167 protein-coding genes, 1 tRNA gene and 3 pseudogenes (2 of these 171 only partly in view) are annotated in these 230,686 nt (G+C 70.7%); 87 read left to right on the forward strand and 84 right to left on the reverse strand.

Going from position 1 to position 230,686, the window contains the following annotated elements; genetic code table 11:
• Window positions 1-1,624 carry the 3' portion of an aminopeptidase N gene (pepN, locus tag OHN74_RS14135; RefSeq protein ID WP_327694922.1) on the forward strand. The gene continues 959 nt to the left of window position 1, outside the view, so the window shows 1,624 of its 2,583 coding nt (coding positions 960-2,583); its start codon lies beyond the left edge, outside the window; it ends in the stop codon at window positions 1,622-1,624.
• A gap of 168 nt (window positions 1,625-1,792) precedes the next feature.
• Here the strand turns inward: pepN and OHN74_RS14140 are convergent, their stop codons facing one another.
• The gene (locus OHN74_RS14140; RefSeq protein ID WP_327694923.1) at window positions 1,793-2,800 is read right to left on the reverse strand and encodes an ArsR/SmtB family transcription factor; all 1,008 of its coding nucleotides are present in this window, start codon (window positions 2,798-2,800) and stop codon (window positions 1,793-1,795) included.
• 145 nt (window positions 2,801-2,945) lie between these two features.
• Here OHN74_RS14140 and OHN74_RS14145 point away from each other — a divergent pair, with 145 nt between their 5' ends.
• On the forward strand, window positions 2,946-3,395 hold the full coding sequence (locus OHN74_RS14145) for a peptidoglycan-binding domain-containing protein (RefSeq protein ID WP_327694924.1): 450 nt from the start codon (window positions 2,946-2,948) through the stop codon (window positions 3,393-3,395).
• Window positions 3,396-3,470: 75 nt separating this feature from the next.
• On the forward strand, window positions 3,471-3,854 hold the full coding sequence (locus OHN74_RS14150) for a peptidoglycan-binding domain-containing protein (protein WP_327694925.1): 384 nt from the start codon (window positions 3,471-3,473) through the stop codon (window positions 3,852-3,854).
• A gap of 19 nt (window positions 3,855-3,873) precedes the next feature.
• Here OHN74_RS14150 and OHN74_RS14155 read toward each other — a convergent pair whose 3' ends face one another.
• Complete coding sequence (locus tag OHN74_RS14155; protein WP_327694926.1) at window positions 3,874-4,767, reverse strand: IS982 family transposase; 894 nt, start codon at window positions 4,765-4,767, stop codon at window positions 3,874-3,876.
• A 104-nt stretch (window positions 4,768-4,871) separates the two neighbouring features.
• Here OHN74_RS14155 and OHN74_RS14160 point away from each other — a divergent pair, with 104 nt between their 5' ends.
• The gene (locus tag OHN74_RS14160) at window positions 4,872-5,648 is read left to right on the forward strand and encodes a peptidoglycan recognition protein family protein (protein WP_327694927.1); all 777 of its coding nucleotides are present in this window, start codon (window positions 4,872-4,874) and stop codon (window positions 5,646-5,648) included.
• Between the two features lie 19 nt (window positions 5,649-5,667).
• On the opposite strand, the gene OHN74_RS14165 is transcribed toward OHN74_RS14160, so the two are convergent.
• Window positions 5,668-6,606 carry an EamA family transporter gene (locus tag OHN74_RS14165; RefSeq protein ID WP_327694928.1) on the reverse strand — a complete coding sequence of 313 codons (939 nt, stop codon included), beginning with the start codon at window positions 6,604-6,606 and terminating at the stop codon, window positions 5,668-5,670.
• 104 nt (window positions 6,607-6,710) lie between these two features.
• On the opposite strand from OHN74_RS14165, the gene OHN74_RS14170 reads away from it, so the two are divergent.
• The gene (locus tag OHN74_RS14170) at window positions 6,711-7,235 is read left to right on the forward strand and encodes a MarR family winged helix-turn-helix transcriptional regulator (RefSeq protein ID WP_327694929.1); all 525 of its coding nucleotides are present in this window, start codon (window positions 6,711-6,713) and stop codon (window positions 7,233-7,235) included.
• A gap of 89 nt (window positions 7,236-7,324) precedes the next feature.
• Here the strand turns inward: OHN74_RS14170 and OHN74_RS14175 are convergent, their stop codons facing one another.
• The 3 genes from OHN74_RS14175 to OHN74_RS14185 form a co-directional block, all read right to left on the reverse strand.
• On the reverse strand, window positions 7,325-7,588 hold the full coding sequence (locus OHN74_RS14175; RefSeq protein ID WP_327694930.1) for a hypothetical protein: 264 nt from the start codon (window positions 7,586-7,588) through the stop codon (window positions 7,325-7,327).
• 109 nt (window positions 7,589-7,697) lie between these two features.
• The gene (malQ, locus tag OHN74_RS14180; protein ID WP_327694931.1) at window positions 7,698-9,827 is read right to left on the reverse strand and encodes a 4-alpha-glucanotransferase; all 2,130 of its coding nucleotides are present in this window, start codon (window positions 9,825-9,827) and stop codon (window positions 7,698-7,700) included.
• Window positions 9,828-10,043 carry a hypothetical protein gene (locus tag OHN74_RS14185; protein WP_327700469.1) on the reverse strand — a complete coding sequence of 72 codons (216 nt, stop codon included), beginning with the start codon at window positions 10,041-10,043 and terminating at the stop codon, window positions 9,828-9,830.
• 358 nt (window positions 10,044-10,401) lie between these two features.
• Between OHN74_RS14185 and OHN74_RS14190 the strand changes: the two genes are divergently transcribed.
• The 4 genes from OHN74_RS14190 (at window position 10,402) to OHN74_RS14205 (ending at window position 16,078) form a co-directional block, all read left to right on the forward strand.
• Window positions 10,402-13,341 (forward strand): beta-N-acetylglucosaminidase domain-containing protein, encoded by a 2,940-nt coding sequence (locus tag OHN74_RS14190; protein WP_327694932.1) that lies wholly within the window; start codon window positions 10,402-10,404, stop codon window positions 13,339-13,341.
• A gap of 90 nt (window positions 13,342-13,431) precedes the next feature.
• Complete coding sequence (locus OHN74_RS14195; protein WP_327694933.1) at window positions 13,432-13,965, forward strand: PadR family transcriptional regulator; 534 nt, start codon at window positions 13,432-13,434, stop codon at window positions 13,963-13,965.
• On the forward strand, window positions 13,962-14,696 hold the full coding sequence (locus tag OHN74_RS14200) for an ABC transporter ATP-binding protein (protein WP_327694934.1): 735 nt from the start codon (window positions 13,962-13,964) through the stop codon (window positions 14,694-14,696). Before OHN74_RS14195 ends, OHN74_RS14200 begins: the two co-directional genes overlap by 4 nt.
• Window positions 14,693-16,078 (forward strand): FtsX-like permease family protein, encoded by a 1,386-nt coding sequence (locus tag OHN74_RS14205; RefSeq protein ID WP_327694935.1) that lies wholly within the window; start codon window positions 14,693-14,695, stop codon window positions 16,076-16,078. The genes OHN74_RS14200 and OHN74_RS14205 overlap by 4 nt, the downstream gene beginning before the upstream one ends.
• Before the next feature lie 167 nt (window positions 16,079-16,245).
• Here OHN74_RS14205 and OHN74_RS14210 read toward each other — a convergent pair whose 3' ends face one another.
• Window positions 16,246-16,782 (reverse strand): HNH endonuclease, encoded by a 537-nt coding sequence (locus tag OHN74_RS14210; protein ID WP_164320750.1) that lies wholly within the window; start codon window positions 16,780-16,782, stop codon window positions 16,246-16,248.
• A 336-nt stretch (window positions 16,783-17,118) separates the two neighbouring features.
• Between OHN74_RS14210 and OHN74_RS14215 the strand changes: the two genes are divergently transcribed.
• The 14 genes from OHN74_RS14215 (at window position 17,119) to OHN74_RS14280 (ending at window position 36,261) form a co-directional block, all read left to right on the forward strand.
• Window positions 17,119-18,225 (forward strand): mechanosensitive ion channel family protein, encoded by a 1,107-nt coding sequence (locus OHN74_RS14215; protein WP_327694936.1) that lies wholly within the window; start codon window positions 17,119-17,121, stop codon window positions 18,223-18,225.
• A 197-nt stretch (window positions 18,226-18,422) separates the two neighbouring features.
• Window positions 18,423-19,634: an ROK family transcriptional regulator gene (locus tag OHN74_RS14220; protein ID WP_327694937.1), complete on the forward strand. Its 1,212-nt coding sequence runs from the start codon at window positions 18,423-18,425 to the stop codon at window positions 19,632-19,634.
• Window positions 19,635-19,707: 73 nt separating this feature from the next.
• Window positions 19,708-21,045, forward strand: coding sequence for an ABC transporter substrate-binding protein (locus tag OHN74_RS14225; RefSeq protein ID WP_327694938.1), 1,338 nt, complete (start codon window positions 19,708-19,710; stop codon window positions 21,043-21,045).
• Between the two features lie 2 nt (window positions 21,046-21,047).
• Window positions 21,048-21,992: a carbohydrate ABC transporter permease gene (locus OHN74_RS14230; RefSeq protein WP_327694939.1), complete on the forward strand. Its 945-nt coding sequence runs from the start codon at window positions 21,048-21,050 to the stop codon at window positions 21,990-21,992.
• Window positions 21,993-22,005: 13 nt separating this feature from the next.
• Window positions 22,006-22,905 (forward strand): carbohydrate ABC transporter permease, encoded by a 900-nt coding sequence (locus tag OHN74_RS14235; protein ID WP_327700115.1) that lies wholly within the window; start codon window positions 22,006-22,008, stop codon window positions 22,903-22,905.
• 93 nt (window positions 22,906-22,998) lie between these two features.
• Entirely contained in the window at window positions 22,999-24,264 is a 1,266-nt protein-coding gene (locus OHN74_RS14240) for a 6-phospho-beta-glucosidase (RefSeq protein WP_327694940.1), read from the forward strand.
• Entirely contained in the window at window positions 24,255-25,226 is a 972-nt protein-coding gene (locus tag OHN74_RS14245) for an N-acetylglucosamine kinase (protein WP_327694941.1), read from the forward strand. The genes OHN74_RS14240 and OHN74_RS14245 overlap by 10 nt, the downstream gene beginning before the upstream one ends.
• A 216-nt stretch (window positions 25,227-25,442) precedes the next feature.
• Window positions 25,443-26,906 carry a hypothetical protein gene (locus OHN74_RS14250; RefSeq protein WP_327694942.1) on the forward strand — a complete coding sequence of 488 codons (1,464 nt, stop codon included), beginning with the start codon at window positions 25,443-25,445 and terminating at the stop codon, window positions 26,904-26,906.
• A 97-nt stretch (window positions 26,907-27,003) separates the two neighbouring features.
• Window positions 27,004-28,062 carry a glutamate ABC transporter substrate-binding protein gene (locus tag OHN74_RS14255; RefSeq protein WP_327694943.1) on the forward strand — a complete coding sequence of 353 codons (1,059 nt, stop codon included), beginning with the start codon at window positions 27,004-27,006 and terminating at the stop codon, window positions 28,060-28,062.
• 74 nt (window positions 28,063-28,136) lie between these two features.
• Window positions 28,137-29,462, forward strand: coding sequence for a hypothetical protein (locus tag OHN74_RS14260; protein ID WP_327694944.1), 1,326 nt, complete (start codon window positions 28,137-28,139; stop codon window positions 29,460-29,462).
• The gene (locus tag OHN74_RS14265; protein WP_327694945.1) at window positions 29,462-31,999 is read left to right on the forward strand and encodes a serine/threonine-protein kinase; all 2,538 of its coding nucleotides are present in this window, start codon (window positions 29,462-29,464) and stop codon (window positions 31,997-31,999) included. The genes OHN74_RS14260 and OHN74_RS14265 overlap by 1 nt, the downstream gene beginning before the upstream one ends.
• Complete coding sequence (locus OHN74_RS14270; protein ID WP_443060392.1) at window positions 32,000-33,382, forward strand: PP2C family serine/threonine-protein phosphatase; 1,383 nt, start codon at window positions 32,000-32,002, stop codon at window positions 33,380-33,382.
• A 102-nt stretch (window positions 33,383-33,484) separates the two neighbouring features.
• A complete protein-coding gene (locus tag OHN74_RS14275; RefSeq protein WP_327694947.1) occupies window positions 33,485-34,831 on the forward strand; it encodes a vWA domain-containing protein in 1,347 nt (448 codons plus the stop codon).
• 41 nt (window positions 34,832-34,872) lie between these two features.
• Window positions 34,873-36,261: an FHA domain-containing protein gene (locus tag OHN74_RS14280; RefSeq protein ID WP_327694948.1), complete on the forward strand. Its 1,389-nt coding sequence runs from the start codon at window positions 34,873-34,875 to the stop codon at window positions 36,259-36,261.
• Window positions 36,262-36,297: 36 nt separating this feature from the next.
• On the opposite strand, the gene OHN74_RS14285 is transcribed toward OHN74_RS14280, so the two are convergent.
• A complete protein-coding gene (locus OHN74_RS14285; RefSeq protein WP_327694949.1) occupies window positions 36,298-37,293 on the reverse strand; it encodes a methyltransferase domain-containing protein in 996 nt (331 codons plus the stop codon).
• A 225-nt stretch (window positions 37,294-37,518) separates the two neighbouring features.
• Here OHN74_RS14285 and OHN74_RS14290 point away from each other — a divergent pair, with 225 nt between their 5' ends.
• The gene (locus tag OHN74_RS14290; RefSeq protein ID WP_327694950.1) at window positions 37,519-37,923 is read left to right on the forward strand and encodes a globin; all 405 of its coding nucleotides are present in this window, start codon (window positions 37,519-37,521) and stop codon (window positions 37,921-37,923) included.
• Between the two features lie 7 nt (window positions 37,924-37,930).
• On the opposite strand, the gene OHN74_RS14295 is transcribed toward OHN74_RS14290, so the two are convergent.
• The 7 genes from OHN74_RS14295 to OHN74_RS14325 all read right to left on the reverse strand — a co-directional run bounded on the left by OHN74_RS14295 (window position 37,931) and on the right by OHN74_RS14325 (window position 47,167).
• Complete coding sequence (locus OHN74_RS14295; protein ID WP_327694951.1) at window positions 37,931-38,623, reverse strand: hypothetical protein; 693 nt, start codon at window positions 38,621-38,623, stop codon at window positions 37,931-37,933.
• On the reverse strand, window positions 38,620-39,060 hold the full coding sequence (locus OHN74_RS14300; RefSeq protein WP_327694952.1) for an acyl-CoA thioesterase: 441 nt from the start codon (window positions 39,058-39,060) through the stop codon (window positions 38,620-38,622). Before OHN74_RS14300 ends, OHN74_RS14295 begins: the two co-directional genes overlap by 4 nt.
• Window positions 39,061-39,066: 6 nt before the next feature.
• Window positions 39,067-40,731, reverse strand: a complete 1,665-nt coding sequence (ettA, locus tag OHN74_RS14305) for an energy-dependent translational throttle protein EttA (protein ID WP_327694953.1) — start codon at window positions 40,729-40,731, stop codon at window positions 39,067-39,069.
• 191 nt (window positions 40,732-40,922) lie between these two features.
• A complete protein-coding gene (locus OHN74_RS14310; RefSeq protein ID WP_327694954.1) occupies window positions 40,923-42,344 on the reverse strand; it encodes a Cys-Gln thioester bond-forming surface protein in 1,422 nt (473 codons plus the stop codon).
• Window positions 42,345-42,580: 236 nt separating this feature from the next.
• Window positions 42,581-43,054: a single-stranded DNA-binding protein gene (locus OHN74_RS14315; protein ID WP_327694955.1), complete on the reverse strand. Its 474-nt coding sequence runs from the start codon at window positions 43,052-43,054 to the stop codon at window positions 42,581-42,583.
• A 388-nt stretch (window positions 43,055-43,442) separates the two neighbouring features.
• A complete protein-coding gene (locus tag OHN74_RS14320) occupies window positions 43,443-45,542 on the reverse strand; it encodes a YfjP family GTPase (protein ID WP_327694956.1) in 2,100 nt (699 codons plus the stop codon).
• 5 nt (window positions 45,543-45,547) lie between these two features.
• Window positions 45,548-47,167 (reverse strand): dynamin family protein, encoded by a 1,620-nt coding sequence (locus OHN74_RS14325; protein ID WP_327694957.1) that lies wholly within the window; start codon window positions 47,165-47,167, stop codon window positions 45,548-45,550.
• 323 nt (window positions 47,168-47,490) lie between these two features.
• Between OHN74_RS14325 and OHN74_RS14330 the strand changes: the two genes are divergently transcribed.
• A tRNA-Arg gene (locus OHN74_RS14330) sits at window positions 47,491-47,563 on the forward strand.
• Window positions 47,564-48,489: 926 nt separating this feature from the next.
• Here the strand turns inward: OHN74_RS14330 and OHN74_RS14335 are convergent.
• The 4 genes from OHN74_RS14335 to OHN74_RS14350 all read right to left on the reverse strand — a co-directional run bounded on the left by OHN74_RS14335 (window position 48,490) and on the right by OHN74_RS14350 (window position 52,281).
• Complete coding sequence (locus OHN74_RS14335; RefSeq protein ID WP_327694958.1) at window positions 48,490-48,975, reverse strand: hypothetical protein; 486 nt, start codon at window positions 48,973-48,975, stop codon at window positions 48,490-48,492.
• A 1,030-nt stretch (window positions 48,976-50,005) separates the two neighbouring features.
• The gene (locus tag OHN74_RS14340; protein ID WP_327694959.1) at window positions 50,006-50,503 is read right to left on the reverse strand and encodes a GNAT family N-acetyltransferase; all 498 of its coding nucleotides are present in this window, start codon (window positions 50,501-50,503) and stop codon (window positions 50,006-50,008) included.
• 891 nt (window positions 50,504-51,394) lie between these two features.
• Window positions 51,395-52,114 carry a hypothetical protein gene (locus OHN74_RS14345; RefSeq protein WP_327694960.1) on the reverse strand — a complete coding sequence of 240 codons (720 nt, stop codon included), beginning with the start codon at window positions 52,112-52,114 and terminating at the stop codon, window positions 51,395-51,397.
• Complete coding sequence (locus OHN74_RS14350) at window positions 52,111-52,281, reverse strand: hypothetical protein (RefSeq protein WP_327694961.1); 171 nt, start codon at window positions 52,279-52,281, stop codon at window positions 52,111-52,113. The genes OHN74_RS14345 and OHN74_RS14350 overlap by 4 nt, the downstream gene beginning before the upstream one ends.
• A 578-nt stretch (window positions 52,282-52,859) precedes the next feature.
• Between OHN74_RS14350 and OHN74_RS14355 the strand changes: the two genes are divergently transcribed.
• The 4 genes from OHN74_RS14355 to OHN74_RS14370 all read left to right on the forward strand — a co-directional run bounded on the left by OHN74_RS14355 (window position 52,860) and on the right by OHN74_RS14370 (window position 60,764).
• Complete coding sequence (locus tag OHN74_RS14355; protein ID WP_327694962.1) at window positions 52,860-55,241, forward strand: phosphoketolase family protein; 2,382 nt, start codon at window positions 52,860-52,862, stop codon at window positions 55,239-55,241.
• Between the two features lie 149 nt (window positions 55,242-55,390).
• Window positions 55,391-58,132: a bifunctional acetate--CoA ligase family protein/GNAT family N-acetyltransferase gene (locus OHN74_RS14360; protein ID WP_327694963.1), complete on the forward strand. Its 2,742-nt coding sequence runs from the start codon at window positions 55,391-55,393 to the stop codon at window positions 58,130-58,132.
• A 120-nt stretch (window positions 58,133-58,252) separates the two neighbouring features.
• The gene (locus tag OHN74_RS14365) at window positions 58,253-58,762 is read left to right on the forward strand and encodes a flavodoxin domain-containing protein (RefSeq protein ID WP_327694964.1); all 510 of its coding nucleotides are present in this window, start codon (window positions 58,253-58,255) and stop codon (window positions 58,760-58,762) included.
• A 256-nt stretch (window positions 58,763-59,018) separates the two neighbouring features.
• Window positions 59,019-60,764, forward strand: coding sequence for a sensor histidine kinase (locus OHN74_RS14370; RefSeq protein ID WP_327694965.1), 1,746 nt, complete (start codon window positions 59,019-59,021; stop codon window positions 60,762-60,764).
• A gap of 101 nt (window positions 60,765-60,865) precedes the next feature.
• Here the strand turns inward: OHN74_RS14370 and OHN74_RS14375 are convergent, their stop codons facing one another.
• Window positions 60,866-61,567, reverse strand: coding sequence for a response regulator transcription factor (locus OHN74_RS14375; protein ID WP_327694966.1), 702 nt, complete (start codon window positions 61,565-61,567; stop codon window positions 60,866-60,868).
• Between the two features lie 343 nt (window positions 61,568-61,910).
• Here OHN74_RS14375 and OHN74_RS14380 point away from each other — a divergent pair, with 343 nt between their 5' ends.
• Window positions 61,911-62,819, forward strand: coding sequence for a universal stress protein (locus tag OHN74_RS14380; RefSeq protein ID WP_327694967.1), 909 nt, complete (start codon window positions 61,911-61,913; stop codon window positions 62,817-62,819).
• 263 nt (window positions 62,820-63,082) lie between these two features.
• Complete coding sequence (locus OHN74_RS14385) at window positions 63,083-63,979, forward strand: universal stress protein (RefSeq protein ID WP_327694968.1); 897 nt, start codon at window positions 63,083-63,085, stop codon at window positions 63,977-63,979.
• Between the two features lie 259 nt (window positions 63,980-64,238).
• Here OHN74_RS14385 and OHN74_RS14390 read toward each other — a convergent pair whose 3' ends face one another.
• Together OHN74_RS14390 and OHN74_RS14395 are read right to left on the reverse strand one after the other, a co-directional pair.
• Window positions 64,239-64,895, reverse strand: coding sequence for a helix-turn-helix domain-containing protein (locus tag OHN74_RS14390; RefSeq protein ID WP_327694969.1), 657 nt, complete (start codon window positions 64,893-64,895; stop codon window positions 64,239-64,241).
• A 23-nt stretch (window positions 64,896-64,918) separates the two neighbouring features.
• Window positions 64,919-65,680 (reverse strand): cation-translocating P-type ATPase C-terminal domain-containing protein, encoded by a 762-nt coding sequence (locus OHN74_RS14395; protein ID WP_327694970.1) that lies wholly within the window; start codon window positions 65,678-65,680, stop codon window positions 64,919-64,921.
• 12 nt (window positions 65,681-65,692) lie between these two features.
• On the opposite strand from OHN74_RS14395, the gene OHN74_RS14400 reads away from it, so the two are divergent.
• The 8 genes from OHN74_RS14400 to OHN74_RS14435 all read left to right on the forward strand — a co-directional run bounded on the left by OHN74_RS14400 (window position 65,693) and on the right by OHN74_RS14435 (window position 75,574).
• On the forward strand, window positions 65,693-65,914 hold the full coding sequence (locus OHN74_RS14400; RefSeq protein ID WP_327694971.1) for a hypothetical protein: 222 nt from the start codon (window positions 65,693-65,695) through the stop codon (window positions 65,912-65,914).
• A gap of 736 nt (window positions 65,915-66,650) precedes the next feature.
• Window positions 66,651-67,823, forward strand: a complete 1,173-nt coding sequence (locus tag OHN74_RS14405; protein WP_327700116.1) for an MFS transporter — start codon at window positions 66,651-66,653, stop codon at window positions 67,821-67,823.
• Entirely contained in the window at window positions 67,798-68,352 is a 555-nt protein-coding gene (locus tag OHN74_RS14410) for a hemerythrin domain-containing protein (protein WP_327694972.1), read from the forward strand. Before OHN74_RS14405 ends, OHN74_RS14410 begins: the two co-directional genes overlap by 26 nt.
• The gene (locus OHN74_RS14415; protein ID WP_327694973.1) at window positions 68,349-72,077 is read left to right on the forward strand and encodes a nitrate reductase subunit alpha; all 3,729 of its coding nucleotides are present in this window, start codon (window positions 68,349-68,351) and stop codon (window positions 72,075-72,077) included. The genes OHN74_RS14410 and OHN74_RS14415 overlap by 4 nt, the downstream gene beginning before the upstream one ends.
• Entirely contained in the window at window positions 72,077-73,807 is a 1,731-nt protein-coding gene (narH, locus tag OHN74_RS14420) for a nitrate reductase subunit beta (RefSeq protein ID WP_327694974.1), read from the forward strand. Before OHN74_RS14415 ends, narH begins: the two co-directional genes overlap by 1 nt.
• A complete protein-coding gene (gene narJ / locus OHN74_RS14425; protein WP_327694975.1) occupies window positions 73,804-74,445 on the forward strand; it encodes a nitrate reductase molybdenum cofactor assembly chaperone in 642 nt (213 codons plus the stop codon). Before narH ends, narJ begins: the two co-directional genes overlap by 4 nt.
• Window positions 74,442-75,179, forward strand: a complete 738-nt coding sequence (gene narI, locus OHN74_RS14430; protein ID WP_327694976.1) for a respiratory nitrate reductase subunit gamma — start codon at window positions 74,442-74,444, stop codon at window positions 75,177-75,179. Before narJ ends, narI begins: the two co-directional genes overlap by 4 nt.
• Window positions 75,179-75,574 (forward strand): cupin domain-containing protein, encoded by a 396-nt coding sequence (locus OHN74_RS14435; protein WP_327694977.1) that lies wholly within the window; start codon window positions 75,179-75,181, stop codon window positions 75,572-75,574. The genes narI and OHN74_RS14435 overlap by 1 nt, the downstream gene beginning before the upstream one ends.
• Before the next feature lie 107 nt (window positions 75,575-75,681).
• On the opposite strand, the gene OHN74_RS14440 is transcribed toward OHN74_RS14435, so the two are convergent.
• Window positions 75,682-78,999: a right-handed parallel beta-helix repeat-containing protein gene (locus OHN74_RS14440; RefSeq protein WP_327694978.1), complete on the reverse strand. Its 3,318-nt coding sequence runs from the start codon at window positions 78,997-78,999 to the stop codon at window positions 75,682-75,684.
• Between the two features lie 196 nt (window positions 79,000-79,195).
• Here OHN74_RS14440 and OHN74_RS14445 point away from each other — a divergent pair, with 196 nt between their 5' ends.
• Window positions 79,196-80,371: a S8 family serine peptidase gene (locus OHN74_RS14445; RefSeq protein ID WP_327694979.1), complete on the forward strand. Its 1,176-nt coding sequence runs from the start codon at window positions 79,196-79,198 to the stop codon at window positions 80,369-80,371.
• A gap of 89 nt (window positions 80,372-80,460) precedes the next feature.
• Here OHN74_RS14445 and eccCa read toward each other — a convergent pair whose 3' ends face one another.
• Window positions 80,461-84,456: a type VII secretion protein EccCa gene (eccCa, locus tag OHN74_RS14450; RefSeq protein ID WP_327700117.1), complete on the reverse strand. Its 3,996-nt coding sequence runs from the start codon at window positions 84,454-84,456 to the stop codon at window positions 80,461-80,463.
• Window positions 84,457-84,744: 288 nt separating this feature from the next.
• On the opposite strand from eccCa, the gene eccD reads away from it, so the two are divergent.
• From eccD to OHN74_RS14505, 11 genes are all read left to right on the forward strand, one after another.
• A complete protein-coding gene (gene eccD, locus OHN74_RS14455; RefSeq protein WP_327694980.1) occupies window positions 84,745-86,145 on the forward strand; it encodes a type VII secretion integral membrane protein EccD in 1,401 nt (466 codons plus the stop codon).
• A gap of 62 nt (window positions 86,146-86,207) precedes the next feature.
• The gene (gene eccB / locus OHN74_RS14460; RefSeq protein WP_327694981.1) at window positions 86,208-87,662 is read left to right on the forward strand and encodes a type VII secretion protein EccB; all 1,455 of its coding nucleotides are present in this window, start codon (window positions 86,208-86,210) and stop codon (window positions 87,660-87,662) included.
• Window positions 87,663-87,773: 111 nt separating this feature from the next.
• On the forward strand, window positions 87,774-88,115 hold the full coding sequence (locus OHN74_RS14465) for a WXG100 family type VII secretion target (RefSeq protein ID WP_327694982.1): 342 nt from the start codon (window positions 87,774-87,776) through the stop codon (window positions 88,113-88,115).
• 59 nt (window positions 88,116-88,174) lie between these two features.
• Window positions 88,175-88,498 carry a WXG100 family type VII secretion target gene (locus OHN74_RS14470; protein ID WP_327694983.1) on the forward strand — a complete coding sequence of 108 codons (324 nt, stop codon included), beginning with the start codon at window positions 88,175-88,177 and terminating at the stop codon, window positions 88,496-88,498.
• 126 nt (window positions 88,499-88,624) lie between these two features.
• Window positions 88,625-89,122 (forward strand): type VII secretion system-associated protein, encoded by a 498-nt coding sequence (locus OHN74_RS14475; protein WP_327694984.1) that lies wholly within the window; start codon window positions 88,625-88,627, stop codon window positions 89,120-89,122.
• Between the two features lie 80 nt (window positions 89,123-89,202).
• Entirely contained in the window at window positions 89,203-92,484 is a 3,282-nt protein-coding gene (locus tag OHN74_RS14480; RefSeq protein WP_327694985.1) for an AAWKG family protein, read from the forward strand.
• A 64-nt stretch (window positions 92,485-92,548) separates the two neighbouring features.
• Entirely contained in the window at window positions 92,549-93,016 is a 468-nt protein-coding gene (locus OHN74_RS14485) for a YbaB/EbfC family nucleoid-associated protein (protein ID WP_327694986.1), read from the forward strand.
• A gap of 2 nt (window positions 93,017-93,018) precedes the next feature.
• On the forward strand, window positions 93,019-93,372 hold the full coding sequence (locus OHN74_RS14490) for a hypothetical protein (RefSeq protein WP_327694987.1): 354 nt from the start codon (window positions 93,019-93,021) through the stop codon (window positions 93,370-93,372).
• Window positions 93,373-109,866 carry a hypothetical protein gene (locus OHN74_RS14495; protein ID WP_327694988.1) on the forward strand — a complete coding sequence of 5,498 codons (16,494 nt, stop codon included), beginning with the start codon at window positions 93,373-93,375 and terminating at the stop codon, window positions 109,864-109,866.
• A gap of 213 nt (window positions 109,867-110,079) precedes the next feature.
• Window positions 110,080-113,115 carry a hypothetical protein gene (locus OHN74_RS14500; protein WP_327694989.1) on the forward strand — a complete coding sequence of 1,012 codons (3,036 nt, stop codon included), beginning with the start codon at window positions 110,080-110,082 and terminating at the stop codon, window positions 113,113-113,115.
• A gap of 213 nt (window positions 113,116-113,328) precedes the next feature.
• On the forward strand, window positions 113,329-114,405 hold the full coding sequence (locus OHN74_RS14505; protein WP_327694990.1) for a mannose-binding protein: 1,077 nt from the start codon (window positions 113,329-113,331) through the stop codon (window positions 114,403-114,405).
• Between the two features lie 127 nt (window positions 114,406-114,532).
• Here OHN74_RS14505 and OHN74_RS14510 read toward each other — a convergent pair whose 3' ends face one another.
• The 9 genes from OHN74_RS14510 to OHN74_RS14550 form a co-directional block, all read right to left on the reverse strand.
• Window positions 114,533-117,439 carry a glycosyl hydrolase 115 family protein gene (locus OHN74_RS14510; protein ID WP_327700118.1) on the reverse strand — a complete coding sequence of 969 codons (2,907 nt, stop codon included), beginning with the start codon at window positions 117,437-117,439 and terminating at the stop codon, window positions 114,533-114,535.
• An 869-nt stretch (window positions 117,440-118,308) separates the two neighbouring features.
• A complete protein-coding gene (locus OHN74_RS14515) occupies window positions 118,309-118,962 on the reverse strand; it encodes a sarcosine oxidase subunit gamma (protein ID WP_327694991.1) in 654 nt (217 codons plus the stop codon).
• Window positions 118,955-122,242, reverse strand: a complete 3,288-nt coding sequence (locus OHN74_RS14520) for a sarcosine oxidase subunit delta family protein (RefSeq protein ID WP_327694992.1) — start codon at window positions 122,240-122,242, stop codon at window positions 118,955-118,957. The genes OHN74_RS14515 and OHN74_RS14520 overlap by 8 nt, the downstream gene beginning before the upstream one ends.
• A gap of 24 nt (window positions 122,243-122,266) precedes the next feature.
• Complete coding sequence (locus tag OHN74_RS14525; RefSeq protein WP_327694993.1) at window positions 122,267-123,499, reverse strand: sarcosine oxidase subunit beta family protein; 1,233 nt, start codon at window positions 123,497-123,499, stop codon at window positions 122,267-122,269.
• Between the two features lie 150 nt (window positions 123,500-123,649).
• On the reverse strand, window positions 123,650-126,097 hold the full coding sequence (locus OHN74_RS14530) for a GcvT family protein (protein WP_327694994.1): 2,448 nt from the start codon (window positions 126,095-126,097) through the stop codon (window positions 123,650-123,652).
• Between the two features lie 318 nt (window positions 126,098-126,415).
• Window positions 126,416-127,405, reverse strand: a complete 990-nt coding sequence (locus OHN74_RS14535) for an ABC transporter substrate-binding protein (RefSeq protein WP_327694995.1) — start codon at window positions 127,403-127,405, stop codon at window positions 126,416-126,418.
• 14 nt (window positions 127,406-127,419) lie between these two features.
• Window positions 127,420-128,946, reverse strand: a complete 1,527-nt coding sequence (locus OHN74_RS14540) for an ABC transporter permease (RefSeq protein WP_443060553.1) — start codon at window positions 128,944-128,946, stop codon at window positions 127,420-127,422.
• Window positions 128,947-129,437: 491 nt separating this feature from the next.
• Window positions 129,438-130,538, reverse strand: a complete 1,101-nt coding sequence (locus OHN74_RS14545; protein ID WP_327694997.1) for a quaternary amine ABC transporter ATP-binding protein — start codon at window positions 130,536-130,538, stop codon at window positions 129,438-129,440.
• A 20-nt stretch (window positions 130,539-130,558) separates the two neighbouring features.
• On the reverse strand, window positions 130,559-132,031 hold the full coding sequence (locus OHN74_RS14550; RefSeq protein ID WP_327694998.1) for an aldehyde dehydrogenase family protein: 1,473 nt from the start codon (window positions 132,029-132,031) through the stop codon (window positions 130,559-130,561).
• 287 nt (window positions 132,032-132,318) lie between these two features.
• On the opposite strand from OHN74_RS14550, the gene purU reads away from it, so the two are divergent.
• Window positions 132,319-133,200 (forward strand): formyltetrahydrofolate deformylase, encoded by an 882-nt coding sequence (gene purU, locus OHN74_RS14555; RefSeq protein WP_327694999.1) that lies wholly within the window; start codon window positions 132,319-132,321, stop codon window positions 133,198-133,200.
• A 201-nt stretch (window positions 133,201-133,401) separates the two neighbouring features.
• Here the strand turns inward: purU and OHN74_RS14560 are convergent, their stop codons facing one another.
• A complete protein-coding gene (locus OHN74_RS14560) occupies window positions 133,402-133,986 on the reverse strand; it encodes a TerD family protein (RefSeq protein WP_327695000.1) in 585 nt (194 codons plus the stop codon).
• 173 nt (window positions 133,987-134,159) lie between these two features.
• On the opposite strand from OHN74_RS14560, the gene OHN74_RS14565 reads away from it, so the two are divergent.
• A complete protein-coding gene (locus OHN74_RS14565; protein ID WP_327695001.1) occupies window positions 134,160-135,605 on the forward strand; it encodes an ATP-binding protein in 1,446 nt (481 codons plus the stop codon).
• A gap of 201 nt (window positions 135,606-135,806) precedes the next feature.
• Here OHN74_RS14565 and OHN74_RS14570 read toward each other — a convergent pair whose 3' ends face one another.
• Complete coding sequence (locus tag OHN74_RS14570) at window positions 135,807-136,295, reverse strand: ATP-binding protein (RefSeq protein ID WP_327695002.1); 489 nt, start codon at window positions 136,293-136,295, stop codon at window positions 135,807-135,809.
• Between the two features lie 147 nt (window positions 136,296-136,442).
• Here OHN74_RS14570 and OHN74_RS14575 point away from each other — a divergent pair, with 147 nt between their 5' ends.
• Both OHN74_RS14575 and OHN74_RS14580 read left to right on the forward strand, forming a co-directional pair.
• Window positions 136,443-137,390, forward strand: a complete 948-nt coding sequence (locus OHN74_RS14575; RefSeq protein ID WP_327700119.1) for a helix-turn-helix domain-containing protein — start codon at window positions 136,443-136,445, stop codon at window positions 137,388-137,390.
• Window positions 137,387-137,587 carry a DUF397 domain-containing protein gene (locus tag OHN74_RS14580; protein WP_327695003.1) on the forward strand — a complete coding sequence of 67 codons (201 nt, stop codon included), beginning with the start codon at window positions 137,387-137,389 and terminating at the stop codon, window positions 137,585-137,587. The genes OHN74_RS14575 and OHN74_RS14580 overlap by 4 nt, the downstream gene beginning before the upstream one ends.
• A 29-nt stretch (window positions 137,588-137,616) precedes the next feature.
• Here OHN74_RS14580 and OHN74_RS14585 read toward each other — a convergent pair whose 3' ends face one another.
• From OHN74_RS14585 to OHN74_RS14600, 4 genes are all read right to left on the reverse strand, one after another.
• Entirely contained in the window at window positions 137,617-138,369 is a 753-nt protein-coding gene (locus OHN74_RS14585; RefSeq protein ID WP_327695004.1) for a hypothetical protein, read from the reverse strand.
• A gap of 220 nt (window positions 138,370-138,589) precedes the next feature.
• Entirely contained in the window at window positions 138,590-139,369 is a 780-nt protein-coding gene (locus tag OHN74_RS14590; RefSeq protein ID WP_327695005.1) for a hypothetical protein, read from the reverse strand.
• Window positions 139,370-139,554: 185 nt separating this feature from the next.
• Window positions 139,555-139,992, reverse strand: coding sequence for an Imm1 family immunity protein (locus tag OHN74_RS14595; RefSeq protein ID WP_327700120.1), 438 nt, complete (start codon window positions 139,990-139,992; stop codon window positions 139,555-139,557).
• Window positions 139,993-139,994: 2 nt separating this feature from the next.
• Window positions 139,995-141,758 (reverse strand): RHS repeat-associated core domain-containing protein, encoded by a 1,764-nt coding sequence (locus OHN74_RS14600; RefSeq protein ID WP_327695006.1) that lies wholly within the window; start codon window positions 141,756-141,758, stop codon window positions 139,995-139,997.
• On the opposite strand from OHN74_RS14600, the gene OHN74_RS14605 reads away from it, so the two are divergent.
• Window positions 141,739-143,295 (forward strand): FG-GAP repeat domain-containing protein, encoded by a 1,557-nt coding sequence (locus OHN74_RS14605; RefSeq protein WP_327695007.1) that lies wholly within the window; start codon window positions 141,739-141,741, stop codon window positions 143,293-143,295. The two genes, OHN74_RS14600 and OHN74_RS14605, sit on opposite strands and share 20 nt — an antisense overlap.
• Before the next feature lie 120 nt (window positions 143,296-143,415).
• Here the strand turns inward: OHN74_RS14605 and OHN74_RS14610 are convergent, their stop codons facing one another.
• Entirely contained in the window at window positions 143,416-144,255 is an 840-nt protein-coding gene (locus OHN74_RS14610; protein WP_327695008.1) for a 5,10-methylenetetrahydrofolate reductase, read from the reverse strand.
• A 9-nt stretch (window positions 144,256-144,264) separates the two neighbouring features.
• Window positions 144,265-145,944, reverse strand: coding sequence for a choline dehydrogenase (gene betA / locus OHN74_RS14615; protein ID WP_327695009.1), 1,680 nt, complete (start codon window positions 145,942-145,944; stop codon window positions 144,265-144,267).
• A 201-nt stretch (window positions 145,945-146,145) separates the two neighbouring features.
• Here betA and OHN74_RS14620 point away from each other — a divergent pair, with 201 nt between their 5' ends.
• Entirely contained in the window at window positions 146,146-146,892 is a 747-nt protein-coding gene (locus tag OHN74_RS14620; protein WP_327700121.1) for an IclR family transcriptional regulator, read from the forward strand.
• Between the two features lie 51 nt (window positions 146,893-146,943).
• On the opposite strand, the gene OHN74_RS14625 is transcribed toward OHN74_RS14620, so the two are convergent.
• The 6 genes from OHN74_RS14625 to icmF form a co-directional block, all read right to left on the reverse strand.
• On the reverse strand, window positions 146,944-148,071 hold the full coding sequence (locus OHN74_RS14625; protein WP_327695010.1) for an aromatic ring-hydroxylating oxygenase subunit alpha: 1,128 nt from the start codon (window positions 148,069-148,071) through the stop codon (window positions 146,944-146,946).
• A gap of 130 nt (window positions 148,072-148,201) precedes the next feature.
• Complete coding sequence (locus tag OHN74_RS14630; protein WP_327695011.1) at window positions 148,202-149,368, reverse strand: NAD(P)/FAD-dependent oxidoreductase; 1,167 nt, start codon at window positions 149,366-149,368, stop codon at window positions 148,202-148,204.
• Window positions 149,365-149,727 carry a bifunctional 3-phenylpropionate/cinnamic acid dioxygenase ferredoxin subunit gene (locus tag OHN74_RS14635; protein WP_327695012.1) on the reverse strand — a complete coding sequence of 121 codons (363 nt, stop codon included), beginning with the start codon at window positions 149,725-149,727 and terminating at the stop codon, window positions 149,365-149,367. The genes OHN74_RS14630 and OHN74_RS14635 overlap by 4 nt, the downstream gene beginning before the upstream one ends.
• 280 nt (window positions 149,728-150,007) lie before the next feature.
• Entirely contained in the window at window positions 150,008-150,640 is a 633-nt protein-coding gene (locus OHN74_RS14640; protein ID WP_327695013.1) for an MBL fold metallo-hydrolase, read from the reverse strand.
• Entirely contained in the window at window positions 150,640-151,725 is a 1,086-nt protein-coding gene (locus OHN74_RS14645; protein ID WP_327695014.1) for an S-(hydroxymethyl)mycothiol dehydrogenase, read from the reverse strand. The genes OHN74_RS14640 and OHN74_RS14645 overlap by 1 nt, the downstream gene beginning before the upstream one ends.
• A 93-nt stretch (window positions 151,726-151,818) precedes the next feature.
• Complete coding sequence (gene icmF, locus OHN74_RS14650) at window positions 151,819-155,046, reverse strand: fused isobutyryl-CoA mutase/GTPase IcmF (RefSeq protein WP_327700122.1); 3,228 nt, start codon at window positions 155,044-155,046, stop codon at window positions 151,819-151,821.
• Window positions 155,047-155,279: 233 nt separating this feature from the next.
• On the opposite strand from icmF, the gene OHN74_RS14655 reads away from it, so the two are divergent.
• The gene (locus OHN74_RS14655) at window positions 155,280-157,313 is read left to right on the forward strand and encodes an NADPH-dependent 2,4-dienoyl-CoA reductase (protein ID WP_327695015.1); all 2,034 of its coding nucleotides are present in this window, start codon (window positions 155,280-155,282) and stop codon (window positions 157,311-157,313) included.
• A gap of 54 nt (window positions 157,314-157,367) precedes the next feature.
• Window positions 157,368-157,916, forward strand: a complete 549-nt coding sequence (locus OHN74_RS14660; RefSeq protein ID WP_327695016.1) for a PadR family transcriptional regulator — start codon at window positions 157,368-157,370, stop codon at window positions 157,914-157,916.
• Window positions 157,917-158,010: 94 nt separating this feature from the next.
• On the opposite strand, the gene OHN74_RS14665 is transcribed toward OHN74_RS14660, so the two are convergent.
• The 6 genes and pseudogenes from OHN74_RS14665 to OHN74_RS14690 form a co-directional block, all read right to left on the reverse strand.
• Window positions 158,011-159,321, reverse strand: a complete 1,311-nt coding sequence (locus tag OHN74_RS14665; RefSeq protein WP_327700123.1) for a cytochrome P450 — start codon at window positions 159,319-159,321, stop codon at window positions 158,011-158,013.
• 202 nt (window positions 159,322-159,523) lie between these two features.
• Complete coding sequence (locus OHN74_RS14670) at window positions 159,524-160,117, reverse strand: GTP-binding protein (RefSeq protein WP_327695017.1); 594 nt, start codon at window positions 160,115-160,117, stop codon at window positions 159,524-159,526.
• Window positions 160,092-160,472 carry a DUF742 domain-containing protein gene (locus OHN74_RS14675; protein WP_327695018.1) on the reverse strand — a complete coding sequence of 127 codons (381 nt, stop codon included), beginning with the start codon at window positions 160,470-160,472 and terminating at the stop codon, window positions 160,092-160,094. The genes OHN74_RS14670 and OHN74_RS14675 overlap by 26 nt, the downstream gene beginning before the upstream one ends.
• A complete protein-coding gene (locus OHN74_RS14680; RefSeq protein WP_164313030.1) occupies window positions 160,469-160,870 on the reverse strand; it encodes a roadblock/LC7 domain-containing protein in 402 nt (133 codons plus the stop codon). The genes OHN74_RS14675 and OHN74_RS14680 overlap by 4 nt, the downstream gene beginning before the upstream one ends.
• Window positions 160,867-162,066 carry an ATP-binding protein gene (locus OHN74_RS14685; protein WP_327695019.1) on the reverse strand — a complete coding sequence of 400 codons (1,200 nt, stop codon included), beginning with the start codon at window positions 162,064-162,066 and terminating at the stop codon, window positions 160,867-160,869. The genes OHN74_RS14680 and OHN74_RS14685 overlap by 4 nt, the downstream gene beginning before the upstream one ends.
• A gap of 348 nt (window positions 162,067-162,414) precedes the next feature.
• Window positions 162,415-162,696, reverse strand: a pseudogene (locus tag OHN74_RS14690) (DUF2087 domain-containing protein); the annotation flags it as partial.
• 258 nt (window positions 162,697-162,954) lie between these two features.
• Here OHN74_RS14690 and OHN74_RS14695 point away from each other — a divergent pair.
• Window positions 162,955-163,242 carry a chaplin gene (locus tag OHN74_RS14695; protein ID WP_327695020.1) on the forward strand — a complete coding sequence of 96 codons (288 nt, stop codon included), beginning with the start codon at window positions 162,955-162,957 and terminating at the stop codon, window positions 163,240-163,242.
• A gap of 98 nt (window positions 163,243-163,340) precedes the next feature.
• Here OHN74_RS14695 and OHN74_RS14700 read toward each other — a convergent pair whose 3' ends face one another.
• The 7 genes from OHN74_RS14700 to OHN74_RS14730 all read right to left on the reverse strand — a co-directional run bounded on the left by OHN74_RS14700 (window position 163,341) and on the right by OHN74_RS14730 (window position 168,121).
• Window positions 163,341-164,204, reverse strand: a complete 864-nt coding sequence (locus OHN74_RS14700) for a tyrosinase family protein (RefSeq protein WP_327695021.1) — start codon at window positions 164,202-164,204, stop codon at window positions 163,341-163,343.
• Window positions 164,188-164,664, reverse strand: a complete 477-nt coding sequence (locus tag OHN74_RS14705) for a tyrosinase family oxidase copper chaperone (RefSeq protein WP_327695022.1) — start codon at window positions 164,662-164,664, stop codon at window positions 164,188-164,190. The genes OHN74_RS14700 and OHN74_RS14705 overlap by 17 nt, the downstream gene beginning before the upstream one ends.
• Window positions 164,665-164,772: 108 nt before the next feature.
• Entirely contained in the window at window positions 164,773-165,279 is a 507-nt protein-coding gene (locus tag OHN74_RS14710; RefSeq protein WP_327695023.1) for a hypothetical protein, read from the reverse strand.
• Window positions 165,280-165,481: 202 nt separating this feature from the next.
• Window positions 165,482-165,976 (reverse strand): DUF5949 family protein, encoded by a 495-nt coding sequence (locus OHN74_RS14715; protein WP_327695024.1) that lies wholly within the window; start codon window positions 165,974-165,976, stop codon window positions 165,482-165,484.
• Between the two features lie 152 nt (window positions 165,977-166,128).
• The gene (locus OHN74_RS14720) at window positions 166,129-166,419 is read right to left on the reverse strand and encodes a hypothetical protein (protein WP_327695025.1); all 291 of its coding nucleotides are present in this window, start codon (window positions 166,417-166,419) and stop codon (window positions 166,129-166,131) included.
• Between the two features lie 229 nt (window positions 166,420-166,648).
• Window positions 166,649-167,602, reverse strand: a complete 954-nt coding sequence (locus OHN74_RS14725; RefSeq protein ID WP_327695026.1) for a hypothetical protein — start codon at window positions 167,600-167,602, stop codon at window positions 166,649-166,651.
• 279 nt (window positions 167,603-167,881) lie between these two features.
• Entirely contained in the window at window positions 167,882-168,121 is a 240-nt protein-coding gene (locus OHN74_RS14730) for a chaplin (RefSeq protein WP_006382607.1), read from the reverse strand.
• 338 nt (window positions 168,122-168,459) lie between these two features.
• Between OHN74_RS14730 and OHN74_RS14735 the strand changes: the two genes are divergently transcribed.
• Genes OHN74_RS14735 through OHN74_RS14775 form a run of 9 tightly spaced genes read left to right on the forward strand, consistent with a single transcriptional unit; the run spans window position 168,460 to window position 179,053 of the window.
• On the forward strand, window positions 168,460-169,575 hold the full coding sequence (locus OHN74_RS14735; RefSeq protein ID WP_327695027.1) for a DUF3344 domain-containing protein: 1,116 nt from the start codon (window positions 168,460-168,462) through the stop codon (window positions 169,573-169,575).
• A 45-nt stretch (window positions 169,576-169,620) separates the two neighbouring features.
• Entirely contained in the window at window positions 169,621-170,802 is a 1,182-nt protein-coding gene (locus OHN74_RS14740) for a glycosyltransferase (RefSeq protein ID WP_327695028.1), read from the forward strand.
• Window positions 170,799-172,247 (forward strand): exopolysaccharide biosynthesis polyprenyl glycosylphosphotransferase, encoded by a 1,449-nt coding sequence (locus OHN74_RS14745; protein WP_327695029.1) that lies wholly within the window; start codon window positions 170,799-170,801, stop codon window positions 172,245-172,247. The genes OHN74_RS14740 and OHN74_RS14745 overlap by 4 nt, the downstream gene beginning before the upstream one ends.
• A gap of 5 nt (window positions 172,248-172,252) precedes the next feature.
• Window positions 172,253-173,590, forward strand: coding sequence for an O-antigen ligase family protein (locus OHN74_RS14750; RefSeq protein WP_327695030.1), 1,338 nt, complete (start codon window positions 172,253-172,255; stop codon window positions 173,588-173,590).
• The gene (gene murJ, locus OHN74_RS14755) at window positions 173,587-175,341 is read left to right on the forward strand and encodes a murein biosynthesis integral membrane protein MurJ (RefSeq protein ID WP_327695031.1); all 1,755 of its coding nucleotides are present in this window, start codon (window positions 173,587-173,589) and stop codon (window positions 175,339-175,341) included. The genes OHN74_RS14750 and murJ overlap by 4 nt, the downstream gene beginning before the upstream one ends.
• Window positions 175,342-175,387: 46 nt before the next feature.
• Window positions 175,388-176,077 (forward strand): polysaccharide deacetylase family protein, encoded by a 690-nt coding sequence (locus OHN74_RS14760; RefSeq protein ID WP_327700124.1) that lies wholly within the window; start codon window positions 175,388-175,390, stop codon window positions 176,075-176,077.
• A gap of 5 nt (window positions 176,078-176,082) precedes the next feature.
• Window positions 176,083-177,243 carry a glycosyltransferase gene (locus tag OHN74_RS14765; RefSeq protein WP_327700125.1) on the forward strand — a complete coding sequence of 387 codons (1,161 nt, stop codon included), beginning with the start codon at window positions 176,083-176,085 and terminating at the stop codon, window positions 177,241-177,243.
• A complete protein-coding gene (locus tag OHN74_RS14770; RefSeq protein WP_327695032.1) occupies window positions 177,240-177,884 on the forward strand; it encodes a lipopolysaccharide biosynthesis protein in 645 nt (214 codons plus the stop codon). The genes OHN74_RS14765 and OHN74_RS14770 overlap by 4 nt, the downstream gene beginning before the upstream one ends.
• Window positions 177,881-179,053: a GNAT family N-acetyltransferase gene (locus OHN74_RS14775; protein ID WP_327695033.1), complete on the forward strand. Its 1,173-nt coding sequence runs from the start codon at window positions 177,881-177,883 to the stop codon at window positions 179,051-179,053. The genes OHN74_RS14770 and OHN74_RS14775 overlap by 4 nt, the downstream gene beginning before the upstream one ends.
• A gap of 22 nt (window positions 179,054-179,075) precedes the next feature.
• Here the strand turns inward: OHN74_RS14775 and OHN74_RS14780 are convergent, their stop codons facing one another.
• Window positions 179,076-180,416 carry a glycoside hydrolase family 26 protein gene (locus OHN74_RS14780; protein WP_327695034.1) on the reverse strand — a complete coding sequence of 447 codons (1,341 nt, stop codon included), beginning with the start codon at window positions 180,414-180,416 and terminating at the stop codon, window positions 179,076-179,078.
• A 207-nt stretch (window positions 180,417-180,623) separates the two neighbouring features.
• On the opposite strand from OHN74_RS14780, the gene OHN74_RS14785 reads away from it, so the two are divergent.
• Both OHN74_RS14785 and OHN74_RS14790 read left to right on the forward strand, forming a co-directional pair.
• Entirely contained in the window at window positions 180,624-181,952 is a 1,329-nt protein-coding gene (locus OHN74_RS14785; RefSeq protein ID WP_327695035.1) for a carboxylate--amine ligase, read from the forward strand.
• Entirely contained in the window at window positions 181,952-183,220 is a 1,269-nt protein-coding gene (locus tag OHN74_RS14790) for an NAD(P)-binding domain-containing protein (protein ID WP_327700126.1), read from the forward strand. The genes OHN74_RS14785 and OHN74_RS14790 overlap by 1 nt, the downstream gene beginning before the upstream one ends.
• Window positions 183,221-183,387: 167 nt before the next feature.
• Here OHN74_RS14790 and OHN74_RS14795 read toward each other — a convergent pair whose 3' ends face one another.
• The 3 genes from OHN74_RS14795 to OHN74_RS14805 form a co-directional block, all read right to left on the reverse strand.
• The gene (locus OHN74_RS14795) at window positions 183,388-184,341 is read right to left on the reverse strand and encodes a hypothetical protein (protein WP_327695036.1); all 954 of its coding nucleotides are present in this window, start codon (window positions 184,339-184,341) and stop codon (window positions 183,388-183,390) included.
• A 103-nt stretch (window positions 184,342-184,444) separates the two neighbouring features.
• The gene (locus OHN74_RS14800; RefSeq protein WP_164313046.1) at window positions 184,445-184,672 is read right to left on the reverse strand and encodes a chaplin; all 228 of its coding nucleotides are present in this window, start codon (window positions 184,670-184,672) and stop codon (window positions 184,445-184,447) included.
• A gap of 312 nt (window positions 184,673-184,984) precedes the next feature.
• On the reverse strand, window positions 184,985-185,392 hold the full coding sequence (locus OHN74_RS14805; protein ID WP_327700127.1) for a rodlin: 408 nt from the start codon (window positions 185,390-185,392) through the stop codon (window positions 184,985-184,987).
• Between the two features lie 253 nt (window positions 185,393-185,645).
• On the opposite strand from OHN74_RS14805, the gene OHN74_RS14810 reads away from it, so the two are divergent.
• Window positions 185,646-186,056, forward strand: a complete 411-nt coding sequence (locus OHN74_RS14810; protein WP_327695037.1) for a rodlin — start codon at window positions 185,646-185,648, stop codon at window positions 186,054-186,056.
• A 384-nt stretch (window positions 186,057-186,440) separates the two neighbouring features.
• Entirely contained in the window at window positions 186,441-186,848 is a 408-nt protein-coding gene (locus tag OHN74_RS14815) for a rodlin (protein WP_327695038.1), read from the forward strand.
• 87 nt (window positions 186,849-186,935) lie between these two features.
• On the opposite strand, the gene OHN74_RS14820 is transcribed toward OHN74_RS14815, so the two are convergent.
• On the reverse strand, window positions 186,936-188,879 hold the full coding sequence (locus OHN74_RS14820) for an AMP-dependent synthetase/ligase (protein ID WP_327695039.1): 1,944 nt from the start codon (window positions 188,877-188,879) through the stop codon (window positions 186,936-186,938).
• A 173-nt stretch (window positions 188,880-189,052) separates the two neighbouring features.
• Between OHN74_RS14820 and OHN74_RS14825 the strand changes: the two genes are divergently transcribed.
• Complete coding sequence (locus OHN74_RS14825; RefSeq protein WP_327695040.1) at window positions 189,053-189,661, forward strand: chorismate mutase; 609 nt, start codon at window positions 189,053-189,055, stop codon at window positions 189,659-189,661.
• A gap of 103 nt (window positions 189,662-189,764) precedes the next feature.
• On the opposite strand, the gene OHN74_RS14830 is transcribed toward OHN74_RS14825, so the two are convergent.
• From OHN74_RS14830 to OHN74_RS14840, 3 genes are all read right to left on the reverse strand, one after another.
• The gene (locus tag OHN74_RS14830; protein ID WP_327695041.1) at window positions 189,765-191,345 is read right to left on the reverse strand and encodes a vWA domain-containing protein; all 1,581 of its coding nucleotides are present in this window, start codon (window positions 191,343-191,345) and stop codon (window positions 189,765-189,767) included.
• A gap of 157 nt (window positions 191,346-191,502) precedes the next feature.
• Window positions 191,503-192,375 carry an ABC transporter permease gene (locus tag OHN74_RS14835; protein WP_327695042.1) on the reverse strand — a complete coding sequence of 291 codons (873 nt, stop codon included), beginning with the start codon at window positions 192,373-192,375 and terminating at the stop codon, window positions 191,503-191,505.
• Window positions 192,372-195,038, reverse strand: coding sequence for an alpha/beta fold hydrolase (locus tag OHN74_RS14840; RefSeq protein WP_327695043.1), 2,667 nt, complete (start codon window positions 195,036-195,038; stop codon window positions 192,372-192,374). Before OHN74_RS14840 ends, OHN74_RS14835 begins: the two co-directional genes overlap by 4 nt.
• 177 nt (window positions 195,039-195,215) lie before the next feature.
• Between OHN74_RS14840 and OHN74_RS14845 the strand changes: the two are divergent.
• Both OHN74_RS14845 and OHN74_RS14850 read left to right on the forward strand, forming a co-directional pair.
• A pseudogene (locus OHN74_RS14845) lies at window positions 195,216-195,671 on the forward strand (GNAT family N-acetyltransferase).
• A gap of 74 nt (window positions 195,672-195,745) precedes the next feature.
• The gene (locus OHN74_RS14850) at window positions 195,746-196,591 is read left to right on the forward strand and encodes a hypothetical protein (protein ID WP_327695044.1); all 846 of its coding nucleotides are present in this window, start codon (window positions 195,746-195,748) and stop codon (window positions 196,589-196,591) included.
• A 74-nt stretch (window positions 196,592-196,665) separates the two neighbouring features.
• Here OHN74_RS14850 and OHN74_RS14855 read toward each other — a convergent pair whose 3' ends face one another.
• The 7 genes and pseudogenes from OHN74_RS14855 to iolC all read right to left on the reverse strand — a co-directional run bounded on the left by OHN74_RS14855 (window position 196,666) and on the right by iolC (window position 204,850).
• Window positions 196,666-198,219 carry an alpha/beta hydrolase gene (locus OHN74_RS14855; RefSeq protein WP_327695045.1) on the reverse strand — a complete coding sequence of 518 codons (1,554 nt, stop codon included), beginning with the start codon at window positions 198,217-198,219 and terminating at the stop codon, window positions 196,666-196,668.
• A gap of 220 nt (window positions 198,220-198,439) precedes the next feature.
• Window positions 198,440-199,141: a 2-phosphosulfolactate phosphatase gene (locus OHN74_RS14860; RefSeq protein WP_327695046.1), complete on the reverse strand. Its 702-nt coding sequence runs from the start codon at window positions 199,139-199,141 to the stop codon at window positions 198,440-198,442.
• A 124-nt stretch (window positions 199,142-199,265) separates the two neighbouring features.
• Complete coding sequence (mmsA, locus tag OHN74_RS14865; protein WP_327695047.1) at window positions 199,266-200,768, reverse strand: CoA-acylating methylmalonate-semialdehyde dehydrogenase; 1,503 nt, start codon at window positions 200,766-200,768, stop codon at window positions 199,266-199,268.
• A 14-nt stretch (window positions 200,769-200,782) separates the two neighbouring features.
• Entirely contained in the window at window positions 200,783-202,684 is a 1,902-nt protein-coding gene (gene iolD / locus OHN74_RS14870) for a 3D-(3,5/4)-trihydroxycyclohexane-1,2-dione acylhydrolase (decyclizing) (RefSeq protein ID WP_327695048.1), read from the reverse strand.
• 35 nt (window positions 202,685-202,719) lie between these two features.
• Window positions 202,720-202,932 (reverse strand): annotated as a pseudogene (locus OHN74_RS14875) (5-deoxy-glucuronate isomerase); the annotation flags it as partial.
• A gap of 23 nt (window positions 202,933-202,955) precedes the next feature.
• On the reverse strand, window positions 202,956-203,903 hold the full coding sequence (locus tag OHN74_RS14880) for a Cgl0159 family (beta/alpha)8-fold protein (RefSeq protein WP_327695049.1): 948 nt from the start codon (window positions 203,901-203,903) through the stop codon (window positions 202,956-202,958).
• Window positions 203,900-204,850 (reverse strand): 5-dehydro-2-deoxygluconokinase, encoded by a 951-nt coding sequence (iolC, locus tag OHN74_RS14885; RefSeq protein WP_327695050.1) that lies wholly within the window; start codon window positions 204,848-204,850, stop codon window positions 203,900-203,902. Before iolC ends, OHN74_RS14880 begins: the two co-directional genes overlap by 4 nt.
• Window positions 204,851-205,041: 191 nt before the next feature.
• Between iolC and OHN74_RS14890 the strand changes: the two genes are divergently transcribed.
• The 3 genes from OHN74_RS14890 (at window position 205,042) to OHN74_RS14900 (ending at window position 207,195) form a co-directional block, all read left to right on the forward strand.
• Entirely contained in the window at window positions 205,042-205,980 is a 939-nt protein-coding gene (locus OHN74_RS14890; protein ID WP_327695051.1) for a sugar phosphate isomerase/epimerase family protein, read from the forward strand.
• A gap of 372 nt (window positions 205,981-206,352) precedes the next feature.
• Window positions 206,353-206,553: a helix-turn-helix transcriptional regulator gene (locus OHN74_RS14895; RefSeq protein ID WP_055525705.1), complete on the forward strand. Its 201-nt coding sequence runs from the start codon at window positions 206,353-206,355 to the stop codon at window positions 206,551-206,553.
• Between the two features lie 51 nt (window positions 206,554-206,604).
• On the forward strand, window positions 206,605-207,195 hold the full coding sequence (locus OHN74_RS14900) for a GNAT family N-acetyltransferase (protein WP_327695052.1): 591 nt from the start codon (window positions 206,605-206,607) through the stop codon (window positions 207,193-207,195).
• Here the strand turns inward: OHN74_RS14900 and OHN74_RS14905 are convergent.
• Window positions 207,176-208,219, reverse strand: a complete 1,044-nt coding sequence (locus OHN74_RS14905) for a zinc-dependent alcohol dehydrogenase family protein (protein ID WP_327695053.1) — start codon at window positions 208,217-208,219, stop codon at window positions 207,176-207,178. The two genes, OHN74_RS14900 and OHN74_RS14905, sit on opposite strands and share 20 nt — an antisense overlap.
• A 150-nt stretch (window positions 208,220-208,369) precedes the next feature.
• Between OHN74_RS14905 and OHN74_RS14910 the strand changes: the two genes are divergently transcribed.
• Window positions 208,370-208,609 carry a heavy-metal-associated domain-containing protein gene (locus OHN74_RS14910; RefSeq protein ID WP_327695054.1) on the forward strand — a complete coding sequence of 80 codons (240 nt, stop codon included), beginning with the start codon at window positions 208,370-208,372 and terminating at the stop codon, window positions 208,607-208,609.
• Window positions 208,610-208,629: 20 nt separating this feature from the next.
• A complete protein-coding gene (locus tag OHN74_RS14915; RefSeq protein ID WP_327695055.1) occupies window positions 208,630-210,924 on the forward strand; it encodes a heavy metal translocating P-type ATPase in 2,295 nt (764 codons plus the stop codon).
• A gap of 792 nt (window positions 210,925-211,716) precedes the next feature.
• On the opposite strand, the gene OHN74_RS14920 is transcribed toward OHN74_RS14915, so the two are convergent.
• The 5 genes from OHN74_RS14920 to OHN74_RS14940 form a co-directional block, all read right to left on the reverse strand.
• The gene (locus OHN74_RS14920) at window positions 211,717-213,015 is read right to left on the reverse strand and encodes a citrate synthase (RefSeq protein WP_164313061.1); all 1,299 of its coding nucleotides are present in this window, start codon (window positions 213,013-213,015) and stop codon (window positions 211,717-211,719) included.
• A 241-nt stretch (window positions 213,016-213,256) separates the two neighbouring features.
• Window positions 213,257-215,509, reverse strand: a complete 2,253-nt coding sequence (recD2, locus tag OHN74_RS14925) for an SF1B family DNA helicase RecD2 (protein ID WP_327695056.1) — start codon at window positions 215,507-215,509, stop codon at window positions 213,257-213,259.
• A 54-nt stretch (window positions 215,510-215,563) separates the two neighbouring features.
• Window positions 215,564-215,698, reverse strand: coding sequence for a hypothetical protein (locus OHN74_RS14930; RefSeq protein ID WP_327695057.1), 135 nt, complete (start codon window positions 215,696-215,698; stop codon window positions 215,564-215,566).
• A gap of 15 nt (window positions 215,699-215,713) precedes the next feature.
• The gene (locus OHN74_RS14935) at window positions 215,714-216,646 is read right to left on the reverse strand and encodes a pyridoxamine 5'-phosphate oxidase family protein (RefSeq protein WP_327695058.1); all 933 of its coding nucleotides are present in this window, start codon (window positions 216,644-216,646) and stop codon (window positions 215,714-215,716) included.
• Complete coding sequence (locus OHN74_RS14940; RefSeq protein ID WP_327695059.1) at window positions 216,643-217,344, reverse strand: hemerythrin domain-containing protein; 702 nt, start codon at window positions 217,342-217,344, stop codon at window positions 216,643-216,645. The genes OHN74_RS14935 and OHN74_RS14940 overlap by 4 nt, the downstream gene beginning before the upstream one ends.
• 174 nt (window positions 217,345-217,518) lie before the next feature.
• On the opposite strand from OHN74_RS14940, the gene OHN74_RS14945 reads away from it, so the two are divergent.
• The 6 genes from OHN74_RS14945 to rbsD all read left to right on the forward strand — a co-directional run bounded on the left by OHN74_RS14945 (window position 217,519) and on the right by rbsD (window position 228,098).
• Window positions 217,519-221,832 carry a BTAD domain-containing putative transcriptional regulator gene (locus tag OHN74_RS14945; protein WP_327695060.1) on the forward strand — a complete coding sequence of 1,438 codons (4,314 nt, stop codon included), beginning with the start codon at window positions 217,519-217,521 and terminating at the stop codon, window positions 221,830-221,832.
• A 90-nt stretch (window positions 221,833-221,922) separates the two neighbouring features.
• Window positions 221,923-222,993, forward strand: a complete 1,071-nt coding sequence (locus OHN74_RS14950; RefSeq protein WP_327695061.1) for a LacI family DNA-binding transcriptional regulator — start codon at window positions 221,923-221,925, stop codon at window positions 222,991-222,993.
• Window positions 222,990-224,552 carry a sugar ABC transporter ATP-binding protein gene (locus tag OHN74_RS14955; RefSeq protein ID WP_327695062.1) on the forward strand — a complete coding sequence of 521 codons (1,563 nt, stop codon included), beginning with the start codon at window positions 222,990-222,992 and terminating at the stop codon, window positions 224,550-224,552. The genes OHN74_RS14950 and OHN74_RS14955 overlap by 4 nt, the downstream gene beginning before the upstream one ends.
• Window positions 224,542-226,497 (forward strand): ABC transporter permease/substrate-binding protein, encoded by a 1,956-nt coding sequence (locus tag OHN74_RS14960; RefSeq protein ID WP_327695063.1) that lies wholly within the window; start codon window positions 224,542-224,544, stop codon window positions 226,495-226,497. Before OHN74_RS14955 ends, OHN74_RS14960 begins: the two co-directional genes overlap by 11 nt.
• A gap of 183 nt (window positions 226,498-226,680) precedes the next feature.
• Window positions 226,681-227,706, forward strand: a complete 1,026-nt coding sequence (locus OHN74_RS14965; protein ID WP_327700128.1) for a ribokinase — start codon at window positions 226,681-226,683, stop codon at window positions 227,704-227,706.
• Window positions 227,703-228,098 carry a D-ribose pyranase gene (gene rbsD, locus OHN74_RS14970; protein ID WP_327695064.1) on the forward strand — a complete coding sequence of 132 codons (396 nt, stop codon included), beginning with the start codon at window positions 227,703-227,705 and terminating at the stop codon, window positions 228,096-228,098. The genes OHN74_RS14965 and rbsD overlap by 4 nt, the downstream gene beginning before the upstream one ends.
• Before the next feature lie 22 nt (window positions 228,099-228,120).
• Here rbsD and OHN74_RS14975 read toward each other — a convergent pair whose 3' ends face one another.
• From OHN74_RS14975 to OHN74_RS14985, 3 genes are all read right to left on the reverse strand, one after another.
• Entirely contained in the window at window positions 228,121-228,768 is a 648-nt protein-coding gene (locus OHN74_RS14975; RefSeq protein WP_327695065.1) for a dihydrofolate reductase family protein, read from the reverse strand.
• A gap of 335 nt (window positions 228,769-229,103) precedes the next feature.
• Window positions 229,104-229,901 (reverse strand): sugar phosphate isomerase/epimerase family protein, encoded by a 798-nt coding sequence (locus OHN74_RS14980; protein ID WP_327700129.1) that lies wholly within the window; start codon window positions 229,899-229,901, stop codon window positions 229,104-229,106.
• Window positions 229,902-229,945: 44 nt separating this feature from the next.
• Window positions 229,946-230,686 carry the 3' portion of a dihydrodipicolinate synthase family protein gene (locus tag OHN74_RS14985; RefSeq protein ID WP_327695066.1) on the reverse strand. The gene runs 417 nt beyond the window's last position, so the window shows 741 of its 1,158 coding nt (coding positions 418-1,158); the start codon falls outside the window, past its right edge; the stop codon is at window positions 229,946-229,948.

The following is a 230,686-nucleotide window of genomic DNA, read 5'->3' on the forward strand; positions in this document are numbered from 1 at the left end:
CGAGTCGTTCGCCACCTACACCTCCATCGCCTGCCAGGCGTACGCCCCCGGCTCGCGCTGGCCGCACTCCTGGACCACCTTCGCCAACTCCATGAAGACGTGGGCGTACCGCCAGGACCAGCTGCCGTCCACGCACCCGATCATGGCCGAGATCCGCGACCTCGACGACGTCCTCGTCAACTTCGACGGCATCACGTACGCCAAGGGCGCCTCCGTACTGAAGCAGCTCGTCGCGTACGTCGGCATGGACGCGTTCTTCGCGGGCGTGCAGGCCTACTTCAAGCAGCACGCGTACGGCAACACGCGGCTCAGCGACCTGCTGGGCGCCCTGGAGGAGACCTCCGGGCGTGACCTGAAGGCGTGGTCGAAGTCGTGGCTGGAGACGGCCGGTATCAACATCCTGCGTCCCGAGATCGAGACGGACGCGGACGGGGTCATCACCTCCTTCGCCATCCGGCAGGAGGCTCCCGCGCTGCCCGCCGGTGCCAAGGGTGAGCCCACGCTCCGGCCGCACCGCATCGCCGTCGGCCTGTACGACCTCGACGACGAGAGCGGCAAGCTGCTGCGTGACGACGAGACCGGGCGTATCGAGCTGGACGTCGACGGCGAGCTGACGGCCGTACCTCAGCTGGTCGGCAGGCGCCGTCCGGCCGTGATCCTGCTCAACGACGACGACCTGTCGTACTCGAAGGTCCGCCTCGACGACGCGTCCCTCGCCTTCGTCACCGAGCACCTGGGCGACTTCGAGGCCTCCCTCCCGCGCGCGCTGTGCTGGGCCTCCGCCTGGGACATGACCCGTGACGCCGAACTGGCGACCCGCGACTACCTCTCCCTCGTCCTGTCGGGCATCGGCAAGGAGTCGGACATCGGCGTCGTGCAGTCGCTCCAGCGGCAGGTGAAGCTGGCGATCGACCTGTACGGCGACCCGGCCACCCGCGAGGCCCTGCTGACCCGCTGGACGGACGCCACGCTGGCCCATCTCCGGACGGCCGAGGCGGGCTCCGACCATCAGCTGGCCTGGGCCCGCGCGTTCGCGGCCACCGCCCGTACGCCGGAGCAGCTGGACCTGCTGGGCGCCCTGCTGGAAGGCACGCAGACCGTCGAGGGGCTGGCCGTCGACACCGAGCTGCGCTGGTCGTTCGTCCAGCGGCTGGCGGCCGTCGGGCGCTTCGACGAGGACGAGATCGCGGGCGAGTACGAGCGGGACAAGACCGCTGCCGGTGAGCGGCACGCCGCGACCGCCCGGGCCGCCCGTCCGACCCCGGAGGCCAAGGCGGAGGCCTGGGCGTCGGTCATCGAGTCCGACAAGCTGCCGAACGCCGTCCAGGAGGCCGTGATCGGGGGCTTCGTCCAGACCGACCAGCGCGAGCTGCTGGAGCCCTACACCGACAAGTACTTCGCGGTGGTCAAGGAGGCCTGGGACTCGCGCTCGCACGAGATCGCCCAGCAGATCGCCATCGGCCTCTACCCGGCCCTCCAGGTGTCCCAGGAGACCCTGGCGAAGACGGACGCCTGGCTGACCGCCGCCGAGCCGAACGCCGCCCTGCGGCGACTCGTCTCGGAGTCCCGTTCCGGTGTCGAGCGTGCGCTGAAGGCGCAGGCTGCGGACGCGGCTGCCGAGTAGGAGCAGCAGGCGGTTGCAGGGAGCAGGAGGTCGGGGGCGCCCGGCCGTCCACGGACCCGGTGGTCCAGGACGGCGGGGCGCCCCCGACTCTTCGTGCCCGTACCCGGACCCGCGCTCGCACCTGTACCTGTACCTGGGCCCGTACTCGCGCTCGTATCCCGCCCGGCGTCAGACCGGGGCCGTTCGGGGATTCTGCCCGGAGGCGCGCAGCAGGGCGGCGCCCATGGGCGTCAGGGTGTGCAGGACGACCGGGCCGTGGCGGTGGCTGACGAGGAGGCCGGCGTCGCGCAGCACGGTGGTGTGGCGGGTCGCCGACGCCGCGGAGACACCTGCGGCACGGGCGAGTTCGCCGGTCGTGGCGCCGGCCGCCGTCGCCCGGAGCATGACGGCGCGGGTGGCGCCCAGGAGCGCGGGCAGCGGAGCCCGGGGCTTGTGGGCATCGGTCTCGTCGGTGCGGGAGGCCGGCAGGCGCAGCGGGTAGGCGAGGACGGGCGGGAGACCGGAGTCGGCCAGCGACACCGGGCCGCCCCAGCAGAAGTACGAGGGGACGAGCCTCAGACCGCGCCCCTGCAGGTGCAGATCACGGTCCTCGCAGTAGTCGACCTCGAGCGTGGGACGCCGCCAGCGCATGTACGGCCCGAGGCTGGCCAGAAGCCTGTCCGTACCGCCGTCCAGCAGGTCCCGGGCCCGGGCGGAGCGGTCGGCGTCGATGTGCGCCTGAATGTGATCTCCGTGCGGACGGATGGCGACGTCGTAATAGTTCCGGACCGTTCGGACGAATTCCTTGCGGGGTCCCGCGTCGGGTAATTGCCGGGTCCAGGCGGGAGCGCCGTTCACCCGGTCCAGGATGTTCAGTTCTCGTAGTACGCGCTGTCGGGGAATGTCGAGGATCGCCTCCAGCCCCGCGTCCAGACCTTCGGACGCTTCACCGGGCGTGAGGAAATCCGGAAAATAGGTGCCCCCCGGATAAAGGGGGCGCAACACGTTGCGGACGACGGGCGCGAGGCCCTTTGCGTGCAGCGCCTCGCGTGCGCTCCGATGCCAATCGGCATACGCCCACAGGCCCTTGCGGCTCTGGAAACGGCGCAGGCTGAAGGAGATCTCCCAGAGCGGATCCGGTCTGTTCGCCACCTGAACGCGCGCTAGATCGGCATCCGTGAAGTGGATTCGGAGCATTGAAGTCCCCTCACTGACCACGGCTTTTACGCTCAGGCGAAAAAGTATGTCGATGCCGTGAGGAGGCTGACAAGGTCATATCGGAAGCCGTTCACGGATCGTCCGAAAACAGATCCGTGCGACCAACGACCCCGAGGAGGAACGAATGCGACCGAACATTTTGACCAGGTCTTTCATCAGTGCCGCCACCGTCGCCGCGATTGCCGGCGGAAGCCTGCTCGGTACGGGTGTCGGATTCGCGACGGCCGCGCCGGCCACCGCGCCCGCTGCGAGTGCCGAGTCCGTCGGCATCCTCGCGACACAGAACTTCGGCCTCAGCAGCGCGCGGGCCAAGAGGGTCCAGGGCTGGCTGGCGACGTACTGGGGCTACACCGACTCGATCGACGGGCAGCTCGGCACGAACAGCTGGAAGGCCTTCCAGCGCTGCCTCAAGGAGTACTGGGGCTACACCGACTCGATCGACGGGGACCCCGGCCCCAACACGGTCAAGGCTCTGCAGCGCCTGCTGCGGAACTACGGCTACACGGGGGCCATCGACGGGGACCCCGGCTCGGGCACCCGTACCGCGTTCGCGGCGTTCGCCGACTCACGCTGAGCATTCCGGCCGAGCGGCGTGTCCCGGCCGGACGGGGCACGCCGCCCGGCCGGCCGGGCTTTCTGGGGAGACAGCATGCGCACACGCGTCCACCGCTCGGTCCTCGTCCACGGCACCGCCGTACTGGCCGTGGGAGGAGCACTTCTCGTCGGCGCCCCGACGGCGAACGCCGCCGTAGCCGAGACCAACTGCGACCACATCGACGACGCCGCCCGGCCCACGGTCGACCCGGGCAACACGGGGAACGCGGTTCGTCAGGTGCAGTGCCTGATCAACTACTACAGCGGGTACCCCAACTGGCTTGAGGAAGACGGGGGTTACGGCCCGAGGACGCTGGACGGCGTCCACTGGGTGCAGACCTGCAACGAGACCACGGGCGGTGCGGACGGCGTCGTGGGCCCCAGCACCTGGTCCCGCCTGTACGCCCCGAAGGACGCCTGCGCCATCTCGGCCCTCTAGACGAGTCATTCCGATGTGATCAGTGGTCGTAGGCGATGAGGGATCGTAGGACCGGCTGGCCGGTCTTGTGGTTGTGCCAGATCGCAGCAGCCATCGCGAGGACGCGCTGGGCGACGCGGACGGCGACGCCTTCGAAGGTCCGGCCGCCGTGCTGTTCCAGGTCGAGCTGGCCCTTGAGGGTGTCGTTGACCGACTCGATCAACTGCCGCACCGACTTCAGCAGGGACTCGCCCTTGCGTTTCTTCTCGCGCTTGAACGACGGCCGCAGCAACTCAGCGCCCCTCAGGGCCAGATCGGCCTCGAACTCCCTGGAAGCGAAACCCTTGTCGGAGATCACCAGCAGCCCCGGCCGGTTCGTGACCGTCTCGGGTTCGCGGTCGAGCATCGCGGTCAGTACCTCGCGCTCATCCAACTTCGGGGTCGCCAGAGCCCACAGGATCGGCATCCCGGTCGGGGTGCACACCAGGAACAGGCGCAGGCCCCAGAAGAACCGGCTGTGACTGGCGCAGTACCCGTATCCGGCCCAGCCGGCCATGTCCGACCGCTTCACCGTCGGACGCGAGCGACCGCACTCCACCGGCGTCGAGTCGACGATCCAGTGGTTGTCGAACCAGAAGTCCGTATCGACGGCCAGCAGCCGTATCGCCTTCTTGACCAACGGCAACGCAGCCCGCAGCCGCTTGTTCCAGCCCGGCTGCCTGGGCACGTACGGGAACATCCCGCCCAGGCGGGAGTCCACGAACCGCAGCCACCGCGACTCCGAGGTGAAGCCCAGCAACGCCTGCGCGACAGCGAGGCAGACAAGCTCGGAATCCGTCAGCCGCGGCGGCCGGCCCAGCCACCGGGTACCCCCGATCTCGTCGTCGATCTTCACGTACAGTGCGGTCAGCAGGGCGTCCAGGTTGTTCGTCACACAACGATCTTGGACGCCCTGTCTGCGTTCCCGGACACACCGTCAGCATTCGGAATGACTCGTCTAGGGCCGGGGTCGCCGACCAGCCCGAGAGGAAGAGCCCCATGACGAGACTCCCGGAACTCCCCGGCTCCCGCGGCACGGCGCGGTCGGTTCCGCCGTTGCCCCGACGGGCGTTCCTGACCGCCCTCGGCGTCGGTGCCGCGTTGAGCGCGGTGCCCCGCCCCGCCTCGGCCGCACCTGCCGACACCGCTGCCACCGCTGCCACCGCCACCGCCGCGTACACGCTGCTGTCCCGTGCGGACTGGGGTGCCGACGAGACACTGCGCTTCACCGGCGGCACGGAGCGCTGGCCGTCCGAGTACCACCCGGTCCAGACGCTCACCGTCCACCACACCGCCGACGGCAGCACAGACCCGGATCCGGCTGCCGTGGTCCGCGCCATCTACCGCACCGACGCCGCCGAATACGGCGACATGGGCTACAACTACCTGATCGACAAGGCCGGTCTGGTGTACGAGGGCCGCTGGTCCGGCACCGACGGCACACCCGCGCACGACGCCTCCGGGCGGATGGTCACCGGGGCGCACGTCAAGGGCTACAACTCGGGCAACATCGGCATAGCCCTGCTGGGGACGCTGACCACCACTCCCGCGTCGACCGCCGCGCGCACCGCCCTGGTCCGGCTCCTGGCCGACCTCGCCGAACGGCACGCGCTCGCTCCCTTGGGCAAGGTGGTCTACGTCAATCCCGTCAGCGGGGTCAGCCGGCCCGCGCCGGTCATCGGCGGCCACCGCCACTGGGCGGCCACCGACTGCCCAGGCACCCTGTACACCGCCATGCCGTCGATCCGTGACGAGGTCGCCGCCCTGCTCGCCTGATGGCCGCCCGATCGCCCGTTCAGCGGCGCGAGGCCAGGGCAGGAACCCGGGCCTTCCCCGCCCCGGAACCGGACCCCTTCACCGGAGCGGCCCTGCGCGCGCCCAGCTGCCCCGCCACGGTCGCCCCGAACGCCAGCCCCATGCCCGCCAGTTGGAGCGGCGTCAGGGCCTGCCCGAGGGCCGCCCAGCCGACGAACGCGGCGGTCAGCGGGGACAGCGGGCCGAGGAAGGTGACCTGGGTCGCGGTGAGACGGCCGATGCCGCGGAACCAGAGCCAGTACGCCACCGCCGTGTTCGCCAGCGCGAGGTAGAGATACCCGGCGGCGGCCCGGCCGTCCAGCGCGGGCGGGGCACCCTCGACCAGCACGGCGAGCGGCATGATGAGCAGGCCGCCGGCGGTCAGCTGCCAGCCGGTCAGGGCGAGCGGGCCCACACCGTCCGGGCGGCCCCAGCGCTTCGTCAGGACGGTGCCCGTCGACATCGACGCGGTGGAGGCGAGCGCGGCCAGCACACCCACGGCGTCCAGCGCCCCCGCCGCCTTCAGTACGACCAGACTCACGCCGAGCGCCGCCGCGACTCCGGTGAGCAGGGTGCGTACGGTCGGACGCTCGCCCAGGAGCACCGTCGCGAGCCCGGCGACGAACAGGGGCCCGACCGACCCGACCACGGCCGCCATCCCGCCCGGCAGCCGGTAGGCGGACAGGAACAGCAGCGGAAAGAAGGCGCCGATGTTGAGCGCGCCCAGCACCGTCGCCTTCCACCACCAGGCGCCGCGCGGCAGCACCCGGGTCAGCGCGAGGAGGACGAGACCGGCGGGCAGGGCGCGCAGCAGGCCGGTGAAGAGGGGCCGGTCGGGCGGGAGGAACTCCGTGGTGACCGCGTAGGTGGTGCCCCAGGAGATGGGGGCGAGGGCGGTGAGAAGTATGACGGGGAGGTGGGCGGAGCGGTTCGCGGGCATGGGCGCACCCTTCAAGTAGGTCAGCGCTAATTAGCTTAGCGCTAAGCAACTTGCCGTCAAGCTACTTTCTTGCGAGTGACCGTCAGGAGACCGATACTCGGCGCATGAGTGCACAGCCGCCGCAGCGACGCAGGGACCCCGTCGACGCGATCATCGACCAGTGGGCGGTGGTGCGCCCCGATCTGGACACCAACGCGATGGAGGTCTTCGGCCGTATCTACCGGCTCGCGCGCGCCATGGGCGACCGGACGGAGAAGGCGTACGCGCGGTTCGGGATCGCGCGCGGCGAGTTCGACGTGCTGGCGACCCTGCGCCGGGCCGGTGAGCCGTACACGCTCTCGCCGCGTCAGCTGTCGTCGACGCTGATGCTCACCACCGGTGGGATGACCGGCCGCCTGGACAAGCTGGAGCGGGCCGGGCTGCTGCGCCGCTCCCCCGACCCGCACGACCGGCGCGGCCTCCAGGTCACCCTCACCGAGGAGGGGCTGAGCCGCGTCGACGAGGCGGTCGGCGCCGGCGTCGCCGCACAGGCGGAGGCCCTGGCCGCCCTCGACACCGAGAGGGCGGGCCAACTGGCCGACCTGCTGCGGGAGCTGCTGGCGGCTACGGAGGGCCCGGGACAGTCGTAGGAACCGGCCGGGAACACGCCGAGGGCGCCGTTCTCGGCCCATGGGTCATGGAGCGAGAACGGCGCCCTCGAACGGATCAGAAGGAGGGATCAGGCCTTCGCCTTGGCGGGCTTGGCGGCCTTCGGGGCGCGGTCGGAGGACTTGTCCAGGACCATCACCAGGCCCGCGATGACCGCGAACAGGCCGATCGGGGCGACAACGTAGAGGCCCAGCGTCTCGATGACGCTCAGGCCATGGCCGGGGTCGTCACCGTCGTCGCGGGTGAGCGCGAGCGCGGGAGACGTCATGAGCAGCATCATCAGCGTCGTACCGGCGACCAGGGCACCGGCGCGCAGGGCGTTCGTCTTGTCCACGGTGCAAAAGTAGCGAACGCCCGGCGGGGCCGCGCGCCCGGGGTGCCGTATGAGGGGTGCGGGCGCCCCGCGAAGGGCCGGGAGCGCCCGCCGGCACCGGGAGGACGACTCAGGTGGCGCCCTCCCGCAGCACCTCCATCAGCGCCCACAGCCGCGACGATCCCGCCAGTTCCTCCAGCGTCATCGGCCTGCCCTCCGCGTCGGCGACGGGCAGGCGCCAGTTCGGGTACTGGTTCCACGTACCCGGCAGGTTCTGCGGGCGGCGGTCGCCGACGCCGTCCGGGAGCCAGACGCCGATCATGCGGGCCGGGGTGCGGAGGAGATAGCGGTGGACGGCCTGGATCTCGGCCTCCTCCTCGACCCCCGAGAGACCACCGCTGCCGCCCCTCAGCAGGCCCAGGCGGGCGAGCAGCGTCAGCCACTCGTTCGTGTCGGCGGCGGCATCGGCCCGTTCCTGTGCCAGGGGGTTGGTCAACAGACCCAGCCGGTCGCGGAGTTCGACGTGGTCACCGGCGAGACGGGCGGCGGTGGGCGGCAGGTCGTGGGTGGTGACGGTGGCGAGGCAGTCGGCGCGCCAGTGGTCGGGGGGCAGGGGACGCCCGTCGCCGTTCCAGTCCCGTTCGAACCACAGGACGGACGTGCCGAGCACCCCGCGTTCGTGCAGCGTCTCCCGCACCCCGGGTTCCACGGTCCCCAGATCCTCGCCGATCACGACAGCCCCGGCCCGCGAGGCCTCCAGCGCGAGGACGGCGAGCATCGCCTCGGCGTCGTACCGGACGTACGCCCCCTCCGTCGGCGCCAGCCCCTGGGGCACCCACCAGAGCCGGAAGAGGCCCATGACGTGGTCGATGCGCAGGGCGCCCGCGTAGCCGAAGAGGGATCTCAGCAGCTGTCGGTAGGGGGCGTAGCCGGACTCGGCCAGGCGGTCCGGTCTCCAGGGCGGCAGTCCCCAGTCCTGGCCGCGCGCGTTGAACGCGTCCGGGGGCGCGCCGACCGACATGCCGGCCGCGAAGTACTCCTGCTGCGCCCAGGCGTCGGCGCCGCCGGGATGCACCCCGACGGCGAGGTCGTGCACGATCCCGACCGACATGCCCGCGTCGCGTGCCGTCCGCTGGGCGTCGGTGAGCTGGGTGTCGGTGAGCCAGGCGAGACGGGAGTGGAAGTCGACGCGGTCCATCAACTCGCCCCGGGCGCGGGCGGTCTCGGCCGACCGGGGGTCCTGGAGGCCGTCCGGCCAGCGCGACCAGTCCGAGCCGTGCGTCTCGGCCAGCGCGCACCAGGTGGCGTGGTCCTCCAGCGGTTCGCCGGCCCGCGCGAGGAAGTCGCAGTACGCGGCCTGCCGCCCGGGCCCGAGCGGTACGGCGCACACCAGCTCCAGCGCCTCGCGCTTGAGTTCCCACACGGCGTCCCGGTCGATCAGCTCGCCCTTGTCCAGCACCGACTCCCGCAGCCGCCCGGCCCGCTCCAGCAGCCCGCGCACCCGCTCACGGTCCTCGGCCTCCTCGATGTACGCGAACTCGGGGATGTCCTCGATCCGCAGATGGACGGGATCGGGGAAGCGCCGGGAGGACGGCCGGTAGGGGGACGGATCGGTCGGCGCTCCGGGTACGGCCGCGTGCAACGGGTTGACCTGCACGAATCCTGCTCCGAGCGCCCGCCCGGCCCAGGCGCTCAGCTCACCGAGGTCGCCCAGGTCGCCCATGCCCCAGGAGCGCCGGGAGAGGAGGGAGTAGAGCTGGACGAGGAGGCCGTAGGAGCGTCCGGCGGGCGTGGGCAGCCGGGCCGGGGCGACGACGAGGTGGGCGCGGGCGGTGCGGCCGTCGGGCGCGACGGCGTCCAACTCGTGGATGCCGGGCGGGAGCCGGTCGACCGAGTCGCAGATCTCGCCCTGTTCGGTACTGATGCGCAGGCGGGTGCCCTCGGGCAGTCCGGCCAGCGCGTCGGCCGTGCCGTCGGCGCCGCACACCACCGTGGGTGGCAGCAGCCGCGCCGCCAGTTCCCGTTCCCGGGCGGCGAGGGCGGCCCGGACGGCCTCCGGAGTGACCGCGTCGACGCCGAGCGCGGCCAGTACGGCGACGAGCGCGGAGTCGGAGGCGGCGACCACGTGGTCCGGGGACGGGCTGAAGGAGGAGGCGACGCCGTGCAGCTCGGCGAGGCGGGTGAGCGCGAGCCGTTCCTCGGCCCGGTTCTCCCCGTTCTCGTGGCCCCCGGCGGGTTCGGCCGGGCCGTGTACGGACATCTACAGCCCCGCGAGGTCCGGCAGCGCGGGGACCGGGCCCTCGTACAGCCCTGTGGGATCCGCTTCGGCGTCGGCGTGCTCGCTCGTCATGGCCTCGGCGTCGGCGAGCGGGGGCTCGCTGGTGAGGGGCTCGGCGGCGGGCAGCGGCGGCTCGCTGGTGAGCGGCGCCTCGGCGGCGGCACTCTCGGCGCTGAAGATGTGGGCCGGTACGGCCACGGAGGCCTCCTTGTCGCGTACGACGGCTGACGGCGGTTGGCGGGTTTCTTCCGCAGCCCTACCCAGTGGACGCGACCGCAGACGTGTAGGAAAGGACGAACCACGGCGTCGCCGGTCACATTCCGCGATTCTTCCGTCGCTCTCCTGTCGGCGTCCGCCGCCTTTCCGCCACTTCCCGTGCCCCTTCCGCCCCTCTCCGCTCACTCTTCCCTCCACACACACGACATCTCCAGGCTGGGGCAAATCCGGCACATCGGCCACTCTCGTTGACACCCTCACCGCTCGGATGGTGGGGTCGATGGTCGTCTGACACATCGTCGGGTGACGCGGGGCGGGTCGAGTGACGGGGAGTGGTGGCGTGCTGCACGGGCGCGGGAAAGGGGCGGTCGCCCTGGTGTTCGCCGTCGTGGCCGGGGCGACCCTGGGACCGGCTCCCGAGGCGGTCGCGGCTCCGCCCTCCCCCGGCAGCTCGTCCGCCGACAGGTTCACCGAGGATGCCGCCTCCGCCCTTCCGTCGGTGTGGCCCCGCCCCCAGTCCCTGCGCGCGAGCGGCGGCGGGCCGGTCGCGGTCACGGACGAGGTCGCGCTGATCGCCGACGCGGAGGCCGACCCGTACACGGTCGAGGGCCTGCGCGCGCTGGTACGGGAGGCGGGCGGGCGCCCGGTCACCGCGGCCGTCGCCGCCCCGGGCGCGCTGGCGATCCTGGTCGGCGGCGACGCGGCCGACCGGGCCCTCACCGCCCTCGGCGCCGGCCCTCGCGCCGACCTCCCGTCCGGCGGCTACCGGCTCGCCGTCGGCAGGGTCGCGGGCCGGGACACCGTCGCCCTGGCGGGAGCCGGGGCGGACGGACTGTTCCACGGTCTCCAGACCCTGCGCCAACTCCTCGGCACGAAGGGCGAGTTCGCCGCTGTCGTCGTACGCGACCGGCCCGGCACCGCCGTGCGCGGCACGACCGAGGGTTTCTACGGCACCCCCTGGACGAGTGAACAGCGGCTCGCCCAGCTGGACTTCATGGGCCGGACGAAGCAGAACCGCTACCTCTACGCCCCCGGCGACGACCTCTACCGCCAGGCCCGCTGGCGCGAGCCCTACCCCGCCGCACGCCGGGCGGAGTTCCGGGAGCTGGCCCAGCGGGCGCGCCGCAACCACGTCACGCTCGGCTGGGCGGTGGCCCCCGGACAGTCGATGTGCCTGTCGTCGGACTCCGACGTGCGCGCGCTGACCGACAAACTGGACGCCATGTGGGCGCTGGGTTTCCGGGCGTTCCAGGTGCAGTTCCAGGACGTCAGCTACAGCGAGTGGCACTGCGAGGCGGACGAGGAGCGGTACGGCTCCGGCCCCGAGGCCGCGGCCGAGGCCCAGGCGAGGGTCGCCGGCGCCGTGGCCCGGCATCTGAGGGCACGTCACCCGTCCGCAGCCGCGCTGTCGTTGATGCCGACCGAGTACTTCCAGGACGGCACGACCCCCTATCGCAAGGCGCTGGCGAACGCGCTGGACGCGGAGATCGAGGTCGCGTGGACGGGTGTGGGTGTCGTCCCCCGGACCATCACGGGAGGCCAACTCGCGGACGCGAAAGCCGTGTTCGGGCATCCGCTGGTCACCATGGACAACTACCCGGTCAACGACTACGCGCAGGGACGGATCCTCCTCGGCCCCTACACCGGCCGTGAACCGGCCGTCGCCACCCGGTCGGCCGCCCTGCTCGCCAACGCCATGGTCCAGCCCGAGGCCTCGCGGATCCCCCTGTTCACCGCCGCCGACTACGCCTGGAACCCGCGCGGCTACCGCCCCGAGGCGTCCTGGCGGGCCGCGGTCACCGACCTCGCCGCCGGTGACCCGCGCCGCGAGGAGGCCCTGAGCGCCCTCGCCGGAAACGCCGCGTCCTCGGTCCTGGGCGCCCCCGAGTCGGCCTACCTCCGCCCGCTGATCGAGGCGCTCCGGCAGGCCCGCACGGCGACGGACGGCCCCGCGAACCGGGCGGCGAACGAGGCGGCGGAGCGCCGACTGCGGTCGGCGTTCACGGTGATGCGCGAGACACCGGACCGGCTGACGTACTCGCCCGGCACTCTGGCCGAGGAAGTCGCCCCCTGGACACAACAGTTGGCGGGTTACGGCGCGGCCGGTGAGACAGCGGTCGACATGCTGCGGGCGCAGCGCGCAGGCGACACGGCGACGGCCTGGCAGGCGTACCTCTCCCTCGTCGGCCAACGGCACGCACTGGCCTCCGCCGCGTCCCGGGTGACCGTGGGCAAGGGCGTGCTGGACCCGTTTCTCCTCCGTGCGCAGCAGGCGTTCGCCCAATGGGCCGGCCTCGACCACGAACCCTCCGCTTCGGACGGCCGCACCGTCCGTTTCCCGCGTGCCCGCGCCCTGGCCTCCGTCACCGTCCTGAGCGTCCCGGAAACCGTGGGCACCGTCGAGGCGCGTGTCCCCGGGGAGGGCTGGCGCGTACTCGGGGCGCTGTCCGGCACCGGCGCGACCCAACTCCCCGTCCGGGCCCACGCGGACGCCGTTCGGGTGATCGGTCCGGCGCCCTCCGGGGTACGGCATCTCGTCCCCTGGTTCGACGACTCCCCGTCGGTGGAGCTGGAGTTGGGGCGCGACAGGAAGGCCGGCGCGGAGGTGGACGCGGAGATCGGCGGTCCCGCGGTGGAGGTGCCGGTACGGCTGACCTCGTCCCGTCCCGCCGACGCGCGGGACACGAAGCTCGCGGCGAAGGCGCCCCGGGGCGTTGAAGTCCGGCTCCCCGGGAGCCCGTTGACATTGCCGCGCGGAGTCCCGGTCGATGCGGAGGCCGAGGTCTCCGTGGAGCGGGGGACACCGGCGGGGACGTATCCCGTCGCGCTCACCGCCGGGGACGCGACGCGCACGCTCACCGTGCGGGCGTTCCCGCGGACGGGCGGCCCCGATCTCGCGCTGGGCGGTGCCGCGAGTTCGTCCGGTGACGAGACGGCGGACTTCCCGGCACCGGCCGCCAACGACGGGAAGCCCGGGACGCGTTGGTCGTCCCCGGCCGAGGACGACGCCTGGTGGCAGGTACGGCTGGACCGGACGGCGCGGCTGGGCCGGGTCGACCTGCGCTGGCAGGACGCGCACGCCGCCGCGTACCGCGTACAGGTGTCGTCGGACGGGCGCGACTGGCGTACGGCGGCCACGGTCCCGGACGGGCGGGGCGGGCACGAGTCGGTGCGGATGGACGAGCGGGACGTCCGGTTCGTCCGTGTGCAGGGGGACAAGAGGGCGACCCGGTACGGGTATTCGCTGTGGTCGGTGGAGGCGTACGCGGTGGCGGACTGACCGCTCACCCGTACCTCGGGCGAGTCCTCGGCGGGTCTCGCCGCCCATCACTATTCACTCAGTACATGTAGCGAGTGCATAATGACCGGCATGAGCACCCGCCACATCCTGTTGGGGCTGCTCGCCGGAGGGCCCAGCCATGGCTATGACCTCAAGCGACGGCACGACGAACGCTTCCCGCAGGCCCGGCCGCTGGCCTACGGGCAGGTCTACACGACCTTGCAGCGCCTGGTCCGCGACGGCCTGGCGGAGGTCGACGGCACCGACGCGGACGGCGGTCCGGAGCGGACGAAGTACCGGACGACCGGCGACGGAAAGCGTGAACTCGCGGACTGGGTACGGCAGATCAGCGCGCCCGCGCCGCACGTCGTCAACGAGATCTTCGCCAAGGTCGTCGTCGCGATCCTGGCCGGCGGGGACCCGGCCGCGTATCTGCTGGACCAGCGCGCCGCGCACATGGCGCGGATGCGGGAGCTGACGGCGGTCAAGACCGCGCCGGGCTCGGACCTCTCGACCGTGCTCTCGGCGGACTACGCCCTCAACCACCTTGACGCCGACCTCCGTTGGATGACCACGACGGTGGCCCGGCTCACCACACTGACCGCGGAGGTCGACACGGCATGACCACCACCAACGGGGCAATATCCGGCGGGGACACCGCACCACCACTGCTCGCGGCCCGCCGTCTGTCCAAGACGCACGGCAGGACGCCCGCGCTGCGCGGCGCCTCGGTCGCGCTGCGGGCCGGCGAGATCCTGGCCGTCACGGGGGCCAGCGGCAGCGGGAAGTCGACGCTGCTGCACTGTCTGGCGGGGATCGTCCGGCCGGACGCGGGGACCGTCGAGTACGCCGGGGAGCGGCTCGACACGCTGCCCGAGCGGCGGCTGAGCGAACTGCGGCGCACCGAGTTCGGGGTCGTCTTCCAGTTCGGGCAGCTGATTCCCGAGCTGACCGTCCTCGACAACGTGGCGCTGCCGCTGCTGCTCGCCGGGACCGCGCGCGGAGCGGCGCACGAGCGGGCCGGCGAGTGGCTGGAGCGGTTCGGGGTGCTCGGCCAGGAGATGCTGCGGCCGGGCGAGCTGAGCGGCGGCCAGGCGCAGCGCGTCTCGCTGGCCCGCGCCCTGATCACCGGCCCGAAGGTGGTCTTCGCCGACGAGCCGACCGGCGCGCTGGACTCCCTCGCGGGCGAGCAGGTGATGGCGGCGCTGACGCACACGGCCCGCGAGTCCGGCACGGCGGTGCTGCTGATCACCCACGACGCCCAGGTGGCGGCGTACGCGGACCGCGAGCTCAGGCTGAGCGACGGCGCGGTGGCCGCCGACGGGGCCGAGACCTCGGCGGAGGTGACCGCGTGATCGCCGACAAGGTCAACGGCTCCGGGAGCGGCTCCCTGCGCGCCGATGCGCGGCTCGCCTGGCTGCTCACCCGGGGTTCCGACCGGCGGGAGTGGTGGCGGGTCGCGCTCACGGGGATCGGGGCGGCGCTCGCGACCGGGTTCGCGCTGGCCGCCGTGGCCGTCGCCTCGATCCGCGGGCAGTACTCCGTGTCGTTCGGCTCCGGGCTCCTGAACCAGCAGGGGGAACGCTCCGGTGTGGTCCTCACCCTCGTGCTGCTGCTCGTGCCCGTGCTCGGGTTCCTCGGGCAGTGTGCGCGGGTCGGGGCGGTGCACCGGGACCGGCGGCTGGCCGCGCTGCGGCTGGCGGGGGCCGGCGCGGCCCAGGTGCGGCGGATCGCGGCGCTGGAATCGGGGCTTGCCTGTCTGCTCGGCTCGGCGCTCGCCACCGTGTTCTGCGTGCTGTTCCTGCTGGGCGAGTGGCGGCAGCCGCCGGTACTCGTCTGGTTCGGGATCGCGCTGGTCGCGGCGGCCGTACCGGTGCTGGGCGCGCTGGTGAGCGTACTGGCGCTGCGTCGCGTGGTGGCCTCGCCGCTGGGCCGGGTACGGCGGGTGCCCCCGCGCGAGGGGCGTGGTCCGGGGATGCCGGTCCCGATCGCGGCCCTGGGGCTGCTGTTCGTGGGGCTGCTGCTGGCACCGGACACGTTCGGCGGCTACGAGACCGCCCCGACGCTGGTGTTCGCCGTGGTGATCGGCACCGGTGTGGGCGCCCTGTGGCTGACCGGTGCCACCGCCCGGTGCACGGGGCGGATCCTGGCGACCCGTACCGCCGATCCGGCGACGCTGATCGCGGCGGAACGGCTGCGCGACGACCCGTGGGCCGCTGCCCGCACCCATGCGGCGGTACTGCTGGTGGCCGTCGTGGGCACCGGGTTCGTCGGCGTCCGGGAGGTGCTGCTGACCTCGCTCCGCGACCGCGGCGAGACCATGCTGGCCTCGCCCATGTCCTTCTACACCACCGGCGTCGATCTGACCGGCGCCGCCGTCCTGGTCGCCCTGGTGATCACGCTCTGCGGGCTCGGCGTCGGCACCGCCGAGTCGGTGGCGACCCGGCGCCGGGGCCTGGCCGCGCAGGCCGCCGCCGGAGTGCCGCGCGCGGTGCTGGGCCGGGCGCTGCTCCTGGAGACGGCCCTGCCGCTGGCGCCGGCGATGCTGCTGGCGGGTGCCGGGGGCCTGCTGATCGGCGACTGGTTCGCGGGGATCGCCCAGGACGGCAGCCGCTCGGTGCCGTACACGGCGCTGCTGGTTCCCCCGGCGGTGTACGTGTGCTGTCTGCTCGCGGCGGCAACCTCGCTGCCGCTGCTGCGCCGTTCGGTGCATCCGGCGGAGCTCAGGTACGTGTGAGCGGCCGGGCATGAGTGATCCGGCCCCGGGGAACGGGTGTTCCCAGGGCCGGATCGCATCCGTGCCGTACGGACGACACAGCAAGGTCCGTACAGAACCGCACAGGCGTGCGGGTACTCGGTGTTCAGTTGTCCCCACGCGGTTTCAGGTATACGAAAGCCCGGACGTCAGGCTGAGATGCCGTCGATCCGGGCCATCGCGTCGTCGGCGCCGTACGGCTGCAGGTATGGCAGCCAGCGCGGGTCCCGGTGTCCGGTGCCGATGATGCGCCAGGCGAGACCGGTGGGCGGGGCGGGTTTGTGGCGCAGCCGCCAGCCGATCTCGAAGAGATGTCGGTCGGCCTTGGTGTGGTTGCAGCGACGGCACGACGCCACCACGTTGTCCCAGCGGTGCTGGCCGCCGCGGGATTTCGGGATGACGTGGTCGACGCTGGTGGCGGCGGCGCCGCAGTACATGCACCGGCCGCCGTCGCGGGCGAACAGTGCCCTACGGGTCAGTGGAACGGGCCCCCGGTAAGGGACCCGTACGAACCTCTTCAGCCGGACCACGCTGGGTGCGGGGACAGTAACGGTCGCGCTGTGCATGAAGGCGCCCGACTCCTCCAGGGAGACGGCCTTGTTCTCCAGGACGAGGACGAGCGCGCGGCGGAGCGGTACGACGCCGAGTGGCTCGTACGACGCGTTGAGTACCAGGACATGCGGCACGGATGCCTCCTTGGGCGTCGGCGGCGCGTGGCTCGCGCCGGGACGTTCTGTAGTCAGTCTCCCCTCTCGCCCGGCGGCTGCGCCACCACGTCCCGGTAACGGGCTGGGAGTGTTTTCGACCACACCTTGCGTGCATGACCCGGGACCTCACCCTCTTCATCCCCAGGTGAGCACGGTCTCTCCCTCGAACATGGCGCCGATCCGCACACGTTGCCCCGTTAGTGTGGTGGATCTGCCCTTCCGGTGACCTTTCCGTGACCTGAATGACGAGCTCACCGTCGAGCCGACCGCCGTAACCATCCGTACCGGGGGCAGGCCGCTTTGGAGGTACCCCCCGTGTCCTTGCCCGCCGTCCTACTCGCCGCCGGTCCGTCGCCGTCACCGACTCCCTCGGAGTCACCGACCGCGTTGGTCCCGTCGCTCCAGGACGCCCAGGAGAGCGCGACGAACGCCGCCAGCTGGGTCGAGCAGAACTGGTCCACCTGGCTGGCGATCGGCCTCAAGGTCCTGCTGATCGTGGTGATCGCGGCCGTGCTGAGAGCGGTGGTCCGGCGGGCGATCACCAAGCTGATAGACCGCATGAACCGGGCGGTCCAGGCTTCCGACGGCACGACCGGCAGTACGGCTCTCGGCAGCCTGCTGGTCAATGTCGAGCGCCGCCGTCAGCGTTCCCAGGCGATCGGCTCCGTGCTGCGCTCGGTGGCGAGCTTCATCATCCTGGGCACCGCGGCCCTGATGGTCCTCTCCGCCTTCCAGATCAATCTGGCCCCGCTGCTCGCCTCCGCGGGTGTCGCGGGCGTGGCGATCGGTTTCGGCGCCCGCAACCTGGTGACGGACTTCCTCTCCGGCGTGTTCATGATCCTTGAGGACCAGTACGGCGTCGGTGACACGATCGACGCGGGGGTGGCGTCGGGCGAGGTGATCGAGGTCGGCCTGCGCGTGACGAAGCTGCGCGGCGACCAGGGCGAGATCTGGTACGTCCGGAACGGCGAGGTCAAGCGCATCGGCAACCTCTCCCAGGGCTGGGCGACGGCCGGCGTCGACGTGACCGTCCGCGCGGACGAGGACCTGGAGCAGCTGAAGGCGACGCTCGACGAGGTCAGCGAGAAGATGAGCCGGGAAGAGCCCTGGAACGAGCTGCTGTGGGGCCCGATCGAGAGCCTGGGCCTGGACAGCGTCCTCCTGGACTCGATGGTGATCCGCCTCACGGCGAAGACCATGCCGGGCAAGTCCCTGACGGTGGAGCGCGAGCTGCGCTGGCGCGTCAAGCGGGCCCTGGACGCGGTGGGCATCCGCATCGTCGGCGGCACCACGGTCATCCCGGAGGAGGAAACGGCCGCCGACCCGACGGCAGCGGTCGCGGCCCCCTCGGCGTACTCCAACACCGCCTCCCCCCAGGCGGAAGCGGCGTCCCCGATCGCCCCGGCCCGGCCTGTCCGGTAGGCATCACCCGCCACGAAGCAGCCTTACGAGAGAGGCGGCGTCCCCGATTCGGGGGCGCCGCCTCCTGCATTGCCCTCTCATTGCCCCTTGACGTCCCCCTTGGTCCGGTTCTATCTTCTCGCCATCCGATAGGAAACCTTCCTAACAGTCATCGTGGCTGTGAAAAGCTGGGCACGGAAAGGCAGGTGCAGACACCCATGGCAGGAACAGCGGGCACGCCCGGCACCCCCAGCGTCCTGCGCGCCATGAACGACCGGGCCGCCCTGGACCTCCTCCTGGAGCACGGCCCCCTGTCCCGCACCCGGATCGGCAAGCTCACCGGCCTCTCCAAACCGACCGCCTCACAGCTCCTCGCCCGTCTGGAAGCGGCGGGACTGGTCCTGGCGACCGGCACCACCGAGGGCCGCCCCGGCCCCAACGCCCAGCTGTACGAGGTCAACGCGACCGCCGCGTACGCCGCCGGGCTCGACGTCACCCCCGAACGCGTCCTCGCCGCGGTCGCCGACATCACCGGCCGGACCGTGGGCGAGTACGCCCTGCCCACCCCCGGCAAACGCCCCGCCCGGCCCGTCGTCCAGCAGGTCACCGACGCCCTTGACGGCGCCGTCAAGGCGGCCGGGCTGGCCCGGGCCGACCTCCGGCGGCTCGTCATCGGAACACCGGGCGCCTTCGACCCGGGCACCGGCCGGCTGCGCTACGCCTCCCACCTCCCGGGCTGGCACTCCCCCGCCCTCCTCGACGAACTCGCCGCCGCACTGCCGATGCCGGTGGAGTACGAGAACGACGTGAACCTCGTCGCCATCGCCGAACAACGGCTCGGTGCGGCCAGAGGGCACGACGACTTCGTACTGCTCTGGAACGAGGGCGGACTCGGCGCCGCGCTCGTCCTCGGCGGCAGACTGCACCGCGGCTGGACCGGCGGCGCCGGCGAGGTCGGCTTCCTGCCCGTGCCGGGCACACCCCTCGTCCGGCAGGTCAGCAGGGCCGGCAGTGGCGGCTACCAGGAGCTGGCCGGTTCGCAGGTCATCCCCCGGCTCGCCCGCGAGCTGGGCATCACCCCGGTCCCGAACGGCCCGTACGCCGAGGTCGCCGCAGCCCTCGTCGGCCAGGCCGCCGACATCAACGCGGGCCCGCACAGACGGCTCCTCGAAACGTACGCGACCGGCCTGGCCACCGGTCTGGCCTCGCTCGTCTCCGTCCTCGACCCCGAACTCGTCGTCCTCAGCGGCGCCTCCCTCACCGCGGGCGGCGAACCCCTGCGCGGTCTGGTCCAGGCCGAGCTGGAGGAACTGGCCGCGGCCCGGCCCCGGCTGGTCGTGGGCGACGTACGCGAACACCCCGTGCTGCGGGGCGCACTGGAGAGCGCCCTCGCGACCACCCGCGACGAGGTCTTCGACACCTCCCGCTGAGCGGTCCCCCGCTCCCTGATTCACCCCTCACCAGTCCCGTGCCCCGCTTCGCCCTTCCCTGGGAGACCTCGCCATGCCCGGAATATCAAGAAAAGTCGCCGCCGCACTCGCCGTTTCCGCCTCGACGGCCCTCCTCGCCACGGCCTGTACGGGCCAGTCGTCATCGGGCGGGACCGACGACGCCTCCAAGGACACGACCATCACCTTCTGGCACGCCTGGAGCGCGCCGAACGAGGTGGCGGGCGTGAAGGCGCTGATCGCCGGCTTCGAGAAGGCCCACCCGAACATCCATGTGAACGTCGTCGGCAACATGACGGACGACAAGATGAACCAGGCCCTGCGCGCGGGCGGCAGCAAGGCACCCGACGTGATCTCGTCGTTCACCACCAACGGCGTCGGCAAGTTCTGCTCCTCGGGTGCGCTGGTCGACCTGGGCCCGCTCTTCGAGAAGTCGGGCATCGACCCGGCGACGACCTTCCCGAAGGCGATGAGCGAGTACACCCAGTACGACGGCAACCGCTGCGCCGTACCGCTGCTGGGCGACGCCTACGGCCTCTACTACAACAAGACCGCCTTCAAGAAGGCCGGGATCACCAGCCCGCCGAAGACCTGGTCCGAGTTCGAGGCCGACGCCAGGAAGCTGACCATCAGCAAGGGCGACACCTACTCCCAGCTCGGCTTCATGCCGAACTACCACGGCTGGGAGACGACCACCGAGCACTACATGGGCCAGTTCGGGCCGACGTACTTCGACTCGTCCGGCAAGTCGACGATCGCCACCGACCCGGCCGTCTCCGCCGCCTTCACCCTCCAGAAGAAGCTCGTCGACGACCTCGGCGGCTTCAAGAAGCTGGAGAAGTTCCGCTCCGGCCTCGGTGACGAGTGGGGCCCCAAGCACCCCTTCCAGACCGGCCAGGTGGCCATGCAGCTGGACGGCGAGTGGCGCCTCGGCATGGCGCTGGACGCGAAGCCCGACTTCGAGATCGGCGTCGCCCCGCTGCCCGTACCCGACGACCAGGCCGACCAGTACGGCAAGGGCTACATCACCGGCACCATCGCCGGCATCGCCGCCACCAGCAAGAAACAGAACGCGGCCTGGGAACTGGTCAAGTACATCACCACCGACACGGACGCGGTGGTCGGCTTCTCCAACGCGATCCACAACGTGCCCTCCACGCTCGCGGCCCTGAAGTCCCCGAAGCTGAAGTACGACCCGCGCTTCAAGACCTTCCTCGACATAGCCGCGAACCCCAACTCGTCCACCTCACCGGCCTCGATCAACGGCGGCGTCTACCTCACCACCATCCAGGAGCTCGGCTACGACTACGAGAGCGGCAAGGTCACCGACCTGAAGGCGGGCCTGAAGAAGGCCGCCGCACAGATCGACACGGACATCGCGCAGGCGAAGTGACCATGGCCACCACCCACACCCTGCGGGCGAAGCACCGGCGTTCGAGGCTGCGCACCCTCGCCTTCCTCTCGCCCTGGCTGATCGGTTTCACGGTCTTCTTCGCGTACCCGATGATCTCGACGGTCTACTTCTCGTTCATGCACTACGACGGCTTCAAGCCGCCGACCTGGGTCGGGACGAAGAACTGGAAGTACGTCTTCGAGTCCTACCCCTTCTTCTGGCCCGCCCTGCGCAACACCCTCTGGCTGGTCGTGATCATGGTGACCCTCCGTGTCCTGTTCGGACTCGGGATCGGCATGCTCATCACGAAGATCAAGACGGGCACGGGCGTCTTCCGCACCCTCTTCTACCTGCCCTACCTCGCCCCGCCGGTCGCCGCGACGATGGCGTTCACGTTCCTCCTCAACCCCGGTACGGGACCGGTCAACTCCATCCTGGAGAAGGCCGGAATCCCAGCTCCTGGCTGGTTCAACGACCCCAGCTGGTCCAAGCCGGCGCTCACCCTGATGTTCCTGTGGGGCGTCGGCGACCTGATGGTCATCTTCATGGCCGCGCTGCTCGACGTACCGAAGGACCAGTACGAGGCGGCGGAACTGGACGGGGCGTCGGCCTGGCAGCGGTTCCGGTTCGTCACGCTGCCCAACATCTCACCGATCATCATGTTCGCCGTCGTCACCGGCGTGATCGCGGCGATGCAGTGCTACACCCAGCCCCTGGTGGCCGGAAAGGTCGCCTCGGGAGTGATCCAGGGCGCGGGCACCATGTTCCAGCCCGGCTACCCCGAGCACTCCACGCTCACCCTCCCCCAACTCGTCTACAACCTCGGTTTCCAGCGCTTCGACTACGGCTCGGCCTGTGTCGTCGCCCTGGTGCTGTTCGCCCTGTCGATGGCGTTCACCGCGCTGTTGATGCGGCGCCGGGGCGGTCTCATCCAGGCAGGTGACTGACATGGCCCAGGACATGGCCCAAGTACTGGAACGGCCAGTGGAGTCGAAAACCCCGGCCGCACCCACGCCCGCCGAGCGCACGGCCCGCCGCAAGGCGCTCCTGCGATGGATCGCGGTCCACTCCCTCGGCATCGCGGCGGCGCTCTTCTTCACCCTGCCCTTCGTGTTCGTGTTCCTGACCTCGCTGATGAGCGACTCGCAGGCGCTCAGCCGGGACCTGATCCCGCACACCTGGGAATGGTCCAACTACCGCAAGGTCTTCGACACCCCCGGCTTCCTCACCTGGTGGAAGAACACCCTGATCTACGCCGGACTGGGCACCGTCCTGGTGGTCGTCTCGTCCGTCCCCGTGGCGTACGCGCTGGCCAAGTTCCGCTTCCGGGGCCGGAATCTGACGCTCATGCTGGTCATCTCGATGATGATGCTGCCGCCCCAGGTGGTCGTCATCCCGATGTACCTGTTCTGGGCGAAGCAGCTGGACCTGTCCGGCACCCTGTGGCCGATGATCATCCCGCTGGCGTTCGGCGACGCGTTCTCCATCTTCCTGCTGCGCCAGTTCCTGATGACCATCCCCAACGAGTACGTGGACGCGGCGAAGGTGGACGGCTGCGGCGATCTGCGCACCCTGCTGAAAATCATCCTGCCGATGGCCAAGCCCGGCATCGCCGCCATCGCCCTGTTCCAGTTCTTCAACGCCTGGAACGACTACTTCGGCCCCCAGATCTACGCCTCCGAGAACCCGGGCGCGTGGACCCTGTCCTACGGCCTGGAGTCCTTCAAGGGCGCCCACCACACCGACTGGAACCTCACCATGGCCGCGACCGTGCTGGTCCTGGCCCCCGTGATCCTCGTGTTCTTCTTCGCGCAGAAGGCGTTCGTCGAGGGCGTCACTCTCACCGGCGTAAAGGGTTGATCGCTACATGCTGTATCTCCCCGGGGGACGACCCCCGGACCCCCGGCCGATGAACAACGACGCCACCGGCGCCCGACAGCAAGGGAACTCTCAGTGAAACTCACCGTGGTCGGCGGCGGATCGACCTACACCCCCGAACTCATCGACGGTTTCGCGCGGTTGCGGGACACCCTGCCCATAGAGGAACTGGTACTCGTCGACCCGGCCGCCGAACGGCTGGAGCTGGTCGGCGGGCTCGCCCGGCGGATCTTCGCCAGGCAGGGGCACCCCGGGCGGATCGTCACGACGGACGACCTGGACAAGGGTGTCGAGGGCGCCGACGCCGTGCTGCTCCAACTGCGCGTCGGCGGCCAGGCCGCACGGCAGCAGGACGAGACATGGCCGCTGGAGTGCGGCTGCGTCGGCCAGGAGACGACCGGCGCGGGCGGCCTCGCCAAGGCGCTGCGCACGGTGCCGGTCGTCCTGGACATCGCCGAGCGCGTCCGCCGCACCAACCCGGACGCCTGGATCATCGACTTCACCAACCCGGTGGGCATCGTCACCCGCGCCCTGCTGGAAGCCGGCCACAGGACGGTGGGCCTGTGCAACGTGGCGATCGGCTTCCAGCGGAAGTTCGCCGCCCTGCTGGGGGTGACGCCGGCCGAGATCCACCTGGAGCACGTGGGCCTCAACCACCTCACCTGGGAGACGGGCGTCCGCCTGGGCGGCCCCGAGGGCGAGGACGTCCTCCCCCGACTGCTCACCGAACACGGCGACCGGATCGCCGACGACCTCCGTCTTCCGCGTTCGGTCCTCGACCGTCTGGAGACGGTCCCGTCCTACTACCTGCGCTACTACTACGCCCACGACAACGTCGTACGGGAACTGCGCACCAAGCCCTCCCGGGCGGCCGAGGTGGCGGCGATGGAGGAGGAACTGCTGCGGATGTACGGCGATCCGGCCCTGGACGAGAAACCGGAGCTGCTGGCGAAGCGCGGGGGCGCCTTCTACTCGGAGGCGGCGGTGGATCTGGCCGCGTCGCTGCTGGGCGGGGGCGGCAGTCCCTACCAGGTGGTGAACACGTACAACAAGGGCACGCTGCCGTTCCTGCCGGACGACGCCGTGATCGAGACACAGGCCGCGGTGGGCCGGCAGGGGGCGACTCCCCTGGCCGTCACGGCTGTCGACCCCCTGTACGCGGGGCTGATCGCCAACGTCACCGCCTACGAGGAACTGGCCCTGGAGGCCGCTCTGCACGGCGGGCGCAACCGGGTCTTCCGGGCTCTGCTCGCGCATCCGCTCGTCGGCCAGTACGACTACGCGGACACCCTCACCGACACCCTGATCGCGCACAACCGGGAGCATCTCGCGTGGGCATGACCGCACACGTCCTCGCCATCGACGCGGGCAACAGCAAGACCGACGTGGCGGTGGTCGCGGCCGACGGGGAGGTGCTGGCCACCGCGCGGGGCGGGGGGTTCCGGCCGCCGGCCGACGGTCTCGACACGGCGGTCGCCGGGCTGGCCGACGCCGTCGGGGAGGCCTTCAGCGCCGCCGCGGTCTCCTCCGTCGACCGGGTCTCGGCGTGTCTGGCGAACGCCGACTTCCCCGTGGAGGAGCGGCAGTTCGCCGCCGCGCTGCACGCGCGCGCGTGGGGCGCGAGTGTCGACGTGCGCAACGACACCTTCGCGATCCTGCGGGCCGGGATCACCGAGCCGCGCGGGGTCGCCGTCGTCTGTGGCGCCGGCATCAACTGCGTGGGGATGACCCCGGACGGCCGCACGGCCCGGTTCCCCGCGCTGGGGCGGGTCTCCGGCGACTGGGGCGGTGGCTGGGGCCTGGCGGAGGAGGCCATGTGGCACGCCGCGCGGGCGGAGGACGGGCGGGGCGGTCCGACCGCCCTGATGTCCACCCTGCCCGCCCACTTCGGGCTCACCTCCATGTACGCGCTGATCGAAGGCCTGCATCTGGGAGGCGTCGACAACGCCCGGCGCCATGAGCTGACGCCGGTGCTGTTCGCCACGGCGGCGGACGGTGATCCGGTGGCGTGTGCACTGGTGGACCGGCTGGCCGACGAGGTGGTGGCCATGGCCTCGGTCGCGCTGGGCCGCCTCGGTCTCCTCGAAGAGGAGACCCCGGTTCTGCTGGGCGGGGGTGTACTGGCGGCCCGGCACCCCCGGTTGACCGACCGCATCACCGAGCTGCTGGCCGCACGGGCGCCCAAGGCCTTCGCCCGGGTGGTGACGGCACGTCCGGTGCTGGGGGCGGCACTGCTCGGCCTGGATCACACGAACGCCCCGGCGGAGGTGCACGAGCGCGTACGACACTTCTACGAGGTCTGACCGCCTTCGTACGGGAACCGAACAGATTCCTCCTGCGTATTCATGGGCAGAGGGGTGGTGCGGGGAGCGCGCATGTGTCCGAATGCATGGCAGCGCGCCCCGGCACAACACCACTCACTGCGACACAACGCGGCCGCACTGCGATCCGATCAAGATCCAGTCAAGGCCGGTGCGGATTGTCAGTGCCGGGGGCGATACTGGCGCTGACGGATGACCATGGGGGAGGTCACAGTGACAGCTACGAGCAGCGCGGCACCACCGGCGCCCGACTCGCCGGACTCGCCCGGCGTGGCGGGCCTGCCCGCCATCCCCTCGCAGCCGGGCAGGGGTCCCGCTCCCGGGGTCCCCCAGCCCCCGCGCCGCACCGCCTTCGCGGAGGGCCTCGACCAGTTGCGGGCCGCCGCGACCACCGAGCCCGGGCGGCTGCGGATCATCGGCGCCCTGCTCGCCGTGCTCGTCGTCGCGTTCGGTGCCGTCACCGCCTGGCAGATGGCCGACCGTTCGTCCGCGGCGGACGACGTGCTGCACAACAGCCAGCCCCTCAGTTCGGCCGCCGCGGACATCTACAGCTCCCTCGCGGACGCCAACACCGCCGCCTCCAGCGGCTTCCTGGCCGGCGGTGCCGAGACCGCGACCTCCCGCCAGCGTTATCAGGAGGACATCCGCAACGCCGCCGCGAAGCTCTCCGCCGCCGCGACCAACTCCGAGCCGGACTCGGAGTCCGCGAGGACCATCGCCGATCTCAACAAGCTGCTGTCGGAGTACACGGGCTACATCGAGCGGGCCCGCGCCAACAACCGGCTCGGCTTCCCGGTCGGCGGCTCGTACCTGCGCCTGGCGAACGAGACGATGCAGGACAGGATGCTCCCGCAGGCGGAGAAGCTCTACGCCAAGGAGAACCAGCGGCTGCGCTCCGACTACGCGGACGCGACCTCGTACCCATGGGCGGCGATCGGCCTCGGCGTCGCCGTGCTCGGCGCCCTCGTCTGGGCCCAGCGGCGCAACTACCGGCGTACGAACCGGGTGCTGAACCACGGTCTGGTGGCGGCGACGGCCACGGCGACGATCGTCCTGCTGTGGCTGGTCGCCGGGCAGAGTTTCGCCCGCTCGGGGCTCAACGACTCCTACGACCACGGCATCCGCTCACTGAACGTGCTGCACGACGCCCGGATCGCCTCCCTCAAGGCACGCGGCAACGAGAACCTGACGCTGGTGGCGCGCGGCGCGGAGACGGTCAAACTGAGCGACGGCGAGGTCGTCGACGCGTACGACCACGACTTCGAGGGCGACATGAGCACGCTCGGCAAGGGCCTGGCCCAGGCCGAGAAGCTCGCCGACGACCAGGCGGGCAAGAAGCCGGTCACGTCGGCCGTGGGCGGTATGGAGGAGTGGAAGTCCCGCCACGACGAGGCGCAGAAGGCGTACGAGTCGGGAGACTTCCAGCAGGCGCTCGCCCGGGTCATAGGGGACAAGAGCGACAAGCCGACCGGCGAGTGCTTCGACAGCGTCGACCGGGCCCTGAAGACGGCGATCGGGCATGAGCAGTCGGAGTTCACGCAGGCGGCCGAGGACGGCCGGGGCGCGATGACGGGCCTCCCGGTGGGCGCCGCGGCCCTCGCCGTACTGGGCGCGGCCGGAGCGGTGCTCGGCATCGGACGCAGACTGTCGGAGTACCGCTGATGCGGTACGAGGAGCCACAAGCAGTACAGACGCGGTACGAAGCGGTACAAGGGAGTGCGGCGGCAAGGGAGTTCGGGCGATGAGAGGGGGCGTGACGATGAACGCACAAGGGCTTCGGCGGAGTCTGCGCACCGGTCTCCGGGTTCTGCGGGCCGGGCTGCGGGGCTGGGGCGGCGTGGGGGCCATGGCGGCCGTCTGCGCCCTCGCGGTGGCCTTCGCGCTGCTGCTCCCGCTGACCCAGTCGCAGGGTGACGGCGGTCCGGCGACAGGTGGCCAGGGGGTCGCCGAGGGCATTCAGGCGAAGGCCGCGGCGGAGTGCAAGAACCCTCAGGACCAGAGCCCGGCGCCGTCTCCGCTGGACGGGAAGACGATCGAGGCGATCAAGGCCCGCAAGGACCCGCGGCTGATCGTCGGAGTCGACCAGAACAGCTACCGCTGGGGCTACCGCGATCCGAACGGCGGCAGGTCGGCGGAGCTGGAGGGCTTCGACATCGACCTGGTCCACCGGATCGCGAAGGACATCCTCGGCGACGAGGACGCGGTCAAGTTCAAGGCCATCCCGACCAACCAGCGCATCCCGGCGATCAAGGACGGCCGCGTCGACATGATCGTCCGCACGATGACGATCACCTGTACCCGCCTGGACGACGTGTCCTTCTCCGCCCCGTACTTCCTCACCGGCCAACAGGTCCTCGCACTCAAGAACTCCACCATCACGGGGTACGACAAGACGCTGGCCGGCAAGCGGATCTGCTCGGCGGAGGGCTCCACGGCGCTCGAACAGCTGACGGCGGACAAGGCCGCGAAGAAGGCCGGGGTCGCCTCCGCCGACATCACGACGGTCGTCCCCAGCCAGCTCGACTGTCTCGTCCGCCTCCAACTCGGCCAGGTGGACGCCGTGGTGACCGACGGCGCGCTCGCCGCGAGCCAGGCGGCCCAGGATCCGACAGTGGAACTGAAGGGCGACACGTTCACCACCGACTACTACGGCGTGGCGGTGAAGAAGGGCGCGAACGACCTGGCGGCACGGGTCAATCGCATACTGGAGCAGTACCGCCAGGACGGCGGTTGGCAGTCGTCGTACGACAAGTGGCTGTCGCCGACACTGGGCAGCAGGTCGGAGTCGGCGAAGCCGCCGGTGCCCAACTACAAGTGACGTCCACCGACAGAACGACAGACCGACCGACGAGCCGACCGAACGAGCAACCACACGAATAGTCGAGGTGATCGATGGGCGTCACGGGAGCCACCGGGCCGGTGATGGACCGGGACGAGGTGGACCGTGCGCTGGCGCGGCTCGGCGCGGAGCACGAGGCGATCGAGACCTCGCTCCTCGCCCTCCAGGACCACGCGGGCCGCAGACTCCTCGAAGGCGCCGACCTCACCGGCACGACCAAGGAGCGCTGGACGTCCGTCGACGCGTCGATCACGCTGCTGTGGGCGTACTTCGACGCGTACTCGGACACGTACCGCTCCGCCCGTGACATCCGTTCGCGCCGCCGCTGGTCCAGCCGCGAGGACCTGGTGGAGCTGACCGAGCTGCTGCGCGGCGAGTGCGTCACGGTCGCGGGCAGCGCGACGGCGACGGCCAACGCGCCCACCCTGCACGGCACCGGGAAGCTCAGCCACCAGTTCTCGCTGGCCGCCCTGGTGGAGCGGATGAACGAGCTGTACGCGACCTCGCTGGACATGGTCGTCACCTCCGACGCGGTCTGGTCGGCCCTGCCCGCGCGGATAGATTTACTGGCCGCCGAGCTGCAGCGCACCCGCCAGCTGGCGCACTCCGTGGGCGTACGCCCCGGCGAGCACCCGGCGGGCGACGACCTGGAGCGCATCACACGCACCCTGACCGCCCTGCGCGAGCAGGTGATCTCCGACCCGCTGGCGTTCTGGCTGCCCGCGCAGGGCAGTTCGGCGCCCGGTGGCGGCCGTCCGGACACCACGGTGTACGACCGTGAGGCGCGCGCCCTGGAGGACGTACGCCGGGAGATCGACGCCGTGCTGACGGTCCGCCAGGACGCGGAGGCGCGGCTCGTGAAGCTGCGCGATGTGCTGTCCCGCGCGGACCGCACCCTCGCCGAGGCACGCAGCGCGCGCGGTGAGGTGCTGGCGAAGATCGCCGCGTCGGAGGTGCCCGCCGTCAGCGGCCCGCCCACAGCGCTGCAGGAGCAGTTGGCGATGGCCTCCGACTACCGCAGACACGCCCAGTGGCACCGTCTGTCGCCGCTCCTGGAGTCGCTGGAGGCGAAGGCGGAGGACGAACTGATGCGCGCCCGCGAGTCGTTGACGGCGGTCACACAGCCGCTGGCGGTCCGCGCGGAGCTGCGCGGCCGGCTCGACGCGTACAAGGCGAAGGTGGCCCGGCACGGCTTCGCGGAGGACCCGCTGCTGATCGAGCGGTACGACGCGGCGCGCCGCATGCTGTGGAGCGCGCCCTGCGACCTGCGGGTCGCGGAGCAGGCCGTGCTGCGCTATCAGCAGGCCGCCGCCGAGTACTTCGGCGGCCCGCGGGTGCCGGACCAGGCCGGACCCAGTGACCGGAGGGGGGACCACTGATGACCGGGACCGAACAGCAGAAGTGCCAGCGGCCCGACTGCGAGGGCAGTTACGAGGACATGGGCGGCGGTGAGCTGTACTGCGACATGTGCGGCCTCGCACCGGTCGTGTCGGCCGGGGGCATGGTGGGCTCACCGTCCACCGGGGTCGCCGGGAACGGCAGGCGGGGCTCGGGGAGCGGCAGTTCGTCCTCCAGCAGCTCCCGTGCCTCCGCCCGTACCTCCCGCACGTCCCGCTCCTCGCAGTCCCGCCGCTCGGTCTCCGGCCGCCTGTCGCGGTCCATGTCGGGGAAGGCGACGGGCCGTTCGGTGTCGGTGCGCAGCTCGGGCTCGACCGCCGGGTCCACCGGGCGCGGCCGGCTCGGCGCGGGCCTGGTCGAGGTGCCGGGCGTGCCGCGGCCCGACCCGCGCGCGATGGTGCTGGACAACCCGGAGGTGCCCGAGCGCAAGCGGTTCTGCTCGCGCTCCGACTGCGGGGCGCCGGTGGGGCGGGCGCGCGGCGAGGGCAGGCCGGGGCGTACGGAGGGGTTCTGCACGAAGTGCGGGCACCCGTACTCGTTCGTGCCGAAGCTGGCCGCCGACGACATCGTGCACGGCCAGTACGAGGTGGTGGGCTGTCTGGCGCACGGCGGCCTCGGCTGGGTCTACCTCGCCGTGGACCGGGCCGTGTCCGACCGGTGGGTGGTCCTCAAGGGCCTGCTGGACACCGGGGACCAGGACGCGATGGCCGCCGCGATCTCCGAGCGGCGCTTCCTCGCGGAGATCGAGCACGCCAACATCGTGCGGATCTACAACTTCGTGGAGCACCTGGACCAGCGCACGGGCTCCCTCGACGGCTACATCGTCATGGAGTACGTCGGCGGCAAGTCGCTGAAGGAGATCGCCAACGACCGCCGCACCCCGGCCGGCAAGCGGGACCCGCTGCCGGTGGAGCAGGCGTGCGCGTACGGCATCGAGGCGCTCGAAGCCCTCGGCCATCTGCACAGCCGCAACCTGCTCTACTGCGACTTCAAGGTCGACAACGCGATCCAGACCGAGGACCAGCTGAAGCTGATCGACATGGGCGCGGTCCGCAGGATGGACGACGACGAGTCGGCCATCTACGGCACGATCGGCTACCAGGCTCCGGAGGTCGCGGAGGTCGGCCCGTCGGTGGCGTCCGACCTGTACACGGTCGCGCGCACGCTCGCCGTCATGACGTTCGACTTCCAGGGCTACACGAACGTGTTCGTGGACTCCCTGCCGGACCCCGACCACATCGAGGTCTTCCGCCAGTACGAGTCGTTCTACCGGCTACTGGTCCGCGCCACCGATCCCGACCCGGCCCGCCGGTTCGCGTCCGCGCAGGAGATGTCCGAGCAGCTGACGGGCGTACTGCGCGAGGTCGTGTCGCTCCAGACGGGGCGGGCCAGACCCGCGCTGTCGACGCTGTTCGGGCCTGAGGTGAAGGTCACGGACTCCGAGCTGTTCGGCGCGCTGGACGGCGAGGTGTCGCGACTGGGCACGCGCGTGGAGACGCCCCGGAAGAAGTCCGCGTCACCGGCCGCTCCCGCCATCGGTGCCGCCACCAGGGCGCTCACCGGTACCCCGCGTCTCGTCAAGGCCATCGACGCCGGTGCCGCCGCGCTCGCGCTGCCCGTGCCGCGCGTCGACCCGACCGACCCCAACGCGGGCTTCCTCGCGGGGCTGTTGGCCTCGGCGGCCGGGGAGCTGATCGCGGCCCTCGCGGTGGTGCCGGCGCCGTCGACGGAGACCCGGCTGCGCGAGGTGCGGGCCCGGCTGGAGCACGGGGACGCCGCGACCGCCACGGAGTCGCTGGTCAGACTGGAGGAGGAGCGGCCCGACGACTGGCGGGTGGTCTGGTACCGGGGCGTGGCCGCGCTGGTGACGGGCGATCACGAGGGCGCCGCGCTGTCGTTCGACGCGATCTACGACGCCTTCCCGGGCGAGAGTCCGCCCAAGCTGGCCCTCGGGCTGTGCGCGGAGGTACTCGGGCAGCTCGACAACGCGGCCGAGTACTACCGGCTGGTGTGGACGACCGACCCCAGCTATGTGAGCGCCGCGTTCGGTCTGGCCCGCGTCCAGTTGGCGGCGGGCGACCGCCGGAGCGCCGTGACGACGCTGGAGTCGGTTCCGGAGGCGTCCATCCACTACACGGCGGCCCGCGTGGCCGCCGTACGGGCGCGGCTGCGGCAACGGACCGCCGTCGCCGCCGACGCACCGTTCCTGGACGATCTGATCGCGTCCGCCGGGCAGGTGGAGGCTCTGGGCGGATACGGTCTGGACGCGGTCCGGCGGGAGCAGCTGTCGGCGGAAGTCCTCGGCTGCGCGCTGGACTGGATACTCTCCCATGGCCAGGGTTCCGCCCCTCCTGCCGTCGGGGGGCGGGTGCTGCTCGGCAGTGACCTGGACGAGCGTGGTCTGCGCTTCGGGCTGGAACGCTCGTACCGGACGCTGGCCCGGCTCGCGCAGGGCGGCGAGGAGAGGATCGACCTGGTGGAACGCGCCAACCGTTACCGCCCCCGGACGTGGGTGTAGTTGATGTCCCAGATGCCCCAGCCACCCCAGCCGCCTCAGCCGACGGCTCTGTCCCGGTGCCCGAGCTGCGAGGAGCCGCTCGACTCGGGCGACCGGTTCTGCGGCGCGTGCGGGTACGACCTGTCGGCCGTGCCCCCGCGTCCCGGTGACTCCCCGACGCTCACCCTGAGCGGCGCCCTCGTGTCCGCGCCGCACCCGCCTCCGGAGGCCGCTTCCGTGGACTGGCCGCATGCTCCCGAGACCAGCAGCTCCGGCATCCCGGCGCCCGTTCACCTGGCCACCGACCTGCCGGGCACCGACTCGGGCGGGACCGTGCTCCCGCCGGTGCCCGGGCTGCCGCCCACGGGATCACCGGTCTCCCCGGCCACGGGCGTACGGTTCGACCGGCCCGCCGGCGGCGAGCCCGACGAGTACCCGCTCCAGGCGCCCGCCCCGCGCCCGGCCGAGGCCTCGACGCCCCCGGCCGGCACCAAGGTGTGCGTGGCCTGCCGGGCGGGCCGGGTCGACACCGACGGCTACTGCGAGAACTGCGGACATGCGCAGCCGCGCGAGCGCGACCACATGGAGGACGAGGTCGGCCCGCTCGCCGCGGTCACCGACCGGGGCCTGCGCCACCATCGCAACGAGGACGCGTACGCGATCTCCCACACCACGCTGCCCGACCGCGCGCCCGCGCTGGTCGCGATCGTCTGCGACGGCGTCTCCTCGGCGACCCGCCCCGACGAGGCCTCGCTGGCCGCGTCCCGGGCGGCCGGCGACTCCCTGATGGCGGCCCTGCCCCTGGGCACCCACCCGCAGCAGGCGATGCACGACGCGATCATCGCCGCCTCGCACGCCGTGAACGCGCTGGCGGACGAGTCCGGCGGTGCCCGCGAGCACGCCCCGCACCAGAACTCCCCGGCCTGCACGCTGGTGGGCTCCGTCGTCACCCCGACCCTGCTGGTCGTCGGCTGGGTCGGCGACAGCCGCGCCTACTGGGTCCCGCTGGACCGCTCCACCGCCCCGGCCCGGCTCACCGAGGACGACTCGTGGGCCGCGCAGATGGTCGCCGCGGGCCTGATGAACGAGGCGGAGGCGTACGCCGACGAGCGCGCCCACGCCATCACGGGCTGGCTCGGCGCGGACGCGTACGAGCTGGAGCCGCACACCGCGTCCTTCAAGCCGGACCGGCCGGGTGTGGTCGTGGTGTGCACGGACGGGCTGTGGAACTACGCGGAGGCCGCGGACGAGCTGGCCGAGGTTCTCCCGCCGGACGCCGCCTCACGCCCGCTGCACGCCGCCCGGGTCCTGGTCGGCCACGCCCTGGACGGCGGGGGCCACGACAACGTAACAGTGGCCGTCGTGCCGTTCCCCGCCCCGCCGCCGGGGGCAGGATCCGCCTGAGGGCACTGACACGGGGGTGTCCGCAGCAGGACCGGAGGGGACTGGTCCGCATACAGTCACTGCTCCACGGATGTGGGGTTCTCGAGGGGGAGCGAAGCACGCATGGCCAATTTCTCGAAGTCGAACGTGCCGCAGTTCTCGGTCGACGTCTACCAGAACGAGTATCTGCCCGACGGCGGCCGTGAGGTCAGCGCGATCGTGACGGTCACCGCGACCGGCGGTGGCACGGTCGGCACCGGTGTCTCGGCGCCGCACCTCTACTCACCGGGCCAGGGCCCGGACGCGGCCGTGGCGATCATGGTCGACTGTTCCGGCTCGATGGACTACCCGCCGACCAAGATGCGGGGCGCCCGGGAGGCGACGGCCGCCGCGATCGACGCCGTGCGCGACGGGGTGCACTTCACGGTGATCGACGGCACACACGTCGCCAGGGAGGTCTATCCGGGCGGTGGGCGGCTCGCGGTCGCCGACGCGACCACCCGCGAGCAGGCCAAGCAGGCGCTGCGCCGGCTGAGCGCGGGCGGCGGCACGGCCATCGGCACCTGGCTGCGCCTCGCCGACCGTCTGCTGTCCTCGTCCGAGGTCGCCATCCGGCACGGCATCCTGCTCACCGACGGCCGCAACGAGCACGAGTCGCCGGAGGACCTGAAGGCGGCCCTGGACTCCTGCGCCGGCCGCTTCACCTGCGACGCGCGGGGCGTGGGCACCGACTGGGAGGTCAAGGAGGTCACCGCCATCGCCTCCGCGCTGCTGGGCACCGCCGACATCGTCGCCGATCCGGCCGGCCTCTCCGCCGACTTCACGCAGATGATGGAGACGGCCATGGGGAAGGAGGTCGCGGATGTCGCCCTGCGGCTGTGGACCCCGGTCGGTACGGAGATCAAGTTCGTCAAGCAGGTCGCGCCCACCGTCGCCGAGCTGACCGACCGCCGCATCGAGGCTGGACCGCGCGCCGGTGACTACCCCACCGGTTCCTGGGGGGACGAGTCGCGCGACTACCACGTGTGCGTCGAGGTGCCCTCCGCCGGCCTGGGCCAGGAGATGCTGGCCGCCCGTGTCTCCCTGGTGATCCCGCAGCCCGACGGCAGCGCCCAGAACCTCGGCGCGCAGGGCCTCGTACGGGCCGTGTGGACCGACGACATGGCGGCCTCGACGTCGATCAACCCACAGGTCGCGCACTACACAGGTCAGGCGGAACTGGCACAAGTCATCCAGCAGGGTCTGGACGCCCGCAAAGCGGGTGATGTCGACGGCGCAACGGCCAAGCTGGGACGGGCCGTTCAGCTCGCCAGCGCCTCCGGAAACGCGGATACTGCGAAACTGCTTGCGAAGGTGGTGGACGTGGTCGACGCCGCGGCAGGTACTGTGCGACTGAAGGCGAAGGTCGAAGAGGCCGACGAGATGACGCTCGAGACACGGTCCACAAAGACTGTTCGTGTAAAGAAGTAGATACACAAAACGTAGCGAAGAGGAGAGGGGGAAGCGCCGACATGCCGACCTGCCCGAACGGACACCAGTCGGGTTCCGACGACTGGTGCGAGGTCTGCGGTCACCGCATGGCCGGTGCCGTGCCCCCGCCCCCGCCGCCACCCCCGGCGCCCGGTTACGGCTATCCGCCGCCGGGTTCCGCCACCGGCGCGCCCGGCAGCCGCTCGCACCTGTCGGCGGTTCCGGACGCCGAGCAGGAGCTGTGCCCGCAGTGCCGCACCCCGCGTGAGGGGGGCGCTCCGTTCTGCGAGGAGTGCCGGTGGAACTTCCTGACGAACACGGCGACCTCGTACACCCCGGCCGCCCCGCGCCCGCCCGCGCCCGGACCCGGTCAGGGTCAGGGGTACGGCGCGGGTCCCGGTGGCGCGGGCCCCGGCCAGCGGTTCCCGTCCCCGCCGCCGCCCGGCCCGTCCTACGGTGGTGGTGGTGACGGTTACGACTACCAGAGCTCGCGCCCGTCACAGATCAACCGTCCCGCCGAACCGATCCCGCCCTTCGGCAGCGACCCGTCGCGCCCGGTCCCCCCGCCGCCGGGACCCACCCCGGGTGCACCCGGTGGCCCCAGCGGACCTGGTGGACCTGCTGGACCTGGTGGTACGTCCGCCGGCGGGCCGCAGGGTTACCCGCCCAGCGGGCCCGGTGGATCGCAGGGATACCCGCAGTCGGGTCCGCCCCCCACGTCCGGCGGGCCCCAGGGCTACCAGCCGCCCGGCGGCCACCGCGCGTCCGGTGGCGCTCCGCAGGCGTTCCAGCCGTCCGGCCCGCCCTTCCCGTCCGCGTTCCCCCAGGAGACGGGCCGCCCCGGTGGTCCGCAGACCGGTCCCGGCGGCTACGGCGGCGGTGACGACGACTGGGTGATCTCCCCGCCCTCCGGCGGCCCCGGCGGACCGTCCGCCCCGCAGCAGGGCGGCGGCTACGGCTATCCGCAGCCCGGCTCGACCCAGGCCCCACCCGCGCCCGGCGGTGGCTACGGTCAGCAGCAGCCGCTGTCCTGGTCCGCGACGATCGGCCCGGACCGCGAGTACTTCATGGCGATGATGCAGCGCTCCGGCCCCGAGGCCGCGGGCCTGAACCTGCCCGCGTACTCGCCGGAGCAGCGGCGTCCGCTCACCGGCAACCAGATCACGATCGGTCGCCGCCGTCACTCCACGGGCGAGTCTCCCGACATCGACCTGGCGGTACCGCCGGAGGACCCGGGCGTCTCGCACCAGCACGCGGTGCTGGTCCAGCAGCCCGACGGCAGCTGGGCGATCGTCGACCAGAACTCGACGAACGGTACGACGGTCAACAACTCCGAGGAGCCGATCCAGCCCTTCGTCCCCGTACCGCTGCAGGACGGCGACCGGGTGCACGTGGGCGCGTGGACGACGATCACGATCCGCCGGGGATAGGCGGGACAGGACGCGGCCAGGCCGCGGACAGGGCCGTCAGACGGGGAGGGGCCAGGCGTACGGACCTGTGGGTTCGTCGAGCCAGGCCCACTCCCGGTCACCGCTGACGGTGATCCCGTAGCGCTCCCGTACGGGTCGGTCCTCGCGCTCCCACAGCGCGTACGCCTCATGCGGGTCCAGGCTGCCCCGGGTGAGCGTCAGCAGGAACCGGAACAGCTCGTGCTCGCGCGCCCGGGCCGGGAGTGCGCCCAGGTGCGGGACGGCGGGCTCCGGCCGGCCCTCCCCCCGCAGCGGCACGAAATAGGCGGACGTGTGCAGGAAACGGCCCTCGGCGTGCTCGGCGTCGAGAACCGTGAGGGCGGCCAGGCCGGTGGCGAACGGCGTCAGGATGCGGGCGCCGGGGCGGCACTGGGCGAGCCACGCGCGTGGGACCGAGGTGAGCGTGCAGGTCGCGATGATCCGGTCGAAGGGGCCGCGCTCGGGCACTCCGCGGGCACCGTCGCCGGTGACGACGACCGGACGGTGTCCGGCGGCGGCCAGATGCCGGCGGGCCGACTCGGTGATCTCCGGGTCGAGATCCACCGTCGTGACGAGCGCGTCCCCGAGGCGGTGGGCGAGCAGCGCCGCGTTGTACCCCGTACCGGCGCCGATCTCCAGCACGTTGTGCCCGTCCTCGACCCGCAGTTCGGCGAGCATCATGGCCATGAGCGAGGGCTGACTGCTGGAGGAGACCAGTTCGCCGTCGCGCACCCGGGTCGCGAGCGGCGCATCCGTGTAGGCGCCACGCATCCAGCGCTCCCGCGTGCGCGGGTCGGGACTCCCGCCCCACAGCCGCTGTCGGCCGGACACGGCACCGGCGTAGTAGTACGGCACGAACAGATGCCGCGGCACCGCCTCGAACGCCTCCCGCCAGACCGGGTCACGGTCCCAGGCCCCGCTCGCCTCGATCACCCGCAGGAGCTCCGCCCGCGCCGAGGCGGCGAGATCGTCGAGGTCGTCGTCCCTGCCCTCGTGGACAGCGTGCGCGCTCATACGTCCACTGTCCTGCGCCCGACGCCGTGACGCGAGCGCCGAAACCGGCCCACCCGGAACCGGACGTTCGGTGCGCGGCCCGGACGGGTTGGTCCTAGGCCTTGAGTCCTCGGTCCCCTCGTCTGAGACCATGGAGAGGTGCTGCATCTTCCGGGGGACAACCCCGGACCCCCGGCAGAAAGTGCCTGGGGCCGACCAGAGCGACATTTGCGAGGCCTAACCGACGTGAACGAGATTCCGCGCGGCACGCTTCAGGAGCAGACCTTCTACGAGCAGGTCGGCGGCGAGGAGACCTTCCGGCGCCTCGTGCACCGGTTCTACGAGGGTGTCGCCGAGGACCCGCTGCTGCGGCCCATGTATCCGGAGGAGGACCTGGGTCCGGCCGAGGACCGGTTCACGCTGTTCCTGATCCAGTACTGGGGCGGCCCCACGACGTACAGCGAGAACCGCGGCCACCCCAGGCTGCGGATGCGCCACGCCCCCTTCGCCGTCGACCGGGCCGCACACGACGCGTGGCTGAAGCACATGCGGGTCGCCGTCGAGGAGCTCGGCCTCTCCGAGGAGCACGAGCGGACGCTGTGGAACTACCTGACGTACGCGGCCGCCTCGATGGTGAACACCGAGGGCTGAGCGGCTCTCAGCGGACGCTGACGTCCAGCGCCCCGAGTCCAGTCCTGCGTACGGCGATCGAGCCGAACTCCGTGCGCAGCCGCAGCCAGGGCCCCGACGAGACCAGCGCGAGCGGCGCCTCACCGGACGCCCCGGGGCCCTGTGCCGGCCGCAGGAAGCCCAGGGACTGTGCCGCGTGCACGGCCCGTACCGGCAGGTGGGTGTCCCCCACCGTCCGGCTCCAGATCTCCCGTCCGATCCGGTCGAGTTCGGCGCGGGTACGCAGCTCGGGCGTCAACTCCTGCGTACGGGACCGGAATTCGGCTACCGCTGCGGCGACCATGGCGCGCAGCGCGTCCGGTGCCGGCAGGCCGGCCTCAGGCCGCCAGCCGCCGCGCGGAGGCAGCACCCCGGCCCAGGGCGGACCGGTCACCGCGCCGGGGACGGTGAGGGTGGCGGCCGACTCGTCCACCGTCTCCAGCAGCTCGCCGGCCGACACCGTGGCGTCGAGGGCGACGTCCAGGCCGTTCTCGTAGGGCTTGGCGAGCCGGGCCGCGCGGATCGCGAGGACCTCGAAGGACGGCGGCCGCCCGAACACGGCGAGCGCTGTACCGGCCGCCTGGAGGCGGACCGCTGCCCCACGGTCGTAGTGGAGCAGCCTGGCGAGGAAGGCGGCGAGGTCGGCCGCCTCCCCCTCCTCGGCGAGATGCAGGACCGTCATGCGGCGACGGCCCCGCCCTCTTCGTCCACTTTCTCGTCCTCGTCCGCGCCCGCGTCCATGTACTCCGTCAGGAACTCCCGTTCCTCGGAGGTGATGCGGCGCGGGCGCTGTGTCGCGAAGTCGAACGGCACGACGACTGTCGACGCCTGGACATACACCTGGTCCGGGTCCTTGACCTCGTAGGTGAGCGTGAAGGACGCCGCTCTTATCTCCGTGACCCACAACTCGATGTCCACGGGCGTGTGCCGGTGGACCAACTGCCGTTTGTAGTCGATCTCATGGCGTGCCACCACTGACCCCTGCTGGAAATCCTTGTCCGGGCGGAACAGGAAGTCGATACGGGCTTCCTCCAGATACCGGAGGAAGACCACGTTGTTGACGTGGCCGTACGCGTCCATGTCCGCCCAGCGCAGCGGGCAGCGGTAGATATGCCGCAAGATCGATCAGCCCCGGGTCAGCTTCTTGTAGGTGGCGCGGTGCGGACGAGCAGCATCCGCACCCAGCCGCTCGATCTTGTTCTTCTCGTACGACTCGAAGTTGCCCTCGAACCAGTACCACTTCGACTCGCCCTCGTACGCGAGGATGTGCGTCGCGACCCGGTCCAGGAACCAGCGGTCGTGGGAGATGACCACGGCCGCACCGGGGAACTCGAGCAGCGCGTTCTCGAGCGAGGACAGGGTCTCCACGTCGAGGTCGTTGGTGGGCTCGTCGAGGAGCAGCAGGTTGCCGCCCTCCTTGAGGGTCAGCGCCAGGTTCAGGCGGTTGCGCTCACCACCGGAGAGGACGCCTGCCGGCTTCTGCTGGTCCGGCCCCTTGAAGCCGAAGGCGGACACATAGGCACGCGACGGCATCTCGACCTGACCGACGTTGATGTAGTCGAGCTCGTCGGAGACGACGGCCCACAGCGTCTTCTTGGGGTCGATGTTGGCGCGGCTCTGGTCGACGTAGCTGATCTTGACGGTGTCGCCGACCTTGATCGCACCGGAGTCGGGGGTCTCAAGGCCCTGGATCATCTTGAACAGCGTGGTCTTGCCCGCGCCGTTCGGGCCGATGACGCCCACGATGCCGTTGCGCGGCAGGGTGAAGGACAGGTCGTCGATGAGGACCTTGTCACCGAAGGCCTTGGAGAGGTTGTTGACCTCGACGACGATGGAGCCCAGACGCGGGCCCGGCGGGATCTGGATCTCCTCGAAGTCCAGCTTCCGCATCTTGTCGGCCTCGGCTGCCATCTCCTCGTAACGGGCGAGGCGCGCCTTGGACTTGGTCTGCCGGCCCTTGGCGTTGGACCGGACCCACTCCAGCTCTTCCTTGAGCCGCTTCTGCCGCTTCTCGTCCTTGCGGCCCTCGACCTTGAGGCGGGTGGACTTCTTCTCGAGGTACGTGGAGTAGTTGCCCTCGTAGGGAATCGCGCGGCCGCGGTCCAGTTCGAGGATCCACTCGGCGACGTTGTTCAGGAAGTACCTGTCGTGAGTGACGGCGACGACGGCGCCCGCGTACTTCGAGAGGTGCTGCTCCAGCCAGTTCACCGACTCGGCGTCGAGATGGTTGGTGGGCTCGTCGAGGAGAAGCAGGTCCGGAGCCTCGATCAGCAGCTTGCAGAGTGCGACGCGGCGCTTCTCACCACCGGAGAGGTTGACGACCGGCCAGTCGCCGGGCGGGCAGCCCAGCGCGTCCATGGCCTGCTCCAGCTGCCCGTCGAGATCCCAGGCGTTGGCGTGGTCCAGGTCTTCCTGGAGCTTGCCCATCTCGTCGAGGAGCGCGTCCGAGTAGTCGGTCGCCATCAGCTCGGCGACCTCGTTGAAGCGGTTGAGCTTGCCCATGATCTCGGCTGCGCCGTCCTGGACGTTCTCCAGGACCGTCTTGGACTCGTCGAGCTTCGGCTCCTGCATGAGGATGCCGACGCTGTAGCCGGGCGACAGGAAGGCGTCGCCGTTGGACGGCTGCTCAAGGCCCGCCATGATCTTGAGAACGGTGGACTTACCGGCACCGTTCGGGCCGACCACACCGATCTTCGCGCCCGGCAGGAAGCTCAGCGTCACGTCGTCAAGGATGACCTTGTCGCCGTGCGCCTTGCGCGTCTTGCGCATGGTGTAAATGTACTCAGCCAAGAGAAACCGTCCGGCAGCTTGAAATCTGGCAGTGGTGGGATACAGCCCATCTTGCCTGACTGCAACCCTTGGGGGGAAACGAGTACGTCAGCGGCCCCTGGCGCCTGGGAGGCGGGGCGGGGCCGCGTGGTTCAGTGGGTCACCGTGCGGTCACACACTGTTGAGTTGTCAAGATGCGATGTCGTCCGTGCTCACTTACGAGCATCTGCCCTGCGCGGCTCCTTCTTGCCGACGAGGAGCACTACGCCTCCGCCGATCACCAGCAGGAGGATCGCTACGCCCGCGATCATCGGCGTCGCGCTGGAACTGCCGGTCTCGGCCAGATTGACGCCGGCGGCGGGGGTGCCGCCCGCCAGGGCCGGGCTGGGCTCGCTGAGGGTCTGGACCTCGTCGCCGCCCGCACTGCCCTGGGTCTCGCAGTCGAGGACACCCGCGAACCGCTGCTCGAAGCCGTTCGGCCCCAGAATCGTGAAGTCGTACGGCTGGTCCTCCTGCAAGGGAATCGTGACCGTCCTCGACTCCCCGGCCTTGATGGTGTGTTCGAAGCCCATCAACTGGAAGGTGAACGCCTCGTCGCCCTTGTTGGTGGCCGTGATGTCCACGCCGTTCTCGGCGCAGTTCTTCCGCGCCGACAGTGCGGGGACGGCGCCCGTGACCGCCCAGTTCGCGGTCGCCGTCGCGGAGACCGTGGACTCGCTGGAGCCGGCGAGGATCTGGGTCTGGCTTCTGCTGTCGGAGGTGAAGGCGCGGCCGACCGGCACGCTGGTCGAGGCCTGGACGCTCAGCGCGGCCGAACCGTCCAGCGCGTCCTCGGGCACCTCGAAGAACACCTGGCCGCCGTCGACCGCGGACGTGACGGCCTCGCCGTCCTGGTCGACGACCCGCACCCCGCTCGTCGCCGCGTCGGCGGGCGGTATCACCGTGACGCTGTCCGCGTCCGTGTGCACCGTGACCGGCCCGAGCCGCTCACCGGGGTGGCCGGAGACCGCGGGCGGGTCGAGGGTGAGTGAAGCGTCGGGCTCTGCGAGGTTCTGCGCGCTCTTCTCCAGGTAGTCCGCGAGCTTCTCTGCCCGCGGGTCCACGGCGTCCACGTCCGCGCCGTCCGAGTAGCGCCAGATGGCCACCTGGGTGCCGGCCGCCGCGTCCTGCTCGGTGAGGCCGGCCGCCCCCGCCCGGGCCGCCAGCGCCGCGAGGTCGTTCACCTGCGGATAGGAGTTCTGCAGGATCCAGCGGATCCGGCCGGCGTCCTTGTTGCCGCCCAGGGAGGTGCCGCTCCAGGAGGTCTCCTGGTACTTGGCGTCCTTCTGCGTCGGGTTGTGGAGGTCGACGCAGTACGTCTGCAGCATGCCGCCGTTGTCGACGGACATCTCGAACAGACCCGCGGACACCTGCTCGTCCCCGTCGTCCCCATGGACGACGGCCGCGCCGTACGTCTTCAGCCCGCCTATGGTGGCGGTCGCCCCGCCCTGCTGCTGCGGAGTCGCGTCCGCGACGGCCGTACCGGCGGTGACCAGCGCGCCGGTGACGGCGAGACCGGACACCATCGTCGCGGCGGCGAGCCGGGCCGCCGCCGCTCGCCCGCGCCAGGACAGCGCGGAGAACGAAGAAAACACAGAATTCCCCTTCGAGCAGGACTCGTTGACGTGGGGGGTGCGGTCCCACCAGCAGCATCAGAAGCCCCGTGAGCTATGCCCGGCATCCTAGGGACGTGGCGTACCGCACTTCCCAGTCCTGTCATCGGATAACCGATCCGACTCGGAATTGTTATCGCCAAGATCATCCGTATGCAGGTCAGTCCACCGATAAGCCTCAGTTCGGTCGGCGCCCGCGCCCACCGCGCCGCGTGACGTCACGTCACCGCCGCGGGCTCCCGCCGCTGTTGCGCCCCGACGCCGCCCTCGTCGGCGATCGGCGTCTCCCAACTGGGCTCGGGACGGGGCGGTGCCGCGGCCTCGCCCTTGACCGGGCCGGCGGAGCGCCGGAAGGCCGACGTACCCCGCGCGAGGTCGTGGCCGATCGCCACGGCGTCGATCTCCGCCGACGTCCAACTCTGCCCGTCCCGCATCTCCGTGCGCACCTTCAACCGGCCCTGCACGATGACCGGTTCACCCAACGACAGCGATGCCCCGACATTCGTCGCGAGCGCTCGATTCGCCCACACCGTGAAGAAATTGGTGTGCCCGTCCGTCCATGCGTTCTTCTCGCGGTCCCAGTAGCGCGAGGTCACCGCGAGCCGGAACCTCGCCGACGCCCCCGACGCCAGGTCGCGGTACACCGGCTGCGTCGCCACGTTGCCCACCGTGCACACCATCGTCTCGTTCACGCCAACCACCCCTCCCGGTCCCGGCGCACTCGCGCCGGGCGGATACCCGTACGGGCCCGTCCCGTACGGCTGCCTCCGACACGGTGATCGCGAGAACCTCCCCAACCACGAGAACTTCTCCGGTCACCGCCGCGCGCCGATCGCGTCCGTCGTGATCGCCGCGAAGCCAGAATGCATCCGCCGGTCCGAGCCCGCTGAGCCCTGTGGACTACCGGCCGGTTGTGGAAAACTCCGTCACCCGTCCGAGGTACCCACGTCTCCTCCTCATGTCACTCCTCCGGGAATCGTCCCGATGACCTGCCGGTTTCCCGCCTTCCTCGGCCGAACGCGCGTACACGCAGCCACGCAGCCACGAACCCGACGATGCCCGACCCCGGTTCCCCCGCGCTCAGCCCACCACCGCCCGAGCCCCCGTGACCCGCCCGTACTGCTCCCGTACCTCGCGGTACCGCAGGAGCTCCGCCGCCACCGGATCCAGTACCCGGGCCCGGCCGCAGCCGGCCGCCGCTTCCCGCAGCCGCCGTTCCGCCTCCAGGCCGTACCGGCGGGCCGGTCCGCGCGCCGCCAGTCGGCAGCTCCACTCCACGCCCGGACCGCCGACGATGCCCACCGACATCAGCAGCACCGGGACGCCCAGGTTCGGTGCCATGACCCCGACGATCTGGGCCACCAGCCACAGCCCGCCGACGATCTGAAGGATCGTCATGGATGCCTGAGCCAGCACCGCGACCGGCCACCAGCCCGGCCGGGGCGGCCGTCCCGAGGGCGTCCCGGCGCGTGTCGCCAGCTCGTCCAGCGCCTCGGGCAGGCCCTGGGCGCCCCGTACGGCCGCCTCACGCACCGCCAGCGCCCACGGCGCGGGCAGTCCGGCCGACGCCCGCTCCGCGACCGTACGCACCGCCTGCTCGACCCGCTGGCGGGCCGTGGCCTCCTCGTCCGGTTGCTCGCCCACGGCGAAGCGGCCGGTGGAGGATTCGCGCCGGTCCTGGCACCAACGCCACAACCGCAGCCACGGGGTGCCACAGGCCCGGTTGGCGTTGCGCAGCCAGACGCGCTCGGCGGCCTGGCCCGCGGCGGTGGCGCCAACCGCGTCTGCGAGCCGGTCGGAGAACTCGTCCCGGGCCCGTTCGCTCAGTCCGGCGCGCCTTCCGGTGGCGTAGACGGGCCGCAACTGCCACGCGGCGGCGTCCAGGTCGGCCGAGATCCGGCGTGCCGCGGCACCGCGCTCGCCCACGAACTGCCCGAGCGCCTCGCGCAGTTCGCCGACGCCGTCCCCGGTGAGCGCGGACAGCGCCAGTACGGTGGCGCCCGGTTCGCCGTACTCCCCCAGGGCGATGCCGTCCTCGTCGAGCAGTCGCCGCAGGTCGTCGAGGACCTGGTCGGCGGCCTCCCCGGGGAGGCGGTCCACCTGGTTGAGGACGACGAACATGACCTCCGCGTGCCCGGCCATGGGCCGCAGATAGCGCTCGTGGAGGACGGCGTCCGCGTACTTCTCCGGATCGACGACCCAGATGACCGCGTCGACCAGTGCCAGTACGCGGTCCACCTGTTCGCGGTGCTGAACGGCCGCCGAGTCGTGGTCGGGCAGGTCGACCAGGACCAGGCCGCGCAGCTGCGCCTCGGCCTCCGCGCTCTGCAAGGGGCGCCGGCGCAGCCGTCCCGGAATACCGAGCCGGTCGATGAGGGTCGCCGCGCCGTCGCTCCAACTGCACGCGATGGGCATGGCGGTGGTCGGCCGGCGTACCCCGGTCTCCGAAATGGCCACCCCGGCGAGGGCGTTGAACAGCTGCGACTTGCCGCTGCCGGTGGCGCCCGCGATCGCGACGACGGTGTGCTGCCCGGAGAGCCTGCGCCGGGCCGCCGCCTCGTCGAGGACCCGGCCGGCCTCAGCGAGCGTTCTGCTGTCCAGCCGGGTACGGGACAACCCCACGAGCTCACGGAGCGCGTCGAGCCGCGAGCGCAGCGGCCCGTCGTACGCCAGGGGCATCACGGGCTGCGGGACGCTGCTGGAGACCCGGGTCTCGACGACCGTCTCGCGCGCGGGAGGGTCGGTCTCGGACACACGGCGCGCGATCAGACCGTCGTCCCAGGCGCCGGAGGACTCGGATTCCGTACGGGGGTCTGTACGGAGGTCGGTACGGGTGTCCTTGGTGGTGTCTTTAGTGGTGCCCTTACGGGTGGAAGGGACGCCGGAGTCAGCGTCGCCCACCACGCGCGCGGGGCCGTCTGCACCTGCACCCGCATCGATGTCGACGTCGGCGGAAGAGGCCTTCCCGGGAGCGTCGGTTTCGGGCGCCTCGCCTGCGGTGCCCTTCTCCTCGCCCTCTGTCCGCTCGTCCCTCTCCTCCTCCTTCTCCTTCTCCTTCTCGTCCTTCTCGTTCTCGTTCTCGTTCTTCTCCTCGGCTCTGTCGCCGTCGGAAAGACCCTCCCCTGGGGGCACGTTTTCGGCCGAGGCGTCGTGGTGGTCGTGGTCAGTGACGGCGGTCACCGCGGTCACCTCTCCTTCTGCAGTACGGACAGCGCGGCGATGAGTTCGGCCTGGGGCTCCGGATGGACGTCAAGGGCGTCGAGCGGGGCAAGACGGCGCTCGCGTTCGGTGTGCATGACCCGGTCCAGGTGTTCGACAAGCAGCCGTCCGCCCCGGTCGCGCAGTCGCAGGGCGCCGTGGGCGCCGATACGTTCGGCGAGCCCCTCGCCCGCGGACCGGGCGCGTCGGCCGCCCAGCAGAGCGGTGGCGACGAGCGCGGCGACCACCTCGACGTCCGTGGCGGTGCTCCGGTCGAGGTCGCGCAGCTCCTCCTCTGCGTACTCCTCCAGCTCGCGCCGCCACCGGCGTACGGCCATGCCGATGCGGTGTTCGACGCTCTCCTGGGACGGGTCGCGGCCCGTCAGGCCCGGGGCGTCCGCAGCGGGTTCGCGGCGCCAGGAGTCGTCGACGCGTTCGTCGGCGGCGGTGACGGAGCAGAGCAGGAGCGCGCAGAGGCTCTCCACCAGAGCGTCGAGGAGTTCGCCCGCTGAACAGTCCAGCGGGAAGGCACGCCACCGCTTCAGCGCATCCCCGGCGAGGACTGCGCCGGCCTGCAACCGCCCCCGTACGCGCGCGTGCTCGCTGTCGTAGGCCCCGTCGACGGCCGCGGTGAGCCGTAGGGCGGCCGAGTACTGCGCGGCGGCGGCGCCGGCCAGCTCGGGCATGCGGGACTTGAGGGAGTCGAGGACGCCGTACGCCGTACGGGCCATGGCCTGTTGGCGGCTGGCCGGGTCCTGCGCCTGCTGGGCGAGCCAGGCGCGCAGCGGCGCCACCGCGGTGGCCGGAAGAAGCCCACCGCCCCAGGCGGACTCGGGCAGTTCGGGCACGGTGAAGCGCGGTACGTCACCGAGGCCCGCCTTGGTGAGGAGGGCGCCGTACTGCCGGGACACCTCGGACACCACCTGGTGGGGCACCCGGTCGAGGACGGTGACGAGGGAGGCCTGGTAGTCCTTGGCGGTGCGCAGGAGGTGCCAGGGGACGGCGTCGGCGTATCGCGCGGCCGTGGTGACCATGATCCAGATGTCCGCGGCGCAGATCAGTTCGGCGGCGAGGACGCGGTTGTCGGCGATGAGGGAGTCGACGTCGGGGGCGTCGAGGAGGGCGAGCCCGCGCGGCAGGCTCTCGGCGGTCTCGACGCGCAGGACCCGTGCCCCGTCCTCGCCGGGGAGCAGCAGATCGTCGCCGGGGTCCTGTCCCGGCTCCTGTGGGGGCACCCACACGCGCGTGAGGTCGGGCAGTACGCGCATCCCGCTGAACCAGTGATGATCCTCGGGATGGCAGACCAGTACCGGCGTCCGGGTTGTGGGCCGCAGTACGCCGGCCTCGCTGACCCGGCGCCCCACAAGGGAGTTGACGAGGGTCGACTTGCCGGCCCCGGTGGACCCGCCCACAACGGCGAGCAAGGGCGCTTCAGGTTCTCTCAGGCGGGGCACCAAGTAGTCGTCGAGTTGCGCGAGCAGTTCGTCGCGGTTGGCACGCGCGCGTGGAGCCCCGGGCAGGGGCAGCGGGAAGCGTGCGGCAGCGACACGGTCGCGCAGGGCGGAGAGTGCGTCGAGCAGCTGAGGCCGTACGTCCAAGGTCACCACATGTGAAGAATGCCCAATTTTAGGGGAATTCTGAAGCATATGGGCACACCTGCGCGCCGACGGAACACAAGGGACGGAAGGGACGACTAGGACGTAGGCGTAGTCCAGGCATAACGAGTGCACAACACCCGATGCGCGAGAAGGCAAAAGCGGTGCACGATTCGTACCTGCCTGCGATTATCAGGACCGCTTCACTGAACCTCCACATTGAGCCACGGAGGTGAAGCAACCAGGACAAGGACCCGGGAGCCCTATCCTTGTCCCCGGCAACGTCAGGGACCGGCCCACACCAGGGCCCACCCTGACCGAGGCCACCACACCCGGCCCCCGTAGCTCAGTGGATAGAGCAGGCGCCTTCTAAGCGCTTGGCCGCAGGTTCGAGTCCTGCCGGGGGCGCAAGTCTCAGCTCTCCTTCGGGAGGGCCTTTTTGCTGGTCAGATCGGGTTTCACTCGTACGCCACAGCCCCGGACACTCCCCCGACGATCATGGGGAAGGTTCCGGGGCTGTCCGGCTGTCACCGGGTTTTCGCGGGTGGCCGTGTCGAATACGTGTCGAAGTTCTCGGCGAGAAAGCTCAGCCGGCGTCGGGCAGTTCGGGGAGGCCAGGGCCACCGGACTCCAGTTGTGGCCGATCAGGCAGGAATCCAGCCAGGCCACTGTGGAGGGACGTTGCTCGCAGGGCAGAGGCCGGAGTCGCCTGGATAGCCGTCCAGCGTCCCTCGGCTCGCGAAGAGCCACCACGCCAACCCCACCGTCGCAACAACCACCAGCACCGTCGACAGCGAGACACGAACCACTGTCCGCGAGTGGAGCACCATGCGTTGGCCAAAGGCCCACGCCACAAGCCCGACGAGTGCTTCGGCTCCCACTACGAGAGGAAGCAGGAAGTTGAGTTCGAAGCGTCCGCCGGCGTCGTAGCCCGCGTCACAGTACGCGCGTGCCCAGACGGTCAGAGACCAGGCGCCGCAGCCGACAGCAGCTCCGAACAGTGCGGAGGCCGCCCAGGGGAGGCATGAGTCGGGTCTCGGCTTGGCTGTGTCCACGGCATGACACGACATCGAACACACCGCATCCGGTTCCGCGAGCGGGCGGGTACCCCTGGAGGACGCCGTCGGCAGCGCGGCTGAGGCCAGCGGGGGTACAGCCAGGCACACGCGCGCCTGGTCGATCGACGCGCCCTCCGCCGTGGCCGGCTTTCGTCGGCTGGGGTTCAGACGGCCCGCATTTCACTCCGAAACACCAGCTCAGGAGCCTGCGACTACTTGGAATGCCAGCTGCGGACGACAGTCAGGCAAGGTGGGCTGTTTGTCCCCATCGAGGGCTCAGTCCTCACCCACCTGCAGCAACACCACCGTGAAGTGACCGTCAGTCCCCGCAACAACACCATCGAAGGTATGTCGGGTGACCGGGTTCCATGCCCGTGCTCGGGGTGAGAGGTCGTTGATGTTCGTGTACCAGACCGCCTCGTAGCCCAGCAGGCGCACGACACGTTCCGCCGCTCTGTGCGCGTGGGTGTGGTCACGGCGTCTTGAGTCCGGGAACACGAGGTCGTAGGCCGCCAGGTGGGTCAAGTGCTCCACGGCGTCCTCGGCGTCGATCTTCGAGAGTGCGTCCTCGATCTCTACCGGTGTGTCCGGGCCGACTGCGCCTTTCACTGCGTAGTGCTTCCAAGCTTGTTCGGCCTCGGCGGCTACTTGGCACACGAGTTCCGGAACCGAACCGCCGGGCTCCTCGACCAAAAGGCCGAAGACTCCTTCTTCTCGCGACAACGAGCCGGTGAGAGCGCGCAGTTCTGAGGCTTTGTCCACCGTGTCATTCTCTACCGGGCCAGCACCAACCAGGCCACGGTGGCCACAGGTTCGAGTCCTGCCCGGGGCGCAAAGACTCAGCTCCCCCTTGTGAGGGCATTTTTGCTGTTCAGATCCGGTTTCACTCGCACGCCAAAGCCCCGGACACTACCCCAACGAACGGGGCAGGTTCCGGGGCTGTCCGGCTGTCACCGGGTTTTCGCGGGTGGCCGTGTCGAAGTTCTCAGCGAGAAACCTCAGCCGGCGTCGGGCAGCTCGGGGAGATCCCCCGCAGCCTCCAGGCGCCTTTTCAGGTCAGGCAACTGCCCCTCGACGCACCGAGCGTAAGTAGCCAGCAGCACCGGCACGCTGTTTCCGCCCCAGTCGGCCACCTGGGCGGGTGGGATCCCGTCATTGAGCCACTTCGTGAGGCGCGTGTGCCGGTTGTCGTACACCCGCCGCCCTGTGGGCGACTCGAAGACGTGCGGGGCCAGGACGGCCTTACGCGCACTGCGAAGCGATCACGAAGAACCTAAACCAGGATCTCGACTCTCAGGAAAAGCGCTTGGAAGCGTGGACGAGAGTGGGAGAAAAGCGTCTTGACCTAGATGATGCGATAGCAAGCGCCGTGAACCCACGAAACTGACGGCAGGCCGACGGCGCGGCGGTATGTCATGGGCTGAAGCGCAAGATGCGCAAGAAGCGCTGACTTCGGGTGACATCCACAGTGCAGGAAGCGGACATCCTTGCTCGGCTCAGCACATCCGATCCAACCACCCGTTGCACCCGTGAGCCGCACTCGGCATCGAACTCCTAAAGTGGGTACAGCAGGTTTGTCTCTAAGCACTTCTTTGGGCTCCACTACACCGAGTTCTTTTGGCTCCATGGGCCGGCTGGAGGGGGCGTACGGGGAGGGTTTTCGCGCCCCTGTAGAAAGGCGATTTGGCCCCACTTCGATCGAGTGGTTCCACTGGCCGGGACGGTTATCTGGCCGCCAGTGATCACTGTGCGTGAGCGGGCCCGCGTCGGCTTGCCACAGTGGAGCCCGGCCTCACCGGGCCGTGATGTGCGCCGCCCCGAACAGGCGCTTGGCCATGCCGAGGCGTTCATACGTGGCGATGGCCGGCGCGTTACCGGTGAGCACCATGAGCGCGGCGCGGCCGTGCTGGTTGACGAGGGCGTCCACGACGAAGCCGCACACGGCCCGCGCAAGACCCCGCCCGCGGGCGCCGGGGTGGGTGACCACCCCGCCCATGAACCCGCACCCGGCCGCGGACCACGCGTCCGCCGCCACCGCCAGCGGCTTCGCCCCGACGCTGCCGTCCACCTCGCCGACGACCCCCGCCCAGCGGCGCATGCCCGCGCGTCCCGGCTGCGCGTAGGAGTCAGGGAAGAAGCGGTCGAACAGCGAGGCCGTCTCCTTCTCCTCTCGGGCGTTCAGCCACCGCACGCCTGCGGCGGCGGCACCGGATGGGGACGTGGCCTCCATCCAGAAGAAGTTGTGGACCGGCGACAGGTTGGGCAGCTGCCCAACCAGCGCATCGATCAAGGAGGCTTCCCCCAAGACTCGGTAGGACGGGCCGATCTCCTCCAGGATCCGCCGGACCAACACGGCCACGTCGGCGCCGTCGCCCTTGACCGCAAGCCGGTCCTGTGAGGGTTCGGGCTCGCCACCGCCAGCGCCGCGCCGTGGCACCAGGCCCGTACCCCCGGCCCCAGGCCGTCACCGCCTTGCCCCTGGGCGGCCCAGACCAGATGTCCGTCGCCGGCCGCGGCCTGCTCGATATCGCTGAGCCGTGCAAGTTCCTCCATACGCCGTGCTTACCAGGCGTTCTTGGAGTCCCGCTGTGACCCAGCCCTCATCGATCACCGAATGTGATCACGTATCTGGCCGTACCTGGGGAATGTGAAGTGGCCGCCGACAGCCAAGTGGAGCCAGATCAATTTCTTGTTCCGCGGAGCCACTTCAACCCCGTGCACTGGAGCCCAAACAATTGCTTACAAACAGTAGGTTCGAATCTTAGCATTTGGACCTGTAGCAGGTCATCCTTCAGACGACTCTCGTGGGTTCCCTGATCGGTATTGTGGCGGGGCTTACTTTCGGTTCCTCCACCATTCCGGCAACCATTAATATGGATACTCTGCCTACCGGCTTCTATAACGGGCTTAACATCATAGGACAGCTTTTTTCTATTGCTGGAGCTGCCTACATCGTTCGCATCGCAGGGGATGCGTTGATCGTTACCCGGCGCGTCTCTGGGTCCCGGGTGAACCCTGCCCCGCCTCCCGGTTCTGATTCACCCGACGCATCACCTCCTGGTTCCGGCTAGCGGCAGAAGAGCCTCCTCGGGGACCCCCTCACGCCGAGCTGATCAGCTCGACCGCCTGCACGACGCCCAGGTCAGGCTGGTCACCTCCGTCTCAGCCCCGGCATCGGGGTTCAGTTCGCGCCGACGGATGGCCGACTACCACTCCTCGTCCAGTACCTGGGCAGCCGTGCGTGGGTCCATGAGGTTGGACCACGCCTGTCTGCCGGGAGCAGGTCCCGCTTCGGCAGGGCGTACTCCGGAAACCAGCCCTCAGCCTCGCAGCCGGGGGCATTGCGCAGGATCAGCACGGTCAGGTTCGGCGGAACGGAGCCGGTGATCCGGACGGCGAGGTAGGTCTCGTGGCCGTCGTCCGCACACATCTGGAGGCCAAGGGTGAGGGTGTCGAACTCGCGCGTGTGCTCACGGCCGTCGCGCAGCGTGGCGTGCGCCAGGTCCAGCAGAGTCGCCCGCAGGCGGCGCACGAAGCGAACACCAGCCTCGGCGCGGTAACGGACATGGTCCTCGCGTGCGGGCAGGAGGTGAGCGGTGTGTGTCGCGGTCTTCAGCCCGTCGGAATGTTCCGCGTTGTAGCGAGCCCGGACGGCGCGGCCGTCGGCCTCCAGGGCTGCGTAGAAGTCATCGACCGAGCCGTCCTCGCGCCGACCCGCCGCGACCAGCCACGGCAGATCGGCATCCAGCCAAACCCGCGCCGCACCATCGCTGCACCTTGACCTTGAACAGCACCTGGTCTCCACGGACCGGATGCGTTCATGCTTGCCGTTCTTGTCCGCGAACTGCTCGGACGCCTTGGCCAGCACCGGGTGGTCGATCTCGTCCAGCGGCACCGTCACCCGGACCGCAGATCCTCACGGCGCTGCTCCAGATACACCCGGACCGCCTCGGCCACCAGGTCTTTCTTCGTCAGCCCCAGGAAATGAGCGCCCTGGCTGATCAATTTGTCCGTCGCCGGGTCCACCTTCAGCGGGGACTGGCGTACCGACTTCGTCGCCGTCGTCATCGTCAACACCTCCGCTTCTAGTACCTGAATACCTCATGGTGTAGTTGTTCTGGCGGTGACCTGCGGACAGGCAGGTGAGCACATCACTCAGGCCCGCGCGCCTTCCAACGCTTGGCCTCAGGAGCTCACGACCTCAGGACTGCACAACCCTCCGCCACGAACAGTCACCCGCTTCCCGTGACAGCCCTCGTCCGCGCCAACGGCTGGCCACGTCGGCCGCAGAGTCCGCAGTCAGGGCCGGTCGGCCCCCGGCAGGGACCTGTGGCCCATGCCCCACGCGCTCGGTCGGCGCGATGCTGGAATCGGATCGGGCGATCCCGGTTCGGGTTCGGGTGGTGGAGGCCGGGTGCCGGACCGTCGCCGTGTGTCTTGATGGCTCGCCCCGGGGGCGTGCCGCCGCCGAACGGGCTGTCGGAGAGGGAAAGTCCTGCGGCCTGCCGCTGAAGTGCCGCACGTGGGTACACGTGGTCCGAGAAGCCTTCGAACTCGGGGCCCTTCGAACACCACGACGAGCGGGTGCCCCCGGTTCACGACTCTTCCCGGAGCCCTGACCCGCCTCGACGATTTACGGAGTCACCGTGCCCAAGGTCGAACACCGGAACAGCACCGTACTTACCGACGAAGAGCTGCGCACTCTGGACGCGCACTGGCGGGCCGCCAACTATCTGGCCGTGGGCCAGATATATCTGCTGGCCAACCCATTGCTCGCCGAGCCTCTGAGGCCCGAGCACATCAAGCCGCGGCTGCTCGGTCACTGGGGCACCTCGCCCGGCCTCAACCTCGTGTACACGCACCTCAACCGGGTGATCAAGGCGCGAGGGCTCGACGCGCTGTGCGTGTGGGGGCCCGGTCACGGCGGGCCTGCCGTACTCGCGGGCTCCTGGCTGGAGGGCAGTTACAGCGAGACCTATCCGGACGTGAGCCGGGACGCGGCGGGGATGGACCGGCTGTTCCGGCAGTTCTCGTTCCCCGGCGGTGTGCCCAGTCATGTCGCGCCGGAGACGCCCGGCTCGATCCATGAGGGCGGCGAGCTCGGCTACTCGCTCGCGCACGCCTACGGCGCCGCCTTCGACAACCCGGACCTGCTGGTCGCCTGCGTGATCGGTGACGGTGAGGCGGAGACCGGGCCGCTCGCCGCGTCCTGGCACTCCAACAAGTTCCTCGACCCGGTGCACGACGGGGCGGTCCTGCCGATCCTGCACCTCAACGGCTACAAGATCGCCAACCCGACCGTGCTCTCCAGGCTCCCGGAGTCCGAACTCGACGAGCTGCTGCGCGGCTACGGACACGAGCCGATCCATGTCACCAGCGACGACCCGCACCAGGTCCACCGGGCCATGGCAGACGCCTTCGACCAGGCACTGGACCGCATCGCCGGGCTGCAACGGACCGCCCGCGAGGACGGCAGCACCGAGCGCGTGCACTGGCCCATGATCGTGCTGCGTACGCCGAAGGGCTGGACGGGCCCCGCCGAGGTCGACGGACTCCCGGTCGAGGGCACCTGGCGCGCGCACCAGGTCCCGCTGTCCGGCGTACGCGAAAACCCGGAGCACCTGCGGCAGTTGGAGACCTGGCTGCGCTCGTACCGGCCCGAGGAGTTGTTCGACGGCGACGGGCGGCCCAGCGCCGACGTCCTCGCCTGTGTGCCTGAGGGGACCCGTCGGCTGGGCGCCACCCCGTACGCCAACGGCGGTCTGCTCGCGCGTGACCTGCCGATGCCGTCCCTCGACCGTTTCGCCGTCCCCGTCGACAAGCCGGGCGTCACCCTGCACGAGCCCACCCGGGTCCTCGGCGATCTCCTCGAACAGGTCATGCGGGACACGTCGGAGCGGCGTGACTTCCGCCTCGTCGGCCCGGACGAGACCGCGTCCAACCGGCTCGAAGCCGTCTTCGACGCCAGCGGCAAGGCCTGGCAGGCGCAGACCCTTCAGGTGGACGAGCATCTGGACCGGCACGGCCGGGTGATGGAGATCCTCTCCGAACACCTCTGCCAGGGCTGGCTGGAGGGCTATCTCCTCACCGGCCGGCACGGGCTGTTCTCCTGCTACGAGGCGTTCGTGCACATCGTCGACTCGATGGTCAACCAGCACATCAAGTGGCTGAAGACATCCAGGGAGTTGGCGTGGCGAGCACCCATCGCCTCCCTCAACTACCTGCTGACGTCGCATGTCTGGCGTCAGGACCACAACGGCTTCTCGCACCAGGACCCCGGGTTCATCGACCACGTCCTGAGCAAGAGTCCCGAGGTCGTACGGGTCTATCTGCCGCCGGACGCCAACACCCTGCTGTCCGTGGCGGATCACACCCTGCGCAGCCGTGACTACGTCAACGTGATCGTCGCGGGCAAGCAGCCGTGTTTCGACTGGCTGTCCATGGACGAGGCCCGCGCGCACTGCGCCCGCGGCGCCGGGATCTGGGACTGGGCCGGCACCGAGAGCAGCGAGCGGGAACCCGACGTCGTTCTGGCCTGCGCGGGAGACGTGCCCACCTTGGAGATCCTGGCCGCCTCTGGTCTGCTGCGGCGCCATCTGCCGGAACTGTCCGTCCGGGTCGTCAACGTCGTCGACCTGGCCCGGCTGCTGCCGCGCGAGGAACACCCGCACGGAATGGGCGAGTTCGAGTACGACGGCCTGTTCACCACCGACAAGCCGGTGATCTTCGCCTACCACGGCTACCCCTGGCTGATCCACCGTCTCTCCTACCGCCGTACGGGCCACGCCAACCTGCACGTCCGCGGCTACAAGGAGATGGGGACGACGACCACTCCGTTCGACATGGTCGTCCGCAACGACATGGACCGCTACCGGCTGGTCATGGACGTCATCGACCGGGTGCCGGGGCTCGGCGTCCGCGCGGCCGCCGTACGGCAGTCGATGGCCGACGCCCGCAGCCGCCACCACGTCTGGATCCGCGAGCACGGCACCGACCTGCCCGAGGTCACCGACTGGACCTGGGCCTGACCCGGGGCCCGCCGCGCGTGGGGGAGCAGGGGACCAGACGACCAGGCATTGGGGCCGACCGGCCCCCGACACTCCCCCGGACAGCCCATGGGATCTCCGCCCGATCCGCCGGATGCTCGACGTGGCGCACAGCCCGGAGGAGACCCACGATGACGGATGACACACTCGGCCGGCCCACGGTCCATGCCCTGCTCCCGGACGGCACCACGGTGTGCATACGTTCTGTGCGGCCGGACGATCACGAGCGACTGCAGGGGCTCTACGAGGACATGTCCACGGAGAATCTGCGGCTGCGGTTCTTCACGTCGAACCGGCGTTCCGCCGCGACGGCCGCCGACCGGGCCTGTGCGCCACCGCGCCCCGGATCCGGCTACCGGGCGCTGCTGGCCGAGTCGCGGGGGCAGGTGATCGGCCTGGCCGAGTACGAGGCCGGCGGCGACCCGGCCTCGGCCGAGATGTCCGTCGCCGTGGCCGACAGGCTGCACCACCACGGCGTCGGCACGCTCCTCGTCGAGCACCTGGTCTCCGCCGCCCGCGCGGACGGCATCACCACGTTCACGGCGGACGCGCTGAGCGAGAACCACGAGGTGCTTCGGCTCTTCGCCGACCTGGGCCTGCGCACCACCCGCCGTTTCGACGGTCCGGAAGTGCGCTGCGCCATCGAACTGAACGAGGGCGAGGGCGAGGGTGAGGGTGACGACGAGGACGACGACGGTTGTCTCTCCGCCGTCGAGGCCCGCGGCCGGGTCGCCGACGTGGCCAGTCTGGAGCCGCTGCTGCGGCCGGGAGCGGTCGCCGTGGTGGGCGCCGGGCGCAGGCCCGGATCGGTGGGGCGGGCCCTCCTGCACCATCTGCACGAGGGCGGCTTCACCCGGCGGCTCTTCGCGGTGAACCCCTGTGCCACCTCGATCCTCGGCGTGCCGTCCCACCCCTCGGTCGGCGCGCTGCCCCAGGTCCCGGATCTCGCGGTCCTCGCGGTGCCCGCGGCGGCCCTCCCCGACACCGCGGAGGAGTGCGGCAAGGCCGGTGTACGGGCGCTGCTCGTCGTCTCGGCCGGTCTCGACAGCCGGCAGGCGGAAGCCCTGATGACCACGTGCCGTACGTACGGCATGCGGCTCGTCGGACCCAACTCCCTCGGTATCTCCAACACCGACCCGGCGCTCTCCCTCGACGCCACCTTCGCGGCGGATCATCCGCGCCGCGGCACGGCAGGCGTCGCCGTCCAGTCCGGCGGCGTCGGCATCGCCCTGCTCGACGGACTGTCCCGCCTGGGGATCGGGGTGTCGTCGTTCGCCTCTCTCGGCGACAAGTACGACGTCAGCGGCAACGACATGCTCCAGTGGTGGGAGAGCGACGGCCGCACCGAACTCGCCCTGCTGCACCTGGAGTCCTTCGGCAACCCGCGTGCGTTCTCCCGTACCGCACGGCGCGTGACCCGTCGTATGCCCGTGCTGACGGTCGACGCGGGCCGTACCGACGCCGGCCGCCGCGCCGCCGCCTCGCACACAGCGGCCGCCGCCACCCCGACCATGACCCGGCAGGCCCTGTTCACCCAGGCGGGGATCACCGCGACCCGGTCTGTGGGCGAACTCCTCGAAGCCGCCGCCCTGTTGCACTCTCAGCCGCTCCCGACGGGCAGCCGCGTGGCCATCGTCACCAACGCGGGCGGCGCGGGGGTCATGGCCGCGGACGCCTGCGTGGAGGCGGGGTTGTCGCTTCCACCGCTCACATCCTCGGTGGTCGAGAGCCTGTATGCCGTACTGCCCGACGGTTCCACCGTCGGCAATCTCGTCGACGCCACCGCTGCCGTCACGGAGGAGCAGCTCGGCGACTGCGTGGACGTGATCATGCGGTACCCGGGTATCGACGCCGTCCTCGTGGCCCTCGTCCCCACGGCCGTCGCCGCCGCGACCGGCGACGACCTGGTGCGGGCCCTCACCAACGGCCCCGCACACCGCGCCCTTCCGGTCACCGTCGTACGCCTGGAGCAGGACCTGCCGGTCCGGCTCCTGCCGACGCGGGGCGGCGGCGCCATCCCGTCGTACGCCGAACCGGGCTCGGCGGCACGGGCGTTGGCGCACGCCTCCCGCCGCGCTGCCTGGCTGAGCCGGCCCGCGGGCACCGTGCCCGAGCTCCCCGAGGTCACGGAGGCCGACACGGCCCGGGCCCGCGCGGTCGCCGAGACCTATCTCGCCACCCACCCGGACGGCGGCCGGCTCGATCCGCGCACCTGCGCCGAACTCCTCGCCTGCTACGGCATTCCCCAGCTCCCTTGGTCCTGGGCGGAGACGGAGGACGACGCCGTCATCGCGGCCGAACGGCTGCGCGGCCCCGACGGGCGGGTGGTCATGAAGGCCCACTGGCCCGGCCAGCTGCACAAGAGCGAACAGCACGCCGTGCACCTCGATCTCAGGGGTGACGCCCAAGTGCGGTCCGCCTTCAGGGACTTCGCGACACGGTTCGCCGGCCTGATGACCGGGGTGGTCGTCCAGCCACTGGCCGCGCGCGGCACCGAACTGTTCGCGGGGGTCGTGCGGGACGAGGTCTTCGGACCGCTCGTGCTGTTCGGACTCGGCGGCACCGCGACCGAGGTCCTGGCCGACCAGGCCGCCCGGCTCGCGCCGCTGACCGACCACGACGTCCACGACCTGATCACCGCGCCGCGCTGCGCACCGCTCCTGTTCGGCGCGCACGGGAGCGGGCCCGTCGACCTCCAGGGTCTGGAACAACTGCTGCTGCGCCTGTCCCGCATCGCGGTCGACCTTCCGCAACTCGCCGAGGCCGACTTCAACCCCGTACTCACGACGCCTGATGCGGTCATGGTGCTCGACGCACGAGTCCGCCTGCTGCCGCGCACGGCTCAGGACCCCTATCTGCGCCGACTGCGCTGAGGAGGAACAGGGAGAGGAGGGACAGAGATGAGACACCCCGTTCAAGGAGGTGGCACGGCTCTTGGACGGCAGGCTCACACAGGAATGGCTGCGAAGGCTCTGAGAGGAAGGCTCATCGTCATGCTCACGAAAGTGCTGATTGCCTACGGAACGACGAACGGTTCGACCGCGCGGATCGCCGAGACCATCGCCGAAGTCCTGCGCAAGGAGGGGGTGTCGGCCGAGGCGGTTCCCGCCCGGTCCGTGACGAACGTGGAGTCGTACAACGCGGTGGTGGTGGGTGGCGCGCTGTACGCGGGGCGCTGGCACAAGGACGCCCGCCGCTTCGTCCGCCGTCACGGCCGCACGCTGGCGGGGCGCCCGCTGTGGTTCTTCAGCAGCGGTCCGCTCGACGCCTCTGCCTCGGAGCGGAGCATCCCGCCCGTAGCCGGAGTGAAGCGGGCCATGATCCGGCTCGACGCCAGGGAACACGTCACCTTCGGGGGTTGCCTCGAAGAGGGAGCGAAGGGATTCATCGCGCGGAAGATCATCTCCTCCGGCAAGGGCGGAGACTTCCGCGACTTCGAGCAGGTCGAGGCGTGGGCCACGCGGATCGGCGCCGGGTTCACGGCAGAGTCGCAGCGGATCTGAACCAGGCGGGCGGGCCTTCTCCCGACCCACCGGCCCCGGCCCCGCCCCCGTTCCCGCCCCCGTACGCCGGGCGCGGTGGGCGCACGGAACGGGGCCTCGCCTGAACCGGCGTTGTGCTCGAAGGAACGGTCCACGCCGCCGAGATGCCGACCTGACCTCGGCCCGTCCGACGCCCGTGTCGAGGCGCCCGGACAGTACGGTGAGGACAGGGGAACGGGTTCGATCCGCCTTGCTGCTGTGTCGGTCGGAGGAAGTCATGAGCGAGGATCGACGCGGCGGTGCCGAGGAGTACGTGCCCAAGCTGCGGCTCGACGAGCTGCTGGGCGAGCTGCAGGTGCGCATCGACGCGGTGCGCGGGACCCGGGACCGACTGCACAGCCTGCTGGAGGCCGTCCTCTCGGTCGGGCGGGAGCTCGACCTGCCACAGGTGCTGCGCAGCATCGTCGAGGCCGCGGTGGTGCTGGTGGACGCCGAGTACGGGGCGCTGGGCGTGATCGGCGGTGACCAGAAGCTGTCCGAGTTCCTGACCGTCGGTATCGGCGAGGAGGAGCGGTCGGAGATCGGGGCGCTGCCCAGCGGGCACGGGCTCCTCGGCGAGCTGATCCGGCATCCGTCGCCCCTGCGGCTGCCGGAGCTGTCGGAGCATCCGGCGTCGGCCGGCTTCCCGGCCCACCATCCGCCGATGCACTCCTTCCTCGGCGTACCGATCCGGGTGCGCGACGAGGTCTTCGGGAACCTCTACCTCACCGAGAAACGCAGCGCCAGGGAATTCGACGTGGAGGACGAGTCCGTCCTGTCGACGCTCGCGGTGGCAGCCGGAGTGGCCATCGAGAACGCACGGCTGTACGAGGAGACCAGGCTGCGCGAACGCTGGCAGCGGGCCAGCGGCAAGGTCACCAGCATGCTCCTGTCCGGTGCGCCGAGCGCGGACGTCCTGGAACTGATCGTCGACGAGGCCCGGAAGATCGTCTCCGCCGACATGGGGCTGATCGCGGAACACGTACCGGGCGAGGAGACGCTGCGGCCGGCCCTGGCGGTCGGCCTGGGACGAGAGGAACGCAGCGGTCTGGTGCTGTCCGCGCGCGACGGTTTCGTCGGAGCGGCACTCGGCGCGGCGGCGCCGGTGGTCAGCGCCGACATCGAGCGCGACGCGCGCATGGGCGAGGACGAAGCCCAGTGGGCCGGGCTGGGACCCGTGGTCGCGGTGCCGCTCGGCGCCGGCGGCAAGGCGCGGGGCGTGCTGTTGCTGGGACGTGTGCCGGCCGGTAAGCCGTTCGGCGATCTGGACACCGGGCCGCTGCTCGGGTTCGCCGACCAGGCGGCACTGGCCCTGGAGCTGGCCGAACGGCGGCGGGACGTGGAACAGCTCACATTGCTTCAGGACCGTGACCGCATCGCACGCGACCTCCATGATCTCGCCATCCAGCGGCTCTTCGCCGCCGGCATGACCCTGCAGAGCACCCAGCGCTTCATGGAGCACCCCGAGGGCATGGAGCGGCTGACCCGGACCGTCGACGACCTCGACGACACCATCAAGATCATTCGGTCCACGATCTTCGGACTGCGCACCCACAGCGGGGTCGGGCGGGAGAGCGACGGCCTGCGCGGCCGGGTGGCCGAGGCGGTGCGTGCCTCGGCCACGTCACTCGGATTCCCGCCCGCACTGCGTATCGAGGGGCTGGTCGAGACCGACGTCCCCGGCGACATCGCCGACCATGCGGTCGCGGTGCTCGGCGAAGCCCTCAGCAACGCGGCCCGGCACTCCGGAGCACGGGCGGTGGACGTCAGGCTTCAGTGCGCCAGGGGCGAGTTGACGCTCACGGTGACGGACGACGGCTGCGGGGTGCCGGGTGACGCCGGACGCAGCGGGCTGAAGAACATCAAGGAGCGGGCCGTCGCTCTCGGCGGAACTCTGAAACTCGGCGAACGGCCGGAAGGCGGCGGCACACGGCTGGTGTGGCGGGTTCCCGTGGGTGTGGACGGTGCCACGGAAGGAGACTGAGGGCACAGGGCCGAGGGCAGAAGGCCGCGTGGCCCTGTCGGCCCGGACGGCGGGGCGGGGGCGGGGGCGGGCAAGGCGACGCGGGGCGGAGCGCGGCGGGCTCAGCGCGTCGGGCGGTCGGGGGAGGTGGGCTGTTCGAGATGGCTGGCCAGGACCGCCGCCTGGACACGGCGCTGGACGCCGAGCTTGGCCAGCAGCCGGGAGATGTGGTTCTTCACCGTCTTCTCGGACAGGTAGAGCTTCTTGCCGATCTCACGGTTGGTGAGCCCGTCCCCGATCAGCGCGAGGATGTCCCGCTCGCGGGGTGACAGGCCGGCGAGCCCGGGTGCGGGTGCCGGTTGCTCGGTGGGGTCGGCCCGCAGGGAGCGCATCAGGCGGGCGGTCGTCGTCGGATCCAGCATCGACTGGCCGGAGGCGACGGTGCGGACCGCCGCGACCAGGTCGGACCCCCTGATCTGCTTGAGCACATAGCCCGCCGCCCCGGCCATGATCGCGTCGAGCAGGGCTTCCTCCTCGTCGAAGGACGTCAGCATCAGACAGGCCAGCTCCGGCATCCGGCTGCGCAGCTCACGGCAGACACTGATCCCGTCACCGTCCGGCAGGCGTACGTCGAGGACGGCCACGTCCGGGCGCAGCGCCGGCCCGCGCACCAGCGCCTGCTCGACGCTGTCCGCGTCGCCGACCACCGAGATGTCCGGCTCGGAGTCCAGCAGGTCGGTGAGACCGCGTCGTACGACCTCGTGGTCGTCCAGCAGGAAGACCCGGATCGGGTTCTGTTCCGTGAAGGCGCGTGCCTCGGCCATGACGACCCCTCGTTCGCTGGTGGACCACGGACCACGGACCACATGCCGACTGTGATGACGATCGTCGCCCCTCCGAACCGCCCGCACCAGGGCCGACCGGGCCAACCCGACGACGAACGTCGGTTCGGCGGCCCGGGTGGCATGGGCAGTCGCAGTGGCAGGGCCGATCCTCGTGCCGCGACGTGCGGAAAGCCCGCCGCGCCGACCGCCGCGCCGCGGGACAGCATCAGGGCCGAAGGGCCCATCGGAAGGGCCCGCCCGGCCTCTGTCCCGGTGCTCTCCCCGGTACCAGGCTCGGTGGGAGAAGAGGGACCCATGGGCAGCAACGCTGGAGGTACGGACCATGCTTCGACACGTCACCGCGGGGATCGACGGTTCTCCCGAGAGCCTGACAGCCGCGCACTGGGCGGCCCGGGAAGCCACACGCCGGGGCGCCGCGCTGTGCCTGGTGCATGCCTGGGAGTGGCATCCGCACGCGGCCCCGTCCGTGCCCGCCGACATGTCCGAACGGGCTTTTGCCGAGGACCTGCCGGAACGGGCGGCGGACAGCGTGCGCGCCGCGCACCCGGGTCTGCGGGTCATCGGCCAGGCGCTGGCGGACTCGCCGGTCTCGGCCCTCCTCAAGGCGGCCGAGCAAGCCGAACTACTGGTCCTCGGCTCCCGTGGACTCGGCGGCGTCGCGGGGTTCCTGATGGGATCGGTGTCGCAGCGGGTCGTCGCCAGGGCACCGGGTCCCGTGGTGTTGGTGAGGGTGGGCGGGAGCACCACCGATGAGCACTTCTCGGCACCGGACGGCATCTCCCCGGACGAGATACCCGGGATCCCGTTCCGCGATGTCGTACTCGGTCTCGACACCGGCCGGCCCTGCGACGAGCTGATCGAGTTCGCCTTCGACGCCGCCGGGCGCCGGGGCTCCTCGCTGCGCGTGGTCCACGCCTTCAGCCGTCCGGTGGACTTCGCGGCGGCGGAAGGGATCGTCCTGGTGAGCGGCCCGGAGCCACGGGTGGAGCAGGAGCGCGCCGTGGTCGCCGCGCTGCGCCCCTGGCGCGAGAAGTTCCCCGAGGTCGCCGTCACCGAGAGCGTCGCCGAAGGACGTGCGGCCGACGAGCTGATCGGCGCCTCGGCCGGCGCGTCCCTCGTCGTCGTGGGACGCCGGATCCGCGAATCCCGTCTCGGCACCCACCTCGGCCCCGTCGCACACGCGGCGCTGCATCACGCGCCCTGCCCCGTCGCCGTCGTCCCGCACGCCTGAACAAGCCCGGGGCATGGGAGAGTTGACCCGGTACGTGGATGCGTTCGCCGAGGGCGGCCGTGACATGGCGGACGTGTTCGGCGGCAAGGGGGCGGGCCTCGCGCGGAGACGACCCGGCCGGGACTGCCCGTATCTCCTGACTCCGAGCCGACCGAACGGGCCCACCCGAGAGTGCCTTTGGTCCCTGCCCGGGCCCTGCGGCCCCTCCTGACGCATGTCCCCTGCCCGGACACTGAACCGCGTCCCTTCGAGGAGGGCTCCCCATGCTCCGCAACGTCACCGTCGGCCTGGACGGCTCACCCGAGAGCCTCGCCGCCGCCGACTGGGCCGCCCGCGAGGCGCAGCTCCGCGACATGCCCCTGCGCCTCGTGCACGCCCGTCACCGGCAGCCCCACACATACGCGTCACTGGCGGGCACCCTCATGGCGTCACCCGTGAAGGAACCGCACCCCGACCCGGCCGAACGCCTGCCGCGCGAGATCTCGGCCCGGCTTGCCGAACGCCATCCCGGTCTGCGCGTCAGCGCCGAACAGAGCACGGAGCGGCCCGTCCCGGCCCTGCTGGCCGCCTCCCGGGACGCCGATCTCCTGGTGCTCGGATCCCGCGGTCTGAGCGGGGTGACCGGGTTTCTGGCCGGTTCCGTCACGCTCTCCGTCGTGGCGCGGACCGAGCGGCCGGTCGTCCTTGTCCGAGCCGGCGAAGGCGCCGGAACCGGAACCGGAACCGATCACCTGACGGGCGATGTCGTGCTCGGGCTCGACCTGGAGGACTCCGCCGGCCCCGTGATCGAGTTCGCGTTCCAGGCGGCTTCCCACCGTGCGGCGAACCTGCGCGTCGTCCACGGCTGGAAGCCACCGTCCTCCTCCGGCTACGGCGCCGCCTTCGACATCGAGCCCAACGCGGAACTGGGCGCGCGGGTACGGCAGGAGCTGGCCGACGTACTCATGCCGTGGCGGTCGAAGTTCCCCGGCGTCGAGGTGAGAGAGCAGACTCTGATCGGCACGGCGGGCTCCCACCTGGTGAACGCCTCCCGGAACGCCGCACTTGTCGTCGTCGGCCGGCGGAACCGTCGTACGCGGGCCGGGAACCACATCGGGCCGGTGACGCACGCGGTCCTGCATCACACCGCCGCCCCGGTCGCGGTGGTCCCGCACGCGTGAACACGCCCTCGTCGCCCGGTGGTCACGCCCACGACAGGGGCCGAACGGCCCCAGCTTTGATGGAGGCCGCTTCCGGCGCCGGCCCGCCGGTCGTCGGACGCCGCAACCGCGGTTCGGGGATCGGCACGCGCTTCGGCCCGGTCGCCCACGCGGTGACGCACCATGCCGCTGTCCTGTCCTGCCTTGCCCTGTCCCGGTCGCGGTCGTCCCGCAGGACCGACCCGGGCGGACCAGGGCCCGCGCAGCACCCCGCAGCAGGTCAGCGGGCGCGGATCCGGCGTCCGGTGACCCGCTCCGGGGTGATGCGCACCCACAGTTCGCGGTCACCGCCCGCCCACGCCGCCGAGCGGGCCACGCCGACGAGGTGCCGGGCGGCGGCGGGGTCGGTGACCCATTCGGCACGGCCGACGACGAGGACGCTCCAGCCCTCGCTCAGCGCCTCGTCGATGTGGTCCACCTCGAAGGCGGCCTCGGCGCCTGCGGCCAGGGCGGGCGTGGTGCCGCGCGCGGTGCTGAAGGCGACCGTGCCGTCCACGACCGTGTAGTTGACCGGGACGATGGCCGGCCCGTCGGGCGTGGACACCGAGACGCGTCCGACGCCGTGTGTGGACAGCCTGGCCCAGCACTCCCCGGGGTCCAGCTCCGTCAGCTCGGGGCGGTAGGCCGCCTGCCCGATGCCGGGCGGCAAGTCGGCGTCGCTGCCGTGCAGTTGGGCCACGCTGGTCTCCAGCGCGCCGGCCAGCCGAATCAGGAAGCCCGTGCCCGGGGACGCGATCGGCCGCTCCTCCACGTACCGCAGGTACTCCGAAGCCGTGCCCGCCCGTTCGGCCACCTGCTCCCTGGTGAGACCCAGTTCCTCGCGCCGTGCTGTCACCCGCCGTCCGATGTCTCCGGCGTTCCTCGTCGGTTCGGGCATGGCCGATCACTTCCCTTCGCCTGTCACTCATCAGTCACGGCCCGGGTGGACCGGCTCTCCGCTCGGGCGGTGCCGAATCCGATCAGCCCCGCGGCGAGAGCCGCTGTCAGACCTGGCCAGGAGGGCGGCGAGGTCTCCAGGACGGCCCGCAGGAACGGCACGTACAGCGCGGCGGCCGCCAGCCCCACGGCGACCAGCACCGCCCAGGGCAGGAAGGGGTTCTCACGGGTGAACAGCCGCTCCCGCAGCCCCAGTACGACACCGAGCTGGGCGGCCAGCAACGCGAGGAACAGCGTGGTCTGCCAGGGCTGCCCGGTGTGCCGGATCCACAGTCCCGCGGCGAGGCTGGTGCAGGTGGCCACCGTGCCGAGGCGCAGTATCCGCTGCCACAGCCCACCGCCGAGCACATGCTGTCCGGGCGGACGCGGCGGGCGGCGCATGGCGTGCCGGGAGACCGGCTCGGCGCCCATGGCGACGCCGGTCAGACCGTGGGTGAGCAGGTTGATCCACAGGATCTGGCCGGCCCGCAGCAACAGGGCGACTCCACTCGCGGCCGGCATCCCGGCGAAGGCGGACAGTGCGACGGCCCGCCCAGGGGTGAGCGGCGCGCTGACGAGCCGGCCCTGCCCGTCCGTCCAGATCACGGTCCTGGTGCCCGCACCGCTGCCCGCCGCGAACCGTACCCCCGCCGTACGGACCGTGTCGCCGGACGCCGTCCACCGCACAACCGCCCAGGTGCGGGCGTACGTGCCGGGCCCCGGATCGCCGGCGTCCTCGGTCAGCACGGCGGAGGTACGGTGCCGCTCCTGGCGCTGCTGGAGCAGCACACACCACCGACGCGTTCCGAGCTCAGGGCTCCGGCCAGTGGCATTCCCGCCGCCATCACCACGGACGTCACCAGGACGACCCAGGCCTCGACGGCATCCGAGCGGCGCCTGAGCGGATTGCGCCGCCACCGCCACCACCTCACCCTCATGCCCATGGCCGACACCAGTCTCCGATCACGGCGGTACGAGTAACCCGCAGCGACGGTCGCACACCCACCGCGCACCGGAGCAGAGCCCATCGGCCCGGACAAGAGGCCGATCGGCCCCGTTTGGCCGGCGCACCGCAGGTCCTCATCAACTGGAGCGCACCGCGGTCCCTGCCCACAGGATGGGGCTAGGCTGAGGCCGGACGCCCTGGACCCCGGCGGCACACTGCCAGTTGACACAGATGCACCGGTCGCGCCCCTTCGGCCGCCTGGTGTCTCCCCCGCGGCCACCGGTTCCGTTCCATCTCCTCTCCTCTCTCCGCACACAGCCATGCTCGCCGTGCAGCGCCCCGCTCTCCCCGGCCGGGGCGGATCGGCATGGCGCCCCTGTACGCGCCGACGCGCTCCGGCGTACCCGGACACCGCCCGGCACATGTACCCCGGTCGGCTCGGGAGTCGAGGACCAACGGCCCCTGCCGTGGGGGTCGGCCCCTGGTGATCCTTACGGGACGCCGTGGTCGGGCCGCCACGGCCACGAGACACGGGACACGACCGTCCGACGGCACTTTTGAGGAGCCGAGGAAAGCATGCCTACGATGCCCCGCCCTGCGAAGCCGGAGACCCCGGCAGACAAGTCCCCAGCAGGCAAGTCCTCGACAGACGGGGCCCCGACGGGCAACCGGACGGACAACCCGCGGGCAGGCGTCGGCTCGCCCCGGTCGCCCGGCCCCGTCACGAACGCCCAGGCCGAGGCGCCGCCGTCGGCAGGCCGCCGGTGGCTGATGCTGGCGCTCGCCACGGTCGGGTTCGCGGTGAACTTCTGGGCCTGGGCACTGCTGAGCCCACTCGGCCCGCGGTTCAAGGACAGCCTGCAACTGAGCGCGTTCCAGCAGGCGTTGCTGGTCGCCGTGCCGGTGGTGGTGGGCTCGCTGGGCCGTATACCGGTGGGTGCGCTGACGGACCGGTTCGGGGGCCGGGTGATGTTCCCGCTGGTCTCCGCGGCCACCATCGTCCCCGTCCTGTATCTGGGGTTGGCCGGACACTCCTCCCTGAACCAGCTGCTGGTGGGCGGGTTCTTCCTCGGTGTCGGCGGCACCGCGTTCGCGGTGGGGGTGCCGTTCGTCAGCGCCTGGTTCCCGCCCGAGCGCCGGGGGCTCGCGATCGGTGTCTTCGGTGCGGGGATGGGCGGCACCGCCATCAGCGCCCTGACCACGGTGAACCTGGTGAAGACGCACGGTCTGGCAACCCCGTTCGTGGTGACCGCGATCGTGCTGGCCGGCTATGCGGCGCTGGCCGCGTTCCTGCTGCGCGACGCTCCGGGCAGGGCTGCGCCGGCCGGGACCATGGCGGGACGGCTCGCCGCCACCGTCAGACTCGGTGTCACCTGGCAGGCATCGGCGCTGTACGCGGTCGCGTTCGGCGGATACGTCGCCTTCTCCGTCTATCTGCCCACCTACCTCAAGTCGGGGTACGGCCTGGCGCAGGCCGACGCGGCCAACCGGATGGCCGGGTTCGTACTGCTGGCGGTGGTGATGCGGCCGGTCGGCGGCTGGCTGTCCGACCGGCTCGGCCCCACCCGTGTACTGGCCGTGGCACTCGCCGTGGTCACGGTGAGCGCGGCCGTCCAGTCCTTCGCCCCGCCGCTGGCCCCGCTCGGCACCATCACCTTCCTGACGATCGCCGCCGCGCTCGGCGCGGGCAGCGGTGCCACCTTCGCCCTCGTCGCCCTGCTCGCCCCGGCCGGCAAGGTCGGCGCCGTCACCGGTGTCGTGGGCGCGGCCGGTGGGCTGGGCGGCTTCGTCCCACCTCTGCTGATGGGTTCCCTGTACGGCGCCTACGGCACCTACGCGCTCGGGCTGGCCCTGCTAGCCCTGATCGCCGCCACCGCCCTGGCGTTCACCGCGACGACCGTCCGCAGGGCCGTCACCCGTGGCACCGGCGCCGGCCATGTGTGAGTACTGCGGCTGCCAGGCGCTGCCGGCGATAGCCGAACTGACCCGCGAACACGACGTGGTCGTCAACCTCATCGGCGACATCCGCACCGCGCACCGCGAGTCCGACGTACCCCTGATGGCACAGTTCGCGCGCCGGATCTCCGCCGTTCTCGTGCCGCACACGGCGGTGGAGGAGCAGGGGCTCTTCCCGCCGCTCGCGGAGGAGTTCCCCGAACGTATCGCGGCACTCGAGGCAGATCACCGGCAGATCGAGGCGGTCCTCGGCGAGGCCGCCGCCGGTGTCCCGGCCGATCCCGCCTGGCCCCGGCGGCTGCTGGACGCGCTGGATCTGCTGCGCGACCACATCCTCAAGGAGCAGGACGGGGTGTTCCCCGCCGCACTCGTCGAACTCAGCACGGAGGCCTGGGAGGCCGTGGACGCGGTCCGCGCCCGTGTCGCCGGCCTTCCGCCGGATCGTCCTCAAGCGGACAAAGCACAGAGCCCGTCCGGCGACCGGGGACACAGCACGTACAGGAAGGCAGCACGATGAATCCGCGAGCTGACAGACAACCACGCCAACCCGCAGCTTTGGAAGGCGAGTTGACGGACGCGCTCATTCGCACCCGCCGGTTCTTCACCAAGGCCGAGGTCTCCGCCGACCACCGCACCCTGTTCAAGATCGGTGGCCGCAAGGCCGACGACTTCTACCGGGACCGCTGGAGCCACGACAAGGTGGTGCGCTCCACCCACGGGGTGAACTGCACCGGCTCGTGTTCGTGGAAGGTGTACGTCAAGGACGGGATCATCACCTGGGAGTCCCAGCAGACCGACTACCCCACCGTCGGCCCGGACAGCCCGGAGTACGAGCCGCGCGGCTGCCCGCGCGGCGCCGCGTTCTCCTGGTACACCTACTCCCCCACCCGCGTCCGCTACCCCTATGTACGTGGGGTGCTCCTGGAGATGTACCGGGAGGCCAGGACCCGGCTCGGTGACCCGGTGCTGGCATGGGCGGACGTCGTCTCCGACCCGGAGCGGTCCCGGCGCTACAAGTCGGCGCGCGGCAAGGGCGGCCTGGTGCGGGCGAGTTGGGACGAGGCGAGCGAGATGATCGCCGCCGCACACGTCCACACGATCAAGAAGTACGGTCCCGACCGGCTGGCCGGGTTCTCGCCGATCCCGGCGATGTCGATGGTCTCCCATGCCGCCGGTGCCCGCTTCTACTCGCTGCTCGGCGGGGTGATGCTGTCGTTCTACGACTGGTACGCCGACCTGCCTGTCGCCTCCCCGCAGGTCTTCGGGGACCAGACGGACGTACCGGAGTCCGGTGACTGGTGGGACGCCGGATATCTGATCATGTGGGGCTCGAACCTGCCGGTGACCCGCACCCCGGACGCGCACTGGATGGCGGAGGCCCGCTACCGGGGGCAGAAGGTGATCGCGGTCGCCCCGGACTACGCCGACAACGTCAAGTTCGCCGACGAGTGGCTGCCCGCCGCGCCTGGCACCGACGGGGCGCTGGCCATGTCGATGGGGCACGTGATCCTCAAGGAGTTCTTCGTCGACCGCCAGGTCGAATACTTCACCGACTACGTCAAGCGGTACACCGACCTGCCCTTCCTCGTCACCCTCGAACAGCGCGGCTCCGGGGCGGAGTCGACGTACGCGCCGGGGAAGTTCCTGACCGCCGCCGACTTGGGCGGCACCGCGGCCGAGGCGGAGAACGCCGAGTTCAGGACCGTCCTCCTCGACGCCGCCACCGGCGAGCCGGTCGTCCCGAACGGTTCGCTCGGCCACCGCTACGGCGAGTCAGGCGCCGGGAAGTGGAATCTCGACCTCGGCGACACCGATCCCCTGCTGACCGCCGATGGTGGTGGCGAGGACGCCGTGACGGTCGAGCTGACCCGGTTCGACACCCCGGACGGGACCGCCGGGCAGCTGCGGCGCGGTGTCCCCGTACGCCGGATCGCCGGGCAGTTGGTGACCACGGTGTTCGACCTGCTCCTCGCCCAGTACGGCGTGGCCCGCGACGGGCTGCCGGGTATCTGGCCGACCGGGTACGACGATCCCGACCAGCCCTACACCCCGGCCTGGCAGGCGGCCATCACCGGGGTGGCCGGTGAGACGGCGGCCCGCATCGCGCGCGAGTTCGCCACCAACGCCGAGGAGTCCAAAGGCCGCTCCATGATCATCATGGGGGCGGGGACCAACCACTGGTTCCACTCCGACACCATCTACCGCTCCTTCCTCACCCTGACGACGCTGACCGGCTGCCAGGGCGTCAACGGCGGCGGCTGGGCCCACTACGTGGGGCAGGAGAAGGTCCGTCCGATCACCGGCTACTCGGCGATCGCGACGGCCGCCGACTGGCACCGGCCCGCCCGGCAGATGATCCAGACCGCGTACTGGTACCTGCACACCGACCAGTTCCGCTACGACCCCTTCAGCGCCGACACCCTCGCCGCCGCGGGCGCGGGCGGCACGTTCGCCGGGAGGAGCACCGCCGATGTCATCGCCGCCTCGGCCCGCATGGGCTGGATGCCGTCCTACCCGACCTTCGACCGCAACCCGCTCACCCTCGCGACGGACGCCGAGGCCGCCGGGCAGGGGGTGCCGGAGTACGTCGTGGACCAACTCAGGTCCGGACGGCTGAAGTTCGCGGGCGAGGACCCGGACGCGCCGGAGAACTTCCCCCGGGTTCTGACCATTTGGCGGGCGAACCTGCTCGGCTCCTCCGCCAAGGGCAACGAGTACTTCCTCAAGCACCTGCTCGGCACCGACTCCGCCGTACGCGCCACCGAGGCGCCGCCCGACGCCCGCCCGCGCGACGTGGTGTGGCGCGACGAGGCACCGGTGGGCAAGCTCGACCTGCTGCTCACCCTGGACTTCCGGATGACCAGTACCACCGTCTACTCCGACATCGTGCTGCCGGCGGCGACCTGGTACGAGAAGCACGACCTGAACACCACGGACATGCACCCGTTCGTGAACTCCTTCAACCCGGCCATCCCGCCGCCCTGGCAGACCCGCACCGACTGGGACGCCTTCAACACCATCGCGGCGGCGTTCAGCCGTCTCGCCGAGGGGCGGCTCGGCACCGAAAAGGACGTGGTGGCGGCGCCGTTGCTGCACGACACCCCCGACGCGATGGCCACCCCGCACGGCCGTGTCCGGGACTGGAAGGCCGGCGAATGCGAGCCGATACCCGGCCGGACCATGCCCAAGTTGGTGGTGATCGAGCGCGACTACCCGGCCGTCGCCGACCGGATGACCGCCCTCGGCCCGCTCCTCGACACCCTGGGCGCCACCACCAAGGGCGTCACCTTCGACGTACGGGAGGAGCTGGAGTACCTGCGGCACAAGAACGGCACCGTGCGCGGCGGTCCGGCCGACGGCCGCCCCTCGATCGCCCGGGACGTGCAGGTCTGTGAGGCGATCCTGGCCCTGTCGGGAACGACCAACGGGCACCTGGCCACCCAGGGCTTCCACACCCTGGAAGCCCGTACGGGCGTCGAGTTGGCCGACCTGGCCGCAGAGGCCGAGGGCAGGCGGGTCACCTTCGCCGACACCCAGGCGGGACCCGTCCCGGTCATCACCTCGCCCGAATGGTCGGGTACGGAGTCCGGCGGGCGCCGCTACTCGCCGTTCACCATCAACGTCGAACGGCTCAAGCCCTGGCACACCCTGACGGGCCGTCAGCACTTCTTCATCGACCACGACTGGATCGCCGAACTCGGCGAGTGGATGCCCGTCTACCGGCCGCCGCTGAACATGCACGCCCTCTTCGACGAGCCCGAGGTGGGCGATCAGGGCGAACTCGGCATCACCGTCCGCTACTTGACCCCGCACAACAAGTGGTCCATCCACTCCGAGTACCAGGACAACCTGTTCATGCTCTCGCTCTCCCGAGGTGGCCCGACCGTCTGGATGAGCAAGGAGGACGCGGCGAAGATCAGCGTGCACGACAACGACTGGATCGAGGCGGTCAACCGCAACGGCGTCGTCGCGGCCCGCGCGGTCGTCTCCCACCGCATGCCGGAAGGCACCGTCTACATGCACCACGCCCAGGATCGGCTCATCGACGTCCCCCGCACCGAGACCAACGGTCGGCGCGGCGGCGTCCACAACTCGCTGACCCGGCTGCTGGTCAAGCCGAGCCATCTCATCGGCGGCTACGCCCAGTTGACGTACGCCTTCAACTACCTCGGTCCGACCGGCAACCAGCGCGACGAGGTCACCGTCATCCGCCGCCGCACCGACCAGGAGGTGACGTACTGATGGCCCCCACAGCCGCGACGCCCCCGACCACACCGCCCGGCCGCCGGGTCATGGCGCAGATGGCGATGGTGATGAACCTCGACAAGTGCATCGGCTGCCACACCTGCTCGGTCACCTGCAAACAGGCGTGGACCAACCGGCCGGGCGTGGAGTACGTGTGGTTCAACAACGTCGAGACCCGCCCCGGCCAGGGCTATCCGCGCCGCTACGAGGACCAGGAGAAGTGGCGCGGCGGCTGGGACCTCAACAAGCGCGGGAATCTCCAGCTGAAGGGCGGCGGCCGGTTCAAGAAGCTGATCAACATCTTCTCCAACCCCACGCTGCCCTCGCTCGACGACTACTACCAGCCCTGGACCTACGACTACGAGACGCTGACCAACGCGCCGCTCCAGGAGCACACCCCGGTCGCCCGCCCCAAGTCCCTGATCACCGGCAAGGACATGAAGATCACCTGGTCGGCCAACTGGGACGACAATCTCGGCGGTTCGGCCGACCACGGCGACAAGGACGTCCTCCTCGCCGGGATCGCCGAGAAGGTCAAGTTCGAGTTCGAGCAGACCTTCATGTTCTATCTGCCGCGGATCTGCGAGCACTGTCTCAACCCGTCCTGCGTCGCCTCCTGTCCCTCCGGCGCGATCTACAAGCGCTCCGAGGACGGCATCGTCCTGGTCGACCAGGACCGCTGCCGGGGCTGGCGGATGTGCGTCTCCGGCTGCCCGTACAAGAAGATCTACTTCAACCACCGCACCGGCAAGGCCGAGAAGTGCACCTTCTGCTTCCCGCGCATCGAGGTCGGCCAGCCCACCGTCTGCGCCGAGACCTGCGTCGGCCGGCTCCGCTACATCGGCCTGGTCCTCTACGACCCCGACCAGGTCCTCGAAGCCGCCTCCACCCCCGACGACACCGACCTGTACGAGGCACAGCGACAGGTCTTCCTCGACCCCGACGACCCGCAGGTGGCCGCCGACGCCGAGCGGTCGGGCATCCCACGGGACTGGATCGAGGCCGCCCGGCGCTCCCCCGTCCACGCCCTGATCAACACGTACAAGGTCGCCCTGCCACTGCACCCGGAATACCGCACGCTGCCCATGGTCTGGTACATCCCGCCGCTGTCCCCGGTGGTGGACGTGGTCCGCGACACCGGCTACGACGCCGAGGACCGGGGCAACCTGTTCGCCGCGATCGACGCGCTGCGCATCCCTGTCGACTACCTCGCCCAACTCTTCACCGCCGGCGACCCGGTCCCCGTGGACGCGGTACTGCGACGGCTGGCCGCCATGCGCAGCTACATGCGCGACATCAACCTCGGCCGGGAACCCGACGCGACCATCCCCGCCGCGGTGGGCATGACCGAGGAGCAGATGTACGACATGTTCCGGCTGCTGGCGCTGGCCAAGTACGAGGACAGGTACGTCATCCCGCCCGCTCACGCCGAACAGGCGCACAGCCTGGAGGAGTTGGCCACCGAGTGCAGCCTCGACTTCGAGGACGGCCCGGGCATGGGCGGCTCAGGGCCTTTCGGTGAGGCTTCCGGCGATGCTCCGGCCCCGATCGCCGTGGAGAACTTCCGCCTGCAGCGCGACCGCCAGAGCGCCGACGCCATGGACACCCCCGCGTCCCCCGGCGACAAGTCCACCCGCCTCAACCTCCTCAACTGGGACGGCAACGGCCGCCCCCAGGGCCTGTTTCCCCACTCCTCCGGAGCCGACGAGAGCGAGCCGCGCCCATGACCCCCACCGGCAGACACGGCCCCGCCGCCTGGCAGGTCCAGTCCCTCCTCCTCGGCTATCCCGACGAGCGGCTGCTCGAACAGACGCGGCTCGTACGGGCGGTGACCGACACGCTGCCCGACCGGGTCGCCGCGCCGCTGCGCCGGTTCCTCGGGCACCTCGACCGGACGCCCGCCACCGACCTGGCGGCGGACTACGTCACCACCTTCGACCACCGCAAACGCAACTGCCTCTTCCTGACGTACTACGCCCACGGCGACACCCGCAATCGCGGCGCCGCGCTGCTGCGCCTCAAGCAGACCTACGCGGCGGCCGGACTGCGCCTGACCGACGACGAACTGCCCGACCACCTCTGCGTCGTCCTCGAATTCGCCGCCACCGGCGACCCGGAAACCGGCCGGCGCCTGCTGACCGAGCACCGGGCCGGACTGGAACTGCTGCGCCTGGCACTGCGCGACGCGCGATCCGCGTGGGCCGACGTCCTGGACTCCGTCTCGGCGACCCTGCCCCCGCTGGCCGGTGACGAGCGCGAGGCAGTCGCCAAGCTCGCCGCCCAGGGGCCGCCCGAGGAACAGGTCGGTCTCGCGCCGTTCGCACCCCCTGAGTTCATGCCCGCCCCGACGGGAGGCCGGTCATGACCCCGGACGCGAACGCACTCGACGTCGTGCTGTGGGTCGTCCTGCCGTACATCGCGCTGACCCTGTTCGTCGCCGGCCATGTCTGGCGCTACCGCTACGACAAGTTCGGCTGGACCACCCGCTCCAGCCAGCTGTACGAGAGCAAGCTGCTGCGCATCGGCAGCCCGCTGTTCCACTTCGGGGTCCTGGCGGTCGTACTCGGCCACGTGGGCGGCCTGGTGATCCCGAAGGGCTGGACCGAGGCCGTCGGTGTCAGCGAGCACGCCTACCACCTCATGGCCACCACGCTGGGGACCGTCGCCGGGGTCAGCACCCTGGCCGGGCTCGGGATCCTCGTCTACCGGCGGCGCACCGTCGGATCGGTGTTCAGTGCCACCACCCGCAACGACAAGCTCATGTACGTCATGCTGACCCTGACCCTGGCACTGGGGCTGTCCGCCACCGTGGTCAGCAACATCATCGGCGGAGGCTACGACTACCGCACGACCATCTCGCCCTGGTTCCGGTCGGTCTTCTACCTGCGCCCCGACCCCGCGCTGATGGCCGGTGCGCCACTGCTGTTCCGCCTGCACGTGCTCAGCGCCCTGCTGCTGTTCGGCGTCTGGCCGTTCACCCGGCTGGTGCACATGCTCACCGCACCGCTCGGCTATCTCACCCGCCCCTACATCGTCTATCGCAGCCGGGACGCGCAGCTGGGCTCCCGCACTCCCCGGCGCGGATGGGAACGCACCTGATGAACACCCACCACAACGCTCCTGCCCGGCCTCCCGAGACACACCTGTCCGCCGGTGAGGTCACCAACCTGTCCGCCATGGGTGAGCAGTTGCTCGCCGATGCCAGGTCCACCGGCTCCGCCAACTCCGGAAGCTCCGGGCGAGCGGCACGAACCGTCGTCGCGCTTCCGGGACTTCGCGTCACCCTGATCGCGCTCGCGAAGGGTTCCGAACTCGCCGAACACGAGGCCCCGGACGCTGCCACCCTCACCTGCCTGACCGGCCGGGTGACACTCCGCGCCACCGACCGCGCATGGCCCCTCGGCCAGGGCGACATCGTCGCCGTTCCCGACGAACGGCACAGTCTGACCGCCGAGACGGACGCGGCGGTACTCCTCACCGTCCGGCTGGCATGAACGCACAAGCGACCCGCATGACCGGGAAGGACCCTTCCCAGCCCGCCACAAGATCACTTGTGGCGGGTCTTCCACTGCCCCGGAGGGCGCTCGGGGCCTTCCGTCCGTCAGTACGTCGCCCGCGGGGCCGGGATCCCGGGGAGGTCCTCCGGGAGGAGCATGCGGAGGTCGTCCAGGTCGGGGGCCGGGAGAGCGCCGATGCGGCCGGCCTGGCGGGTCATCATGGTTTCCAGGATCTGGCGGGCCGTGCGGGCGTTGCCGAAGGAGCGGTCGCGGGGCAGGGCGTCCACGTAGGCGCGGAGTTCGGTGAGGGCTTCGGGGGTGCAGTCGTAGCCGTATCCGGTGGCGGTGCGGGCGAGGATGTCGAGGAGTTCGTCGGTGGTGTAGTTCTCGAACTCCACGGTCCGGGAGAAGCGGGAGGCCAGGCCGGGGTTCGAGGCGAGGAAGCGTGCCATCTCGTGCGTGTAGCCGGCGGCTATGACGACGACCTCGTCGCGGTGGTCCTCCATCAGCTTGAGGAGGGTGTCGACCGCCTCCCGGCCGAAGTCGGAGCCGGCGCCCTCGGGGGTGAGCGTGTACGCCTCGTCGATGAACAGCACACCGCCCAGCGCCTGTTCGAACGCGTCCTTGGTGAGCTGCGCGGTGTGGCCCACGTAGCGGCCCACCAGGTCGGCGCGGGCCACCTCGACGAGCTGGCCCTTGGGCAGGACGCCGAGGGAACGCAGCAGGTCCGCGTAGAGGCGGGCGACGGTGGTCTTGCCGGTGCCGGGCGGGCCCGAGAAGATCAGGTGCTGGCTGATCTTGGGGGTGGGCAGGCCGGCCGCCTGTCGTTGGCGGGTGGCGGTGAGGAGGTTGACCAGGGCCGTCACCTCGTTCTTTACCGCGGTCAGGCCGACCATGGCGTGCAGTTCGGCGAGCAGTTCCTCGGAGCCGGGGCCGTCGTCGGCCTTGGCGGCGGAGTCGTCCGCGACGTCCTCGGGGAGCAGCAGGGTCAGGTCGCTCTCGGCCGGGTTCGGCATGGCGCTGAGGCGGTGTGCCTGGCGGTCGATCATCTCCTCGAACACCTTGCGGGCGGCGCGGCCGTTGCCGAACGTGGCGTCGCGCGGCATGCGTTCGTAGTACCGGGCGAGCGCGTCCAGGGTGCTGGGATCCAGTTCGTAGCGGTGGCCGGCGCACATGTTCTCGGTGATGGTCACCAGTTCCCCGACCGAGTAGTTGGCGAACTCCACGGTCCGGGTGAAGCGGGAGGCGAGGCCCGGGTTGGAGGAGAGGAAGGCGCCCATCTCGTCCGTGTAGCCGGCGGCTATGACGACGACCTCGTCGCGGTGGTCCTCCATCAGCTTGAGGAGGGTGTCGATCGCCTCCCGGCCGAAGTCGGCGCCGGAGCCCTTGCTGTCGGACATGAGGGTGTACGCCTCGTCGACGAACAGCACACCGCCGAGGGCGTCGTTGAACGCCTCCATGGTCTTGATCGCCGTTCCGCCGATGACCTGGGCGACGAGATCGGCACGGGAGACCTCGACCAGGTGTCCGGAGCGCAGTACGCCCAGTTCCGCGAGGATGCCGCCGTAGAGGCGGGCCACGGTGGTCTTGCCGGTGCCGGGCGGGCCCGAGAAGACGAGGTGGCGGCTCATCGGCGGTACGGGCATGCCGAGTTGGGCGCGGCGCTGGGAGAGCTGGTTGAGGTTGACGAGGGTCCGTACCTGGTGTTTGACGTCGGCGAGGCCGACCAGGGACTCCAGTTCCGCCAGCGGGCCCAGCGGGGATGCCTTGCCCTGCTCCCCCGCCGCCGAGGCCGCCGCGACGTCGTGCGGGAGTGTGTCGCCCCAGGCGTCCGGTGCGGCGTTGCCCGCGCTGTTCAGGTCCTCCACCGTGAGGCGCTCGCCCGCGCGGGACTGCCTGAGGCCCGCACCCCGGTTGTCGCGTACGGTGCAGCCGATCACGGTGACCGGCTCGGAACTGTCGATCCGGATGCCGTCGCCGACGCTGCCGGTGATCTGGCAGTTGGTGAGGGCGGCCCGGCCGCCGTTCGACACCAGTACGCCGTGCGCGCCGCAGTCCGTGACGTGGGTGCGCAGGACAGTCAGTTCGCCGCCGTTCTCGACTACGAGACCGGAGGCGCGGCCGGTCTCCACCCGGCAGTCCCGGAGGGTGCCGATTCCCGCCGCGCCCACGGAGACGGTGGAGTCGGCGGCTTCGCGCAGGACCGAGTCGCGTACCTCGGGCCTGCCGCCCGAGGCGATGCGAAGTGCGGCGCCGCCCGTCCGGTCGATCTCGCAGTGTTCCAGCCGCCCGCGCCCGTCCTCGACGACCTCGACGCCGTGGCCGCCGGGACCGCTGATCCGGGCGCGGAGCACCAGCGGGTTGGCGCCGGTGCGGATCCGGATGCCGACGGCTGACGCGTCCGAGACGACCAGCCCGTCGAACTCCGGTGACGACTCGTCCTCCAGCAGTACGGCGCAGTTCTTGTCGGCGCAGTCGCGTACCGCCGTGCCGGTGAGGGTCGGCGCGCTGGAGCCGATCACACGGATCGCGGGCGCGGCGGCCTGGTCGAACTCGCAGTCCCGGAAGGTGCCCCGGGAGCGTTCGGTGACGGCGAGTCCGCTGCCCTTGGTCCGTGCGGTGCGGCAGCTCACCAGTTCGGGGTCGGCGCTGTCGGCGAGCATGATGCCGGGGCCGGTGGTGTCGAGGACGGTGACCTGTTCCAGGACCGGGCGGGAGCTGCTGGTGATGTAGACGCCGACCGACGTGTCGTGCACGGTGGTGCGGACGATCCGGGTGCCGCTGCTGCCCTCCAGGGCGATGGCGGGCTTGTCGGTGGCGGAGATGTCGCAGTACTCGACCAGACCCTGTGCGGTGCCGCTGGCCAGTACGCCGTTGGCGCGGGCGTCCCGCAGCCGGCAGTCCCGGACGGTCGTACGGGCGTCCTCGCCGATGACGACGGAGGACGTGCCGGTGTTCTCGACGAGGCAGCCCTCGATGACGCTGCCGGTGGACGCGGCGTCCACGACTCCGGCGCCCTTCGGGTTGCTGACCCGGCAGTCGCGCATGGCCAGGGAGCCGGATTCGCGGGCCAGTACGGCGGTCCAGCCCGAGCCGACGACCGTGCAGCCGTCCATGGCGACCTGGCCGCGCGGCGCGTCGACCACCGGGAGGTCCTCGCTGCCGCCGCGCAGCGTCAGGTCGGTGAGCATCACGGCGTCGGCGACCAGGACGACCGCGGAGCCCCGGCGCGGGCAGATCTCGACGCTGCCCGGGTCGCCGTCGGCGGCGATGGTGACGCGCGTCCTGACGGTCAGGTTCTCGGCGTAACGGCCGGGCCGCACCCGGATCACCGCTCCGGCGCGTGCCTTCTCCAGGGCCTCACCGATCGTCCGGAAGCTGTCCGGTTGGTCCGGGCTGACCCTGAGCAACTGCCGTGACACGCGTCGATCCTCCTCGTTGTGGTGCCGCCGCCGCGCGACTCCCGTTCCGGGTACGGGTCGCCGGGCACGGGTCGTACGGACGTGCGCACGCGGTGAAGGCTACGGGACCGGCGCCGCCATCTTCCAGGAGAGGCAAGGCAGTTCACGTAGCGACCCGGTACGTCCGGCTCTCGTCCGCGGCGCCTAGGATCGCGGGATGCGTGCTGCTCGTACTCTGCGCTTTCGGGGGGCGGCGGTTGCCGCTCCCCTGCTCGTGGCCCTGTCGGCCGCCGTTCCCGCGGCGGCCGACTCCGTGAAGCTGCCCGCCGTGCGGTCCGCTCTGGGGGCTGACGAGTCCTGCGTCGCCGCCTCCGGTGAACAGGCCGGTGGCCTGCCGTGGGCGTCGGCGGCTCTCGGGCACGCACGGTCCCTGACGCTCTCCCAGGGCGCCGGGGTCACCGTCGCGGTGGTGGACACCGGGGTGAGCACGACCGCCGCAGGGCTGTCCGGGCGGGTGACCGCGCTCGGCGGCGCGGGCGAGGACTGTGTGGGGCACGGCACGTTCGCGGCCGGTCTGATCGCCGCGGCGGGGGCGGCGGACGGTGGCCCCGCCGGGCTGGCACCGCAGGCCGAGATCCTGGCCGTACGGGGCACGGACGAGCGCGGCAACACCTCGGCGGCCCGGGTCGCCGAGGGGATACGGAAGGCCGCCGACGCCGGGGCCTCGGTCATCTATGTCGGGGTGGCGCTCGCGGACGGCAAGGCGGAGCTGACGGACGCGGTCGGGTACGCGAGCCGCGAGGACGCCCTCGTCGTCGCGCCGCTCGCCCCCGACGCCCTGCCCAAGGACCGGGCCACCGGGGACCTCGTGGCCGCGGAGCCCTGGTACTGGCCCGCCGCGGCGCCCGGGGTACTGGCCGTGACCGGCTACGGTCCCGACGCCGGGCGGCCGGACAACGCGCCGGTGGTCTCCGGGGCAGACCTCGCTGCCCCCGGCGACTCCGTGGTCGGCCTCGGGCCCCGGGGGAAAGGGCACTTCATCGGCTCCGGTGCCTCGCTCGCCGCCGCGCACACCGCGGGGGCGGCGGCGCTGGTGCGGGCGCGGCATCCGGAGATGTCAGCGGCGGAGGTGTCCCGGCAGCTGACGGAGGCCGCGTATCCGGCCGCGCCGCCTCGACTGGATCCCTACGCGGCGCTCACCACCGTGCTCGCGGAGAAGGCGGGGGCCGTGCCCCGGCCCGCGAAGGCTGTCGTTCCCGCTGCGGTGTCGTCGGAACCTCGGCAGCGGGCGTTGGTCGTGGCGGGGGTGGGGGCGGGGGTGCTGTTGCTGGTCGCCGCGCTCGCGGTGGTGGTTCCTCGGGGGCGGGCGCGGGGGTGGCGGCCTGCGGGGTGAGGTTTCGCCCCCGCCGCCCCTACCCGTCCCATCCTGTTCCTGGGGGCTGCGCCCCCAGACCCCCCTTCGGCCCTGAACGGGCCTTGTCCTCAATCGCCGGACAGGCTCAAGTGCCCGGCGTCCCCCAGCACCGACGTCTGCACCTGGGTCGACTTCCGTCGTGTCACCAGTGTTCCCCTGCCCGGAGGGAGGTTGCGGCCCTTCAGGGAGCCGATGATGAAGCCCTCCGACGGGGGGCACGACAGCAGCAGGGTCGGGGTGTTGACCTCCAGCAGGCGGCGGAGGAGCGCCTCGCCGATACCGCGCCCCGCGCCCGCCGCCGAGCGGGAGACGATCAGGTGGATGCCGACTTCCCACCCGAGGGCGAGATGGTTGAGAAGGGGCTCGAAGGGGGCGTTCATCGGGCCGGTGCCGACCATGTCGTAGTCGTCGACCAGGATGAACAGCCGGGGGCCGTTCCACCAGTCGGCCTTGCGCATCCGGGCCGGTGTGATGTCGGGGCCGGGCAGCCTGGAGGTGACCGCGCGGGCCGCGCCCGAGACCATGTCCTTGAGGGCGTCGATGGAGACGGCGTGGCCGAGGCGGTACTCGTCGGGGACGGCCTCGACCAGTTCGCGCCGGTAGTCGACGACCATGATGCGGGCCTCGGCGGGCGAGTAACGGTTCATGATCGCCTGGGCCGCCACCCGCAGCAGGTTGGTCTTGCCGCTCTCCGTGTCGCCGACGACGATCAGGTGCGGGGTCTCGGTGAAGTCGTGCCACACGGTGGAGAGTTCCTGCTCCTCCAGGCCGATCGGCATCCGGAAACCGCCCGCGGGCGCGTCGGGGGCGGGCAGTTCGGCGACGGGCAGTCGAGTCGGCAGCATCCGGACCGCAGGGGCGGACGGACCCGGCCAGCTCTCCCGGACCGCCGCGACCAGCTCGGCGACCCCGTCCGTGAGGTCCTCCGCCGACTCGACCCCGTCGATCCGGGGCAGCGCGGTGAGGTAGTGCAGCTTGGTGTCCCGGGTCAGGCCCCGGCCGGGCATCCGGGGCACGGTCTTGGCGCGCCGCATGTCGATCTCGGAGTCCATCGGGTCGCCCATCCTGAGTTCCAGGTGGGTGGCGGCCTGGTCGCGGATGGCCGAGGTGAGCTCCACCCAGCGGGAGGTGGTGACGATCAGGTGGATGCCGTAGTTGAGGCCTCGCGCCGCGATCGCGCCGAAGGTCTGGATGTACCGGTCGAAGTCCTGACGCACCGTGGACCAGCCGTCGATCACCAGAAACACGTCGCCGTGCTGCTCGTCGGGGAACTCCCCGGCGGCCCGGCGGCGCCGGAACGTCGCCATGGAGTCGATGCCCTCGTCGAGGAAGAAGCGTTCCCGGGCCGCCAGCAGTGAGGTGACCTCGGCGACGGTCCGGCTCACCCGCTCGGTGTCCAGGCGGGCCGCGACGCCGCTCATATGGGGCAGGCCGGAAAGGCCGGCGAGTGTTCCGCCGCCGAAGTCCAGGCAGTAGAACTGCACTTCACGAGGGGTGTGGGTGAGCGCGAGGGAGGTCAGCAGGGTACGGACCATCGTGGACTTGCCGCTCTGCGGGCCGCCCGCGACGGCGATGTGGCCGCCCGCCCCGGAGACGTCGACGGTGAGCAGATCACGCAGCTGGTCGAAGGGGCGGTCGACGATGCCGAGGGGAATGGTGAGCTTGCCGCGGCCCGCCCAGCCGACGGCGGTGAGCCCCAGTTCGGGGTCCGGGGTGAGCGGCGGCAGCACCTGGTCGAGGGTGGCCGGCAGGTCCAGCGGGGGAAGCCACACCTGGTGGGCCGGGGGGCCCGCGTCGCGCAGTCGTTCCACGGCCACGGACAGCAGGGTGTCGCCGGTCTCCTCCGTCTCGGCGTCCGGGTCGGGGGCGGGGGCGGGCAGTTGCCGGGGCACGACATAGCTCGTGGTCCACGGCACGGTCTGGCTGGCCACCCGCACCTGGTGGGCGCCGCCACCCCGCTTCTCGTACGGGCCGGAGACGTACGCGGCGCGGAAGCGGGTCAGTTCCTCCACCCCTGACTTGAGGAAGCCGCTCCCGGGCTGCGGCGGCAACTGGTAGGCGTCGGGCACCCCGAGGACTCCGCGGCTCTCCATCGCGGAGAAGGTCCGCAGACCGACGCGGTAGGAGAGGTGGCTCTCCAGCGCGTGCATCCGGCCCTCGTCGAGGCGCTGCGAGGCGAGCAGCAGATGGACGCCGAGAGAGCGTCCGAGCCGGCCGATCATCACGAACAGCTCCATGAACTCGCGGTGTGCGGCGAGCAGTTCGCTGAACTCGTCGACGACCACGAACAGGCTGGGCAGCGGCTGCAACGGGACTCCGGAGGCGCGCGCCTTCTCGTAGTCGAGGGCCGAGGTGTAGTTGCCGGCGGCCCGCAGGAGTTCCTGACGGCGCATCAACTCGCCGTGCAGGGCGTCCTGCATCCGGGAGACCAGCGCGGCCTCACCGGCGAGGTTGGTGATCACGGCGGAGGTGTGCGGGAGTTCGTCGAGACCGAGGAAGGTGGCGCCGCCCTTGAAGTCGACGAGGACGAAGTTCAGCGTCTCCGAGGAGTTGGTGAGGGCGAGGGAGAGGACGAGGGTGCGCAGCAGTTCGCTCTTGCCGGAGCCGGTGGCGCCGATGAGCATGCCGTGCGGTCCGGTGCCGCCCTGCGCGGACTCCTTGATGTCGAGTTCCACCGGCCGGCCGTCGACACCGACGGCGATGGGCACCCGCAGCCTGCCGGCTCCGGTGTGCTGCTGCCACAGCCTGGCGGGTTCGTGCCGGTGCAGGTCGGGAATGCCGAGCAGGTTGGTCAGTTCGAGGTTCATGGACAGCGGTTCGGCGGCGTCCGCGCCGGTGCCCAGGCCCATGCGGTAAGGGGCGATCCGGCGGGCCAGGGCCGTCGCGCCGACCACGCCGAGGCTGTCGGGGCGGCCCAGCACGGTGGTCTGCTCCTTGCGGTCCCGGTCGGTGCGCACCAGCCCGAAGGTGTCCTTGGTGACGTCGAAGCGGAGCGTGACCCGGCCGGGCCGCCAGGCGAGCGCGCCCGACAGGTCCAGTACGACGGTGTTGCGGAAGCCGGGTCCCTCCAGCCGGTGTCCGGTCGGTACGGTGACGCCGTCCACGACGATCACGGTGAACGGTTCCTCCCGGCCGGGCACGGCGTCGGGGTCGAACTGGGGCCGCTCCTCGAACTCGGCGCCGAGGGAGTCCATCAGCTCGCCGAACGCGGAGAACGTCATCCGGGCGGGTCCGGCGCCGTCGGTGTCGTGCGGATGCAGGGCGTGCGGGAGCCACTTGGTCCACTCCCAGTCCGCGCGCCGTTCGTCGGACACGCACAGCGTGATCCACAGGTCGTCCGGCGAGTGGAAGGTGGCCAGTTGGGCGAGGACGGCGCGGGCCACGGAGCGGATGCGTTCCTCGTCGCCGCGGAACAGCACCCGTGCCCAGGCCCGCAGATAGATGGCGATGGGCTGCTCGGGCACGGTCGCGTAGGCGCGGATGAAGCTGCGCAGGGCGTGTGCGGCGAGCGGTTCCAGGTCCTCGACGGGGCTGGTGGAGGTGGGTGTGAGCTTCAGGCCCAGTTTCTGTTCGCCGACGGCCACCCGGACCTCGCCGAAGTCCTCGTCGCGCGGGCGGCGTTCCCACAGCCGGGTCGTGCCCACCATCGACCAGAGGGCGGCGGGTTCGGGGTGCCGCCAGGCCAGCGCCCGCTGCTGGTCGACGACCGCGCCGCGCACCTTGCGCCGGATCTGGCCGAGATAGCGCAGATAGTCCCGCCGTTCGCCCTTGAGCCGCTGCTTGCGTTCGCTGCTGCGGCGCATCGCCTGACCGACGATCATCGCCGCGGCCGCGACCACCATCACGCCCAGGGCGAGATAGATGAACCCGCCGCTGCCGCGGGTCATTCCGGGCCGCATGAACATGAACATCATGGACACGGACATCATCGCCATGGGGAGGTACGTCCACACGGCCGAGGAGTCGGGCACCACCTCGGGGAGCGCGGGCGGCTCCTGAAGGTTCAGCTCCCCGTCGGGCATCTCCGGCCCTCGGCGCCGGGCCGGGCGGCGGAACAGGACCACACTCAAGGAGCTTCTCCTTACGAGGACTTGCGGGGCGGGCGATGCCCGGGCGGGACGGTGCAGGAAGCCGGTCGGCGGATGGTCTGTGCCGGCTGCTGTCCCGGTGGCGGCTGAAGCCCGCGATGCAACTGATACTACGATCGTCATATCGAACGCCAACGACCGGTCCGCCACGGCAAGTTCGCGCCATCGCAAACCGGACCGGCCGGGCGCGATGTTCGGTGGGGCGTCGTCCGGCGTCCCGTCCAGGACACGGAAAGCACCTTCAGAGAAGCGTGAGCAAGCCCGATGACTGACACACAGATGGCGGAGCTGTGCCGACTGACGGTACGGGCCCCGGCCAAGACCATGGATCTGGCCGTGCCCGCCGACGTGCCCGTCGCGGATCTGCTGCCCGCGGTTCTCGGCTACGGCGGTGACGATCTCGAGGAAGCCGGGATCGACCACGGCGGCTGGGTGCTCCAGCGGCTCGGCGGCGAGCCGCTGGACGAGGAACGCACCCTGGACTCGTACGGCCTCAGGGACGGCGAGACGCTCTTCCTGCGGCCCCGAGCCGAGGCGCTGCCCGAGGTGCACCTGGACGACCTGGTGGACGGCATCGCCACCACCATGCGGGAGCGCCCCTACGGCTGGAGCCCCAAGGTCAGCCGGTGGCTGCTGCTCGGGGTCGCGATCGCGGTGCTCGCGGCCGGCATGCTGCTGATCGCGCTGCCGGGCGGCTCCGCGGCGCCCCGCGCGGTGTTCGCCATGGCGGCCGGGCTGCTGCTGCTCGCGGGGGCCGGCGCGGCGAGCCGGGCGGTCGGGGACGCGGGCGCCGGAGCCGCGCTCGGCTTCATGGTGGCGCCGTATCTGGCGCTGGCCGGCTGGCTGCTGCCCGGCGGGGCGTTGAAGGGCCCGGAGCTCTACGAGGTGCTGGGCTCGCGGCTGCTCGCGGCGACCGCGGCCGGGGCGGGCGGCGCGGTGCTCGCGCTGGCGGTCGTGGCCTCGTTCGCGGCGCTGTTCCTCGGCCTCACCGTGGTCTGTGTGTTCGGGGCGCTGGCGGCGGTGCTGATGCTCGCGGCGGATCTGCCGCCCGTGCATGTCGCCGGGGTGCTCGCGGTCGCGGCCGTGGTCCTCGGGGCGTTCGTGCCGTCGCTGTCGTTCCGTATGTCGGGCATGCGGATGCCGCCGCTGCCCACCAACGCCCAGCAGTTGCAGGAGGGCATCGAACCGCATCCCACCGCCACGGTGGCCGCCCGCGCCGTGCTCGCCGACGGCTGGATGACATCGTTGTACGGCGCGGTGGGCGTGGCCGCACTGGCCTGTCTCGCGGTGCTGGCCCGGGAGGACGACCTGCCCGAGACGGTCATGGCGGTGGTGCTGTCCCTGCTGCTCCTGCTGCACGCGCGGGGCCTGGGGAACGTCTGGCAGCGGCTGTCGCTGGTGGCTCCGGGCGTGGCGGGTCTGCTGGCGCTGGTCGTCGTCGCCGTTCCGCAGTCCTCGCCGGGGACACGGCTGGTGAGCGCGGCGGGTCTGCTGGCGGCCACGGCGGGTCTCGCCATCGCCTCCTGGACCGTGCCCGGGCGGCGGCTCGTGCCGTACTGGGGGCGGATCGGCGAGGTGCTCCACTCGGCCCTGGCGATCAGCCTGCTGCCGCTCAGCCTGTGGGTGCTCGGCGTGTACGGCGCGCTGCGGTCCATCAACGGCTGACCCGCCCGTCCAACGTCTGACGGACCGTCCAACGGCCGAACCGAAAGGGAACCAAGGCTGTCATGCAGTCCAAACGCGATCAGGTCCAGGCGCACATGTTCGTCATGGGGCGGCTGACTTCGAGCATGCTGCGGGCGGACCCGGACGCCCCGGAGAGCCCGCAGGGCCGGACCAACCGGGGGGTGGTCATCGGTGTGGTGATCGCCGTGCTGATCTCGGCCGGGGCGTTCGTCCTCGGTCTGCTCAAGCCGGGTACCAAGGACTCCTGGCAGGCGAGCGGGACCCTCGTGGTCAACAAGGACACCGGCTCCCGCTATCTCTATCTGGACGGCCGGCTGCGGCCGGTGCGCAACTACTCCTCGGCGCGGCTGCTGATGGGCGCCGACATGAAGGTGTCCATGGTCGGCGCGGCATCGCTGCGCGACACCCCGCACGGAGCGCCGGTCGGCATCGAGGGCGCCCCCGACGCGCTGCCCGGTGGCGGGGACCTGGACACCGGGCCGTGGCAGGTGTGCTCGGGCACCGTCTCCGGTTCGACCGGCACCACCCTCGCGGTGGGCGGGCAGACCGTCGCACCGGGCCTGCCCACCACGCGGGCGCTGCTGGTGACCGGGCCGGACAAGGCCGACTACCTGGTGTGGCGGGGCAGCAAACTGCTCCTGGCCGACGAGTCGAACGCGCGCGAGGCCCTCGGCTACGGCTCCACTCCGCGTACGGCGGTGTCGGCTGCGTTCCTCAACTCCCTTCCGTCCGGCCCCGATCTGGCCCCGCGGCCGGTGCGCGACGAGGGCTCGGCCGGACCGTCCCTGGGCGGGCGGAGCACCCGGATCGGTGAGGTGTTCCGGGTCACCGTGCCGGGTGCCGCCGAGCGCTACTACCTGCTGGAGCGCGAAGGACTGACTCCGCTCACCGCCACGGGGGCCGCGCTGGTGCTCGGCGACCCGGAGACCCGGGAGAAGGTGTACGAGGGCCGGGCCGCGCAGGTCGCGGTGCTGGGCGCGGACGCGCTGAACGGCCGACTGGCGCCGGGCGCGGGCGAGATGGCGCAGAACCCGGATCTTCCTGAGGCACCGCCGGAGGTGCTCGGCGTCGACGAGGACACGACCGCCTGCGTACGGATCGCGGCCGGCGCGGAGGGCCCTCGGATCAGCGTGGCCCTCGAAACGGCGGCGGCACTGGGCCCGGCCGCGCAGGCCCCGCCCGAGGGGCTGACGCCGGCGTGTCTGCCGGTCGCCCGGATCACCGTACGGCCCGGTGGCGGGGCGCTGGTGCGGGCCCTCGGGGCGGGCGGGAGTCAGGTCGGCGGCACGCTCTACCTGGTGACGGACACCGGGATGAAGTACCGGGTGGGTACGGCGAAGGCGCTGGCCGCGCTCGGTTACACGGAGGGTCAGGCGTACGGACTTCCCTCGCCGCTGCTGGCGATGCTGCCGACCGGCCCCGATCTCAGCACGGAGGCCGCGGCGGTGGGCGTGAGCGGTACGACGGCGCCGCGCTGCGAGAGCGGTCGACCGTGAATTGCCCCAACCACCCAGCCGGAAGGGCAAAGGTGACGTCGATCATTGTTGGATCAACTCACCCGTGCCTACGCTCACTTGGACCACTAGAATCCCAGGAGGCCCAGATCCATGGCACCTACAGGTAAGCAGCAGTCACAGGCGGATGCCACAAGGAACGGTGTGACCGCGCTGGAGCAGGCCTTCTCGGGTGTTCAGCGATGCCGCCAGGACGTCGAGAACATGAAGCACAACCTCTCCTCCGGCTATTCGGGCAGTGACGGTGGCGCGTTCCAGAAGCTTCTGGAGCGGTGGGACCAGCAGGCGGAGATCATCTCGAACAACCTGCAGAACATGATCGACACGCTGAACGAGACGCTCAAGGCGCAGGGCCAGCAGCAGGGTTCGAGCAACCAGGCCATCCAGGAGGCGTACAGCCGGTCCGAAGCGATCTTCGAGGCGCTGCGGGGCTAGGACAGGCCCCGACCGCGTTGCCCCGCCCCTGAACCGACCGCCCAGCGACAAGGACAGCCATGCCCGACTTCACCGACGGACTCATCTACGTCGACTACTCCCACATGGACAACGCCGCCGACGACATGGTCCAGCAGACCAAGGCGATCGACAGCATCCTCACCAACCTGGACTCGGAGCTCCAGCAGCTCAAGGAGACCTGGGAAGGTGATGACAAGAACGTGTACGGCGAGAAGCAGACGGCGTGGAACAACGCCGTCTCCGAGATGGAGCGGATTCTCGGCGAGAACTCGGCCCTGCTCAACGAGGTGTCCGACAGCTACCAGTACAGCGAGAAGTCCCTCACCCAGCTCTGGGAGAGCGTGCGCATCGGCGGCGCCTGACCGTGTATGAGGGCGGCACGCCCACCCCCGGCGGCCGTCCGTGTGCGCATCCCGCGGACGGCCGCCCCTCGTAACCCCTCGACGCGGGGCGGAACCTGACGGACGCAGAAGCAGGAGGAGTACGGAATGGCGAACACTCCCACGGTCAATCTGGACAAGGCGTGGCTGCAGAGCTTCCTCACCAAGGACGTGGGCCCGTTCAGGGAGGAGCTCCGCAGGATGGGCCTGCCGGACAAGTCACCGATCGACAGTGACGTGATCGTGCCGGCGCTGGCGGACCTCGTGGCGGACGGCGGAAACACGGCTGCCGGTTTCCTGGACGGGCAGGTGAAACCGATCGCGATCGGAACGATGGCGAAGGAGAGCGGCGGCCGGACCAACGGCGGGAACGTCTCGACGAAACTGGCCGAGCTGATCGAGCAGGTGACCGGAATCCTCGCGTTCCAGGGGGAGCTCTTCGCCGAGATCGAGGACGATCTCGAGGAAACCATCAAAAAAATGTTCAGTGCCCAGGATCAGAACATGGAAAAGATCGACGGCAAGAAGTTCGTGAACTTCTTCGAGGACGTGGACGACATCCTGTCCGAGGGCCCCGGTTCGGGCAGCGGGAACAACGACGACTGACCGTGGTGCCACGCCGGGTGCGTGGCCTTCACCCTCGCTCACCGGCACCTGAGCCCTTCTGATGGAAAAGGCCCTCTGGCATGGCGCTCGACCCCAGCAAAATCACCCTGGATCTCAACGCCAAGGACGACGTGTGGTCCGAGGCGGTGCATTATTTCACCGGCTACCCCGTACCACCCAGGAACGAACTCTTCAGCACACTGGTCGGCAACGAGGGCATTCCACTGATGAAGGTGGAGATCTCGACCATGGACTCCGTGGACTATGTGGACGACCAGGATTACGAATGGCTGTCCGACAACGCCGGATACAAGATCAACAACACCGACTTCGTCATCCCGTTCTACTCCGCGAGCGGCGGGGTGGGGTCGACGGTGTCGTACCACAAGGCGCGTATCACGCTGCTCGGGGACCTCACCGAGAGCAACGGTGAGCTGAGCGGCGGTGTGACCGAGGGCGGGAAGTTCACCAGCCACATCAACAACCATCTGGGGATGGACGGAAAGCCCACCTGGGACACCGGCCCGCTGAACCGGTACAGCTACGGCTCCGGGCGCGCCCTGGAGGCACTGCTGTGGAACCCCTCGGGCACACACGGCTTCTCCTGGGGCGGCGGGTTCGTCGCCGGCGCCGATTCCGTCACCCTCGGGAACTTCGACGTGGTGGCGGGGGCGTTCGACCGGGCGGCGAAGTTCTTCCTGGACCAGCAGAAGAAGGTCGAGGAGTGGCAGAGCAGACTCGGCACCGAGGAGAACGAGGCCTGGCGCGGCCAGGCGGCGGGTGTCTTCTGGGACCTCATCGACAAGCTCAACAAGCAGTACACCGACTACGCGGACGACATGAGCCCCAACGGGTCCTATTACTCGAAACAGGGAAATGAGATCCGGGACGCCAGGACGGCCCTCGAAAGGGCCGCCGCCGGTCTGCAGCGGGAATGGGCGAGTTGGGAATGGGAGGACGGCAACCCCTTGGTGCATCTGCACAAGATTTTGTCGTCGATCGTTGATTATACGTGGGACAACAACATCACGAAGATCACCTATGACGTCGAAGTCTACGGTGAATCCGTTTACACGACCTATGAGGCGGAAGAGGGTTTCAGCAACCAGGCCGTGCTCAAAGGCGGGTACAATCTGCCGGCGGAGTGGACGGGCAAGGATTTCGGTCCTCTGAAGGATCTCACCACCTGGGAGCACATCGGGAACCAGGCGATCCTGCTCTGGCAGAAGTCCGTCGAGGACAGGCTGGAAAAAGCGGCTGTCTCGGCGCTGGACTCCCTGCGGAACGCCTGGAGCAATTCGAGTTTCGACCTCGGCTCGGTCAAGTCGCGTCCCGGCGAAACCCTCAAGGAGGGATACACCGAGGACAAGACCGAGGTCGCCGAGGAGAAGGCGAACAAGGCGGCGGAGGATGCCGCCAAGGCCGCCGCGGCGGCGGCCAAGAAGCAGGAAGAGTTCATGCAGTGGCAGAAGGACCAGGCACTCAAGGCTGAGGAGCTGCGCAAGCAGGAGAAGGCGGAGGCCGAACGCAAGCAGGCCGAGGCCGAGGCCAAGCAGGCACAGAAGGAGGCGGAGGCCAAGGCCGAGCAGGAGCGCAGGGAGAAGGAGGCCGACGCCAAGCAGGCCGCCGCGGAGGCGAAGCAGGACCAGAAGGAGGCCGAGGCCAAGGCGGAGCAGGCACAGAAGGAGAAGGAGGCCGACGCCAAGCAGGCCGCGCAAGAGGCCAAGCAGGAAGCCAAGGAAGCCGAACAGGAGGCTAAGCAGGAGCAGAAGGAGAAGGAAGCCGAGGCCAAACAGGCCGAGCAGGAGGCCAAGCAGGAAGCCAAGGAGAAGGAGGCCGAGCAGAAGCAGGCTCAGGCGCAGGCTCGCCAGGAGCAGCTCCAGATCACTCAGATGAACCAGGCCAAGGCCGAGCAGGAGCGGCAGCGCAAGGAGCAGGCGCAGAAGGAGGCCGAGGCCGAGGCGAAGCAGGAGGAGAAGGAGAAGGAGGCCGAGGCCAAGCAGGCTGAACAGGAGGCCAAGCAGGAGGCGAAGGAAGCCGAGCAAGAGGCGAAGCAGGAGCAGAAGGAGAAGGAAGCCGAGGCCAAACAGGCCGAGCAGGAAGCGAAGCAGGACAGGCTCCGCACCGAGCAGGAGGCCAAGGCCGAGCAGAAAGAGGCCGAGCAGGAGGCCAAGCAGGCCGAGGCCGAGGCGAAGGCCGAGCAGAAGCAGGCCGAACAGGAAGCCGAGCAGGAACAGAGGCAGCAGGAAGCCGAGGCCAAGGCCGACCGGCTCCGCGCCGAGCAGGAGCAGAAGCAGGCCGAGGCGGAGGCGAAGTACGAGGCCGAACGGCGGTCCGTCCTCAACAACGGTGACCTCTCCCAGTTGTCGCCCACCGACATCGGCGGCCCGGTCAACGACGGTGTGCTGGACCTCGGTGGCGGCTCCCTCAACGACGGTGTGCTGGACCTTCCCGGCGGCGGTGAGACCCATGTCGACGCGGACGGCCGCGTGGTCACCGACTACCCGGACGGCAGCTCCACCACGATCGACCCGCTCACCCACACCTCGACCGTGACCCGGCCCGACGGCTCCACCATCTCCGGTCCCCTCAACTCCGGTGATCTGCTGACCAATCCGGACGGCAGCACCACACACCTGGACCAGGGCGGCCATGTCGTCACGGAGTTCCCGGACGGCACGGTCCAGACGATCGACCCGGACACCGGCACCACCACGGTCACCCACCCCGACGGCACGACGTCGTCCGGCAGCCTCAACGGCAACCTCAGCCTGCCCTCCGTCAACTCCCCTTCGTACGGCGGCTACGGCTCGTACGAGGAGGAGCTCTACGACGGCTCCCCCTACCAGTCGCCGCTGGACTACGGATCCTCTTCGGGGGCCCAGCAGAGCCCCACCCGCCAGCTGCTGAACGCCGGCGCCTTCCCGGGGCTCAGCACCAGTGGCTCGGACGTGTCGGGCAACGCCGCGAGCAGCGGGACGCCCGCGAGCGGAACGCCGATGGGCGGTGGCATGGGTGGCGGTATGGGCGGTGGCATGGGTGGTGCCGGAGGCGGGGGCGGCGGAGACAACGGCGAGCGCGTCCGTAACGTGTTCGACGGCGATGTGGTCAGCAACCGCCGCCCGAGGGCGGGCGCGCGGACCGGCCGCGGGGGTTACGCCGAGGACGAGGTACGGGTGGCGGCGGGCGGCCCCACCACCTCCGGCAGCACCCCGTTCCTCCCGGGGGCGGGCGGTGGCGCCGGCGGGCCCGGCCAGACCCGGACGCAGAGCGGTGACCGAGCCCGCGACGCATGGGAGCCGGAGGACGAGGACGTATGGGGAACGGACGAAGGGGGCGCGCCCGCCGTGATCGGCCGGTGAACCGGAGGACCACGGCCTTCTGGGCCCCGTACGGGATGACCACTGTCGAGCAGGGAGGTGTCAGTTGAGCGAGTCGATGGAGCGGAAGCTGTCCGAGGCGATGGCCGAACTGACCGCCATCCAGGAGGCGGTCGCCCGGGCCGAGAGCGAACTCAGCCGGGCCACGGCCACCGTGCGCTCCCGGGACCGCGTGGTGGAGATCACGGTCGGCCCGCAGGGCGAGCTGACCGGTCTGAGGTTCCTGGACGGCAAGTACCGCAGCATGCCCGGCCCACAGCTCGCGGCTTCCGTCATGGAGGCCGTGCAGGAGGGACGGGCCCGGATGGCGCGCAAGGTGATGGACACCTTCGCGCCGCTGACCGAGCGGCAGGGCGCCGGCGCGGGCATCTCGGGCATCGACATCGACTGGGAGCGGATGTTCGGCTCCGCGCTCGACCCGGAAGGCGGCAGCGGTTACGGGCGGCCGTCCCGGGACCGGCTGCGCGACGAGATCCATGAGGACCCGGACGACACCTCACCGAGGGGACGGTAGCCATGTCGGGCAGGTACGAGGCGAACCCGGCGGGGCTGCAGCAGAGCGGCGACGAGATCGGCGGGCTGCCGGCACACGCGCGGAAGATCGGTGACGACTTCATCTCGGATCTGGCGAACTACCGTGGCCTGAACGGTTATTCGGACGAGTTCTACAGCCAGACCCAACCCCGGTACGAGGCGAACAACGAGTCGTGCCTGGCGGCGATCAGAGCGCTCGGGGACGCCTTCCTGGGACTGGAGTCGGCGGTCCTGGGCAACCGCCGCAACATCGTGGGCACTCAGCAGGGCGCCAACGACCTGATCCAGCAGCAGTCCTCGAAACTGGACGGCCTCGAAGGGGGCGAGAAGCGCTAAGTGGAGGAGATCAACTTTCCTCCGGACGTCCGGAAGATGCTCTTCGTCCTACTCGGAGAGCAGCCTCTCCAGGCCAGGGAGAATCTGCTGTGGTCGAGTCGCAACCTCTACCTGGCCTTCCAGAAAGCCCTCATCAGGCTGAGGGAGTCCGCGCGCGAGACCATCGTCAAGGCGCGGGACTCCCTGCCGCCCGAGGTCGCCGAGCAGTACATCCAGGGCCTCACCATGCTGATCGGCGAGGGCTACGGAAACGACCCCGTGCAGCGTCTCATCGACCAGCTCGATGATCTCGCCGACAACCAGACAGACCTCTCCCAGAAGGTCCAGGGTTCCAAATGGGAGATCATCGCCGAGATCATCATGCTGATCGCCGAACTGGCGATCCTGGCTGCCCTGATGGCGTTCACGGGCGGTGCGTCCGTGTCGCAGATGTTCCTGGCCAGGGCCAGGAGCAGGTTCGCGATCCTGATGATCGTCGACCGGCTGCTGCGGATGACCCACCTGATGCCGAGCCTGTCGGAGGCGGTGGAGGAGGCCATCCAGACCCTCGCGGTCCGGCTGGCCCAGATCGCTCTGAACGACGGTGGCCGCAAGCCCGACGGCGTCGACTGGGGCGACGTCGGAAAGGCGGCGGCGTTCGGGGCGCTCACCGGCGCGTTCATGGGTGTGTTCGAGACGTTCTTCAAGCCGTTCAAGAACATCTTCAAGAACCTCATGGACGACGTCCTCACGAAGTTCAAATTCAACCCGGACACGTTGGTGTTCAACGGTCTGAAGAACGGCCCGGGGGAAATCGCCGGCGCCTTCGTGGTCGGGGGTGCGAGCGAGGGGCTCGCCGAATACATCATCAACGGCGCGTTCGAGGGCAACTGGGACTTCAAGTGGGAGACGTTCGTCGGCGGCGGCTCCAGTGCGGTGTTCGAACTCGGCGCGGGGCTCGCGGCCGGGGGCGCGGGGCTGTACACGTACAACAAGTGGTTCGCCGACAACAACGTCTTCAACGACCACGTCAATGATCTGCCCGGTACCAAGGGCCCGTTGGGCAGCGGAGGCGACTTCGGCCCTTCCAAGTCGTCGACGTCCGCCGGTCCTTCGAGTACGACAGCAGGGGGCGGCAACACGTCCCTCTTCACGCCGGGGCCGCTGACTCCGGCACCGTCGACGACGACGTCGAACACTCTTTCCTCCATCACACCGACTCCGACTCCGATTCCTGTGCCTGTGCCGACGCAGAGCGGGCCGCTGAACACGATCGCGGATGTCGCATCGGACCTGTCCACGTCGAACCCGTCCCTCTCGGCACCGCCGCCCGTGACGAATCCGGCGCTCAACTCGCCGTCCCCCACCACGCCGACCGGATCGACAACGCCCTCCTTCGCGCCGCCGCGCACCTCCGACTCCTCGTCCGCCGTAACGGACTACGAGCTCACCGACACGACGACGCCCGACCTCGACATGGACGCCGTACTCAACCCCGACGGGGTGTCCACCACGCCGGGTTCGCAGGACGACGTCCCCCAGACCACGGCACCGAGGGCCCCCGGAGCGGGCGGTACGGGCGGTTCGGCGGACCAGGAGACCGTCCGTGACGGCGGCCGGACCGACGGGGAGCTGACATCCGACTCGGAGACCGTCGCCTCTCCCGCCCCGGTCAGCACGTCGGCGGGCCCCCAGAGCGCGCCGAACAGTCCGGGTGCGCAGGGCTCACCGGGACCGTCGCAGCTGACCGGGCAGTCCGGCCAGCCGGGCCAGTCCGGTCAGGCGAACCGTCCGGACCAGTCGGAGGCATCACCGGACCAGCCGGACGGCTCCGGCAGCACCGGCATGGCGGACGGCGCGGAAAGCCCGGACGTCACCGAGGGCCCGGCAAGCGCCGAGGGCCGTGACGGTGCCTCAGGTTCCGACAGCCCGCGGCGGCTGGACGGCACCTCACCCGGCGCGCACACCCCCGCGCCGCCGCCGGGCGGCCCGGGGACGGTTCCTCCCGGCCTCCGTACCTCCTCCGACAGCCCCGCGCGGCTCGACGCGGAACTCGTCGAGCCGCCGGTCGGTACCGGCACGACCGCCGGACGCGATGTGCCGTCGGCCGCGCAGCCCGGCACCACGGGGCGGCCGACCGCCCCGCGCGGCGCCCAGACACCGGGTGCCCCGCTCACCGGCGAGGCCACCGATCCCACCGTCACTCCCCACGCACAGGACCAGGACGACCAGCCCGGTTCGGCGCCGCAGCCGCCCGCCACGGACGGCACGACCCCACCCGCACCGACCGCCCCCGTCCGCATCCCCACGAACGGCACAGCCTCGCCCACGCCCGACCCGGACCCGGACCTGGGCCTCGACGGCGACCGGGACAGCGGCTACGGATCAGCCGACGACCTCGACGACGTAGACACGCCTGACGGTGGCCCAAGTGTCGTCGGGAATCCCGCCCATGCCGACCGGCCCCTGGCCGACCCCGACCTGCCCGCTCCGCCCGTCGTCGTCGCCACGTCGTCGACGACGGCCACCGACAGCGGCGACACCACCGGCACCGACGGTCCCACGGGGGCGGGGACGGCGGTGGCCTCGGCCACGTCGCCCGTACGCCCGGAGCAGTGGCGCGGCCGGCAGGCGGGGGCGCCCTCGGCTCCCCTGCGAACCGAGCGCTTCGACCCGTCCGCCGACCCCCTGGCTCAGGGGCCGGGCCGTGGAAAGGGGACCCTGGGCGGGCGCGACACCGTCATCCGTGTGTCGATCGAGCGTGTCCAGGCCGATGACGGCCGCTGGGTGCGCAATCTGACGCTGAACCTGCCGGTCAGCTTCGGCGAGGGCTTCTCGGCCGACCAACTGGACGATTACCAGGGCTCGTTGCGTGAGCTGCTCGACACGCTCGTGAACGACGGGCCGGACCCGCTCCCGAAGTCCGGTGACCAGCTCAACCTCGACCTGAACTTCGTCCACGCCCCCGACCACCCCGAGGCCATCAGGCTCAGCAGGGTGGACCGGCCCACCGACTTCGACCAGTTCGAGTTCCAGCTGTACGCCGAGGACCCGGCCCTGGGGCCCGAGGAGAACGACCGGCGCCGACAGGTCAACGCCACGCGGGCGCTGCACGAGTTGCTGCACTACGCGGGTCTCGCGGACCGGTCCCTCGACCCTGCCTTCCTCTTCCGGCGTACCAGGAACGCCGCCGTCGACAGCTCCGGGGTCATGGCCGACCCGGACACGCTGCCGGAGCCCGGCCTGCCGGCGCACTACCTTCGAAGCATCGAGGACGTCACCGACTCCGGCCCGGCGGTCGTCGACCATCCGCTCACCGCGCCGCCGGTGACCACGGTCTCGAAGAACCCCGCCGACCTGCTGGCGCCCGCTCATCTGCGGCCGGCTCATCCGCCCTCGCAGGCCTCCATCGGCCTCAGCGCGACGTCCGAGACCGCCGACGAGATCGAAGAGCTCTGGACCTCGGCTGTCGAGGCCCAGGACGGCGACGCCGACGGGATCCTCACCCTCACAGTCGACGGCGGCAGTGTGACCGCGAGCGATCTGATACCCCTCGTCCTGGAACGGATCGGTGCCGCCGACCGGGCGGACGAGATCACCGTGCCCAAGCCCGGCGCCAGACTCAGGGCCGGGGCCAAGCACAAGGTGCTGCTGTCCTACAACACCGATGGCCGGCGAGGCACCCTGAGCCGGGAGATACGCATCGAGTCGGCCCAGTCCGTGGCCATGGCGTCGGCATCGGCCGCCCAGCCCGGACCGGCCACGACGAGCGGACCCGTGTTCGAGCCCGGCATCACTCCGGCGGCCAACCAGCGGAAGCTGGAGGTGGGCCGGCGGATCGGCGCGGCCCTCAACGCTCTCATCGAGGGCGGCGGGCAGATGAGTGACGTCACGGGCCCCGCCGTGCTCATCGGGGGCGCCCTGGCCACGGTGCGCTTCAACAGTCCGCGCCCCGTCGAGAGGCTGGGGTTCCGGCTCGCCACCGAGGATGTCCAGCAGTACGCGGACGTCGTCAACCAGGCCCTGGCCGAGCACTTCCCGAGCCCGTCCGGCTCCTCGCCGAACGTGCTGCGGGCGGACGCCGGCGACCCCGGCACGCTCAGCGGCACGATCGACGGCGTCGAGGTCACCATCGGCCCCGACGGCGGCCTCCACGACGACCCGACGGAGGTCCGGGGCCATACGGTCCCGTCGGTGCTGGACTCCGCGGTCGACACCGCGTTCGCACTGGCCGTCGGCACGGACCAGCGGCAGCGGGCTTCCGCCCTGTTCGACCTGCTCTGGATGCTGGGAACGCAACCGGGCCTGGACGCAACGCTCGCCGAGGAGCTGGTGAAGCGGCGCGGCGCGCAGTACGCCGCCCGGCCCCCGGTCGGCGGGAAGAGCGAACTGACCGCGCAGTTCAGCCAGGTGCTGGGCGGGCTGACCGGGAGCAAGGCCGCCCGCGCCGCTCTGTCGGCACAGTGGAGGTCCTTCGGCGCCACGCCGCAGGACACCGACCGGCTGCGCGGTGTCCTCGCGGACCTCGCCGATGTCTTCCGGGCCGGGCCGGCTCCGTACCGCGCGCTGATCCTCACCGCCGGCAACTTCACCGGTGACATGTTCGGCGTCGCCACCGCCCTCGCGCTCAACCCGAAGCTCCATCTGGGCGTGCTGACGGGTCCGCGCCACTCCGACCAGCTGGGCCCCTTCATCCGCAGGACCCTCGCGGCCCCGGTGCACGCCCAGTACGCCCGGGCGGTGGCGGAAATCGACGCGGACACCACTCTGTCGCCGGCGGCACACGCGTCGGAGTTGTCCGCACTCGCCGCTCAGCGGGACGCCGACCTGCGTGCTCAGGAGGAGCGCGTCCACGTCCTCCGCACCGACGAACCGCACAGCCTGTACACGAACACCGCCAACGGCTACCAGGCGATCCCCTACACCGAGATGAGCCCCCCGGTGCCTCCGGGGCTGCGCAGCATCCGGCTCCAGAAGACGACGGCGTACGCCACCAGCGAGGTGGCGAACCTGTGGGGCGGCCGGAGTCAGGGACGGGCCCGCATGCGTGCGGCCTGGGGCCTGGACTCCCCGCGCACCGACACCCGTACCGACAAGATGCGGGGCTTCCTCGCGGCCCGTGGTGTGCCCGAGCAGGGCCCTTACGTCGTCCTGTGGTCGCGGCTGAGCAGCCGTCAGGAGGGCGAGGCCCATCCGCAGCACGACACCGGCACGGAGGGGATGCGGCAGATCATCGCCGGGCTGCCGCCCACCACGAAGGTGATCATCGCGGGGGACGCCTCGCGCAACGGTGCTCTGCGGCGGCTCGCCGACAGCCACGACAACGTGCACGACCTCACGGAGTTCTGGAACGACGACGACTGGCGTCAGGCCTTCCCCGACGCGACCCGCGAGGACCAGCTCCAGTTCTTCGACCACCTCGTGGGCGTCGCCGACGGCGACCTCAAGCACCTGGGCTTCCGCAGCGGCAACCTGGAGGCCTTCGCGCTCGTCGGGCACCAGGTCCGCTATCTGGAGGAGAGCGGCAACCGGCAGGCCAAGCGCATGCAGACCTGGCACGCACCGGCCATCGGCTACCAGCGGATCACCCTGAACCAGGTGCCGACTCTCGCCGGGCAGTGGGTGGTCGCCAAGGCCGCGGAGACGGGTAAGGAGACAGCGGTTCCCTGGTGGAGCCACCTGGACCGCAACGACGCCGAGGCGAAGATCCGCGCACAGCACAAGACCGCCGCGCTGGCCGAGTTCAACATCGGGAACGGTCGCGACTGGCGCGGCTTCACCCCGCTGGACCTCCGGGCCATCAGGTCGTACCTCGACTTCGCCGCCGAGGGCACACCGGCCACCCCGGCCACCTCGACCACCCCGGCCGTGCTGGCGTCGCCGCCCGCCGCAGAGGAGACCTCTGCGCCCGCGACGAAAATGACCCCCGAGGTGACAGCCGCGTTCTACCGCGGATACGCGGATCACCTCTTCTCGGACCAGGGCGCCCGGGACTTCGACAGCGTGTATTACGCGTTCCTCGACGAACAGGAGATCCTGGACCAGGACCTGGCCCGTCATCAGAAGCTGTTGCCGCAGATGGCGAAGTTCCATGACCAGTTGCTGGCCGTCGAGGCGGAGCAGGCGGCACGCGCGACGGTGATTCCGCACACCGGTCGTGAGCCCATGCGGCTGTACCGGAAGATGGCGGAGGCCGAGGCCGAGGCCTTCCTGAACGCGAAGGACGCGAAGGCGGGTGTCGCGGATGCCATGGCGTACAACCGCAGCGACGAATACCGGAAGTTCTTCACCACCTCCCTGTCCCACACCGACGTGTTCAGCAACGCGAACGCGGCCTCGGACACCGAAGTGGTCGTGGAGTTCACCCTCCCCTGGAACGGTTACTGGAACTTCGTCGGGAGTCACGGCACCCCGAACCAGCAGGACGGCGCCTACCGTGTCCGGGATTCGGCACTCGTCCACCAGGAACAGCTGCGCACCGGTGCGGCGGCGAACTTCAGGTCCAAGGAGGACGTCGACGCCGTCGTCACCGACCTGACGCACCACAACGTCGGTATCGGCCATGGCAACAGGAAGCAGTTCGCCGCGCTGATCACCGGTATGCGGGTGCTGCCGGCCGACGAGGTGACCCGGGCGGCGCAGGACGCCCGGGAGGCCGCGCGGCTGGAACGCGTGCGGCTCGCACACGAACTGGTCCAGCAGAAACTGGACTTGGCACGTCAGCGGGCCTCGGTGCACGGCGAGCCGTTCGGCGACTACCTGGCGACGCTGGACGAGGTGGCCTGGGTGCCGCCTGCCGACTGGTCGGATCTGCTGGGCCTGAACCTGGATGCGGTGTCGGTGGTCGAGGCTGTCCGGCCGCCGGAGCCGGACGCGTTGGTCGCGGCTCTGCTCGCCCTGCCCACAGGGGAGTTGCCCCGGACCCTGGAGCTGCTGGACCCGGCGCACCGGCGGTGGCTGGCCACGCACGAGCCGTTCGTGAACGGCGTACGGGATTCCTTGTCCACGGCCCAGTTCGCTCAGGTGGCGGCACGGCTGCTGGTCGTGGTGCCGGGTGAGGTGCTGCGGCCGGTGTCGGCACGCCATGAGACGTACGCGCAGACGGCGCGGCTGCTGCGGGACAAGGAGACGACTGCGCGCCTGCTGGAGTCGGGCGCGGTGGTGGCGGTACTGCCGCAGGACGTGCCGTTGACGCGGATGAGTTCGTTCAACCAGCTGCACGAACAGGTGGACGAGCAGTCCGGACGCGACCTCGACAACCTGCGGGGGGCCACGGCCGGCCTGACCGCGGCGGTGCCGGAGGAGAACCTCCTGGGCGAGACCACCGCGGTGGGCACCTCCCCGCACCAGGCAGAGGGCTACTCCACCGCCACCCACGAGATCGCCCACCTGCTGCACCTGGCCGCTCTGACGAGGGCCGACCGCGACCTGATCAAGCAGGTGTACGACGCGAAGAAGGCTCGGGAGGCCGCCTGGAGGAAGGCGGTGAAGGAGGGGCGGGAGCCGGGTCCGCAGGTGATGTGGCCGGATGGTGTCAGCCAGGACCTGCGGGGCCGGGAGGCCGTCAACTACTCGTCCAGGAACGAGTACGAGTTCTTCGCCCAGCTCAGCAACGCCTACCTGGGGACCAACCACGGCACGGACAGGGCGACGGGCCGCCCGCGCAACAACGGTGCCGAATGGGTACAGGCCCATGAGCCGCGACTGCTGCCGCTCATGCGGCGGCTGTACGGGGCCGACCCCCAGGCCGTGCACAGCACACCGGCCAACCCGGTGGCCGCGACAAAAGCGGACAACGCCGTCTACGAGTACTTCCGCGCCTTCATGGACGGAATCGAGGGGGTCCCTGAGCCCGCAGCGGATTCGGAGGTGAGGTCCCGGACGGCAACCGCGTCCTCCGCCCCTTCGGCCGATCCGGATTCGATCACCGGGGTGCACGCGGCTCCGTCGGGCCCGGCCAGGCGGATCACCGCCGATGCGATGGAGGCGTATTTCCGCGCGTACACGGACTTCTTCGAGTCCGACGACGCCGCCGCCGACTTCAACAGCGGCTACTACGTGTTCGCCGACAGCCAGAGTGTGCTGACGGACAGACTCGCGATGCACGAGTCGCTCGCGAACCGTATGCGCGCCTTCCACGACGAACTCGTCCGCATCCGCGACGAACAGGCGACACGACCGACGGTCATCGCGCGCACGGGCGGCGAACCGGCCAAGCTCTACCGCAAGATGTCGGCCGAGGAAGCCGCACAGATCCTCGACGCGAGAACCCCCGCAGCCGGAATCACCGCCGCGATGGCCTACAACCGCAGCGACGAGTACCGGAAGTTCTTCACCACCTCCCTCTCCCACACCCATGTGTTCAGCAACGCGAACGCCGCATCGGGCTCGGACAGCGAAGTGGTCCTGGAGTTCACCCTCCCCTGGAACTCCTACTGGGCGTTCGCCGGGCAGTTCGGTACGCCCAACCAGCAGGCCGGCGCCTACCAGATCCGCGATTCGGCGCTCATCCACCAGGAGCGGTTGCGCACCGGTCCGGGAGCGAATTTCAGGTCCGCCCAGGACGTCGACGCCGTCGTCACCGACCGGACCCACCACAACATCGGCATCGGCCACGGCAACGCGAGGGAATTCGCCTCCCTGGTCACGGCCCGCCGTCAGGTACCCCCCGCCGAAGTGGCACAGGCGGCGGCGGACGCGGCAGATGATGCCCTGCGGGCACGCAGGCCGGGCATCGACGCCCTGATCCAGCAACAGGTGGCGCCTCTACGGCAACGCGAGGCCGAAGCCGCAGCGGTCACTCTGCACCCCGCGCCTCTCTCCGCCCCCGAGCGGACCGACCAGACGTCGGGCATCTGGACCACGCCGCCCTCCGTCTTCGTCCAGAACTACGGTGCGCAGCACGACGGCAACGTCGGCCTGGTCCATGTCGAGCCGCTGCCCGCCGGCGTGGTCGGCGGACTGCACGACCAGGTCCTGACCACGCTGGGCGTTCCCGGGCCCGTGGCCGACGACCACCCCGTACTGGTCCAGCTGCGGGACCGGCTGAGCGCGGAGGAGCTGGCGCGGGAGCTGCCGTATCTGCGCAGCAGCGGTGGCCTGAGCATCACCGTGGTCCACGAGGGCCGGGAGCGCACGGTCGATGTGCGCCTCGCGCTGCGCGATCCGGTGCGCTCGGAGCGGTACGGCTCGAACAGCGTCACGGACCCCGAAGGCCGCGTGGAGCGGCGTGCGCAGGGCACGCAGGAGTCGTCGGGCACAGCCGCGTCGGGGACGATCCGCGCGATACCCGTGCCCTGGTCCGGTTCCTTCCCGCTCGCGGCGGCGGGCCCGGTGCGGGCGATCGACGCCGCGCTGTCCCTGACCCTGACGCACAACCAGTTCTCCTCGTCGACCACCGTCACCAACGTGGTGCAGACGATGACCGCGCAGCGCAGCAACGAGCTGTCGCAGCCCTTCGAGTTCAGCGGGCAGTGGGAGGTGCGGCTGGACTCACCTCCCCTGGCACCACCGCCCGCATCACCGCCCGCATCACCCCGCACACCGCCGGGCGGCTGGAGCCCGCCCCGGTCGCACGGACCGGTCACCATCTGGTTCCCGGAACATCTCGCGGTCGATCACGAGGGTGAACTGCCGGAGCCCGCAGGGCTCGACGACCTGCCGGTGTGGGGCGTGGACACGGTCCGGGAGCCGGGTCGGCTGCTGTCGGAGGTGCGGCAGAGCTTCGGCACCGAGCTGGCCGCACTGTCCGAGTCCTCGGACGCGGAGCTGCGGACGTTTCTGTCCGAACAGGTCCTGCGGGGCACGTTGCCGTTGCAGCGCGGCCGGGGTCTGTTCTCGCCGGTCCTGCTGGACGGCGACGGCAACGCGATCGGGATGCTGAAGCTCACCACCGTCGTGGAGCCGGTGGAGCCGGCCCACCGTTCGCTCGACGGAAAGATCAACCTGGAGGCGCATGTCACCCAGACGGTGAAGGTGGACAGCTCGGCGAAGCTGACCAGCGGCGTCGCCTTCGACGGCAGCGTCGGCCCGGGGTTCACCGGGGACCACGCCCGTGGGCACGCCAGGGCCACATCGGTGGTCTCCGGCAGTTTCGTCGGCAAGGCGGGCGTGAAGCTGCAGACCAACTCCGCGCTCGCCGCGGGCGGTTCCGCCAGCATGACCCATTCCATGCGCAGCAACCGCAGCCATCTCCTCGGCCCGGTCAGGGTGACCCACCAGGTGACCCTGATCCGGGCACGCGGCGGCAGTACGTCCCATGACTTCGGGCCCTGGGACGCGGGCATGCACCTGCGGATCCTCAGCAAGGCCGACGCCGTGGGCCAGGAGCACGCCCCCGGTGAGGGGCTGCGGGAACTGCCCGACGAACTGGAGAACCTGCGGAGCCTGGGCATGTCCGCCGCCCCGCTGGCCGTGACGGGCACCGAACCGCTCTTCGAGCGGGCCGAGGTGTGGCTGCGCGAGCGGGGCTTCCTCCCGCCGACCGGGCCCACGCCCGGCACACTGTTCGACGAGGAGACGGCCAAGGCCCAGCTGATGAACCTGCGGCGGTTCGAGCAGGCCCGGTCCGAGGTGGGGCTGCGGGCGTCGGTCGACGCCATGCTGGACGGCGGCCAGGCACTGTGGTTCGACCGGCCGACGCGGACCGGTGGCACGCGGCGCGTCCAACTGCGGCTGTCCGCCTTCCGGGACACCGGCCCCGGCACCGGCACCCGGCACCGCCGGACGCTGCCCGATGTGCAGAACATGGGCATCTCCTCGTTCAGCATCGGCGGCACCGAGTCGAGCGGCTACTCCTACGGCTGGCAGGCCGGTTTCGGCGGAGGCGTGGCGGGACCGGTCGGGGGCGACCGGCCGTGGTCGCTCGGCGGCAGCGGGGACTACACCTACGCGCGCGGGACCGCCCACACCTCCACGGTCGGCGCCGGGGTCAACCAGGACCAGTTCTTCATCGGCAGCGGACAGGCCGCCGAGGTCTTCGAGGTTCCGGCTCAGCTCGCGCTCGACCTGTACGAAGGGCCGGGCACGGAACCGGCGGTGCGCTTCGCCGACCCCGGGCGTCACCCCGACGACGACGTGTCCGCGTCGGCTCCCACCGACATCGAGCGCCCCGCCGAGCCCGAGCGTCCCGTCGTACGCACCGTCGCCGGACAGCTCACCCTCCTCGTTCCGCACCACCGCACGGTCGAGCCGGGGCAGCCGCGCGAGACGCCGCCCGGCCACAGTGTCCGCCTCGCTGATGCCGACGACCACGCGAGGCTGGCCATGACCGGCCCGGACGGCAACCCGCTGCCCGGTGTCGTCCGGCTGCCCGACGACGCGATCATGGACGTCGTACACGGCTCGGCCGCACTGCTCGACGCGTTCGGACAGGCCGTCACCAACACCTACCCCGGGCACCCCGAACGGGGCCTGCTCGACCAGGCGTGGGACACCGTCGCCGCCTATGTACCCGGCAAGGTGGCCTCGGCCACCGCTCCCGCCAGGGACTGGGCTTCCGAGGCGCTGGCCGGCCCGGACGTCATGGACCAGAGCACACCGCTCACCGAAGCGCTGCGGACCGCGCTCGGTCCCGCCAACCTCGTCGCACGCGCCCACCAGATCTTCAAGGGCGGTTACGTCATCGAGGGCCTGACGCTGCCCGGACTGGGAGCCGACCACGAGTTCTCGGTGGAGCTCCAGGGTTTCCTGCACGACCCGGAGCACCTCCAGAGCGCCAAGCAGTATCTGGAGACGGACGTCGGCGCCACGGACACCGCCACCCAGCAGGTCACCGCGAGCCGGAGCCACGGGGGCGCCGTCGCCGCCATGGCCCAGCAGCGGCCGGTGAAGGTCCCCGCCGGCGCGGCCAAGCCCGAGCCCTCCGCCAGGTTCAACCCCTCAGGCCGATACGGGTTCACCCACCGCACGGACGACACGCACACCCTCGGGTCGAGTACCGGCGTGACACGGACCCCGACCGAGAGCGGCACCCAGCACCGTGTCCGCAGCGGCGCGACCATCCTCATGACCGTCCGCCACGGACGGCGCAACGTGATCGGCAACCCCCTCGGTCTCGGCAGCGCGGAGCCGGTCACCGTGGCCGTCGAGCTGCCGAGCGCGGCCCAGTTCCTGCTCACCGACCCCCAACTGGCCCGCGACGCAGCCTGGTTGGAGGGCATCGAGGGCCTGACCGTGCCCGAACGTCCCGAACCGACGCTGCCCCTGCCGGACCGGTTCGCCCGCACCGGGGAACCGGGCCTGGCCGGTGTCCTGTCCGTCAAGCAGCTCGGCGGCGGGCCCGACGGCCGGGCCGAGCGGCGTGACCGGCTGCGCTCCGAACTCACCGCCCTCGTCGAACGCGAGGCGCCCGGCTCCACCACGCCGGGCCGTGCCTCGTACCTGCCCGGTGTCAGGGCCAGGATCGCCGACATCACCATGCCGACCTCGCTGCGCGCGCTGCCCGGCCGGGGCCCCCACGGCGTACAGCGTTTCCACTTCCGGCATGTGGCCAAGGGCGGCGCCCGGCTCGTCGAGGTCACCCTCCGGGCCAGGCCTGTGCAGGACACCGCCGGGCTGCGCACGGTGCGCGGCAGGCCCGCGGGCGCGGGCACCGGGCAGGAACAGGTGCACATCCACGCCCCGGCGAACACGTCGAGTGCCGTGTCCGAGACCCGCCAGCACTCCGGAACCCTCAACCCCACCACCCGCTACCCGCGCCCCGCCGACGACACCCGCACCGACCGCACCGGACCGGCACTGGCCGTCGCCGGCGTCCGTACGGACACCAGCAAGGTCTCCGCGTCGGCGGAGGACCGCTTCTGGATGCGGACGGACAACGCCGCCGACTTCGACGTCGAGTACGAGTACGTGGCCTCGGTCCGCTCCCAACTCGTCACCGACTGGCCGCTGGACGTCCCCGGCGGCCTCATCGAGGGCGGGGTACTGGCCTGGTACGACTCCGACGCGGCCGGCGGCCTCTCCGACTGGCTGAGCCGGACCCTGCACGGCCGCCCCGCCCGTACGGTGTCCGTGCCCGCGGAGGTCACCCTGCGCTTCACCGGCAGCGAGGCCGCCGACCCGCCGGAGTCCACGACCCCGGTCCCGGCCGCCGTCTCGGACGTCCATCCGTCCCTGGCGCCCCCCGGTGCCGACGGGCGGCGGGTCACCGACGGGCAGCGGCTCGTGCCCACCGGGCCGACCCCGGTGTTCCACTTCAACGGCTACCCGCAACTGGCCCAGGCCCTGCGCACGGTCGCACCCCGGCCGGCGTCCGCGTGGCAGTCGTCGGAAGCCTCCGGCTCCGCCGAGGCGAGCGCCGTACGCATCGGCGAACTCATCCAGGCCGGCCGGATCAGCCTCGACGCGCCCCGCGCGGCCACCGGCCTGACCGACACCCTGCCCGGCACCTACCCCCTGGAGTCCGATCCCGGCACCCCGCCGGCCCTCCGGATCACCCTGCACAACCCCAGGCGCATCACCGACGCCGGAGATGTGACGCTCGACCGGCTGCGCCTGCCCACCACGGCCGCGTCGACCTCGCTGGCGACCGGCACCACCGCCGCCGCCGTCATACAGGCCGCCTACGACGCGGGTGGCGACGGCCGCAACATCGTCGGTGTGGGGGTGGCACTGCTGGCCCAGCAGCCCATCACCCAGGGACAGGGCTCGGCGGGCGCGGCGACCCGCCGGGAGTGGTTCAAGACCGGCGGCAGCGCGGTGCCCGCGGACGGGCGCGGTGTCCGCAGCTACGAGACCATGACCGATGTCGTGATCACGGTGGACGGCCCCGAAGGCACCCGGTACGTGACCGGCAGCGCCGAACTGCGGCTGCCGGAACGGGACGTGCTCGGCTACGGCATCACCGACGCCCGCGCCGATCCGCAGATCTACGACCTGCGGTCGATGCTCGCCGACGAGCCCTCGGCCGATCTGCGGGACTGGACCACGCATCCGCTGACCGACCTGCCCGGGGCCCTGGCCGACCGGCTCGACCCACAGGATCCCGCCGCCCAGATCTGGCTCGCTCCAGGTCCCGATCCCGACGGCTCCCTCCTGGGCCGCGCCCTCTACGCGGCCTCCCGGACCGCCGTCCTCGCGGACCGGCCCGTCGAGCTGGTGCTGCGTACGGACGACGGGCTACGGCATTGGCGGTTCGCCGCCACCGGCGGCCTGACCAGCACCGACGCGGACACCACCGACGCCTGGACGGACCTCGCCGCCCGGATCACCGCGCACGCCGACGCCGCCCGGGCCCAGGCCGACGCGCGTCGGCGGGAGAGCGATCTGCGCGGCCCTCAGGCCGAGAGCCGAGGCGCCCTCACCACCGCCCGGGGCGACCTCGACACCGCCACCACCGCACACACCGACGCCCGGGCCGCACTCGGCGTCGCCGAGACCGAGCTCACCGACGCCGGGGCCGCACTCGCCTCCGCCCGTGCTCAACGGGACCACTGGGAGAGCGAGGGCCGGAAGCTGTCCACCGAGCTCCTCGCCCTGCCCGGCAGGATCTCGGAGGTACAGCAGCGGGAGTCGGCCGCTTCCGGCGAGGCACGGGCCGCAGGCGCCTTCCTGGAGCACATCGACCGTCAGGAGACAGGCACCGTCCCCGAGGCGCGGGCCCGCGAAGCACGGGAGCGCGCCCGGAAGGCCGATGAGCGGCTCGCCCGCGTCCAAGGTGAGCTGAGCGGCCTGCGCGCAGACCAGGTACGCGTCCAGGGCGAACTCAACACCGCCCGGGGCAGGGCCAGGACGGCCGCCGACCTGCTGCCGGGCCTCGAACGGACAGTGGCGGACGCGACCTCGGAGGCGGCCGGGGCGAAGACCCGCCTGGACACGGCCGCCGAGAAGCTCACCACGGCGACCGGGGACCACGATGCCGTGCGGGACCGGCTGCGCTCACTCAACCGGGACATCGTCCTCGCCCTCAAGGACCAGGCCGACCTGGCCGCCGTCCAGGCCGACGCCGAGCGGCAGTTGCCGCACCTCGCCGACACTCTCGGCGCGGCACGCCAGGCCTCGGGCGAGGGACTGGTGAGCGTCCCCCTCTCCTCCCTGGCCTCCACCCCGGCCCGGCGGCCCGGCCCGCTGCCGGCACCCCGGCCCGGCGCGCCGGAGCCGACGCGGTCCGGGACGATCCCTGCGCCTCCGGTCCCGCCCGTGAAGCCGCCCGCTCCTCCGACGGTGACCGGGAAGCCGCCCGCGCCACCGACCACTCCCCCACCGCCCCCATCACTCCCACCGCCCTCGCACGGGCAGTCACCCGGTGCGTCCTCGTCGGCGGCCGGGCCCTCGCCGAAGGCACGGAGCGGCAAACCGTCCTCCGGGCAGACCCCGGCCGGCGGCAGCCTGTTGCCCCCGGCCGGGGGTCGGCCCATCCGTACCGTGGCCAACGGCGAATGCCTGCTGTACGCGTTCCTCGCCAGTGATCCGCGGTACGTCCGCAGCCGCCTGCCCGGCCTGGCCGGCAACCGCCCCGGGGCCTTCCAGTGGCTGGCGGACACCGGCGGTGTGCGGAGCGACCTCCGGCGACGAGCGGAGGCGTACTCCCACAACGGCACCCTGCGTCCGCATCCCCAGGCGGATCCCGTGATCGCGGCCATGCGGGAGTCCGTCCTGGACTATCTGGTCGGCGCGACGGGCAGCGGGCAGTTGCCGCACGAGATCATCGGTCAGCTCCGGCTGTCCACGACGCAGGAGTTCAGCGCCGGACTGCGGAAGACGAGCACGGCACAGTTGGTCGCGCTCGCCCGGTGGCACGGCATCGACGATCCCGCCGGACTGGACAGCCTCTCGGACGACGAACTGCGCGAGCGGCTGGAGTTCGCATACGCGACCAGCCCCGCCCAGCTCACCACCGATGAACTGGCCGGTCTTCTGAACGCGGTGCAGAACTGGGCACAGAGCTGGGAGTCGGCGTACGGAGAGGTCTTCCCGGCGCTCACCGCCCATGCCTTCGGGGTCCGGATCGACGTGGCACGAACCCTCGCGCCAGGGCAGCGCCGCGTGGTCAGCAGTCTCGGGCCGCAGGACGGAGCCACTGCCGGGAACGTGGAGATCTTCTACAACGGCGTCAACCACTACGACGGCAGCGACGCGTCGGCCGACGGCACGGGAGCGCATGCCGACGACGCCGACCCCCTGTTGTCCGCGCTGCGCCACGCGGCGCCCGCCGCGCTCGCGGACTCGGGGATCGACACGGTGGGCGACCTCCGAGAACGGCTGATCCGTGGTGTCGATGACGGCGAGGTGCCCGCCGTGATGGTGCCGCGGCCGGCCGAAGGCCAGCGCCTTTCCGTTACGCGGCTCGAGGAACTCGGTGTGCTGCTCGACAACTCCCAGCGCACCCAGGGAATCCTGCTCGGCGGTGACCTGCCCCTCAGTGATCTGACGCCGGTTCAGCGTCTCCGAGTGCTGCTCGGCGACCCCACCTACACGGACGCGGAGACACGGATGTCGGCGCTCCTGGCGATCTCCGTTCATCTGCTCGGCGCGAAGGTGGACGTGGTGGATTCGGACGCAGAGGTGACGCTCTAGGTAATGTTGACCCTCCCCCCGAACGTTTGTGTCACACGCGTTCAGGTCACCGGGAGGGACCTGCGGTCGGATGTCTGCGCGGCAGGCAGTCGACCGACGAGTTGTGTGACGAACGGTTCGAAGGGTGGTAAGCGTCTTGTCTTCCGGAGCACATGCCATGGCGACCGGCGCGCTGGAGCGTGCCGCGATGGCCTCGGCCGACGGGAGCCGAACGTGAGCCGCTGGAGCGGCGCCCTCGGCCGGCGCCGCGGTGGCCGGCCGGCGGCGGACACGGGACGGGCGGCGCCCCCCGGCGTCGGGGTGGGCGAGCCCGCCGAGCGGGTCCTCCTTGAGGACCACGACGGCCTGTTCCTCCTGCGCCCGTCCTCGGACGAGACCCTGGACCCGACCGATGTCGCCGACCTGGCCCGCACGCTGCACCCGGGGAGCGGCACCGTCACGATCGTCGCCACCGTCCCGGGCGGTGCGGCGGGGGCGCTGTGGCCTCGGCTGAGCGAGTTGCTCGACACCCTGTGCGCGGAGGACACCCGGTCCGTACGCCTGGTGATGGCCGGTGCCGGGGACGACCGCCCGGAGCGGCCCGCCCTGGCCCGTCGTATCGCGGACGCCTGGGAACTGGTGGTCGAGGCCCCCGACGGGCACGTACTGGTGGTGCCGGGCGGCTCGGTGTTCGTACCTCCCGGTGACGGTGGCTGGTGGCGGTTCGCGCCCGGAGAGCAACCGGAACTGCTCGGTCCGCGCACCCCTGCCCCCGACTGGCAGTCGGGGGTGCATCGGGTGCCCGCCCGGATGACGGACGGGTGTGTGGTGGACCGGATCCCGGCGGGTCTGCTGATCCGTCCGGCCGAGGCGACCGCGTCCCGGCCCGGGGACGTTTTCCACGCCATACCGGTCGACCAGCAGCGTCCCGCCGTGGTCGTCGGCGTGCCGTGGGGCGAGGACGTCGCCGCGTCCGAGGTCGCCGAACTCCTCATCACCCTGCCGGCCGAGGTGCGGTCCCGGGTCCGGCTCGCCCCGGGCGGGCGGCGTGATGTGCTGCGGCTCGGCCAGTCGGTTGCCTGGATGCTGAAGGCAGAGGTCGAGGTCACCACAGGGCTGCCGTTGTTCGCCACCGAAAGTCCGCTGGGTTCGTACGGTGTCCGTTCGGTGCTGGTCGGCGCGGACGGGACGCCGGTGTGGGTGCCGTTCGTGGACTCCGTGCTGTGTCCGCCCTCCGGGGACGCCGACAACCCTCCGCCGCCCCGGCTGCTCCACTGGGCACCGCCCCTGGAGGAGCTGGAGAAGATCGGGGGTGCCGAGGAGGGTGTGGTCCTGCTCTCCGACCGGTGGCAGGCCACGGCGACCCGGGCCGGACTGTGGGTGGGCTCCCGTGACGGCGCCCCGCCGCCGAACAGTGTGCACCCGGTGAGCGGCGACGGTCCGGTCATCGAGATCGGCCGTCCGGGCGAGCGCCTCGACTCCTCGCTGTGGCCGGTCCTGTCCCGCCTCCTCGAAACCCTCGCCCCCGCCCTGCGCGAGCGCGCGGCCCTCCAGGTGCACGCCACCCCGCTCGACGGCGGCCGGGCGCTGCGTACCCTGGCGGCCGAACAGGGCCTGCGCGTCATCCGTTTCGCCAAGCCCCAGGCACCGCGTCCGATGCCGCGGAGCGGCTCGCCGGTGCGACCGCAGGCAACTCCGGCGCCCCCAGCCCCCGTCCCAGCTCCCGCCCCGGGCCCTCGTCCGGTGACGGCCGGTGGGCCTCCGCCTGCGGCACGCCCCGACTCACAGCAGGGCGGCGAACACGGCCCCCAGGCCGCCACGGCAACGGGCGCGACCAGCCCTCCGGTCACGCCGACGCCACACCGCACACCTGCCACCGGGAGCGACGGACCTGCCTCCCGGCCGGAACACCGGCCCACCACGCCACCCCCCGCCCACCCGGACCCGGAACAGGGCGAGCCCGGCGGCCCTGACCGCACGACAGGAGCGGCCTCAGACCCGGGCAGCCCATCTACCGCGCCGACACCACGCCAGGCACCTGCCACCGGGAACGACGGCCCTGGTCCCCGACCGGACCAGGAGCCCTCGTCGCCGCCCACCGGCCACCCCCCGACAGCCACCACGACAACGGACCCGGCCGCCCCTACGACCACGCCGACACCGCGCCGAGCACCTGCCACCAGCGGCGACGAACCTGCTTCCCGACCGGAACCCGAAGCACCAGCACCAGCACCAGCACCAGCACCAGCACCAGCCACCCTCCGCCCGGAGCCGAACCCGGTCGAGCCCGCCCGCCCGGGCCGTACGACGGGTGGGGCCGCGGCTCCGGAGATGCCTCCGGCCGCGCACCCGCTTCGCCGGGAGGAGGCCGGGTCCTCGGTGAGCGGGTCCCGGCCGGAGCCCGCGCCCCGTGAAGGCGACCGCGGGACAACCGGTCCGCCGCCGAGGACCTCGGCGCCGCCCTCGGCCCCCGAACCCCCGCGCGAGCCCAGCTCGTCCGGGCCCCCACGCCGTCCGGCGACCGGACTGCCGCTGCCCGCGGTACCGGTGTCGCCACGGCACCAGAGCACGGAGGAGGAACGGCGCTCCTTCCGTGCGCTGGCGGACACCGAGTGGGAGCGGCACAGCGCGGCGGTGAACCGGGCCCTGGCCGGGATGCCGACGTTGCGCGGGGCCGCCCAGGAGGCGGCCCGTGCCGATTTGATCGCCGTGCGAATGTACCTCCGGAACGGCGAAGGACCCCTGAACCACCGGGAGTTGACCCGGTCACTGAGGGACGGGGAGAGCCGGCTGCTGCCGTACGCCGCCTGCCTCGCATCCGGACTCGGACGGCTGCCGTCGTACCGGGGCGCGGTACTGTGCGGCCCCGGCGGCACACCGGACCACGGGGAGCTGCGGCCGGGCACGGTACTGCGGGACCCGGCACCGCTGAGCGGCCTGCCGCTGGACCCGGCCGGGAAGAACCGGGCGGCGGGCGTGGGTTACGCGATCTGGTCGATCACCGGGCGCCGGGTGCGCCAACTGCTGGACTCCGGCGAGGAGATCGTCTTCACCCCCGGTACCCCTTTCAGGGTCCTCGACGTACGGACCGAGGGCACCACCCCCTTGGTCCTGCTCCGGCAGCTCCCCGACCTGAACATGACGTCCGGAGTACTGGAGGACGCCGACCACACAGCCCTGGAACGGCTTCAGCACGCCCTGACCGACCGCACGTCACCGGGCCCTGGCGAGTGGTCCGAACGATGTTCGGGGCCGATCGGCGAGTACTGAACCCGGGGCGGGACGCCATACACCCGAGCACGTCAACTACCCGATAGCAAAACCCGGTTACCCCGGCCGACCACACCTCCGAGGTCAGGTCGGGGACTACTGGGACCAGATGGATGGACGACTTGTCCTGATGAGAGGAACGACTGGATGGGCGCACGAAACGAGGGAGACGGGACGGCACCCGGAACCGCGAACGGATTACCACGTGTACGGGTGGCGGTCGCCCTGTCGGCCTCCGCTGAGCCCCCCGAGGGCGCGCTGACCCCGGGCGGCCGGCCCACCGCACCGGAGCGGCCCACCGCACCGGAGCGAACCACGGCCGCGAACCCGCCCGCGACCCCGGAGCGGTCCACCGCGCCGGAGCAGCCCGCGTCCCCCGCCCCTGCCGTCGCGCAACCGGAGGAACGGGCCGCTACCGCCACGCCCCCGGCGCACTCCCAGGCCCGGGGGGCCGACAGCGAGGCCGCGACCGGTGCGAGCGGTGCGACCGGTGCCGCCTCCTCGGGGGACCCCGAGGGAGCTATGCCCGCCGCCATCGCGGCCGCAGCGGGTGGAACGCCGCCCGAGAACGACGCCCGCACGGCCCACGACGGGCGTCCTAAGAAGCCGATGCTGGCCGCGGCGGCCATCGTCGGGGCCGTACTGATCGCCGTCCCCTTCCTCCTGATGGCAGGCGGAGAGGACGACGGAAAGAAGTCCGACAAGGTCCGGAGCGTGTCCCAGGAGGACAAGTCCGACACGGTTCTGGGCATGGGCACAGCGAGCCGAACGCCGGACGACTACACCACCGAGCGTCCCTCGCCGTCCCCGAGCCCCAAGAAGTCCGAGACCTCGGCGGCCGTCGTGCCCCCGAAGCCGCAGGCCACGCCTTCCACCGCCAGCGAGGGATCGCCGTCGGCCAGGGCTTCCGCGTCCCAGAAGGCGAGCAAACCGAAGGAGACGAAGAAGGCGGACCCGCCCAAGGCACCGGTTTGGACGCAGACGTCCGTCTCCGCTCCCAGCACACTCTCCGTCGGTGAGTCCTGGACCACGAACCGGATCAGGCTGACCCAGCAGGAGGACGGCAACCTGGTCGTCTACAACGAGAACAACAAGCCGCTGTGGGCGAGCATGATGTTCGGCCAGAACCACAGGACCGTCTTCCAGGAGGACGGCAACCTGGTCGTCTACAACAGCAGCCAACCCGTATGGGCTTCCAAGACCCACAATCACCCGGGCGCCAAGCTGCTCCTGCGGCCCGACGGCAAGGTGGTCATCGTGGACAAGGGCACCGTGATCTGGTCCACCTGACCGGCCCCGCGCAACGCTTCACCGACCGACAGGCCCTGCCCGGCACCGACCGGGCAGGGCCTGCTGCGTGATCGGCCCGGCTACGGCTGGCTACGGCAGCCCCAAGCCGTTCCCGTTCCCGTTCCCCTCATCGCCCCGGGTTGAACACCGGGTGGTAGCTCTCCGGCGGAGCCAGATAGCTGACCGGCAGTCCGCCCGTGTCGATGACGATCTGGTCCACGGCGATCGCCGGGTCGACCATGAAGAGCCGCAGTTCGTGTTCGCCGGGTTCGGTGACCGTCACCGTGGCCGTCAGTCTCTCGACGCCGTCCTCCACCTGGCGGGCCCAGGCGTCTCCCCGGTTGCCGGTGGCGACGGACTGCCCGGACAGAACCGTCACCGGCTGGTCGTCGAGAGCGAGCGCCACCCGCCGCCGGCCCCGCTCGTCGAGCGACGGCAGCCGGAAGACGGTCACCGGGAAGGTACCGGTGCTGTTGAAGCGCACCCGGTACCTCAACTCCGGTGCCCGCGCGGCGAAGTCGGCGGTGATCGGAGCCGCCGTCGACGGCACCGCCTCCACCGCGCCGCTACGACGGCCCAGCCCGCGTACGGTACGCCAGCGGGCCCCGCCCCGCGTCACCCGGCGGTCGGTGTGCGCGGCGTCGATCGAGACGTACCCGTGCGCCTCGACGAAGCCCCGCCGCCAACGGCGCGCCCGTTCACCGTCGTTGCGCACACTCAGCGGTACGTCGACACGCTGCCCGGCGTCGGCCCCGCTCACGGTGACCGTCGCGTCGTGGGCCCCCTCGGGCACCCGGTCCCAGTCGATCTCCACCCACACCCTGGTCTGGTCGGTCAGGGAGCCGCCCGACTCGCTCAGCGTGACCCAGGGGTGACTGGCCTCGGCGGTCCAACCCACCGCCAGGAAGCCGGTGTTGAAGACGTCCACGAAGCGGCGGTCGCGGGTGCCGGAGAAGAAGGACAGCGGGCGGGCCGTCCCCGTCTCGTTGCCCTCCGATGCCACTCCCAGCCCCGACGTCTCCTGCCGGGTGACCCTGCTGACGGCCGGGCGGCCCGGCGCCTTCGGGATCTGCGAGGGGTACGGATTGACGATGCCGTCCCATTTGCCGCCCGCCACCTCGGTGTTGTAGCGCTTGGTGAGCGCCGCCTCCGCGGTGTGGGCCGCCTCGGCCAGGTCCGCGAAGCGGTTCGTCCCGGCGCCGCGTCCCTGGCGCCGGGCGAGCGCGTTGCGATCCGCCCAGTAGTACTTCAGGTTCATCAAGTAGGCGCCGTGCACCGGGTATTCGACCAGCTCGAAGTAGGCGTCCCGGTAGGCCTCGGGCAGCTTGGCGCCCAAGGTCCGTGCCCGTTCCAGCAGTTGCTCGTAGGCGGCAGTCCTGCGGCTCGCCTCGTCACCGTGGTGGACCACGGAGATCAGGCCCGGGGCGATGAACTCCGGGCGCAGTTCCGCCGCGAGGCGGTAGTACTCGGTGCGGATCTCGGCGATCTCGCGGCCGTGGCGGCGCCCGAACTGCCGGCCGGCCCACTCGGCCAGGAAGCCCTCGACCCCCTCGGCGCCGTCCGCGTCCCACCGGTTCACGTCCCAGGCGACGTCCATGGCGAAGGACAGCCCGTTCTCGATCGACTTGACGTCCCCCACGTTGAAGATCCACATGCGGTCGGCGCCGTGCTCGTAGACCCGGCGCAACTCCTGCCAGACCTTGGCCGGTTGGGTGGTGTCCAGCCACAGATAGCTCTTCGGGCGGCCCCAGTAGGAGAGGTGGTAGTAGATGCCGTTGCCGCCCGTGCGCCGCCGCTCCGCGTCGTTGGGCAGTTGGCGCATGTTGCCGTGGTTGTCGTCCGGCCAGATGAGCGTGACGTCGTCGGGTACCTGGACGCCCGCGTTGTACAGGTCCAGTACCTCCTTGTACGGGATGAAGATCTGCGGCTCGGCGGCCTGGCCGACCTCCTCGGCCAGGATCCGTCGCTGGTCGGCGATGATGTCGTTCATCACCACGACCTTCTCGGGGATCGTCGTCGCGTGCTTCGTCTCCAGCGCGCTGTCGTGCAGACCGCGCATGCCGAGCGTCCAGCTGCTCTCGTAGGTGGCGTTCTGGCGGGCCCGGGCTCTCCAGTAGTCCGAGATGACAGCGGGGTTCACCGTGTAGTCGTACACCGGCAGACTGCCGTCGGCGTTGCGGTGCTCCGCCGCCCACGGGTCCCATTCGTGGACGCCGTTCCGGAGCAGGGCCTCGGGGTGGCTGGAGCCGACGACTATGCCGTAGTGCTCGGCCAGTTCGGGGTTCTCGCGGTGCTTGTTGAAGAAGTCGGAGTACGGATGCATGGCCGGCCAGAGGTAGTTGGCCTTGAGGCGGAGAAGCAGTTCGAAGACGCGCTTGTACGTCTCGGGGCCGATGTTCTTGTCCGGCTCCTGGGTGCGGCGGGACCAAGTGGTCAGGTTCTGCTCGTCGTTGATGAAGATGCCCCGGTAGCGGACGGAGGGCTCGCGGCGCGTGCAGGGGCCCGCAGGCACGGTCACCTCGTCGCGGTGCTCGACGGGCACGTCGGCCCACCAGTACCAGGGTGAGACCCCGATGCGTTCCGAGGTGTCGTAGATCCCGTAGATCGTGCCGCGCCGGTCGCTGCCCGCGATGACCAGTGCGCGGTCCACCCCGGGCAGCGGACGGTCGACCACCTGGGTCACCGACGCTTCCCAACTCCCCTTCACCCGGGAGACGTCGAGACGGCCCTGGGCGATGAGTCCGTCGATGACCGGGCTCGCGCCGATCGTGCCGACGACGACCAGCCACGTGGCCTGCTCGGGGACGGCGTGCACCAGTCGCGGCCGTACACCGCCGACCCGTTCGATGTCCGCCTGGAGATCCCCGGCGGCGCGGAGCACGGCGGGGTCGTCGCCCGCGTCCACGAACACATCGGTGGCCGATCCGCCCCGCACCAGCGGGAATTCGGGTCTGCCGGCCTGGAGCGAGGGCGCGGCGTGGGCTGTCCCGGCGACCAGCCCGGGAAGCAGTGGGATCACTCCGGCGGCGGCCATCGCACGCAGGAACGACTTGCGGGTCCATGACTGCGCGGGGTCCTGCGGTGACTGCGGTTGCCGTGACCGGCCCTGAGGTTCGTGGTGCGGCACGAGACGCTCCCTTTCCGCCCCGAGTCCCGCGCCGGCTCTTCGCGCAGCCGGTCAGGGGAGCTGAGCGTATGAGTGGCTGTGAGCAGGCGAAGGGCGCACGAGCCGACGGCATGCATGTTGACATGGCCGGACCAGAAAGCGCTTGCTATGCACCCTAGGACAGGCTCGGCCCGAACGTCCATAACCCGACGGTCATCGGCACCACCGCCGGGCGCGAGAGATCTGCGGCCTCGAGCACCAGGCGGCGAGCCACCCGCGGAAAGCCGCTGTTCGGAGGCCTGCGTAGACATGCGCCGGCAGGTTGGTCGCCCTGCGGGCCGACGGTTCCTGCGGCGAATGCCGGCTTGAGCCGACAGAGCAACGCGAGGGTCCTACGCCCCGCTACGAGCCTCCACGAGTCGCCGCTGCACCTCCAACACCAACTGCCGAAGTCGCCCCGGCCGCAGACTCCCGCTGTCCATCCACTCGTCCAGACGCGGGCGTAGATACTGGACCGCGCCTGGTCCGCGGCGACGCAGCACCGAACGACTGACCGAAATCTCCTCCTGGATTTCCCGTCGGAGGTCATCGGTCCAGCCCTGGCTCCGGTCCTCGTCCCCCAGCGGTGCCTTGAGAGCGGCCACGGCCTCATCGAGTACCGAGAGCAGGTCCACAGCTCCTCCAGCAGCTTCGTGGCGAGAGAGTCCCCAAGCTCGCGGAACGACCAACGGGACGATTGTCCGCCACCGGGAAACGAAGCGGCCAACCGTCCGGTCGGCAATGTCGTGTCGGACCCCTCAGCCCACGTACTCCGTGGCCGCGTCGAGCAGCCAGTCCGTCAGATAGCCGGCGAAGGAGGAGCGGACCAGTACCCAGAAGCCTGCCCTGGGCTCGTCCCGGGCGACCAGGACGATCTGGGTGCGGCCCAGGGTCGTCTGGGCGCAGCGGCCGGGGCCGAAGGCGCGCGGGTGGAGGTCCAGGGGGCAGCCGTGCGCCAGCAGGTCGCGGGCGCGGGGGCCCGTGACGAGGAGTGTGGTGCGCTGGGCGGAGACATCGACGACGGACACCGGCTCGTCTCCGGCCGCCTCCCTGATACGGGTCTCCAGGTCCCGTTCGCTGCCCGGCGGCCCCACCAGCAGCCACTCGTCCGGGCCCAGCCACAGGGCGACCAACTCCCCGGCGCGTACGACGGTGTTGGGGGCGAGCGGCAGCGGGAGGTCCAGCGCCGGCCCGATGGCGTCCGCCGCCGCTCCCTTGGAGTCGAGACGCACGTCGAGCTGGGTCAGGAAGGGGAGTTCGGCCAGCCGGATCGCACCCCCGGAGGTACGGGTGGCGGCGGCCAGGCGGCCGGCCGTGTGCGCCAGAGGGGACACCGGCGACAGGGCGGACACGGGGGACGGGGAGGACAGGGAAGAGGGCCGGGCGGCGCTCAGGGTGGTGGTGTCAGCCATCTCGGCGGGCTCCCTCGGGGTCGTAGAGGACGGGGCTGGCGACGGTCACCGGGACCAGACGGTCACCAACGGGGGCGTACAGCCGTTCGCCGACGCGTTCCCGGCCGCCCTTGATCAGGGCGAGCGCGAAGGTCCGGCCCAGGGCGGCGCTGCGGTAGCTGGAGGTGACATGGCCGAGCATCGGGACCGGCGGCGCGGGCAGCACACTGTCGGCGACCAGTTGGGTGCCCTCGGGGAGGAAGGTGCCGGGGTCGTCCGGGAGCAGGCCGACCAGGTGCTTGCGGTCGGGGCGGACCGCGTCGGCACGGGCGTACGACCGCTTGCCGATGAAGTCGGGCTTCTTCTTCGACACCACCCAACTCATGCCGAGATCCTGCGGAGTCACGGTGCCGTCGGTGTCCTGGCCGATGATCGGGTAGCCCTTCTCGGCGCGCAGGACGTGCATGGTCTCCGTGCCGTAGGGCGTGATCCCGTACGGGGTACCGGCCTCGTACAGCGCCTCCCAGAGGGCGCGGGCCTCCCACGGCGACACGTTGATCTCGTAGGCCAGCTCGCCGGAGAAGCTGATCCGGCACACACGTGCGTCGATGCCCGCGACGGATGTCTCACGCCAGGCCATGAAGGGGAAGTCGTCGTTGGCGACGGCCAGTTGGGGTGCCAGGGAGCCGAGGACGTCCCGGGAGCGCGGGCCCACGAGAGCCACCGTGGCCCACTGCTCGGTCACCGACGTGCAGTGGACGCGCAGGTCCGGCCACTCGGTCTGGGACCACTCCTCCATCCAGTCCAGTACGGCGGCGGCGTTGCCCGTCGTCGTGGTGACCAGGAAGCGGTCCGGGGCGAGACGGATGACGGTTCCGTCGTCGAAGACCATGCCGTCGGGGCGGCACATCACGCCGTAGCGGATCATGCCGACCTTCAGGGTGCTCATCATGTTGGTGTAGAGCAGGTCGAGGAAGACGCCCGCGTCCGGGCCCTGTACGTCGATCTTGCCGAGGGTGGAGGCGTCCATGAAGGCCACGCTGTCGCGGGCGGCGGCGCATTCGCGGAGCACCGCCGTCTCCATGTCCTCGCCGGCCCGCGGGTAGTACCAGGGGCGCTTCCACTGGCCGACGTTCTCGAACAGCGCGCCCTGCTCGACATGCCAGCCGTGCAGCGCGGTCGTCCGGATCGGGTCGTGCAGCGCGCCCCGGTCGCGGCCCGCCAGGGCGGCGAAGGAGACGGGGGTGTACGGCGGGCGGAACGTGGTCGTGCCGAGCGCCGAGATGTCGACGCCGAGGAGCGCGGCGACGATGCCACTGGCCAGCAGGCCGGACGTCTTGCCCTGGTCGTTGGCGGTGCCCGCCGTCGTGTAGCGCTTGGTGTGCTCCACCGAGCGCATACCGGCGCCGGTCGCGCGGGCCAGGTCGTCGACGCTGACGTCGCGCTGGAGGTCGACGAAGGAGCGGGTGTCGGACGCGTCGGGGATGGCGTACACGTGCATGGGCGGGGTGTGCGGCTGTGCGGCCGGGTCGGGGGCGGGGAGGCGGGGTGCCTCGGGTGCGTAGCCCTCCGCCGCGAGTGCGCGCGATGCCGCGCCCACACCCTGCGCGAGGACAGAGGGCAGATCCAGGGCACCCGCCGCGCTGCCCGCGACCTCGACGGCCTGCCGGCAGGTGTCGGGGACGAAGGCGCCGAGCGCATCGTCGTAGCGGAGCTTTCCGCCCGCCTGGCTGAACAGCTGGGCAACCGGGTTCCAGCCGCCGGAGACCAGGAGAAGGTCGGCGGTGAACTCCCGCCGGCCTGTGGTTCCTCCGGCGGCTGTGGGCTCTCCTTCGTACGGGGCCGCCGTCACGGCGGTCAGGCGCGCGTCGCCTTCCGTGCCGCCCCGCGTGCCCACGACGGCGTGTCCGGCCAGCACCTCGATACCGGCGGCCCTCGCGCGTTCGGCCCACTCCCCCGGGTAGGGGCGGGTGTCGACGATCGCCGCCACCTCCGCACCCGCTGCGATGAGGTCCAGGGCCGCCGCGTAGGCACTGTCGTTCGTGGTGAACACGACCGCCCTGCGGCCCGGCAGGACACCGTGACGGTTCACGTACGTGCGCGCCGAGGCGGCCAGCATCACTCCGGGACGGTCGTTGTCCGCGAAGGCCAGGGAGCGTTCGTGGGCGCCGGTGGCGAGGACCACTCGGCGGGCGCGGATGCGCCAGACACGTTCGCGGGAGACGTTCTCGGGGGCCGCCGCGCCCAGGTGGTTGGTGCGGCGTTCGACGGCGAGGAGGTGGTTGTCGTCGTAGTAGCCGAAGACCGTGGTGCGGGGCAGGACCCGTACGTCGGGGGCCGCGTCCAGGTGCGCCGCGGTCGCTTCCACCCAGTCGAGGTGTTCGGCCGTGCCCAGGAGGCTGCCGCCCGGCTCCGGGCGGTCGTCGGCGAGGATGACCCGGGCGCCGGTGCGGGCGGCTGCCGCCGCGGCGGCCAGGCCTGCGGGGCCCGCGCCGACGATCAGCAGGTCGCAGTGGGCGTGTACGGCGTCGTAGCGGGCCGGGTCGGGGGTCGTGGCGAGGCGGCCCTGGCCGGGGAGGCTGGTCGCCACGAGGCCGTCGTACAGCTCCACGGTGGTGGCGGGGAGCATCGGTTCGGGGAACGGGGCCTCGATCTGGATGACGGCGTTCGGTTCCTCGACGCCTGCGGAGAAGATGCCTCGGGGGCGGCCCAGTTTGATGCTGGTGCCTGTTTGGATGATGCCGTTGGCGAGGAGGGCGGAGGCGAGGGTGTCGCCTTCGTAGCCCTCGTACTGGGTGCCGTCGAAAGTGAACGTCAGACGGTGGTCGCGGTTGATTCGGGCGCGGGCGGGGAGTCTGAACGGCTGGGATTCCTCCCCCACCCCGCCCCTTCCCGAAAGTTCTGGGGGCTCTGCCCCAAGGCCCCCGGTCGGCCCTGAAGGGGCCTCGTCCTCAAACGCCGGACCGGCTGAAAATGCCGCCGGCCGGGGCTGAGAGGTTGCTGAGGTTGCCGCGCGCCTCGCCTCCTCGACGACCGGGCGTTCCTCCCCCGCCCGGTACACCGCCAGGATCTCGTTCGTCCCCGTGTCCCGTACCGCGTTGAACCAGCGGCGGCAGCCCGCCCCGTGGTTCCAGCGTTCGGCGAAGGGGCCCTTCGGGTTGTCGCGGAAGAACAGGTACCGGGCCCACTCCTCGTCGGTCAGGGCCGACGGGTTCTCCGGGTACGGCACATGTGCCTGGCCGCCGTAGTGGAACTCGGCCTCGTCGCGGGGCCCGCACCACGGGCAGGGGATGAGCAGCATGTCGTTCGGCTCCCTTGAGGGTCCCTAGTGGGCCACCGCGGCCGCGCCGTGCTCGTCGACGAGCGCGCCGGTGGTGAAACGGTCGAGCGAGAAGGGGGCGTTGAGGGCGTGGGGGGTGTCGTGGGCGATCGTGTGGGCGTAGACCCAGCCGACGCCCGGGGTGGCCTTGAAGCCGCCGGTCCCCCAGCCGCAGTTGAGGTAGAGGTTGTCCACCGGCGTCAGGCCGACCATCGGCGACGCGTCCGGGCTCACGTCCACGATGCCTCCCCAGGTACGCAGCACATGGGCCCGCGCGAACACCGGGAAGAGTTCCAGGGCCGCCGACATCTGTTCCTCGATGATGTGGAACGCGCCGCGCTGCGTGTACGAGTTGTACGAGTCGATGCCCGCGCCCATCACCAACTCGCCCTTGTGCGCCTGGCTGACGTACACGTGCACGGCGTTGGACATGACCACCGTCGGATGCACGGGCTCCAGCAGTTCGCTGACGAGTGCCTGCAACGGGTGGCTCTGGAGCGGGAGTTCGATGCCCGCCATCGCCGCCAGGACCGAGGTGTGGCCCGCCGAGCACAGCGCGACCTTGCCCGCCGCGATCGGGCCCAGGGTCGTCTGCACTCCGACCACCCGGCCGGCGACCACGTCGAGGCCCGTCACCTCGCAGTTCTGGATGATGTCGATGCCTGCCGCGTCCGCCGAGCGGGCCAGGCCCCACGCCACGTGGTCGTGCTTCGCGATGCCCGCGCGCGGCTGGTAGGTGCCGCCCAGCACCGGATAGCGCACGTCCGGCGAGATGTTGACGATCGGGCAGACCTCTTTGACCTGGTCCGCGTCGAGCCACTCCGCGTCCACACCGTTCAGGCGGTTCGCCTCCACCCGGCGCACGCTGTCGCGAACGTCCTGGAGGCTGTGGGCCAGGTTCAGCACTCCGCGCTGGGAGAAGAGGATGGGGTAGTCCAGCTCCTCCTCCAGGCCCTCCCACAGCTTCAGCGCGTGCTCGTAGATGCCCGCGCTCTCGTCCCACAGGTAGTTGGAGCGGATGATCGTGGTGTTGCGGGCCATGTTGCCGCCCGCCAGCCACCCCTTCTCCAGCACGGCGACGTTGGTGATGCCGTGGTTCTTCGCCAGGTAGTGGGCGGTGGCGAGGCCGTGTCCACCGCCGCCCACGATGACTACGTCATAGCTGCGCTTCGGCTCGGGCGTGCGCCACAGCCAGTCGGGGTGCTCCGGCAGTTCGGCGCCGGGAGTACGGGGGCTCATCGCGCTTCTCCGTCTTCTACGGTGAGTGGAGCGCCCCAAAGGGGCGTGGGGCGGTATCGATCTGCGGCTCCGCCGCGGGGCGCGACCAGCCACGACGGCGCCGCAGTGAAACGACGACAGCACCACCTCGCCGCCCTCCCAGCGGAGCGCCTACCCACGGAGGCGGGACATCGTCGGGTCGAACAAGGGCTCCTCTGCGACCACGGCCTCTACCCGCCGGTCGAAGTAGCCGATGCTCAACGTCGTTCCGGGGACGGCCAGTTCGGCCGGGAGCCAGGCGTAGGCGATGCCCTTGCCGATCGTGTAGCCGTAGGCGGCGCTGGTGACGTAGCCGACAGCACGGTCGCCCTCGTACACCGGCTCCTTGCCCATGACGACCGACCGCGGGTCCTCGATCGTCAGGCAGGTCAGCTTCCGGCGTACGTCCGTCCTACGGCGTTCCAGTGCCGCCTTGCCGACGAAGTCGCCCTTGTCGAGCTTCACGGCGAAGCCGACGCCGGCCTCGTAGGGGTCGTGCTCGTACGTCATGTCGGTGCCGAAGGAGCGGTAACCCTTCTCCAGGCGGAGGCTGTTGAAGGCGCCGCGGCCCGCGGCGATGCCGCCCAGGGGCTGCGCCGCCTGCCACAGGGTGTCCCAGAGTTTCTGGCCCTGGTCGGCGGTGGTGTACAGCTCCCAGCCGAGTTCGCCGACGTACGACAGGCGCATCGCCGTCACCGGGACGCTGCCGATGTAGGCGCGCTTGGCGCGGAAGTACTTCAGGCCGTCGTTGGAGAAGTCCTCGTCCGTCAGGGGCTGGAGGACCTTGCGGGCCAGCGGACCCCACAGGCCGATGCAGCAGGTGCCCGGGGTGATGTCGCGGACCTGGACCGTGCCGTCGGCCGGGAGGTGGCGGCTGAACCAGTCGAGGTCCAGGTTGCCGTTGGCGCCGACCTGGAAGAGGTCGCGGCCGAGGCGGGCCACGGTGACGTCGCTGCGGATGCCGCCGTCGTGGTCGAGGAGGAGGGTGTAGGTCACCGAGCCGACCGACTTGGCGACCTTGCTGGTCGTCAGGCCCTCCAGGAATTCGGCGGCACCCGGGCCCGTCACCTCCAGGCGCTTCAGGGCCGTCATGTCGTACATCGCGACCGTCTCGCGGGTGGCCTGGGCCTCGGCGCCGACGATCGGCGACCAGTACTGCGCCGCCCAGTCGTTCGGGGTGGGGACGGAACGGCCTTCCACCAGGGGGGCGTTGGCCTCGTACCAGTGCGGGCGCTCCCAGCCGTTCGCCTCCAGGAAGAAGGCGCCCAGCTCCTTCTGGCGGGTGTGGAAGGGGCTGGTGCGGATCGGGCGCGGGTCCCCGGACGGCTGGAGGGGGTGGAGGATGTCGTAGACCTCCACGAAGTTCTGGCAGTCGCGGGCCAGGACGTACTCCGGGGACAGCTGGTGCGGCTCGAAGCGGTTGAGGTCGCACTCGTGCAGGTCGAAGGAGGAGCAGAAGCCGTCGACCAGCCACTCGGCCATCGCCCTGCCCACGCCCGCCGAGTGGGTGACCCACACCGCCTCGGCGACCCAGAAGCCCTTGACGTCCTGGGACTCGCCCAGCAGCGGGAAGTTGTCGGTGGTGAAGGAGAACAGGCCGTTGATGCCCTCCTCGACCTTCGCGTCCTTCGTGGAGGGGAGGAGCGACTGGGTTTCCGTCCAGGCGTCGGCGAAGTCGTCCTCGGTGAACTTCAGGACCGAGGGCATTCCCCCGGCCGTGTCCGCCTCGTCGAAGGAGAGGATGTCGTCGGCCGGGACCGGCATCGGGCGGTGGCCGTAGTAGCCGATGCCGATGGCGTCGAAGCGGTCGCGGTAGTAGAGGTCGGCGTCCTGGTGGCGCAGGATCGGCCGTACCGCCTCCTCCGTCTGGCCCGCGAGGGCCGGGACCGGGCCGGTCCAGGCCAGCTGGTGGGCCAGGGGGGTGAGGGGGAGGTTCAGGCCGGCCATGCGGGCGATCTTCGGGCCCCAGATGCCGGCGCAGCACACGACGATGTCGGCCGGGATCTCGCCCTCGGAGGTGAGGACGCCGGTGACCCGGCCGTCGGTCTGCTGGACGTCCAGTACCTCGTGGCGGGGCAGGAAGGTCACGCCCCGCTCGGTGGCCCGGCGGATCTGGGCTTCGACGGCGAGGACCGCTTTCGCCAGGCCGTCCGTGGGGACCAGGAGGCCGCCCAGGACCCTGTCGGGGTTCAGCAGCGGGTGCTGCTCGACGCACTCGTCAGGGGTCAGGAGGCGGGACTCGATGCCCCAGGCGGTGATCCAGCCGTGGCGGCGGTGCAGTTCGGTGAGGCGCTCGGGGGTGGTGGCCACTTCGAGGCCGCCGACCTGGAGGAAGCAGGGCTTGCCGTCGACGTCCAGGGAGCAGAACTTCTCGACGGTGTAGCGGGCCAGCTCGGTCATCGTCTTGGACGAGTTCGTCTGGAAGACCAGCCCCGGGGCGTGCGACGACGAGCCCCCGGTGGCGGGCAGCGGGCCCTGGTCGACCACGGTCACTTCGGTCCAGCCTCGTGCGGAGATCTCGTCCGCGAGTGCCGCACCGACGACGCCCGCTCCGATGATGACCACTCGGGGTCCCGCCATCGCCGCACCTCCGGTTGAAAACCAGTCCAGGCCCTCAGTGTCAGTTGCTGTCTACGCAACATGACTCAGGTTGCGCAACTCAATGTGCCTGCCGTGCAGGTGGGTGTCAAGGGCCCGCCACACAGCCCGTCCGGCGTTTGAGGACGAGCGCGTTCAGCGCGAAAGGGGGGTTCGGGGGCGCAGCCCCCGAGGATGGGACGGGCAGGGGCGGCGGGGGCGAAACACAGCAATGCCCGGCAGACGGCGCACGCGTACGCGCACCGCCCACCGGGCACCCATGCTCGACACACTTCAGGACGCGTCAGGACACTCCAGGTACTACTTGATCCACGCGTCGACCTTCGCCTTGTTGGCGTCGACCCACTTCTTCGCCGCCGCCTCCGGCGTCATCTTGTCCTCGGCTATGTACTTGGCCACAAGGTTCTGGTCGTCGTTCGTCCAGGTGAAGTTCTTGACCAGGTTGTAGGCGGGGCTGCCCGACTTGGCGAACTTCGCGCTGACGATCTTGTCCAGCTTGTACACGGGGTAGTCGCAGGCGATCTTCTCCGCGTCGGCGTCACAACCCGTCTTGTACTCGGGCAGCTTGACCTTGACGAGCGGCACCTCGGACATGAACCACTGGGGCTCGTAGAAGTAGCCGATCACCCATTCCTTGTCCTTCTCCGCCTTGCGGAAGGCCTGGATGAGCGCGGTCTCGCTGCCCGCGTACACCACCTTGAAGTCCAGCTTCAGGTTCTTGACCAGCGCCTCGTCGTTGGTGACGAACGAGGGGTCGCCGTCGAGGAGCTGGCCCTTGCCGCCCGACTCGGAGGTCTTGAACTTCGCCGCGTACTTGTCGAGGTTGTTCCAGTCGGTGATGTCCGGGTGGGCCTTGGCCAGCCACGGCGGCACGTACCAGCCGATCAGGCCTTCGTTGCCGGTCGGGCCGACCTCGACAGCGGTCTTCTGGTCGGTGATGTACTTCTTCTTCAGGTCGTCGTGGCCCCAGTTCTCGATGACGGCGTCCACCTCGCCCGTCCCGAAGCCCTGCCAGGCGATCTCCTCCTTGAGGTCCTTCTTGGTGACCTTGCAGCCGAGGTCGTTCTCCGCGACGTACGCGACGACCGCCGCGTTCGCCTCGTAGCCGACCCACGGGTTGACCGCGAGGTTGAAGGTGCCGCACTTCGTCGAGGAACCGGAGGTCCCGGAGGAGTTGTCGGAGCCCGAGGAGTCGTCGCCGACCTTCGCGCCGCCGCAGGCGGTGAGGGTGAGGGCGAGGACGGCCATGCCGGCCGCGCCGGCTCTCCACTGTGTTGCTTGCCTTGCCATGGTGGGTTAGCTCCTTACGCGCTGGTACGCCGCGCCGCTGCCTGAGTGATCCGGTCGAACATGACTCCGAGAAGGACGATGGCCAGCCCCGCCGCCAGCCCCTTCCCGTACAGCTGCCCCTGCGAGAAGCCGGCCACGACGTCGTAGCCGAGGGCGCCCGCGCCTACCAGGCCGCCCACAACAACCATCGACAGCACGTAGATCAGACCCTGGTTGGTGGCCAGGCTCAGGGCTCCGCGTGCCATCGGCAGCTGGACCTTGGTGATGATCTGCCAGGTGTTGCACCCGGCGGAGGTGGCCGCTTCCACGGTGGTCGCGGGCACGTTCCGTATCCCGTCCGCGATGATCTTCATGGCGACGGGCGCCGCGTAGACGATGGCGGCGACGATCGCGGTGAAGCGGGTCGCGCCGAACAGCGCCAGGAACGGTACGAGGTAGACGAACGGCGGCATGACCTGCGCCGCGTCCAGGGTGGGCCGGATCAGCCGGTCGGCGAGCGTGCTGCGCCCCATCCAGACACCGACGACGACGGCCAGCAGCATCGTCATCACCGTGGCGACGAGCGTGGACGCCAGGGTCGTCATGCTGTCCGACCACACCCCGGTGGCGACCAGCAGCCCGACGCAGACGGCCGTGGTGACCCCGGACCGCCAGCCGCCGAGCACCGCGCCGACACCGACCAGGACCGCGCCGACGAGCCACCAGGGCGAGTCGGTGAGCAGGGTCTGGAAGGGGTTCAGCAGGCCGTTGGTGAGGGCGTCGCGGATCGCGTTCGTCAGACCCGACAGGTTGTCCTGCACCCAGGTGCTCGCGGTGTCGGCGCCGCTCGCGACGGAGCTGCCGACACTGCCCTCGCCGGGGAACTCCGCCGCCCACACGTAGGTGTGCGACAGATAGACGAGGACGGCGGCGACCACCGCTCCCGCCGCCACCAACTGCCGCCGCCAGGCGAGGAGTCGGCCGCCAGAACGCCGGGCCGCCTCCTCACGCCCGCTCGCGGCGGTCGTGACGCGGTCGAGGACGATCGCCATGACGACGATCGCGAGGCCCGCGTTGAAGGCCGTACCCACGTCGAGCGACTGCAGGGCCTGGATGACGGTCTTGCCGAGGCCGGGCGCGTCGATCAGGGCGGCGATGGTCACCATGGCGAGGGCGGCCATGATCGTCTGGTTGACGCCCATGACCACGGTCCGCTTCGACATCGGCAGCAGGACCTTCAGCAGCGACTGCCAGCGGGTCGCGCCCAGCGAGTCGGCCGCCTCGACGGTGGTCTCCGGCACGGACCGGATGGCGTGCGCGGTGATGCGGATCGCCGGCGGGGCCGCGTAGACGACGGTGGCGATGGTCGCGGAGGCGCCGCCGATGAGGAAGAACAGGGTCAGCGGGGCGAGGTAGACGAAGGTGGGCATCGTCTGCATGAAGTCCAGGACGGGCGACATGACCTTGTTGACCCGGTCGGACAGCCCCACCCACACACCCAGCGGGATCGCGAACAGCAGCGCCACGAGCACCGCCGTCAGCGTCAGGGCGAGCGTGTCCATGCTCTCCTGCCACAGCCCCTGCAGCCCGAAGAACACGAACCCGGCGACGGTCAGCAGCGCCACCCGCCAGTTGCCCACGGCCCACGACACGAACCCGGCGATCCCGACGACCCCGAGCCATCCGATCTGCGGCAGCGGCCGCGAGTCGGACGGCTGGGAGATCAGATGCTGGACGAAGGTCGCCAGGTTGTCGATGACCAGGCGGATCTCGTTGAAGAAGTAGAGGAAGAGCGGGTTGGAGTTGCGGTTGGCGCCGATCGAGTCGTAGACGTCGTTCAGCCACCGGTGCAGGTCGGTGAGGTCCGCCGCCGCGAGGGTGAGGGTGTTCGTGCCGCGCAGTACGGCGAACAGCACCAGCCAGACGACCAGGATCGCCCCGACCACCATGCGCCGGCTGACCCGGCGTACGGCCGCGACGGGTGCGGCGGCCTCGGGGACGGCGTCCTGAGGCCCGGGCGCCTCCGGTGTCGGGGGTTTCTCCATGGCGACGGTCATCGCACGTCGCCGCCTTCCGGTTCCTGCCCGGCGACCACCGCGAGGATCTCCTCGTCGCCGACGATGCCGAGCAGCTTGCCGTTCTCGACGACCTTGACCGGCTTCTCGGCGGCCAGGACGGCCCGGGTGGCTTCCCGTACGACGACGTCCGGGCCCAGCTCGGGGCCGTCGAGGGCGTCGCCGTCCACCGCCGGGCGCATGATCCAGCGCAGGGTGAGGACGTCGGCGCGCGGCACGTCCTTCACGAACTCGCGTACGTAGTCGTCGGCGGGAGCGCCCACCAGCTCGTCGCCCGTCCCGCACTGGACCATCTTGCCGTCGCGCATGATGAGGATGCGGTCGCCCAGTTTGAGCGCCTCGGAGAGGTCGTGGGTGATGAAGACCATGGTCTTGCCGACCTCGTGGTGCAGCCGGATGACCTCGTTCTGCATGTCGCGGCGGATCAGCGGGTCGAGCGCGGAGAAGGGCTCGTCGAAGAGGAGGACCTCGGGGTCGCCCGCCAACGCCCTTGCCAGGCCCACGCGTTGCTGCATACCGCCGGAGAGCTGGTCGGGGTAGGAGTTCTCGTACCCGGAGAGGCCGACGAGCTCGACGACCTCCAGGGCCCGCTTCATGCGCTCGGCCCGGCCCATCCCGCGTATCTCGAGGCCGAAGGCGACGTTGTCGACGACCCGCCGGTGCGGCAGCAGCCCGAAGTGCTGGAAGACCATGGAGAACTTCTGGCGGCGCAGCTCGCGCAGCCGCTTGTCGTCGGCGTCGCGGATGTTCTCGCCCTCGAAGACGATCTCACCGGCGGTGGGTTCGATCAGCCGGGTGAGACATCGCACCAGGGTCGACTTGCCGGAACCCGACAGACCCATGACCACGAACACCTCGCCGGGCGCCACGTCGAAGTCGATGTCGCGTACGGCTGCGGTGCATCCCGTACGGTCCATCAGCTCGCGCCGGGTGAGCCCGCACAGCTCCTCCGACTCCGGGACCCGCTCCGCCTTCGGCCCGAACACCTTCCACAGGCCGCGCACGGAGATGACCGGCGTGCCGTCCGAGTCCTGGGGCGTGCCGCGCCGCTGCGGCACCTCGGTCTGTACTGGGGTCACGATCGACCTCTTTTCGGCGTTCAGCCGCGGAACCAGTGCTGCGGCCGGGGTTGGATGTTCTGCCAGATGTGCTTGGGCTCTCGGTACTCGTCCAGGCCGCTCGGTCCCAGCTCCCGGCCCACACCCGAGTGCCCGAAACCACCCCATTCCGCCTGCGGCACATAGGGGTGGTAGTCGTTGATCCACACGGTGCCGTGGCGCAGCCGCCGGGCGACCCGCTGGGCCTTCCCGGCATCCTGCGTCCAGACGGCCCCGGCGAGTCCGTACTCGGTGTCGTTGGCGATGCGTACGGCATCGTCCTCGTCACCGCTGAAGCGCTCCACGGTGAGCACGGGCCCGAAGGACTCCTCGTGCACCACCCGCATGTCCTGGGTGCACTCGTCGAGGACGGTCGGGGGGTAGTAGTGGCCGTCGGCGAGCGCGGGATCGTCCGGCCGCTGACCACCGCAGCGCAGTACGGCACCTTCAGCCAGCCCGGCCGCGACGTACGCCTCGACCTTCGCCAGGTGCTGCGCGGAGATCAGCGCGCCGGTCTCGGCCTCGGGGTCGAAGGGCCCGCCGAGCCGGATCTGCCGGGCCCGCCGCACGACCTCGTCGACGAACCGGTCGTGGATCGAGTCCTCGACAATGAGCCGCGCACCGGCGGAGCAGACCTGCCCGGAGTGCAGGAAGACGGCGGTGAGGGCGAAGTCGACGGCCGTCTCGAAGTCGGCGTCGGCGAACACGACGTTGGGGTTCTTGCCGCCGAGTTCCAGGGCCACCTTCTTCACGCCCGCGGCGGCGGTGGCCATGACGCGCTTGCCGGTCTCCAGTCCCCCGGTGAAGGAGACCATGTCGACGGCGGGGTCCTCGGAGAGCGGCGCCCCGACCTCGGGCCCGGCCCCCAGCACGAGGTTGGCGGCGCCGGCGGGCAGCCCGGCCTCCGCCAGCGCCCGCATCAGCAGGATCGAGGTGGAGGGAGTGAGTTCGCTCGGCTTGAGAACGATCGTGTTGCCGGCGAGAAGGGCCGGGGCGACCTTCCAACTGGCTTGCAGGAGGGGGTAGTTCCAGGGAGTGATGAGCCCGCAGACACCGACGGGCTCGTAGACCACCCGGCTGACGGCGTCGTCGCGGCCGGTGTCGATCACCCGGCCGGCATCCGTACCCCCGATCCCGCCGTAGTGGCGGAAGCAGGAGACGACGTCGGCGATGTCGTACTCGCTCTCCACCAGCCGCTTGCCGGTGTCCAGCGACTCGGCGCGGGCGAACTCCTTGGCGTCGCGCTCGATGAGCTCCGCGGTGCGCAGCAGCAGTTGGCCGCGCTCCCGTTCGGGGGTACGCGGCCAGGGTCCTGTGTCGAAGGCGCGGCGGGCTGCGGCGATCGCGGCCTCGGCGTCGGGACGGGTCCCCTCCGAGGCGGTCGCGGCGAGTCTGCCGTCAGCGGGACATCGTATTTCGCGGCGGCCACCGGCCACCGGCTCCCGCCATTCACCGTCCACATACAGGTCTGCCACGCGCCAAGCCTTTCAACAGAAATTCGTTGCGCATCGTGCACCCAATTGCTTGTGGTGGAACACCCTCGCGAATGTGCAGACATACGTCAAGTAGTTGGCGGATGACGATTTCGACAGGGGCTCATCAGGGGCTCAGCTGTGCGCGCAGCCGCCCGCACGGCGGCGTACGCAGTCTCGCGCACGGTTGACCAGCCACCGACCGGCCACCCTTGACCAGAGCGGCCAGCGAGCCGACCATGTTGCGTATCGCTCACCATGTTGTGCAATACGCACCAACGGAGGCCGACGTGTCCCCTAAGTTTCCTCGACCGGTACCTGGCAGTGAGTACGTCCTCACCCTCTCGTGCCCCGACAGCTCGGGGCTGGTCCACGCCGTGAGCGGCTTTCTCGTCCGGAACTCGGGAAACATCCTGGAGAGCCAGCAGTTCGATGATCGACTCCAGGGCCGATTCTTCATGAGGGTCCACTTCGATGTTTCCGACCCGAACGCGGACCTGGAAAACCTGCGTTACCGATTCGGCCCCGTCGCCGAGGCCTACGGCATCTCCTGGACCCTGCGGGACGCGTCGACGCCGACCCGCACCCTGATCATGGTGTCCAAGTTCGGCCACTGCCTGAACGACCTCCTCTTCCGCCGTCGCACGGGTGGCCTGAACATCGAGATCCCGGCGATCGTCTCCAACCACCGCGACTTCGAGGGTCTGGCGGAGAGCTACGGCATCCCCTTCCACCACATCCCGGTGACCCGGGACACCAAGCCGGAGGCGGAGGCCCGACTGCTGGAGCTGGTGCGGGAGTTGGACATCGACCTGGTGGTGCTGGCCCGCTACATGCAGGTCCTCTCCGACGACCTGTGCAAGGAGCTGGAGGGTCGGGCCATCAACATCCACCACTCCTTCCTGCCCAGCTTCAAGGGCGCCCGTCCCTACGACCAGGCGTACGACCGCGGGGTCAAGCTCGTGGGCGCGACGGCGCACTATGTGACGTCCGACCTGGACGAGGGCCAGATCATCGAGCAGGACGTGGTCCGGGTGGACCACTCGCTCGACCCCGGCGAGCTGGTGACGGTGGGCCGGGACGTGGAGGCGCAGGTGCTGGCACACGCGGTGAAGTGGCACAGCGAGAGCAGGGTGATGGTGGAGGGGAGCCGGACAGTGGTGTTCCGGTGACGGGTGCGTCCGCGCGCGAGGAGTGCGCGTGAGCAGTGCGTGTGAGCAGTGCCTGTGAGGGGCGCACGTCCGTATACAACGCCGAACACCTCGCGCGCAGTCCGCCCACCGCACCCCCACCAACCGAAGAAGCGAAGCGAAGCGTCCGCAGAGAGGTCGCCGGCGACGGGCCGACGACCCCTCACTCCCTGCGGCGTACGTCTACTTGCTCGCGGCGAAGCGCATCAGGGCGAGTTCGTCGCCCTGCTTGATCTTGCCCGTCGTGTTGATCACCTCTAGCTTCCAGGTGGCACCGGACCGCACTGCCTTGGCGACGGCGCAGCCGTTGTCCGTGGTGAGCATGCTGGGCCAGATGTCGGCGACCTGCTGGGTGCTGCCGCCACTCGCGTCGTACACCTTGAAACTGATGTTGCGCGCCTTCTGGAAGGAACTGCCCTTCTTGTAGGCGGCGGCGATGAACACGATCGAGGTGATGTGGGGCGGGATCTTCGCGAACTCGACCGTGACGGTCTCGTCGTCGCCGTCCCCGTGCCCCGTCTGGTTGTCCCCGCTGTGGAGCAGGGAGCCGTTGCCGATGGGGTCGAGCGAGTCGAGACCCGCCAGACGCACCGGGTCGCCGTCGTGCATGGCGATGGCGATCAGGTCGAGGTCGGTGCCGGTCTTGCGGCGAAGCTTGCCCATCACTCCGCCGCTCGCGCCGGAGGTGGGGTCCCAGGAGGCCCCGATGGACAGATGGGTAACCCCGTCCAGGTCCGCCGGGCCGTCTTCCTTCGTAAGCGTAATCATGGGCCCATACTGCCTGGGCTTTCGCCGAGGCCCCAGAACAGGCCCCTCTTTGATGACCGGAGGCTCCTGGGCCACGCCGAAGATGCAGCCGCCGAAGCGTCCGACCGATTACTCGAATTCATCATACTATGATTCACTTGAGTATGCTCAACACGAGTAAGTCGAGGTAACCCATGCCAGGCTTCGTAGGCCGCACATCCGAGCTGGTCACGCTGAACCGGCACCTCGACTGGGTACGCGCCGGCCGCGGCGACCAGCGCGGCCGTGCCCTTCTGCTCCGCGGCCGGCGTCGGGTCGGGAAGTCGCGGCTCGTGGACCTCTTCTGTGAGCGCGCCCAGGTGCCGTACGTCGTCCACCAAGCCACCCGCGGTGAGGACGCCCACCGGGAACGGACCCGCTTCCTCACCGAGGTCCGGCACTCCTCGCTGCCTGACACCGCCCTCCTGGCCGGCGTCACGACTGTCACCGATTGGGACACCGCTCTGCGCCAGCTCGCGGCGGTACTCCCGGACGACGCTCCCAGCATCGTCGTACTCGACGAGCTGCCCTGGATGCTCGAAGGCGACCCGGTGCTGGAGGGCACTCTGCAGACCGTGTGGGACAGGGTTCTGAGCCGCAAGCCCGTACTGCTCATCCTCATCGGCAGCGATCTGGCGATGATGGAGCAACTCTCCGCCTACGGCCGCCCCTTCCACCAGCGAGGGGCCGAGATGGTACTCGCGCCACTCTCCCCCTCCGAAGTCATGGCAATGACCGGGCTCCCCGCCGCGGATGCCTTCGACGCCCATCTGATCACCGGCGGCCTGCCCCTCATCTGCCAGGAGTGGCAGGAAGGCGAGAGCCGCATCGACTTCCTCTCCCGCGCCCTCGACGACCCCACCTCCCCCCTCCTGGTATCCGCCGAGCGGGCACTGGCCGCCGAGTTCCCCACCGCACTTCAGGCCAGGCACGTGCTCTCCGTGATCGGCAGCGGAGAGCGGACGTTCGGGACGATCGCCGCGAAGGCCGGAGCGGCTGATCGACCGCTCCCGCCCGGCTCCCTCAATCCCGCCCTGCACACCCTCGCGGGCAAACGACTCGTCGCCGTCGACGCTCCTCTCTCCACCCGCCCCGGAGACCGTGACCGCCGCTACCGGGTCGCCGATCCCTACCTCCGGTTCTGGCTCGCCTTCCTGGAGCAGGGGATCCCGGAGATCGAGCGCGGGCGCGGGCGGATCGTGGCCGAGGCGGTCGAACGCGGGTGGACCTCGTGGCGCGGGCGGGTGATCGAACCCGTGGTGAGGGAGTCGCTGGCCAGGCTGCTCCCCGACAACACGTGGCCGCAGGTGCGGGAAGTGGGCGGCTGGTGGCCTCGTACGAACAATCCCGAGGTCGACCTGGTGGGGGCGGACCGGTCGCCCGCACGCGAGATCGGCTTCGTCGGCTCGATCAAGTGGTACGAGCGCGGCTCCTTCGACCACCGCGCCCTGGCCGCGCTGGCCCGGGACGCCCTGGCCGTACCCGGTGCCGACGAGGACACTCCGCTGATGGCGGTGTCCCGCTCCGGGTTCACGGTGGACGGGCTGACAGCGACGTACGGGCCCGAACAGCTCATGGAGGCCTGGACTTCCGCGGCATGAGCGCCCTACCCAGGCCGCAGCCACAGGAGTGCCGGTCCAGGAGGGTGCCCGGAGCGCTTCCACCGGGGCCATCTGTGCCGCCCGGCCCACAGCGGAGCGGCCGGACGGACGCATGGTCCGCACTCTCACACCCGGCGCGTACGAGGACGCCGGTGTGATGGCCGTGCATCCGGACGGCACGGCCTGACGGCAGACACGGCGTCACCATCCCCGCGCGTACTCCGCCCAGATCGTCTTGCCTGGCCCGTCCACGCGCGGGTGCCAGTCCCAACGGGTGGCCAGCCGCGATACGAGGAGCAGCCCACGGCCGCCTTCCTCGGCGCCGCCGGTCCCCGGGACGGCGGCCGGGCGCCGGGGCAGCCGTTCGGCGCGGGTGTCGGTGACCTCGACGCGGACGGTACGGCCGTCGGCCGTGACGTGCACGCGGAGATGGAAGTCCCGGCCGGGGACGTGACCGTGGAGTACGGCGTTGGCGGTGAGCTCGCCGACGATCAGTACGAGGGTGTCGTGCGCGTCGGTGTCGTACGGGATGCCCCACGCGTCGAGGCGCAGCGCCGTCAGGCGGCGGGCGAGGCGGGCTCCTCGGGGCGTGGAGGTGAAGCGCATCTCGAAGACGCGGGCGGGGGTGGCGGGTTGGGCGGCGCCGGTGGGGTCTGCGGAGGCTGCGGGGACTGCGGGTTTGGTCGTCACACCGACAACGGTGTCGCCGGTCGCGTAGCGTGACCAGTGGTGACACACCGACGCGGCTCGGTTGTACGCGCGGTGCCGGTACGGGTACGAGGCGCGCGGCGTTACGGCGTCCGGTGGGCGGGCGTTGGGTTCGGGAGGCGGTTGGCGATGACCGAGGGTACGGCGGTTTCGGGGTCGGAGGCGAGGAGCCGGGTGCTTCCGGATGGCGGTGGCGAAGGCTCCGAGGACGGTGGGGTGGTGAGCCTCGGGGACGGGTGGGAGAACGACGACGAGGGCGGGCGGCGGCCGGAGGACGGGGCCGGGAAGGGGTTCGTCGTCGCGTTCGGGCAGACCATGAAGACGTGGCGGGTACGGGCGGGGATGGACCGCGAGGAGTTCGGGCGCCGCATCGGGTACTCGTCGGCGACGGTGGCCTCTTACGAGCAAGGCCGGCGGATTCCCTCACCGAAGACGATCGACCGGGCGGACGAAGCGGTGGGCGCGGGTGGGTTGTTGAGCGTGTGGAAGGAGGAGGTGGAGAAGGCTCAGTATCCCGTGTTCTTCCAGGGGATGGCGGCACTGGAGAAGGAGTGCCTTGAACTGCTCATGTATGACACGCATGTTGTCAACGGCCTCCTCCAGAACGAGGATTACATGAGGTCCTTGCTCGCCATGCGGCGTCCGTCCCTGGACCAGGAGATCATCGAGCAGCGAGTAGCGGCACGGCTGGCTCGGCACGACATCTTCGACCGGCGGCCCTCACCACTGTTGAGCTTCGTGATGGATGAGGCGGTACTAAGGCACCGATACGGCGGCCAGGACGTGGTGCGTGGGCAGTTGGAACATCTGCTCCTGATCGGCGAGAAGCGAAACGTCGAGATCCAGGTCATGCCGATCGACTGCGAGGACAACGCGGGTGTGAACGGGCCGTTCACAGTCGTCACGCGGAAGGACGGCAAGAAGTTCGTGTACGCCGAGACACACGCCACCAGCACGCTGGAGACCGACCCGGAACAGACGGTTCTCGCCGCCGCCCGCTATGGGATCATCCGATCACAGGCTCTCACTCCGCGAGAGTCGATGAGGTTCATCGAAGGGTTGCTGGGATCGCTATGAACAACGCTGAATCCTCGACCGTCGCTTCCGGCCTCGCCTGGTTCAAGAGCAGCTACAGCGGAACCGAGGGCGGCCAGTGTGTAGAGGTCGCGGCCGGTACGGCAGTTGTGCACGTCCGGGACTCCAAGGCCGTGGCCGGGCCCGTGTTCACGGTGTCGCGTGAGGCGTGGGCGAGGTTCGTCGGGCGGAGCGTCTGACAAACCCCGCCCACCCCTGACCAGCTCGCTCAGCCGGCCTCGGCAAGCAGGGCGAGCTGGGCCTGGACCAGGGCGGCCGGGAGGGTGAAGGCATCCCCGGTGGCCCGGGAAGCCAGGTTCGTGGCGGGGAAGTAGCCAACCGTGCCGCCCTCCCGGACCACGACCACCCGCACCGGTCCGCTCACCCCATCGACCACGACAGTCAGGGTCGCCGCGATCACCTCGTCCGCACCGCCGGTACCGGCAGGCGCTCCCGTCTTCTGCACCTTGACGGTCTTCACCCGATCCTTGCCAGCCACCGTGTACACGAACCCGCCCGCCGCGCACTCCGGCACCGCCCGGCCAATGTCGGCCATCACGGCCTTCGCCGCCGTCTCCTGCCCGTACGAGGCCAGCGAGACGAAGGAGGTCGTGAAGTCCAGCGCCGCAGCCGCCAGTTCCTCGTCCGACGGGTGCGCCCCCAGATCCGCCTCGGGCGTCTCCTGCGGCCCGATCCACATCCGCCGCACCACCGACACCGGCGCCCCCAGCACCGACCCGGCCTGCACCGCCGCCAACGGCGTACACACCGCCTCCTCGGCGACCACCGTCCCGGCATTGGGGAAGTCCCGGTCCGACACCTGCGCCGTCACCGACCCCCCGGCAACCGCCTGCCCGTCCGCCAGCGCGACCGCCTCCAGCCCCTCCGGCGACAGAGCGACCATCCCCGCGCCCGCGCTTCCAACCTCACCCGCCACGGCCGACGCCGACACCTCCGCCTCCGCGGAAACAGCAGCCGCCACATCGTCACCGTCGTCCGGCTCGCCCCCGGAGCCCGAACACCCCGCCAGCAACAACCCCGCGAGCACCCCGGCCGCCGCAACTCCCCTACACCGCACAGCACTTCTCACCATGACCCCGCCCCTCTCTCCCGCCACATCCCGGCCGCCGCCTATCGCCCCGCACCCCCGCACACGGCCGCCTGACGCGTCGGCCCCGTGCGGGGGTGCGGTGTCAAGCGGGTCAGGCCAACTTGCCGGCCTGGGCGGTCACAAGGTCTGCCGGAAAGGTGAAGTCCTCGCCGGAGGTCATGGCCGCCACGTTGGCAACCGTGAAGTGGGCGAGGGTGGCCCCGTCGCGGAAGACGACCACCTTCCACGGGGCGTCGACGCCATCGATCGGGGTGACGGCGGTGAACGCGACCGCCCCTTCACCAGCCTTCGGCGCTGTGCCCTCGGTGACCTTGCTCGCGTCCAGCTGCTCGGAGCCGACAGTCCACTGGAAGCCGCCCGCGCAAGCGGTGACCGCGTCGGCGACGGACTTCAACGCGGCAGTGGCCTCGTCGACGCTCGCGTAGGAGGCGAGGGTCACCGTGCCGGTGTTGATGTCCAGTGCGGCACCACTTCCACCGGTCACCCGCCGGTGCGTGGTCGCCGCCGGCTCCCCCACCGCGGTCCCGGCCACCGCACGCCCCAACGGCGCGCATTCCTCCCCACTCACCTTCACCCCGTCGGCGGCAGTGATCTCGGCCTTCACGGGGGTGGTCACCTCGTACCCGGTCAGATCCGCCTTGGCCAGCGCTGCCGACTCCAACTCGCCGGACGTCAACGGCTTGACGGCGGAGGCTGCGGCCGTGGTCTCTGCGGCGGACGCCGACGTGGAGACATCGGCGTCGACGGAGTCACCGCTGTCCGAGCTGCCGCAGCCGCTGAGCACCACAAGGGACACCAGGACGCAAGCAGCCACGGCACCCGTACGGGCCCGGGCGATGGAACGAGAGTGACGTATACCGGAGTTGTTCACGATGTGCTTAGTTCGCTTTCCCTGTCGCACTGCCCATGACTGACACACCGCCAGCCAAACCTGTTCCCACACCACGCCGCCCACACGACGACCCGGCCAACCACACATCGACGTAGTCCCCCCGCAGAATTCTGCGAGCCCGCCGTCGAGTTGCACCAACCACAACCCCGTAAGTGGTCACCGCATCACCAAGTGTCCACTTCCTGCCACTCGACGCAGGTAGGGCGCTGCCCTCCCGAGGACAGGAACTCCTTGAGGGCCTGGCACACAACAGCAATGGGAATCTCCGAATAGGCCGGGAACTCCGTCATCTGCCCCTGGATGTAATACACAGGTTTAGCCCGACCAGTGGACGGTCCCCGTGTCGCAACGTTCCCGCTTCCGTCCATGAAGGAGAGGACTCCTACCTGAAGGTCCTTGTCGACTCCCGCCATGAGTTCGTGATCGGGATCCCCGAAAGCCGGGAGGAGGTCCCGCTCCGTGGAGTGGATCTGCGCCAGATTCTCAGAGGCCGGGCCCGTCAGAAGTGAACTGATCAGAGCATCGACGTCCTCGGACGTGCTGAGAAAATCCGGCTTCCCTCCGTGCTCCAGCCGGTACCGTACTTCGGCGCGCACCTTCATGATCAACTCGACCCTCCGTAAGTTCGACGTCCGCCCCCTGGCCAGTGCACCGTGAGTGTGCGGTTACTGCCAAGCAGGCCATTCAGAACGTCGTCGCATCCCATTCTGACCGTGCACGGGCCTGTCGGGTAATTGATGAACAGATCAGCATGGCCGACGCCGTCCCGCTGCATGGCGGCAGCAAACTTCTGCTCAACATCCACAGCGCGCCCGGACTTGGCATTTCCCGGCAAACGACCCTGCTGACGCAGCGTTGAATTGACCCAGTCGACCAAGTCACCATCGTCCCCGAGGCCACTCGTCAGCCCTTCGTACCTCGTGCCATCAGCTGCCACGGCGTGACCAGACGTCGCACCTCCCTGATATTCAGGGAGTCTGGCCATTTCTTCGTCGACGTTGACCGACGACGATTCATCGCAGTTGTGGACGAGTACCGGTGCGGCCCCCGCCAGCACATAGTAGGTGTGGACGTTACTGACAGTCAGGTCATGCGTGACCTGCGTCTTGATGTACCGGCTGACCGCGGTGATCTGGACGTGGGTGCCGGCGCTCGTCTGGAGCCACTGGCCGGACTCCAGGCTGCCGCCCTCCACCCAAGTGCCGTCGGTGGGGTCGGCGGCGGGGTCGGTGACCCAGAAAGGGTGAGTGTCAGTGGTCGTCAGCTTCGACGTCGTACCGTCGGCCGTCTTGACGGTCAGGACGGTGAAGTCCTTGTCGTCGTAGGTGGTGATGGTCGCTGCGGCGGTCTCCGTGCCCGAGGTCGTCGACGTCTCGGGGTCGTTGGCGGCCAGCTCGTCGCCGTTCTCGACGTCCTCGATGGCCTTGGTGGTGCCGTCCGCCATCAACACCTGGGTACCGGGCAGGAAGCTGTGGGGCCTGGGGCAGGACGCGCCCGAACCACTGTCGTCGGCGTCCGTGCTGTCCCCGCCGTCGGCGCCGTTGTCCTTGGCCCTCTTCGCGCCGTTGGACTTGGCAGCGGCGGATGCCTTGGTCTGTTCCGCCTTGCCGGCCGTGCCCTTGGAACCCGTGCCGGTCTTCTTCTTCGCGGCGGCCTTCGCCGCCAGGGCCTTCTCCTTGGCCTTCTTCAACGCCTCGGCGGCCTTGCGTTTCGCCTCGGCCTTGGCCCGCTGGACGGCGGCCTTCGCCGCCTTCAGCGAGGCGATGGTCTTGCGGGCGACATCCTTCGCCTTGTTCAGGGCCTTGATGCCGCTGATGATCCGGCCGACGACCTTGGCGACCTTGTAGGCGAGCTTGAAGACCTTCGTCCACGGGATGGCATCCACCAGGAGAGAGCCGCAGGCCCACAGGTCACCCTGCGTGAAGCAGCCCATGACGTCGTCCCAGCCGATGAACTCCTTGAACAGGGCCCAGCCGTACGTCCGCACGATGTCCGCGACCGACCCGGAAAGGATCTTCTCCTGCGCGGCGATCTGCGCGTCCAAAGCCGCCTCGGCCGCGTCGAAGGTCGAGGCAGTGGAGGTCAGACCAGTCGGGTCCGCGTGCGTGACGGGATTGTTGTTGGCGTAGTTGTAGCCGTTGGCCTGGAGCGGGTCGGTGAGATCCAGGACCGGGTCGGCCGACAGGAACCGGCCCGTCGACGGGTCGTACTCGCGCGCCCCCAGATGGGTCAGGCCTGTGGTGTTGTCGTCCGTGCCGCCCACATAACCGGTGTGGGAGCGGAAGTTGGAGCTCTCCGTACGCTCGTTGCCGTACGGGTCGAGCCGCGAGAACTGGACCTGGTTGCCGGTGGCGAGCTTGATCGGCAAGCAGAGCACCATCACCCTGTCCGCCAAGGCCACCGACCCCGACGGCGACCTCGCGTCCCTTTACTTCGAGTACTGGCGGACGAATTACAGCTCCACCACCAAAGTCACCGCCACCAAGACCGCCGCCACCGCCACCGGCGCCGCCTCCTGGTCGATCGCCGCCACCAAGTTCACCGACGGCTACGACTACTCCTGGCGGGTACGGGCCGAGGACGACGACGGAACCGACTCCGGCTGGGCCCCCACCACCGGCACCGACGAATGCCGCTTCACCTACAACACCTCCATCCCCACCACCCCCAAGGCCGTCTCCACCGTCTTCCCCGAGGACCTCAAGCCCGACGGCAGCACCGGCAACGGCAGCGTCTGGTCAACGGAGACCTTCGGCACCTCCGGCGCCTTCACCTTCTCCACCACCGACACCGACGTCGTGAAGTACGCGTACTCCTTCAACTCCACCACCTACGCCAACTACGTCTGCGCCTCCACCTCCGGCACCACCGGCGGCCCCACGGCCTCCTGCTCCACGGTGATCACCTCCAAGACCATCACCGGCAAGCCCACCCTGGCCGGACCCAACGTCCTGTACATCAAGGCGTACGACGCCGCCGGCAACGCCTCCAACGCCAAGAAGTACGTCTTCTACGTCACCCCCAAGGCCGTACCGGACGGCGCCGCCGACTACACCGGCGACCAGATCCCCGACTTCGCCAGCGTCCGCACCACCGGCAAGCTCTACGTCGACAACATCACCAACACCGGCGCCTACGTCGCCTCCACCCCGACCACCCACGACGACGGCACCCTCCTCACCGACGCCACCTCCATCGGCCACTGGTGGAACGGCTCCAGCACCTACGCCCTGATCACCCACAACGGCGACTTCGCCCCCGGCGACGGCATCACCGACTTCGTCGTCCGCACCCCGGACGGCGGCCTCTACCTCTACCCCGGCGACGGATACGGCGGCACCGACGTCTCCCAGCGCCAGAAGATCCAGCTCCCCCCGAACGCCCCGGACCCCGCCACCCTCACCGAGATCAAGTCGATGGGCGACGCGAACGGCGACGAGCAGCCCGAGATCCTCGCCGTCTCCGGCGACGCCCTGTGGATCTTCTCCGGCTACAGCGGCGGCAGTTTCGCCACCGCCACCCTGCTCACTTCGGGCTCCTGGTCGGACCGCGACATCGTCAGCCTCGCCGACTTCAACTCCGACGGCACCGTCGACATGATCTACCGCACCGCCACGGGCAAGCTCTGGCTCCGCCACTCCGCCGCCACCTCCAGCGGCGCCACCGACTGGGCCACCCTGGCCACCTCCGGCGCGAGCCTCGACGGTGACGACCTCTACGGCGAGGGCTTCACCACCGACGTCTACCCCTTCCTGTACGGCAGCCCCGCCATGACCAGCACCGACCTCCCCGACATCTGGGCCATCACCCCGACCGGCCTCCTCTACCGCCTCGACGGCACCGCCACCGGCATCAGCGCCACCACGTACACGGGCAAGACGCTCATCATCGGAGCCATCGGCTAGCAGAGCACCGGGCCTCTTCCGAGTCGGCATCGCAAAGTCGGCAGCCGAATCAAGCAGCGTGCTGCCGACTGGAACTTCCTGACTCGGAAGAGGGCCTGTCACTCGACAAGCGAATGGTGCTCAACCCCCGGCAAGCCGCTCCAGCACAGCCCGCCGCCACAACTCCGTCTCCGCGACCTGATTGAACGTGAACAGGTGCAGCCCCGCCACCCCCGCCCCGGGCACCGTGAGCGCCCCCTCCGCCCGCGAGAGCAACCGCTCTGGCGAATATCCACCAGGCGCGGCGAACCGCAGGAACCACAACGGGTGCCGGGCCAGGAAGCGCGTCGACTCCCCCACCCCGATCTTCGTCGCCATCGACAGCAGCTTCGCCCGCTGCACAGGCCCAGCCACACCCACGTACACGGGCAGGGCGATGTCCCGGCGCCGCACCCGCCCGACCCACTCCCCCAGCACACGGGCGTCGAAGCACAGGTTGCTGACGATGTACGTCGCGTGCTCGCGCTTGTCCCACATGGACTGGATGGTGACGTCGTCGTGGATGAGCGGATGGCTCTCGGGGTAACCGGTCACGCCGACGTGTGTGAACGGGCTGCCCAGCTCGCCGAGCCTGCGCAGCACGGGCAGGGCGCCCTCGTAGGCCCCGGCCGGGGGATCAGCGTCCCCCGCCGGCACGAAGACGTCCTCCACCCCCACCCCCCGCAGCCGGTCGACGACGTCCTTCAGATGCGCGTCGTCCCGCAGCAGCCGGGCAGGCACATGCGGAACCACCCGGTAGCCCTGCGCCGCCAGCCGACCGGCCAGGTCGAGGGTCGGCTCCAGCCCCTTGACCGGCGACGCCGTCACGGTGACGACGACGTCGCGCGGAACGTGGGCGAGAACCTTGTCCTCGGTCGCCTTGGCGGGCAGCACCTCGTAACGGACACGCTCCAGCAGCGTCCGGAGTCCTGAAGCACCCACCGTCCGCCCCTACCCCGCCTGCTGGGTGCCGGCGTCCCGGTGGCGGTAGTACGCCGCCTTGGAGGCGGGCAGCGGCTCCTTGCCGAGGATCAGGTCGGCGGCCTTCTCGGCGATCATCATCACCGGCGCGTAGATGTTGCCGTTGGTGACGTAGGGCATCACCGAGGCGTCCACGACCCGCAGACCCTCCACACCGTGCACCCGCAGGCTCTCCGGGTCGACGACCGCCATCCCGTCCTCCGAGGGCCCCATCTTGCAGGTGCAGGACGGATGCAGGGCGGTCTCGCCCTCCTTGGCGACCCATTCGAGGATCTCCTCGTCCGTCGCCACCTTCGCCCCGGGCGAGACCTCGCCGTCGTTGTAGGGGGCGAGGGCGGGCTGGCTGAGGAGCTTGCGCGCCACGCGGATCGCCTCGACCCACTCCCGCCGGTCCTGCTCGGTGGAGAGGTAGTTGAAGCGCAGTGCCGGGTGCTCGCGCGGGTCCTTGCTCTTGATCTTCACGGAGCCGATGGCATCGGAGTACATGGGGCCCACGTGCACCTGGTAGCCATGGCCGCCGGCCGGCGAGGAGCCGTCGTAGCGGACGGCGATGGGCAGGAAGTGGAACATCAGGTTGGGGTAGTCGACGTCCTCGTTGCTGCGGGCGAAGCCGCCGGCCTCGAAGTGGTTCGTGGACGCCGGTCCCTTGCGGAACAGCCACTGCAGGCCGATGAAGGGGGCGCGCCACTTCGCCATGTACGGCTGCATGGACACCGGCTGCTTGCAGGCGTACTGGACGTACACCTCCAGGTGGTCCTGCATGTTCTCGCCGACGCCCGGGAGATCGTGGACGACGTCGACACCGAGGGCGCTCAGCTCCTCCGCGTTGCCGACTCCGGAGAGCTGGAGCAGTTGCGGGGAGTTGATCGCGCCGCCGCAGAGGATGACCTCCTTGGCACGGACCTGCTGGAGCGCGCCCTTGCCGCGCTGGTACTCGACGCCGACGGCCTTCTTGCCCTCGAACAGGACACGGGTGACCAGGGCACGCGTCTTGACCGTCAGGTTGGGGCGCTTGCGGACGGGCTTGAGGTACGCCTTGGAGGCCGACAGACGACGCCCCCGGTGGACGTTCCGGTCGAACTTGGCGAAGCCCTCCTGCCGGTATCCGTTGACGTCGTCGGTGGGCGCGTACCCCGCTTCCTCCGTGGCCTTGAGGAAGGCGCCGAAGAGGGGGTTGGTGGCCGGGCCGCGTTCGAGGACGAGGGGGCCGTCGTGGCCGCGGAACTCGTCGTCCGGGTCGGCGGCGAGACAGTTCTCCATGCGCCGGAAGTACGGCAGACAGTGCGCGTAGTCCCACTTCTCCATGCCGGGGTCGGCAGCCCAGCGCTCGTAGTCCATGGGGTTTCCGCGCTGGAAGATCATGCCGTTGATGCTGCTGGAGCCGCCGAGCACCTTGCCGCGTGCGTGGTAGACGCGGCGGCCGCCCATATGGGGTTCGGGCTCGGACTCGTACTTCCAGTCGTAGAAGCGGCTGCCGATGGGATAGGTCAGCGCCGCGGGCATGTGGATGAAGACGTCCCACGGGTAGTCGGGGCGGCCTGCCTCCAGGACCAGCACCCGGTTCGCCGGGTCCGCCGAGAGCCTGTTCGCAAGTGCGCTGCCGGCCGATCCGCCGCCGACGATGACGAAGTCGTATTGCAGGGGAGCCATGATGTCTCGTCTCGCTCGCGCCGTAGATACGCGAGGCATGCTAATCCAGTAGCGCGATACGCACCAGGTTGCGGGACACGCAACATGCAAGCTCTTGATTTCCGGGCTGTTACTTGCAATGGCGTTGTTTACTGCGCGTATAGTTTCGCTGTGAGCAACCACAGCACAGACACCGAAACGTCCAATTCACAGGCCGGCGGAGTGCAGTCGGTCGACCGCGCGATCAGCGTCCTGGAGATCCTCGCCCAGCGCGGCGAGGCAGGCGTCAGCGAGGTCGCTGCCGAGATCGATGTTCACAAATCTACCGCTTTCCGGCTGCTCGGCGCGCTGGAGGCGCGCGGTCTGGTGGAACAGGCGGGCGAGCGTGGCAAGTACCGTCTCGGCTTCGGCATCGTGCGGCTGGCCGGCGCTGTCACGGGCAGTATCGACATCACCCAGCAGGGCCGCCCGGTCTGCGAACAGCTCGCCGAGGAGATCGGCGAGACCGTCAACATCGCGGTGATGCAGGAGCACTACGCCGTCAACCTGTTCGAGGCACGCGGCCCCGGAGCCGTCAGCGCGTACAACTGGGTCGGTCAGCTGACCCCGCTGCACGCCACCTCCAGCGGCAAGGTCCTGCTGGCCCACCTGCCCGCGAAGGAGCGCACAGCGCTGCTGAACGGGGCCGGTCTGAAGAAGGTCACCCCGCACACCATCACCGCGAAGACGAAGCTGGAGAAGGACCTCGCGGAGGCACGGGAGCGCGGGTACGCGTGGACGCAGGAGGAGCTGGAGCTCGGCCTGCACGCGATGGCGGCACCGATCCGCGACCGCACCGGGACGGTTGTCGCGGCGGTGAGCGCGTCCGGGCCCTCCTACCGGTTCACCACGGAACGGCTGCACGAGCTGGCACCGCTGCTGATCAAGGGTGCGGCGGAGATCAGTCACCGGATGGGATATCTGGGCTGAGTCGTTGGCCGCGGGTCCGGTGGGGGCTGATCGCGCAGTTCCCCGCGCCCCTCAGGGGCGCTTGCCCAGCCGTTCGTTGACCCAGTCGTGGAAGGCGCCGATGTGGTGCTCACTGGGCACCAGGACGCCGCCCTTCGCGTAGAGCCGGGAGTGCATTCCGGGCTGGGTGCGCTCGCAGGCCTCGAAGTCCTGGCGGTTGACCCGGTCGAAGAGTTCCACCGACCGGCTGACGTCCTTGCCGCTCTCGACGACGTGCGGGAGATACAGCCAGTCGCACTCGACGATCGTGCGGTCGGCGGCCACCGGGTACATGCGGTGGAAGATCACATGGTCGGGTACGAGGTTGATGAAGACCTGCGGTTTGACGGTGATCGCGTAGTAGCGGCGGTCCTGGTCCTCGGCGACGCCCGGGATGCGGTCCAGGCCCTCGGAGCCGTCGATGGTGAACCCCTGGACCTCGCCGCCGAACTCGGCGCCGTGGCCGACGTAGTACTGGGCCGCGTAGCCGTCGGCGAACTCGGGGAGCACCTCGGTGAGTTCGGGGTGGATCGTGGCGCAGTGGTAGCACTCCATGAAGTTCTCGATGATGAGCTTCCAGTTGGCCTTCACGTCGTAGACGATCCGCCTGCCGACCGAGAGGTTGTCGATGTCGTAGTGCTCGATCGACTCGACGTCACCGAGCCGGCCGATGACCTCGCCGATCACGTCCTCCTCGAAGGAGGGCGGGTTCTCCGCGAGGCAGACCCAGACATAGCCGAGCCATTCCCGCACGGCCACGCTCACCAGGCCGTACTCGGTACGGCCGACGTCCGGCATCTTGGTGAGGTTGGGCGCTGCGACGAGCTTGCCGTCCAGTCCGTACGTCCAGGCGTGGTACGGGCACTGGAAGGCCCGCTTGACCTCGCCGGTCTCCTCGGTGCAGAGCTTGGCGCCACGGTGCCGGCAGACGTTGAAGTAGGCGCGGATCGAGTTGTCCCGCGCCCGCGTCACGAGGATGCTCTCGCGGCCGACGTCGACGGTCCGGAAGGCCCCGGGCTTCGCCAGTTCGGACGCGCGCGCGACACAGAACCACATGGTCTCGAATATGTGCTCCTGCTCCTGGGCGAAGATCCCCGCGTCCGTGTAGGAGGAGCCGGGCAGGGTCGCGATCAGGCTGTCGGGCAGGCTGGTCGAGGTCACGGTGCACTCCTCGGAGAAACGTCGTGGTCGTGTGATCCGGTCAACTGGATATGGCGTAGCGCCCCGAAGGGGCGCGCACGTCAGGGGCGCGGGGAACTGCGCGACCAGCCCCCACGGGCGCGCAGACGAATCACCGCACAGCCGGGGCAGCCAACTGCTTGCGCCACCGCACAAAAAGCCGAGGCTGATTCATCCCAAGAACAGCGACCGGCTCCCCGGCCCGCCGATAAACAGCCAGAACGTCACGGTCACCAACCGCACCTTCCTCGACCGCCACGCTGTCGGCGCCCCCCGCATGGCCGACGAACTGGATCTTCACCCCGTACTGATCGGACCAGAAATAGGGCGGCCGGGGCACCCCCGGCTCCACCGCACCGCCCGCCAGCAGCGTGGCCACGGCAGCGGCGGGACGCTCCAGCGCACCCGTCCAGTGCTCGACCCGGCGATGGGCTCCCGCACGGGGGTCGTACCAGTTGGCGCAGTCTCCGACCGCGACCACACCGGCCAGGCTGGTGCGGCCGTCGGCGCCGCACTTGACGCCGTTCTCCAGGGCTACGCCGGACCCTGCCAGCCAGTCGACGCAGGGCCGCGCGCCCACCCCGACGACGACGATGTCGGCGGGAACGCTGCGCCCGTCCGCCAGCAGAACGGCCTCGACCCGGTGCTCCCCGCTCAGCCCCTTGACGCCGACGCCGCACAACAGCCGTACGCCGTGGTCGGCGTGGAGGCCGGAGACGACGGCGCCCATGGTCTCGCCGAGCGGTCCGGCGAGCGGTGTCGGGGCGGCCTCGATCACCGTCACGTCGAGGCCGAGGGCGTACGCGGTGGAGGCGACCTCGGCGCCGATGAAGCCGCCGCCGATCACCACCAGCCGTCCGCCGCGAGCCAGTTCGTCGCGCAGGGCGCGGGCGTCGTCGAGGGTGCGCAGGGTGTGCACGCCGGTCAGGCCGTCGGCGCCCGGCAGGGTGCGGGCGGCGGCGCCGGTCGCGATGACGATCCCGTCGGCGCGGACGTTCCGGCCGTCGGCGAGGCGGACGGACCGGTCGGTGCGGTCGAGGCCGGTTGCGCGGGTGCCCAGCAGCCACTCCGCGCGGAGGTCCTCGCCGTCCGTCTCCAGTCCGAGATCCGCCTCGCCGAGGGTTCCGGCCAGGAACTCCTTGGACAACGGCGGTCTGTCGTACGGGCGGTGAGCCTCGTCGCCGATCAGAACCAGCCGTCCGTCATAGCCCTGCTTGCGCAGGGAGCGCGCCGCCGACAGTCCGGCCAGCGAGGCGCCCACCACGGCCACCGTCCTCACGCGGGACCCCCGGCGAGCCGGGACGCGATACAGGGCGGCAGGTTGGGGGCGTCCGTGGACACCCGTACGTAGATCATGCCGTCCTCGACGACGACCTCGTGCGTCCGCACCGGCAGCTTGGCCGGCGGGGAGTCGACCGCGCCGGTGCGCAGGTCGAACTTGGAGGCGTGCAGCGGGCATTCCACCTCGCAACCCTCCAGCCAGCCGTCGGCGAGCGAGGCATCCTGGTGGGTGCAGGTGTCGTCGATGGCGAAGACCTCGCCGTCGTCGGTGTGGAACACCGAGACGGGCGGGTCGATGTCGAGCCGGAAGGCCTCACCTCGCGGGAGATCCGCGAGTCGGCACGCGGGAATCATCATGACACCTCGGTGCGTATAGCGAAACGGATTGCGGTAAGCGCAACGTCAGTTTGAGGGCGCCCAGAACCCTTGTCAAGAAGTCCAGAGCCCGGGATGAGGCATTGCTCGGGTTGCGCCCTGAACAACGCGATGCGTATTGCACAACTGGAAAACGCAGCAGGCCCGATGTCCGAATGAGCGCTTCAGCGCGGCTCAGACAGACATCGGGCAGGCATCGGGCAGGCATCGGCCGGCAAAGTCCCCGGTCAGGGACGTATGGATCGCAGATCGACCCGGACGATCAGAAACCGCGGTCGATCCACTCCTGGAGGTGCGGGGCCTCGGCGGCGACGGTGGTCGTGTCTCCGTGCCCGGTGTATACGACGGTGTCGCCGGGGAGGGTGAGCAGCCGGTCGCGGATCGAGTCGACGATGGTCGGGAAGTGGGAGTAGGAGCGGCCGGTGGCGCCGGGTCCGCCCGCGAAGAGCGTGTCGCCGCCGAAGAGGGCGCTCAGGGCGGGTGCGTAGAGGCAGACCGCGCCCGGGGCATGGCCGGGCGTGTGCAGCACGGTCAGCTCGACCCCGGCGACGGTCAGCACCTGGCCGTCGGTCAGCGAGGCGTCGGGTTCCCGGTCCGGGTGGGTCTGCTTCCACAGCGGCAGGTCGTCGCCGTGGAGCAGGATCGGGGCGCCGGTACGCGCGGCGAGGGCCGGGGCCGCGTCGATGTGGTCGTTGTGGGCGTGGGTGCACACGATGGCCCGGAGAGTGCGACCGCCGAGGGCCTCGGCGATGGCGTCGGCGTCATGGGCGGCGTCGATGACGAGCGCTTCGCTCTCGTCGCCGATGATCCACACGTTGTTGTCGACGTCCCAGGTGCCGCCGTCGAGCGAGAACGTGCCCGAGGTGACCAGACGTTCTATACGGGCGCCGGCCATCACAGCACCACCACCGAACGCAGTACGTCGCCACCGTGCATCCGCTCGAACGCCTTCTCCACCTCGTCGAGCGCGATGGTCTCGGTCACGAAGGCGTCCAGGGGGAGGCGGCCCTGGAGGTAGAGGTCGATGAGCATGGGGAAGTCGCGGGAGGGCAGGCAGTCGCCGTACCAGGACGACTTCAGCGAGCCACCGCGCCCGAAGACATCGATCAGCGGGAGCTCCAGCTTCATCTCCGGCGTCGGCACCCCGACCAGCACGACCGTCCCGGCGAGGTCACGGGCGTAGAACGCCTGCTTGTACGTCTCCGGGCGGCCGACCGCCTCGATGACCACGTCGGCGCCGTTGCCGCCGGTCAGCTCACGGATCGCCTCGACCGGATCGGTCTCCCTGGAGTTGACCGTGTGGGTCGCGCCCAGCTTGCGGGCGGTCGCGAGCTTGTTGTCGTCGATGTCGACGGCGATGATCCTCGCGGCGCCGGCCAGGTTCGACCCGACGACCGCCGCGTCCCCGACCCCACCGCAGCCGATGACCGCGACGGAGTCGCCACGGCCGACGTTCCCGGTGTTGATGGCGGCGCCGATTCCGGCCATCACGCCACACCCCAGCAGCCCGGCGACAGCGGCCGAGGCTGCCGGGTCGACCTTGGTGCACTGTCCGGCCGCGACGAGCGTCTTCTCGGCGAACGCCCCGATACCGAGCGCCGGGGAGAGTTCCGTGCCGTCGAGCAGGGTCATCTTCTGCTTGGCGTTGTGCGTGTTGAAGCAGTACCACGGACGCCCGCGCAGACAGGCCCGGCAGTTCCCGCACACCGCACGCCAGTTGAGGATCACGAAGTCACCGGGAGCCACGTCCGTGACCCCCTCCCCCACCGACTCCACGACCCCGGCCGCCTCATGACCCAGCAGGAAGGGGAAGTCGTCGTTGATCCCGCCCTCGCGGTAATGCAGGTCGGTGTGGCACACACCGCAGGCCTGGATCTTCACCAGCGCCTCGCCCGGCCCGGGGTCCGGCACGAGGATCGTCTCCAGGCTGACGGGGGCGCCCTTGCCCCGCGCGACGACAGCACGGACCTGGTGAGTCATGGCCACTCCTCGACTACTGGATGTTGCTCATTGCGGCACGCATCTCACGTGCCGCAACAAAGCATCATGGAGGGCGGAGCGCCGGTCAAGGATTCAGACGTTCCTCCGGTACTGGCCCCCGATCTCGAAGAACGCCTCGGTGACCTGGCGCAGGGTGCACACCCTGGCCGCCGCCATCAGTGCCTCGAAGGCGTTGTCGCCGCCCACGGCGGCCTCCTTCAGCCGGGCGAGCGCCTGCGTGGCCTCCGCTCCGTGCGTGTTCCGGAAGTCGCGTACGCGCGCGAGCTGGGACTCCTTCTCCGTCTCCGTGGCACGGGCGAGCTCGACCTCGTGGGGCGCTCCCTCACCGCCGGGCCGACGGAAGGTGTTGACGCCGATGATGGGCAGCGTGCCGTCGTGCTTGCGCTGCTCGTACAGCATCGACTCGTCCTGGATGCGCCCGCGCTGGTAGCCGGTCTCCATCGCGCCGAGCACGCCACCGCGCTCGTTGATCCGGTCGAACTCGGCGAGCACCGCCTCCTCGACCAGGTCGGTGAGCTGGTCGATGATGAACGACCCCTGGAGCGGGTTCTCGTTCATCGCGAGCCCCCACTCGCGGTTGATGATGAGCTGGATGGCCAGCGCCCGCCGCACCGACTCCTCGGACGGGGTGGTGACGGCCTCGTCGTAGGCGTTGGTGTGCAGGGAGTTGGCGTTGTCGTAGATGGCGATCAGGCCCTGCAGGGTGGTGCGGATGTCGTTGAAGTCCATCTCCTGGGCGTGCAGGGACCGCCCCGAGGTCTGCACGTGGTACTTCAGCTTCTGACTCCTCTCCCCCGCCCCGTACCGCTCCTTCATCGCGACGGCCCAGATCCGGCGGGCGACCCGGCCGAGGACGGAGTACTCCGGGTCCATGCCGTTGGAGAAGAAGAAGGACAGGTTGGGCGCGAAGTCGTCGATGCGCATACCGCGCGCCAGGTAGGCCTCGACGTAGGTGAATCCGTTGGCCAGGGTGAAGGCCAGCTGGCTGATCGGGTTCGCCCCGGCCTCGGCGATGTGGTAGCCGGAGATGGACACCGAGTAGAAGTTGCGGACCTTCTGCTCGATGAACCACTCCTGGATGTCGGCCATCATCCGCAGACTGAACTCGGTGGAGAACAGACAGGTGTTCTGCCCCTGGTCCTCCTTGAGGATGTCGGCCTGCACGGTGCCGCGCACGTTCGCGAGCGCGTGCGCCCGCAGCTCGGCGGCCTCCTCGGGCGAGGGGTCGCGCCCTTCCGCCGCCCGGAACTTGTCCACCTGCTGGTCGATGACGGTGTTGAGGAAGAAGGCCAGCACGGTCGGTGCCGGGCCGTTGATCGTCATCGACACCGAGGTGGTCGGCGCGACGAGGTCGAACCCGTCGTAGAGCGCCTTCATGTCGTCCAGGGTCGCCACGGAAACCCCGGACGTGCCGACCTTGCCGTAGATGTCGGGGCGTTCGTCGGGGTCACGGCCGTAGAGGGTGACGGAGTCGAAGGCGGTGGACAGCCGGGTGGCCGGCTGGCCCTCGGACAGCAGCTTGAAGCGCCGGTTCGTACGGAACGGGTCGCCCTCCCCGGCGAACATCCGCGCCGGGTCCTCGCCGTCGCGCTTGAAGGGGAACACCCCGGCGGTGAACGGGAAGAGGCCGGGCAGGTTCTCCCGGCGCCAGAACCGCACCAGTTCGCCATGGTCGGTGAAGGCGGGCAGCGCGACCCGGGGGATCAGGTTGCCCGACAGGGACTCGCGGTTCAGCTTCGTACGGATCTCCCGGTCCCGTACCTTCACCACCTGCTCGTCGCCGGAGTACGACGCCACGACCGCGGGCCAGTCGAGGATCTGGTCCCCGATCTCGTGCGGGAGGTCCCGGTGGGCGTTCGCGAGCAGCGACTCCACGCCCGCCGGGTCGGCACCGGCCTCGACGAGCTCGCCCCTGACGGCGTCCAGCCGCTGCACCCGCCGGGCCGCTTCGGCCAGCGCTTCGGTCCGGTCGTGGTAGGCGCGGACCGCCTCCGTGATCTCGGCGAGATAGCGCACCCGCTCGGCGGGCACCACCCGCCGGATGCCGGAGGAGTGCCGTACGGAGACCGGCGCCAGGGCGCCCTCGGCCAGCGGCAGCCCCCGCTCGGCCAGAGTGGCCTTCAGGTGCTGGTAGAGCGCGGTGACACCGTCGTCGTTGAACGTGGCCGCCGAGGTGCCGTACACCGGCATGTCCTCGGGCTTCTTGCCGAACGCCTCGCGGTTGCGGACCAGTTGGCGGCCCACGTCACGCATCGCGTCCTTGGCGCCGCGCCGCTCGAACTTGTTGATCGCCACGACGTCGGCGAAGTCGAGCATGTCGATCTTCTCCAGCTGCGAGGCGGCGCCGAACTCCGGCGTCATCACGTACATCGACGTGTCGACGTACGGCACGATCGCCGCGTCGCCCTGCCCGATACCCGGCGTCTCCACGATCACCAGGTCGAACCCGGCGGCCTTGACCACGTCGATCACGTCGGACAGGTGCTCGGGCAGCTCACGGCTGCCGCGGGTGGCCAGGCTCCGGAAGAAGATCCGGCTGCCGTCCAGTGAGTTCATCCGGATGCGGTCGCCGAGCAGCGCACCGCCGCCCCGACGCCGGGTGGGGTCCACGGCGATCACCGCGATCCGCAGCTTGTCCTGCTGGTCGACGCGGAACCGCCGTACCAGCTCGTCCGTGAGAGACGACTTCCCGGAGCCGCCGGTGCCGGTGATCCCGAGGACCGGCGTGACCCGTGCCGCGGCGGCGGCGCGCACCTGCTCCAGCAGCTCCGGGGGCAGCTTGCCCAGTTCCGCACCGGTGAGGGCACGGGCGATGGCGAAGCGGTCGCCGGTCAGCACGGCGGCGGCATCGACCGGCTTGCTCTCCCAGAGGTCGAAGTCGCAGTCCTTCACGACCGAGTTGACCATCCCGGCGAGGCCCATCCGCTGCCCGTCCTCGGGCGAGAAGATGGTCACGCCGCTGCGGCGCAGCCGGGTGATCTCCTCGGGCACGATGACACCGCCGCCGCCCCCGACCACCTGGACGTGCTCGGCCCCCTGCTCGCGCAGCGACTCGACGAGATACTCGAAGTACTCCACATGCCCGCCCTGGTACGACGAGACGGCCACCCCGTGCGCGTCCTCCTCCAGCGCCGCGTCCACGACCTCCCGCACCGACCGGTTGTGCCCCAGGTGGATCACCTCGGCGCCCTGGGACTGGAAGATCCGCCGCATGATGTTGATCGAGGCGTCATGCCCGTCGAACAGCGCGGAGGCCGTCACCAGGCGGACGGGGTGCACGGGACGGTGGAGATCGTTCACGGTCATGGGGGCCTTCCCAAAACGCGCCGGGGAGCGCGACATGGATTTAGTTGGACGTCCTAGTAAAAAGGATACTAGGACGTCCGACTAAATAGCGGGAGTGGCGCCGGCCGCGTTTCCGGCCCGATGTGCCGCACGCCATTGTGCAACTAGTTGCACAACCCCTCCCCCGTCCTCTAGAAAGGCAGGACCGACCCAGCCCAGCCCCGCCCCGCGCCGCCCCGGAGGCCCCCATGAGCCGATACCCCCACCTGCTGAACCCCCTCGACCTCGGCTTCACCACCCTCCCCAACCGCGTCCTCATGGGCTCCATGCACGTGGGCCTGGAGGAGGCCGAACACGGCTTCGAACGCATGGCCGAGTTCTACGCCGCCCGTGCCCGCGGCGGCGTCGGCCTCATCGTCACCGGCGGCATCGCCCCCAACGACGCCGGGCGACCCGGCGTGGGCGGCGCGAAACTCACCACCGACGCGGAAGCCGACCAGCACCGGACGATCACCGACGCCGTACACCGCGAGGGCGGCAGGATCGCGATGCAGATCCTGCACTTCGGCCGGTACGCCTACCACCAGGACCTGGTCGCCCCGAGCCCTCTCCAGGCCCCCATCAGCCTCTTCCCCCCGCACGAGCTCACCGACGCCGAGGTCGAGCAGACCATCGACGACTACGCCCGCACAGCCCTCCTCGCCCGCCGGGCCGGCTACGACGGCGTGGAGATCATGGGCTCCGAGGGCTATCTGATCAACGAGTTCATCGCCGCTCAGACCAACCACCGCACCGACCGCTGGGGCGGCTCGTACGAGAACCGCACGCGCTTCCCCGTCGAGATCGTGCGGCGGGTGCGCGAGGCCGTCGGCGAGGACTTCATCGTCATCTACCGGCTGTCCATGCTGGACCTGGTCCCGGGCGGCTCCACGCTCGACGAGGTGATCACCCTCGCCAAGGCCGTCGAGGCGGCCGGCGCGACCATCATCAACACCGGCATCGGCTGGCACGAGGCCCGGATCCCCACCATCGCCACCTCGGTGCCGCGCGGTGCGTACACCTGGGTGACGAAGAAGCTCATGGGCGAGGTCGGCATCCCCCTCGTGACCACCAACCGCATCAACACCCCCGAAGTCGCCGAGGAGTTGCTCGCCGACGGGTGCGCGGACATGGTGTCGATGGCCCGTCCTATGCTCGCCGACCCCGACTTCGTCAACAAGGCACGCGAGGGGCGTCCCGAGGCCATCAACACCTGCATCGGCTGCAACCAGGCCTGCCTCGACCACACGTTCAGCGGCAAGATCACCTCCTGCCTGGTCAACCCGCGCGCCTGCCACGAGACGGAACTCGTCCTCTCACCGACCAAGCTGCGCAAGCGGGTTGCCGTCGTCGGCGCCGGACCCGCCGGACTCGCCTGTGCCGTCTCCGCGGCCGAACGCGGCCACCAGGTCACCCTCTTCGACGCCGCGCCCGAGATCGGCGGCCAGCTGAACGTCGCCCGCAAGGTCCCCGGCAAGCAGGAGTTCGACGAGACCCTGCGCTACTTCCGCCACCAGCTCGACGCCCACGGCGTGGACGTACGCCTCAACACCCCCGTGACCGCAGGCGACTTCGCGGACCACGCCGGTCACCCGGGCTACGACGAGGTCGTCGTCGCCACCGGCGTCACCCCTCGCATCCCGGACCTCCCGGGCGTCGACCACCCGAGCGTCGTCGGCTATCTCGACGTGCTGCGCGACAACGTGACCGTCGGCGACCGCGTCGCGATCCTCGGCGCGGGCGGCATCGGCTTCGACGTCGCCGAGTACCTCACCGACGGCGGCGACAAGACGAGCGAGGACCCGGTGGCGTACTTCCGCGCCTGGGGCGTCGACATGGACTACCGCACCCCGGGCGGGCTGGCCGCACCCGAACGCCCCGCCCCTCCCCGCAGTGTCCACCTGCTCCAGCGCAAGGCGTCCAAGGTCGGCGCCGGACTCGGCAAGACCACCGGCTGGATCCACCGCACCGAGCTCAAGCACCGGGGCGTCACCATGACCCCGGGCGTCCAGTACGACCGCATCGACGACGCCGGTCTGCACGTCACCGTCGACGGCACCTCCACCGTCCTGCCGGTCGACACCGTCGTCCTGTGCACCGGCCAGGACCCGCGCCGCGACCTCTACGACGAGCTGCTCGCCGCCGGCCGCAGCGTGCACCTGATCGGCGGCGCCGACGTGGCCGCCGAGCTGGACGCCAAACGCGCCATCAAGCAGGGCACCGAACTGGCGGCGGCACTCTGACACTCGTACGAGCACACCAGCCCCAGGCAGGCCCCGGTCCCTAGGATTGAGTTCATGTCACTCCCGCACGCGATCCTCACCGCCCTGCTCGAAAAGCCTTCCTCGGGGCTGGAGTTGACCCGACGGTTCGACAGGTCGATCGGCTACTTCTGGTCGGCCACACATCAGCAGATCTATCGCGAGCTGGGAAAACTGGAGGCCGAGGGGCACATCCGCGCCCTGCCCGCCGAGCAGCCCACCCGCGGGCAGAAGAAGAGCTACGAGGTCCTGCCCGCGGGTCGCGCCGAACTGGCCCGCTGGACCGCCGCGTCCCAGGACCCCAAGCCCTACCGCGACACGATGCTGCTGCGGCTGCGCGCCTCGGCGGTCGTCGGCACCGAGGGCATCGAGGCCGATCTGCGCCGCCACCTCGCCCTGCATCAGCAGCAGTTGACCGAGTATCAGAACATCGAGGAGCGGGACTTCCCACCCGGTGCGGGCAGCCCCCAGGACCGCCTCCAGCACCTGGTCCTGCGGGCGGGCATCGACCTGGAGACCTTCTGGACCCAGTGGCTCACCCACGCCCTGGCGGAGTTCGCGGAGCTTCCCGGCGAAAACGCGTGAGCGCCCCGTGTCCGAGGCCAGGCCTCGGACACGGGGCGCTCACGGCAGTCAAGCCGATCGGTTCAACAGGTCGAAGTGGATGAGCAGTTGAGCCTCAGAGCCGGAAGACGTCGAGGAAGGAGCTCCAGAATCCCTTCTTGCGCTGTTCCTGCTGGGCCGCCGGGGCCGGGGTCTGCTGTGGCGCCGGACGCCGTACCGGTTCGATCGTCGGCGCCAGGTTGCGCAGGGCCGACGCCATCCGGGTGGCCGGCGTCGGGCTGAACCGCGCCGGCAGCGCGGCCAGCGCGCGGTGGAAGGGGCCGGGGCGCCACACCAGGCTGTCCTGCGGGACCGCGAGGGTCAGGTCGGGCAGCGCGTTGAGGATCCGCTCGATCGCCGTGAGCGCGATGACCTGGGCCGGGTCCTTGGCGGGGCAGGCGTGCGGGCCCGCGCCGAAGCCCAGGTGCGCGCCCTTGCTGGCCAGTTGCCGGGCCTCGTTGAGAGCCGGGTCGCTGTTGGCGGCGGCGAAGCTGATGACGACCGGGCTGTTCGCGTCGACCGACACACCACCGAGGTCGACGTCCTGCAACGCGTAGTGCGTCGCGTAGTTGGCGATGGGCGGGTTGTTCCACAGCACGTGCTCGATGGCTTCCTCGACCAGCATGCCGCTGCCGCGCTCGGACGGGCCGTCGGTCAGCAGCAGGAGCAGGGCACTGGCTATGAGGTTGCGCTGGGGTTCCAGGCCGGCGCCCATCAGCACGATCAACTGGTCCCGGAGTTCCTCGTCGTTGAGGCCCGCGGAGTGCTGGATGAGCCAGGAGGTCACGTCCTCGCCGGGCTCGCGGCGCTTGAGCGTGATCAGCTCCTGGAGACAGGTGACGACCTGCTCCAGACCCTTGAGCGCGTCGTCCTGGCCGTCGAACATGGCGGACATGCCGGAGGTGAGGCGGTCGCCGATGTCGGCCGGGCAGCCGAACATCTTGTTGAACAGCAGGAGCGGGATCAGCTTGGCGTAGTCGTTGAGGAGGTCGGCCCGGCCCCGCTCGCTGAACTGGTCGATCAGATAGTCGGCGATGGGCTCGACGTCCCGCCGGATGCGGCTGATGCTCAGCTTGGCGAGGCTCTCGGTGACGGCCTTGCGCAGCCGCAGGTGCACCGCACCGTCGGTGAACAGGACGTTGGGCCTGTACATCATCATCGGCAGGACCGGGCTGTCGAGGGAGATACGGCCCTCGTTGAGCGCGGCCCAGCGGCGCGAGTCACGGGAGAACAGGGTGGTGTTCTGGAGCACCCTGAGGGCCATCTCGTGCTGGACGACGAGCGTGGCGTCCACCCCGGGGGCGAGTTCGACGGGCGCCGCCGGACCGTAGGCGCGCATCTGGTCGTACAGGCGGTGCGGTTCGGCGGCGAAGTCGGTGCCGTGCATGGGGCATCTGGCGGGCGCGCTCGGGGTGGCACCCGCGTGCTGTGTGTCCATGAGGGTTCCTTAGGGTTCCCCGCACGTCGGGGCGGGGGACGGGGGTGAGGAAAGACCTTGTACGAGGCTGTGTCCCGGACGGCCCGGACGACCTGGACCCCCTGTCCGGACCCCCTGTGCGGGGAGGGGTCCGAAAGGGGGATACCGGGGTTCAGGCCGCGCGGGTGAGCAGGTGCTGGACGAGGGCGATCAGGGCCCTCGCCGAGGACGTCTGGTCCCGGGCGTCGCAGTAGACGACCGGGGTGTCGGGCAGCAGGTCGAGGGCCTCGCGGATCTCGTCCTCGTCGAACTCGCCGGCCACCGGGTCGAAGGTGTTGACGGCGATGGCGTACTCCAGGCCGTACTTCTCGACCAGGTCGATCACCGGAAACGTTTCAGCGAGCCGGGACGGGTCGACCAGGAGCAGTGCTCCGAGCGCGCCGCGGGCCATGTCCTCCCACAGCTGCATGAAGCGCTGCTGACCGGGCGTACCGAACAGGTACAGCACCAGTTCGTCGCTCAGCGTGAGCCGGCCGAAGTCCAGCGCGACCGTGGTCGTCACCTTGTCCGGCGCGCCCTTCAGGTCGTCCACCTGGGCGGACGCCTGGGTCATCTTCTCCTCGGTGCGCAGCGGGGCGATCTCCGACAACGAGCCGATGTACGTGGTCTTGCCCACGGCGAAGTGCCCTACGACAAGGATCTTCGCGGTGGTGGTGACCGCGTCTGAGACGTAGATCGTCTCAGCCGTAGAGCGATTCGAGTCCATGCAGCACCTTTTCGATGATTCCTCTGTCGACGGACTGGGCGCGTGGGGGCGCGGCACGGCGCAGGAGATGACCTTGTTCGAATAAATCGGTCAGCAGGAGTCGAGCCACACCCACCGGCAGCGACAGATGCGCCGCGACCTCCGCGACGGAGAGGTAGCCGCCGCCGCACAGGTCCCAGATGGCCCGTACCTCGGGGCCGGCGCCGAGCGGCATCTCCCGTTCGGGAGCCAGTGTGACCAGGGTGTGCAGGGACAGGTCGTCGGCGGTCGGCAGCCGTCGCCCGCCCGTGATGACGTACGAGCGGACGAAGTCGCTGGTGACCGTGACCGGAGCTTCCTCGCCGTGCGCGTTCATGCTTCCGCACCGGCGTTCTGGCGCGGCGGAGTGGTCATCGCCTTGCCGAGCGCCCCCACCTGCTGCTGCATCCGGAACGACATGGCCTCCATGTCGACGTCCAGCGCCGCCGACACGGCGAGGTAGGCGCCACTGCCCGCCGCGATGAGGAATATCCAGCCGCCGTCGTACTCGATCAGCGTCTGCTTCCACAGGCCGAGTCCGAAGCCCACGAAGGGGGCGACGGCCCGGCTCAGGGACTGCATCGAGCTCATCGCGGCGGCGTTGGTCTCCGCCGCGTCGCGGTCGATGTCGCTGGACCGCTCCAGCAGCAGGCCGTCGGCCGAGACGAGGATCGCGTGACGGGCGCCGCGCACCTGCAGCACGTCGTTCAGCACCCACGACAGATCGGGATTCACTGGTCCTGTGGTCCTTCCATGGTCGTCGTGTCCCGCCCGAGCAGCGTTCCGCGCTGGAACGCACCGATACGTGAGGCCGTCACCTCGTTGTTGTGCTCCGCAGGTTCCGGTGGCGGTGGCACCACCGCGACCGGGCTGCCACGCCGTCGCCGCTTGGGCAGACCACCGGCCGTCGTCCCGATCGGACGCGGCGGTCCGCCGGGCGTTGCCACCGGGGTCAGCCGCTGCGGGGCGACCGGAACCTCGGCCCGGGGTTCGGCCTTGGCGGCCCCGCCCTCGGGCTCGGGAACGTCCGTCGTCAACAGGTTCTCCGGCAAGAGAATCACCGCCCGTACGCCGCCGTAGGGAGACACCGAATCGACCGAGACCTTGAAGCCGTACCGGGTGGCGAGCATCCCGGACACGGCGAAGCCGAACTTCGGCGGGTCGCCGAGGCTCGTGATGTCGACCGGTGCCTGCGGGGAGAGCAGCACGGAGGCTCGCGCCTTCTCCTCCGTGTTCATGCCGAGTCCGGCGTCGTCGACGATCAGGCAGACACCGGTGGGTACGGCCTGGATGTTGATGTCGACGCGGGTGCCGGGCGCGCTGTAGTTGGTGGCGTTGGCCAGCAGTTCGGCCAGGACCACCGCGATGGGCTCGACGGCCCGGCTGGCCACCGTCACGTTCACCTGGGTGTTGATGGTGACGCGGTCGAAGTGCTTGATGCGGCCCTGGGCACTGCGGGCGACGTCGTACACGGAGGCGGTGGACTCGCGCCGGCCGAGCCAGCCGCCGCACAGCACGGCGATGCCCTGTGCGCGTCGGCCGAACTGGCTGTTGGTGTGGTCGATCATCATCAGGTCGCTGAGGACCTGTTCGTCGTCGCCGTAGCGGCGCTGCGACTTCTCGATGATCAGCTGCTGTTCGTCGGCGAGCACCTGTAGCGTCCGCATGGCGGACTTCAGGACCGCCTTGGTGTCCTCCTCAGCGTCCTTGCGCACCGCCGACAGATCGCCCGCGTGCTCCGCGTTCAGTTGGGCGTATTCCGCATAGAGGCGGTCGCGTTCACTCTGCACGGCTTCACGGGCGTTCTGCAGGTCGCTGTTCTTCCTGCGGAGCGCCATGTTGGTTCTCCGGGCCCGCATCACTGCGACGACCGCAGCGACCAGGACCACTAGCAAGATCCACAGCAGTGGATCCTGGATCAATGACGTCATGAGACTCTCTTCAAGTCGCCTTGCGACAGGAGCAGTTGCAGTCCGGTGGGTCCTGGCCTGGAACTCGGGCCTCGCCCGGTGGCGTACCTTACCGGCGGACCAACTCAGCCACTCCTTCGCGTGGGGCCCTTAGAGACTGCCCCCGTGCGCGTGGCGCGCCTCAGCCTACTGAAAGTGGGATGATCTTAGCAGTCAAGGGAGCGTCAAAAAGGTTCCGCTTAGGCTTACTTGGAGACCTTCACACAGGATTCGCGAACGCGCCCACGGCAGTTAAGGCCCCGACGCCCGCCGAACGCACCACAGGCCCGCTCCCCTGTTCCCCGGGGAGCGGGCCTGTGTGCGTACGACTCAGGCGGCCTGGGCGCCGAGATCGGCCTCGGCGGGCCGCCAGTAGACGCCGTCGCTGCGCCGCAGGTGGTTCAGGTCCACCAGATGCCGGCGCAACGTCACATGGTCGATACGGCTCGCACCCTCGCACCACACCCGCAGCCGCTCGTCGACGAGCCGCTCCGCGTACTCGACGCCGGGCTCGAAGGTCTCCTCGGCGATGTACCGGAGCACGATCAGCTTCCGGCTCCAGCGGGCAGGCAGCCGCACGAGTCGGCCGTCCTCCCGTACGAAGGTCCGCAACACGTTCTCGGTCTGCTGCCGCTCGTTCTGCTCGGCTCGGTCGGATGCCATGCCCGCGAGGCTAACGGGTGCGCGGACGGTCTCCCACCACTTTTCCCGTCAGGTTTTCCCCGACCGCGCTCCCGGCCGTTCTCCTGACCGCTCTTCGAAAAGGGTGACGCCCGGCCGAACGCCGTTACCAGGCGTGAGTGGGCGCGTTGTAGGGGAAGTGCGGGCGCGAGTCGAGTGTCCGCATTCATCGAACCAAAGGAGAACGTGATGTCTCGCATCGCGAAGGCAGCCGTCGCCGCGCTCGGCACCGGTGCCGTGGTGCTCGGCGGTGCCGGTATGGCCACGGCTGACGCGGGTGCCCAGGCCGAGGCCGTCGGCTCGCCCGGCGTCCTGTCCGGCAACGTCCTGCAGGTCCCGGTCCACGTGCCCGTCAACGTGTGCGGGAACTCGGTCAGCGTGATCGGCCTGCTGAACCCGGCCTTCGGCAACACCTGCGCCAACGTCAGCGACGACGGCCACAACGGCAACCCCGGCCCCGGCGGCTACGGCAGCTGATCCGTCGTACGCAGGCACCGGAAGAGCCCCGACGGTTCCACCGTCGGGGCTCTTCCATGTCCCGGCCCGTACCCTCTACTACCTCGTCAGGTACCTCGTCACGCGTACCGGTAGACGTCGCTGTGGTCCTCCAGCTGGTCCGGCGTCAGGTCCCACGGCGGCAGTGTCTCGTGCCGGGCGACGACCCGGCCGCGCTGCGCGTCACCGACCCGCGGCGGCCGCTCGGGCAGATAGCGGGCACCGTGCCGTTGCTGCCAGCGCGACCAGCACAGGTCGACGAAGGCGTGGTGCAGCCAGAAGACGGGGTCGTTGACCGAGGCACCGCCGACCATGTGCCCGCCGACCCAGCGGTGGACGCGGTTGTGGTTGCGCCACGAGGCGGGGCCCCGCCCGCTCCCCCACCCTTCGAGCCTGTTGCGGAAGCCTCTCGCGGCCGTCGAGTCCCACGGCGACACGTCGTAGACGGGATCGTCGAGGGCCGAGTCCAGGTCCTGCCGGGTCGGCAGTGTGAGCGGCTCGCGGGAGCGGCCGAGGTCCCGGGTGAGGAAATCGCCGTCGGTGACGCTCTCCTTGATGGTCCAGTCGCCGTGGTCGTAGGCGAAGGGCCCGGTCATGACCCGCTGGTCGAAGGAGCGCCCGGTGCCGCCCAGCAGGTCCTCGCTCCAGGGCACGCCGGCCCTCGTACGGTCCCGGGTCCAGTCCCAGTACGGCAGCGTCACCGAAGGATCGACCCGCTGCAACGCCTGCTCCAGGTCCAGCAGGAACTGCCGGTGCCAGGGCAGGAAGGACGGCGCCATGTGGGCCGTCCGCAGGCCCTTCTCGCCGTCGGAGACGTAGTACTCGATGTGCGTGCGCACGAACTCGTCGTACTCGCCCCGCCGTTTGACCTCAAGGAGCGCCCCGACGAATCGTCGCCGCTCGGAACGCGTCAGCGTGCTGACGTCCTTACGCGTGTACGCCATGACCGTCCTCTCCCCCGCCGGCGACCGTCAACCGCCGCCCGGGCCCCAGCTCGTCGACGGCGGCGCGGGCCGCCTCCACTGCCGTGGGGTACGAGCGGTAGTGGTCGACCATGCTCAGATACGTCCCGTCCGCACGCCGCATCAGATGCAGGGGCCGCCCGTCCACCGTGACGTGCCACCGCCCGTCGCCAGGTCTGCGCAGGGCCTGCGCCATGTGGTCGAGGTGGTCCGCGTGTCCGGCGTCGGCCTTCATCCCGCGCAGCCGGCGGCCCCGGTACGTCTCGTCGAACGTCGCCGCCTCGTCGCCGTCCTGGTTCCGCCGGGGCCACGCGGCGGCGACGACCGGGACCACTGCCAGGGCGAGGGCCGACACGCACAGGGCACGCAGCGCGTCCCGCCGTGTACCGGAACAGGCGCGGGGACCTTCCGGTCCCCGCGGCCTTCTGCTGACGAACAACACTCTCTCCCCATCTCCTAGTTCGGCTCGTTCGGTAACGGCGACCGCCCGGTGACCGGGCCCGGGTGTCGATCCCGGGCCCTGAGGGTCCAGTTCGTCAGCTCCCTGTCGCTACATGGAGCCGAGCCCCAGAACGCCGGTGGGGGCCGTCTGCAGCAGCGGGGTGAGCACGGCGGCCTGCGGTTCCTTGAGCGTCGGCAGACCGAACACGTCGGGGTTCGACGCGGTCATCGGGGTGTCCACGGACAGTCCGGGGGTCAGGGTCCGCAGGTCGGCCGCGGGAACACTGAGGCCGGCCTGGTCGAAGCCCTTCCCGAGCACCTGGGGCAGCGGTGCCTCGGCCGACAGACCGGGCAGCGCGGCGCCCATCGGCACCTGCGGCAGCGCGCTGGCCGGAATCATCTGTCCCTCGACGTACCGCGGTCCCTCGGGCACGCCCGGCGTCAGCAGGGGCAGTTCACCGCCGACCTTGGGCAGGCTCACGTTGAGCGACTTCTCCACGCCGTCCAGCGGGACGGGTACGGGGACCGTGTCGGCCGCGACGGCGGGGGCCGCGCCCACCGCCGCCGCCACGCCGGTGAGGACAGCGGCGGCAAGGATTCGAGTGGTCGACTTCATGACAAGTACGGTCCTTTTCAGGAATCAGGGGGTGTTCGTCCGTATCGCGTAACGATCCCGAGAACCGCATCAGCTCAAGATTCCCCCGTGTGGTGCATTAGTCGTCCGATCAGCCCGGAACAGCGGCCCCCGGTCCGGACGGCCGACCTGCCCGTCCGGGCCTCGGACTTCGCCGCTCGCCCCACGGCTGTTCGCTCGGCCGTCAGCGCAGGCTGCGGGCCGGGAGGATGACGTGAGCGGCGGCGGTGAGGGTCTCGTCGGCACCCGCGAAGGCGGCCAGGGCCTCCGGCTCGATGGGCTTGCCGGGCTGGGCCTCGGGCCAGGGGCGGGTGGTGAACACCAGGTAGGCGAAGCCCCGTTCGGCGACCGCGGTGAGCCACTCCGGGGGCGGGGTGCACTGGGCGTTGAGCTGCGGCATGTTGACGACGGCCGAACCGGACTCGACGAGCAGGCTGACCGGCAGGCTCGGCTGGGTGGAGCCGTCGACGATGTCGCCGCCGACCGGCAGACCGGTGTTGGCGAGGAGCTGCTCGACGGCGACGGCCGAGGCCTCCGGGCCGCCCTCGCCGTCCCCGAGGGAATAGGCGAGGAGGTAGGGCATGTCGCCGTCGGGGGCCTCACCGCTCCAGGCCATCACGACGAGCGTGCCCAGGTCGGCGATGCGGAAAGGGCGCGTTTCGCTTGAGGTTGAGGTCACCGCGGAACCTTATCGACGGGATTTGACTCGTCCGGCCGCGTTCTCACTCGACCGGGGGATTTCCCGCCGGTATCCACACGAAAGAGGGACGGTACTCGAACAACACGAAGGACCGATTCCGCGCGGCGGAATCGGTCCTGTCGAAACCCGTGTCAGCCCTGGAGGGGGAGTCCGCCGAGCAGCCCACCGGTCGAGTTGAGGGCGGTCGTCGCACCCTTCACCGTGCTGAGCGCCGAATCCTTGTTCTCGGTGTCGAGCGCGTTCGACTGGTGCTGGAGCGGCTGCACCTGCTCCAGGTCGAGGGGGCCCTTGGTGAGCGTGTTGACGGCGCCGTTGAGGCTGGTGGGCGTGAGGTCGGCGGTGTCGTAGGCGAACGCGGGCGCGGCAGCTCCGGCGATGACCAGGGACCCGGCAACAACAGCGGCAGCCTTCAGGGACTTCATCGTGTTCCTTTCTTCGGCAACTCATGTCACCAGAGGGAATTCTGTCGCCTTGCCTAACGAGCCCCGGTCGCGGCGGAAACCCCGTAAGCAGAAATTTCTGCGGCGCAGGTGATTCCGGAACACGGAATGCGTCTCAAAGGATTGACGCACAAACGAAAATGACACACAAACAAAAGAACGGTCGTTGTGCCGACCCCGCGTGGGGTCGGCACAACGACCGGCAAGGGGCCTAGTCGGCCGACAGCGGCAGGGGCGGCACCGGGACCGGCAGCGGCGGCACCTCCACCGGCAGCTTGGGCAGCGGCGGCAGACCCGCCAGGTCCGGCGCCGGCAGCCCGCCACCGAGCAGGGTGGCGGCGACGAACCCGACGAGGCTCGTCAACACACCGGTGACGGCCGGGCCGACGTTGGCGACATCGCCGGACGTGACTGCCGTGAGCAGCGTGTCGACCGACTTCTGCAGCGCGGCGAGCGCGTCCCCCACGATGTCGAGCGGGCCCTTGCCCGCCTTGCCGTTCTTGAGGCTCATCGGGAGTGTGGCCGCGGGCGGCAGCGCGGGCTTCGCCGGGAGAACCGGGGTCGCCGGCGGCGCCGGGACCTCCGGGGTCACTGGCAGCGCCGGAGCCGCAGGAACCTCAGGAGCCGCCGGGAGTGCCGGGGCCGCCGGAACCTCAGGAGCCGTCGGAAGGGCCGGAGTCGCCGGAACCTCCGGGGTCGCCGGCAGAGTCACCGGCAGAGTGGCCGGGACCTCAGGAGTCACCGGCAGGGCCGGGGCCGCCGGGATCTCAGGAGCCGCCGGAAGGGCAGGAGTCGCCGGAACCTCAGGAGTCACGGGAAGTGCCACCGGCGGAGTGGCCGGGGCCGCCGCCGTTGCCGCCGCGATGGCCGCCTTCACGGCGTCGACCAGTTTCGTCGCCTCGTCCAGCGGCAGCTGACCGTTGTCCGCCTTCTGTACGGCGGCCAGCAGATCGGTGACGGGTTTCAGTACGCCGCCCAGGTCGCCCAGCGACTTCACCTGCGCGAGAAGCGCGTCGGCATTGGGGACGGGCGCCCGCGAAGCCGCGTGGCCGCGCTCGCGAGCCGCGTCGCCGTCCGCCGCCAGGGCGGCCGGTGCGCCTATTCCGAGCAGGAGGGTGGCACAGAGTGCGGTCGACGCGATACGCCGTGCGGGCAGAGCACGCATGGAGGTTTCCTTTCGGTGGTGCGGTGGTGTGTCGGACGGTGTGTCCGCCGTCGGATCCACCGTCAGATCCACCGTTGCCCTCTGCAACCGGTCACATACGCAAAGTGACGACCCCTCGGTCGGATCCCGTACATCATTGCTGGTGAGGGCACGCGTCAAGGCCCACCCGGCGAGTTGGCCGCCCGGCCCGCCATTCGGGGCAAACACCGGAGAACGCGAACCGGCCACCCTCCCCGGAAAGGGGAGAGCGGCCGGCAGAAGGGTCCGCGCCGACTTACGTCAGTCGTTGACGCAGGTGTTGCCGAACGCCGGGTTCAGCAGACCGATGACGTTGACGGTGTTGCCGCAGACGTTGACCGGAACGTGGACCGGGACCTGCAGGACGTTGCCCGACAGGACGCCCGGGGAGTGGGCAGCGGCGCCGTGCGCGTCGCTGTCGGCGGCGGCGACACCGGCGGTACCCGCCACGGCGGCGACGGCAACGGTGGAAAGGGCAAGGCCCTTCGCGATACGCGACATGGAGAAGTGCTCCTTGGGAGTTGTCACAAACAGCCGGGCGGGGATGCCCGGCGCTGTGTCAACGCGTGGCACGCGCCCGGGTTGTGCCGCCAATGGGGTGATCTCTCGAATCGCTCGGCTGCACGATTACGACACAGTCGCCATTAATCACCAATAAATACGCATAGCGGTCTAGAGTGACTCACCTTCTGCCAGCCGCCCCGGAGTCGCCCAAGAGGTAGACCGCCACCCCGACTCCGTCGCGCGAAACAGACCGGGAGTGCCTGCGGCGAACAAGTGATCTCCAGATCTTCCTTACGTCGGTCCACGACCTCTTTCCCGAAAGGGCAACACCGGTCATGCCTAATTCCCCGGGTCTTCTGCTGCGCCGTGCGATGGTGGGCGCTTTTGCCCTCGCCGCGATCTGGGCTCCGGGAGGTTTGGCGACGGCCGCACCACCCCCCGCCGGGGAGAAGGAGTCGGAGCGCCTCGCGTTCACCCAGCGGTACCGCGCGCTCCAGCACGGCGGGATCGTCCGCGCGGCCAACGCGTCCATCAGCTGCCGGGCCACCCTCGGGACCTGCGCGGGCATCCGCAGGGGCGAGCGCCTGGTGCCGACAACGGGCGGCGCCAGGGCGGCGGTCAACGGCGACCTGGACATGTTCTACGTCGACGTCGACAGCGACCCGAACACGTACAACTCCAGCCGCGCGGAGGTCCGGGTACCGCAGGGCGGCCGGGTCTCGTACGCACGGCTGTACTGGGGCGGCAATCTCAAGGTCGGGGAGCAGAAGCCGCCGAAGGACAACGGGCGGGTGCTGATCGCCGAGCCCGGCGGCCAGTACAAGGAGCTGCTCGCGGACTCGGTCGTCGGGCACCGGGTGGCGCACGGAGCCGACGCGTTCCAGGCCTCCGCCGATGTCACCGAGCTGGTCCGGGAGAGCGGTTCGGGGCTGTACACGGTCGCGCAGGTCAATGTGGCGATGGGGAAGTCGGCGGCCGGGGCGTGGGGCGGCTGGACGCTGGTCGTGGCGTACGAGAACGCGGCGGAGCCGCTGCGGCACCTCGCCCTGTGGGACGGGTTCGACGCGCTGAGGGACCGGACGGGTGACGGTTCGTTGGTCCGGTTGGCCGAACTCCCGTTCCCGGCGGGCGCGAACGGGCGCGCGGGCCTGGTCGCCTACAACGGGGACCGCGGCAGCACCGGTGACTCCCTGACGGTGTCCGCCGCAGGGCGCACAACCGCGCTCGGGAACGCGGCCAACCCCCTCGACGACGTGCTGAATTCCACGATCGGCGGAGCCGTCTCGGAGCGCGTTCCGGCGTACGCGAACACCCTCGGCTACGACTCCGACGTGTTCGAACTGGGTACGGCGCTGCGGCGCGGTGGTGACCAGCTGGCCTTCCGGCTCGTTTGCCAGCGGGACGCGGCGTGGGCCGGCGCACTTTTCGTGGCCGTCGACGCCCGGCAGTAGCCGAGGTGCGTCCGGCACCGCCACCCGTGAGCGAGGAAACCGCGCATGCAACTGATCGCACCGGACCCAGGGCCACGGGTCCTGCACGTCACCCAGCCGGTGGACGGCGGGGCGCCCCGGGTCGTGACGGACCTGGCGCGGGCCCAGCTCGCCGCCGGTCTGCACGTCACGGTCGCCTGCCCGGACGGCGGTGACCTCGCCGCGCGACTGCGGGCGCTCGGCGCCGACGTACACCCCTGGCACGCGACCCGCTCGCCGGGACCCTCGCTCGTCGGGGAGGTGCGGCGGCTGCGGCGGGTGGTCGGGGCTGTGCGGCCGGATGTCGTGCACGCGCACAGCGCGAAGGCCGGGCTCGCCGCCCGGCTGGCGGTACGGGGGCGGGTGGCGACGGTGTTCCAGCCGCACGCCTGGTCGTTCGAGGCGGTCGGCGGACCCACCGCCGCACTGGCGCTCAAGTGGGAGCGGTGGGGCGCGCGTTGGGCCTCCCGGGTGGTGTGCGTGAGCGACGCGGAACGGGCCACCGGGGTGCGCGCCGGGATCGCCGGGCAGTGGCGGGTGATCCCGAACGGGATCGACACGGAGCGCTTCCAACCGGCTCCCGTGGACTCCGTACGGGCCGGGATTCCGCTGCTCGCGCAGGTCGATCCGGCCGCCCCGCTCGTCGTGTGCGTGGGGCGGCTGTGCCGGCAGAAGGGGCAGGACGTGCTGCTCCGGGCATGGGGCGAGGTCGCGCGGCGGGTGCCCGGGGCGCGGCTGGTGCTCGTCGGTGACGGTCCGGAAGCCCCGCGGCTGCGGGCTCTCGCCCCCGACTCCGTGCTGTTCGCGGGGGCCGTCACCGACGCCGTCCCCTGGTACCGGGCCGCCGATCTGGTCGTCCTGCCCTCGCGGTGGGAGGGCATGGCGTTGGCGCCGCTGGAGGCGATGGGCTGTGGGCGGGCGGTGGTCGTCACCGATGTGGACGGCGGGCGCGAGAGTCTGCCCGCCGCTCTCGCACCGCGCTGTCTGGTGCCGGCCGAGAACCCGGCCGCGCTCGCCGGGACCGTCTCCGAACTGCTGCTCGACCCCCCACTGCGTGAGTCGCTGGGGCAACTGGGGCGCCGACACGTCCTGTCCGCGCACGACGTACGGCGTTCCGCCGAGGCCGTCGCGGATGTGTACCGCGAGCTGATCACCGCGCACGCCGTGCGGCCCGTGCGCGCCGAGTACAGGGAGTCCATCCACTCGTGACTGCGGAAAGTACCGTCCCCTCCCCCGGCGGAGGGCCGCGGGAGCACGGATTCTCGACAGTGTCGGCCGTCTCGGTCATCCCGCCCCGCGGGTCGGCGGGCGGCTTCAGATTCCCGGCCGGCCGGCGTCCCGCGCCCCGGCCGGCCTCCCCGCTGCCGCTGCTCGCCGTCGACAGCGGCGCCGCCCTGCTCGGCGCCCTGGCACTGACCGAGCCCCAGCGTCACCCCGTCCTCGTCGGCGTGCTGCTGCTCGGTGTGGTCGTGCTGAACGCGCGCGCCTCGCTCTACCGGCCCGGGTCCGTGCCCGCGTTCCTCGACGAACTGCCCGCCGTCTGCGGCCGGATCGCGATGGGCTGGCTGGCTCTGGCCGCCGCGGTCGGGGCGTACGCGTCCGCCGACGCGCTGTCCGCCCGGACGCTCGTCCTGGGCTGCGGGGTACAGGTGGCGGCGAGTGCGGCGGGCCGCGCGACCGTCCACTGGCTGCGGCGCCGGGCGCTGCTGCGCCGTCCGCACACCGCTCTCGTCATCGGCCCGGCCGGCACCGCCCGGCGCGTGGCCGCCGCGTTCCTGCGCCATCCGTCGTGCGGGGTACGGCCGGTGGGGCTCGTCACCGACCACCCGGACGGCGGGGCGGGCCTGCCCGTGCTGACCACCGGCGAGGAGGTCCAGCGGGCACTGATCCAGAACGGCGTCCGTGCCGTCCTCGCCGTCCATCCCTCGGTACGGGCCGAACAGGGGCCGCTGCTACGGGCGTTGGCGGAGTCTGGCTGCACGGTGTGGGAGATCGACGCCGAGTCGCCCTCGTACGAGAGCGCCGAACGGCTCGCCGGGTTCTCCTGCCGACGGCTCGCGATGGTGCCGGACCGGCCGGGCAGCCTCGGCAAGCGGCTGCTCGACGTCCTGGTCTCGGGCACTCTGCTGCTGCTGGCCTCGCCGCTGCTGCTGCTGTGCGCGGTGGTGCTGCGGCTGACCGGCGGCCGGGGTGTGGTTTTCAAGCAGGAGCGCATCGGCATGGACGGGCGCCCCTTCACCCTCCTCAAGTTCCGCACCCACCGCCCGGTCGACGAGATGGAGTCGGCGACCCGCTGGAGCGTCGCCGACGAGCAGCGCATGAACTGGTTCTGCCGCCTCCTGCGCCGCACCTCGCTGGACGAGCTCCTCCAGCTGTGGAACGTCCTCTGGGGCGACATGAGCCTGGTCGGGCCGAGGCCCGAACGCCCTTACTTCGTGGGCAAGTTCAGCCAGACCTACCCCGGTTACGCGGCCCGCCACCGGATGCAGACGGGCATCACCGGGCTCGCCCAGATCCACGGGCTGCGCGGCGACACCTCGATCGAGGACCGCTGTCGGTTCGACAACGCCTACATCGACAACTGGTCGCTGTGGCAGGACATCTGCATCCTGCTGCGCACCGCCGCCACGCTCGTCCGCCCGACAGGAAGCTGAGCGCAGTGAGCCACAGCCCCACGCTGACGTTGCCGCGCCGAGCGCCCTTCCCGTACCTCGCGTCCTTCGCTCCGCTGCTGCCCGTGATCCTGGTGATCGCCCTGCTCGCGCTGCCGGCCGCGCAGGGCACCGACGGCGGCGCGACCCCGGCCGACGCGGTCTCCGGGCTGGTGGTCCTGTACTGCGCGGTCCGGCTCGTACGGGAACGGCGGCGACCGCTGTCCCGTACGGCCGCCGTGGTGCTCGGGCTGCCGGTGGTCGGGCTCGCGGTCGCGGCCGTCGGGGCGTCCTCTCCGGCGGCCGGGATCGGGGGGCTGGGTCGCTACCTCCAGATCTTCGTACTGGTACCGGCGTCCGTGCTGCTGCTGGTCCGGGACCGGCGCGACCTCCGGGTGCTGGCCTGGGCGTTCGTCGGGTTCGCCCTGTTCCAGGGGGCGGTCGGGGTGCACCAGTTCATGACCGGGACCGGTGCCTCCTACCAGGGTGAGGAGATCCGGGCGGTGGGCACCTTCGGGCCCGCCGACGTGATGGGCATGGCGACCGTGGTGGCCTTCGGGCTGATGTGCGCGCTGGGGCTGGCACTCGGGTCGGCCGCCGCCCGGCAGCGGGCCGTGGCCGCCGGGTGCGCCTTGGTGCTGCTCGCGCCGCTCGCCGTCTCCTTCAGCCGGGGCGCCTGGATCGCCACGGCGGTGGCCTGCACGCTGCAGCTGGTGCTGGCCGGGATGCGGCGGGCGCTGAAGGTGGGCGCGGTGGTGACCGCGTCGGCGGTGATCCTGGTCGGTGGCCTCGGCCTCGGTTCGGCGATGCTCCAGGAGCGGATCAGCAGCATCACCCAGGTCACCGACGCTCCCGACCAGTCGGTCACCGACCGGTACACGATGTGGGCGGCGGCGACCGACATGTGGAGCGAACACCCGCTCACCGGCGTCGGGTTGAAGGGTTTCCCCGAACACCGTGACGGACACGCCTCGTTGGCCCTGTCCGCGGGCAGCGACACGGAGGGCGCGGGCGCCGCGTACCGCAAACAGCCGCTGCTGTCCCCGCACAACATGTATCTGCTGGTGCTCAGCGAGCAGGGGCTCATCGGGCTGCTGGCCCTCGGGGGCAGCTGGCTGGCGCTGCTGGTGTGCGGCCTGCGGGGGCTGGCGCGGGCCCGGCGGTCGGCGTCCGGCGGGCTCGACTGCGCCCTTGTCGCCTGTGGGCTGCTGATCTGGCAGTTGATCGACTTCCTGTACGCCGACATCGGCGGGCCCGCGACCGTGCTGACCGCCGTCGCCTTCGGGCTCGTCGCCTGGTGGGCCCTCGTCGGTGGCGACGACATGCCCGAGGCCTCGGCGCGATGAACGCGACGCCTCCTCGGACCGAGGGAGAGACCAGGGTGACGCTGCCCGCGGCACGCGCCGCTTCGTCGGCCGCGAAGGGGAGCGCAGAAGAGGGGGACGGCAGCGAGCCTGCCGAACTAGCCCCCGTTTCGGGCAAGTTCCTCGCCAAAGCCACCCTCATCACGGCCGTCCTCTCGGTCGCGGGCGCCCTGCTCGGGCTGGTCCGGGACCAGTCGCTGGCCCGGCTGTTCGGGGCCGGCAGCGACACGGACGCCTTCCTCGTCGCGTGGACCGTGCCGGAGTTCGCGGCGACGCTGCTCATCGAGGACGGGCTGGCCTTCGTCCTGATCCCGGCCTTCAGCATGGCGCTGGCCCGGCGCGCCCAGGGTGCCCCGGGCGATCCGGTCAGGGCGCTGGTCGCGTCGACGCTGCCCCGGCTGGCGCTGGCATGCGCGGGGGTCGGCGCGCTGCTGATCGCCACCGCTCCCTACCTGGTCGAGGCGCTCGCCCCCGGCCTGCCCGACCCGTCGCTCGCCATCGACTGCACCCGCCTCACCGCGACCTGCGTGTTCAGCTTCGGGCTCGCCGGGTACTGCAGCGCGGCCCTGCGCGCGCACCGGCGGTTCCTGGCGCCGGCGGCGATCTACGTGGCCTACAACACCGGCATCATCACGGCGATGTTCGTGCTGGGCGGGCGCTGGGGGGTGCGCTCGGCGGCGGTCGGGGTGGCGGTGGGCGGCGCCTTGATGGTCGTAACCCAACTTCCTTCTGTTCTAAGGCAGTTGCGGCGGCGCAGGTCGGCCGTGCCGGAAGAGATCGTGGTGGACGAGGCCTCCGGGGCGCCGATGGCCTTCGCGCTGGTCGCACCCGTGCTGCTCTTCGCGCTGACCCGGCAGTCGCAGGTGCTCATCGAGCGGTTCCTCGCCTCCACCCTCCCCGCCGGAGCCATCTCGCACCTGAACTATGCGCAGAAGGTGGCGCAGATCCCGATGACGCTGTCGCTGATGCTGTGCACGGTCACCTTCCCGGTGGTCGCGCAGGCCATCGCGGAGGGCGACACTGAGCGGGCCCGCAGCCGGGTGGAGCGTGACCTCGCGCTGGCCGCCTGGGTGGTGCTGCTCGGCGCGGCGTCGGTGATCGCCTGTGCGCCGCAGGTCATCGAACTCCTCTTCCAGCGCGGCGCGTTCACCTCCCGGGACACCGAGGCGACGGCCACCGTGATGCGCGTGTACGCGGTCGGGCTGCTCGGGCACACGCTGGTCGGCGCGCTCGTCCGCTCGTACTTCTCCTCGAACCGGCCCACCTGGTACCCGCTGGGCGCGATGGCCGCGGGCATCGTCGCGACCTCGTGGATCGGCGCGTGGACGGTCGGCCCGTGGGGGGTGCGCGGCATCGCAGCCGCCAACGCCGCCGGGATCACGCTGTCGGCCGCCCTGCTGCTGTACGGGATGGGCCCGCGCAGTGTGCCGATCCGGACCCGGCAGGTGCTGGCCGAGCTGAGCAAGCCGGTGCGCGCGGCGGTGTGCGCGACGGCCGCCGGGGCGTTCGTGACCAGCCGGATCGACGGGCCCGTGGCGGGACTCGCCGCCGGTACGGCGACCGTCACCGTCGTCTACTTCCTGCTCGGCCGGCTCATGCGGGCCCAGGCCGTGCAGAGCTTCGTCCTCGCACTCAGTTCCGTATGCTCCATGACCCGAAGGCTTCCCCATGCCCGCAAGCGCACCCGCGCCCACGCCCGCCCCCGTACCCGCCGCCGCGACCGGGTCCGATGACCGCGGCCGACGAACCGCCCGCCAGGGTTCCGTCCCCTGGGTGGCGATGTACCACTCGGTGGGCGACTGCTCCGACGACCCGTACCGCATCACGGTCACGCCCGAACGCCTCGACGCCCAACTGCGGTGGCTGCACCGGCGCGGGCTGCGGGGTGTGGGGGTGGCCGAGCTGCTCGCCGCCCGTTCCCGGGGCGAGGGGCGCGGGCTCGTCGGGCTGACCTTCGACGACGGGTACGCCGACTTCCTGACCGACGCCCTTCGGGTGCTGAAGCGTTGGAACTGCGGCGCGACCCTCTTCGTCCTCCCGGGACGGCTCGGCGGGGAGAACGCCTGGGATCCGCTGGGCCCGCGCAAACCGCTGCTGACCGCGGACGGCATCCGCGCCGTCGCCGAGGCCGGTGTCGAGATCGGTTCGCACGGGCTGACGCACGTCGATCTGACGAAGGCCGACGACGAGCTGCTGCGCGCCGAGGTCGCCGAGAGCAGAGCGCTGCTCTCGGAGTTGAGCGGTGCTCCGGCGGAGGGGTTCTGCTACCCCTACGGGACCGTCGACCAGCGCGCCGTCGACGCCGTGAAGGCTGCCGGTTACGGATACGGCTGCGCGATCGACCCGGGCCCGCTGAACGGCGTCCATGTCCTCCCCCGCGTCCACATCGGCGAGAACGACACCGCCGTACGCCTGCATCTCAAGTACCGGCTGCACCGGCTGCGGCGCCGACCGGTCGAGGGGGCGTGACGGCGGTGAAGGCCCTGCACATCATCACCGGACTCGGGGTCGGCGGCGCCGAGCAGCAACTCCGGCTGCTGCTGCGGCACTTGCCGGTCGACTGCGATGTCGTGACGCTCACCAACCCCGGCTCGGTCGCCGACGGTCTGATCGCCGACGGCGTCCGGGTCGTCCACCTCGGCATGGCCGGCAACCGGGATCTCGCCGCGCTGCCCCGCCTGGTGAACGTCATCCGCTCGGGCGGCTACGACCTCGTGCACACCCACCTCTACCGGGCCTGCGTGTACGGCAGGATCGCCGCGCGGCTGGCGGGCGTACGCGCGATCGTCGCCACCGAGCACTCCCTGGGCGACTCGCAGATGGAGGGGCGGCGACTGACCGCCGGGGTCCGCGCGCTGTACCTGGCCGGCGAACGGCTCGGCCGCACCACCGTCGCCGTGTCCCCCACGGTCGCCGAGCGGCTCCGCCGCTGGGGTGTGCCCGCGCCGCGGATCGAGGTCGTCCCCAACGGCATCGACCTGGCCCGCTTCCGCTTCGACCCGGTCGCCCGCCGCCGCACCCGAGAGCGCCTCGGGCTGCCCGAGGGGGCTTACGTCGTCGGCGGCGTCGGACGGCTCGCACCGGGCAAGCGCTTCGGCGACCTCATCGGCGCCCTGGCGCAACTCCCCGACGACTACTGGCTGTTGCTCGTCGGCGGAGGCCCCGAGGAACACGTCCTGCGGCGCACCGCGAACGAGGCCGGCGTGGCGGACCGGGTGCTGTTCACCGGCGAACGGCCCTACGTACCGGACGGCACCCCCGGCCCCGACCTGCCCTCCCTCACCTCCGCGATGGACGTGCTCGCCTCCCCGTGCCCGGAGGAGGCCTTCGGCCTCGCGGTCGTCGAGGCACTGGCCGCCGGACTGCCCGTCCGGTACGTCTCCTGCCCGGCGATCGAGGACCTTCCCCCGGAGGCCGCCGAGGGCGCCCGGCGCGTACCAGGCGGCGCGGACTCCTTCGCGCGCGCCCTCGCCGAGGCCCGCGCGCTGGGCCCACGGGACCGCACGCCCCCCGCCGCCGCCCACCACTACGACATCACCCGCAGCGCCGCCCAGCTCATGGACGTGTACGCGGCGGCCACCCCCTCCACGACACCGTCCCCGTCCCCGTCACCTCAGGGAGCCCCATCCTCATGACCGAGAACGCCAGCAGAGTCCCCCACCGCATCCGCACCCGCATCCTGCCCGCGTGGTACCTCCTCGCGGCCAGCGCCGTGACCGGCGGCCTCCTCGGCGGTGCGTACGGCACCTTCAAGGCGCCCGCCTACACGGCCACCAGTTACGTGGTCGCCGTACCGACCGAGAAGTCCGACCCGGCGTCCGCGCTCGGTTTCGCGCAGGCCTACGGGCGGGTCGCCACGCAGCTCGCGGTGCTCGGGGACGCCCAGGTGTGGGCGGGCGTACCGGTGTCGACGCTGCGCAAGAGCGTGCAGACGGCGACCTCACCCGACGCGCCCATGGTCGCCGTGTCGGCCACCTCCACGCGCCCCGACCTCGCCGCCGACATGGCGAACGCCGTGGCCCGCTCCCTCACCCGGCACGCGAACGACACCAAGGAGTCCACCCACGTGGAGCTGCTCCAGTTCTCGCGCGCGGTCAAGCCGGCCGAGCCGTCCTCGGCCCCGGCCGCGGTGACCGGACTGGTCGGCGCGAGCGCGGGCGGGCTGCTCGGCGGGCTGGTGCTGCTGGTGCGGCCCCGCCGACGTACGGAGGAGCCGGCGCCCGCGGCCTCCGTACCGGGCCCGGCCGTCGCCGCCGACTCACATGGCCAGCTGTGACGGTCACGACCACGGGCGCCCTGCGCACCGAAGTCGTCAGCGACGAGGCCGCCTTCGCCGAACTCGCCCCGGCCTGGGGCCGGTTGTACCGGCGGTGCGGTGCGGCGACCCCGTTCCAGAGCCATGCCTGGCTGCACTCGTGGTGGCTGTCGTACGGCGTCCCGGGCCGGCTGCGGGTCGTCGTGGTCCGCGATCCGTCGGGCGAACTCCTCGCCGCCGCCCCGCTGATGCGCGTTCACCGGCCACTGCCCGCCCTCGTGCCGCTCGGCGGCGCGATCTCCGACTACGGTGACGTGCTCCTCGACGACGACACGGCCGACGAGGCCGCCGCCGCCCTCGCCGAGGGCCTCTCCGGCGCAGCCCGCACCGCGCTCATCGATCTCCGCGAGGTACGCCCGGGAGGCGCGGCCGAACGCGTCTACGAGCGCTGGCGCGGCCCGCGCCGCCAGGTCAAGGACTCCCTGTGCCTGGAGCTGCCCGCCGTCTCGATGGACGGACTGGTCTCCCGCCTCCCCTCCGCCAAGGCCCAGCGGGTCCGCGCCAAGCTGCGCAAGCTGACCGCGCTCGGCGTCGAGCGCCGCGCCGTCCGCCCCGAGGAGGTCGACGCGGCCCTGGCCCGTCTCCTCGAACTGCACCAACTCCAGTGGCAGGGACGGAAGGTGACGTCCGAACACCTCCAGCCCCGGTTCCGCGAGCACCTGGCCCGGTCGGTCGGGCCGATGGTGCGCTCCGGGGACGCCGTGGTCACCGAGTTCCGCCTCGACGACAGTGTGGTCGCGGTCGACCTGACGCTGCTGTCGGGACGCCTCGCGGGCGGCTATCTGTACGGCGCCCACCCGGGCCTGCGGAAACGGAAGGCGGACGTCGCCGTGATGCTCCTCGACGCCTGCGCCCAGCACACGGGGGCGGGCGGCCACAGCACGCTGAGCCTGCTGCGCGGTGACGAGCCGTACAAGCACCACTGGCGCCCCGAACCCGTCGTCAACAAAAGGCTGTTGCTGGCCCGGCGGCTGACGGCACCGCTGATGTCGGCGGTCGTGTGCGATGTCGCCGCCCGCAGCCGGGGCAAGGAACTCCTGCGCCGGCTGCGGGAACGCGACGGCAACGGAAGCGGAAGCGGAAGCGGCGGCGGCGGCGGGGAAACCGGCAACGGTGGCGGCGGATCGTGAACGACCCGCCGCCACCGGGCGGTCACCTGCTGCGCGACCACCAGTCGAACTTCAGGCACAGCTTCCCGCCCATCCAGTACTCCACCCAGTCGCCCAGATCCAGCGGCGAGCAGTTGGACGGTGGCAGCGGCACGGGCGGGACGACCGGATCCGTGGGCTTCGGCGGCTGCGGGGTCGGGACCGGGGGCACCGGCGGCACCGGTGTCGGGACAGTGGGCTCGGTGTCCTTACGGCCCGTCAGGACCTGGCGGTACACCTCGGACGCCTTCGGATTGCTGCCGCACTGCCACACGCCGTGCGGGCAGTAGTCGGTCAGCGTGTTGTACAGCGGCTTGTGCTCGTCCATCCACGCGAGCATGCGCCGCATGTACTCCGGATTGTCGCCGTTGCGGAACAGTCCCCATTCCGGATAGGAAATGGGCTTTCCATGGGCCTTGGCGAAATCCACATGCGCCTGAAGACCGTACGGCTCACTCACCTGCTCGTCGAATGACAGCCCCCTGGGCTGGTCGTACGAATCCATGCCGATGATGTCGACCGTATCGTCCCCCGGATAGCACTGTGGCCACGGAATGGCGTCCTTGCCCCGGGTCGGATTGAAATCGAACCGGAATTTCTGGCCCGGCACCGCCCGCATGGTGGTGACGATCCTGTTCCAGTACCTCTTCCAGGCCTCCGGGTCCGGCCCACAGCGATGGGTGTACGTAATGCCGTTCATCTCCCACCCGAGCACGATGACCGTGTCCGGGATCTTCAGCTCGACCAGCCGCTGGGCCAGGGCGCGGAAGTGGTGATCGTAGAGACCGGCGGCGCCACGCCTCAGCTGCACCCGGACCTGACGGTCGGAGACACCCTCCTCGTTGCGCTCCAGCATGGGCACGTTGAGGACGAACAGCCGGTCCTCCTCGGCCCGCCGCCAGTCCGCCCACACGTCGAGGAAGCCGGGCAGCCCCTCGATGTTGCTCCACCGGTCACCCGGCAGATAGGTGTGGCCGACGCTGAGATCGGCACCGCCCAGCCAGCGGCTGAGCTCGGCGATCCTGGCCGTGCCCCGGGTGCCGTCGTAGTCGACGTACGCACCGAAGGAGGGGAGCCGGGGCGCCTTGGGCGGCTCCGGGGGTACGGGCTTGGGCGGCTCGGGAGCCACCGGGGGTTCGGGGACCACGGGAGCGACCGGGGCCACTGTGCCGGTGGGTGGTGTCGGTTGAGTGACCGTGACCGTGTCCGGTGCGGGGACGGGAGGATCGGCCACCCCCGCGCCCACGGCGTGTCCCTGCCCCGCCACCAGGACGGCCGACGCGGCGACCGCCGCCGCCAGGAACGCCAGCCGTCCGGTGCGGGCCCGTCGCTTGTGTGGGGCCATGCCTGCTCCTTCCTCCACGCGCGTACTCCCTGTTCTCACACTGCCTGTTTTTCGCACTGCCTGTTTTTCGCACTGCCTGTTCTCGTCCTGCCTTTTCACCTACTGACACTCAGTCATATGAGTATGAATTCCGCCACCGCGCTTGAGACTTTCGAGTGTTCTGCTCGCCCGCACGAGTGAACCGACCCGAAGGAAACCCGAAAACACATGTCCGTTTCGCTGCTCGACAACCGCGTCCCCGCCGTCCTCGTGCGGACCGACCTGAATCCCTTTCACCACGGAACACTGGGCGCCGTACGCTCTCTCGGCCGGGCGGGCGTCGACGTGCACCTGATCGCCGACGTCGGCGGAAGTCCCGTACGCAGATCCCGCTTCGTCCGCCAACTGCATCCGCCGCCGCTGCCCGGTGCCGCCCCCGCCGACATCGCCCGCGCACTCCTGCGGGTGGCCTCCCAGATCGCGCGGCCCGGTGTGCTGATCCCGCTCGACGACGCGAGCGCCGTCGCGGTGGGCCGGGCCAGGGCCGAGCTGGCACCCGCCTTTCTGCTGCCGCAGCAGCCCGGCGCACTGGCCGAACGGGTGGCCGACAAGGCCGAACTGGCCGCCGTGTGCGCGGCCGTGGGCGTGCCGCACCCCCTGACACTCGTCCCGGACAGCGCGGCCGAGGCCGCCGCCATGGCCTGGCACCTCGGGCTGCCGGCCGTGGCGAAGTGGAGTCGGCCGTGGCTGCTCCCGGCCGACAGCGACCTGCGCAGCACGGTGGTCGTACGCTCGGCGCGGCAGGCGCGCGAGCTGTATCTGCGCACGGAGGAGGCGGGCTGCCGACTGCTGCTCCAGTCGTTCCTGCCGGCGGGACCCGACCTCGACTGGTTCTGCCACGGGTACGTCGACCGCACCGGGACCGTGCGGGGCGGCGGCACCGGCCGCAAACTGCACGCGTGGCCGCGCGGGGCCGGGCTGACCGCGGTGGGCCACTGGACACCGAACGCGCAGGTCCGGGCGCTCACGGACAGCGTCGTCGGCGCACTGGGCTACCGGGGCATCTTCGACCTCGACTTCCGCCGCTGCGCCACCACCGGCGACTACCACCTGCTCGACTTCAACCCGCGCCCCGGCGCCCAGTTCCGGCTCTTCACCGACACGGCCGGGCTGGACGTCGTACGGGCCCAGCACCTCGACCTGACCCACCGTCCGCTGCCCGAGGGGGTGCCGCGGCCCGAGCGGGCGTTCGTGGTCGAGAACTACGCGCCGCTCAGCGCGCTGCGCCCGGCGCCGGCCGGCCGCGAACTGGCCTGGCACGCCCCGGACGACCTCGCGCCCGGCTGGGCGATGTGGGCCCTGTGGGCCCGGCACGCCGTCCGCCGCCTGCCGACCCGGCTGCGCCGGCTCTGCGCACGGTCCGAACCGGACGACACGCAGGCACGCGTGGTCCGGCAGGCGGTGGCCGACGCGCCACAGCCACAGCCACAGCCACAGCCCGGCGGTTCTCTGACCGAGGGGTCCCTGACCAACGACGAGAAAGCGAACAGTTGCTGATGTACGACCTGCTGGTGGTGGGCGCCGGCCCCTACGGCCTGTCCATCGCCTCCCACGCCGCCGGCGCCGGACTCCGGCTGCGAGTCCTCGGCCGGCCCATGGCCTCCTGGCGCGACCACATGCCCCGGGGCATGTACCTCAAGTCCGAACCGTGGGCGTCGAACCTGTCCGACCCCGACAACCGCTGGCGCCTCGACACGTACTGCGCCGGTCAGGGCGTCAAGGCACGGCACGGACAGCCGATCCCGCTGGAGATGTTCGCCGCGTACGGGCAGTGGTTCGCGCGCAACGCCGTGCCCGAGGTCGACGAACGGACGGTGACCCGGGTGACACCCGTGCCCGGCGGTTTCGAGGCGGTGGCGGAGGACGGCGAGACGGTACGCGCCCGGACGGTCGCCCTGGCCGTCGGTGTGCTCCCCTTCGTAGAGATCCCGGCCACCCTCCGCGCTCTCGGCCCCGACCTGGTCTCGCACAGCAGCCACCACGGCGACCTCGACCGCTTCCGCGGCCGGGACGTCACGGTGATCGGCGGCGGCCAGGCGGCCCTGGAGACGGCGGCCCTGCTCGCCGAACAGGGCACCCGGGTAAGGGTGTTGGCCCGAGCGGAGCAGCTGCACTGGAACGACGTACCGCCACCGTGGGAGCGCCCCTGGTGGCGCTCGGCCCGTGCCCCGCACAGCGGTCTGGGCTGCGGCTGGCGCAACTGGTTCTACGCGGAACGCCCCGGCCTCTTCCACCGCCTCCCGGAACCGACCCGAGCCCGGATCGCCACGACCGCCCTCGGCCCGGCGGGCGCCTGGTGGGTGCGCGACCGCGTCGAACCGGCGGTGGAGGTACTCCTCGGCCAGGAGGTCGCGAAGGCCCGGGAGCTGACGGGCGCCGGCGGCGGCGTACGGCTGGACACGGTGACCCGGTCCGGCGAGCGGCGCTCCCTGGAGACCGAACACGTCATCGCGGCAACGGGGTTCAGGGCTACGTGCGACCGGCTGAGCCTGCTGGATCCCCGACTGGGCACCGGCCTGGGCGCGTCGGCGGACGGGTCCCCGGCGGTCGGTCGGCACTTCGAGTCCTCGTACCCCGGCCTGTTCCTGGCGGGCCTGGTCACGGCGTCCGGCTTCGGCCCGTCGATGCGCTTCGTACACGGCGCGACGTTCACCGCGGAGACGCTCGTACGAGGAGTACGGCGCCGGCTGCGGGCGGAAGCCCGGGCGGGCGGCGGAACGGTACCGGGGCAAGGGCGACGCGAGGGGGTGCGCTCCGCCGGGTAGGCGGGTCTGCGGGTTCCCGGTAGGCGGGTCGCCTTCTGCGGGCCGGTTGGGCGGGGCTCGCCCACGCGACGGAACCGCAGATCGATACGGCCCCGCGCCACTGGACGAGCCCCGCGCCTCATACAGGGCGCGGGGCTCGTCCAGGTGCCAGCAGCCTTACAGGTGCCTCACTCGTGGGCGCCGGGCCGGCTGCGCCTGCCCCGGCGGTACAGGATGATGCCACCGGCGATCATCGCAACACTGACGGCCGAGGCCGCGATCAACTCCTCACGACTACCCGTCGGCGGCAGGTGCGGCGGCTTCGTCGGCGGGGTGGTGGGAGGCGTGGTCGTCGGCGGGCCCGTGGGGGGCTTGGTCGGCGGCAGCGTGGGCGGCTTCGTCGGGGGACCCGTAGGGGGCTTCGTCGGCGGCAGCGTCGGAGGCTTCGTCGGCGGAGTCGTGGGGGGCTTGGTCGGCGGGCCCGTGGGGGGCTTGGTCGGCGGCAGCGTGGGCGGCTTCGTCGGGGGACCCGTAGGGGGCTTCGTCGGCGGCAGCGTCGGAGGCTTCGTCGGCGGAGTCGTGGGGGGCTTGGTCGGCGGACCCGTGGGCGGCTTCGTCGGCGGCAGCGTCGGAGGCTTCGTCGGGGGACCCGTAGGGGGCTTCGTGGGCGGCAGGGTCGGAGGCTTCGTCGGCGGAGTCGTGGGGGGCTTGGTCGGCGGACCCGTGGGCGGCTTCGTCGGCGGCAGCGTCGGAGGCTTCGTCGGAGGGCCCGTAGGGGGCTTCGTCGGCGGCTTCGTAGGGGGTTTGGTCGGCGGCAGCGTGGGCGGCTTCGTCGGCGGAGTCGTGGGGGGCTTCGTCGGAGGCTTCGTCGGCGGGGTGTCGCCGTAGCCGCCGGGATTGTCGCCGTGGCCGTTCCCATGGCCGTGGCCGTTGCCGTTCCCGTTGCCGTAGCCGTTGCCGTTGCCGTTGCCGTTGCCGTTGCCGTTGCCGTAGCCGGGGTCGTCGTGCGGGGCTCCGTGTGCAGCCGGGCTGTTGGTCGCCCTGCCCGCGTCGGCGTCGGCGAGGGCGGAAATGCCGTACAGGGACAAGAGGCTCGTCGCGGCGGCCGCCACGACCATCCCCCTGCTCAGACTCTGTCGCATTCTGATTATCTTCCTGCTGGGAGAGGTGAGAAAAAGCCGGCCTTGGCACCGAAAGGCTCTCCAAGACCGGCCCAGACACCGCCGAACGGCTGGTGCTACGACGTCAGTCGTTGACGCAGGTGTTGCCGAACGCCGGGTTCAGCAGCGCGATGACGTTGATCGAGTTGCCGCACACGTTGACGGGAATGTGGACGGGCACCTGGACCACGTTGCCGGAGAGCACACCCGGGGAGTTGGCGGCGAAGCCCTCCGCCTCGGCGTCCGCGAAGGCCGGGGCGGCCATTCCGAGCGCCATGATGGCGCCCGCGATGACAGCAACGCTCTTCTTCATGAGGTTTCCCTTCTCTGCGGTCATGCCCATATGTCGGCCGAAGACCGAGCGAGCACAGCATGAACGGCTCGCACCATGACCGGCAGTTGTAAAACGAGGGATAGACAGCCGAAGAAACTACGGAACGTGGTCCCACAGGTAATTCACTCGAACGCCCCGAAGCGACAGAAAACACAGTCCACACGAAAGGCTTAAGGAAATCGGGGAGATGACAAAAAACGGACAGCCCCCGCACCATGTGCGGAGGCTGTCCGAGCTGCGATTATGAGCGACCGGACGAATGTTGACGACCAGTCAGCAGACGGCGACAGATCAGCTGTTGCCGACACCGTTCCCGGACAGGACCGGAATGTCGCTGAGGACGTGGGCCAGCGGCTCGTCGCCCTTGGCCTGCGTCGAGTTCTCGGCGCACTGCTGGTTCTGCGGGGCCGACAGGATCGGAATGTCCTGGACAGCGATCGGCACGACGCCAACGATGGAGCCCACGTTGCCCTTGACGGGCAGACCGACACAGAGCTTGTTCAGGGTGCCCTGAGCCAGGCTCATCTGAGGGCTCATGTCGCCCTTGGTCACGGAGTTGCCGAACTTCGAGACAGCACCGTTCCCGCTGACGGACGTCGTGCCCCCGTCGTCCGCTGTGGCAAGCGCCTGAGGGGCGGTCGCCGCCGACACTCCGACGACAGATGCGGCTACCGCCGCCGCGGCCATTGCCTTCTTCAGCATTTCGCTTTCCTTTCCTGGCAGAGACACATGTTCCTGCTCTCGCCATCAACCGGATGCGCGGGGATTGGTTTCGCTCGTTCACCCGATTGGCCCGTCCCGGCCTGGAAATTCGTGCCACGGCCCGACTGACACGCCCCTCGGGAACACCCCAGTTCGTAGGCCATCGGAGTGAACCGCAGCAACTATGCGCGCCGAAGGCAGTTGATCAGAGCGCTCCGGTGGACGGGGTTTCTTTCGAAGGGACTAGCAAGTGATCAAGAAGGTTATGGCTGCCGCCGCAGTCGCCGCTTCCGTCATCGGTGCCTCCGCCGCGGTCGCGCCGCAGGCCATGGCGATCGCCAACGACGGTGGCACGACCTCCACCAGCGGCAACGGCGCCATCCAGAAGTACGGCAACTCGGCCACGTACGGCAACATGAGCCCCCAGATGGCGCTCATCCAGGGCTCGCTCAACAAGCCCTGCATCGGTCTGCCGGCCAAGGTCAACGCCGGTTCGCTCGTCGGCGTCGTGCCGATCGCCGTCCAGGACATCCCGGTCCTGTCTGCCCCGCAGAACCAGCAGTGTGTCGAGAACTCGACGCAGGCCAAGGGCGACGAGCCGCTGTCGCACATCCTCAGCGACATCCCCGTGCTGTCCGGCAACGGCGTCGGCAACAACTGATCCGCAGCACCAGTACCACCGGCGACGACCAGGCCGGGCGTACACCTGGGCTCTTCGAGCCTTCACCAGCGGGCCGCCGGATTCCCGGCGGCCCGCTGGCCTGCGTTGCGTCAGATGACGCCGGAACAGCCCTTGTTCCGGTTTTCCGGGCTTCCCGTCTCTCCCGGTTGTGCGGGATCGCGCCGCCGTGCGTGACAACCGGCCGAGGTGGGCCCCTGAGCCGGGCGGTCGGGCGGATGAGCAAGCGGCCCTCTTCCCCCGAACAACTGCCCCCACACCTCAATCACTGGGCCAAACGGGGCAATCACCGCAACCCCGGCCGGGGTCGGACCGTTGACGATCACGCAGCTCCTCACCGGAGTCCGCTTTTCGAAGGGAATGAACATGAAGAAGCTGTGGGCAACCGCGGCCATCGCCGCCTCCGTCGCCGGTATCTCGGCGACGGCAGCACCCCAGGCCCTGGCGATCGCCGATGACGGTGGCACCACCTCCATCAGCGGCAACGGCGCCGAGCAGGAGTTCGGCAACTCGGCCACGTTCGGTGACATGAGCCCGCAGCTCTCGCTGGTCCAGGGTTCGCTGAACAAGCCGTGTGTCGGCCTCCCGGCCAAGCTCAACGTCGGTTCTGTCGTCGGCCTGGTGCCGATCGCCGTCCAGGACATCCCGATCCTGTCGGCCCCGCAGAACCAGCAGTGCGTCGAGAACTCGACGCAGGCCAAGGGCGACGAGCCCCTGTCGCACATCCTCAGCGACATCCCCGTGCTGTCCGGCAACGGCGCCGGCAACAGCTGAGCCTCCCCGCTCGGTTGCGGCGGCGGGTCACCGGTTCTCCGGTGGCCCGCCGTTCGGCGTTTGTGGCTCTACCTCACCGCCTCGGGCCTACTTGCTGTACAGCGCCTCGATCTCGGCCGCGTACGCCTCCCGTACCGCATGGCGTTTGACCTTGAGGGACGGGGTGAGCTGGCCGTTGTCCTCGGTGAACTCGCCCTCGACCAGGGTGAAGGCGCGGATCGACTCGGCCCGGGAGACCGCCGCGTTGGCGTGGTCCACGGCCCGCTGGACGTCGGCGCGCATCCGGGGGTCGCCGATCACCTCGGACATCGGGGTGTCGGCGGGCATCCCCCGGACCGTGAGCCAGTGGGCGACGGAATCGGGGGCGAGGGTGATCAGGGCGGCGACGAAGGGGCGGTTGTCGCCGACGACCATGCACTGGCCGATCGGCGCCCGGCTGCGCAGCCGGTCCTCCAGGACTGCCGGGGCGACGTTCTTGCCGCCGGAGGTGACGAGGATGTCCTTCTTGCGACCGGTGATGGTGAGGTAGCCGTCGTCGTCGAGGGCGCCGAGGTCGCCGGTCGCGAACCAGCCGTCGCTCAGTACCGCGTCCGTCGCCGCCGGGTTGTTCCAGTAGGCGCCGAAGACGACCGCGCCCTTGAGGAGGACCTCGCCGTCGTCGGCGATCCGGACGGCGGTGCCGGGGACGGGCAGACCGACCGTGCCGGGGCGGGGGGCCAGGGGCGGGACGAGGGTGGCGGCGGAGGTCGTCTCGGTCAGGCCGTAGCCCTCGTAGACGATGATTCCGGCGGCGTAGAAGAAGAGGCTGAGGTCGCGGTCGAGCGGGGAGCCGCCGCTGATGGCGTAGCGCATGCGTCCGCCCAGCTCGTTGCGGATACGGCGGTACACGAGCAGGTCGTACAGGGCCCAGGCGGCGTAGAGGGTGAGCCCGGGGCCCTTGCCCTTGCCTTTGTCCTTTCCTGTGCCGAGGAACTTTTCGAGGTACGCCTCCGCGAAGCGGACGCCGATGCGGTGGGCGCGGTCGAAGGAGGCGGCGCGGCCCATCTTCTCTGCGGTCGCGCGGCCGGCGGCGTGGATCCGCTCGAAGAGATACGGGACGCCCACCAGGAAGGTCGGCTTGAACTCCTTCAGCATCGGGCGGAGTTCGTCGGGCTTGATGCTCGGGAAGTGGCCGATCTCGATGCGGGCCATCAGACAGCCGATCTGAAGAGCCCGGCCCATGATGTGGGCGAGGGGGAGGAAGAGGAGGGTCGAGGCGGTCTGGCCGGTGACCTCCTTGAAGATCGGGTGCAGCAGTTCGACGACGTTGGCGGCCTCGGCGTGCAGGTTCGCGTGGGTGAGGACACAGCCCTTCGGCTGGCCGGTGGTGCCGGAGGTGTAGCAGATCGTCGCAGTGGTGTCGGGGGTCAGAGCCGCGCGCCGCTTGGTCACCTCCTCGTCCGACACCTCCCGTCCCAGGGATGTGAGTTCGGCCATCGCGTCCTCGTCCAGGGTGAGAACGCGCGGGGGTTCGGGGTGGGCGGCCGTGCCGGTGATGACGGTGGCCGTGTTGTCCGGCGTCTCCGTGACGACCAGGTGGGCCCCCGAGTCCCGGACGATCCAGTCCACTTGGGCTGCGGACGAGGTGGCGTAGACGGGGACGGTCTGGCCGCCGGCCGCCCAGATCGCGAAGTCCAGAACCGTCCACTCGTAGCGGGTACGGGACATGACCGCTACCCGGCCGCCCGGTTCGAGGCCGGCGGCTATCAACCCCTTGGCGGTGGCGGTGACTTCGGCGGCGAAGGCGGCGGCGGTGATCGGGCGCCAGGTGCCGTCGTCCGTACGGCGGCGCAGGATCACCGCGTCGGGGGCCTCGGCCGCGTTGGTGTGGGGCAGGTCGGCGATGCTGCCCGTGGTGGGGGCCGCCACGATGGGGAGGGCGCTCGCCTCGCGGACGGTGCCTGTCTTCTCGTCGCGGATCAGCTCGATGCGGTGGCGGGCCGCCAGGTCGGTGCGCCGCTTCGCCTGCTTCAGATCCTTGCGTACGCCCATGACGCTAGCTCCCGGTGGCTGGTTCTGCTCCTGATCCCGGGTCAAATTACCGGTGCGTAGCGGAAGTTCAATGGGTCGCGCAGAAGCAGATCATCCGGGGCGGATATTTTGCTGCCTGGCACAGGATTTCGGTCCGGTGCCGGCTCGACCTCCCCCCACCGAAAGGAAACCCCGTGCGGTCTGTTCTTCTCGCCGTGTGCGCGTCGGCCGTCCTGGCCGTCTCCGGCGCCGCACCTGCTGTGGCTCACACAGCAACTCCCGTACGAGTAAGCAGTGTTGCCCTCTCCCCCGCGCCCTCGCCGACTTCGCTGACCTCACTGACCGACCTGTTCGCCGAGCGGCTGCTGGTGGCCGACAAGGTCGCCGCCGCCAAGTACGGCACCGACAAGCCGATCGACGACCCGGTACGCGAGCAGCAGATCCTGACCGACGTCTCCGCGCGAGCCGTCGGGCTCGGTCTCGACCCGGAGGCGGTCGCCGCCGTGTTCCGGGACCAGATCGAGGCGAACAAGGTGGTCCAGCGAGGGCTGTACGCCCGTTGGGACGCGCATCCCGAGCTGCGGCCCACCGAGCGGCCCGATCTGGTCAAGGAGGTCCGGCCGATTCTGGACCGGATCACCACCGAGTTGCTGGACGCGCTGAAGGAGACGGAGACGGTTCGGTCGGGGGACTCGTGCGAGCTGCGGCTTGTGCTTGCTGCGGGGCGCTCCGCTTGGGGGTACCGGTTGGACGGTCTGCATCTGGAGGGGCTTCGGCGGGCTGTTCCGTCTGTGTGCGGTTAACGGGCCTTCGGTTGTTTCTTGACCGCGGGGCGCTGGGGGCTGGTCGCGCAGTTCCCCGCGCCCCTGTCGGGCGGTGCTCACATCCGGCGTTCACCAGCACCGTTCAGTCCTCGTAGCGGTTCGCCTGGTCTATTGCCTCGGCCAGTTGGCGTACTGCCTTGTCCTCTGTCGCGTTCGCCAACTCGTCTGCCCTGTCGGCCAGTTCCCCGAGTGACGGGGCTCCCGGCAGGGTGGTCCAGCCGTCGTCGCCCCTGCGCAGGGCGTCGGCGAAGTAGGCGGCCACCGCGGTGACCTGGAGACGGGACGGGGCGTCCCAGAGCGCCTCGTCCACCGCTTCCGACTCCAACTGGCCCGATTCCTCGTGGGGTTCGCGGGTGTCGGGGTCGAGCCAACGGACGGTCGCCGTGGCCAGGTGGCCCGAGGCGGACTCCTTGGTGCGGACGGCGTAGAGGGCGGTGACCGTGTGGCCGGGGCCCACCTCGCCCCCGTCCACCCGGTCGTCGCGGAAGTCGTCGTCGGCGACCCGGCGGTTGTCGTAGCCGATCAGTCGGAACTCGGCGACCGTCTCCGGGTCGAAGGCCACCTGGGCCTTGGCGTCGCGGGCCGTGAGGTCGATGTTGCGCGGGAGCTGGTCGCAGAACACCTCGCGGGCGTCGGTCTCGTTCGAGACGTAGGTGGTGTGGCCGTCGCCCTTGTCGGCGAGCTGCTCCATCAGGGCGTCGCCGTAGTCGCTGCCGACGCCGACACCGAAGAGGGTGATGCCGTGTTCACGGCGGGCGTCGGAGATGCGGTCGAGGATCGATTCGGCCTCCGTGTCGCCCGTGTTGGCGAGCGCGTCCGAGACGAGAACGACCCGGTTGGTGGCACCCTCGCGCAGGCCCTCGACGGCTGTGGCGTAGCCGGTGCGGACGCCCGCGCCGAGGTTGGTCGAGTCGGTCGGTTCCAGTTCGTCGATCGCGTCGTGGACGCGGTCGCGGTGGTCGTCGAGGCGGGTCATCGGCAGGACGGTCTCGGCCTCGTCGCTGAAGGTGACGATCGCCACCGAGTCGTCGTCGCGCAGTCGGTCCGTCATCACGCCGAGGGAGTCCTTGGCGAGGTCGAGGCGGCCGGGCTCGGCCATGGAGCCGGAGATGTCGATGACGAAGGTGAGAGCGGCCGGCCGGCGTTCGCTCTCCTGCTCGGCGGAACGGGTGGCGAGGCCCACGCGGACCAGGGACCAGTCCTCGCGGTCGGTGCGGGCGCCGTCGACGGTGACCGAGAAGCCGTTGCCGTCGGGGCGTTCGTAGTCCTGGCGGAAGCTGTTGACGAACTCCTCGGGCCGGACCGTCGACGGGTCGGGGCGGTGGCCGTCGGCGAGGGTGCGGCGCGCGTAGCCGTACGAGGCGGTGTCGACGTCGAGGGCGAAGGTGGAGAGGTAGTCGGGGGACGGGGCGAAGTCTCCTTCCGTCTCACCCTCGCTTCTGCTCCGGTCGCCGTCCTGCTGTCCGCCGGAGCCACTGGACCGGGCGGGCGCGGGTGCGTAGCCCGAGCCTCCGCCGGAGTGCTGGCCGCTGTCCGCTCTGCTGCTCTGGCCGCTGTCGGCGCTGTCGGCGCTGCAACCGGTGAGCAGCAGCCCGCTCGCGGCCGTCACCGCTATCAGCGCACCCCGCAGGCGTTGTGTTCGGCGTATCCGGTTCCGCTCCATCTGCCGTGCCCCCTCCGCCCGTTGGCGTCGGACGACGTCAACTTCTGTGACTGTGACGCTGGAGGGGGCCGGAATGTGCGGTACGGGGTGTTGCGGATGGATCTCGAAGTGGCCACGGGAGGCGGCCGTCGAGACCGGTAGGTGATCCTCCGGTGACCTAGGAGACGACGTCCTTGCGGGCGAAACCCCGGAAGGCCAGGGCGAACAGGATGAGGGCGTACGTTACCGAGACGGCCGTCCCCTGGATCATGCCGCCCCATTCCGGGCGGGGCTGAATGGCGTCGGCCCACGCGAACTGCCAGTGCGCGGGCAGGAAGTCGCGCCAGTCGCCGAGGGCCGTCACGGCGTCCAGGACGTTGCCGACGATGGTCAGGCCGACGGCGCCGCCGACCGCTCCCAGGGGGGCGTCCGTCTTGGTCGACAGCCAGAACGCCAGTCCAGCGGTGACCAGTTGGGACACGAAGAGGTAGCCCACGACCACCACCAGACGCTGGGCCGCCGTGCCCGCGGCGAGCGAACCCCCGGTGGGGATCTCCAGCGGGCCCCAGCCGTAGGCAGCCGTGCCGACCGCGATGGCCACGACCGGCAGCAGGACCATCGCGGCGAGGCTCATGCCGAGGGCGACGGCGAGCTTGGACCAGAGGAGGCGGGCGCGCGGCACGGGGGCCGCGAGCAGATAGCGCAGGGAGGACCAGCTGGCCTCCGAGGCGACCGTGTCCCCGCAGAACAGGGCGACGGGGATGACGAGCAGGAAGCCCGCGGAGACGAAGAGGTTGACGGCGACGAAGTTGGCGCCGGACGCGGTGGCCGTGTCCATCAGGGAGACCTGGCCGTTGCGGCCACCGGGCTCGCCGCCGATCGCGAACGCGGCGACGAGGATGAACGGCAGCGCGGCGAGGATGCCGCCCATGACGAGCGTACGGCGGCGCTTGAGCTGGCGGACCAGCTCGACGCGCAGGGGCAGTGTCCGCCGGGCGCGGTACCCGTCGGCCGTCTCCGCCCGCTCCACGATCGTGTTCGTCGTGCTCATGCGGAACCTCCGATCAGGGTGAGGAAGGCGTCTTCGAGGCGCCGGTGGGGGCCCACCGACTCCACGGGCACTTCGAGGCGGACGAGTTCGACGACGAGGCGCTGGGCGCTGCCGTCCTCGGGGGCGAGGCGGACCAGGAGTCCGTCGTCGGTGCGTACGGCGGAGACGATGCCCGGCAGAGCGGCGACCTTCTCGACGAGCGGCTCCTCCACGGGGGTGGTGGTGCCGACGAGCAGGGTGTCGCCGGAGCCGATGATCTCGCTGACCGGACCGGCCTGGACCAGCTTGCCGCGGTCCATGACGACGAGGTGCGTGCAGGACTGCTCGACCTCCGCCAGCAGGTGGCTGGAGACGATCACCGTGCGGCCCGCCTCCGCGTACCGGATCAGCACCTCGCGCATCTCGCGGATCTGGGGCGGGTCCAGGCCGTTGGTCGGTTCGTCGAGGATGAGGAGGTCGGGCAGGCCGAGCATGGCCTGGGCGATGGCGAGGCGCTGGCGCATGCCCTGGGAGTACGTGCGGACAGCGCGCGCGAGTGCGTCGCCGAGGCCGGCGATCTCCAGGGCCTCCGCCATGTGGGCGTCCTCGGCCGGACGGCCGGTCGCCTGCCAGTACAGCTCCAGGTTCTCGCGGCCGGAGAGGTGCGGGAGGAAGCCGGCGCCCTCGACGAAGGCGCCGACGCGGGAGAGGACGGGGGCGCCGGGGCGGATGGCGTGCCCGAAGACGCGGATCTCGCCGCCGTCGGGCCTGATGAGGCCCATCAGCATGCGCAGGGTGGTGGTCTTGCCGGCGCCGTTGGGGCCGAGGAGTCCGAGGACCTGACCCTTCTCGACGCGGAACGACACGTCCCGTACGGCGTACCGGTCCGACGACTTCGCGTACCGCTTGCTCAGGTCGGTGATCTGCAGCGGGACTCCGGCCAGTTCGGGGTCCGGGGCGGAGGGTGCCGCCGTACGCCGGCGGCCGGACAGGAGCAGGGCCAGGGCGATCGCGGCGCCCGCGAGGGGCAGCCACCACACCCAGGCGGGCAGCCCGGACGAGGCCGTGGTGACGCCGGAGGCGGTGGGGATCCTCAGGTCGCTCGTGACGGAGACGGTGTACGTGGCCGGGGCGACGGGTGATGCGAAGCCGAGGTCCGTGGAGGCGAGGACCAGGCGGAGACGGTGGCCCTGTTCGACCTCGTGGTCGATGGCCGGGAGGGTGATCGTGACGTCCTTGCCCTCCTTGGCGCCCTCGACCCTGAGGGGGGTGACGAGCTGGGAGGGCAGCACCTGCTGCCTGCCGTTCGCCGAGACGTCGTACACCTTGGCGAAGAGGACGGCGTCGTCGCTGGTCGACTTGATGTGGACGGTGACCGTGGGGGAACCGGTGATCCGTACGTCGTCGGCGACCGGGGCCGATTCGAAGCGGGCGTTCTGCCCCGGGAAGTCGATCGAGACGCCGACTCCGAGCGAGGAGAGCTGGGAGAGACCGCTCGCCGCGCCGAGGCCGGGCAGGGAGGAGACTGCGGGCGGGTTGGCGCCGGCCGGGTTGTCGAACGTCTGCTCCTTACCGGTCAGGGCGACCTCGCGCCGGCCGCTCTCCAGCCCCGGGTAGGTGTCCGAGGTGGCGCCGCGCAGGGTCGCCGCCCCGTCCGTGGAGTCGACACCGCCGGTGCGGGTGACACGGAAGGCGGGCCCGGTGTCGGCGCCCTTGTCGTCCTTCAGGTACCGGTCGAACCACGAGTTGATCCGGGATTCGACGCGGCTTGTCTCCATGTCGCCGCCGTCATGGCCGCCCGCGATCCAGTCGACGTCCACGGGAGCGCCGTTGGCGCGGATCGCCTTCGCGGCGGCGTCGGCCTGGCCGAGCGGGAAGAGGGAGTCCGTCTGGCCCTGGATCAGCAGGGTGGGCACCTTGATGCGGGCGCCGACGGCGGAGGGCGAGCGCTCGGTGAGGAGTTCGGTGGCCGCCGCGTCCGGCTTGCCGGCCTCGGCGACCCGGTCGTACATCTCGCACAGCGTGGCCTCGAACCGGTCGCAGCCGCCGCCGGTGTTGATGAAGATGCCGGCCCACTGCTTCTTGAAGACGCCGTTCGGGAAGAGGGCGTCCGCGAGGTTCCAGTAGGTGATCGCGGGCGCGATGGCGTCGACCCGGTCGTCGTAACCGGCGGCGAGGAGCGAGATCGCGCCGCCGTAGGAACCGCCGGCCATACCGACCCGCGGGTCGCCCTTCTTGTCCAGCTGGACCTCGGGGCGCGCGGCCAGCCAGTCGATGAGCTTCGAGACGTCGGCGACCTCGGTCTTCGGGTCGTTCAGCCCGATCTTCCCGGTCGATCTGCCGAAGCCCCGGGCGGACCAGGTCAGTACCGCGTACCCGTCGCGGGCGAGGTTCTGGGCCTGGGACCGTACGTCGTCCTTGCTGCCGCCGAAGCCGTGGGCGAGGAGGACGGCGGGGCGGCGGTCGGAGTCGGACCCCGCGGTGAAGTACGAGGTGTCGATACGCACCCCGCCGCCCATGTCCATGACCCGGTCGGCGCGGTGCACCGCGGGCGCGTCGTCCGAGGCGACGGCCGTCCACGTACCGGCACCGGCGAGCAGGACGACGGCGGCGGCCACGACGGCGACCAGCCGCCGGGGCCGCCGGGGCCGTGCTCCCCGCAGTCCGGGCATTCGAAGATCCATGCGTCAACGGTACGGGCCGCCACCGACATCCGGGGCAACCGGCGGTCGGAACCTCGCGCCATCCTGGCGGCGTACGGCACGGGGTCGGCGTACACCAGGCGTGGTACGAACGGGAACGTGGAGATTCGGTCTGTGGGGGTTCCGTCCGAGGGGGTTCCGTCTGTGGAGGTTCGGTCCATGGAAGTTCGGCCTGTGGAGATTCGCCGCGCCATGACGGTCGCCGAGGTGGCCGCCGCCGAGCACCTTTTCGACCATCCGGTCCGCACGGAGTGGGCGGAACGTTTCCTGAGGTCCGCCGGACATCACCTGTATCTGGCCTACGAGGCTGCCGATGCGGCAGCCCCCCTCGGCTTTGTGAGCGGCGTCGAGACCGTCCACCCCGACAAGGGCGCGGAGATGCTGCTGTACTAGCTGGGGGTGGCCGAGTCGCACCGGCGCAGGGGGATCGGGCGGGCGCTGGTGCGGCGGCTGGCCGACCTCAGCCGCGAACGCGGGTGCTACGGCATGTGGGTGCCGGTCGACACCGACAACGACGTCGCCCTTGCCACGTATCGCAGCGCGGGTGGGAAGGACGACGAAGTGTGCGCGGTGGTGAACTGGGGGTTCGGTCAAGTATGCGAAAACTCTTCGTAGTGATGTCCGTACTTCGCACTACAGTTCAGTAATTCCGTGTCCACAAGGGACACACAGCAACGGGGTGGGGACACATGAAGCTGCGGTACACCGCTGCCTGGGTGGGGTTCACGGCGGTGACACTGGTCGCGGTCTCCGGGTGCGGCGCGGGGAGCGTCAAGCAGGCGGCCGACGCGGTGGACGACACAGGCGCGATCATGGCGGCGCTCGCCCGGGCGACCGACCGGACCGAGCAGTTGGGGTCCGCCGAGATCTCCATGACCACCGACCTGGCCAACGGCAGCGGCCCGGTTCGTATGGAGGGCACGTACTCCTGGGGCGACGGATTCGCGTACGACGTCGAGATGGACACCAAGGCCGCGCAGATGCAGGAGGTCCAGGACGCCCCGACCATCCGCATGCTGTTCGTGGACGGCGACTACTACTACGACGTCGACCCGCAGCCCTCCGGCCCCCTCAAGGGCAAGGAATGGATGAAGATCGACGGCTCGGCCGTGTTCGGTGAGAAGGGCGCCCAGGCGTTCAGCGGGAACACCGGGGGCGGCAGCCCGTCGGCCACCATGCGCAGCCTCAAGTACGCGCAGGACGTGAAGGACCTCGGCGAGCAGACCCTTGCCGGACAGCGCACGACCCACTACCGGGCCGTGATCGACACGAGCCGACTGGGCAGGTTCAAGGACGCCTACGGCGACAAGGACAGTCTCGTCAACTCGATGACCGGCGGCGGGACTTCCATCGACATGGACGTCTGGGTCGGCGCCAAGGACCTGCCGGTCCGGATCAAGCAGGTGGTCGGGAAGATGACCGTCACCATGGATTTCCGGAAGTTCGGCGCCACGGCCAAGGTCGCACCGCCGCCGGCGGCGCAGACCGCCGATGTCAGCGACCTGATCAAGCAGACCGCCAAGAAGCAGGGCTGAGCACACCCGACCTCCCGGGTGGGCGATGAAGGACAGAAGCACAGCCGGGGCCGCCCGGCGGATCCGTACGGCTCTCAGGACATGCTGCCCCGGCACACCTTCCCCACGGCCGGGGTGCGGCCCGTGCGGAGGTATGTGTCGACCGCCTCCGTGACGCAGCGGTTCTGCGGGTATGTGCCGTGGCCCTCCTCCTCGGCCGTCAGGAGCACGCCGACACCGTCGCCCAGGGCGCGGGCCATGTGGCGGGCGCCGGGATACGGGGTGATCGGGTCGCCGGTACCGCCGACCACCAGGACGGGGGCCGCGCCGTCGGCGTTCACCTGGAGCGTGGCGCGTTCGCCGTCGAACGGCCAGTCGTAACAGAGGTAGACGCCGTTGGACCAGGCCGCGCCGAAGACAGGTGAGGCGGCTTTGACGCGGGCCTCGTCCCTGTCGAGGCGTTCGAGGTCAGGACGCAGGCTGGAGTCCGCGCACGTGATCGCGACCAGGGCGGCGCGGCTGCTGTCGCTCGGGGCCGGCGCGCGGTCGGCGGAGCCGAGGTCGCCAGCGCCCTTGCTCAGCGGACCGCCGTCGTTGTGGTCGATCAGCGCGGTGAGGGCCTCGGCGAGCGGCGACCAGCCGTCTGTCCCGAGGTCGAGATGGTCGCTGACGGCGTACGCGAGGTCGTCGGCGTCGAGGTTCCCTCCGCCGCCGGTTGGGGCGGGCGTCTTCTCCAGGCGGTCGGCCAGGCGCGCCATGCGTCGCGCGGCCTCCTCGGGCCCATCGCCGGTCGGGCAGTGGCTGATGTGGGCCGCGCAGTGCGCGGCGAACCGGTCGAACGCCGCCTGGACCGCCTTGACCTGCGACACCTGATCCTCGTTGAGGTCCTCGGTCGGATCGACGGACGCTTCAAGGACGAGCCGTCCGACATGCGACGGGTACAGGTGGGCGTAGACCGCGCCGAGCGCCGTTCCGTACGAGACGCCGAAGTAGTGAAGCCGCTCGTCGCCGAGGAGGTAGCGCATCAGGTCGAGGTCGCGCGCGGTGTGCGAGGTGCCGACGTACGGGAGGAGCGCCCCGGAGTGTTTGGCGCAGGCCTCGGCCCCGTCGTAGCCGGTGTCGTCCGCGGTCCTGCCGCAGCGCACGGGGATGGTCGCGCCAACGCCGCGCGGGTCGAAGGAGACCAGGTCGTAGCGGTCGAGGAACGGCTCGTACTCGTCGAGGAATTCGGGCAGTCCGATCACACCGGACACGCCGGGGCCGCCGAAGTTGAGGACGAGCGAGCCGATGCGCCGGTCGTTGGGGCCGGTGGCCTTACGGCGGATCAGGGCGACGTCGATCGTCCTGCCAGCTGGTTTCCGGTAGTCGAGGGGGGCCTTCATGACGGCGCAGTCGTAGCCCGTGCGGGCGGTGGGCGGCGAGGTGCAGCGGGACCAGCGGAGGTGCTGGCCGGTGGTGACCGCGGTGGGCAGACCGGCGGGCGGGTTGTTCGCGGTGAACTCCGTACGCGGCTCCGCACTCCGGCCGGGAGCGTCGCGCTGAAACCAGGCGCCGACAGCCCCGATCGCGGCGAGGAGGACCACGGCGACGATCCGCGCACCGATCGAAAGGCCCGTGCCGCGGCTTCGTATCGGCTGTGCGTCACTCATCGAAATCCCCGCGCTCCCGCCCCTGGACACCCGCCCCGTGCCCGCTTGCCCGAGTCCGTGATCGTCCGATCGTCGAATGAGCGCAGAGTACAAGCCGTCTCTGACAGCAGCTCAGCTCCAGGCGACCGCGTGCCGCGTGCCGCGTGCCGCCTGCCGCCTGCCGCCTGCCGGGGATCGACACCCTCACCATGGGCGCACACCTCTGAACTCTCCCCGGCGATCAAACCGGAGCGTTGTCCGTCAGCGGGGGCACGGTGTACGGGCGCAGGACCATGAGTGAGCCCTCCGGCTCGGCCGTCATGGCGAAGGGGAACCGGTCGAGCTCAAGACAGAGTTCGACGTCGTCGGAATGGACTCCCTGACGCACGCCCTCGGACAGTTCGGTGGCCGCGCGCGACCTGGCGGCGCGGTGGAGGAACTCGGCGGGATCCGTCACGGGCTCGGTGGCTCTCCGGGCGATGTACTGAGCGCACGCCAGATCCTCGTCGGCCCGGCCGTCCTCGCCGGTGACCACGAACGTGACGCTGTCACTGCTGCGGGCCCGCAAGAGCCTTGCCGTCGCCTCCGCCACCACGAAGCCGGCGCACAGCACCAGCGACGCCTCCTTGACCGCGAGGGCGCCTACCGTCCCTGCCGTGGTCTTCTGTACGACGGTTCGTCCGCGAAGGTCGGCCGACCGCAGCATGCCGGGTGAGTTGACCATGTCGAATCCGGGGGCGGGCGGACCGTCCTTGAGCGCCATCCAGTCCGGGTGGGCCGCCTTGAGCGCGAGGGCGTCGTCCAGCGACTCGGCGAGAACGATCTTCTCCGCTCCTTGGGCGAAGACCCAGGCAGCCACGGTGTAAGCACGCATGACGTCGACCACGACCGCCACGGACGGGGTTTCGGCCAGCTCGGGGATACCGAGGAAGTGAGCGTCCATGGTCATCATGATCGCTTACGCCCGGCCCGGAGCATCCAGGATTATTCACGTCCGGCCGGGAACTGCCATGCCCGCCGACCTGGAAGTAGCAGGTCGGCGGGCATGCGCGGAGGATGCTCGGTGCTCAGTGGTTGCGCGGGAAGCCCAGGTCCACGCCCGAGGGACCGTCCGCCGGGTCGGGCCAGCGGGTCGTGACGACCTTGCCGCGGGTGTAGAAGTGGGTGCCGTCGTTGCCGTAGATGTGGTGGTCCCCGAAGAGGGAGTCCTTCCAGCCGCCGAACGAGTGGTAGCCCACCGGGACGGGGATCGGGACGTTGACGCCGACCATGCCGGCCTCGACCTCCAGCTGGAAGCGGCGGGCCGCGCCGCCGTCCCGGGTGAAGATCGCGGTGCCGTTGCCGAAGGGGGAGGCGTTGATGAGGGCCAGGCCCTCCTCGTACGTGTCCACGCGCAGGACCGTCAGGACCGGGCCGAAGATCTCGTCCTGGTAGGCCTTCGCCGTCGTCGGCACCTTGTCGAGGAGCGAGATGCCGATCCAGTGGCCGTCCTCGAAGCCGTCGACCGTGAAGCCGCTGCCGTCGAGGACGACCTCCGCGCCCTCGGCCGCCGCGCCGGTGACGTACGAGGCCACCTTGTCGCGGTGGACCTTGGTGATGAGCGGGCCCATCTCGGAGGTGGGGTCGTTGCCGGGGCCGATCTTGATCTTCTCGGCGCGCTCGCGGATCTTGTCCACCAGCTCGTCGCCGATCGCGCCGACCGCCACGACCGCGGAGATCGCCATGCAGCGCTCGCCCGCCGAGCCGTAGGCGGCGGAGACGGCGGCGTCGGCCGCCGCGTCCAGGTCCGCGTCCGGGAGGACCAGCATGTGGTTCTTGGCGCCGCCCAGGGCCTGGACCCGCTTGCCGTTCGTCGAGGCCGTGGTGTGGATGTAGCGGGCGATCGGCGTCGAGCCGACGAAGGACACCGCCTTGACGTCCGGGTGTTCGAGGAGGCGGTCGACCGCCACCTTGTCGCCGTGGACGACGTTGAAGACGCCGTCGGGCAGGCCCGCCTCGGCGAACAGCTCGGCGAGCTTGATGGCCGCCGACGGGTCCTTCTCGGACGGCTTCAGCACGAAGGTGTTGCCGCACGCGATGGCGATCGGGAACATCCACATCGGCACCATGGCCGGGAAGTTGAACGGCGTGATGCCCGCGACGACGCCGAGGGGCTGGCGGATCGACGAGACGTCGACGCGGCTCGCCACCTCCGTCGACAGCTCGCCCTTCAGCTGCACGGTGATACCGCAAGCGAGTTCGACGATCTCCAGGCCGCGGGCGACCTCGCCGAGCGCGTCGCTGTGCACCTTGCCGTGCTCGGCGGTGATCAGCTCGGCGATCGCGTCGCGGTTGGCGTCGAGCAGCGCGCGGAACTTGAAGAGGATGGCGCTCCGCTTGGCGAGCGACGAGGTGCCCCAGGTCGCGTACGCGTCCTTGGCCGCGGCTACGGCCGCGTCGACCTCGTCGACCGTCGCGAAGGCGACGTTCGTGGTGACCGCGCCGGTCGCGGGGTCGGTGACCGGCCCGAACGTGCCCGACGCGCCTTCGACGGTCTTGCCGCCGATCCAGTGGTTGACGATCTTCGTCATGCCCAGGTTCTCCTTCACAGATGGCGGCGTCGGGTAGAGACGTGCCGTTCGTACAGCTCACGTGCCTTGACCGCCGACGGGCGGGTCGCGGTCTCGGCCACAGGAACATCCCACCAGGCCTGCGCCGGAGGCGCGCCCGACACTGTGTCTGCCGTTTCCGTCTCGACGTAGACACAAGTGGGAGTGTCGGCGGCACGGGCCTCGGCGAGCGCCGCCCGCAGCTCCCGTACCGTCTTCGCGCGCAGGACGCGCATGCCCAGGCTCGCCACGTTGGCGGCCAGGTCCACGGGCAGGGGGGCGCCCGTGTACGTACCGTCGTCCGCCTGATAGCGGTAGGCGGTGCCGAAGCGCTCGCCGCCCACCGATTCCGACAGACCGCCGATGGACGCGTAGCCGTGGTTCTGGATCAGGAGGAGCTTGATGGCGATCCCCTCCTGTACGGCCGTCACGATCTCCGTCGGCATCATCAGATACGTGCCGTCGCCCACCAGCGCCCATACGGGACGCTCGGGCGCCGCCAGTTTCACACCGATCGCGGCTGGTATCTCGTATCCCATGCAGGAATAGCCGTATTCGAGGTGGTATTGGTCGTACGACCTCGCGCGCCACAATTTGTGCAGGTCGCCGGGGAGCGAGCCGGCCGCGTTGATGATCACGTCCGACTCGTCGGCGATGGCGTCCAGCGCTCCCAGCACCTGCGGCTGCGTCGGGCGTACGTCCGGCTCGTCGGCCTCGTAGGCGGCGTCGACGCGCTGTTCCCAGCGTTCCTTGTCCTCGGTGTACTCGCGGGCGTACGCGTCCGTGACCCGGTGGTCGTGGAGCGCCAGTGCCTCCGTCAGCTGCTCCAGGGCGCTGCGGGCGTCCGCGATCAGCGGGGTAGCGGACAGCTTGTGGCCGTCGTACGGGGCGATGTTGAGGTTCAGGAAGCGGACGTCCGGCGTCGCGAACAGGGTGTTGGAAGCCGTGGTGAAGTCCGTGTAGCGGGTGCCGATGCCTATCACCAGGTCGGCCAGGCGGGCGAGTTCGTCCGCCGTCGCCGTTCCCGTGTGGCCGATGCCGCCCACGTCCTGGGGGTGGTCGTGTCGCAGCGAGCCCTTGCCCGCCTGGGTGGAGGCGACGGGGATGCGGGTCGCCGAGGCGAACTCCGCCAACGCCTCCTCGGCGCGGCTGTGGTGGACTCCCCCGCCCGCGACGATCAGGGGACGGCGGGCGGCACGGATCGCCCGTACCGCTTCGGTCAGTTCGTCGGCGTCGGCGGCCGGGCGGCGTACGTGCCACACGCGGTCGGCGAAGAACTCGTCCGGCCAGTCGTACGCCTCGGCCTGAACGTCCTGCGGGAGAGCGAGAGTCACGGCACCTGTCTCGACGGGGTCGGCGAGGACCCGCATCGCCTGCAGCGCGGCCGGGATCAGCGCCTCGGGACGCGTGACACGGTCGAAGTACCTCGACACCGGGCGCAGACAGTCGTTGACCGACACGTCACCGGCGTACGGGACTTCGAGCTGCTGGAGGACCGGGTCCGCCGGGCGGGTCGCGAAGGTGTCGCCGGGCAGAAGCAGGACGGGGAGGTGGTTGATCGTGGCGAGCGCGGCACCGGTGACGAGGTTGGTCGCGCCCGGGCCGATCGACGTCGTCACGGCGTGCGTGGAGAGACGGTTGGACTGACGGGCGTAGCCGACTGCCGCGTGGACCATGGACTGTTCGTTGCGGCCCTGGTGGAACGGCATGGCGTCGCCGTATTCGACGAGTGCCTGGCCGAGCCCGGCGACGTTCCCGTGGCCGAAGATGCCCCAGGTGGCCTCGATCAGGCGGCGGCGGACGCCGTCCCGCCCGGTGTACTGGGCGGCCAGGAAGCGCACGAGCGCCTGCGCGACCGTGAGTCTCGTCGTCGAGGTCGTCGAGGTGGGCGGGGTCATCGGTGTCCCCCCGTGCTGTGTGCGGGTGCCAAGTGGACCTCCGGCGCGGGGCCGTAGCGAGCGGGGAGTCGTCGCCCACACTTCGCTCCTGCCAGGGCGAAGCGGCCTCCCGCGCCGGAGGCGATCAGTGCCCGGGCGTTCCGGGGTGCCTGCGCGAGGTCGGTGACCGACGCGAACACCCTTTCCCCGCCCAGGAGTTGGAGCTCGTTGTGCGCCGCGCCGGACTTCGCCCGCACGGTACAGCCGCCATGTCCCTCGGTCATCGCGCGCCTCACAGGAGTCCGACGGCGGTGTCCACGGCGGCGGACACATCGCCGTCCGCCGGGTACAGCAGCGAGCGACCGACCACGAGGCCCTGGACGGTGGGGAGTTGGAGCGCGCCACGCCATTTCTCGTACGCGCCCTCCTGGTCGTCCCCGACTTCGCCGCCGAGCAGCACGGCGGGCAGGGTGGAGGTCTGCATGACCTCGGCCATGTCGTCCGGGTTCTCGGTGACGGGGACCTTCAGCCAGGTGTACGCCGAACTGCCGCCCAGGCCGGACGCGATGGCGACGGACTTGGTGACGGCCTCGGCGGAGAGGTCGTTGCGGAGCTTGCCGTCGGGGCCGCGTCTGCTGATGAACGGCTCGACGAAGAGCGGGAGTCGGCGCTCTGCCATCGCGTCGATCGCGTGGGCCGTGGACTCCAGGGTGGTGAGGGAGCCCGGGTCGTCGTAGTCGATGCGCACAAGCAGCTTGCCGGCGTCGAAGCCGAGGCGTGCCATGTCCTCGGGGCGGTGGCCGGTGAAGCGGTCGTCGAGCTCGAAGCTGGCGCCGGAGAGGCCGCCGCGGTTCATCGACCCCATGACGACCTTGCCGTCGAGGGCGCCGAGGAGGAGCAGGTCGTCCAGGATGTCGGCGGTCGCGAGGACGCCGTCGACACCGGGGCGGGAGAGGGCAAGGCACAGGCGTTCGAGCAGGTCGGCCCGGTTGGCCATGGCCAGCTTGCGGTTGCCGACGCCGAGGGCGCCTCGGGCCGGGTGGTCGGCGGCGACGATCATCAGTCGGCCGGACTCCCCGAGAAGGGGGCGCCGGGACCGACGGGCGGCGGCTTCCGCGATGGCCTCGGGGTACCGGGCGCGGGTGGCGGCGAGGGCGGAGATGTCGACGGGGGCGAGGGGGCCGGCGCCTGTGCCGGTACCCGCGACCGAGCCGTTGTCGATGGCTGCGGCAGAACTCATCGGACCGCTCCCGCCGCGAGTGCCGCCTCGACCTCGGCCGGGGTGGGCATCGCCGACGAGCACTCCAGGCGGGAGGCGACGATCGCGCCGGCCGCGTTGGCGTACCGCATGATGCGCTCCAGGTCCCAGCCTTCGAGCAGGCCGTGGCAGAGGGAGCCGCCGAAGGCGTCACCGGCGCCGAGGCCGTTGAGGACGTTCACCGGGAGCGGCGGCACCTCGGCCGTCTCGCCCTTGCTGTTGACGGCGAGCACACCCTTCGGGCCCTGCTTGACGACCGCCAGTTCGACTCCGGCGTCCAGGAGGGCGCGGGCGGCGGCGTGCGGCTCGCGTACGCCGGTCGCCACCTCCACCTCGTCCAGGTTGCCGACGGCGACGGTGGTGTGGCGGAGGGCCTCGGTGTAGAAGGGGCGCGCCGACTCCGGGTCTTTCCAGAACATGGGGCGCCAGTCGAGGTCGAAGACCGTCGTACCGGACTTGGCGCGGTGGGCGAGGGCGGCCAGGGTCGCCGTGCGGCTGGGCTCCTCGCTCAGGCCGGTGCCCGTGACCCAGAAGATGCTCGCCCCGCCGACCGCGTCGAGGTCCAGCTCATGGGCGTCGATCTCGAGATCCGGCGCCTTGGGCTGCCGGTAGAAGTACAGCGGGAAGTCGTCCGGCGGGAAGACCTCGCAGAACGTGACCGGGGTGTTGAGGCCGGGGACCGACGTGACCCAGCGGTCGTCGACGCCGAAGTCGCGCAGGGCGTCGTGCAGATAGCGCCCGAAGGCGTCGTCGCCGGTCCGCGTGATCACCGCGGTGCTGCGCCCGAGGCGGGACGCGGCGACCGCGACGTTGGTCGCCGAGCCTCCGAGGAACTTTCCGAAGGACGTCACCTGGGCGAGCGGCACACCGGTCTGGAGTGGATACAGGTCCACTCCGATCCGCCCCATGGTGATCAGGTCGTACGCCATCGACTTCCCTTCGCGTTTCTTCGGCTCAAGCGGCTCACGCGGCTTGCACGGCTCGCACGGCCTTCGTGCAGCGGTCGGCACAGCGGCTCGGAGTCAGGTCTAGCCCGCCTCACGGAGCCCTGTCAATACTTTGTCCGGACATTCGGACCAGAGCTTGACACGCGTCCCGGCGTCGGCTGAAGCTGACGCTCATGACGACGGTGCCCCCTTCCTCCGCTTCCTCCCAGTCGAGCCCCCCGCTGTCACGCATCCGGGTCGGCTCGGCGCCCGACTCCTGGGGCGTGTGGTTCCCCGACGACCCCCAGCAGGTTCCCTGGCAGCGCTTCCTCGACGAGGTCTCGCAGTCCGGTTACGAGTGGATCGAGCTGGGCCCGTACGGGTACCTGCCGACCGACCCGGCCGTCCTCACCGAGGAGACCGCCAAGCGCGGCCTGAAGGTGTCCGCCGGCACGGTCTTCACCGGGCTGCACCACGGCGAGTCCGTCTGGGAGAAGACCTGGGCGCACGTCGCGGACAACGCGGTGCTCGCCCAGGCCATGGGCGCGTCCCACCTGGTGGTCATCCCTTCCTTCTGGCGGGACGACAAGACCGGTGAGGTGCTGGAGCCGGACACGCTGACGCCCGAGCAGTGGCGCAACCTGACCACGCTGACCGAGCGGCTCGGACACGAGGTGCGGGAGCGGTACGGCCTCCAGATCGTCGTCCACCCGCACGCGGACACGCACATCGACAGCGAGGCGAACGTCACACGCTTCCTCGACGGCACGGACTCGTCGCTCGTCTCGCTGTGCCTGGACACGGGCCACTACGCCTACTGCGGCGGCGACAGCGTCAAGCTGATCGAGACCTACGGCGAGCGGATCGGCTATCTGCACCTCAAGCAGGTCGACCCCGAGATCCTCGCGGACGTACGGGCGAACGAGGTTCCGTTCGGTCCGGCGGTGGCCCGCGGTGTCATGTGCGAACCCCCGGCCGGCGTACCGGAGTTGGGGCCCGTCCTGGCCGCCGCCCAGAAGCTGGACGTGGACCTGTTCGCGATCGTCGAGCAGGACATGTACCCGTGCGAGCCGGACAAGCCCCTGCCGATCGCGCAGCGGACGCGGGCGTTCCTTCGATCCTGCGGGGCGTAGCGCTCCGCAGGAGGGGCGGTACGGGGCAGTCGGGCGACTGCGGGGCCGTCGTGGCTGGTCGCGCAGTTCCCCGCGCCCCTGGCGGGGGCGCCGGCGCCCGCCCGCCTTATCGGCGTACGCCCCGCAGGTCAATGTGCCACTCCGACCCGCGGGCGTGCGCCTTTGCGTCACTCGTGTCACAAAAACTTCCCTCCTGTCACACATGTCGCGTGTACGCGGGTTATGCGTCACACCGTGTCAACAGGTACTTACCCAGGGTCACCAAAGGTCGTTTCAACGGGCAATGGCTTTGTGATCGCCAAGCGCAGCGTCCGGCTCCCCCGACGGCCGACCCTGGCCGACCCCGTGACGCACGCGCAGGGAGGTGCACCGATGACCGACCGACGGCTCTGGTCGTACAAAGAGATCGCCGCACACATCCGTGTCCAGCCGGACACCGTGCGGTCGTACCGCAAACACGGTCTGCTGCCCGCACCCGACCACGTGGAGAGCGGCAAGCCCTACTGGTACGCCGACACCGTACGAGCCTGGGTCGCGGCGCGGCCGGGCAATCGCGGCCGAAGAGACGACTGAGACACCCTTAATTCCCTGTGCCCCACCCACCAGTGGGGCACAGTTCGTCGCATGAGTCGTACGAAAGCCGTGGACTTCTCCGTCAAGCCCGTCCTCACCGGCGACAAGGCCGTGCTGCGGCCGTTCACCGAGGCCGACGCCGAGGTGATCGCCGAGATCGTCGAGGACCCCGAGGTCATCCGCTTCACCTTCGAGCCGGACACCGTGATCACCATGGAGCGACTGCGTTCCTGGTACGGCTCCCGGTCCGCGCAGACCGACCGCCTCGACCTCGCCGTGACCGACCGCGCCACCGGTGAACTCGTGGGCGAGGTCGTGTTGTACGAGTGGAATCCGGCCGCCCGCAGCTGCACCTTCCGTACCCTGCTGGGCCCGAGTGGCCGTGGACGCGGCCTGGGAACCGAGGCGACCCGGCTCATCGTCGGGTACGGCTTCGAGCAACTCGGGCTGCACCGCATCGAGTTGCAGGCCTACGCGCACAACCACCGGGCACTGCGCGTGTACGAGAAGGTCGGCTTCGTGGTGGAGGGGGTACGCCGGGAGGTCCAGCTGCGGGACGGCGAGTGGGCCGACGAGGTGCTGATGGCGGTCCTGGACCACGAGTGGGCGGCCGGAGCAGGGGTCAGCGCCACGGCTCGATGACCGTGACCCCCGCCCCAGGTGCCGTCCCCATCCTCGCCAGCGCGGCCGGGGACTCGGTCAGCGGGATGGTGGACGTGACCAGCAGATCCGGCCGCAGGACACCCGCCCCCACCAGCTCCATCATCGGCGGGTAGGTGTGGGCGGCCATGCCGTGACTGCCCAGGAGTCGGAGTTCGAGGCCGACAACACGGGCCATCGGGACGGGTGTTGTGCCGGTGTCCGACGGGAGCAGGCCGACCTGGACATGACGGCCACGGCGCCGCAGGCCGTTCACCGAGGCCGCGCAGGTGACCGGTGAGCCGAGCGCGTCCAGCGACAACTGGGCGCCGCCGCCGGTCAGTTCACGTACCGCCGCTGCCGTGTCGTCGGTGGTGGCCGCGTTCACGCACTCCGCCGCGCCGAACTTCCGCGCCAGTTCGAGTGCTCCCGGGGACACGTCGACCGCGACGACCCGGGCGCCGGAGGCCGCCGCGATCATCACGGCGGAGAGGCCCACACCGCCGCACCCGTGCACGGCGACCCACTCCCCCGCCGCCACCCGCCCCTGCTGGACCACCGCCCGGTACGCCGTCGCGAACCGGCAGCCCAGCGAGGCCGCCGTCCCGAAGGACATCGCCTCCGGCATGGCGACGAGGTTCACGTCGGCGTGGTCCAGCGCCACGAACTCCGCGAACGAACCCCAGTGCGTGAACCCCGGCTGGGTCTGCCGCTCGCACACCTGCTGGTCCCCGGCCGCGCAGGACGGACAGCTCCCGCAGGCGCAGACGAAGGGCACCGTGACCCGGTCCCCGGCCCGCCGGCCGCTCACCCGGGCGCCAACCGCCTCGACGACACCGGCGAGTTCATGGCCGGGCACATGCGGCAGCGCGATGTCGGGGTCGTGGCCCATCCAGCCGTGCCAGTCGCTCCGGCACAGCCCGGTGGCCTCGACGCGCACCACGACACCGTGCGGCGCGGGCACCGGGTCCGGCACCTCCCGCACCTCGGCCGGCTCCCCGTACCGCTCGAACACCACCGCACGCATACGCCCTCGCCCTCACCGTCGTCGCCCCGTACCGGAGATCTTGCCACTGACTCGGGTGAAGTACCCCCCAGGGGTATAGTAGTGTGAGACTCACAGGGCACGTGCGCCACGACGATGCCCCGGACGACACCTCAGAAGAGGAGCAACGACATGACCGCCCAGACCGACACCCCCGGTTCCGTCACCGCCGTCTACCAGGTGACCGGCATGAGCTGCGGGCACTGCGAGGGCTCGGTCTCGACCGAGATCTCCGAGCTCGCCGGCGTCACCTCGGTGAAGGCCGTCGCCGCCACCGGCGAGGTCACCGTGGTGTCCGAGGCCCCGCTCGACGAGGCCGCCGTGCGCGCCGCGGTGGACGAGGCGGGCTTCGAGCTGGCCGGCCGGGTCTGACCGTACGGACCGCGGCGACCATGACCAGCACCGGCACCAGAACCGGCACCGAGACCCCGACGGTCACGCCCCATGAGGTCGAGCTGACCATCGGCGGGATGACGTGCGCCAGCTGCGCGGCCCGCGTCGAGAAGAAGCTCAACCGCATGGACGGCGTCTTCGCCACGGTCAACTACGCGACGGAGAAGGCGAAGATCGCCTACGCCGACGGTGTCGGGGTCGACGATCTGATCGCCACCGTCGTGAAGACGGGGTACACGGCCGAGGAGCCGCCCCCGCCGGCCGTCACGGAGGCACCCGAGGCCGAGCCGGACGCGGATCCCGAACTGGCCGGTCTGCGGCAGCGGCTCGTCGTCTCCGTGCTGCTCGCCGCGCCCGTCGCCCTGATGTCCATGGTTCCCGCACTCCAGTTCGACAACTGGCGATGGCTCGCGCTGACGCTGGCCTCGCCGGTCGTCGTCTGGGGCGGACTGCCGTTCCACCGGGCCGCGTTCACCAACGCGCGGCACGGCGCGGCCACCATGGACACCCTGGTGTCGGTCGGCACGCTCGCCGCGTACGGCTGGTCCCTGTGGGCGCTGTTCTGGGGCGACGCGGGCAGACCCGCGATGGCCGGGATGCCCGGCATGGAGGGCATGGGGATCCGGGAGAGCTTCTCCTTCACCGCCTCCCGTTCCGGCGGCACCTCGGAGATCTATCTCGAAGTCGCCGCCGGGGTCATCGCGTTCATCCTGCTCGGACGCTATTTGGAGGCCCGCGCCAAGCGGCGCTCGGGCGCGGCTCTGCGGGCGCTCATGGAACTGGGCGCCAAGGATGTCTCCGTACTGCGCGGCGGCCGTGAAGTACGCGTCCCCGTGGGCGAGTTGGCGATCGGAGACCGGTTCGTCGTACGGCCCGGGGAGAAGATCGCCACCGACGGAACGGTCGTCGAGGGTGTCTCGGCGGTCGACGCGTCGATGCTGACCGGTGAGTCGGTGCCGGTCGACGTGGGCACCGGGGACGCCGTGACGGGTGCGACCGTGAACGCCGGGGGCCGGCTGGTCGTCGAGGCCACCCGGGTCGGCGCGGACACCCAGCTCGCGCGGATGGCCCGGCTGGTGGAGGACGCGCAGAACGGCAAGGCCGAGGTGCAGCGGCTCGCCGACCGGATCTCCGGGATCTTCGTGCCGGTGGTGCTGCTGATCGCGGCCGGGACCTTCGGTGTCTGGCTCGGTGTCACGGGCGACACGGTCGCCGCCTTCACCGCGGCGGTCGCCGTACTGATCATCGCCTGCCCGTGTGCGCTAGGCCTGGCCACCCCGACCGCGCTGATGGTCGGCACGGGGCGCGGGGCGCAGCTCGGCATCCTGATCAAGGGCCCCGAGGTCCTGGAGTCCACGCGCCGCGTCGACACGATCGTCCTGGACAAGACGGGCACGGTCACCACCGGCCGGATGACCCTCCAGGAGGTGTACGTCGCTGAGGGCACCGACGAGAAGCAGGTGCTGCGGCTCGCGGGCGCCCTCGAACACGCCTCCGAGCACCCGGTCGCCCGAGCGGTCGCCGCGGGGGCGGCCGAGCGGGTCGGGGCGCTGCCGGAGGCCGAGTCCTTCGAGAACGTGCCCGGGCGGGGCGTACGCGGGCGGGTCGACGGGCACGAGGTGGCCGTGGGACGGCTCGTGGACGGGCTGTCGGGGCCACTGCCGGAGGAACTGGCCCGCGCGAAGGCGGAGGCCGAGAGCGGCGGACGTACGGCCGTCGTGGTGGCCTGGGACGGCGTGGCGCGCGGTGTCCTCACCGTCGCCGACGCGATCAAGGAGACCAGCGCCGAGGCCGTGCGCGAGCTGCGCGCGCTGGGGCTCACGCCGGTGCTGCTGACCGGGGACAACCGGGCGGTGGCGGAGGCCGTGGCCAAGGCCGTCGGGATCGAGCAGGTGATCGCCGAGGTCCTGCCCGAGGAGAAGGTCGACGTCGTACGGCGGCTGCAGGGCGAGGGCCGGACCGTCGCGATGGTCGGCGACGGGGTCAACGACGCGGCGGCGCTGGCCACCGCCGATCTGGGCCTGGCGATGGGTACGGGCACGGACGCGGCGATCGAGGCGAGTGATCTGACGCTGGTGCGCGGGGATCTACGGGTGGCCGCGGACGCCATCCGGCTGTCCCGGAAGACGCTCGCGACCATCAAGGGCAACCTGGTGTGGGCCTTCGGCTACAACGTGGCCGCGCTGCCGCTGGCCGCCGCCGGACTGCTGAATCCGATGATCGCGGGGGCCGCGATGGCCTTCTCCTCGGTGTTCGTGGTGACGAACAGCCTCCGATTGCGTACGTTCCGCTGAGATCGGCCCCTGACCGGCCGAAGTTACCGGCAGTACGCACAAGTAGGTGTCATAGTCCCTATGGAGTCCAACGCCAGCCTCACATAAGCTCTTCACAAGGCTCGCGCATCTTCCTTACGCTTGGGCCCCGGTCGCGACAACCGGGATCCGGCGTACCTAAAGGACATATGCGGGAGACGCAGATCACAGTGCTGTGAAGGTAACCATCGAAGGGCTTCGAAGGTCTAAGTTGGCGATGTCGGACAGCGTCTTGGGGGGCGCTGGATGACGTCTGAGGATGTCTTGGGGGACGTCCTCGGAGATGCGTTGCCGGGACACGCACACCGGGAAGCTTGAGCGGCCCACCCCAGCGTGCGCGTCCCGGCAGACCGCACACAGCAGGAGTACGGCGAGTTTTGCTCGTTTTGCTCAACAGCCGTCACTATGGCGGTTCGGCACAACAACGGTCGCTTCGGCGGCCTGCACATCAGTGATAGCGAATTCAGGCGCTGTCCTCCGAAACGCCCGGCCGGATCCCGTGGGGGGAATCCGCACCGGGACATGGGAAGGCGCCCTGTACGCCGGCCCGTGGGGGGACCGTCGGCAGGGCGCCTTCCGCTTTTTGCTGCTTTTTCCAGGGCTCGGTTCGCCTCCGGGGCGCTACAGCCTGTGCAAAGAGCCCGACCGTGCTCGACCCTGCGGGCCTCCGCGCGCTCGAACTCTCGACACAGGCGCGTCCCTTCGGCTCACTCGCCGGGCGAACTGGTGTGAACGTGCAAGCTCACCCGGCGACAGAAGCTCAGCGAGGGCGGCTCAACGCTGCTCTACGGGGACGAAGTCCCGCTCGACAACACCCGTGTAGATCTGGCGCGGGCGGCCGATGCGCGAACCCGGCTCCTTGATCATCTCGTGCCACTGGGCGATCCAGCCCGGGAGGCGGCCCAGCGCGAACAGGACCGTGAACATCTCGGTCGGGAAGCCCATCGCGCGGTAGATGAGGCCGGTGTAGAAGTCGACGTTCGGGTAGAGGTTGCGCGAGACGAAGTAGTCGTCGGAGAGCGCGTGCTCCTCCAGCTTCAGCGCGATGTCCAGCAGCTCGTCGGACTTGCCGAGGGCCGAGAGGACGTCGTGCGCGGCAGCCTTGATGATCTTTGCGCGCGGGTCGAAGGACTTGTACACCCGGTGGCCGAAGCCCATCAGGCGGACGCCGTCCTCCTTGTTCTTCACCTTGCGGATGAAGGCGTCGACGTCGCCGCCGTTGGCCTTGATGCCCTCCAGCATCTCCAGCACGGACTGGTTGGCGCCGCCGTGCAGCGGGCCCCAGAGCGCGGAGATACCGGCCGAGATCGACGCGAACATGTTGGCCTGCGAGGAACCGACCAGACGGACCGTCGACGTCGAACAGTTCTGCTCGTGGTCGGCGTGCAGGATCAGCAGCTTGTCCAGGGCGGAGACGACGACCGGGTCGAGGTCGTACTCCTGCGCCGGGACCGAGAACGTCATGCGGAGGAAGTTCTCGACGTAGCCGAGGTCGTTGCGCGGGTAGACGAACGGGTGACCGATCGACTTCTTGTACGCGTACGCGGCGATCGTCGGAAGCTTGGCGAGCAGCCGGATCGTCGAGAGGTTGCGCTGCTTCTCGTCGAACGGGTTGTGGCTGTCCTGGTAGAAGGTCGACAGCGCCGAGACGACCGACGACAGCATCGCCATCGGGTGCGCGTCACGGGGGAAGCCGCGGTAGAAGTTCTTGACGTCCTCGTGCAGCAGGGTGTGCTGCGTGATCTCGTTCTTGAACACGGAGAGCTCGTCCACGGTCGGAAGCTCACCGTTGATCAGCAGGAACGCCACCTCAAGGAAGGTGGAGCGCTCGGCGAGCTGCTCGATCGGGTACCCGCGGTAGCGGAGGATGCCCTGCTCACCATCGAGGTAGGTGATTGCGGATTTATAGGCGGCGGTGTTTCCGTAGCCGCTGTCCAGAGTGACCAGACCGGTATGAGCGCGGAGCTTCCCGATGTCGAAGCCCTTGTCGCCGACGGTGCTGTCGATCACCGGGTAGGTGTACTCGCCGTCGCCGAACCGCAGTACTACAGCGTTGTTGGTGTGCTCGCTCACGTCATCCCTCACCGACGTTGTGCCTCTTCTTCGAGGTGCCCTGACTGTCTCTACCATCCCCCATTTGGCGCAGGAGAGTGCACTCGGGGTCGACCATTGGGCCTATTGGCGGCACTGAGTGCCGCCAAGCTACTCATCCTGCCCCCCTTCGCCCTGGTTCCGGAAGTGCCCTGTGACCTTTGTGACTCATTTGATCGATCATTTTTCGCGATCGTTTCGACGGCCGCACCGGACGCCGCGGTCAGGAGCGCAGTCGGAAGGCCAGCGCGGTGCAGCGCCGCCCCGCGGACACCGTGCGTACCGCCTGCCCTATCGCCTTGCGTGAACCGACGAGGACCACCAGCTTCTTGGCCCGGGTGACGGCCGTATACAAAAGGTTGCGCTGGAGCATCATCCACGCGCCCGTGGTGACCGGGACGACCACCGCCGGGTACTCGCTGCCCTGGGAGCGGTGGATGGTCACGGCGTACGCGTGTGCGAGTTCGTCCAGCTCATCGAAGTCGTACGGCACTTCCTCGTCCTCGTCCGTCAGCACGGTGAGGCGCTGTTCCACCTCGTCGAGGGAGGTGACGACGCCGACGGTGCCGTTGAAGACGCCGTTCTCGCCCTTGTCGTAGTTGTTGCGGATCTGCGTGACCTTGTCGCCGACGCGGAAGACCCGGCCGCCGAACCGCTTCTCGGGGAGGTCCGGGCGGCTCGGTGTGATCGCCTGCTGGAGCAGCCCGTTGAGGTTTCCGGCACCCGCCGGGCCACGGTGCATCGGCGCGAGCACCTGGACGTCCCGTCGGGGATCCAGGCCGAACTTGGCCGGAATTCGTCGTGCAGCCACATCCACGGTGAGCCGGCCGGCCTCCTCCGTGTCGTCCTCGACGAAGAGGAAGAAGTCCTTCATGCCGTCGGTGACCGGATGCTGCCCGGAGTTGATCCGGTGCGCGTTCGTCACCACGCCCGACTGCTGGGCCTGCCGGAAGACCTTGGTGAGCCGGACGGCGGGGACCGGGCTGCCGTCGGCCAGCAGGTCCCGCAGGACCTCGCCGGCGCCGACGCTGGGGAGTTGGTCCACGTCCCCGACGAACAAAAGGTGCGCTCCCGGTGCGACCGCCTTCGCCAGCTTGTTGGCGAGCAGCAGGTCCAGCATCGAGGCCTCGTCCACCACCACCAGATCGGCGTCGAGGGGACGGTCCCTGTCGTAGGCCGCGTCGCCGCCGGGCTTCAGTTCCAGGAGGCGGTGGACGGTGGAGGCCTCGGCGCCGGTGAGTTCGGCGAGACGCTTGGCGGCACGGCCGGTCGGGGCGGCCAGCACGACCTTGGCCTTCTTGGCGCGCGCCAGCTCCACGATCGAGCGGACCGTGAAGGACTTGCCGCAGCCGGGGCCGCCGGTGAGGACGGCGACCTTCTGCGTCAGCGCGAGCCGGACGGCGGCCTCCTGCTCGGGGGCGAGATCCGCCCCCGTACGCCCCTGGAGCCACGTCAACGCCTTGTCCCAGGCCACGTCGTGGAAGACGGGCATCCGGTCCTCGCCGGTGCGCAGGAGGCGCAACAGCTGGGCGGAGAGGGAGAGTTCGGCGCGGTGGAAGGGGACCAGGTAGACGGCCGTCACGGGCTCCGAGTCGCCGTCGGGGCCGGGGACCTTCTCCCGTACGACCCCGGGGTCCTCGCCCTCCTCCGGGGGCGCCGCGAGTTCGGCGAGGCACTCGATGACGAGGCCCGTGTCGACCTGGAGGAGCTTCACCGCGTCCGCGATCAGCCGTTCCTCGGGGAGATAGCAGTGGCCCTGGTCGGTGGACTGCGAAAGGGCGTACTGGAGGCCCGCCTTGACGCGCTCGGGGCTGTCGTGCGGGATGCCGACGGACTGGGCGATCTTGTCGGCGGTGAGGAAGCCGATGCCCCAGACGTCCGAGGCGAGACGGTAGGGCTGGTTCTTGACGACGGAGATCGAGGCGTCGCCGTACTTCTTGTAGATGCGCACGGCGATGGAGGTGGAGACCTCGACGCTCTGGAGGAAGAGCATGACCTCCTTGATCGCCTTCTGCTCCTCCCAGGCGTCGGCGATCTTCCCGGTGCGCTTGGGGCCGAGGCCCGGCACCTCGATGAGCCGCTTGGGCTCCTCCTCGATGATCCGGAGGGTGTCCAGGCCGAAGTGCTGGGTGATCCGGTCGGCGAAGACCGGGCCGATGCCCTTGACCAGACCGGAGCCGAGATAGCGGCGGATGCCCTGGACGGTGGCGGGCAGGACGGTCGTGTAGTTCTCGACCGTGAACTGCTTGCCGTACTGCTGGTGGGAGCCCCAACGGCCCTCCATGCGCAGGGATTCGCCGACCTGGGCACCGAGCAGCGCGCCCACGACGGTGAGGAGGTCGCCGGCGCCTCGGCCGGTGTCGACGCGGGCGACCGTGTAGCCGTTGTCCTCGTTGGCGTATGTGATGCGTTCGAGCACACCTTCGAGTACGGCGAGTCGCCGTTCACCCGTGGGGTTCCCCGCCTGTTGAGCCATGATCCGACGGTACCGGTGACGTGTGACAACGGGCGGGGGTACGGCGAGGCACGCTCAGTGGTGCGGGGAGCGGATCACGTTCCGGATCCGGTGCTCGTCACCCGCCGCGCCCGGGCGCCGGCGGACGAACCTGACCGCCGCCACGATCACGACGATCAGGACACTCGCCACCACTGCCAGGTTCACCATGGATGTCGCCATGGATCAGGCCCGGCCGCGCCGTCGGGCGGACCGCGCGAGTGCGAGGAAGCGGTCCCACTCCACCGGGGGCCGTGCCAGACCCCGGTGTCGCAGATACCGGTCGGTGGCCCGCTGGGTGGTGCGCAGGACCCGTATCGCGTCGGTCGGGCGGCCCGAGCCCATCGGCTCCAGCACCTTCTCCGGCACCAGCAGCCAGCCGTCGCCGGTCCACGTCAACTCACCTCGGACGAGGGCGTTGTGCATGTGGTTGAGCCGTTCGTCGTGCCGGTGGACCAGGAGTGAGGCGGGGCCGGGTACCACGGTGTGGTCGTCGGGCGGGCGTACCGCGAAGCCGCCGGACGACGCGGTGGTGAGGGTGCGGGCCAAGGCGGGGGCACCGGACTCGTCGCGGGCGGCAAGGACTGCGGTGGGGTAGCGGGAGAGTTGTCCGGTTCCGGGCAGCGGCTCGCCGGCCGGCTGGGCGGACGCCTTCGGGACAGGCAGCGTCCCGGCGGGCCGCACGAGCACCTCTTCCGGGGTGACGGTGATGACGAGTCGCAGGTAGTACCAGTCCATCAGCCGCCTCATCGGGCGGGAGAGGTACGACCGGCTGTGCGGCTGCCGTTCGAAGAGGGTCCGCCAGTAGTCGTCGAGGTCCTGGGGGCCCGTCCTGATGTCGTCCGGGCACTCGGCCGTACCGCCGACGAAGATCTGCGGGGCGTCGGTGAGACCGCTGCCGGTGGGGTCGGAGAAGAGGAGCGCGACACGGGGGTCGCGACGGATGTTCAGCGCTTTCTGGGCGAAGGCGAGGGAGGTGGTCAGTACGAGGGTGCCGTCCTCGCGGCGCCGTACGGCCGTGGGCCAGGCCAGGGGTGTGCCGTCCCGGCCCAGGGTGACGAACTCGCAGGTCCGGTAGGCGTCGAGGACGTCCAGAGGGGCGGAGTCGAGTACGGTCACCGGCCCGTCCCCTCGGTCAGCGGGCCCCGTACGGCGCGGCGGAACGCGGCGTACTGCCGCCGTCCCACCAGCCGCCACGCCAGGCGTCCCAGCAGCGGGGCCCTGCCGAGGAAGTAGGCCCGCTCGGCTTCCGTGGCGTCCTCCAGGATCGCGCCGAGGGCCAGCATGACCTTGTTCTTGGGGAGAGTCTCCAGGCCTCGGCGGCCGACCTCGTCCCACTCGTCGACGGTCAGATGCTCGGCGACCAGTGGAAGGACCAGCTTCTCCTCGTCGTCCAGGTGGTCCAGGAGCGCGAGACGGTGGTCCTCCAGCGCCAGGGCGAGTTCCTGCCCGGCGACGCTGTCGGCCGACCGCCGCCACTGGGGTGCCCACTCCCCCACCGCCGCGAGGGTCCGGTCTATGTGTCCGTGCTGCTCCTCCATACGGGCCACCAGGTCGTCCTGCGCGGTGGCACGCGCGCGGAGCAGCGGCCAGATCAACTCGTCCTCCAGGGCGTGGTGATGGTGCAGTCCCGTCACGTAGTCGTTCAGGTACGCCGACACCTCCTCCGCCCGGACCGACGCCCCGTCCGGTACGGCACGGACCAGGCGCGGCAGCAGCGCGGACTCCCGGCGGAAGACGCGGTGCACCACGACCATCTCGTGGGTGTAGGGGCTGCCGTCGGCGGGAAGGCCGGACGGTGTACTGCTGGAGGTCACGCGGATGTCCTTCGACGTTCGGATACAGACGGTGCCCACGGTGGCGGTACCCGCTTGGCGGTGACATGGCGTCCGCTTGGAGCCGGTTCGACACCCGCCCCCTCAACCCACCTGACCAGGCCATTTAGCACCTGTTGACGGGACGGACACAGCCCTCGACTAGATTCCGGCGCTGTGTTGTCCATCAGAGTCCTGGGGCCCCTGGGTGCCGATGTCGCGGGCGCGCCAGTGGAATTGGGTGCCCCGCGGCAGCGGGCTGTCCTGGCGCTGCTGATCGCCGCCCGCGGCAGGGTGGTGTCCGTCGACCGGATGGTGGACGAGCTGTGGCGCGGGGCACCGCCGACCAAGGCGACGGTGTCCCTCCAGACGTACGTGTCGAATCTGCGCCGGGTGCTCGAACCCGGGCGGCAGCCCCGTACCCCCGCCTCGGTCCTGGTCTCCGTAGCTCCCGGATATGCCCTGCGGCTGCCCGAGAGCGCGGTGGACGCCTGGCGTTTCGAGATCTGGGTGGGCCGCGCCCGGCACGCGTCGGCGGTGCCGGCCCGGGAGTTGCTGGCCGAGGCGTTGGGGTGGTGGCAGGGGCCGGCGTTCCTGGAGCACGCGGACGAGACCTGGGCGGTGCCGGAGGTGGTCCGCCTGGACGCGCTGTGCGGGGAAGCCCATGAACTCGCCGTCGCGGCGGCGCTGCGGACCGGGCACACCGCCGAGGCTGTCCTCGCCGCCGAGACCATGGTGCGGGACCGGCCCCTGCGCGAGGAGGGCTGGCGGCTGCTGGCCCTCGCCCACTGGGCGGCCGGCCACCGCGCCGACGCCCTCGCCGCGCTGCGCCGGGCCCGGGCGATACTGCGCGACGAACTCGGCTGCGACCTCTCACCGCCCCTGGCCGAGCTGGAACACGCCGTCCTCACCCAACGGCTGGAGGTGCTGCACAGGGCCGTGCCGGCATCGCCGCGGATCGGGGGCGCCCTGCTCGTACCGGCATCGCCGCCGACGGGGGGCGCCCTGCCAGGCATGGCCGCATCACGACTCGCGGCTGCCGCTTCGACTGCGGCGGCAGCCCTCTGCCCCCGGTCGGCACAGCCGTCCGGGGACGCCCCTGGTCGCGAGGGCGCGGGGCCGGCCGCTGCCGTGCCCACGCCGTGGGCGCTGCGGGGCGGGGTGGGGGGAGTCGCGCCGGCGCGTGGTGGTGTGACCGGGGCGGGCGGGGTTGTGCCGGTGGGTGGCGGTGCCGGACCGGGGTGGAGCGCTGCTGGTGCAGGGGTGGGAGCGGCACCCGAATTGAGCGGTACCGCCGGTTCAGGCAGAACAGCGACCGCAGGTGGTGGCCTCTTCGTCGGCCGGACCGACGAACTGCGCGCCCTGGACACCACCGCCCGGGCGGCCCGCCGGGCCGGCGGCATGGTGCTCGTCGCCGGAGAGGCGGGCGCGGGCAAGTCCGCCCTGCTCGGTCGATTCGCGGACCGTCTGCGGGGCGAGGGCTGGACGGTGGTCGCAGGCCGCTGCCCGGAGGACGAGGGCGCCCCGCCGGCCTGGGCGTGGACGGAGGCGCTCGGCGCACTGGCCCAGGCCGTGCCCCCGGCACGTCCGGAGGAACTGGCGGCCCTCCTGCGCGAGTCCGACGGCGCGGCCACCGCGATCGGCGACATGGCGAGCGCGGGGTCTGGTGGCACCGCCCCCGTCCGCGACACGGCGAGCCCGGCCCCTGACAGCACCGCCGCCACCCCTGACGTGGCAATCCCAGCGCGCGAAAACACCGCTACCACCCCGGGCGTGCCAAGCCCGCGCCCCGAAGGCACCGCTACCACCCAGGACATGGCGGACCCAGCACCCGAGAACACCCCTGCCGACCCCGACTTGCCAAACCCACACCCCGAAAGCACCGCCGCTGCAACCGACTTGCCGAACCCGCACCCCGAAAACACCACCGCTGCAACCGACTTGGCAAACCCGCACCCCGAAAACACCACCGCTGCAACCGACTTGCCGAACCCGCACCCCGAAAACACCACCGCTGCAACCGACTTGCCGAACCCGCACCCCGAAAACACCACCGCTGCAACCGACTTGCCGAACCCGCACCCCGAAAACACCACCGCTGCAACCGACTTGCCGAACCCGCACCCCGAAAACACCACCGCTGCAACCGACTTGCCGAACCCGCACCCCGAAAACACCACCGCTGCAACCGACTTGCCGAACCCGCACCCCGAAAACACCACCCCCACCCAGGACACAGCGAACCCAGCACCCGAAATCACCACCTCCGCCCCATCAACCCCCCACCTCACCCACGCCACCACCACCCGCGACGAAGCGACCGCCGGGCGCTTTCGGCTGCACCGGGCATTTGCCGCATGGTTACGGGACGCGGCGAGCGTCCAGCCGGTCGCCGTCGTCGTCGAGGATCTGCATCGCGCCGACGGGCAGACCCTCGCCCTGCTGGAGGCGGCGGCCTCGGTCGCCGGTGTGCCGCTGCTCACCGTCGGCTGTTATCGGCCCGCCGAGGTGAACGGGCAACTGGCCAAGACCCTGGCCCAGCTCGCGCCCCGCTTCCCGCACCGCATCTCGCTCGGCGGGCTGTCGCGCCGGGATGTCGCCACCGTCGTCGAGGCCGTCCGAGGGGAGGCCGTGGCCGAGGACACGATCACGGCGCTCGCCGAGCGCACCGGCGGCAATCCGTTCTACGTCTGGGAGAGCGCGCGGCTGCTCGCCGACGAGGGTGCCCTGGTCGCCGTATCGGAAGTGCCGCAGGGAGTTCGGGACGTGCTGCGCAGGCGGCTGGCGCTGCTGCCCGCCGACGCGCTCTCGGCCGTGCGGCTCGCGGCCGTGGCAGGCCTGGAGTCCGATGTCGCGCTGCTGGTGGACGCCGCCCAGGCCGACGAGGAGTCCGTGCTGGCGGGGCTCGACGCCGCCGTGGCCGCGGATCTGCTGACCGAGCCGGGGCCGGGACGGGTCCGTTTCGTGCACGCGCTGGTCCGCGACACCGTGTACACCGACCTGTCCGGCACCCGGCGGGCCCGGCTGCACGACCGTATCGCCACCACACTGCGCCACCACCGGCCCGACGATCTGGCCGCGCTGGCCCACCACTTCGCCAGGTCCGGCCGTACGGCCAACGCTCCCCTCGCCGTCGACTATGCGCTGCGGGCGGCCGAGCGGGCCGAGCGACGGTACGCCCATGACGTGGCCGTCGGGCTGATCGAGCAGGCGTTGGAGGCGCACCTCGCGGCCACCGCCGACCCCGAGGGCGACCCGGACGGCACGGTCTCGCTGCTGGTGCGGCTGCTGGGAGCGCAGGTACGGGCCGGGGCGACGGGCGGCGCCCTGCGGACCCGGGGGCAGGCGGTGGACCTGGCCGTGCGGGCCGGGCGGGACGATCTGGTCGCGGCGGTCTACGGCGGCTGGACCGAACCCTCGCCCTGGCGCAGCAGGCTGGAGGGGTTTCTGGACCGGACCGCGCTGGCCCATCTGGAGCGGCTCACGCGGGACCCCGCGCTGGACGGGCCGACCCGCGCCCGGGTGCTCCAGGTCCTCGCGGACGCGGTGGCCGGCGAGGACGCGCCCCGGGCCCTGGACGCCGCGCACGCCCAACTCGCGCTGGCCCGGGCCGACGGTGAACCCCGTCTGCTGGCCTCCGCGTTGATGACGTCCGCGCGCGTGCTGCCGCACGAGACTCAGGGCGCTGCCCGCACCCCGCTCGTCGACGAACTGCGCGCACTGGCCATCGCGCACGATCTGCCCGCCCACCTGTGGGTGTGTGAGCATCTCGACGGGTTGACGGCCGCGACCCGCAACGATCCGGAGGCCGTACGGCGGCACACCGCCGCCGGACTGGAACTGGCCCACCGCTACCGGATGCGCTGGGCGCGGGGCATCAACGTCGCCACGTCGGCCATGCTGGCCACGATCGCCGGACGGTTCGAGGAGGCGGAGGCCCGGTACGCCGAAGCGGACGGGCTCTTCCAGCGCGTCGGAGCGCACCACGCCACGGCCCCACGCACCCTGGGCCTGTGGACCATCCGGCTCGCGCAGGGCCGGGAGGCGGAGATCGAGGCCGACGTGCGTGCGGTGCACTCGGCCATCGGTACACCCGTGGCAGTGGCCCTCGCTCTCGTCCTGGCCCGCCAGGGGCGGCTGGAGGAGGCCCGGGCCGTCGGGTATCCCGCCCGGCCGGTGACAGACCACCTCTACGGCATGGAGCTGGACTACCGCGCCGAAGTCGCCGTCCTGCTGGGCGACCGGGACACCGCACACCTGCTGATCGCCCATCTGCTGCCGCTGCGGGAGCAGTTCGCCGGGACGGCCGGCGGAGCCTACGCCACGCGTCCCCTGGCACACGCCCTCGGGGACCTGTACCGGTTCCTCGGCGAGGAGCGACGGGCACGGGACGCATACGCCCTCGCCGAGCGGGTCGCCCGCGCGTGGGGCTCGCCCCACCACGTGGCCGCCGCATCACGATCAGGTCTCAGGATCCCTTCGGGGGCTTGATTTACCTCCGTGTAATCGATTCCAATCAGCTCCAGTCGGCCGTGTAAACGATTCCACGCGGCTACGGAACCACAAGGAGGTGGTCCGGCGATGGCGAGCATCAAGGACGTCGCCGCCGAGGCGGGCGTGTCCGTCGCCACGGTGTCGCGGGTCCTGAACGACCATCCGTCCGTCAGCGCGGACGCACGCGCACGCGTGCTGGCCGCCGTCGAGGCGCTGGGCTACCGCCCGAACGCCGTCGCCCGCTCTCTGCGCACCGACCAGACCCGCACCCTCGGCCTGGTCATCAGCGATGTGATGAACCCCTACTTCACAACCCTGGCCCGTTCGGTCGAGGAGGAGGCCCGTTCCCTCGGCTACAGCGTGATCATCGGCAACGCCGACGAACGCCCCGACCTCCAGGACCACCACGTACGGACCCTGCTGGACCGCCGTATCGACGGCCTTCTCGTCTCCCCCACCGACGGCGGCTCCCCGCTGATGCTGGACACCGCGCGCGGGGGCACCCCGATGGTCTTCGTGGACCGCTGGATCCCGGGCGTGGACGTGCCGGTCGTCCGGGCGGACGGGCGCCGGGCGGTCCGCGATCTCGTCGCCCACCTGTACGGGCTCGGTCACCGGCGGCTCGCGATCATCGCGGGTCCTGCGGCCACCACCACCGGCAGTGAGCGCGTCGAGGCCTTCCGGGAGGCCCTCGCCGAGTACGGGCTGCCGCTCCCCGACGCCTACACAGGGCAGGGCGACTTCCAGGCCGAGAGCGGGCGCCGGGTGACGGACGCGTTCCTCGACCTGGCCGAGCCGCCCGAGGTCGTCTTCGCTGCCGACAACCTGATGGCACTGGGCGCGCTGGACGCCGTACGCGCGCGCGGGATGCGGGTTCCGCAGGACATCGCGCTCGCGGCCTTCGACGACATCCCGTGGTTCGTGCACACCGATCCGCCCGTCACTGCCATCGCGCAGCCGACCGGCGAGCTGGGGCGGGCCGCCGTCCGGGCGCTGGTCGACATGATCGAGGGCCGCCCTCCGCAGTCCGTGACGCTGGCCGCGCACCTTGTCGTACGGCGGTCGTGCGGTGAGCCGGCCCCGACCACGACCCCTGCCCCGACCTCATCCGAAGAGCCACCCGTACAGCACCCCGTGACGAAGAGGAGTCAGTCGTGAGCAACCCGGACGAGTTGCTGCGCATCGAAGGCATCCGGAAGTCCTTCCCCGGCGTGGTCGCGCTCGACGGCGTCGACTTCGATCTTCGCCGCGGCGAGGTGCACGTACTGCTCGGTGAGAACGGCGCGGGCAAGAGCACCCTCATCAAGATGCTCTCCGGCGCCTATCGCCCCGATGCCGGCCGCGTCCTCGTCGACGGCGAGGAGACCCGTATCCACGGGGCGCAGGATTCCGAACGTCTCGGGATCGCCACCATCTACCAGGAGTTCAACCTCGTACCCGATCTGACGGTCGCCGAGAACATCTTCCTGGGGCGGCAGCCGCGCCGCTACGGGATGATCGACCGGAAGCGGATGGAGGCCGAGGCCGCCACGCTGCTGGAGCGGGTGGGCGTGAACGTGTCTCCACGCGCGCGTGTGCGTGAACTCGGTATCGCGCGGCTCCAGATGGTCGAGATCGCGAAGGCGCTGAGCCTGGACGCGCGCGTACTGATCATGGACGAGCCGACCGCCGTCCTCACCTCCGAAGAGGTCGAGAAGCTGTTCGCGATCGTGCGCACGCTGCGCGGGGACGGCGTCGGGATCGTCTTCATCACCCATCACCTGGAGGAGATCGCCGCCCTGGGAGACCGGGTGACGGTGATCCGGGACGGGAAGAGCGTCGGGCAGGTGCCCGCCGACACACCCGAGGACGAGCTCGTGCGGCTCATGGTCGGGCGGTCGATCGAACAGCAGTACCCGAGGGAGGCCACCGACGCGGGTGCCGCCCTCCTCAAGGTGGAGGGGCTCAGCCGGGACGGTGTCTTCCACGACGTGGGCTTCGAGGTGCGGGCCGGTGAGGTCGTCGGCATCGCGGGGCTGGTCGGGGCCGGGCGTACGGAGGTAGCGCGCGCCGTGTTCGGCGCCGATCCGTACGACAGGGGTTCGGTGTCCGTCGCGGGCGCCGCCGTGCGCGGGAACGATGTGGGGGCCGCCATGGCCGCCGGTATCGGGCTCGTGCCCGAGGACCGCAAGGGGCAGGGGCTGGTGCTCGACGCCTCGGTCGAGGAGAACCTCGGCCTGGTCACCCTGCGGGCCGCGACCAGGGGCGGGCTGGTCGACCTCAAGGGCCAGCGGGCCGCCGCCGCGAAGGTCGCCGAGCAGCTGGGCGTACGGATGGCCGGGCTCGGCCAGCATGTGCGCACGCTCTCCGGGGGCAACCAGCAGAAGGTCGTCATCGGCAAGTGGCTGCTCGCGGACACGAAGGTGCTGATCCTCGACGAGCCGACACGCGGTATCGACGTCGGGGCCAAGGTCGAGATCTACCAGCTGATCAACGAGCTGACGGCTGCCGGTGCCGCCGTGCTGATGATCTCCAGCGATCTGCCCGAGGTGCTCGGGATGAGCGACCGGGTGCTGGTGATGGCACAGGGCCGGATCGCCGGTGAACTCATGGCCGCCGAGGCCACCCAGGACTCCGTGATGGCGCTCGCCGTCAGCACGAACACCAACTCCTTCGACAACCCCGACAACTCCGACAACAACTCCGTGAACGAAGTGGAGGGCTCCCGTGGCCACTGACACGCTCAAGAGCAACGCGGGCGCGAGTGGCGCCGCGAGCGGCCTGCGCCGCGTTCTGCTCGACAACGGGGCGCTGACCGCGCTCATCGTCCTCGTCATCGCCATGTCGGCGCTGTCCGGCGACTTCCTGACGACGGACAACCTGCTCAACGTGGGTGTCCAGGCGGCTGTGACGGCCGTTCTCGCCTTCGGTGTCACCTTCGTGATCGTCTCGGCGGGCATCGACCTGTCGGTCGGTTCCGTCGCCGCCCTGTCGGCCACCGTCCTTGCCTGGGCGGCGACTTCGGAGGGCGTGCCGGTGGTGATAGCGGTCCTCCTGGCCGTCGTCACCGGCATCGCGTGCGGCCTGGTCAACGGCTTCCTGATCTCGTACGGCAAACTGCCGCCGTTCATCGCGACGCTCGCCATGCTGTCGGTGGGGCGCGGTCTGTCCCTGGTGATCTCGCAGGGTTCGCCGATCGCGTTCCCCTCGTCGGTCTCGCACCTCGGTGACACGCTGGGCGGCTGGCTGCCGGTGCCCGTGCTGGTGATGGTGGCCATGGGGCTCGTCACGGCGTTCATCCTCGGCCGGACCTACCTGGGCCGCTCGATGTACGCGATCGGCGGCAACGAGGAGGCGGCCCGGCTCTCCGGGCTGCGGGTGAAGAAGCAGAAGCTGGCGATCTACGCGCTGTCCGGGCTGTTCGCCGCCGCCGCGGGCATCGTGCTCGCGTCGCGGCTGTCCTCCGCGCAGCCGCAGGCCGCGCAGGGGTACGAGCTGGACGCCATCGCCGCGGTGGTCATCGGCGGGGCGAGTCTGGCGGGCGGTACCGGTAAGGCGTCCGGGACGCTGATCGGCGCGCTGATCCTGGCGGTGCTGCGGAACGGCCTCAACCTCCTCTCCGTGTCCGCGTTCTGGCAGCAGGTCGTCATCGGTGTCGTGATCGCGCTGGCGGTGCTGCTCGACACGGTACGCAGGAAGAGCGGGGCGACCGTGGCGCCGGCCGGGGCTGCCGGTGGCGGGGACCGGCGCAGGCAGGCGCTGACGTACGGGCTTGCCGCAGTGGTCGCGGTGGCGGTCGTGGGCGCGACCTCGCTGCTGCACAACGGCTCGTCGTCCGCGACGAACCAGAAGGTCGGCCTGTCCCTGTCGACGCTGAACAACCCCTTCTTCGTGCAGATCCGGGCCGGCGCACAGGCGGAGGCCAAGAAGCTGGGCGTGGACCTGACCGTCACCGACGCCCAGAACGACGCCTCCCAGCAGGCCAACCAGCTGGAGAACTTCACCAGTTCGGGCCTCGGGGCGATCATCGTCAACCCGGTGGACTCGGACGCGACGGGACCGGCCGCGCGGGCCGTGAACAAGTCCGGTATCCCGCTCGTCGCGGTCGACCGTTCGGTCAACAACGCGGACACCGCCACGCTCGTCGCCTCCGACAACACGGCCGGCGGCAGGCTGGCCGCGAAGGCGCTCGCCGAGAAACTGGGCGGCACGGGCACGATCGTCGTCCTCCAGGGCCAGGCGGGCACCTCCGCGAGCCGTGAGCGCGGCGCCGGCTTCGCCGAGGGGCTGAAGGCCTACCCGGGCATCAAGGTCGTCGCCAGGCAGCCCGCCGACTGGGACCGCACCAAGGGCCTGGACGTCATGACCAACCTCCTCCAGGCCAACCCCGGTATCAGCGGTGTCTTCGCCGAGAACGACGAGATGGCGCTCGGCGCGATCAAGGCGCTGGGCAGCAAGGCAGGCAAGTCGGTGTCGGTGATCGGCTTCGACGGTACGCCCGACGGGCTGAAGGCGGTCGCGGACGGTTCGCTGTACGCGTCGGTCGCCCAGCAGCCCAAGGAGCTCGGGAGGATCGCGGTGGAGAACGCGCTGCGGGTCGCCGAGGGCAAGGGCGTCGAGAAGGCGGTGATGGTGCCGGTGAAGGTGGTCACGAAGGAGAACGTGGCGGCGTTCGGCGGCTGAGTCACATCGCTCCCCGGGGAGTGCTTCGGGGAATGCCTCCGGGTGCGCTCCGGGGAGCGTGAGGAGTGGGCAGGCCGGGCGCCTTTTGCCGAGGCCGCGCGGCCCGCCCACTGGCAGACCTGCCGAACCGACCGACTGACCGACCGACGGCCGGTACAACTGATGGGTATGGGGAGACTGTTCATGTACGACTACGACCTGCTGGTCGTGGGGTCGGCCAACGCCGATCTGGTGACCGTGGTCGAGCGGCGGCCCGCGGCCGGTGAGACGGTGCTCGGCTCCGACCTGGTCGTCCACCCGGGGGGCAAGGGCGCCAACCAGGCTGTCGCCGCAGCCCGGTTGGGGGCCCGTACGGCGTTGCTGGCGCGGGTCGGCAACGACGGCCACGGCCGCCTGCTGCTCGACTCGATGCGGGACGCCGGCGTCGACACGGTGGGTGTCCTGGTGGGCGGGGCGCCGACGGGGGTCGCGCTGATCACGGTGGACCCGTCCGGCGACAACAGCATCGTGGTGTCGCCGGGCGCCAACGGACGTCTGTCGCCCGGGGACATCCGCGCGGCCGGAAGCCTGTTCCAGGCGGCCCGGGTGGTGTCGGCGCAGCTGGAGATTCCGCTGGAGTCGGTCGTGGAGGTCGTACGGAACCTGGCTCCCGAGGGCCGGTTCGTCCTCAACCCGTCCCCTCCTCGCCCGTTGCCGCGTGAAGTCCTGGCGGCCTGCGACCCGTTGATCGTGAACGAGCACGAGGCCCGGGTGATCGCCGGTGCGGACGCCGAGTTGGGCGACTCGCCGGAGGACTGGGCGAAGGCCCTGCTCGCGCTCGGGCCGCGCTCGGTCGTCATCACCCTGGGCGCGGAGGGCGCGTTGGTCGCCGTACGGGCCGGGGAGCGGGTACGGGTGCCGTCGGTGCCCGTGGAGGCCGTGGACACCACGGGAGCGGGCGACGCGTTCACCGCAGCGCTGGCGTGGCGGCTGGGCGCGGGCGAGTCGTTGGCACAGGCGGCGGCGTACGCGGCCCGGGTGGGCGCAGCTGCGGTGACGCGGGCCGGCGCTCAGGATTCCTTCCCCACCGCCGAGGAGGTCGAGGCTCTGGGCCGCGCTCTCCCGGGGGACGCCTCGTTCGACAGCCGCTCGGCGGCGGAACGGATCCCCGGTAGCCGAAGCAGCCAGGGGGAGTCGACCGGCGAGACCGTGCGAGGTGGGTCCCAGTGAAGCGGGGCGGAATCCTGAACCGTCATCTCGCGGGCGCGCTGGCCGAGTTGGGCCATGGCGACGGGGTGCTGGTGTGCGACGCGGGTATGCCGATCCCGGCCGGGCCACGCGTCGTCGACCTGGCCTTCCGGGCCGGGGTGCCTTCCTTCGCGGAGGTCCTGGACGGGCTACTGACCGAGCTGGTGGTGGAGGGGGCGACAGCGGCGACGGAGGTACGCGAGGCGAATCCGGGGGCCGCGAAGCTGCTGGACGGGCACTTTCCCGACCCCGCCCTCACCCTTGTCCCGCACGAGCGGCTCAAGGAGCTGTCGGCGGGAGCGCGGCTGGTCGTACGGACGGGCGAGGCCCGGCCGTACGCGAACGTGCTGTTGCGGTGCGGGGTGTTCTTCTGAGTCCGGGCCGGTGGGAGGCGCTTCAGCGGGCCGCTCGGGTGAAGGTCACATGCGTGACCCCGGTGGGCGAGGACGTGGCCTCGACCTCGTAGTCCTGCTCGATGTCCGCCAGCCCGTCCCAGAGACGTACGCCCCGGCCGAGCAGGACCGGGACCACCACGACGTGCAGGTGGTCGATGAGCCCGGCGGCGAGGAAGTCACGGACGACGGTGGGTCCGCCGCCGATGCGAACGTCCTGGCCGCCCGCCGCCTCACGGGCGATCTCGAGCGCCTTGGCGGGCGACGTGTCGAGGAAGTGGAACGTGGTGCCGCCCTCCATCTCGATCGGCGGGCGCTGGTGATGGGTGAGGATGAACGTCGGTGTGTGGAAAGGCGGGTTGGGCCCCCACCACCCCTTCCACTCCGGGTCCTCGTGCCAGCCGGGCGGGCCGAACTTCCCGGCCCCCATGATCTCGGCACCGATACCGGGGGCGAACTGCTGCGCGAAGGCGTCGTCGACACCGCCGGCCCCGCCGGGACGGCCGGTCATCTGGTGCCAGAACCGCGTGGTGAACATCCACTGGTGCAGCCTCTCGCCGGCGTGGCCGAACGGCGCGTCAAGGCTCAGCCCCTCACCGGTACCGAAGCCGTCGAGCGAGATGGTGAAGTTGTGGACGCGGGCGAGTGACATGTGCTGCGACTCCGTTCCTGCGGCTGGTCGAGTCCTGTTGCCGGTCGAGCTTCGCCAGTTCCTTCCAGGACCTCAAGGTATCCGGAAGGGGCGTCGTCCGCCGGTCGGGCTCGGCATCGACCGGGGGCAGCATCGAGGGGGCCCGGTCCGTCGACCGGGCCCCCTCGGCTTCCCCTCCGTATCGAAACCCCCGCGATCCCCCCGGATCCCCCTCCAGAAGCCCCGATGACAGGTACGACTGCCAAGGTGGGGGGAGGGTTGTACGGGAAGCCGGGATTTTTTCGGCTGCCGCGCGAGGCCCGCCGGATACGAACGGTTCCGCGGCCGGACAGCCGTTACGCCGCGTGCTCCACGAACCGCGCCGCGGTCTCCGCGAGCACCTCGCGCCCGTCCCGGGCCCACAGCGCGTCGTTGAAGAGCTCGACCTCGATGGGACCGGTGTAACCGGCCGCCTCGACGTACGTCCTCCACTCCCGCATGTCGATCGAGCCGTCGCCGATCTGACCGCGGCCGTTGAGGACACCCTCGGGCAACGGGGTTGTCCAGTCTGCGAGTTGGAAGGAGTGGATGCGGCCACCGGCGCCGGCGCGGGCGATCTGCGCGGGCGCGTTGTCGTCCCACCAGATGTGGTACGTGTCCACCGTGACGCCGACCTGGTGGGCGGGGAAGCGTTCCGCGAGGTCGAGGGCCTGGGTGAGCGTCGAGACCACGCAGCGGTCGGCGGCGTACATGGGGTGGAGCGGCTCGATGGCCAGCTTCACGCCGTGCTTCTCGGCGTACGGGCCCAGCTCGGTGAGCGCGTCGGCGATACGCTCCCGGGCGCCGTACAGGTCCTTCGAGCCGGCCGGCAGGCCGCCCGACACCAGGACGAGGGTGTCCGTGCCGAGCGTGGCCGCCTCGTCGATCGCCCGCCGGTTGTCGGCCAGCGCCTCCGCCCGTTCCGCCGGGTCGATCGCGGTGAAGAAGCCGCCCCGGCAGAGGGTGGTGACGGCGAGGCCCGCGTCGCGGAGCAGCTTCGCCGTCGCCTCGACGCCGTACTCCTGGACCGGCGCCCGCCACAGGCCCACCCCGGGGACGCCCAGTTCCAGGCAGGCGTCGGCCAGTTCGGGCAGTGACAGTTGCTTCACCGTCATCTGGTTGATGCTGAAGCGCGAGAGATCCGCGGTGCTGGTGCTGCTCACTGGGCCACTCCGTACAGGGACAGCAGGCTCTTCATCCGCTCCTCCGCGAGCTTCGGGTCCGGGAACAGGCCCAGTCCGTCGGCGAGTCGGTAGGCGCGGGCGAAGTGCGGGAGGGAGCGGGCCGACTGCAGCCCGCCGACCATGGTGAAGTGCGACTGGTGGCCGGCCAGCCAGGCCAGGAACACCACGCCCGTCTTGTAGAAGCGGGTGGGCGTCTGGAAGAGATGGCGGGACAACTCGACGGTGGGGTCGAGGAGTTCACGGAAGCCCGCCGTGTTCCCGGTGTCCAGGACGCGGACCGCTTCCGACGCCAGCGGACCCAGCGGGTCGAAGATGCCGAGCAGGGCGTGGCTGAAGCCCTGCTCGTCGCCCGCGATCAGCTCGGGGTAGTTGAAGTCGTCGCCCGTGTAGCAGCGCACACCCTGCGGGAGGCGGCGGCGGATGTCGATCTCGCGCTGGGCGTCGAGGAGCGACACCTTGATGCCGTCGACCTTGTCGGGGTGGGCCGCGATGACGTCGAGGAAGGTGTCGGTCGCCGCGTCGAGGTCGCTGGACCCCCAGTAGCCCTCCAGCGCCGGGTCGAACATCGGGCCCAGCCAGTGCAGGACCACGGGTTCGGCGGCTTGGCGCAGCAGGTGGCCGTAGAGGTCGAGGTAGTCCTCGGGGCCCTGCGCGGCGGCGGCGAGCGCGCGGGACGCCATCAGGATCGTCTTGGCGCCCGCCTCCTCTACGAGGGC

It is taken from the genome of Streptomyces sp. NBC_00459 (genome assembly GCF_036013955.1).
Lineage (GTDB): Bacteria > Actinomycetota > Actinomycetes > Streptomycetales > Streptomycetaceae > Streptomyces.

What these genes read in the sequence shown, in the direction of transcription:
- OHN74_RS14140 (WP_327694923.1), bottom strand. Translation starts at nt 2,800, where the DNA reads ATGCTCCGAATCCACTTCACGGATGCCGATCTAGCGCGCGTTCAGGTG.
- OHN74_RS14145 (WP_327694924.1), top strand. Translation starts at nt 2,946, where the DNA reads ATGCGACCGAACATTTTGACCAGGTCTTTCATCAGTGCCGCCACCGTC.
- OHN74_RS14150 (WP_327694925.1), top strand. Translation starts at nt 3,471, where the DNA reads ATGCGCACACGCGTCCACCGCTCGGTCCTCGTCCACGGCACCGCCGTA.
- OHN74_RS14160 (WP_327694927.1), top strand. Translation starts at nt 4,872, where the DNA reads ATGACGAGACTCCCGGAACTCCCCGGCTCCCGCGGCACGGCGCGGTCG.
- OHN74_RS14165 (WP_327694928.1), bottom strand. Translation starts at nt 6,606, where the DNA reads ATGCCCGCGAACCGCTCCGCCCACCTCCCCGTCATACTTCTCACCGCC.
- OHN74_RS14170 (WP_327694929.1), top strand. Translation starts at nt 6,711, where the DNA reads ATGAGTGCACAGCCGCCGCAGCGACGCAGGGACCCCGTCGACGCGATC.
- malQ (WP_327694931.1), bottom strand. Translation starts at nt 9,827, where the DNA reads ATGTCCGTACACGGCCCGGCCGAACCCGCCGGGGGCCACGAGAACGGG.
- OHN74_RS14195 (WP_327694933.1), top strand. Translation starts at nt 13,432, where the DNA reads ATGAGCACCCGCCACATCCTGTTGGGGCTGCTCGCCGGAGGGCCCAGC.
- OHN74_RS14200 (WP_327694934.1), top strand. Translation starts at nt 13,962, where the DNA reads ATGACCACCACCAACGGGGCAATATCCGGCGGGGACACCGCACCACCA.
- OHN74_RS14220 (WP_327694937.1), top strand. Translation starts at nt 18,423, where the DNA reads ATGGCAGGAACAGCGGGCACGCCCGGCACCCCCAGCGTCCTGCGCGCC.
- OHN74_RS14225 (WP_327694938.1), top strand. Translation starts at nt 19,708, where the DNA reads ATGCCCGGAATATCAAGAAAAGTCGCCGCCGCACTCGCCGTTTCCGCC.
- OHN74_RS14230 (WP_327694939.1), top strand. Translation starts at nt 21,048, where the DNA reads ATGGCCACCACCCACACCCTGCGGGCGAAGCACCGGCGTTCGAGGCTG.
- OHN74_RS14235 (WP_327700115.1), top strand. Translation starts at nt 22,006, where the DNA reads ATGGCCCAAGTACTGGAACGGCCAGTGGAGTCGAAAACCCCGGCCGCA.
- OHN74_RS14250 (WP_327694942.1), top strand. Translation starts at nt 25,443, where the DNA reads ATGGGGGAGGTCACAGTGACAGCTACGAGCAGCGCGGCACCACCGGCG.
- OHN74_RS14255 (WP_327694943.1), top strand. Translation starts at nt 27,004, where the DNA reads ATGAACGCACAAGGGCTTCGGCGGAGTCTGCGCACCGGTCTCCGGGTT.
- OHN74_RS14260 (WP_327694944.1), top strand. Translation starts at nt 28,137, where the DNA reads ATGGGCGTCACGGGAGCCACCGGGCCGGTGATGGACCGGGACGAGGTG.
- OHN74_RS14265 (WP_327694945.1), top strand. Translation starts at nt 29,462, where the DNA reads ATGACCGGGACCGAACAGCAGAAGTGCCAGCGGCCCGACTGCGAGGGC.
- OHN74_RS14275 (WP_327694947.1), top strand. Translation starts at nt 33,485, where the DNA reads ATGGCCAATTTCTCGAAGTCGAACGTGCCGCAGTTCTCGGTCGACGTC.
- OHN74_RS14280 (WP_327694948.1), top strand. Translation starts at nt 34,873, where the DNA reads ATGCCGACCTGCCCGAACGGACACCAGTCGGGTTCCGACGACTGGTGC.
- OHN74_RS14285 (WP_327694949.1), bottom strand. Translation starts at nt 37,293, where the DNA reads ATGAGCGCGCACGCTGTCCACGAGGGCAGGGACGACGACCTCGACGAT.
- OHN74_RS14295 (WP_327694951.1), bottom strand. Translation starts at nt 38,623, where the DNA reads ATGACGGTCCTGCATCTCGCCGAGGAGGGGGAGGCGGCCGACCTCGCC.
- OHN74_RS14350 (WP_327694961.1), bottom strand. Translation starts at nt 52,281, where the DNA reads ATGACGACGGCGACGAAGTCGGTACGCCAGTCCCCGCTGAAGGTGGAC.
- OHN74_RS14360 (WP_327694963.1), top strand. Translation starts at nt 55,391, where the DNA reads ATGACGGATGACACACTCGGCCGGCCCACGGTCCATGCCCTGCTCCCG.
- OHN74_RS14365 (WP_327694964.1), top strand. Translation starts at nt 58,253, where the DNA reads ATGCTCACGAAAGTGCTGATTGCCTACGGAACGACGAACGGTTCGACC.
- OHN74_RS14370 (WP_327694965.1), top strand. Translation starts at nt 59,019, where the DNA reads ATGAGCGAGGATCGACGCGGCGGTGCCGAGGAGTACGTGCCCAAGCTG.
- OHN74_RS14375 (WP_327694966.1), bottom strand. Translation starts at nt 61,567, where the DNA reads ATGGCCGAGGCACGCGCCTTCACGGAACAGAACCCGATCCGGGTCTTC.
- OHN74_RS14380 (WP_327694967.1), top strand. Translation starts at nt 61,911, where the DNA reads ATGCTTCGACACGTCACCGCGGGGATCGACGGTTCTCCCGAGAGCCTG.
- OHN74_RS14385 (WP_327694968.1), top strand. Translation starts at nt 63,083, where the DNA reads ATGCTCCGCAACGTCACCGTCGGCCTGGACGGCTCACCCGAGAGCCTC.
- OHN74_RS14390 (WP_327694969.1), bottom strand. Translation starts at nt 64,895, where the DNA reads ATGCCCGAACCGACGAGGAACGCCGGAGACATCGGACGGCGGGTGACA.
- OHN74_RS14405 (WP_327700116.1), top strand. Translation starts at nt 66,651, where the DNA reads ATGCTGGCGCTCGCCACGGTCGGGTTCGCGGTGAACTTCTGGGCCTGG.
- OHN74_RS14415 (WP_327694973.1), top strand. Translation starts at nt 68,349, where the DNA reads ATGAATCCGCGAGCTGACAGACAACCACGCCAACCCGCAGCTTTGGAA.
- narH (WP_327694974.1), top strand. Translation starts at nt 72,077, where the DNA reads ATGGCCCCCACAGCCGCGACGCCCCCGACCACACCGCCCGGCCGCCGG.
- narJ (WP_327694975.1), top strand. Translation starts at nt 73,804, where the DNA reads ATGACCCCCACCGGCAGACACGGCCCCGCCGCCTGGCAGGTCCAGTCC.
- narI (WP_327694976.1), top strand. Translation starts at nt 74,442, where the DNA reads ATGACCCCGGACGCGAACGCACTCGACGTCGTGCTGTGGGTCGTCCTG.
- OHN74_RS14435 (WP_327694977.1), top strand. Translation starts at nt 75,179, where the DNA reads ATGAACACCCACCACAACGCTCCTGCCCGGCCTCCCGAGACACACCTG.
- OHN74_RS14445 (WP_327694979.1), top strand. Translation starts at nt 79,196, where the DNA reads ATGCGTGCTGCTCGTACTCTGCGCTTTCGGGGGGCGGCGGTTGCCGCT.
- eccD (WP_327694980.1), top strand. Translation starts at nt 84,745, where the DNA reads ATGACTGACACACAGATGGCGGAGCTGTGCCGACTGACGGTACGGGCC.
- eccB (WP_327694981.1), top strand. Translation starts at nt 86,208, where the DNA reads ATGCAGTCCAAACGCGATCAGGTCCAGGCGCACATGTTCGTCATGGGG.
- OHN74_RS14465 (WP_327694982.1), top strand. Translation starts at nt 87,774, where the DNA reads ATGGCACCTACAGGTAAGCAGCAGTCACAGGCGGATGCCACAAGGAAC.
- OHN74_RS14470 (WP_327694983.1), top strand. Translation starts at nt 88,175, where the DNA reads ATGCCCGACTTCACCGACGGACTCATCTACGTCGACTACTCCCACATG.
- OHN74_RS14475 (WP_327694984.1), top strand. Translation starts at nt 88,625, where the DNA reads ATGGCGAACACTCCCACGGTCAATCTGGACAAGGCGTGGCTGCAGAGC.
- OHN74_RS14480 (WP_327694985.1), top strand. Translation starts at nt 89,203, where the DNA reads ATGGCGCTCGACCCCAGCAAAATCACCCTGGATCTCAACGCCAAGGAC.
- OHN74_RS14490 (WP_327694987.1), top strand. Translation starts at nt 93,019, where the DNA reads ATGTCGGGCAGGTACGAGGCGAACCCGGCGGGGCTGCAGCAGAGCGGC.
- OHN74_RS14510 (WP_327700118.1), bottom strand. Translation starts at nt 117,439, where the DNA reads ATGGCCGCCGCCGGAGTGATCCCACTGCTTCCCGGGCTGGTCGCCGGG.
- OHN74_RS14515 (WP_327694991.1), bottom strand. Translation starts at nt 118,962, where the DNA reads ATGGCTGACACCACCACCCTGAGCGCCGCCCGGCCCTCTTCCCTGTCC.
- OHN74_RS14520 (WP_327694992.1), bottom strand. Translation starts at nt 122,242, where the DNA reads ATGCTGCTCATCCCCTGCCCGTGGTGCGGGCCCCGCGACGAGGCCGAG.
- OHN74_RS14525 (WP_327694993.1), bottom strand. Translation starts at nt 123,499, where the DNA reads ATGAGCCCCCGTACTCCCGGCGCCGAACTGCCGGAGCACCCCGACTGG.
- OHN74_RS14530 (WP_327694994.1), bottom strand. Translation starts at nt 126,097, where the DNA reads ATGGCGGGACCCCGAGTGGTCATCATCGGAGCGGGCGTCGTCGGTGCG.
- OHN74_RS14535 (WP_327694995.1), bottom strand. Translation starts at nt 127,405, where the DNA reads ATGGCAAGGCAAGCAACACAGTGGAGAGCCGGCGCGGCCGGCATGGCC.
- OHN74_RS14540 (WP_443060553.1), bottom strand. Translation starts at nt 128,946, where the DNA reads ATGGACACGCTCGCCCTGACGCTGACGGCGGTGCTCGTGGCGCTGCTG.
- OHN74_RS14560 (WP_327695000.1), bottom strand. Translation starts at nt 133,986, where the DNA reads ATGATTACGCTTACGAAGGAAGACGGCCCGGCGGACCTGGACGGGGTT.
- OHN74_RS14565 (WP_327695001.1), top strand. Translation starts at nt 134,160, where the DNA reads ATGCCAGGCTTCGTAGGCCGCACATCCGAGCTGGTCACGCTGAACCGG.
- OHN74_RS14575 (WP_327700119.1), top strand. Translation starts at nt 136,443, where the DNA reads ATGACCGAGGGTACGGCGGTTTCGGGGTCGGAGGCGAGGAGCCGGGTG.
- OHN74_RS14580 (WP_327695003.1), top strand. Translation starts at nt 137,387, where the DNA reads ATGAACAACGCTGAATCCTCGACCGTCGCTTCCGGCCTCGCCTGGTTC.
- OHN74_RS14595 (WP_327700120.1), bottom strand. Translation starts at nt 139,992, where the DNA reads ATGAAGGTGCGCGCCGAAGTACGGTACCGGCTGGAGCACGGAGGGAAG.
- betA (WP_327695009.1), bottom strand. Translation starts at nt 145,944, where the DNA reads ATGGCTCCCCTGCAATACGACTTCGTCATCGTCGGCGGCGGATCGGCC.
- OHN74_RS14635 (WP_327695012.1), bottom strand. Translation starts at nt 149,727, where the DNA reads ATGATGATTCCCGCGTGCCGACTCGCGGATCTCCCGCGAGGTGAGGCC.
- OHN74_RS14640 (WP_327695013.1), bottom strand. Translation starts at nt 150,640, where the DNA reads ATGGCCGGCGCCCGTATAGAACGTCTGGTCACCTCGGGCACGTTCTCG.
- OHN74_RS14645 (WP_327695014.1), bottom strand. Translation starts at nt 151,725, where the DNA reads ATGACTCACCAGGTCCGTGCTGTCGTCGCGCGGGGCAAGGGCGCCCCC.
- OHN74_RS14655 (WP_327695015.1), top strand. Translation starts at nt 155,280, where the DNA reads ATGAGCCGATACCCCCACCTGCTGAACCCCCTCGACCTCGGCTTCACC.
- OHN74_RS14660 (WP_327695016.1), top strand. Translation starts at nt 157,368, where the DNA reads ATGTCACTCCCGCACGCGATCCTCACCGCCCTGCTCGAAAAGCCTTCC.
- OHN74_RS14665 (WP_327700123.1), bottom strand. Translation starts at nt 159,321, where the DNA reads ATGCACGGCACCGACTTCGCCGCCGAACCGCACCGCCTGTACGACCAG.
- OHN74_RS14670 (WP_327695017.1), bottom strand. Translation starts at nt 160,117, where the DNA reads ATGGACTCGAATCGCTCTACGGCTGAGACGATCTACGTCTCAGACGCG.
- OHN74_RS14675 (WP_327695018.1), bottom strand. Translation starts at nt 160,472, where the DNA reads ATGAACGCGCACGGCGAGGAAGCTCCGGTCACGGTCACCAGCGACTTC.
- OHN74_RS14685 (WP_327695019.1), bottom strand. Translation starts at nt 162,066, where the DNA reads ATGACGTCATTGATCCAGGATCCACTGCTGTGGATCTTGCTAGTGGTC.
- OHN74_RS14695 (WP_327695020.1), top strand. Translation starts at nt 162,955, where the DNA reads ATGTCTCGCATCGCGAAGGCAGCCGTCGCCGCGCTCGGCACCGGTGCC.
- OHN74_RS14700 (WP_327695021.1), bottom strand. Translation starts at nt 164,204, where the DNA reads ATGGCGTACACGCGTAAGGACGTCAGCACGCTGACGCGTTCCGAGCGG.
- OHN74_RS14710 (WP_327695023.1), bottom strand. Translation starts at nt 165,279, where the DNA reads ATGAAGTCGACCACTCGAATCCTTGCCGCCGCTGTCCTCACCGGCGTG.
- OHN74_RS14720 (WP_327695025.1), bottom strand. Translation starts at nt 166,419, where the DNA reads ATGAAGTCCCTGAAGGCTGCCGCTGTTGTTGCCGGGTCCCTGGTCATC.
- OHN74_RS14725 (WP_327695026.1), bottom strand. Translation starts at nt 167,602, where the DNA reads ATGCGTGCTCTGCCCGCACGGCGTATCGCGTCGACCGCACTCTGTGCC.
- OHN74_RS14730 (WP_006382607.1), bottom strand. Translation starts at nt 168,121, where the DNA reads ATGTCGCGTATCGCGAAGGGCCTTGCCCTTTCCACCGTTGCCGTCGCC.
- OHN74_RS14735 (WP_327695027.1), top strand. Translation starts at nt 168,460, where the DNA reads ATGCCTAATTCCCCGGGTCTTCTGCTGCGCCGTGCGATGGTGGGCGCT.
- OHN74_RS14740 (WP_327695028.1), top strand. Translation starts at nt 169,621, where the DNA reads ATGCAACTGATCGCACCGGACCCAGGGCCACGGGTCCTGCACGTCACC.
- murJ (WP_327695031.1), top strand. Translation starts at nt 173,587, where the DNA reads ATGAACGCGACGCCTCCTCGGACCGAGGGAGAGACCAGGGTGACGCTG.
- OHN74_RS14760 (WP_327700124.1), top strand. Translation starts at nt 175,388, where the DNA reads ATGTACCACTCGGTGGGCGACTGCTCCGACGACCCGTACCGCATCACG.
- OHN74_RS14770 (WP_327695032.1), top strand. Translation starts at nt 177,240, where the DNA reads ATGACCGAGAACGCCAGCAGAGTCCCCCACCGCATCCGCACCCGCATC.
- OHN74_RS14780 (WP_327695034.1), bottom strand. Translation starts at nt 180,416, where the DNA reads ATGGCCCCACACAAGCGACGGGCCCGCACCGGACGGCTGGCGTTCCTG.
- OHN74_RS14785 (WP_327695035.1), top strand. Translation starts at nt 180,624, where the DNA reads ATGTCCGTTTCGCTGCTCGACAACCGCGTCCCCGCCGTCCTCGTGCGG.
- OHN74_RS14790 (WP_327700126.1), top strand. Translation starts at nt 181,952, where the DNA reads ATGTACGACCTGCTGGTGGTGGGCGCCGGCCCCTACGGCCTGTCCATC.
- OHN74_RS14795 (WP_327695036.1), bottom strand. Translation starts at nt 184,341, where the DNA reads ATGCGACAGAGTCTGAGCAGGGGGATGGTCGTGGCGGCCGCCGCGACG.
- OHN74_RS14800 (WP_164313046.1), bottom strand. Translation starts at nt 184,672, where the DNA reads ATGAAGAAGAGCGTTGCTGTCATCGCGGGCGCCATCATGGCGCTCGGA.
- OHN74_RS14815 (WP_327695038.1), top strand. Translation starts at nt 186,441, where the DNA reads ATGAAGAAGCTGTGGGCAACCGCGGCCATCGCCGCCTCCGTCGCCGGT.
- OHN74_RS14820 (WP_327695039.1), bottom strand. Translation starts at nt 188,879, where the DNA reads ATGGGCGTACGCAAGGATCTGAAGCAGGCGAAGCGGCGCACCGACCTG.
- OHN74_RS14830 (WP_327695041.1), bottom strand. Translation starts at nt 191,345, where the DNA reads ATGGAGCGGAACCGGATACGCCGAACACAACGCCTGCGGGGTGCGCTG.
- OHN74_RS14835 (WP_327695042.1), bottom strand. Translation starts at nt 192,375, where the DNA reads ATGAGCACGACGAACACGATCGTGGAGCGGGCGGAGACGGCCGACGGG.
- OHN74_RS14840 (WP_327695043.1), bottom strand. Translation starts at nt 195,038, where the DNA reads ATGGATCTTCGAATGCCCGGACTGCGGGGAGCACGGCCCCGGCGGCCC.
- OHN74_RS14850 (WP_327695044.1), top strand. Translation starts at nt 195,746, where the DNA reads ATGAAGCTGCGGTACACCGCTGCCTGGGTGGGGTTCACGGCGGTGACA.
- OHN74_RS14855 (WP_327695045.1), bottom strand. Translation starts at nt 198,219, where the DNA reads ATGAGTGACGCACAGCCGATACGAAGCCGCGGCACGGGCCTTTCGATC.
- OHN74_RS14860 (WP_327695046.1), bottom strand. Translation starts at nt 199,141, where the DNA reads ATGGACGCTCACTTCCTCGGTATCCCCGAGCTGGCCGAAACCCCGTCC.
- mmsA (WP_327695047.1), bottom strand. Translation starts at nt 200,768, where the DNA reads ATGACGAAGATCGTCAACCACTGGATCGGCGGCAAGACCGTCGAAGGC.
- iolD (WP_327695048.1), bottom strand. Translation starts at nt 202,684, where the DNA reads ATGACCCCGCCCACCTCGACGACCTCGACGACGAGACTCACGGTCGCG.
- OHN74_RS14880 (WP_327695049.1), bottom strand. Translation starts at nt 203,903, where the DNA reads ATGAGTTCTGCCGCAGCCATCGACAACGGCTCGGTCGCGGGTACCGGC.
- iolC (WP_327695050.1), bottom strand. Translation starts at nt 204,850, where the DNA reads ATGGCGTACGACCTGATCACCATGGGGCGGATCGGAGTGGACCTGTAT.
- OHN74_RS14890 (WP_327695051.1), top strand. Translation starts at nt 205,042, where the DNA reads ATGACGACGGTGCCCCCTTCCTCCGCTTCCTCCCAGTCGAGCCCCCCG.
- OHN74_RS14895 (WP_055525705.1), top strand. Translation starts at nt 206,353, where the DNA reads ATGACCGACCGACGGCTCTGGTCGTACAAAGAGATCGCCGCACACATC.
- OHN74_RS14900 (WP_327695052.1), top strand. Translation starts at nt 206,605, where the DNA reads ATGAGTCGTACGAAAGCCGTGGACTTCTCCGTCAAGCCCGTCCTCACC.
- OHN74_RS14905 (WP_327695053.1), bottom strand. Translation starts at nt 208,219, where the DNA reads ATGCGTGCGGTGGTGTTCGAGCGGTACGGGGAGCCGGCCGAGGTGCGG.
- OHN74_RS14910 (WP_327695054.1), top strand. Translation starts at nt 208,370, where the DNA reads ATGACCGCCCAGACCGACACCCCCGGTTCCGTCACCGCCGTCTACCAG.
- OHN74_RS14915 (WP_327695055.1), top strand. Translation starts at nt 208,630, where the DNA reads ATGACCAGCACCGGCACCAGAACCGGCACCGAGACCCCGACGGTCACG.
- recD2 (WP_327695056.1), bottom strand. Translation starts at nt 215,509, where the DNA reads ATGGCTCAACAGGCGGGGAACCCCACGGGTGAACGGCGACTCGCCGTA.
- OHN74_RS14930 (WP_327695057.1), bottom strand. Translation starts at nt 215,698, where the DNA reads ATGGTGAACCTGGCAGTGGTGGCGAGTGTCCTGATCGTCGTGATCGTG.
- OHN74_RS14950 (WP_327695061.1), top strand. Translation starts at nt 221,923, where the DNA reads ATGGCGAGCATCAAGGACGTCGCCGCCGAGGCGGGCGTGTCCGTCGCC.
- OHN74_RS14965 (WP_327700128.1), top strand. Translation starts at nt 226,681, where the DNA reads ATGTACGACTACGACCTGCTGGTCGTGGGGTCGGCCAACGCCGATCTG.
- OHN74_RS14975 (WP_327695065.1), bottom strand. Translation starts at nt 228,768, where the DNA reads ATGTCACTCGCCCGCGTCCACAACTTCACCATCTCGCTCGACGGCTTC.
- OHN74_RS14980 (WP_327700129.1), bottom strand. Translation starts at nt 229,901, where the DNA reads ATGACGGTGAAGCAACTGTCACTGCCCGAACTGGCCGACGCCTGCCTG.